At 72.2% G+C, this 230060-nt stretch carries 209 protein-coding genes, 2 pseudogenes and 1 riboswitch (2 of these 212 only partly in view); of the genes and pseudogenes, 112 read left to right on the top strand and 99 right to left on the bottom strand.

Features of this window, described 5'->3' with window-relative positions:
* The 3 genes from SM573_RS17305 to SM573_RS17295 form a co-directional block, all read right to left on the bottom strand.
* Positions 1-548, bottom strand: the 5' portion of a protein-coding gene (locus SM573_RS17305; protein ID WP_474616553.1) for a glutathione-independent formaldehyde dehydrogenase. The gene continues 598 nt to the left of window position 1, outside the view; only the first 548 of its 1146 coding nucleotides appear in the window; its start codon is at positions 546-548; the stop codon falls past the left edge of the window.
* Positions 549-724: 176 nt separating this feature from the next.
* A complete protein-coding gene (locus tag SM573_RS17300) occupies positions 725-1936 on the bottom strand; it encodes a low temperature requirement protein A (protein ID WP_474616552.1) in 1212 nt (403 codons plus the stop codon).
* A 412-nt stretch (positions 1937-2348) separates the two neighbouring features.
* A complete protein-coding gene (locus SM573_RS17295; RefSeq protein ID WP_474616551.1) occupies positions 2349-6083 on the bottom strand; it encodes a S8 family serine peptidase in 3735 nt (1244 codons plus the stop codon).
* Positions 6084-6284: 201 nt separating this feature from the next.
* Here SM573_RS17295 and SM573_RS17290 point away from each other — a divergent pair, with 201 nt between their 5' ends.
* Positions 6285-7511, top strand: a complete 1227-nt coding sequence (locus SM573_RS17290) for a PucR family transcriptional regulator (protein WP_474616550.1) — start codon at positions 6285-6287, stop codon at positions 7509-7511.
* Positions 7512-7663: 152 nt separating this feature from the next.
* Here SM573_RS17290 and SM573_RS17285 read toward each other — a convergent pair whose 3' ends face one another.
* Positions 7664-8263: a DinB family protein gene (locus tag SM573_RS17285; protein WP_474616549.1), complete on the bottom strand. Its 600-nt coding sequence runs from the start codon at positions 8261-8263 to the stop codon at positions 7664-7666.
* Positions 8264-8379: 116 nt separating this feature from the next.
* On the opposite strand from SM573_RS17285, the gene SM573_RS17280 reads away from it, so the two are divergent.
* Positions 8380-8922, top strand: coding sequence for a GNAT family N-acetyltransferase (locus SM573_RS17280; RefSeq protein ID WP_474609955.1), 543 nt, complete (start codon positions 8380-8382; stop codon positions 8920-8922).
* A gap of 118 nt (positions 8923-9040) precedes the next feature.
* Here SM573_RS17280 and SM573_RS17275 read toward each other — a convergent pair whose 3' ends face one another.
* Positions 9041-9289, bottom strand: a complete 249-nt coding sequence (locus SM573_RS17275) for a cation:proton antiporter regulatory subunit (RefSeq protein ID WP_474616548.1) — start codon at positions 9287-9289, stop codon at positions 9041-9043.
* Positions 9290-9342: 53 nt separating this feature from the next.
* A complete protein-coding gene (locus SM573_RS17270; protein ID WP_474609957.1) occupies positions 9343-9567 on the bottom strand; it encodes a hypothetical protein in 225 nt (74 codons plus the stop codon).
* A gap of 506 nt (positions 9568-10073) precedes the next feature.
* Here SM573_RS17270 and SM573_RS17265 point away from each other — a divergent pair.
* Both SM573_RS17265 and SM573_RS17260 read left to right on the top strand, forming a co-directional pair.
* The gene (locus SM573_RS17265; protein ID WP_474616547.1) at positions 10074-10889 is read left to right on the top strand and encodes a rod shape-determining protein; all 816 of its coding nucleotides are present in this window, start codon (positions 10074-10076) and stop codon (positions 10887-10889) included.
* 31 nt (positions 10890-10920) lie between these two features.
* Positions 10921-11247, top strand: coding sequence for a TraR/DksA family transcriptional regulator (locus SM573_RS17260; protein WP_474609959.1), 327 nt, complete (start codon positions 10921-10923; stop codon positions 11245-11247).
* On the opposite strand, the gene SM573_RS17255 is transcribed toward SM573_RS17260, so the two are convergent.
* Positions 11229-12047: an AraC family transcriptional regulator gene (locus tag SM573_RS17255; protein WP_474609960.1), complete on the bottom strand. Its 819-nt coding sequence runs from the start codon at positions 12045-12047 to the stop codon at positions 11229-11231. The two genes, SM573_RS17260 and SM573_RS17255, sit on opposite strands and share 19 nt — an antisense overlap.
* A 48-nt stretch (positions 12048-12095) precedes the next feature.
* On the opposite strand from SM573_RS17255, the gene SM573_RS17250 reads away from it, so the two are divergent.
* Entirely contained in the window at positions 12096-12518 is a 423-nt protein-coding gene (locus SM573_RS17250) for a DUF2000 family protein (protein ID WP_474609961.1), read from the top strand.
* A 208-nt stretch (positions 12519-12726) separates the two neighbouring features.
* Positions 12727-13407: a DedA family protein gene (locus SM573_RS17245; protein ID WP_474616546.1), complete on the top strand. Its 681-nt coding sequence runs from the start codon at positions 12727-12729 to the stop codon at positions 13405-13407.
* A 147-nt stretch (positions 13408-13554) separates the two neighbouring features.
* On the opposite strand, the gene SM573_RS17240 is transcribed toward SM573_RS17245, so the two are convergent.
* Positions 13555-14556 (bottom strand): helix-turn-helix transcriptional regulator, encoded by a 1002-nt coding sequence (locus tag SM573_RS17240; RefSeq protein WP_474616545.1) that lies wholly within the window; start codon positions 14554-14556, stop codon positions 13555-13557.
* A 123-nt stretch (positions 14557-14679) separates the two neighbouring features.
* On the opposite strand from SM573_RS17240, the gene SM573_RS17235 reads away from it, so the two are divergent.
* Entirely contained in the window at positions 14680-15132 is a 453-nt protein-coding gene (locus SM573_RS17235) for a VOC family protein (RefSeq protein ID WP_474609964.1), read from the top strand.
* A gap of 141 nt (positions 15133-15273) precedes the next feature.
* Here SM573_RS17235 and SM573_RS17230 read toward each other — a convergent pair whose 3' ends face one another.
* The gene (locus SM573_RS17230; protein ID WP_474609965.1) at positions 15274-16029 is read right to left on the bottom strand and encodes a DeoR/GlpR family DNA-binding transcription regulator; all 756 of its coding nucleotides are present in this window, start codon (positions 16027-16029) and stop codon (positions 15274-15276) included.
* Positions 16030-16147: 118 nt separating this feature from the next.
* Here SM573_RS17230 and SM573_RS17225 point away from each other — a divergent pair, with 118 nt between their 5' ends.
* Entirely contained in the window at positions 16148-17374 is a 1227-nt protein-coding gene (locus SM573_RS17225; protein ID WP_474609966.1) for an MFS transporter, read from the top strand.
* An 89-nt stretch (positions 17375-17463) separates the two neighbouring features.
* Here SM573_RS17225 and SM573_RS17220 read toward each other — a convergent pair whose 3' ends face one another.
* The 3 genes from SM573_RS17220 to SM573_RS17210 all read right to left on the bottom strand — a co-directional run bounded on the left by SM573_RS17220 (position 17464) and on the right by SM573_RS17210 (position 20324).
* Positions 17464-18216, bottom strand: coding sequence for an IPT/TIG domain-containing protein (locus SM573_RS17220; protein WP_474616544.1), 753 nt, complete (start codon positions 18214-18216; stop codon positions 17464-17466).
* Complete coding sequence (locus SM573_RS17215) at positions 18213-18938, bottom strand: IPT/TIG domain-containing protein (RefSeq protein ID WP_474616543.1); 726 nt, start codon at positions 18936-18938, stop codon at positions 18213-18215. The genes SM573_RS17220 and SM573_RS17215 overlap by 4 nt, the downstream gene beginning before the upstream one ends.
* 366 nt (positions 18939-19304) lie before the next feature.
* Positions 19305-20324, bottom strand: coding sequence for an aldo/keto reductase (locus SM573_RS17210; protein ID WP_474609968.1), 1020 nt, complete (start codon positions 20322-20324; stop codon positions 19305-19307).
* A 151-nt stretch (positions 20325-20475) separates the two neighbouring features.
* On the opposite strand from SM573_RS17210, the gene SM573_RS17205 reads away from it, so the two are divergent.
* The gene (locus SM573_RS17205; protein ID WP_474609969.1) at positions 20476-21063 is read left to right on the top strand and encodes a TetR/AcrR family transcriptional regulator; all 588 of its coding nucleotides are present in this window, start codon (positions 20476-20478) and stop codon (positions 21061-21063) included.
* Between the two features lie 131 nt (positions 21064-21194).
* Here SM573_RS17205 and SM573_RS17200 read toward each other — a convergent pair whose 3' ends face one another.
* On the bottom strand, positions 21195-21419 hold the full coding sequence (locus SM573_RS17200) for a hypothetical protein (protein ID WP_474616542.1): 225 nt from the start codon (positions 21417-21419) through the stop codon (positions 21195-21197).
* Positions 21416-22093, bottom strand: coding sequence for a sigma-70 family RNA polymerase sigma factor (locus SM573_RS17195; protein ID WP_474609971.1), 678 nt, complete (start codon positions 22091-22093; stop codon positions 21416-21418). Before SM573_RS17195 ends, SM573_RS17200 begins: the two co-directional genes overlap by 4 nt.
* A 254-nt stretch (positions 22094-22347) precedes the next feature.
* On the opposite strand from SM573_RS17195, the gene SM573_RS17190 reads away from it, so the two are divergent.
* The 6 genes from SM573_RS17190 (at position 22348) to SM573_RS17165 (ending at position 28122) form a co-directional block, all read left to right on the top strand.
* Positions 22348-22830, top strand: coding sequence for a peroxiredoxin family protein (locus SM573_RS17190; protein ID WP_474616541.1), 483 nt, complete (start codon positions 22348-22350; stop codon positions 22828-22830).
* A gap of 10 nt (positions 22831-22840) precedes the next feature.
* Positions 22841-23938 carry a glycoside hydrolase 5 family protein gene (locus tag SM573_RS17185; protein WP_474616540.1) on the top strand — a complete coding sequence of 366 codons (1098 nt, stop codon included), beginning with the start codon at positions 22841-22843 and terminating at the stop codon, positions 23936-23938.
* Between the two features lie 133 nt (positions 23939-24071).
* Positions 24072-25253, top strand: a complete 1182-nt coding sequence (locus SM573_RS17180) for a lactonase family protein (protein ID WP_474616539.1) — start codon at positions 24072-24074, stop codon at positions 25251-25253.
* A 160-nt stretch (positions 25254-25413) separates the two neighbouring features.
* A complete protein-coding gene (locus SM573_RS17175) occupies positions 25414-25980 on the top strand; it encodes a DM13 domain-containing protein (protein WP_474616538.1) in 567 nt (188 codons plus the stop codon).
* Between the two features lie 419 nt (positions 25981-26399).
* Entirely contained in the window at positions 26400-27464 is a 1065-nt protein-coding gene (locus SM573_RS17170) for an MBL fold metallo-hydrolase (protein ID WP_474609976.1), read from the top strand.
* Positions 27465-27819: 355 nt separating this feature from the next.
* The gene (locus SM573_RS17165) at positions 27820-28122 is read left to right on the top strand and encodes a DUF4193 domain-containing protein (RefSeq protein WP_474616537.1); all 303 of its coding nucleotides are present in this window, start codon (positions 27820-27822) and stop codon (positions 28120-28122) included.
* A 7-nt stretch (positions 28123-28129) separates the two neighbouring features.
* On the opposite strand, the gene SM573_RS17160 is transcribed toward SM573_RS17165, so the two are convergent.
* The 3 genes from SM573_RS17160 to SM573_RS17150 form a co-directional block, all read right to left on the bottom strand.
* On the bottom strand, positions 28130-28348 hold the full coding sequence (locus tag SM573_RS17160; protein ID WP_474609978.1) for a hypothetical protein: 219 nt from the start codon (positions 28346-28348) through the stop codon (positions 28130-28132).
* A gap of 107 nt (positions 28349-28455) precedes the next feature.
* A complete protein-coding gene (locus SM573_RS17155) occupies positions 28456-28947 on the bottom strand; it encodes a YcxB family protein (RefSeq protein ID WP_474609979.1) in 492 nt (163 codons plus the stop codon).
* Positions 28948-29106: 159 nt separating this feature from the next.
* The gene (locus tag SM573_RS17150; protein WP_474616536.1) at positions 29107-30069 is read right to left on the bottom strand and encodes a zinc-dependent alcohol dehydrogenase family protein; all 963 of its coding nucleotides are present in this window, start codon (positions 30067-30069) and stop codon (positions 29107-29109) included.
* A 100-nt stretch (positions 30070-30169) separates the two neighbouring features.
* Here SM573_RS17150 and SM573_RS17145 point away from each other — a divergent pair, with 100 nt between their 5' ends.
* Positions 30170-30739, top strand: a complete 570-nt coding sequence (locus tag SM573_RS17145) for a TetR/AcrR family transcriptional regulator (RefSeq protein WP_474616535.1) — start codon at positions 30170-30172, stop codon at positions 30737-30739.
* Positions 30740-31032: 293 nt separating this feature from the next.
* Positions 31033-31374 carry a DoxX family protein gene (locus SM573_RS17140; RefSeq protein WP_474609982.1) on the top strand — a complete coding sequence of 114 codons (342 nt, stop codon included), beginning with the start codon at positions 31033-31035 and terminating at the stop codon, positions 31372-31374.
* A 12-nt stretch (positions 31375-31386) separates the two neighbouring features.
* On the opposite strand, the gene SM573_RS17135 is transcribed toward SM573_RS17140, so the two are convergent.
* Positions 31387-32631 (bottom strand): PP2C family protein-serine/threonine phosphatase, encoded by a 1245-nt coding sequence (locus tag SM573_RS17135; protein ID WP_474616534.1) that lies wholly within the window; start codon positions 32629-32631, stop codon positions 31387-31389.
* 386 nt (positions 32632-33017) lie between these two features.
* On the opposite strand from SM573_RS17135, the gene SM573_RS17130 reads away from it, so the two are divergent.
* Positions 33018-33413: an ATP-binding protein gene (locus tag SM573_RS17130; protein ID WP_474609984.1), complete on the top strand. Its 396-nt coding sequence runs from the start codon at positions 33018-33020 to the stop codon at positions 33411-33413.
* Entirely contained in the window at positions 33397-33744 is a 348-nt protein-coding gene (locus SM573_RS17125) for an STAS domain-containing protein (protein ID WP_474616533.1), read from the top strand. Before SM573_RS17130 ends, SM573_RS17125 begins: the two co-directional genes overlap by 17 nt.
* A 54-nt stretch (positions 33745-33798) precedes the next feature.
* Here SM573_RS17125 and SM573_RS17120 read toward each other — a convergent pair whose 3' ends face one another.
* Positions 33799-34899 carry an NYN domain-containing protein gene (locus SM573_RS17120; RefSeq protein WP_474609986.1) on the bottom strand — a complete coding sequence of 367 codons (1101 nt, stop codon included), beginning with the start codon at positions 34897-34899 and terminating at the stop codon, positions 33799-33801.
* 208 nt (positions 34900-35107) lie between these two features.
* Here SM573_RS17120 and SM573_RS17115 point away from each other — a divergent pair, with 208 nt between their 5' ends.
* Both SM573_RS17115 and SM573_RS17110 read left to right on the top strand, forming a co-directional pair.
* Positions 35108-35800: a DivIVA domain-containing protein gene (locus SM573_RS17115; protein WP_474609987.1), complete on the top strand. Its 693-nt coding sequence runs from the start codon at positions 35108-35110 to the stop codon at positions 35798-35800.
* A 150-nt stretch (positions 35801-35950) separates the two neighbouring features.
* The gene (locus SM573_RS17110; protein ID WP_474616532.1) at positions 35951-36925 is read left to right on the top strand and encodes an aldo/keto reductase; all 975 of its coding nucleotides are present in this window, start codon (positions 35951-35953) and stop codon (positions 36923-36925) included.
* A 91-nt stretch (positions 36926-37016) separates the two neighbouring features.
* Here SM573_RS17110 and SM573_RS17105 read toward each other — a convergent pair whose 3' ends face one another.
* Positions 37017-37697, bottom strand: coding sequence for a DUF305 domain-containing protein (locus tag SM573_RS17105; protein ID WP_474616531.1), 681 nt, complete (start codon positions 37695-37697; stop codon positions 37017-37019).
* Between the two features lie 278 nt (positions 37698-37975).
* Here SM573_RS17105 and SM573_RS17100 point away from each other — a divergent pair, with 278 nt between their 5' ends.
* Positions 37976-39745 carry an LVIVD repeat-containing protein gene (locus SM573_RS17100; RefSeq protein ID WP_474616530.1) on the top strand — a complete coding sequence of 590 codons (1770 nt, stop codon included), beginning with the start codon at positions 37976-37978 and terminating at the stop codon, positions 39743-39745.
* A 164-nt stretch (positions 39746-39909) separates the two neighbouring features.
* Here the strand turns inward: SM573_RS17100 and SM573_RS17095 are convergent, their stop codons facing one another.
* Positions 39910-40506, bottom strand: coding sequence for a TetR/AcrR family transcriptional regulator (locus SM573_RS17095; protein WP_474616529.1), 597 nt, complete (start codon positions 40504-40506; stop codon positions 39910-39912).
* A 186-nt stretch (positions 40507-40692) separates the two neighbouring features.
* Here SM573_RS17095 and SM573_RS17090 point away from each other — a divergent pair, with 186 nt between their 5' ends.
* The 3 genes from SM573_RS17090 (at position 40693) to SM573_RS17080 (ending at position 43068) form a co-directional block, all read left to right on the top strand.
* The gene (locus tag SM573_RS17090) at positions 40693-41250 is read left to right on the top strand and encodes a hypothetical protein (RefSeq protein WP_474609992.1); all 558 of its coding nucleotides are present in this window, start codon (positions 40693-40695) and stop codon (positions 41248-41250) included.
* A 1-nt stretch (position 41251) separates the two neighbouring features.
* Entirely contained in the window at positions 41252-42691 is a 1440-nt protein-coding gene (locus SM573_RS17085; protein WP_474616528.1) for a dihydrolipoyl dehydrogenase family protein, read from the top strand.
* Positions 42692-42885: 194 nt separating this feature from the next.
* Entirely contained in the window at positions 42886-43068 is a 183-nt protein-coding gene (locus SM573_RS17080; RefSeq protein ID WP_474616527.1) for a hypothetical protein, read from the top strand.
* Between the two features lie 57 nt (positions 43069-43125).
* Here SM573_RS17080 and SM573_RS17075 read toward each other — a convergent pair whose 3' ends face one another.
* On the bottom strand, positions 43126-43923 hold the full coding sequence (locus tag SM573_RS17075) for a TetR/AcrR family transcriptional regulator (protein ID WP_474616526.1): 798 nt from the start codon (positions 43921-43923) through the stop codon (positions 43126-43128).
* Between the two features lie 94 nt (positions 43924-44017).
* Between SM573_RS17075 and SM573_RS17070 the strand changes: the two genes are divergently transcribed.
* The 9 genes from SM573_RS17070 (at position 44018) to SM573_RS17030 (ending at position 50904) form a co-directional block, all read left to right on the top strand.
* Positions 44018-44248 (top strand): hypothetical protein, encoded by a 231-nt coding sequence (locus SM573_RS17070; RefSeq protein WP_474609996.1) that lies wholly within the window; start codon positions 44018-44020, stop codon positions 44246-44248.
* 102 nt (positions 44249-44350) lie between these two features.
* Complete coding sequence (locus tag SM573_RS17065; protein ID WP_474616525.1) at positions 44351-45349, top strand: RNA polymerase subunit sigma-70; 999 nt, start codon at positions 44351-44353, stop codon at positions 45347-45349.
* Between the two features lie 121 nt (positions 45350-45470).
* Complete coding sequence (locus SM573_RS17060; protein WP_474616524.1) at positions 45471-45926, top strand: DUF6069 family protein; 456 nt, start codon at positions 45471-45473, stop codon at positions 45924-45926.
* An 84-nt stretch (positions 45927-46010) separates the two neighbouring features.
* The gene (locus SM573_RS17055; RefSeq protein WP_474616523.1) at positions 46011-47093 is read left to right on the top strand and encodes a hypothetical protein; all 1083 of its coding nucleotides are present in this window, start codon (positions 46011-46013) and stop codon (positions 47091-47093) included.
* A 174-nt stretch (positions 47094-47267) separates the two neighbouring features.
* Entirely contained in the window at positions 47268-48038 is a 771-nt protein-coding gene (locus SM573_RS17050; RefSeq protein ID WP_474616522.1) for a YbaB/EbfC family nucleoid-associated protein, read from the top strand.
* Between the two features lie 28 nt (positions 48039-48066).
* A complete protein-coding gene (locus tag SM573_RS17045; RefSeq protein WP_474610001.1) occupies positions 48067-48390 on the top strand; it encodes a hypothetical protein in 324 nt (107 codons plus the stop codon).
* A gap of 38 nt (positions 48391-48428) precedes the next feature.
* Entirely contained in the window at positions 48429-49217 is a 789-nt protein-coding gene (locus SM573_RS17040) for a hypothetical protein (RefSeq protein WP_474610002.1), read from the top strand.
* Positions 49210-49722, top strand: coding sequence for a hypothetical protein (locus SM573_RS17035; RefSeq protein ID WP_474616521.1), 513 nt, complete (start codon positions 49210-49212; stop codon positions 49720-49722). Before SM573_RS17040 ends, SM573_RS17035 begins: the two co-directional genes overlap by 8 nt.
* Positions 49723-49917: 195 nt before the next feature.
* A complete protein-coding gene (locus tag SM573_RS17030) occupies positions 49918-50904 on the top strand; it encodes a DUF1996 domain-containing protein (protein ID WP_474616520.1) in 987 nt (328 codons plus the stop codon).
* A 93-nt stretch (positions 50905-50997) separates the two neighbouring features.
* On the opposite strand, the gene SM573_RS17025 is transcribed toward SM573_RS17030, so the two are convergent.
* Together SM573_RS17025 and SM573_RS17020 are read right to left on the bottom strand one after the other, a co-directional pair.
* A complete protein-coding gene (locus SM573_RS17025) occupies positions 50998-51438 on the bottom strand; it encodes a DUF4333 domain-containing protein (protein WP_474610005.1) in 441 nt (146 codons plus the stop codon).
* 16 nt (positions 51439-51454) lie between these two features.
* Positions 51455-52162: a COG4315 family predicted lipoprotein gene (locus tag SM573_RS17020; protein WP_474616519.1), complete on the bottom strand. Its 708-nt coding sequence runs from the start codon at positions 52160-52162 to the stop codon at positions 51455-51457.
* A 236-nt stretch (positions 52163-52398) separates the two neighbouring features.
* Between SM573_RS17020 and SM573_RS17015 the strand changes: the two genes are divergently transcribed.
* On the top strand, positions 52399-52695 hold the full coding sequence (locus SM573_RS17015; protein WP_474610007.1) for a WXG100 family type VII secretion target: 297 nt from the start codon (positions 52399-52401) through the stop codon (positions 52693-52695).
* A gap of 90 nt (positions 52696-52785) precedes the next feature.
* Positions 52786-57174 carry an FtsK/SpoIIIE domain-containing protein gene (locus SM573_RS17010; RefSeq protein ID WP_474616518.1) on the top strand — a complete coding sequence of 1463 codons (4389 nt, stop codon included), beginning with the start codon at positions 52786-52788 and terminating at the stop codon, positions 57172-57174.
* A gap of 133 nt (positions 57175-57307) precedes the next feature.
* Here SM573_RS17010 and SM573_RS17005 read toward each other — a convergent pair whose 3' ends face one another.
* Together SM573_RS17005 and SM573_RS17000 are read right to left on the bottom strand one after the other, a co-directional pair.
* The gene (locus SM573_RS17005) at positions 57308-57985 is read right to left on the bottom strand and encodes a hypothetical protein (protein ID WP_474616517.1); all 678 of its coding nucleotides are present in this window, start codon (positions 57983-57985) and stop codon (positions 57308-57310) included.
* Positions 57982-58284 (bottom strand): hypothetical protein, encoded by a 303-nt coding sequence (locus SM573_RS17000; protein ID WP_474610010.1) that lies wholly within the window; start codon positions 58282-58284, stop codon positions 57982-57984. Before SM573_RS17000 ends, SM573_RS17005 begins: the two co-directional genes overlap by 4 nt.
* 157 nt (positions 58285-58441) lie before the next feature.
* On the opposite strand from SM573_RS17000, the gene SM573_RS16995 reads away from it, so the two are divergent.
* The 7 genes from SM573_RS16995 to SM573_RS16965 all read left to right on the top strand — a co-directional run bounded on the left by SM573_RS16995 (position 58442) and on the right by SM573_RS16965 (position 66408).
* Positions 58442-60412, top strand: coding sequence for a putative T7SS-secreted protein (locus tag SM573_RS16995; protein WP_474616516.1), 1971 nt, complete (start codon positions 58442-58444; stop codon positions 60410-60412).
* Positions 60413-60617: 205 nt separating this feature from the next.
* Positions 60618-62384, top strand: a complete 1767-nt coding sequence (locus SM573_RS16990; RefSeq protein WP_474616515.1) for a putative T7SS-secreted protein — start codon at positions 60618-60620, stop codon at positions 62382-62384.
* A 12-nt stretch (positions 62385-62396) separates the two neighbouring features.
* Positions 62397-62936 (top strand): type VII secretion system-associated protein, encoded by a 540-nt coding sequence (locus tag SM573_RS16985; protein ID WP_474610013.1) that lies wholly within the window; start codon positions 62397-62399, stop codon positions 62934-62936.
* 51 nt (positions 62937-62987) lie between these two features.
* A complete protein-coding gene (locus SM573_RS16980) occupies positions 62988-64355 on the top strand; it encodes a hypothetical protein (RefSeq protein ID WP_474616514.1) in 1368 nt (455 codons plus the stop codon).
* 36 nt (positions 64356-64391) lie between these two features.
* Positions 64392-64991 carry a hypothetical protein gene (locus SM573_RS16975; protein WP_474610015.1) on the top strand — a complete coding sequence of 200 codons (600 nt, stop codon included), beginning with the start codon at positions 64392-64394 and terminating at the stop codon, positions 64989-64991.
* A gap of 146 nt (positions 64992-65137) precedes the next feature.
* Positions 65138-65686 (top strand): sigma-70 family RNA polymerase sigma factor, encoded by a 549-nt coding sequence (locus SM573_RS16970; RefSeq protein WP_474610016.1) that lies wholly within the window; start codon positions 65138-65140, stop codon positions 65684-65686.
* The gene (locus SM573_RS16965) at positions 65683-66408 is read left to right on the top strand and encodes an anti-sigma factor (RefSeq protein ID WP_474616513.1); all 726 of its coding nucleotides are present in this window, start codon (positions 65683-65685) and stop codon (positions 66406-66408) included. Before SM573_RS16970 ends, SM573_RS16965 begins: the two co-directional genes overlap by 4 nt.
* A gap of 95 nt (positions 66409-66503) precedes the next feature.
* Here SM573_RS16965 and SM573_RS16960 read toward each other — a convergent pair whose 3' ends face one another.
* The 3 genes from SM573_RS16960 to SM573_RS16950 form a co-directional block, all read right to left on the bottom strand.
* On the bottom strand, positions 66504-67934 hold the full coding sequence (locus SM573_RS16960) for a neutral zinc metallopeptidase (RefSeq protein WP_474616512.1): 1431 nt from the start codon (positions 67932-67934) through the stop codon (positions 66504-66506).
* 172 nt (positions 67935-68106) lie between these two features.
* Positions 68107-69039, bottom strand: a complete 933-nt coding sequence (locus tag SM573_RS16955; protein WP_474616511.1) for a hypothetical protein — start codon at positions 69037-69039, stop codon at positions 68107-68109.
* A gap of 136 nt (positions 69040-69175) precedes the next feature.
* Positions 69176-69871, bottom strand: a complete 696-nt coding sequence (locus tag SM573_RS16950; RefSeq protein ID WP_474616510.1) for a methyltransferase domain-containing protein — start codon at positions 69869-69871, stop codon at positions 69176-69178.
* 43 nt (positions 69872-69914) lie between these two features.
* Here SM573_RS16950 and SM573_RS16945 point away from each other — a divergent pair, with 43 nt between their 5' ends.
* Together SM573_RS16945 and SM573_RS16940 are read left to right on the top strand one after the other, a co-directional pair.
* On the top strand, positions 69915-70301 hold the full coding sequence (locus tag SM573_RS16945) for a MerR family transcriptional regulator (RefSeq protein WP_474616509.1): 387 nt from the start codon (positions 69915-69917) through the stop codon (positions 70299-70301).
* Positions 70302-70492: 191 nt separating this feature from the next.
* The gene (locus SM573_RS16940; RefSeq protein WP_474616508.1) at positions 70493-71224 is read left to right on the top strand and encodes an alpha/beta hydrolase family protein; all 732 of its coding nucleotides are present in this window, start codon (positions 70493-70495) and stop codon (positions 71222-71224) included.
* Positions 71225-71473: 249 nt separating this feature from the next.
* On the opposite strand, the gene SM573_RS16935 is transcribed toward SM573_RS16940, so the two are convergent.
* Together SM573_RS16935 and SM573_RS16930 are read right to left on the bottom strand one after the other, a co-directional pair.
* On the bottom strand, positions 71474-72148 hold the full coding sequence (locus SM573_RS16935) for a glyoxalase (RefSeq protein WP_474616507.1): 675 nt from the start codon (positions 72146-72148) through the stop codon (positions 71474-71476).
* A 122-nt stretch (positions 72149-72270) separates the two neighbouring features.
* A complete protein-coding gene (locus SM573_RS16930; protein ID WP_474610024.1) occupies positions 72271-72627 on the bottom strand; it encodes a VOC family protein in 357 nt (118 codons plus the stop codon).
* A gap of 146 nt (positions 72628-72773) precedes the next feature.
* Between SM573_RS16930 and SM573_RS16925 the strand changes: the two genes are divergently transcribed.
* Positions 72774-75572 (top strand): ATP-binding protein, encoded by a 2799-nt coding sequence (locus tag SM573_RS16925; RefSeq protein ID WP_474616506.1) that lies wholly within the window; start codon positions 72774-72776, stop codon positions 75570-75572.
* 112 nt (positions 75573-75684) lie between these two features.
* On the opposite strand, the gene SM573_RS16920 is transcribed toward SM573_RS16925, so the two are convergent.
* Positions 75685-76920 (bottom strand): low temperature requirement protein A, encoded by a 1236-nt coding sequence (locus tag SM573_RS16920; RefSeq protein WP_474616505.1) that lies wholly within the window; start codon positions 76918-76920, stop codon positions 75685-75687.
* Positions 76921-77008: 88 nt separating this feature from the next.
* Between SM573_RS16920 and SM573_RS16915 the strand changes: the two genes are divergently transcribed.
* Positions 77009-77242 (top strand): hypothetical protein, encoded by a 234-nt coding sequence (locus tag SM573_RS16915; protein WP_474616504.1) that lies wholly within the window; start codon positions 77009-77011, stop codon positions 77240-77242.
* Positions 77243-77319: 77 nt separating this feature from the next.
* Here SM573_RS16915 and SM573_RS16910 read toward each other — a convergent pair whose 3' ends face one another.
* From SM573_RS16910 to SM573_RS16895, 4 genes are all read right to left on the bottom strand, one after another.
* Complete coding sequence (locus tag SM573_RS16910; RefSeq protein ID WP_474616503.1) at positions 77320-78279, bottom strand: SDR family NAD(P)-dependent oxidoreductase; 960 nt, start codon at positions 78277-78279, stop codon at positions 77320-77322.
* 130 nt (positions 78280-78409) lie between these two features.
* Positions 78410-79048: a hypothetical protein gene (locus tag SM573_RS16905; RefSeq protein WP_474616502.1), complete on the bottom strand. Its 639-nt coding sequence runs from the start codon at positions 79046-79048 to the stop codon at positions 78410-78412.
* A complete protein-coding gene (locus SM573_RS16900; protein ID WP_474616501.1) occupies positions 79045-79797 on the bottom strand; it encodes a hypothetical protein in 753 nt (250 codons plus the stop codon). Before SM573_RS16900 ends, SM573_RS16905 begins: the two co-directional genes overlap by 4 nt.
* Positions 79791-80504: an ABC transporter ATP-binding protein gene (locus SM573_RS16895; protein ID WP_474610031.1), complete on the bottom strand. Its 714-nt coding sequence runs from the start codon at positions 80502-80504 to the stop codon at positions 79791-79793. Before SM573_RS16895 ends, SM573_RS16900 begins: the two co-directional genes overlap by 7 nt.
* Before the next feature lie 113 nt (positions 80505-80617).
* Here SM573_RS16895 and SM573_RS16890 point away from each other — a divergent pair, with 113 nt between their 5' ends.
* Together SM573_RS16890 and SM573_RS16885 are read left to right on the top strand one after the other, a co-directional pair.
* Positions 80618-81466 (top strand): sensor histidine kinase, encoded by an 849-nt coding sequence (locus SM573_RS16890; protein WP_474610032.1) that lies wholly within the window; start codon positions 80618-80620, stop codon positions 81464-81466.
* Positions 81463-82128 carry a response regulator gene (locus SM573_RS16885; protein WP_474610033.1) on the top strand — a complete coding sequence of 222 codons (666 nt, stop codon included), beginning with the start codon at positions 81463-81465 and terminating at the stop codon, positions 82126-82128. Before SM573_RS16890 ends, SM573_RS16885 begins: the two co-directional genes overlap by 4 nt.
* 22 nt (positions 82129-82150) lie before the next feature.
* Here the strand turns inward: SM573_RS16885 and SM573_RS16880 are convergent, their stop codons facing one another.
* On the bottom strand, positions 82151-83095 hold the full coding sequence (locus SM573_RS16880; RefSeq protein WP_474616500.1) for an acyltransferase domain-containing protein: 945 nt from the start codon (positions 83093-83095) through the stop codon (positions 82151-82153).
* A gap of 126 nt (positions 83096-83221) precedes the next feature.
* Between SM573_RS16880 and SM573_RS16875 the strand changes: the two genes are divergently transcribed.
* Complete coding sequence (locus SM573_RS16875; RefSeq protein WP_474610035.1) at positions 83222-83770, top strand: dihydrofolate reductase family protein; 549 nt, start codon at positions 83222-83224, stop codon at positions 83768-83770.
* Between the two features lie 93 nt (positions 83771-83863).
* Here the strand turns inward: SM573_RS16875 and SM573_RS16870 are convergent, their stop codons facing one another.
* Complete coding sequence (locus SM573_RS16870) at positions 83864-84334, bottom strand: MerR family transcriptional regulator (protein WP_474610036.1); 471 nt, start codon at positions 84332-84334, stop codon at positions 83864-83866.
* Positions 84335-84444: 110 nt separating this feature from the next.
* Here SM573_RS16870 and SM573_RS16865 point away from each other — a divergent pair, with 110 nt between their 5' ends.
* From SM573_RS16865 to SM573_RS16845, 5 genes are all read left to right on the top strand, one after another.
* A complete protein-coding gene (locus tag SM573_RS16865) occupies positions 84445-85227 on the top strand; it encodes an SDR family NAD(P)-dependent oxidoreductase (protein WP_474616499.1) in 783 nt (260 codons plus the stop codon).
* A 182-nt stretch (positions 85228-85409) separates the two neighbouring features.
* Positions 85410-85922 (top strand): DivIVA domain-containing protein, encoded by a 513-nt coding sequence (locus SM573_RS16860; protein ID WP_474610038.1) that lies wholly within the window; start codon positions 85410-85412, stop codon positions 85920-85922.
* A 424-nt stretch (positions 85923-86346) separates the two neighbouring features.
* Positions 86347-86823, top strand: a complete 477-nt coding sequence (locus tag SM573_RS16855; RefSeq protein ID WP_474610039.1) for a hypothetical protein — start codon at positions 86347-86349, stop codon at positions 86821-86823.
* Between the two features lie 69 nt (positions 86824-86892).
* Entirely contained in the window at positions 86893-88665 is a 1773-nt protein-coding gene (locus tag SM573_RS16850) for a glycoside hydrolase family 15 protein (RefSeq protein WP_474616498.1), read from the top strand.
* Positions 88666-88777: 112 nt separating this feature from the next.
* Positions 88778-89512 (top strand): VOC family protein, encoded by a 735-nt coding sequence (locus tag SM573_RS16845; RefSeq protein WP_474616497.1) that lies wholly within the window; start codon positions 88778-88780, stop codon positions 89510-89512.
* Positions 89513-89623: 111 nt separating this feature from the next.
* Here the strand turns inward: SM573_RS16845 and SM573_RS16840 are convergent, their stop codons facing one another.
* Together SM573_RS16840 and SM573_RS16835 are read right to left on the bottom strand one after the other, a co-directional pair.
* Positions 89624-90229, bottom strand: a complete 606-nt coding sequence (locus tag SM573_RS16840) for a YdeI/OmpD-associated family protein (protein ID WP_474610042.1) — start codon at positions 90227-90229, stop codon at positions 89624-89626.
* Positions 90230-90339: 110 nt separating this feature from the next.
* Positions 90340-90666, bottom strand: a complete 327-nt coding sequence (locus SM573_RS16835) for a CHY zinc finger protein (protein WP_474616496.1) — start codon at positions 90664-90666, stop codon at positions 90340-90342.
* Positions 90667-90805: 139 nt separating this feature from the next.
* On the opposite strand from SM573_RS16835, the gene SM573_RS16830 reads away from it, so the two are divergent.
* Positions 90806-91267 (top strand): hypothetical protein, encoded by a 462-nt coding sequence (locus SM573_RS16830; protein WP_474610044.1) that lies wholly within the window; start codon positions 90806-90808, stop codon positions 91265-91267.
* Positions 91268-91293: 26 nt separating this feature from the next.
* Here SM573_RS16830 and SM573_RS16825 read toward each other — a convergent pair whose 3' ends face one another.
* A complete protein-coding gene (locus tag SM573_RS16825) occupies positions 91294-92490 on the bottom strand; it encodes an epoxide hydrolase family protein (RefSeq protein ID WP_474610045.1) in 1197 nt (398 codons plus the stop codon).
* 197 nt (positions 92491-92687) lie between these two features.
* Positions 92688-95309, bottom strand: coding sequence for an AAA family ATPase (locus tag SM573_RS16820; RefSeq protein WP_474616495.1), 2622 nt, complete (start codon positions 95307-95309; stop codon positions 92688-92690).
* 344 nt (positions 95310-95653) lie between these two features.
* On the opposite strand from SM573_RS16820, the gene SM573_RS16815 reads away from it, so the two are divergent.
* From SM573_RS16815 to SM573_RS16790, 6 genes are all read left to right on the top strand, one after another.
* Complete coding sequence (locus tag SM573_RS16815; protein WP_474610047.1) at positions 95654-95836, top strand: mersacidin/lichenicidin family type 2 lantibiotic; 183 nt, start codon at positions 95654-95656, stop codon at positions 95834-95836.
* A gap of 90 nt (positions 95837-95926) precedes the next feature.
* The gene (locus SM573_RS16810) at positions 95927-99088 is read left to right on the top strand and encodes a type 2 lanthipeptide synthetase LanM family protein (RefSeq protein WP_474616494.1); all 3162 of its coding nucleotides are present in this window, start codon (positions 95927-95929) and stop codon (positions 99086-99088) included.
* Entirely contained in the window at positions 99076-101310 is a 2235-nt protein-coding gene (locus SM573_RS16805; protein ID WP_474616493.1) for a peptidase domain-containing ABC transporter, read from the top strand. Before SM573_RS16810 ends, SM573_RS16805 begins: the two co-directional genes overlap by 13 nt.
* Entirely contained in the window at positions 101292-101921 is a 630-nt protein-coding gene (locus SM573_RS16800; RefSeq protein WP_474610049.1) for a flavoprotein, read from the top strand. The genes SM573_RS16805 and SM573_RS16800 overlap by 19 nt, the downstream gene beginning before the upstream one ends.
* Positions 101914-102570: a DUF3105 domain-containing protein gene (locus SM573_RS16795; RefSeq protein ID WP_474610050.1), complete on the top strand. Its 657-nt coding sequence runs from the start codon at positions 101914-101916 to the stop codon at positions 102568-102570. Before SM573_RS16800 ends, SM573_RS16795 begins: the two co-directional genes overlap by 8 nt.
* Positions 102571-102662: 92 nt before the next feature.
* Positions 102663-103556 (top strand): AraC family transcriptional regulator, encoded by an 894-nt coding sequence (locus SM573_RS16790; RefSeq protein ID WP_474610051.1) that lies wholly within the window; start codon positions 102663-102665, stop codon positions 103554-103556.
* Positions 103557-103675: 119 nt separating this feature from the next.
* Here SM573_RS16790 and SM573_RS16785 read toward each other — a convergent pair whose 3' ends face one another.
* From SM573_RS16785 to SM573_RS16770, 4 genes are read right to left on the bottom strand one after another with little or no spacing between them, the layout of a single operon-like run.
* The gene (locus SM573_RS16785; RefSeq protein WP_474616492.1) at positions 103676-104551 is read right to left on the bottom strand and encodes a carbohydrate ABC transporter permease; all 876 of its coding nucleotides are present in this window, start codon (positions 104549-104551) and stop codon (positions 103676-103678) included.
* Positions 104544-105476 (bottom strand): carbohydrate ABC transporter permease, encoded by a 933-nt coding sequence (locus SM573_RS16780; RefSeq protein ID WP_474616491.1) that lies wholly within the window; start codon positions 105474-105476, stop codon positions 104544-104546. The genes SM573_RS16785 and SM573_RS16780 overlap by 8 nt, the downstream gene beginning before the upstream one ends.
* Positions 105473-106720 carry an ABC transporter substrate-binding protein gene (locus SM573_RS16775; protein WP_474610054.1) on the bottom strand — a complete coding sequence of 416 codons (1248 nt, stop codon included), beginning with the start codon at positions 106718-106720 and terminating at the stop codon, positions 105473-105475. The genes SM573_RS16780 and SM573_RS16775 overlap by 4 nt, the downstream gene beginning before the upstream one ends.
* Before the next feature lie 27 nt (positions 106721-106747).
* The gene (locus SM573_RS16770; RefSeq protein WP_474616490.1) at positions 106748-109234 is read right to left on the bottom strand and encodes an NPCBM/NEW2 domain-containing protein; all 2487 of its coding nucleotides are present in this window, start codon (positions 109232-109234) and stop codon (positions 106748-106750) included.
* Between the two features lie 958 nt (positions 109235-110192).
* Here SM573_RS16770 and SM573_RS16765 point away from each other — a divergent pair.
* Complete coding sequence (locus SM573_RS16765) at positions 110193-110573, top strand: YciI family protein (protein WP_474616489.1); 381 nt, start codon at positions 110193-110195, stop codon at positions 110571-110573.
* Between the two features lie 31 nt (positions 110574-110604).
* Positions 110605-111849 (top strand): RNA polymerase sigma factor, encoded by a 1245-nt coding sequence (locus SM573_RS16760; RefSeq protein ID WP_474610057.1) that lies wholly within the window; start codon positions 110605-110607, stop codon positions 111847-111849.
* A gap of 296 nt (positions 111850-112145) precedes the next feature.
* Here the strand turns inward: SM573_RS16760 and SM573_RS16755 are convergent, their stop codons facing one another.
* Together SM573_RS16755 and SM573_RS16750 are read right to left on the bottom strand one after the other, a co-directional pair.
* Positions 112146-112994, bottom strand: a complete 849-nt coding sequence (locus SM573_RS16755; protein WP_474616488.1) for a class I SAM-dependent methyltransferase — start codon at positions 112992-112994, stop codon at positions 112146-112148.
* Between the two features lie 114 nt (positions 112995-113108).
* Complete coding sequence (locus SM573_RS16750; RefSeq protein ID WP_474610059.1) at positions 113109-113702, bottom strand: helix-turn-helix domain-containing protein; 594 nt, start codon at positions 113700-113702, stop codon at positions 113109-113111.
* A 98-nt stretch (positions 113703-113800) separates the two neighbouring features.
* Here SM573_RS16750 and SM573_RS16745 point away from each other — a divergent pair, with 98 nt between their 5' ends.
* Both SM573_RS16745 and SM573_RS16740 read left to right on the top strand, forming a co-directional pair.
* The gene (locus SM573_RS16745; RefSeq protein WP_474616487.1) at positions 113801-114814 is read left to right on the top strand and encodes an NAD(P)/FAD-dependent oxidoreductase; all 1014 of its coding nucleotides are present in this window, start codon (positions 113801-113803) and stop codon (positions 114812-114814) included.
* Positions 114815-114901: 87 nt separating this feature from the next.
* On the top strand, positions 114902-115378 hold the full coding sequence (locus SM573_RS16740) for a nitroreductase/quinone reductase family protein (protein ID WP_474610061.1): 477 nt from the start codon (positions 114902-114904) through the stop codon (positions 115376-115378).
* Between the two features lie 370 nt (positions 115379-115748).
* Here SM573_RS16740 and SM573_RS16735 read toward each other — a convergent pair.
* The 3 genes and pseudogenes from SM573_RS16735 to SM573_RS16725 form a co-directional block, all read right to left on the bottom strand.
* Positions 115749-116117: pseudogene (locus SM573_RS16735) on the bottom strand (YbfB/YjiJ family MFS transporter); the annotation flags it as partial.
* A gap of 101 nt (positions 116118-116218) precedes the next feature.
* A pseudogene (locus SM573_RS16730) lies at positions 116219-116542 on the bottom strand (YbfB/YjiJ family MFS transporter); the annotation flags it as partial.
* A gap of 143 nt (positions 116543-116685) precedes the next feature.
* Positions 116686-117531: an alpha/beta hydrolase family protein gene (locus tag SM573_RS16725; RefSeq protein ID WP_474616486.1), complete on the bottom strand. Its 846-nt coding sequence runs from the start codon at positions 117529-117531 to the stop codon at positions 116686-116688.
* 76 nt (positions 117532-117607) lie between these two features.
* Here SM573_RS16725 and SM573_RS16720 point away from each other — a divergent pair, with 76 nt between their 5' ends.
* On the top strand, positions 117608-118207 hold the full coding sequence (locus SM573_RS16720) for a TetR/AcrR family transcriptional regulator (protein WP_474616485.1): 600 nt from the start codon (positions 117608-117610) through the stop codon (positions 118205-118207).
* Between the two features lie 107 nt (positions 118208-118314).
* Here SM573_RS16720 and SM573_RS16715 read toward each other — a convergent pair whose 3' ends face one another.
* Positions 118315-118665 carry a winged helix-turn-helix transcriptional regulator gene (locus tag SM573_RS16715; RefSeq protein ID WP_474610065.1) on the bottom strand — a complete coding sequence of 117 codons (351 nt, stop codon included), beginning with the start codon at positions 118663-118665 and terminating at the stop codon, positions 118315-118317.
* A 102-nt stretch (positions 118666-118767) separates the two neighbouring features.
* On the opposite strand from SM573_RS16715, the gene SM573_RS16710 reads away from it, so the two are divergent.
* Positions 118768-119883 carry an NAD(P)/FAD-dependent oxidoreductase gene (locus SM573_RS16710; protein WP_474610066.1) on the top strand — a complete coding sequence of 372 codons (1116 nt, stop codon included), beginning with the start codon at positions 118768-118770 and terminating at the stop codon, positions 119881-119883.
* Positions 119884-120027: 144 nt separating this feature from the next.
* Complete coding sequence (locus SM573_RS16705) at positions 120028-120783, top strand: SDR family NAD(P)-dependent oxidoreductase (protein ID WP_474610067.1); 756 nt, start codon at positions 120028-120030, stop codon at positions 120781-120783.
* Positions 120784-120950: 167 nt separating this feature from the next.
* Here the strand turns inward: SM573_RS16705 and pdxR are convergent, their stop codons facing one another.
* The 13 genes from pdxR to rpmB form a co-directional block, all read right to left on the bottom strand.
* Positions 120951-122366, bottom strand: coding sequence for a MocR-like pyridoxine biosynthesis transcription factor PdxR (gene pdxR, locus SM573_RS16700; RefSeq protein WP_474616484.1), 1416 nt, complete (start codon positions 122364-122366; stop codon positions 120951-120953).
* A 130-nt stretch (positions 122367-122496) separates the two neighbouring features.
* Positions 122497-123066, bottom strand: coding sequence for a DUF5317 family protein (locus tag SM573_RS16695; RefSeq protein ID WP_474616483.1), 570 nt, complete (start codon positions 123064-123066; stop codon positions 122497-122499).
* Positions 123067-123638: 572 nt separating this feature from the next.
* Positions 123639-124070 (bottom strand): ankyrin repeat domain-containing protein, encoded by a 432-nt coding sequence (locus SM573_RS16690; protein ID WP_474616482.1) that lies wholly within the window; start codon positions 124068-124070, stop codon positions 123639-123641.
* Positions 124071-124197: 127 nt separating this feature from the next.
* Positions 124198-125136, bottom strand: coding sequence for an anchored repeat-type ABC transporter permease subunit (locus SM573_RS16685; RefSeq protein WP_474616481.1), 939 nt, complete (start codon positions 125134-125136; stop codon positions 124198-124200).
* Positions 125137-125850 (bottom strand): anchored repeat-type ABC transporter ATP-binding subunit, encoded by a 714-nt coding sequence (locus tag SM573_RS16680; RefSeq protein ID WP_474616712.1) that lies wholly within the window; start codon positions 125848-125850, stop codon positions 125137-125139.
* 26 nt (positions 125851-125876) lie between these two features.
* Positions 125877-126857: a choice-of-anchor M domain-containing protein gene (locus tag SM573_RS16675; protein ID WP_474616480.1), complete on the bottom strand. Its 981-nt coding sequence runs from the start codon at positions 126855-126857 to the stop codon at positions 125877-125879.
* Positions 126854-128485 carry an anchored repeat ABC transporter, substrate-binding protein gene (locus SM573_RS16670; RefSeq protein WP_474616711.1) on the bottom strand — a complete coding sequence of 544 codons (1632 nt, stop codon included), beginning with the start codon at positions 128483-128485 and terminating at the stop codon, positions 126854-126856. The genes SM573_RS16675 and SM573_RS16670 overlap by 4 nt, the downstream gene beginning before the upstream one ends.
* Positions 128486-128741: 256 nt before the next feature.
* Entirely contained in the window at positions 128742-130328 is a 1587-nt protein-coding gene (locus tag SM573_RS16665) for a TIGR03773 family transporter-associated surface protein (RefSeq protein ID WP_474616710.1), read from the bottom strand.
* 130 nt (positions 130329-130458) lie between these two features.
* Positions 130459-131655, bottom strand: coding sequence for a WxL protein peptidoglycan domain-containing protein (locus tag SM573_RS16660; protein WP_474616709.1), 1197 nt, complete (start codon positions 131653-131655; stop codon positions 130459-130461).
* 300 nt (positions 131656-131955) lie between these two features.
* Complete coding sequence (locus SM573_RS16655; protein ID WP_474616479.1) at positions 131956-133428, bottom strand: choice-of-anchor M domain-containing protein; 1473 nt, start codon at positions 133426-133428, stop codon at positions 131956-131958.
* A 96-nt stretch (positions 133429-133524) separates the two neighbouring features.
* Complete coding sequence (rpsN, locus tag SM573_RS16650; protein ID WP_474610074.1) at positions 133525-133830, bottom strand: 30S ribosomal protein S14; 306 nt, start codon at positions 133828-133830, stop codon at positions 133525-133527.
* Entirely contained in the window at positions 133830-133997 is a 168-nt protein-coding gene (gene rpmG / locus SM573_RS16645) for a 50S ribosomal protein L33 (protein ID WP_095565727.1), read from the bottom strand. Before rpmG ends, rpsN begins: the two co-directional genes overlap by 1 nt.
* Complete coding sequence (gene rpmB / locus SM573_RS16640; protein ID WP_474610075.1) at positions 133997-134233, bottom strand: 50S ribosomal protein L28; 237 nt, start codon at positions 134231-134233, stop codon at positions 133997-133999. The genes rpmG and rpmB overlap by 1 nt, the downstream gene beginning before the upstream one ends.
* 296 nt (positions 134234-134529) lie before the next feature.
* Between rpmB and SM573_RS16635 the strand changes: the two genes are divergently transcribed.
* Both SM573_RS16635 and SM573_RS16630 read left to right on the top strand, forming a co-directional pair.
* Positions 134530-135825 (top strand): CobW family GTP-binding protein, encoded by a 1296-nt coding sequence (locus SM573_RS16635; RefSeq protein ID WP_474616478.1) that lies wholly within the window; start codon positions 134530-134532, stop codon positions 135823-135825.
* On the top strand, positions 135822-136085 hold the full coding sequence (locus SM573_RS16630) for a type B 50S ribosomal protein L31 (protein ID WP_474610077.1): 264 nt from the start codon (positions 135822-135824) through the stop codon (positions 136083-136085). The genes SM573_RS16635 and SM573_RS16630 overlap by 4 nt, the downstream gene beginning before the upstream one ends.
* Before the next feature lie 258 nt (positions 136086-136343).
* Here SM573_RS16630 and SM573_RS16625 read toward each other — a convergent pair whose 3' ends face one another.
* Positions 136344-137579 carry a GTP-binding protein gene (locus tag SM573_RS16625; protein ID WP_474616477.1) on the bottom strand — a complete coding sequence of 412 codons (1236 nt, stop codon included), beginning with the start codon at positions 137577-137579 and terminating at the stop codon, positions 136344-136346.
* On the bottom strand, positions 137576-137755 hold the full coding sequence (gene rpmF, locus SM573_RS16620) for a 50S ribosomal protein L32 (RefSeq protein WP_474616476.1): 180 nt from the start codon (positions 137753-137755) through the stop codon (positions 137576-137578). The genes SM573_RS16625 and rpmF overlap by 4 nt, the downstream gene beginning before the upstream one ends.
* 258 nt (positions 137756-138013) lie before the next feature.
* Here rpmF and SM573_RS16615 point away from each other — a divergent pair, with 258 nt between their 5' ends.
* The 3 genes from SM573_RS16615 to SM573_RS16605 all read left to right on the top strand — a co-directional run bounded on the left by SM573_RS16615 (position 138014) and on the right by SM573_RS16605 (position 140015).
* On the top strand, positions 138014-138670 hold the full coding sequence (locus SM573_RS16615; protein ID WP_474616475.1) for a choice-of-anchor M domain-containing protein: 657 nt from the start codon (positions 138014-138016) through the stop codon (positions 138668-138670).
* 5 nt (positions 138671-138675) lie between these two features.
* Complete coding sequence (locus SM573_RS16610; RefSeq protein ID WP_474616474.1) at positions 138676-139320, top strand: choice-of-anchor M domain-containing protein; 645 nt, start codon at positions 138676-138678, stop codon at positions 139318-139320.
* Positions 139321-139607: 287 nt separating this feature from the next.
* Complete coding sequence (locus SM573_RS16605; protein WP_474610082.1) at positions 139608-140015, top strand: Fur family transcriptional regulator; 408 nt, start codon at positions 139608-139610, stop codon at positions 140013-140015.
* Positions 140016-140043: 28 nt separating this feature from the next.
* Here the strand turns inward: SM573_RS16605 and SM573_RS16600 are convergent, their stop codons facing one another.
* From SM573_RS16600 to abc-f, 3 genes are all read right to left on the bottom strand, one after another.
* The gene (locus SM573_RS16600; protein ID WP_474610083.1) at positions 140044-140619 is read right to left on the bottom strand and encodes a hypothetical protein; all 576 of its coding nucleotides are present in this window, start codon (positions 140617-140619) and stop codon (positions 140044-140046) included.
* Complete coding sequence (locus SM573_RS16595; RefSeq protein ID WP_474610084.1) at positions 140607-141761, bottom strand: ATP-binding cassette domain-containing protein; 1155 nt, start codon at positions 141759-141761, stop codon at positions 140607-140609. The genes SM573_RS16600 and SM573_RS16595 overlap by 13 nt, the downstream gene beginning before the upstream one ends.
* 149 nt (positions 141762-141910) lie before the next feature.
* Positions 141911-143548, bottom strand: a complete 1638-nt coding sequence (gene abc-f / locus SM573_RS16590; RefSeq protein WP_474610085.1) for a ribosomal protection-like ABC-F family protein — start codon at positions 143546-143548, stop codon at positions 141911-141913.
* A gap of 483 nt (positions 143549-144031) precedes the next feature.
* On the opposite strand from abc-f, the gene SM573_RS16585 reads away from it, so the two are divergent.
* Positions 144032-144994, top strand: a complete 963-nt coding sequence (locus SM573_RS16585) for an ATP-binding protein (protein WP_474616473.1) — start codon at positions 144032-144034, stop codon at positions 144992-144994.
* Between the two features lie 45 nt (positions 144995-145039).
* Here the strand turns inward: SM573_RS16585 and SM573_RS16580 are convergent, their stop codons facing one another.
* Positions 145040-145432 carry a Fur family transcriptional regulator gene (locus SM573_RS16580; RefSeq protein WP_474610266.1) on the bottom strand — a complete coding sequence of 131 codons (393 nt, stop codon included), beginning with the start codon at positions 145430-145432 and terminating at the stop codon, positions 145040-145042.
* Between the two features lie 459 nt (positions 145433-145891).
* Between SM573_RS16580 and SM573_RS16575 the strand changes: the two genes are divergently transcribed.
* The 3 genes from SM573_RS16575 (at position 145892) to SM573_RS16565 (ending at position 147930) form a co-directional block, all read left to right on the top strand.
* Positions 145892-146059 carry a hypothetical protein gene (locus SM573_RS16575; RefSeq protein ID WP_474610087.1) on the top strand — a complete coding sequence of 56 codons (168 nt, stop codon included), beginning with the start codon at positions 145892-145894 and terminating at the stop codon, positions 146057-146059.
* Positions 146060-146227: 168 nt separating this feature from the next.
* Positions 146228-147169: a permease gene (locus SM573_RS16570; RefSeq protein ID WP_474610267.1), complete on the top strand. Its 942-nt coding sequence runs from the start codon at positions 146228-146230 to the stop codon at positions 147167-147169.
* A complete protein-coding gene (locus SM573_RS16565; protein WP_474616472.1) occupies positions 147166-147930 on the top strand; it encodes a TIGR03943 family putative permease subunit in 765 nt (254 codons plus the stop codon). Before SM573_RS16570 ends, SM573_RS16565 begins: the two co-directional genes overlap by 4 nt.
* A gap of 69 nt (positions 147931-147999) precedes the next feature.
* Here the strand turns inward: SM573_RS16565 and SM573_RS16560 are convergent, their stop codons facing one another.
* On the bottom strand, positions 148000-148344 hold the full coding sequence (locus SM573_RS16560) for an ArsR/SmtB family transcription factor (protein WP_474610089.1): 345 nt from the start codon (positions 148342-148344) through the stop codon (positions 148000-148002).
* A 65-nt stretch (positions 148345-148409) separates the two neighbouring features.
* Between SM573_RS16560 and SM573_RS16555 the strand changes: the two genes are divergently transcribed.
* Entirely contained in the window at positions 148410-150386 is a 1977-nt protein-coding gene (locus SM573_RS16555) for a heavy metal translocating P-type ATPase (RefSeq protein ID WP_474616471.1), read from the top strand.
* A gap of 210 nt (positions 150387-150596) precedes the next feature.
* On the opposite strand, the gene SM573_RS16550 is transcribed toward SM573_RS16555, so the two are convergent.
* Complete coding sequence (locus tag SM573_RS16550; protein ID WP_474616470.1) at positions 150597-152936, bottom strand: low temperature requirement protein A; 2340 nt, start codon at positions 152934-152936, stop codon at positions 150597-150599.
* 639 nt (positions 152937-153575) lie between these two features.
* Between SM573_RS16550 and SM573_RS16545 the strand changes: the two genes are divergently transcribed.
* The 6 genes from SM573_RS16545 (at position 153576) to SM573_RS16520 (ending at position 163598) form a co-directional block, all read left to right on the top strand.
* On the top strand, positions 153576-156710 hold the full coding sequence (locus SM573_RS16545) for a fascin domain-containing protein (protein ID WP_474616469.1): 3135 nt from the start codon (positions 153576-153578) through the stop codon (positions 156708-156710).
* Between the two features lie 132 nt (positions 156711-156842).
* On the top strand, positions 156843-158408 hold the full coding sequence (locus tag SM573_RS16540; RefSeq protein ID WP_474616468.1) for a glycoside hydrolase family 99 protein: 1566 nt from the start codon (positions 156843-156845) through the stop codon (positions 158406-158408).
* 133 nt (positions 158409-158541) lie between these two features.
* Positions 158542-159966: an aldehyde dehydrogenase family protein gene (locus SM573_RS16535; protein ID WP_474616467.1), complete on the top strand. Its 1425-nt coding sequence runs from the start codon at positions 158542-158544 to the stop codon at positions 159964-159966.
* Between the two features lie 138 nt (positions 159967-160104).
* Positions 160105-160581, top strand: a complete 477-nt coding sequence (locus tag SM573_RS16530; protein ID WP_474610095.1) for a heme-degrading domain-containing protein — start codon at positions 160105-160107, stop codon at positions 160579-160581.
* 273 nt (positions 160582-160854) lie between these two features.
* On the top strand, positions 160855-161688 hold the full coding sequence (locus SM573_RS16525; RefSeq protein WP_474616466.1) for a helix-turn-helix transcriptional regulator: 834 nt from the start codon (positions 160855-160857) through the stop codon (positions 161686-161688).
* A 77-nt stretch (positions 161689-161765) separates the two neighbouring features.
* Positions 161766-163598: a glycoside hydrolase family 15 protein gene (locus SM573_RS16520; protein WP_474616465.1), complete on the top strand. Its 1833-nt coding sequence runs from the start codon at positions 161766-161768 to the stop codon at positions 163596-163598.
* Positions 163599-163644: 46 nt separating this feature from the next.
* Here SM573_RS16520 and SM573_RS16515 read toward each other — a convergent pair whose 3' ends face one another.
* A complete protein-coding gene (locus SM573_RS16515; protein ID WP_474616464.1) occupies positions 163645-164736 on the bottom strand; it encodes a winged helix DNA-binding domain-containing protein in 1092 nt (363 codons plus the stop codon).
* A gap of 163 nt (positions 164737-164899) precedes the next feature.
* Between SM573_RS16515 and SM573_RS16510 the strand changes: the two genes are divergently transcribed.
* The 8 genes from SM573_RS16510 to SM573_RS16475 all read left to right on the top strand — a co-directional run bounded on the left by SM573_RS16510 (position 164900) and on the right by SM573_RS16475 (position 173539).
* A complete protein-coding gene (locus SM573_RS16510; protein ID WP_474616463.1) occupies positions 164900-165256 on the top strand; it encodes a nuclear transport factor 2 family protein in 357 nt (118 codons plus the stop codon).
* Positions 165253-165843: a TetR/AcrR family transcriptional regulator gene (locus tag SM573_RS16505; RefSeq protein WP_474610100.1), complete on the top strand. Its 591-nt coding sequence runs from the start codon at positions 165253-165255 to the stop codon at positions 165841-165843. The genes SM573_RS16510 and SM573_RS16505 overlap by 4 nt, the downstream gene beginning before the upstream one ends.
* A 314-nt stretch (positions 165844-166157) precedes the next feature.
* On the top strand, positions 166158-167036 hold the full coding sequence (locus SM573_RS16500) for an MBL fold metallo-hydrolase (protein WP_474616462.1): 879 nt from the start codon (positions 166158-166160) through the stop codon (positions 167034-167036).
* Between the two features lie 239 nt (positions 167037-167275).
* Complete coding sequence (locus tag SM573_RS16495; protein WP_474616461.1) at positions 167276-167974, top strand: HD domain-containing protein; 699 nt, start codon at positions 167276-167278, stop codon at positions 167972-167974.
* Positions 167975-168179: 205 nt separating this feature from the next.
* Positions 168180-169313, top strand: a complete 1134-nt coding sequence (locus SM573_RS16490; protein WP_474616460.1) for an NAD(P)-dependent alcohol dehydrogenase — start codon at positions 168180-168182, stop codon at positions 169311-169313.
* The gene (locus tag SM573_RS16485) at positions 169307-170368 is read left to right on the top strand and encodes an MBL fold metallo-hydrolase (protein ID WP_474610104.1); all 1062 of its coding nucleotides are present in this window, start codon (positions 169307-169309) and stop codon (positions 170366-170368) included. Before SM573_RS16490 ends, SM573_RS16485 begins: the two co-directional genes overlap by 7 nt.
* 115 nt (positions 170369-170483) lie before the next feature.
* The gene (locus tag SM573_RS16480) at positions 170484-171926 is read left to right on the top strand and encodes an MFS transporter (protein ID WP_474610105.1); all 1443 of its coding nucleotides are present in this window, start codon (positions 170484-170486) and stop codon (positions 171924-171926) included.
* Positions 171927-172123: 197 nt separating this feature from the next.
* Positions 172124-173539: an aldehyde dehydrogenase family protein gene (locus SM573_RS16475; protein ID WP_474616459.1), complete on the top strand. Its 1416-nt coding sequence runs from the start codon at positions 172124-172126 to the stop codon at positions 173537-173539.
* Between the two features lie 177 nt (positions 173540-173716).
* On the opposite strand, the gene katG is transcribed toward SM573_RS16475, so the two are convergent.
* The gene (gene katG, locus SM573_RS16470) at positions 173717-175948 is read right to left on the bottom strand and encodes a catalase/peroxidase HPI (protein WP_474610107.1); all 2232 of its coding nucleotides are present in this window, start codon (positions 175946-175948) and stop codon (positions 173717-173719) included.
* 380 nt (positions 175949-176328) lie between these two features.
* On the opposite strand from katG, the gene SM573_RS16465 reads away from it, so the two are divergent.
* Positions 176329-176670: a VOC family protein gene (locus tag SM573_RS16465; protein ID WP_474610108.1), complete on the top strand. Its 342-nt coding sequence runs from the start codon at positions 176329-176331 to the stop codon at positions 176668-176670.
* Between the two features lie 98 nt (positions 176671-176768).
* Here the strand turns inward: SM573_RS16465 and SM573_RS16460 are convergent, their stop codons facing one another.
* Together SM573_RS16460 and SM573_RS16455 are read right to left on the bottom strand one after the other, a co-directional pair.
* Positions 176769-177431 (bottom strand): pentapeptide repeat-containing protein, encoded by a 663-nt coding sequence (locus tag SM573_RS16460; RefSeq protein ID WP_474610109.1) that lies wholly within the window; start codon positions 177429-177431, stop codon positions 176769-176771.
* 110 nt (positions 177432-177541) lie between these two features.
* Positions 177542-178210 carry a transglycosylase family protein gene (locus SM573_RS16455; protein ID WP_474610110.1) on the bottom strand — a complete coding sequence of 223 codons (669 nt, stop codon included), beginning with the start codon at positions 178208-178210 and terminating at the stop codon, positions 177542-177544.
* A riboswitch (cyclic di-AMP (ydaO/yuaA leader) is annotated at positions 178209-178395 on the bottom strand. (Overlaps the previous gene by 2 nt.)
* Positions 178396-178577: 182 nt before the next feature.
* Here SM573_RS16455 and SM573_RS16450 point away from each other — a divergent pair.
* The 4 genes from SM573_RS16450 to SM573_RS16435 all read left to right on the top strand — a co-directional run bounded on the left by SM573_RS16450 (position 178578) and on the right by SM573_RS16435 (position 183561).
* Positions 178578-179594, top strand: a complete 1017-nt coding sequence (locus SM573_RS16450) for a methyltransferase (protein WP_474610111.1) — start codon at positions 178578-178580, stop codon at positions 179592-179594.
* A gap of 308 nt (positions 179595-179902) precedes the next feature.
* Positions 179903-180244: a hypothetical protein gene (locus tag SM573_RS16445; protein ID WP_474610112.1), complete on the top strand. Its 342-nt coding sequence runs from the start codon at positions 179903-179905 to the stop codon at positions 180242-180244.
* A 285-nt stretch (positions 180245-180529) separates the two neighbouring features.
* Positions 180530-181273, top strand: coding sequence for an N-acetyltransferase (locus SM573_RS16440; RefSeq protein WP_474610113.1), 744 nt, complete (start codon positions 180530-180532; stop codon positions 181271-181273).
* A gap of 125 nt (positions 181274-181398) precedes the next feature.
* A complete protein-coding gene (locus SM573_RS16435) occupies positions 181399-183561 on the top strand; it encodes an FUSC family protein (RefSeq protein WP_474610114.1) in 2163 nt (720 codons plus the stop codon).
* A gap of 36 nt (positions 183562-183597) precedes the next feature.
* Here SM573_RS16435 and SM573_RS16430 read toward each other — a convergent pair whose 3' ends face one another.
* The 8 genes from SM573_RS16430 to SM573_RS16395 form a co-directional block, all read right to left on the bottom strand.
* On the bottom strand, positions 183598-184212 hold the full coding sequence (locus SM573_RS16430) for a TetR/AcrR family transcriptional regulator (RefSeq protein WP_474616458.1): 615 nt from the start codon (positions 184210-184212) through the stop codon (positions 183598-183600).
* Positions 184202-184675, bottom strand: coding sequence for an SRPBCC family protein (locus tag SM573_RS16425; RefSeq protein ID WP_474616457.1), 474 nt, complete (start codon positions 184673-184675; stop codon positions 184202-184204). Before SM573_RS16425 ends, SM573_RS16430 begins: the two co-directional genes overlap by 11 nt.
* A 28-nt stretch (positions 184676-184703) precedes the next feature.
* Positions 184704-185324, bottom strand: coding sequence for an L-threonylcarbamoyladenylate synthase (locus SM573_RS16420; protein WP_474616456.1), 621 nt, complete (start codon positions 185322-185324; stop codon positions 184704-184706).
* A gap of 88 nt (positions 185325-185412) precedes the next feature.
* Positions 185413-186615: a hypothetical protein gene (locus tag SM573_RS16415; RefSeq protein WP_474610118.1), complete on the bottom strand. Its 1203-nt coding sequence runs from the start codon at positions 186613-186615 to the stop codon at positions 185413-185415.
* Positions 186612-187577, bottom strand: a complete 966-nt coding sequence (locus tag SM573_RS16410) for a carbohydrate ABC transporter permease (RefSeq protein ID WP_474610119.1) — start codon at positions 187575-187577, stop codon at positions 186612-186614. The genes SM573_RS16415 and SM573_RS16410 overlap by 4 nt, the downstream gene beginning before the upstream one ends.
* Positions 187574-188548 carry a carbohydrate ABC transporter permease gene (locus tag SM573_RS16405; protein WP_474616455.1) on the bottom strand — a complete coding sequence of 325 codons (975 nt, stop codon included), beginning with the start codon at positions 188546-188548 and terminating at the stop codon, positions 187574-187576. Before SM573_RS16405 ends, SM573_RS16410 begins: the two co-directional genes overlap by 4 nt.
* Before the next feature lie 58 nt (positions 188549-188606).
* Positions 188607-189914, bottom strand: coding sequence for an ABC transporter substrate-binding protein (locus SM573_RS16400; RefSeq protein ID WP_474616454.1), 1308 nt, complete (start codon positions 189912-189914; stop codon positions 188607-188609).
* Positions 189915-190077: 163 nt separating this feature from the next.
* Positions 190078-190944, bottom strand: a complete 867-nt coding sequence (locus tag SM573_RS16395) for a helix-turn-helix transcriptional regulator (protein WP_474616453.1) — start codon at positions 190942-190944, stop codon at positions 190078-190080.
* Between the two features lie 91 nt (positions 190945-191035).
* Here SM573_RS16395 and SM573_RS16390 point away from each other — a divergent pair, with 91 nt between their 5' ends.
* The gene (locus SM573_RS16390; RefSeq protein ID WP_474610123.1) at positions 191036-192067 is read left to right on the top strand and encodes a LacI family DNA-binding transcriptional regulator; all 1032 of its coding nucleotides are present in this window, start codon (positions 191036-191038) and stop codon (positions 192065-192067) included.
* Positions 192068-192149: 82 nt separating this feature from the next.
* Here the strand turns inward: SM573_RS16390 and SM573_RS16385 are convergent, their stop codons facing one another.
* The 5 genes from SM573_RS16385 to SM573_RS16365 all read right to left on the bottom strand — a co-directional run bounded on the left by SM573_RS16385 (position 192150) and on the right by SM573_RS16365 (position 198146).
* Positions 192150-193097 (bottom strand): zinc-binding dehydrogenase, encoded by a 948-nt coding sequence (locus SM573_RS16385; RefSeq protein WP_474610124.1) that lies wholly within the window; start codon positions 193095-193097, stop codon positions 192150-192152.
* A gap of 34 nt (positions 193098-193131) precedes the next feature.
* Positions 193132-195264 carry a hypothetical protein gene (locus SM573_RS16380; protein WP_474616452.1) on the bottom strand — a complete coding sequence of 711 codons (2133 nt, stop codon included), beginning with the start codon at positions 195262-195264 and terminating at the stop codon, positions 193132-193134.
* 17 nt (positions 195265-195281) lie between these two features.
* Positions 195282-196202: a sugar phosphate isomerase/epimerase family protein gene (locus SM573_RS16375; RefSeq protein ID WP_474616451.1), complete on the bottom strand. Its 921-nt coding sequence runs from the start codon at positions 196200-196202 to the stop codon at positions 195282-195284.
* Complete coding sequence (locus SM573_RS16370) at positions 196199-196933, bottom strand: phytanoyl-CoA dioxygenase family protein (protein WP_474616450.1); 735 nt, start codon at positions 196931-196933, stop codon at positions 196199-196201. Before SM573_RS16370 ends, SM573_RS16375 begins: the two co-directional genes overlap by 4 nt.
* Before the next feature lie 124 nt (positions 196934-197057).
* Complete coding sequence (locus tag SM573_RS16365) at positions 197058-198146, bottom strand: Gfo/Idh/MocA family protein (protein WP_474610128.1); 1089 nt, start codon at positions 198144-198146, stop codon at positions 197058-197060.
* Between the two features lie 172 nt (positions 198147-198318).
* Here SM573_RS16365 and SM573_RS16360 point away from each other — a divergent pair, with 172 nt between their 5' ends.
* A complete protein-coding gene (locus SM573_RS16360) occupies positions 198319-199482 on the top strand; it encodes an endo-1,4-beta-xylanase (protein WP_474616449.1) in 1164 nt (387 codons plus the stop codon).
* A complete protein-coding gene (locus SM573_RS16355; RefSeq protein ID WP_474616448.1) occupies positions 199479-200141 on the top strand; it encodes a ThuA domain-containing protein in 663 nt (220 codons plus the stop codon). The genes SM573_RS16360 and SM573_RS16355 overlap by 4 nt, the downstream gene beginning before the upstream one ends.
* 20 nt (positions 200142-200161) lie before the next feature.
* On the opposite strand, the gene SM573_RS16350 is transcribed toward SM573_RS16355, so the two are convergent.
* Together SM573_RS16350 and SM573_RS16345 are read right to left on the bottom strand one after the other, a co-directional pair.
* Entirely contained in the window at positions 200162-201073 is a 912-nt protein-coding gene (locus SM573_RS16350) for a nucleoside hydrolase (protein WP_474616447.1), read from the bottom strand.
* Positions 201074-201186: 113 nt separating this feature from the next.
* A complete protein-coding gene (locus tag SM573_RS16345) occupies positions 201187-204306 on the bottom strand; it encodes an amidohydrolase family protein (RefSeq protein ID WP_474616446.1) in 3120 nt (1039 codons plus the stop codon).
* A gap of 591 nt (positions 204307-204897) precedes the next feature.
* Here SM573_RS16345 and SM573_RS16340 point away from each other — a divergent pair.
* From SM573_RS16340 to SM573_RS16330, 3 genes are all read left to right on the top strand, one after another.
* Positions 204898-205188, top strand: coding sequence for a hypothetical protein (locus tag SM573_RS16340; RefSeq protein ID WP_474616445.1), 291 nt, complete (start codon positions 204898-204900; stop codon positions 205186-205188).
* A gap of 191 nt (positions 205189-205379) precedes the next feature.
* Positions 205380-206333, top strand: a complete 954-nt coding sequence (locus tag SM573_RS16335) for an NAD(P)/FAD-dependent oxidoreductase (RefSeq protein WP_474616444.1) — start codon at positions 205380-205382, stop codon at positions 206331-206333.
* Complete coding sequence (locus SM573_RS16330) at positions 206330-207232, top strand: RNA polymerase sigma-70 factor (RefSeq protein ID WP_474616443.1); 903 nt, start codon at positions 206330-206332, stop codon at positions 207230-207232. Before SM573_RS16335 ends, SM573_RS16330 begins: the two co-directional genes overlap by 4 nt.
* A gap of 87 nt (positions 207233-207319) precedes the next feature.
* On the opposite strand, the gene SM573_RS16325 is transcribed toward SM573_RS16330, so the two are convergent.
* From SM573_RS16325 to SM573_RS16315, 3 genes are all read right to left on the bottom strand, one after another.
* Complete coding sequence (locus SM573_RS16325) at positions 207320-208354, bottom strand: alpha/beta hydrolase (protein WP_474616442.1); 1035 nt, start codon at positions 208352-208354, stop codon at positions 207320-207322.
* A gap of 13 nt (positions 208355-208367) precedes the next feature.
* Positions 208368-209597 carry an SGNH/GDSL hydrolase family protein gene (locus SM573_RS16320; RefSeq protein WP_474616441.1) on the bottom strand — a complete coding sequence of 410 codons (1230 nt, stop codon included), beginning with the start codon at positions 209595-209597 and terminating at the stop codon, positions 208368-208370.
* 208 nt (positions 209598-209805) lie between these two features.
* Complete coding sequence (locus tag SM573_RS16315) at positions 209806-211146, bottom strand: nicotinate phosphoribosyltransferase (RefSeq protein ID WP_474616440.1); 1341 nt, start codon at positions 211144-211146, stop codon at positions 209806-209808.
* Between the two features lie 250 nt (positions 211147-211396).
* Here SM573_RS16315 and SM573_RS16310 point away from each other — a divergent pair, with 250 nt between their 5' ends.
* Complete coding sequence (locus SM573_RS16310; protein WP_474610139.1) at positions 211397-212623, top strand: PucR family transcriptional regulator; 1227 nt, start codon at positions 211397-211399, stop codon at positions 212621-212623.
* A 220-nt stretch (positions 212624-212843) separates the two neighbouring features.
* Here SM573_RS16310 and SM573_RS16305 read toward each other — a convergent pair whose 3' ends face one another.
* Complete coding sequence (locus SM573_RS16305) at positions 212844-214757, bottom strand: Xaa-Pro dipeptidyl-peptidase (RefSeq protein ID WP_474616439.1); 1914 nt, start codon at positions 214755-214757, stop codon at positions 212844-212846.
* A 406-nt stretch (positions 214758-215163) separates the two neighbouring features.
* Between SM573_RS16305 and SM573_RS16300 the strand changes: the two genes are divergently transcribed.
* The 6 genes from SM573_RS16300 (at position 215164) to SM573_RS16275 (ending at position 222202) form a co-directional block, all read left to right on the top strand.
* The gene (locus SM573_RS16300) at positions 215164-215997 is read left to right on the top strand and encodes a carbohydrate ABC transporter permease (RefSeq protein ID WP_474610141.1); all 834 of its coding nucleotides are present in this window, start codon (positions 215164-215166) and stop codon (positions 215995-215997) included.
* Positions 215994-217286 (top strand): ABC transporter substrate-binding protein, encoded by a 1293-nt coding sequence (locus SM573_RS16295; RefSeq protein ID WP_474616438.1) that lies wholly within the window; start codon positions 215994-215996, stop codon positions 217284-217286. Before SM573_RS16300 ends, SM573_RS16295 begins: the two co-directional genes overlap by 4 nt.
* Positions 217279-218289 (top strand): ABC transporter ATP-binding protein, encoded by a 1011-nt coding sequence (locus SM573_RS16290; protein WP_474616437.1) that lies wholly within the window; start codon positions 217279-217281, stop codon positions 218287-218289. Before SM573_RS16295 ends, SM573_RS16290 begins: the two co-directional genes overlap by 8 nt.
* The gene (locus SM573_RS16285; protein WP_474616436.1) at positions 218286-219167 is read left to right on the top strand and encodes a carbohydrate ABC transporter permease; all 882 of its coding nucleotides are present in this window, start codon (positions 218286-218288) and stop codon (positions 219165-219167) included. The genes SM573_RS16290 and SM573_RS16285 overlap by 4 nt, the downstream gene beginning before the upstream one ends.
* A gap of 18 nt (positions 219168-219185) precedes the next feature.
* Positions 219186-219656 (top strand): hypothetical protein, encoded by a 471-nt coding sequence (locus tag SM573_RS16280; protein ID WP_474610145.1) that lies wholly within the window; start codon positions 219186-219188, stop codon positions 219654-219656.
* Positions 219657-219811: 155 nt separating this feature from the next.
* The gene (locus tag SM573_RS16275; RefSeq protein ID WP_474616435.1) at positions 219812-222202 is read left to right on the top strand and encodes a WD40/YVTN/BNR-like repeat-containing protein; all 2391 of its coding nucleotides are present in this window, start codon (positions 219812-219814) and stop codon (positions 222200-222202) included.
* Between the two features lie 63 nt (positions 222203-222265).
* Here the strand turns inward: SM573_RS16275 and SM573_RS16270 are convergent, their stop codons facing one another.
* Together SM573_RS16270 and SM573_RS16265 are read right to left on the bottom strand one after the other, a co-directional pair.
* The gene (locus SM573_RS16270) at positions 222266-225685 is read right to left on the bottom strand and encodes a S8 family serine peptidase (protein WP_474616434.1); all 3420 of its coding nucleotides are present in this window, start codon (positions 225683-225685) and stop codon (positions 222266-222268) included.
* 182 nt (positions 225686-225867) lie between these two features.
* Positions 225868-228303, bottom strand: coding sequence for a M14 family metallopeptidase (locus SM573_RS16265; RefSeq protein WP_474610148.1), 2436 nt, complete (start codon positions 228301-228303; stop codon positions 225868-225870).
* Positions 228304-228851: 548 nt separating this feature from the next.
* Here SM573_RS16265 and SM573_RS16260 point away from each other — a divergent pair.
* Positions 228852-229811: an alpha/beta fold hydrolase gene (locus SM573_RS16260; RefSeq protein ID WP_474610149.1), complete on the top strand. Its 960-nt coding sequence runs from the start codon at positions 228852-228854 to the stop codon at positions 229809-229811.
* On the opposite strand, the gene fxsT is transcribed toward SM573_RS16260, so the two are convergent.
* Positions 229805-230060, bottom strand: partial view of an FxSxx-COOH system tetratricopeptide repeat protein gene (gene fxsT, locus SM573_RS16255; protein ID WP_474616433.1) — the end only. It continues 3683 nt past the right edge of the window; 256 of the gene's 3939 nt are visible here — the last part of the coding sequence; its start codon lies off the right edge, out of view; the stop codon is at positions 229805-229807. The genes SM573_RS16260 and fxsT overlap by 7 nt on opposite strands.

Here is a 230060-nt window from a genome sequence, read left to right as displayed (position 1 = left end):
AACACCGCGACGGTGTCCCCGGGCCGTTGCCCCGCGAGTTCCGTGCCGTGCCAGCCGGTCGGGAAGATGTCCGACAGCATGGTGAAGTCGTTCTCGTGCTCGGTGCCCGGTGGCAGCCGCAGCAGGTTGAAGTCGGCGTACGGCACCCGCAGGTACTCGGCCTGCCCGCCGTCGTACGGGCCCATGTTCGCGTAGCCGAAGGCGGCGCCGTCCATGCCCTCGACCGGGTTGGTGCGCAGGCAGAAGCTGGTCCAGCCGTGCAGGCAGTTGCGGCAGGTGCCACAGGCGATGTTGAACGGCGCCGACACCCGGTCCCCCACACGGATCCGGGTCACCGCGTCACCGACCTCCTGAACGATCCCCATGTTCTCGTGGCCGAGGATCTTGCCCTCCTCCACCGGGGCGCGCCCCTCGTACATGTGCAGGTCGGAGCCGCAGATGTTGGTGGTGGTGATCCGGATGATCGCGTCGGTCGGCGCCTGGATCGTCGGGTCCGGCCGATCTTCGACGGAGACGTTCCGTGGACCCCGGTAGACCACTGCCTTCATCTTCGTCTCCTGCCACCTACTGCCGGTGATCGAGGTCGTGTCCCCGGCTGGCTGGTCGGCAAACGTCGGCGCCACCGCCTCGCCTGGTCGAACCGACGAGGGCGCAGCCGATTCCGGCCCGCTGTTCCGGGTGTGGCCGACGGCGAACGCGGGCACCGGTGCCGACGTCCCCGGCGTCAGGTTCCTCGTGGCGGAGTCGGGTCGGGTGACGGCGCCTCCGGCGGGCGGTGCCACGCCTGCCGGGCATCGGCCAGGGCCATGCCCAGGAGGATGGCGAGGGCGGCCGCCGCCGCGATCAACGGGGTGGCGAGCATCAGCGGCACCGCCGCCCCGGCCAGGACCGCGATGCCGATGAGCCGGCGCCGTGCGACCCGGTTGAAGACCACGCGCTCCAGCCCGATCCGGCCGATGACATAGATGATCGGTCCGCCGAGGACCGCGGCCAGCCAGGCGGGGCGCACGTGCGAACCGGGATGGGTCATGACGATCTCGTAGCCGGCCGCCACGAGCACGATGCCCAGCACCATCAGCACGTGGGTCCGTCCGACGATCCGGCCGGCCCTGACCCGGTCCCCGGCGGAGTCGACGGCTTCGGGGAGCACCTGACCCGCCCGGTAGTAGTAGACACGCCACAGGAGCACCGTGGTGGCGAAGCCGACCAGCAGCGCCGCCGTCGTGGCCCACGACAGCGGGGTGACGGTGTAGGTGATCCCCAGGGACAGCACACTCTCGCCCAGTGCGATCAACAGGAGTTGCTGGTACCGGTCGGCGAGGTGATGACTCTTCCTGGGCTCCCAGGCGCTGCCCAGCGCCCGGCTCATGCCGGGCACCGGCCAGGAGAAGCGGGCCGACACGAGGTCGATCGTGATGGCCAGTGCCCACAGACCCACCCGGGCCTCGTCCCGCACCAGGGTGCCGCCGGTCAGCCAGGGTATGGCCGACACGGTGAACCAGATCGCGGAGCGCGCGTAGAGGACTCGTTGGCCGCGGTCCCGCACGAGCGCGATGAGGACCAACGGTCGTCCCACCTGAAGGGCCACGTACGGCACGGCGAACGCGTAACCGCGTTCGACGAAGGCGTACGGCAACGACGAGGACATCACCACCACGCCGAGCGCGGTCAGCAGCACCATCACCTGGATGGCGGGTCTGCGGGGGTCGAACCGGCTGGTGATGTGGGAGGTGGTCGTCCACAACCACATCACCGGCAGGACCAGCACGAAGACGTAGAGCAGCCCGGCCCACCGCTGGGTGTGGGTGTCGGCGGACAGGTCCGGCACGACCCGCGACACGATTCCCGACAGGGCGAACACCAGCACCAGGTCGAAGAACAGCTCCAGGAAGTTCGCCCGGCGGTCGTCCGCGGCGCTGCTCACCGTCCGTGCCACGTCCCGGTCATCCGTTCTCTCGTCCCGCCGGTCGCCGGCCGGCGGGCGCATCGACGATCAACGGGTCACTGGGCGACGCACCCGCAGTGGCCTGAGAGCTCCCGCTGCGGCAGCAAGCCGCGCCGCTCCGGGTCCGGCGGGGAGGCGGCGGAGTCGCGCGGCTGCCGCTACCGCCCCCGCCCGTCCGGGCTGGTGCAGCGCCGTCTCGACGCTAGTCGGGGCTCCTGGTGGGCCGCGGCGGAGAAACGAGATCTCCATCCTTCGGATGCCCCGCCGGCCCGCTCACGGGTGCGCTGCTTCAGGGCCTGCGCCGGGCGGTGGTGCCGGCGGACGGTGTGTCGGCGTCGAGCGAGGATGACCACTCGCCCGGCGGGTGGGGCGGAGGCCGCTCACGCGACCCCCGCCCCGTTGGTCACTTCAGGCCGAAGGCCCGGGTGACGACCTGGTCGACGCTGTTGTCGCGGGTGTCGCGGGCGGTCGCCCGCAGCGTGACGAACCGCGCCGTACGGGGGGCGTCGAGGCGCGTGCGCCAGCCGTCACCGTGGCGCTGGAGCCTGGCGTGCTGCCAGGTGGCGCCGTCGTCGTAGGACACGTCGAGGGTCACCGCCCGGATGGTGCCCGGCTCGGCCGCCGTCGGCAGGTGCAGCGCCGTAACGCTCAGGTCGCTGTGGCGTTTCGCCCTCCCGTCGACGTCGGTGTCGACGGCGTAGTCCAGCTGGATGAGCGACGGGTTCCACACCCCGCCCGCGCTGACCGCGCCCGAGACGAAGCCCCACTCTGTGCGGGTGGCGGTGGAGTACGGCCCGGCCCACCCGTCACGCTTGTTCTCCGACACCAGCCGGTACGGCAGCGCCTCGGCGCTGAGCGGACCGCTGAACAGCATGTTCTGGTAGCGGTTGGTCTCCCGGATCAGCCTGTCGCCCTGGTAGAACCGCAGGACGTTGTCCGTGGCGAGGTTCTCGTAGGTGTTGCCCTCGTGGGCCGCGCCCGAGTCGCCCCAGCCGGGGATCAGTGCGGAGAAGCCGCCGTCCTCGCGGAAGACGCTGTAGTTGGTCAGCAGCCGGGGGCGCTGCACGGGGCCGAACCAGCGCTCCTCCTGCGTCGCGCCGGCCCGGTAGGCGGTGGGGGCCGTCTGCTGGCCCTGCTCTCCCGGAATGCTGACCTGGGTGCTCCACCGCTCCCCCGCGGTCACCCAGTCGGTGCGCTCCCCCCGCGCCGGCACCTGCGTGAAGTCGAGGATGCTCGACCCCCCGGACGGGCTGGTGTCACCACGCGCCTCGAGCGCCCGGGCGGGACGCCAGTTGCGGAACGACATGTCGACCCGGGCCAGGTCCCGCTGGGTGACCCGGTGGGCGAGGTCGGCCGGCACGGCCCCCTGGTAGTCGCGCACCAGGTCGTAGATGTAGTCGGTCTCCGGCGCGGAGGTGACGTCGAGGCGGACCCGTCGTTCGTGCCGGATCCGGCTGATCAACTGCTCGCCCTCGTCGCGGGTGAGGGTGGCCACGGTCACCGGCGGAGCCGGACGTGGGTCCCACCACGAGCCCGGCCACGGCTGCAACCGCCCGGTGCCGTCGTTGACCACGAGCAGGAGGCTCGCCCCGGCGGACGCCGCCGCGGCGGCCTGCTCCTCCGGGGTGACGGTGTCGCTGCGGCGTACCACGACGGCCTTGCCGCGCGCGTTCACCGAGGCGTACTCGGAGCCGGCGCCGGTGCCCGCGAAGACGGTGTCGAGGTGGTGCCGGCCGCGCGGCAGGGGGGTTGCGGCGCGCTGCACCCGCAGGTCGTCGTAGGCGTGGCGGCCGGCGGTCACGGTGAGCGCGGGCTGGGCCAGGCGCCAGCGGGCGCCGACGGTGAAGGTGCCCGTCGTGACCTTCCGGTCGGTGGGCAGGAGCCAGACGCTGTCGTACTCCGGCCCGGTGTACCAGGCGGAGGCCCAGGGGATGCCGAGATCGCGGAACAGCTCGAACCGGGAGCCGTCCGGAGTCGACGGTTGGGGGGTGGTCACGGTGACCCGACGGGCCTTGGTGGCGTCGAACACGACCGTGCGGTCCTGGTCGAGGATGATCTCGGGTACGGGCAGCAGGCCGAGGCCGCGCGAGTGTGGCCCGTTGACGCCCTCGAGGTCGGTCTTCAACCACGCCGAGTACGTGCCGGCGGGCAGCCGCAAATCGAGGGTGCCGGTGGCGTCGATCTGCTGCGCGGCCGACAGGGCGCCCGCCTTGTCCAGCAGGACGAGTTCGCCGCCGATCGGCCGGCCGCCGCGGTCCTTGGCCTCGAGGGTGAGGCGGTGACGCACGCCCTCGCGGCCGACGGCGACGGAGGTGCGGGTGCGGACGGCGCCGGAGGCGTCGGTCGCGGTCAGGAATCCCGAGATGGGCCGGTCGGCCGGGGCCCGGTCGTACTGCGTCGTGAGGGTCACCGCCGCGGTGCCGTGCGCCGGGACGGTGATCTGCCGCGCGGAGGGGGTGACGAGGTCGGCCGGGCCGGCGTCGAGCGCGGTGGTGAGGGTGAGCGTGACCGGGCCGTCGGCGATGTTGGTGTAGCGGACCTCCCGGGTGACGGGGCCGGTGGGTGCGGGCCAGTCCGGGTAGCCGAAGTCGGCGTGGGCGGTGGCGAAGACGGTGGCCGCGGTGGTCGCGGCGACGTCCAGCCGGCCGTTGCCGCCCTGGAACGGGGTGAGGTCCGGGGTGGCCCTGGTGGTGCTCGTCAGTGCCTGCTTGAGCTGCTGCCCGGTGAACTCCGGGTGGCGGGCGGCCAGCAGCGCGGCGGCGCCGGCGACGTGCGGGGTGGCCATCGAGGTGCCGTCGCCGTACCGGTACATGCCCTCGCCGCCCGAGTACTGCGAGCGGGCGGCGAGGATGCCGACGCCGGGTGCGGTGAGGTCGGGCTTGAGGGCCTTGTCGCCGACCCGGGGGCCCTGGCTGGAGAAGCCGGCGAGCAGGTCGGCGCCGTCGACGGCGCCGACGGTCAGGGCGGCGTCGGCCGCGCCGGGGGTGCCGACGGTGTACGGGGTGGGACCCATGTTGCCGGCGGCGACGACGAACAGGGCGCCGGTCTCCTCGCTGAGCTCGTTGAGGGCCACGCTCATCGGGTCGGTGCCGTCGGTGGGGTCGGCGCCGAGGCTCATGTTGACGATGCGGGCCTTCTGGTCGCGGACGGCCCACTCCATGCCGCTGATGATCCAGGATTCCTGGCCGGAGTTGTTGTCGCCGAGGACCTTGCCGATGTGCAGTCGGGCGCCCGGTGCGACGCCCTTCTCCGTGCCGCCGGAGGCGGCTCCGGTGCCGGCGATGGTGGAGGCGACGTGGGTGCCGTGGCCGAACACGTCCTTGACCGTCTCACCCGGCACGAAGGACTCCGTGGCGGCGATGCGGCCGGCGAAGTCGGGGTGACCGGTGTCGATGCCGGTGTCCAGGACGGCGACGTCCACGCCCGCGCCGGTGTTCCCGGTCTTCCAGACCTCGGGGGCGCCGATCTGCGCGGTGCTGTCGGCGAGCGCGGCTTCGACCTTGCCGTCCAGCCAGATCTTGGCGATGCCCCCCTTGAGCGCCGGCCGGCTGCCGCCGCTGGCGCGGGAGGTGGCGCCCTCTGCCCCGCTGATCGAGGACCAGAAGGCGTCCGAACGGTCGACGGTGAGGGCGGCACCCTGGATGCTGTCCAACGCGCGCACGTCGCGCGCGCCCCGCGGCATCGCGACGGCACGCGAGCGGGCGGCCGCGTCGGTGTAGGTGACGATCAGCGGTAGCCGGTCGCGGTGCGCGTCGTCGTAGCCGTCGGCCAGCAGCTCGGTGATGTTGAACAGCTGCTTGTCCAGCAGCCCGGCAGCCACGTACGGCAGCGCGCCGTGCGGGTAGACGTAGGTGTCCGTGCCGTCGCGGGACAGGCTGAAGCCGGTCAGGCGGCCGTCGGCGTCCCGTACCTCGGGGCTCAGCTCCCCGGCGGCGGTCCTGGTCGCGGTGACCTTCTCGCCGGTGACAAGGGTGATGGTGGCGGTGGGGGTGGTGACGGTGGCGGCTGGCGCCGCGGAGGCGGTCGGCGGCGGGGGGTCGGTGGGCGCGGCCGTGGCCGGGGTGGGCACCGCGGCGAGCACCACGACGGCGGCGCACAGCGCTGTCAGCCGGCGGCCGCGAAGACGTGAGATGAGCACAGGATTCCTTAAGTTGATCAACTAAGGGTCGGCACATGTTAATGTGCCGATCGCTTGTTTCGGCAAGGGTTCCGCCCGGTTGCCGAGAGCACCGGGGGTGCGCCCCCCTGTCGCGTGGTCGGCCGGTCGGGCCGCGGCTGCCGCCCTACCCTGGATGAACCGGGTCGGCGTTCGGTGCCGGCCGTGCACGGGGAGACCGCGATGACCGAGGGCGCCCGCCGAGCAGCTCCGGACGGAGGGCGCTCGGACGACGGCTGGCTCGCCGAGGTCGCTCGCGGCGCCGGTGCCGATGCCGGTGGGGTGCCGGCGGAGCTGCTCGGTGACTATCTGCGGCTGCTGACGGACGCGGCGGTGAGCGGTCGTCGGCCCCGGCGCGGCGAACTCGACGCGGTGGGGGCCCTCGGCCGGCGCGCCGCCGAGCAGGGTGTGTCGGCGGGGCGGGTCGTCCGCCTCTACCTGTCCGCGGCGCGGCGGCTCTGGCAGCAGCTGCCCCACCTGACCCGCTCGACCGACAGCGAGGCGGTGCGCGCGGCGGCGGACGCGGTGCTCCACGTCGTCGACACCGCCGTCGCCACGCTCGCCGAGGGGTACGCGGCCGCCCGCCGGGACCTGGTCCGCCGGGAGGAGACGCTGCGCCGGGAACTCGTCGACGACCTGCTGCGCGGCGACTCCGACCTCGGCGGCCTGGTGGAGCGGGCCGAGCCGTTCGGGCTGGACCTGGCGCGGGTGCACCAGGTGGCGCTCGCGTCGCCGGGCCGGCGGCTTCCGGACGCCGACACGGCGATCAGCGCGCTGGAGCGGGTCATCTTCGACCGGCTGGGCGACCGGGACGTGCTGGTGGCCACGAAGGAGGGTCTGCTCGTCGTGATCGCGCCGGCGGACCCGGGGACCGCCGACCGGGGTGCGCGCGGCGGCGCGGCGGGCGACCTCGGCCGGTTGGTGCACGCCGAGTTGGACCGGCTGGCGCGGGGCCGGCCGTGGCGGGTGGCCGTGGGCCGCCCGCACCCCGGCCTGTACGGGATCGCCCGCTCCTACGAGGAGGCCCGGGAGGCGCTGACCACGGCCCGGCGGCTGCGCGCCGAGGCCGCGGTGATCGACGCGCACGACCTGCTCATCTACCGCGTACTGCTGCGGGACCAGCCGGCCATGGTGGATCTCGTGCAGGCGGTGCTGACGCCCCTGAGCCAGGCCCGGGGCGGCGCGGAGCCGTTGCTGGACACCCTGAACGAGTACTTCGCGTGCGGCGAGGTCGCCACCGAGGCGGCCCGCCGCCTGCACGTGTCCGTCCGCACCGTCACCTACCGGCTGGACCGCATCCGTGCGCTGAGCGGTTACGACCCCGCCGATCCGCGGGACAGGTTCACCCTGCACGCCGCCGTGCTCGGCGCGAGGGCACTGGACTGGCCGCGCCGGCCGCTGCCGGTCTAGGCTACGGCCGGTCCCCGTACCGGCCTCAGCGCCGGCCAGCACCGACACGATCTGGGTGGTCCGCAACCCGGAGAAGCTGCGGCCGTCGGCGGTGGTGACCGAATCGACGACGTGCCGGCGGCGCGTCGTGGTGAGTCGGCCCGTCGCCGTCGTCATCCGGCTCGATCGACAGGAACCGAGATGCCGCGCCTGCCGGCGTCGAGGGCCGCCTGCTCCACTCGCTGGCGGTGGTCGGACCACCATGACTCGTCGGCGGCGGGCAGGTTGTCGTGCCCGGGCAGCAGCCCGGCCGAGCCGTCGATGAGTTCGCGCACGATGTCGGCGTGGCCGGCGTGCCGCTGCGTCTCCGCGATGACGTGGACCAGGACGTGGTGCAGGGTGACGGCGGCGTCGCCCCACCACGGCACGTGGCCGATCTCGTCCAGTGCGAGGGCTTCGATGGTGGCGTCGGCGTGGGCGGTCGCGCGACGGTACAGCGCGACGATCTCATCGCGGGTCTCCTCCGCGGTCGCCCACATGTCGGCGTTGGTCTGGGCTCCGTCGCCGACGTACGGCAGTTCCTGCTCGAACGGCCGGCCGAACACGACGCCGAAGTAGCGGGTCTCGCAGACCGCCGAGTGCTTCACCAGACCGAGCAGATTGGTGGCGGTACGGGTCAGGGGGCGCCGGATGTCGTACTCGCTGAGCCCGTCGAGTTTCCACAGCAGCGCATCGCGGCCGCCCTTCAGGTAGCTGTGCAGGTCTGCCTTCATCGCGGCACTATGGCAGCCGTCGGGCGTCCGCCGCTGCCCGGACCCCCCTCGGCCTCTCCTTCGCCGTCGGGGCTATCGGTTTGCCGCCGGCCCGCCCGGTCGGATAGGAAGCTCGCATGCTACGAGGTGACAACGTCGGGCTGCGGGCCCGGCACGAGGACGACATCCCGGTCCTGCGGGCCGAGCTCTACGACGACGTGGTCAACTCCTCGCGGTCCGAGAGCCAGCCGTGGCGGCCGGTCACACCCGCCTCGCGGGACCGCCGGCTCGTGGTGGACGACAAGGAGCAGGGGCACGTCCCGTTCTCCGTCGTGGAGCTGGACGGCGGCACGCTGGTCGGGACGGCGACGCTATGGGGCATCGACACTCACCACCGGTCCGCGCACATCGGGCTGGGGCTGCGTCCGTCCTTCCGCGGCAAGGGCTACGGGACTGACGTGGTCGCGGTGCTGTGCTACTACGGTTTCGTCGTACGCGGCCTGCACCGGCTGCAGATCGAGACGCTGTCGGACAACGCCGCCATGCTGCGCTCCGCCGAGCGCAACGGCTTCGTCCGCGAGGGCGTGCTGCGCTCCTCGGCCTGGGTTCTGGGCGAGTTCCTGGACGAGGTGCTGCTGGGGCTCCTCGCGAAGGACTGGAAGGCGGGCGCGAAGGCCTAGGTTCCTGGCGACCGACCGCCGCCGCGGTCTCGGACGGCGCGGCGGTGGTCGGACCGCTCGGGGACGACGTGCCGGAGCCTCGCCCGGCGCGAGGAGCGACGGGGCCCGCTCCGGCGGATCACGATGGCACGGCGACCAGTTCCGGAAAGCCGAGCAGGGTGGCCAACGCGGTCGCCTCCGCCCGGGTGAGGGCGAGGCTGATCATACGGTCAGGGTCGTCCGGGTCGTCCTGCACGATGTCCCGGCGGCCACCCACCTGGTACTCGACGATGCCGATCCGGCGGCCCCGTTGGGTGGTGAAGGTGTGGCGTACTCCGACGCCGGGGAGCATCGTGCGTTCGATGTCCGGCGGGCGTTCGTGGTTCATGAGGAAAGCTCCAAGCGGTGCGGCTGCCCGAGCCGGCCGGGAGCGGAACGGCGTCAGGGCAACGCGGCGGACGGTCGAGCGGGCGCCGCGACCTTCGGCGGAGCACGGTCGGCCGACCAGGCGGGAACGCACGCCGCCACGGCGCGGTTCAGCCGGAACACGATGCACATGCCCACCGCGTGGCCGGTGCGGACGGCCGCGACGACAACCGCGAGCACGGCCAGCATCGACAGCACGAGCGGCCGTTCGACGCCGACGGGGTGCGGTGGGTTGCGCATGCGGGCAACCATAGCCGCCCGCCGGTCGTCGGCCCGGCGGCCCGACCCGCACTCCCGCGCCCGGGCCCGAGCAGCCACCACCCGTGACAGCGGTCGGACGGTACGCGACGCCGTTGGCCGGACGTCGGCAATCGCGCCGACCGTTGTTGGCCGGTCGCGGGCAATGTCAGGCCCAGGTTTTCGGGCGACGCTGGAGGTCCGACGCGGTACCCGAGTAGCGAGGAGGCGCTGATGGCCCGTATGCCGGTCACTTCGCCGCCCGTGTTCGCCGGCTCTGCGCCGCTGTCCCCGCCGGGGCCGGCACGGCGTCCCGCTCCCACCGGCGTCGGCGCCTCCGGGACCGGCCTCCTCCCCGCCCCTGCCGGCCGCTGCCGGCGGGCGTGACCCGGGGACGTCGACGCCCCGGCCGACGCGCGACCTGTCGGCCCGCTCGCGGTCCGCCAACCGGTCCCCTTCTTCGCGCCGTCCACCGGACGGCTGCGTATCCCACCCGGAAAGAGGTCGGTATGCCCGGCAACGTCACCTCCGCTCGACCCTCGGCGCCTACCCGGATGCTGGTCGGCCGGTCCCACCGCAGCGTCCCGGCGGCGACCGCCGATGCCGAGCCGATCGCCGTGGATCTCGGCAGCGCCCAGCTGCGGATCTGGCTGGGGCCCGGCGGCGTGCTGAGCGTCCCGGTCGGCCAGGGTCTGCGGACACCGGTCGTGCGGCGCGGACGCGTCGTGGACGGCTCCGCCTGCGCCGCCGAGCTGCAGCGACTGCTGCGCGACCACCGCACCTCGGTGCCGGTGGGGGCGCTCGTGGTGGCCTGCCGTCCGGTGCTCGCCACCCCGGCCGAGCAGGAGGCGACCCGCCGGGTGCTCACCGCCGTGTTCGCGCCCTCGCGGTTGCTCTTCGTCGACAGCGTCCGCGCGGGCGCCATCGGCGCCGGTGCCGCCGCCGGCACCCTGCTGCTCGCCGACATCGGCGCCCAGCTCACCGAGGTGGCCGTGCTGGAGGAAGGCCGGGTCGTGGCCGCCCGGCGCGCCGAGGTCGGCACCCGCGACCTGAACCACGCGGTGAGCGTCCCCATGCTCGCCGACACCGCCGCCCGGCTGATCCACGAGCTGCGGCGGGAACCGGCGACGCGGCCCCTGGTCCGTGCGGCCCTGGCCCGAGGCGTGGTCGTCGTCGGGGACGGCGCGACGCGACCCGATCTGACCGCCCGGCTGGTCGCCACCCTGGGCGCGACGGTGCACCGCGCCGCGTCCCCACGCACCGCCGCCTTGACCGGCGCCAGCCTGGCCGCCGTCGCCGCGAGCCGACACCCCACCACCGACTGAATCCGACACCCCCGACGCAAGGAGCACGACGATGACGCAGACGCTGAACGACCGCACCGAAATCCTGCGCGAGCTGTTGGAGCGGCAGTTCGACGAGCACACCGACCAGCTCACCGAGCTGACGGTCTACTCGCGGCTACCGGACCACGGCGGTCACGACCCGGACACCCTGCGCCAACTGATCGAGGCCGCCCGGCGGGGTGTCGCCGACACCGCCCAGGCGCTGAAGCGGATGTCCGAGGGCGGCTACGGCGAGTGCGAGAGCTGCGGGCAGGACATTCCGACGGCTCGCCTGGAGATCCTGCCCTCGACCCGCTACTGCGTGCCGTGCCAGCAACGTCAGCGTGGCGGGCGGTGACCGCGGCCCACGTATCGGGCGGGGCTCACACCGAGGTGACGCTTGAAGTGCCGTGTCAGGTGGGACTGGTCGTAGAACCCGGCGGCCGTGGCGGCTGCCGCGGGTGGGTGGCCGGCGAGGAGCAGCCGTCGGGCGTGCTGGACACGCCGGCCGGTCAGGTACAGGTGCGGCGGCAGCCCGTACGCCTGGGTGAAGGCCCGGACCAGGTGGGTCGGGTGGGCCTGCAACGCCTCGGCGGCGTCACGCAGGGTGAGGCCCTGCACGGTCCGGGCGTCCAACAGCTCGCGCAGCCGTGCGGCGAGGCGGTGCGAGGGCAGCCGCGCACCTGCCGGGGCGCGCTCCCGCAGGTGCAGGCTGAGGCGTTCGAGGATGAACGCGAGCCGGCTCTCCGCCTCGAGGTGCTCCTCGGGCCGGGTGAGCGCCCGGTGCAGCTGGTGGACGCGCTCGCGGAGCAGGTGGTCGGGCAGGGTCGGCTGGTCGACGGCGGCGCCGGAGAGCTGCGCGCCGAGGACCGTGGTGTCCAGGTAGAGAACCCGTTTGCGGAAGCCGTGATCGGTGGCGGCGCGGCCGTCGTGGGGCACGTGCGGCGGTAGGAGGGTGACCGAGCGCCGCAGGACACCGTGCTGGTGCCGGTCGAGGTCGAAGCGGATCCCCCCGTCGTCGACGATCAGCAGCGTCCAGACGTCGTGCGTGTGAGGCGGGTAGGCGTGATCCACGAAGTGGGCGTGGAAGACCTCGGTGATGCCCCGCACCGCAGGCCGCCACGCGCTGACCTGCGGCTGCTCCCGCCGCCCGTGCATGTCAGGAACGTACAAGACGGATCCGGGCCGGGGGCGCAGGCTCATCGTGTGAACGAACCGATCCGTTTCGACACGAAGATCGCTGTCCTGCTCCGCGACGACCTGGCCACGTGGCAACGGCTGAATGTCGCGGCGTTCCTGATCAGTGGCATCGCGGGTGCGACACCGGAGCTGCTCGGCGAGGAGTACTGCGACGCGGACGGCGGCCGGTACCTGCCGATGTTCCGCCAGCCGGTGCTGGTCTTCGCCGGTGACCGTGACATGTTGACCACCGCGCACGGCCGCGCGCTCGCCCGCGCCGTACCCATGTCGATCTTCACGCAGGAGCTGTTCAGCACCGGCAACGACCGGGACAACCGGGCGGCGGTGCGGGCGGTCCCCCGCGACAAGCTAGACCTCGTGGGCCTGGCGGTGCACGGCCCGCGCAACGCCGTGGACAAGGTGCTCAAGGGGGCGCGCCTGCACCGCTGAACGCCCTGCCGCGTGGCTGAGTGCGATGACGTGTATTCCGCGAACACCTTGGCGGCGACCAGCCGCGCGGGTCGACCTCGGTCGCACGTGCGCGGCCGTCTTCGCCCTGCGTGCCGGGACGGTTGCGTTATGGTCGGGACCAGGTTCGCGACACTCACGCTCGCAGCTGGCTCGAGGGCCCTCATCACCGCTCGCCAGGAGTTGCCCGATGTCCTGGATCAACGCCGCTCTCGACGCGCTGTCCGACCTGCCGACGCCCGTGATCCTCCTGACCGCTACCGCGTTCAGTCTCGGCGAGTCGGGGCTCGGCCTCGGCATGGTCGTCCCCGGGGAGACCGTCGTGCTGGTCGTCGCCGCCGTGCTCGACAGCCCGGCCGCGCTGATCACACTGTTCCTCACCGTCGGCGTCGCCAATTCCGCGGGTGACCACATCGGATACCTTCTCGGCCGCCGGTACGGCCCGCGTCTACGAGGTACTCGGCTCGGCAGACGGATACCCGCGTCGAGTTGGGATCGGGCACTGCAAGCGCTGCACAGGTACGGCGCGTGGGCGGTGTTCCTCACCCGGCTGCTACCGATCGTCCGGACGCTCACCCCGGCCACCGCCGGCATGGCCAAGGTGCGCTACGCACGCTTCCTTCCCGCCTCCCTGGCCGGGGCGTACATGTGGTCGGCGCTGTACGTCGCCGTTGGCGCCTTCGCTGGCGCCTCCGCGGAGCGGATCGGGAGCGTCATCGGAAACACGGGCACGGCCTTCGCGCTGGCGCTGATCGTCCTGACCGTCCCGGTGGTCTGGGTGCGGCGACGGCGGCGCGCAGCCACCGGTCCGGATCGTCCGGCCAGGGACGCCGACGGCACGGCTGAGGCCGGGGTCGTGGTGAGGAAGTGAGGTGCGAACACCGCCCCGGAACTGGTCGCGCCGCCCCGCCTTCGGTATCGACACCGCCTGCCGTGCATAGCGGCGAGGCCCTAGTCTCCGCCGGTCATCGCCGACTAAGCCGACGTGCCCTGACATCGGACCTTGCACGGGGCCGGCTCACGGGTTGTCGCAGGAAGGAGCGTCCACGTATCCGACCGCGGTTCTCGCGAACCGGCTCGCCAGTCGTGCGAACACCTGGGTGAGCTCGGGTGGGTCGACGACCTCGACGTCGGCGTCGAACCGGGCGACGGCCGCGGCGAGCCCCGTCCAGGACCAGGACCCGAGGGTGAGTCTGCAGCGGTCGGGGCCGAGCTCCTCGACGAGTCCGTCGCGGGAGTACAGGGCGACGGTCGCGGCGGGCAGATCGAGGATCACCGTGCCCTGGCAGGGCCAGTTCCCGGAGGCGGCGGTGGCGCCGTGGAAGCGGCTGGTGACGAAGGTGGTGACGTCGCCCCCCGGGAGCGGTCTGGGGGTGAACCGGGGGCCGTTGGGGGTGCGCAGCGAGATCCGGTCGGCGCGGAAGGTCCGCCAGTCGTGGCGGTCGAGGTCGTAGGCGACGAGATACCAGCGGCCGTCCCAGCTGACAATGTGGTGCGGCTCGGCGCGGCGCGGACCCTTGCCGGTGGCCTCGGTGCCGTAGTCGAAACGTAGTGTCTCTCGGGCCTGGACGGCGTTGCTGATCGCGAGCAGCACGTCGCCGTCGACGGGCGTGTTCGGCCGGGTGGTGGGTCTCTCGACTGCCGTGACCCGCAGGGCGTCGACGCGGTTGCGCAGCCGAGCGGGCATCACCTGCCGGATGGTGTGGAGGGCTCGCGCGGCGGGTTCGGCGAGACCGCTGTTCGGCGTGGTGGCCGCGACCTGCAGGGCGAGGGTGAGCGCGACGGCCTGTTCGTCGTCGAACAGCAGCGGGGGCAGTTCGGTGCCGGCACCGAGCCGATAGCCCCCGTCGGGGCCCTTGACAGCGGCGATGGGGTAGCCGAGTTCGCGGAGGCGGTCGACGTCGCGGCGCACTGTGCGCAGGCTGACGTCGAGGCGCGCGGCCAGGACAGCGCCGGACCAGTCCCGGCGGGTCTGCAGCAACGACAGCAGGGCCAGCAGGCGGGCGGAGGTCTTCGGCACGGATCCGATCCTGCCGGAGATAGGTGACACTTCCTGGCACCCACCTCTGTGAGTCTGGGTCCACGCCCGGTCGGCTACGGCCGTCCGGCCCGTGCCGCGAACCATCTCTCCAGAGGAGCCGTCATGAGCATCACCACCACCGCACACCTCAACTTCGGTGGCAACGCCCGCGAGGCGCTGGACTTCTATCGCTCGGTGTTCGGCGGCCGGCTCACGGTCATCACGTACGGCGACTTCGGCATGCCGACGGAGCTGCCCGACGCCGACAGGGTCGTCTGGGGCCAGGTCGCGGCCGACAACGGGTTCCGGGTGATGGCCTACGACGTGCCCGGCCAGGCCGGAGCTCCCGTCCGCGTGGCGGCGGCCACCCGGCGGGAGAACGGGGTGACCCTGACCGGCCAACCGTTCTTCATGTCGATCCGCGGCGAGACCGTCGAGGAGGTCGGCGTGCTGTGGGCGAGGCTGGCCGACGGCGCCACCGTCGTGGAGGACTACGGCCCCGCGCAGTGGGCGCCGGCGTTCGGGATGCTGACCGACCGCTTCGGCGTCACCTGGATCCTCGACGTCGCCGTGTGACCGCCACCAGCCGGGGCTCGGTCGTCCGGCATGACGTGCCGCCCTGTCACATGCCCGGTCGCCGCCGGGCCCTCGCGGCCGCGCAGTTGCGGCGCGCGATGACACCGATCAGGTCGAACAGCACGACGTCCGGCATGCCGGTCACGCCTTGTGCACGATGGTCCCGGCGGCGGTCAGCGCCGTCGTGTCCTCGTCGGAGGCGTCGGCGGTCGTGACGACCATGGTGAGCGCGGACACGGGCGCGACGAACGCCAGCGCGGTGCGGGAGAATTTGGCCGGTTCGGCGACGGCGATGACGCGGTGGGCGGAGGCGATGATCGCACGCTTGATCGCCGCGTCGGCGAGATCGTAGGCGGTCAGTCCGGCGGCGGTCAGCCCGCAGCAGCCGAGGATCGCGGTGTCGAAGCGCAGCGCCGCCAGCGACGCCTCGGCGAGCGGCCCGGTCAGCGCGAGCTCGCCGGGCCGCATCTCCCCGCCGGGCAGCAGCAGCCGCAGTTGGGGCCCGCCGGCCAGTGCGTCGGCCGCGTGCATCGACATCGGCATGATCGTGAGCCGGCGCGGGGCGAGCAGGCGGGCGACCTCCAGGCAGGTCGTGCCGCTGTCGAGGACGACCGCCTCCCCGTCGGCGATGAGCTCAGCGACCGCCTGGGCGATCCGGCGCTTGGCGTCGCCGCCCTCGTGGGCGCGCATGGCGAACGGTGGCTCCTCGCCGCGCAGGGTGAGGCTGCGTGCGCCGCCGCGGTAGCGCTCGAGCATCCCCTGCTCGGCCAGCTGTTCCAGGTCGCGGCGCACGGTCATCTCGGAGGTGCCGGTCAGCTCCGCCAGCTGGGTGACGCCGAGCTGGCCGGCCTGCTGCACCGCCTCAAGGATCCGCCGGTGGCGGTCGCCGATGGTCATGTCACCAGTGAACATCAACACGGCCACCGAATCAACGTTTCACACACCGGAATTGTTTGATACGTTTGGAATCACGTTCGCTACTGCGAGCGGCCCGCCTCTCGCTGTTAAGGACGACATGACCTCGACCCTCGCCACACCTGTCACGCCCGCATCGGCTCGGGCCGCCGCCACAGCGACGTACGCGGCGTTCATCGGCGCCGGGTTCGCGTTCGCGAGCTGGGCGTCGCGGATCCCGCAGGTCCGCGACCGCCTCGACCTCGACCCGTCGGCGCTCGGCCTGGTGCTGCTCGCGATCGCCGCCGGCTCCCTGCTGGCGCTGCCGCTGTCCGGCGCGGTGGTGACCCGGATGGGCTCCTCGCGCACCGTGATGTCGATGGCGGTGCTGTTGGGGATCGGCCTGACCACGGCCGCGCTCGGCTCGCTCGCCGGCATCGTTCCGGTGGTGATCGGCCTGTTCCTGTTCGGCTTCGCGCAGGGCGCGTGGGACGTGGGGATGAACGTGCAGGGCACCGTCGTGGAACGGCACCTCGGCCGGTCGATCATGTCGCGCTTCCACGCCGGGTTCAGCCTCGGCACGGTCGCGGGCGCGCTCCTCGGCGCGGCCATGGTGGCGTTGCACGTGCCGGTCGCCGTCCACCTGTGCGCCGTGGCCGTCCTGGTCGTGGCCGCCGTCCTCTGGCAGGCCCGGCGCTTCGTCGCCGACCACGACCAGCCGACGGAGCCGGACGAGGCGCCCGCACCGCGGGTCGGCGCGTTGACCGCCTGGCGCGAGCCGCGGACCCTGCTCATCGGGGTGTTCGTGCTCGCCTTCTCGTTCGCCGAGGGCGTCGGCAACGACTGGATCAGCATCGCCGCGATCGACGGGCACCACGTGTCGGCCGCCCTGGGCACCCTCGCCTTCGCCGGTTTCCTCACCGCGATGACCGTCGGCCGCTGGTTCGGGCCCACCCTCCTGGACCGCTACGGCCGCGTCGCCGTCGTGCGCGTCCTGGCCCTGTTCGGCATCGCCGGGACCGCGCTGTTCGTCTTCGCCCCCACACCGACCTACGCCTACGCCGGCACCGTGCTCTGGGGTCTCGGCGCCTCGCTCGGCTTCCCGGTGGGCATGAGCGCCGGCGGCGACGACCCGCGCCGCGCCGCCGCCAGGGTCAGCGTCATCGCCTCGATCGGCTACTGCGCGTTCCTCAGCGGCCCACCGGCCATCGGCTTCCTCGGCGACCACCTCACCGTGCTCCGCGCGCTGATCACCGTGGCCGCGCTCCTCGGTATCGCCGCACTGATCGCGGGCACCGTCCGTCCCCTGCCCGCGGCCGGCAGCGACGGGACCGCCCGCGCGGCGTGACGACCGGAGAGGGGTGGCGAGAAGCGTCTCGCCACCCCGGACCTGTTCCGGCCGTGCCCCCGGGGCAGCAGCGCCCGGGGCACGGCCGGTCAGGCCCGCCGTACGCGCTGCCCGCGGCGACGGGTCGCCAGCAGCAGCACGGCACCGGCGAGCAGCAGGGTGAGACCGGCCGCGACGGGCTTGCCGAGCGACGCGCCGGTGACCGGCAGGTTCGCCTGGTAGTGGAAGGGAACCTGGTTCGACGTACCACCCGGCGTGGTCACCCGGACCCCGGCGTCGCCCGCCACGCACGGCGGGGTGCGGAACGTCAACGACCGGCCGTCCGCGGCCACGGTGACCTCGCCCGCGCCGATCGTCCGACCGCAGACGTGGACGGTGGTCCGGCCCGGCACGAACCCGCTGCCGCGGACGGTCACGACGGTGCCGCCCGCGACGCTGCCCTGGTCCGGGACCAGCGAGTCGATCCTCGGCGCCGCCGCGGGCACCCGGTAGGTGAAGGTGCCGGCGTCAGCCGTACCGGCCGGGAAGACCACCTCGACCGCCGCCGGACCCGCGGGATTCGGCGGGGTAACCACCGTGATCGTGGTGCCGGCCGGGTTGACGGTGAAGCCGGTGCCGGCCGCCCCGGCGAAGGTCACCCCGGTCGCCCCCGTGAAGCCGGTACCCGTGATCGTCACCGTCGTACCGCCGGCGGTCGGGCCCTCGCCCGGCGTCAAGCCGGTCACCTCGGCGCCCGTGCCGTCGGCCAGATAGGTGTACGACAGCGCGGGCGCCTCGCCACCGGCCGTGCTCACGACCACCGCCGCCGGGCCCACCGCCCCCGGCGGTGTCAGGGCAGTCAACGACGTCCCGTCGGCGGCCACCAGCACGCGGTGGCCGCCACACCGTCGAAGGTCACCACCGTGGCGTTCGGCACGAAGCCCGTGCCGGTGATCGTCACGGACTGACCGCCCGACTGCGGGCCGGAATCCGGCGAGATCGTCGACGCGATCGGCGGCACCGCGGGCGGACTCTGGCAGGAGGCCTCGGCGAGGATCACCTGCCCGAGCGAGACCTGCACCGGCTCAGCACCGTCGAAGCCGGCGACGGAGAGCAGCGCGCGCACGTTGATCCCGATCGCGTTGTTCGGCGTACCGGTGAGCTGGCGGTCGACGACGGCGCGCAACGTGGCGTCGGTCAGGCCGGTGAGGGTGACGCTCGCGGTGAACTCCTGGGCCGTGTCCCGGATGCTGATCGGCTGACCGAAGACCGCGATGTCCTCGCCGGTGGCTCCGGCGCTGGTGGTGCCGGCGCTGCACTGCGCGGTCACCCCCAGCTGCGAGACGTCCAGCACCTCGACGCCGAGGACGCTCAGCGTGAAGTCGGCGAGCTGCGACGAGGCGGACGACGTGACCTGCCCGCGGGTCGCGGTGACCTCCGCGACCGTGCCGGTGGCGACCACGTTCACCGGATCGGAGAGGCTGACCTCCACCGACGACTCGCCGTCCGTGCCACCGCCGGGCGGGGCGGTCACGCTTCCGAAGATGCCCTGGGCCTGGACCGACTCCTCACCGGGGTCTCCCACGAGGTCGAGGACGACGCCTCGCGCCGCGGCGTCACCCGGAGCAGCGAACGCGGGCGGCGCCGATCCCAGGGCCGCCGCGCCCGCCACCAGTAACCCGACCGATGCCACCGACAGTCGTCGCCGGACAGCCGTCATCGCTTCCCCCGTTCACTCCGGCAGGTGCCGTGGCACGGAAGGTGGTCCACGTCCACGCCGCTCGAAGGGCGAAACGAGACAGGGAGCGGCACGCTACGGCCTCCGCTACCAACCGTGTTCATTCGAGCACCGCGCGTTCGGTGCTTGCCGTGGGCTGATCTCGCAGCCGAGCGGCGACGCCGTAGCCGTCAGTGCTGCCACACAGGACTCTCAGCAGCGGCTCGGGGCCGGTCAGCGCCGTCGCAGCGACGGGTCGAGCAGGGAGGGCGGCGTGTCGTACTTCTCGTGCGCGGCGAGGTCGACGCCGGGGGCGACGATCGCGTCGATCGCGTCGAGGACGTCGGCGGAGAGCACGGTGTCGGCGGCGGCGAGCTGCGAGCGCAGGTGGTCCAGGGTGCGAGGTCCGATGATCGCGCTGGTGACGGCGGGGTGCGCGGTGACGAAGCCGAGCGCGAGCTGGATCATGGTCAGGCCGGCACCGTCGGCGACCCTGGCCAGTTGCTCCACGGCGTCGAGCCGGGCGCGGTTGGCGCCAACGGTGAGGTCGAAGCGTTCCGGCATGAACCTCGAACGACTGGTCGCGATCTCCCGGCCCTCGCGGATCGCGCCGGACAGCCAGCCCGAGGCCAGCGGGCTCCACGCCAACACGCCGAGACCATACTGCTCGGTCACGGGCAGGACGTGGGACTCGATTCCGCGTTGCAGGATGGAGTAGCTCGGCTGCTCGGTGACGTAACGGCCCAGGTGATTGTCGCGGGCGGCCCACTGGGCCTGCACGATGCGGTAGGCCGGGTAGGTCGACGAGCCGAAGTAGCGGATCTTTCCCGACCGTTGCAGGTCCGTCAGCGCCGACAGCGTCTCCTCGTCACTGGTGGAGGGGTCCCACCGGTGGATCTGGTAGAGATCCAGATGGTCGACACGGAGGCGGCGCAGGCTGTCGTCCAATGCGGTGACCAGCCAGCGGCGGGAGCCGCCCCGATGGTTGCGCTCGTCGCTCATCGGCATGCTCACCTTGCTCGCCAGGACGATGTCGTCACGACGGCCCGCGATGGCGCTGCCGACCATCTCCTCGGACTGGCCGTTGCTGTACATGTCGGCGGTGTCGATGAGGTTGATCCCGGCCTCGAGGGCGGCGTCGACGATGGCGTTGGCGTCTTCCTGAGTGGTGTTGCCGATCCTGCCGAAGTTCATCGCGCCGAGCGCCAGGGAGCTGACGTGGACGCCGGTGCGGCCCAAGCTGCGGTACTGCATGACTGGTCCTCCCGAGAGGTTGGGCGAGCCGCGGTGCCGGTGGTCGTGACCGACCCGCCCCGTGACATCATGAGAAGCGGAACAACGTTCCGGTGAACACTATCCGGAACGGTGTTCCGTTTAAAGGGCGAGTGACGGAGGTAACGACGCGGTGACCCCGATCGACAACGGGCAACCGGCCCCCCGGAAGCGGGCCGATGCCCAGCGCAACCAGCAGCGACTGCTGGACGCGGCCGCCGCGACCTTCGTCACCTCCGGTGTCGACGCGCCCGTACGGGACATCGCGGCCAAGGCCGGCGTCGGCGTGGGGACGATCTACCGCCACTTCCCGACGCGGGCCGACCTCATCGTCGCCGTCTACCGACACCAGGTGGAGGCGTGCGCCGAAGCCGGTCCGGCGTTGCTGGCCACCAGCGGCACACCGCACACCGCCCTGGGGCGCTGGATCGACCTCTTCGTCGACTTCCTGGTCACCAAGCACGGCCTCGCCGAGGCGTTGCAGTCCGACGACGCCGCCTTCGACGCCCTGCACGCCTACTTCCTCGACCGACTCGTCCCCGTGTGCGCCCAACTGCTCGCCGCCGCCGCCGATGCCGGCGAGATCCTCACCGACATCGACGCCTACGGGCTGCTGCGCGGCGTCGGCAACCTCTGCATCGGCGCCGGCAAGGACCCGCGCTATGACGCACGCCGCATGGTCGAACTCCTCGTCGCGGGGCTGCGCCTCGACCGAGGATGAGCCGGCGGCCGCCGCGTGGCCGAGGGTTGGTCTGACCGACTGCGGCTCCGCTCAGCAGGCGCTACGGCGTCTTCCCACGGATACGGCGGTCAAGGGTTCCCGAGATGTGAGGCGGTACGAGTTGCCGCGGGTCAGAGCCGCGGGTCGGTTATCGCGGCGAGCAGACCCTCGAGGTCCTCCTTGCATGGGCCGCAGGCGCGCAGGTGCGCGGCGACTCCCTGGTAACGCGCGGCTGCCGCCTCGGCGTCCGTGGCGGCCAGCTCGGCGTACATGTGCAGCATCTCCATCGCCTGGCCGCATCCCACGTCTGCGGGATCGGTGCGCAGGAAGCGGTCGAGCGCAGACATGTCGTTCATCGCTGCTCCGAGGTCTTGTCATGTGGGTATCCACGAGCGCCCAGAGCGGTCCGCAGCTTACGACGGGCGTCGAACATGACTTTGTAGATCGCGTTGCGGTTCGACCCGAGCCGCGCGACCAGGGCGTCCAACGGTACGCCGTTCAGCACAATCTCGACGAAGACCTGGCGCTGGCGCTCGGTCAGCTCCGTCTCCACCGCCTGGCGCAGCGCGGTGACCAGCTCGCGCCACTCGGACTCCCGGGACGGGTCGAGCCCGAACCGGTCCGGCAACCGCTCCCAGTCCGCCGTGTCGAGCGACACCTGCGCCCGGCGCCAGAAGTGGCGGCCGACCTTGCTCGACACCTCGAAAATCACGAACTTGTAGGCCCAGGTGCTGAAACGGCTCTCCCCCCGGAACTGCCCGATCTTGCTGGTGATCGCCAGCAGCGCGTCAGCCGCCGCCTGGTACGCCAGGTCGTCGAGCTCCGGGCCGTCGATGCCGATGCGCAGTAGCCCGCTGCGGCGCCGCACCTCGCCGCGCGCGACCCGCAGCAGGAGCCCGTGCAGCCGGACGACAGCCGCCTCTCGCTCCGCGCCGCCGCCGGCGAGCGTGCGCACCCACTCGGCCGACTCCGGGTCGAGCCGGCTTGAGGTGTGCGGGCTGTCGTCCGAGCTCGTGAGATCCGCCGGCATCACGTACGAACTCTAGCCACGCTCGTCCAAGGACCTCCGGCGAGAGCCGGCAGGCATGTCGGGCCGGGAGAACCTTTCCCGACCCGCGCTGTGACGCCGGTCTCACGGCGGTAAGAACCCGCTCGGGACACGTCACCCACATCGCGTGACTGGTTCGTTCGTCGACGCAACCGCGTCGGTGAGCGGCGCCGGGCCGGAGAATCCGCCGACCGGACCCGAGCACAATCCGCGAGCCGAGACAAGGAGATTCAGAGATGAGCCTGCTACGGCCTGGTGAGCAGTTTCCCGCGCTGGCGCTGTCACTGCCCGACGGCGACACCCTGCACGTGCCGGACGCCCTCAGTGGCGGCGTCGGTGTGGTTCTCTTCTACCGCGGCTCGTGGTGCCCGTACTGCAAGGCGCAGCTGCGCGCCTTCCAGCGGTCGCTGGGGAAGCTCGCCGAGCTCGGCGCCAAGGTGGTCGCGGTCTCGGTCGACGACGAGGCCACCACGAAGCAGACGATCGCCGAGCACGGTCTGGAGTTCCCGGTGGGCCACAGCGCGGACCCCGTCGCCTTGGCCGAGACGACGGGCGCGTTCGTCAACGATGACCCGAGGTACCTCCAGTCGACCGGGTTCGTGCTCGACCCGGAGGGCAGGGTCGTGGTCAGCGTCTATTCCAGTGGGGCGATCGGACGCCTCGTCCCCGAGGATGTCGCCGGACTGATCCGGTACCTGCGCGAGCACCAGACCGCGTGACGAAGAGGACGTGACCCTGACGATGGCCGGCACCTCACCCGCCTTCACCCTCGAACACCGCGACGGCTGGCGGCTGCTGACGCCCAACGGCGAGCCGTTCCGCTCCATCGGGATCGTGCACGCCGACGACACCAACCTGCGCTACCCCCACAACATCGACATCTACCGGTCCCGGTACGGCGGCTCGCGCCGACGCTGGCTCCGCGAGGGCCTGGTTCCCGAGATGACGGCGTGGGGCTTCAACACCGTGGGTTGGACCTCCGAGTACGTCAGCGGCAGCGGGCTGGCCACCGAGGGAGGGGTCGTCGACCTCGGTCACTCCGAAGGGCTGCCCCCCGACGATCTTGCCGGTGCCGGTGTGCCGTACACGCTGTCGCTGCGGGTCGCCGAGATCGAGCACTGGAACGGTGTGCCGGCGTATCGCGATCCGCGTGAGCCCGCGTTCGCGCAGTGGTGCGACCACCTGGCCCGCACGCTCTGCCGCCCCGACGACCCGAACCTGCTCGGCTACTTCCTGGTCGACGTCCCCTGCTGGGATCGGCACCCGACCGGCGCCGGCTACCCGGCGGGAGAGTTGGCGGCCATCGCCGAGGCGTACTACCGGGTCGCCAGCGAGGCGATCCGGCGGCACGACCCGCACCACCTGATCCTGGGCGACCGCTACGGCACCCGGGTCGGCGCGCCCGAGCCGGTGCTCGACGCCATGGCGCCGTACGTGGACGTTCTCTCCGTCCAGGTGTTTCCCGGCCCCGAACCCGGGCGCCTCGAGGCGGCCCTGGACCTGGTCGACCGGTGGCACCAACGGACCGGAAGACCGGTCCTCATCGCCGACACCGGCAACTGGTGTCCGACCGTGATGAGCCCGGGTCGTACCGGCTCCTTCCGCACCCAGCGCGAACGCGGCCTTGCCTACGCCGCCTCAGCCAGGGCCTTCGCCGACCGGCCGTGGTGCCTGGGCTGGCACTGGTGCAGCTGGGTGGAGAACCCGCACCGGGGCTTCGGGCTCAAGGACCCGTGGGACGAGCCGTACCGGGATCTCACCGATGTGGTGGCCGAGACCAACCTGAGGCTGGGGCGGCTCGGCCAGGACTCGGGAAAGGGTCACTGAGCACATCAGGTCGTCATGAAAGCCACAACTATCATTCTTTCGGGTAAACAGCCCGAGCCCGACCTTCGACGGCCATAGCCTGCGAACAGGAAAGTTTTTCCCGTTCAGGTCTGCGGCGACCGAAAGGTAGATCATGAAGCGCAAAACGCTCGCCACCGCTGTACTCCTCGCCGGGCTGACCGGTGTCGGAGCGCTCCCAGGGCTCGCTCTCGCCGACGGCGGAGGACCGGATTACCGGCACGACGACCGTGGTGGTCACGGACAGCACCACGAGGACGGCGACGACGGTGCGGTGTTCGTCCAGACGAACAAGGCGGAGGGCAACACGATCAAGGTCTACGATCGTGACGACGACGGACGCCTCTCCCCCGCGGGTGAATTCGAGACGGGGGGCCTCGGCGGCTTCACGATCGGCGCGCCTGTCGACGCGCTGGCGTCGCAGGGGTCGTTGACCTACCACGACGGGCTGCTGTTCGCGGTCAACGCCGGCAGCAACACGGTGACGGTGTTCCGGGCCGACGGCACCAAGCTCCACCGGCTCCAGGTGATCTGGTCGCACGGTCTGCTGCCGGTCAGCGTGGCGGTGCGGGGCGACCTGGTCTACGTGCTCAACGCCGGCGGCGAGGGCTCTGTGCAAGGCTTCCACCTGCACAAGGGCCGCTTGTCGCCGATCGAGGGCGCCCACCGGTCGCTCGGGCTGCACAACGGAAACCCGCCCGCCTTCATGACCGCCCCCGCCCAGGTCGAGATCGACCCGGAGGGCGAGTTCGTGCTGGTGAGCACCAAGGCCGCCAACGTCATGTTCAGCTACGAGATCGGCCGCCACGGCGAGCTGTCCCGCAACCCGGTGATCAGCGACGCGGGCAACACGCCGTTCGGGTTCACCTTCGACACCGAGGACACGCTGCTGGTCACCGAGTCCGGCAGCAACGAGGTCAGCCGGTTCGAGCTGGAGAAGGACGGCGAGCTCGACCAGATCGGGCCGTCGGTGCCCAACGGCCAGCAGGCGCCATGCTGGATTCAGCGGGTCGGCGACTACTTCTTCGTCGCCAACGCCGGAAGCTCCACCATCAGCTCCTACAAGGTCGATCACGACGGCAAGCTGGTCCTCGTCAAGGCCGTCGCGGCCGACACCGGTGGTGGGTCCATCGACATGACGACCAGCGACGGATTCCTCTACGTCCAGAACGCCGCCGCCGGCAACGTGCAGGGCTACGAGGTCCGCGAGGACGGGTCCCTCCACCTCGTCACCGAGGTGCACGGGCTGCCGAAGTTCGAGAACGGCATCGGGATGGAAGGTATCGCCGCCTCCTGACTCACGTCCACCGCTGGTCCCGGTCGTCTCGGCGGCCGGGGCCAGCGCTCGTCCTGGACTTCGCCTCCGCTGCGCCGTCCGTGCGGAGCGGAGCAGCCGTAAGGGTCTCGAAACACATGGCCGTCGATCCGGCGACCGGGTCCGCCGTACCCTGGCAGAGGTGTGGACGAAGAGAGTACGGTCGCCGCTGATCTGGGCAAGCGTGGTCGTGGTCGGGTTGGTCGCGGCTCTCGGTCTCTTCTGGTTCCAGCCGTGGAAGCTGTTCACCGACACTCGGGTCGACGAGGCGCTACCCGTCGTCGAGAGGACCCCCACGCCGACCGGCTCCGCCGCCGGCGCCGGGTCCAGCCCGGCCGCCGCGACGCCGGGCGCGAATCGGATCGTGTCCGCCGGCGACTTCGTCACTCACGAGCATGAGACGACCGGCAGTGCGGAAATCGTCCGGCTCGCCGACGGGCGGCACCAGCTCGTCCTCCGCGATCTCGACACGTCCAACGGGCCGGACCTACGGCTCTGGCTGACCGACCAGCCGGTGACGAGTGGGGTGGCCGGCTGGCGGGTGTTCGACGACGGCAGATGGGTCGAGGTGGCCCGCCTCAAGGGCAACCGCGGCGACCAGGTGTACGAGCTCCCGGCCTCCGTGGATCCGGCGGACTTCCGGAGCGTCTCGATCTGGTGCAAGCGCTTCAGCGTCTCCTTCGGCGCCGCCGACCTCAAGACGACCTGATCCGGGCCCCACGCAGATCGGGAGGCCCGCCGCAGGGCCGCTTCGCACGTGTGACCGGACATGCGCCCCCCGCGGACGGGACGGGGCTGTCCGCGTGGTCGCCATGGCTACTGCCGCCCGGGCGCGGTCACGGCCGTCCGACCCGGCGAACTCCGTTCCCGTTGGTTCGAGGTCGGAGACCGGAGTGATGCAGGCCACCAGCGAGACCGTCGGAACCCGCTGCCTGACAGATGTATTGTTCGACAAACGATAGGTCGAGCAAAGCTTATGGATCACCAACGGCGCCGGGTGAGCCACCAGCCACGAGCCCCAGGCGAACGGCTCGATCTGTCGGCGGATGGGGCGTACGACGCGCCGTCCGATGCCCGGCAGAGCCCGCGGCACGCGAGGCCGCGCGCGCAACAGGAGGAAGGCAAGACATGGCGAGCAAGTACGGCGACTTCTACCCCAGCAAATGGGGCTTCCCGAAGGCCGTGGTCGAGGGGAACGCCCCCTCGCCGAAGCAGTTCATGCCCGAGTACCTCAACGATCCGTCCTTCTACGAGAAGGGCTGGCACGCCGAGAACGTGGGCGACGGCGGGAACTTCTACTGGGTGACCAGCCCGGCCGGGTACGACGCCGGCTTCGTGGTGACCGGCGACGGCGTGATCGTCATCGACGCCCCGCCCGGACTGGGCGAGAACCTGCAGGCGGCGGTCCGGTCGGTGACCAAGGAGCCCATCACGCACCTGGTCTACAGCCACTGGCACTCCGACCACATCGGGTCGGCGTCCCAGTTCGGACCCGGAGTGAAGATCATCGCGCACGACATCACCCGTGAGCTGCTGACCCGCTTCCCCGACAAGTACCGCCCGCTACCGACCGAGACGTTCAGCAAGGACGCCACGCTCGAGGTGGGCGGCACCAAGCTGGAGTTGTCCTACAAGGGTGCCGACCACTGCCCGGGCAACATCTACATCTACGGCCCCGCACAGAAGGTCCTCACGAAGATCGACATCGTGAGCCCCGGCTCGGTGACCTTCGCGCACGCCGACGTCTCGGAGAACATCAGCGGGTTCTACCAGGCCCACGACGACATCCTCTCGTACGACTTCAAGGCCCTGATCGGTGGCCACATCTCTCGCTGGGGCACCCGTGAGGACGTGGAGGTCGTGCGGGAGTACTGGCACGACCTGCTGCACTTCGCCAAAGAGGCGCTGTGGGAGATGAGCAACGCCGAGGCGCTGCAGGGGTTCGTGGTGGGTCTCGGCCGGGAGAACCAGATGGTCGGCGCCGAGAACTGGATCAACTCGATCGCCAACTACGCCACCGAGAAGACCCTCACCAAGACCACCTCCAACGGCCAGACCTGGCCTGAGCGCCTGGCCGGCGCGACGGTGTGGACCAAGTACCACGCCTGGACCGTCGCGGAGAGCACCCGCACGGAGCGGACCCACCACGGCTACCAGGCGGAGGGCAACGGCGGCCCGGCGTACATCGCCTGATCCGACCACGCTCCACACCGTCCGTGGTCCGCCCACCATCGGGCGACGCGGATCCCCGGCGGGCCGGCGGCGCACGCGCCGGCCCGCCGGGCTCCACCCACATCCGCGACCGGCCGCACCGTGTCGCCGGCAGGTGGGACCGGTGCTTCCATCGGTGTCCCGCTTGCCGGTTTCCCGCGCACGCTCTCAGGAGATCCAGGGAGAGCCATCGGGCCGAGCGACGCGGGCCGGTGAACAGCGCCTGGCGCCGCCACACATCCGACGACGAGCTACCCTTCCACCGCTCGCCGAGCGCCACGACCCGGGCTGCGGTCTACCGTCGTGATACCCGTGCACAGCCGGAGAGGCCATCACGATGAGCAAGCCCATCGACTACGACGCGCCGCGCCGACCCGCCGTCGACGCCGAGGACGACAGCCTGGAGGAGCTCAAGGCCCGCGGTGCGGCTCCGCAGTCGGCAACGGTCGACGTCGACGAGGCCGAGGCCGCCGAGCACTTCGAGCTGCCCGGGGCGGACCTGTCCGGCGAGGAGCTGACCGTGGCGGTCGTACCCATGCAGCCGGACGAGTTCCGATGCCCGCACTGCTACCTGGTGCGCCACCGCAGTCAGCTCGCGGCGCGGCCCGGCGGCCGGGAGGTCTGCCAGGAGTGCGCCTGACGTCAGGTCAGGCCACCACTTCCCGCCACTCCGGACGACCACCCAGCCACGCGCCGGCGAGGATCTCCGCGGACGCCCGGCTCGGGCAGGGGTGCAGCTGCGACCGACCCGCGAGGCCGCCGGCCTGCGCCTCGACCTCCCATCGCTGGCCGTCGGTGCGGATGTAGACGTCGCGGCGCCCCCGCGGGCTCCGGTCCCCGTTCCACCAGTGACGCTCGATTCTCACCTGCTGACCCTATAGCACCGGGCGGCGGGACGAACGCCATGATCTTGGGCGGCGCGCTGCGACCATCTCTGGTCGGCAGGGAGTCGCCCGCTCTGCGACAGAAGAGTTCACCGGAGCAGCCCACGCTCGGCCATGAAGGCTCGCAACGTCTCGGCGTCCTCGGCGGACATCAGGCGGCGCGGAATCACGGTCGCCGGCATCCGGCCGACGTACACGATCCAGAACTCAGCGGTGTCCCTCACCTGGGCGACCCCGTCCCAGGCGATGCCGCCGGACTCCGTACCGCTGCGCATCATGATGTTGTCGTCGGTGATGTCGTAGGCGCCCTCGACGGCGTAGCGACCGGAGCGACGCCGGGCGCGCATCCGCACCCACGGCGCGTACAGCATCGACAGCAGGCCACCCACGACCAGCGCCGTGCACAGCGGCACGATCCGGTCGCCCCGCGCGAAGCCCCGTGAGACGGCGAAGCCGATCGCCCCGACCACCGCCAGCACCGCACCGATGTAGCCGTACCTGCGCAGCCGGACACTGCTGAGCGCGGCGGCCACCCGGCCTGGGTAGGCGGGATCGGCCGGGACGTCGAAACGGATGTGCACGCCAGAACCATAGTGCTCGCGCCCGACCTCGGGGCGGTGCCGGACTCGCGCGCTGCTGCGCCGGACCGTCGGAGGCTTCACGCCGCCGGCGGCAGACGAGCGCGGCCGGACGGACGCCCCCGGGACGTCAGGCCCGCGAACCGAGTCGTGGTGGGGTGCCTACGGGGTCAGCACGACCCTGCCGAAGACCTCGCCCGCGTCCATCTTCTGGTGCGCCGACACGGCCTGTTCCAGCGGCAGCACCTCGTGCACCACCGTCTGGAGTTCACCGCGATCCGCGGCGGCGAACTGCGCCATCCTGACGGCGTTTCGCGCAGGCCCCGCTACCGTTGCGGCACTGAAGGTGGCGAAGGACAGCGACTTCTGGAACGCAGCCATCAACCTCGTACCGAAGTCGGCCGGAGGCTGACCCCCGACCGCGCCGACGACCACGAGTCGACCGTTGGGGTTGAGCCTGTCGAGGAACGACGGCATTCCTTGACCTGCTACGACGTCGATGACGACGTCGTAGCCCGTGGGCTCGTCCCGTCCGCCCGCTCCGGAGCGGTCCAGCACATGGGTCGCACCGAGGTCGCGCAGCCGACGCCCACGCTCAGGAGCGGACGTGGTGACGGCCACCGCGCCGGCACCGCCGCGGGCCGCGAGCTGGACCGTCATGATCCCGATGCCGCCGGCCGCGCCGCGCACCAGCACGGCCTCGCCGGGAGAGAAGCGGGCCTGGGCGAGACCGAAGTGGGCCACGACCCCGGCGCTCCCGAGCGTTACGGCGTCGACGGCGGAGAGGCCAGCCGGGAGGGGCACGACCTCCGCGACCGGCGCCACTGCCTGCTCGGCGTAGCCGCCGCCCGTGCCGGCGAACGCCCACACCCGCTGCCCGAGCCATGCCGGGTCGACGCCGTCGCCCACCGCGGTCACCGTTCCCGCGACCTCGCCGCCCGGGATATGGCCCTCCCGGAAGCCGTAGTCCGCGAGAGCACCGCTTCGGATCATGACGTCGACGCCTCCGACGCCGATCGCCTCGGTAGCGACCAACACCTGTCCCCGAGCTGGAGTCGGGTCAGGGACATCGACGACGGCAAGCCCCTGCGGGCCGCCGAACTCCTTGATCGCGACTGCCTTCACAGGTGTTCCTCTTCGTGAGCCGAATCACTGTCGCCGTGCGGCGACCCCGCCTGCCCGGAACGCTAACGGGCGCGGGCGTCCGCTTAGCTAATGTGAGAGAGTGGTCGGCCGTTTGCCTCAGAAGCTGCGTTCGGACGCCGCCGACAACCGCGAGCGCATCCTCGACGCGGCGCGAGCGATATTCGCCGCCGAAGGCCTGGACGTACCGATGCGCGCGATAGCCCGGCGCGCGGGCGTGGGCCCCGCGACCCTGTACCGCCGCTTCCCCACGAAGCAGGCGCTGGTCGCCGAGGCCTTCACCGAGCAGATACACGCGTGCCGCGCCATCGCTCAGGAAGGGCTCGGCGACCCGGATCCGTGGCACGGCTTCTCCCGGGTCGTCGAGAAGCTCTGTGAGGCGCACGCGCGGAACCGGGGCTTCATCACGGCGCTCACGTCGGCCTTCCCCCATACCGTGGATCTGGCCGCCGAGCGCGAGCACGCACTCAACTCGCTCGCCGAGCTCGCGCGCCGCGCCAAGGAGACCGGCGCGCTGCGGCCCGACTTCGTCCTGGACGATCTCATCCTCATGCTGATGGCGAACCGCGGCCTGCGCATGGCCTCGACAGACGCGCGGGTCGCCGCGTCCCGCCGCTTCGCCGCCCTCGCGATTCGCGCGTTTCGTGCTTGACCGGCATCCACCCGACTCTCGGAGGTCCACCCGGCCCGCCCCGCCAGGAAAGCGGCGCGGCGCTGCCCGGGGCCGGTGGTTCCCCGGCCGCCATCGCGGGGACGACTTCTGCCGGAGCTCCCGCACCGCGCCGAAGCCGGCCAGGGGCCGTCCTGCCGTGATCAGGTCGACGCCCTGATCGGGGCGGAGCGTCGACGCCGGCCACCGTTGCTGTGGCGCGTGTCACGTCGCTTCACGCCGGGCCGACCCTGTCCCGTCTCGTGCTCGTCAGTGACACGAGAAAGGACCACGTCATGTCCACCACCGCCACGGTCGTCACCGTCGCCGCCGCCCTCTGGGTCGGGTTCTCCGCCGCCTCCGTCTTCGTCCACGCCACGTGGGTCGTCGAGCCCCTCGCCGCGTACGGCGTGCCCCGCTCGTGGTGGCCCTGGCTCGGGGTCGCCAAGGCGGCCGGGTCGGTCGGTCTGATCGTCGGTCTGTTCGTGCCCGTCGTCGGGATCCTCGCCGGCGTCGGCCTCGTGCTCTACTTCACCGGCGCCGTCGTGACCGTCCTGCGGGCCCGTTCGTACGGACACGTGCCGTTCCCGCTGCTGTACCTGGCGCCGGTCGCCGCCGCCCTCCTCCTCGCTGGCTAGATCCCACGCCGGTCAGGGCGATCGGGGGTCGGGCGGCGACGGCCAGGTCAGGTAGAGCAGCGCGGTGTCGTCGCTGTGGCGGCCGTCGTCGCCCCGCTGGACCTCGGCGAGCAGAGCGGTGAGGTAGTCGGTGGAGTCTCTGATCGACGTCAGGCGCGAGGCGAGTTCGACGAAGCGCTGTTCGCCCAGTCGGGTGCCGTCCTGGGTGAAGCCCTCGTAGACGCCGTCGGTGTACAGCAACAGGCCGGCGCCCGGGGGCAGGGTGACGACCGACTCCTGCCAGCGGCCTCGTCCGGGGAACATGCCCAGCGCGAGGTGGTGGCGAATCGGTGCGGGGTAGGCGCCGTCGGGGGTGATCACCAGGGGTGGCGGGTGGCCGGCGCTGACGACGATCGCGTGGGACCGGTCGGGGGCCACCCGCACCGTGCACGCGGTGGCGAACATGGCCTCATGCGGGCGTTCCGCGACCAGGACCTGTTCGAGCAGCCGCATCCGCTCCGCCTTGCTGACGCCTGCCAGGGTCAGGGTGCGCCAGCCGACGCGCAGGCCGACGCCGATCGCGGCCTCGTCGGGGCCGTTGCCGCAGACGTCGCCGATGACGGCGTGGATCGTGCCGTCGTCCTCCTGCACCAGGTCGAAGAAGTCACCGCCGAGCAACGAGCGCTGCTGGCCCGGCACGTAACGGCTGACCACCGCGAGCGCGGGATCGCTGATCAGCGGTTTGGGCAGCAGTCCCCGCTGCAGGCGCACGTTCTCGCGGGCCTGTAGGCGGCTTTCCCGCAGTTGCCGCTCGGTGACCTGCGCGCGTTGACGGTGGATCGCGTACTGGATCGTCCGGCCGAGCAGGGCCGCGTCGACGTGGCCCTTGAAGAGGTAGTCCTGGGCGCCGGCGGCGACGGCCGCTGCTCCGGTGGCCTCGTCGTTCAAGCCGGTCAGCACCACCACAGCCGTGTCCGGCCACCGGTCCACCACCCGGCGCAGCGCGTCCAGGCCCTCGCCGTCGGGGAGACGAAGGTCGAGCAGTACGCAGTCGGGCATCGTCGGTGACGCGGTTGCCTGGGCCAGGCTGCCCGCGTGCTCGAAACGGGTCGTGATCCGGCTGTCGGTCAGGTGTTCCTGGGTGAGCAGCGCGTCGCCGGGATCGTCCTCGATCAGCAGCACCATCGGATTCCTCAGCTCGGAGGCCGTGGTCGAGCCCGAGGCTCGCGGCGCGCTCTGCGGCGACGGCACCGTCCGCAGCTCGCCGTCACCGGTCACTGGCCGTTTCCTTCCGTCATCGCGCCCGCGCTCTCGCTGCCCGGATGTGTGCGATCCGCGCTGGGCGCCCGACCTACCCGTTGCAGTGATTATCCCGGCGCACGCCCTCAGCGCGAGCAGCGGCCTCAGCCCGTCGACGACCCGCACCCCCGCAGCCGTCGGTGTTGCGGCGGACGGCCGCCGCGGTGGGGCGTCATCGAGGCGGTGTCAGCCACGCGGCCCGGGAATCGAGGGTCGGCGAGCTTGCGCACGGCGACAGCGGCGACTCGCGGATCTGCCGTGACGGGGCCGGTGGTGTAGCGTCCCCCCGTATGAGCAGCTCAGGTGCGCCGGCAGGCCCACAGGGGCTTCCAGGTGGGGATGTCGGGCTCGGTCAGATACTGGCCGTGCCCTTCACCATTTCCGAGGTCATCCAGGTTCGGGAGGTGCTGACCGCGGCGTCCGCTGCCCTGGGCCTGACCGGTGCCAGGTTGGAGGACTTCGTCCTGGCCGCGCACGAGTTGGTGAGCAACGCGGTCGTGCACGGTGGAGGCGGCGGGGAGCTACGGCTGTACGCCGGCCGGGGCCACCTCGTCTGCGAGGTGCACGACCACGGTCCGGGCATGGACGAGGTGGCTCCCTCGCTGGCCGCGCCGACGATGCCCGGCAGCCGAGGGCTCTGGCTGGCACAGCAGCTGACAGATGGCCTGCGCCTTCGCCGGGAACCGCACGGCTTCGTGGCCGCGGTGACCATGAAGTTCCGTGCGAGCACGAAGGCGGTGAGCTGTGGCAGCCAGCAGTGACCAGAAGCAGTGGACCTGGCGCACCGCGAGCGATGCGGGCACCACCACTGTGTTCCTCGGCGGAGAGGTGGACCTCGTCGTCGCCGAGCCGCTGCACCAACTCCTGACGGATGCCATGGCCGGCGCCGAGGCGGTGGTGGTGGATCTCGCTGCCCTGCAGTTCATCGACTCGACCGGCCTCACCGTCCTCGTCTCGGCCTACAACGCGGCGGCGGCCATGAACGTGCCGTTGCGTGTCACCAACGCCGACGGGCACGTGCGGCGGGTCCTCGGCATCACCGGCCTCTCCGCCCTCCTGACCGGCGATGGCGGCCGACCCACCGGGCCGTGATTCCGCGACGCCTGACTCCACCGCCCGCGGTGCCCGGCCGCGAGCCACGCGGCGTCACCCGCGGTGCGGCTGCGCCTCGGCTCCCGCCGGCACCTTGAGCAGGTAGTCGTCGGCGGCGGGGCTCCAGGTCAGAACGACCACCCCGGCGGTCGCCGCCGCCTTGCAGAACTGGAGGAAGCTGCGGTAGCCGAGCTTCTTCTCGCTGAAGCCGGGCGCCGCCTTGCGGACCTGGTTCTTCAGCCCGGAGAGCGCCACCGAACCGTCCCGGTCGGCCAGGTCGAGCACCACGGTGCGCAGCAGGTTGAACGCCGTCTCCCGGTCTCCCCGCTCCGGGAGCGTGACCTCGGGGTCTCCCTTCGCCGGCCCTTCGGTCAGCTCGACGACGTTGTCCGCGGCGAGGTGGCGGAGCAGTTCGCCGAAGGCGCGGAAACCGAAGTCCCCCTCGTGGAAGGTGGGGTCCTTCCGCAGCAGGGTGCGCTTGAGCGTCGAGGCGGTCACCGCCCCGCTCGCACTGCCCTGCAGGCCGGCGAGCGTTCCCGCGACGAGGGCCGTGAGGCCGTCGATGTCGCGTGCCGGCGCGGCCGCCATCGACTGCGGCTCCGGCTCCGCCAGCACCGGCTCCGGTTCGACCGCCGCAGGGCTGGTCGGCCGGTTCCGGCGGGCTCCGGCGGGTGGGACCTCCACGCCGTCCAAGCGGTCGTAGAAGAGGAACTCGTCACAGGCAGGCGGCAGCAGCATGGAGGTCGTCTTCTCCACACCGACACCGATGACGCGCTTGTTGAGCTCGCGAAGCTTGTGCACCAGCGGGGTGAAATCGCTGTCGCCGGTGCACAGCACGAACGTCGAGATGTACCCGCGTTCGAAAGCCAACTCCAGCGCGTCGACGACCATCTTGATGTCGGCGGCGTTCTTGCGCGAGGCGCCCATGCGCTGCGGAATGTCGATGAGTTCGACGTGCGATCGGGTGAGCGCTCGCCGGTCCTCGTCGAAGTACGACCAGTCGGCGTACGCCCGGCGCACCACCACGCGCCCGCGTTCGGCGAGCGCGTCGGTCACCGGCCGAAGGTCGAAGGCCATCCCGCCGAGGTGCTCGCGCGCACCGATGGCCAGGTTCTCGTAGTCGAGGAACAGGGCGATGCGCTCTTCGTGATCCACGAAGCCGAGCGTACGCCGCCGAGGTGTCGGCCAGCGCCGAGGCGCGTAGGGTGAGGTGGTCGAGTCCTCGCGTCACGGCCTCCTCCACTTCCGATGTGTGGAGTCCGCATCGCCCTTCCGGTGAAAGTGCGCGCCTCGTCGATCCGACCGGATCCCCCGCAGAGTGAGCGCAGCAGCCGCCCCCTCCCCCGCCGACGTGAGGAGCACGATGCCGCTCACCCCAGCCGACATCCACAACGTCGAATTCGGCAAGGCCTCGCTCGGGAAGCGCGGTTACGACGAGGAGCAGGTCGACGCCTTCCTGGACGAGGTCACCCTGGACATGATCAGACTGATGGAGGAGAACACGTCGTTACAGCGCCAGGCCGGTGGCGCGGAGGTGTCCGTCGGTCACCGGTCGCCGTCCGGCGTCGCCCTCAAGGCCGAACTCGTCGCTGCCGTGGCCGAGCTGCAGCGTGCCCATGGCGCGTACGACCGGGTCGAGCAGGTCGTGCGGGACATCCAGCGCCAGCTCGACGATGCTCACCGGGCCGTCCCCGCCACCGGACCGACCGCCCTCGCCGACGGCGAGGGCACCGACCGCGTCCTGGCGGTGGCGCAGCGCACCGCCGACGAGTACCTCCGCGACGCCTACCGGCAATCACAGGCGCTGCTCGCCGGCGCCCGGCAGCGATCCGAGCAGATGGCCCGCGAGGCGCGCGAGACGGCCGACGACATGGAGCGCGACGCCAACCAACGCCGCGGCGACGCATCGACCGCACTCCAGGCCAGACGCACCGAACTTCAGCATGAGATCGACGAGTTGACCCGCTTCGCCGACAGCTACCGCACCGCGTTGGAAGACTATGTCGCACGGCAGGCACGGCACCTCGACCTCGTCGAGGGCGGGATCGGCGCCTGAGAACCGGGGACGTGGTTGGACGGGTTCACACCGTCGCGTCACTACGCGGACACCGAGCAGCAGCACGCCGGGGTGGCCGGCCTACGGGGCTCGCGGAGTAGCGTGTCGACGGCTGGGCAGCCCGCCCGGCCGCTCGCTGGAGGTGTGCCTGTGCGGTACGTGAGGCTGGGTTCGACCGGTCTGGAGATTTCGAGGATCTGCCTGGGTGCGATGAGCTACGGCGATCCGGGCCGCGGCAACCACGCGTGGTCCCTCCCCGAGGACCAGGCCCGTCCGTTCATCCGGCAGGCGCTCGATTGGGGCGTCAACTTCTTCGACACCGCGAACGTCTACTCCGACGGCAGCAGCGAGGAGATCCTCGGCCGCGCGCTGAAGGACTTCGCCAGCCGCGAGGACGTCGTCATCGCCACCAAGGTGCATGGTCGGATGCGTCCGGGCCCGAACGGCGCCGGCCTGTCGCGCAAGGCCATCCACGCCGAGATAGACAACAGCCTGCGTCGGCTCGGCACCGACTACGTCGACCTGTACCAGATCCACCGCTTCGACTACGCGACGCCGCTCGAGGAGACTCTTGAGGCCCTGCACGACCTGGTCAAGGCGGGCAAGGTGCGGTACATCGGCGCGTCGTCGATGCACACGTGGCAGTTCGCCAAGGCGCTCTACCTGGCCGATCTGAACGGCTGGACGAGGTTCGTCTCGATGCAGAACCACTACAACCTGCTCTACCGCGAGGAGGAGCGGGAGATGATGCCCTTCTGCGCGGACCAGGGCGTCGCGACGATCCCGTGGAGCCCCCTCGCCCGGGGCAGACTGACCCGCGACTGGCAGGCCACCACCGCCCGCACCGAGTCCGACGAGTTCGGCCGCACGCTGTACAGCGGCTACGAGGAGACCGACCGTACGATCGTGGATACGGTCGCGACGATCGCCGCGAACCGGGGTGTGTCCCGTGCGCAGATCGCGCTGGCCTGGGTGGCCGGCCGGGTCACCGCGCCGATCGTCGGCGCGACCAAACCGCACCACCTCGACGACGCCGTCGCCGCGCTCGACATCGAGCTGACCGACGAGGAGACCACGGCACTCGAGGCGCCCTACCGGCCTCGGCCGGTGGCGGGCTTCCACTGACAGCGCCGACGCTGCCGACCGCCGGGAGTCGGGGCGGCGCCGCCCCCGGAAGCAACGCGGCGGGCGAGCGGGGTGGGCCGGCCGGAACGTGTCAGTTCCCGGCGTCCAGCGCCTGACGCATCCGGTTGATCTCGGCCCCCTGTTCGACGACGACGCCGCTGGCCAGCTCGTTGATGATGCCGTCCACGCCGAGCGCGAGCACCTCGCCCGCCATGTCGATCGCGCCCTGGTGGTGTTCGGTCATCATGCTCACGAACATCCGGTCGAACTCGTCGCCTCGCGCGGCGGCGAGTCGATCCAGCGCCTCCGCCGACTGCATTCCGCGCATCGTGTGCTGGTGGTCGCCGCCGGACGTGCGTTCCAGACCCCGGTCCGTCAGCCAGGTCTCAAGCGTCTTGATCTCCGGTTCCTGCGCGGCCAGGATCCGGTCGGCCAGGATCGTGAGCTGCGGGTTCCCGCTGCGGTCCGCGACGAGCCGGGCCATCACCAGCGCCTGCTCGTGGTGAGGGATCATCATGGTGACGAACCGGATGTCGGCGTTGTTGTACGACGCGCGTGGCGCCGGTGACATCTCGTTCGCCCGGCGACTCTGCACCGGTTCGCCGGGACGACCGGGCATCAGCACCGGGGCCGTCGAGTCCGGCAGGCCGGGAAGGTCGAGCGACTGCGGGGCCTCGCTGCTCGCCGACGGCGGCGAATCCCCCTCAGGCCACGCGAACGACAGCGTCACCCCGATCGCCAGAGCCACGACCACCGCCAGCTCGATCAGCACGACAGTCCGCGACTGCCGGGAAATCGCCCGGATCCGTCCACCTAGCACAACTCGACTCCCGCCGTACACCTGAGGTTGGCGGGGATGGTAGCGCGGGCTTGACCAGCGGCGGCGGGGACCGCGAAGCGAAAAACCTCGATTGCCTGACGTGCGGTTGTTTGAACCGTCAAAAATCCCGGCGTGTTGCCGAAGCGTGATCAAAATCCGAGCCGGCTGCGTTTCGAATCAGGGTTATCGTCCGGCTACCCATTGCTGACTGCGATGAAGGGTGTCACTACATGTCCCAACCAATCCCGAGAGGGAGCCGGAAGCTGGCCATCGGCCTCGCCGCCACCGGCACCCTCCTCCTCGCCGCCGTCGGGGCGGCGGTGCCGGCGAGCGGCGCCGTCGACTCGACGTCAGGCGCGGACAACTGCGAGTCGTTCCGGGCCGCCGGAGACAACTTCGCCGAGTACTGCATCGCGGAGGAGGCGGCCAACGACGTGACCGCCGCCGCCGGGATCCCGGCCGTGGACGAGATCTCCAGCAGCGACAACATCCGGCAGATCGCCAACATCCCGAAGTTCGGCGGGTTCGCCAGCGAGGGGGCGTACAACTCGGACCTGGCGTTCCAGGGCAAGTACGTATTCGCCGGCAACTACGAGGGCTTCAACGTCTTCGACGTCAGCGACCCCACCTCGCCCGAGGTGGTCAGCCAGGTGGTCTGCTCCGGCTCGCAGGGCGACCCGTCGGTCTTCGGCAACCTGCTGTTCCTCGCGGTCGACGCGCCCCGCAGCGACGACTCGTGCAACAGCACGAGCGCGTCCTCCGCCCTGCAGAGCTCCTGGGAGGGCATCCGGATCTTCGACATCAGCGACAAGGCGAACCCGCGCTACATCAAGTCGGTCCGGACCGACTGCGGTTCGCACACCCAGACGCTGGTGCCGAGCAAGGACGGGAAGAGCGTCTACGTCTACATCCAGTCGTACGGCCCGTCGAACGGCGCGTTCTACTGCAAGCCCCCGCACGACAAGATCTCGATCGTCAAGGTGCCGCTGGACAACCCGACCAGCGCCGCCGTGGTGGCCACCCCGGTTCTGTTCCCGGGCACCACGGGCGCCGGCTCCACGAGCGGCTGCCACGACATCACCGCGTACCCGGAGCTGGACCTGGCCGCCGGCGCCTGCATGGGTGACGGCGTGCTGTTCGACATCTCCGACCGCGAGAACCCGGTGGTCGTCAGCCAGGTGCGCGACACCAACTTCGCGTTCTGGCACTCGGCCACGTTCAACAACAGCGGCACCAAGGTCGTCTTCACCGACGAGCTCGGTGGCGGCAGCAGCGCGATCTGCACCAGCAGCTACCGGACCAACCAGGGCGCGGACGCGATCTACGACATCGTCGGTTCCGGTGCCGACCGTGAACTGGTCTTCCGGAGCTACTTCAAGATCCCGCGGTTGAACACGACCCTGGAGAACTGCGTCGCGCACAACGGCTCGCTGGTCCCGGCCATGGGCCGCGACATCATGATCCAGGCCTGGTACCAGGGCGGCATCTCGGTGATCGACTTCACCGACTCCGCCAACCCGGTCGAGATCGCCTACTGGGAGCGCGGCCCGCTGTCGGACACCCGCCGCATCCTCGGTGGCGCCTGGTCGACGTACTACCACAACGGTTACATCTATTCGAACGACATCCAGAAGGGCCTGGACGTCCTGAAGCTGGACGACCCGCGGACCAACAACGCGCGGGCGTTCTCCTTCGCGGAGCTGAACGTCCAGACCCAGCCCAGCTACCCGGCCTGCACCACCGTCCTGAGCACGCGGCGCAACGGTGGCCTCACGGTCACCTCCGGCGTCACGTGCCTGGACGGGGCGACCGTGAACGGGGCGATCAAGGTCGCTCCGGGCGCGGGTCTGGTCGTCTTCAACTCGACCCTCAACGGCTCGGTCCACGCCACCGGCGCCTCCGTGGTGTCGATCGTGGAGAGCCGGGTGAACGGCTCGGTCGACGCGATCGGCGCCACCGTGCGGGACAGCACGGTCAACGGTTCGGTGCGGACGAGCTGATCCGTTCAGAGCGTTGACGGTCACCCTCCGGCCCGGCGGATCTCCGCCGGGCCGGAGCCGTCGTCAGGACGGTGCCCCATTCGGAACGGGCGCCGCGGTGCTCATGAGTCCTGATCCGCGCCGACGCCTGACGCCGCCGAGAGTGCGGGCCGCTCGCGGGCGGATCAGGACGGCTGGCGTGCGGCGTGGGTCCGGATCAGTCCGTCGACGCCGCGGAGGAACGTCTCGCAGATCAGTACGGGGTCGAAGAGGCAGCCGGCCGCCATGGCGCCGTCGCGGAGCATGACGAAGTGCCGCGCGGCGGTCTCGGCCTCGGTCTCCTGGATGCTCGCCAGCAGGCTGTTGATCGTGTCGAGGAACCACTGCCGGTGCGCGAGGACGGCCTGGTGCACGGGGTGGTCGGGATCGGGGTACTCGGCCACGGCGTTCAGGAAGGCGCAGCCACGAAAGCCGGTCGACCGGATGTCCTGCGCGACCGCCTCGGCGACGGCCCGGAGGGCCTCGGGCGCCGGTAGGCCCGCGGCGATGGCCGTCTCCACGTGGTCGCGGATGGCTTTATCGGCCGTCTGCAGGTAGGCGAGGACAAGATCCTCCTTGCCGGGGAAGTGCCGGTAGAAGGTGGCCCGGGTCACCTTCGCCTCGGCGATGATCCGATCCACGCCGACCGAATGGATCCCTTCCGCGTAGAAGATCCTGGTCGCCGTGTTGAGGAGCCGTTGTCGCGCCTCGGACGGCCGGGTTCCGGTCTCGCTGCCTGCCATGAGCCCATCTTAGCGACAGAACGTTCGGTCTCGCACCGGCACGCGCCGACAAGTGGGTAGAACGTTCTGTCTTGACAACGCGCCGCTCGCTCGACACCATTGCCGGGACAGAACGTTCGTTCTACAGGGCGCTTCGCCCCATGCCGCCTGTCGCGGTTCCCCTCAACACCCACCGAAAGGCTCACCATGACCACCGTCACCGCACCCGGCGTCTCGACGACGGCGGCCACCCTGCGGCGGCTGTACTTCGTCCGCTTCGGGTTCGCCATCGCCTGGGCCCTCGTGATGTTCACGACCGCCACCCACCTCGGCCCGCTCGCCATGGCGCTGCTCGTGCTCTACCCGCTGTTCGACGTGGCCGCCGCCGTCGTCGACGCCCGCGCGTCACGCGCCACCGGATCGCCCACCCTGCTCTACGTGAACATCGCGGTCAGCCTGCTCGCCGCGGTCGGCCTGGCCGTCGCCGGCACGTCCGGCATACCGGCGGTCCTGCGCGTGTGGGGTGCCTGGGCGGTCGTGGCCGGGCTGGTTCAGCTGATCGTGGGGGTCACCCGGCGCGGCTTGGGCGGCCAGTGGCCGATGATCATCAGCGGTGGCATCTCCGTGCTCGCCGGCGGGTCGTTCATCGCCGGCGCCTCCGCGGAGAACCCGGTGCTGACCAACGCGATCGGCTACGCCATCCCCGGCGGCATCTTCTTCCTCATCTCGGCCATCCGCCTCGGCCGCGCCGCGAAGGCGAACTGACATGGCGGACGCTTCGTACGACGTGGTGGTCATCGGCGCGGGGCCGGTCGGGGAGAACGTCGCCGACCGCGTCGTGCGGGGCGGCCTGACCGCCGCCGTCGTCGAACGGGAACTCGTCGGTGGTGAGTGCTCCTACTGGGCCTGCATGCCGACGAAGGCATTGCTGCGCAGCGCGGCCGCGCTGCGGGCGGCACGTCGGCTGCCCGGAGCGCGTGAGGCGGTGACGGGCGATCTGGACGCGAGCGCCGTGTTGCGCCGCCGGGACTCCTTCGCCGCGAACTGGTCGGACGACGGGCAGGTGTCGTGGCTGGACTCGGCCGGGATCGCGCTGTATCGCGGCCAGGGACGGATCAGCTCCGACCGGGTTGTCGAGGTGACCGGCGAGGACGGCGCCCCGACCTCGCTCATCGCCCGGCACGCGGTCGTCGTCGCGACCGGGAGCAGCGCACTGGTCCCGGACGTCGCCGGGCTGCGCGACGCGGCACCGTGGACCAGCCGGGAGGCAGCAGCGGCGAGTGAGGTTCCCGGTCGGCTCGCCATCATCGGTGGCGGTGTGGTGGCCGCGGAGATGGCCACCGCGTTCGTGGACCTCGGATCCGTGGTGACGGTGCTGGCCCGCGACGGTGTGCTGCCGATGATGGAGCCGTTCGCCGGCGAGCGGGTCGCGCAGTCGTTGCGGGATGCCGGCGTGTCGGTACGCCTCGGCGCCGAAGCCGCCTCCGTGAGTCGCCACCGCGACGGCACGGTGCACATCACGCTGACCGACGGCGAGCAGGTCGAGGCAGACGAACTCCTGGTCGCGACCGGTCGTACGCCGAACACGCAGGACATCGGCCTCGACCGGATCGGCCTGAAGCCCGGCGCCTGGCTCAGCGTCGACGACACGTTGCGAGTCGTCGGCGACGACGGGGCGTTGGTCGGCGACGGATGGCTGTACGCCGCCGGCGACGTCAACCGCCGGGTCCTGCTCACCCACCAGGGCAAGTACCAGGCGCGCGCCGTCGGCGACGTCATCGTGGCGCGGGCGAAGGGCGAGCCGGTTGACGACGGCCGCTGGGGCCGGCACGTGGCCACGACCGACGAACGGGCCGTGCCGCAGGTCGTCTTCACCGACCCGGAGATCGCGTCGGTCGGGCTGACGGCGGCGGCCGCCGAGGCCGCGGACCTGCGGACCCGGGTCGTCGACTATGACCTGGCCGCCGTCGCGGGGGCCGCCCTGCACGCCGACGGATACCAGGGACACGCCCGGATGATCGTCGATGAGGACCGGCAAGTGATCATCGGCTGCACCGTCGTCGGCCCCGACGTCGCGGAGCTGCTGCACGCCGCGACGATCGCGATCGTCGGCGAGGTTCCGATCGACCGGTTGTGGCACGCCGTTCCCGCGTACCCCACGGTCAGCGAGGTGTGGCTGCGCCTGCTGGAGGCGTACGGCCGCTGACGGCCTGCCGTGCCGCCTGGTCGCGGTGCGCGGCGCCCGTCACCCGTTCGGCAGAGGTGGGCCCGACCGTCGTCGTGGCGCGATGACGGTCAGGCCCACCTCTCGCTCAGTCCGAGTGGTCGATCAATGTACGAGCAGCGGGGCCATGTCGCCGGCCGGGCGCCGACCACCACGCCCAGCGTCTGATCACCTCCGTGGTCGGCCCGGCCACCGATCGGCTGAGAGCCGCCGGCCGGCTGCGGGCCGGCATCACCGCCGAGGACATCGCGACCTTCGTCCGCATGGCCCTCACCGCCGACAGCGACGAGGCCCGCGGTAAGGCGATCCAGGTCATGCTCGACGGCCTTGTCAGGCCGGAACGCACCACGACCATCTGACGTGGTTGGCGTCCGCCGTGCGCCGAGCGCGGCGTCAGCTCGTACTCCACGCCGCCGTCACCGTCGGTCTGACGGCCACACCGCGGCTCGATTCGGGCGGCACGGTGGCCCCACCACGGGCGTAGCCGAAGAAGGGGTCCGTGCCGCTGTCTGGAGAATGCCGTCGAGGCCCTCCTCGAACAGCAGGTCGTCGTTCCACCGGGTGTCATCGAGATGACCGGACGCGATGAGGGTCGGATAGGCGTCGGCGCTCGCGGCGACATGGTCACGGGCCGCGGCTCTCGCGTCCGGGTCCGCGGTCCGGTGCCAGGTGGCTTCCGTGAGCGAGGCGCCGATGACGTAGTTGGCGAGCATCCGCGTGGCCACCGCGAGCTCACGTCCGCGACAGCCGCCGCGCACCAACGCCGACTGCAGGAACTCGGTACGGGCCAGGACGTTGGGCCCGAGCATCGGACGGCCGACCAGCCCCGGCGCCCAGGGATGACACAGCATGGCAGCGCGCCAGCCTCGGACGAGGACGCGGACGTCCTCCTGCCAGTCGTCGCCGGCCTCCGGGATCGGCACGTCGCCGAAGATTCGATCGACGGCCAGGTCCAGGACGTCGTCCTTCGTCCTCACGTGCCAGTACAACGCGGTCGCCGTCACGCCGAGCCGTTGGGCGAGACGGCGCATCGTCAGGCCCTCGATGCCGTGCTCGTCCAGCAGGGTCACGGCGGTGTCCACGATGCGCTCAAGGGTCAGCGGCGGTGTGCGCCGGGCACGCGAGGGCTCCGCCCGTAGCCATACCGGCGGCGCGGTCCGGCCGGATCGCCGCCCCGTCGAGGGGGTCGGGGGGTCGGGCTCCGCGGTGGTCATGGCGTCACTCTAGTCCGCTGGACAGTGAATTTAACACCGTTAAGCTAGTCGAACGTACGAAGGTCGGTCTCGACGGTCGGCGAGGAGATCCACCATGCCCCTGCTGCGAATCCACCTCGACAGCGACCGGACCACTGCCCGCCGCGTCCTACACCTGCATCGACAGGGCAGGATCCATCACGAGTCACGGGAGGCGGCCCGGGAACAGGTCTGGCGCCAGGGCCGCACCCCGGCCGGTGACCCGATCTTCGTCGGCATCACGAACGGCCGCCGCAACGTGCAGCTGCTCTACGACGTCGAGGTCCACTCCGACGCGGGGCCGTGATCCGTCAGCGGGTCGGCCACGCCGACCGACGGTGGTGATGAGTTATCGCGCCCGCACCCGTCATACCTGGGACGGCACACGACGAGGCGGAAGGATGACGTGATGGGTGCGGACACACGGCTGGAGGAGCTGGGTGGCAGCGGTCCGGGCGAGATCGACGAGCCGGCGTTCTCCGGCCTGGCGGAGCGGCACCGGCGGGAGCTGCACGTGCACTGCTACCGGATGCTCGGATCGTTCGAGGACGCCGAGGACGCCGTGCAGGAGACGTTGCTGCGTGCCTGGCGGCGACGGGAGACCTTCCAGGGACGGTCGACGTTCCGGGCCTGGCTGTACCGGATCGCCACCAACGCCTGCCTGGACCTGCTCGCGAAGTGCCGCCCGGAGCCCGCTACCGGCGGCGAGGTGCTGTGGTTGCAGCCCTACCCGGACCGGCTGCTCGACGAGCTGCCCGCGGGTGACGCGGACGGGCCGGAGACGGTCGCCGTCGCGCGGGAGACGATCGAGCTGGCGTACCTGGTCGCGGTCCAGCACCTCGCGCCGCGCCCGCGGGCCGTGCTGATCCTGCGGGACGTGCTCGGCTGGCCGGCGAAGGACGTCGCGGAGCTACTCGGGGACTCGGTCAACTCGGTGAACAGCGCACTGCAGCGGGCTCGCGCCGGCATGCGGGAGCACCTGCCCGCCGAGCGGCAGGACTGGACCGGCGGCGAGGAGGACGCCGGGACCCGCGAGCTGGTGCGCCGCTTCACCGACGCCAGTGTGGCCACGGACGTCGGTCGGCTCGCCGTGCTGCTGCGCGACGACGTCCGCTGCTCGATGCCGCCCACGCCGGGCCTGTACGTCGGGCGCGACGCCGTGGTGAAGAACTGGGTCGACGACGGCTTCGAGGGCATGACGGGCCTGCGCGGCGTCCCCACCTTCGTGAACCGGCAGCCCGCCGTCGCCTTCTACCACTGGCGGGAGCGGGAGGGTGCGTACCTGCCGCTGACGATCGACGTCCTGCGCGTCACCGGCGGGGCGATCACCGAGATCGTGACCTTCCACGACGACCGGTTCCCACGGCTCGGACTGCCGGAGCGCCTGCCGGCCGACGGCACGGAGTAGTCCGGGTGTGGACGCTCACGGCCGCACCGCGAGGGTCCGCATCGTCAGCCCCGGGTCCACGAGCGTCGCGTGCCGGTGCCATCCCATCCCTACCCCGCTCACCAGAGGACGGAGGAACGACATGACCAGCAGGAGTGACACCGGGATCGTCACCGACCCGGCGTCGAGCCGTACCAGCCGCACAAACCGCTTCCGCGGGCTCGCCCTCACCGGCCTGGTCGCCACGCCCGCGGCGGTGGTGGCCACCACCCTCGCCGCCGCGCTCGCCCAGGCCGTCGGCGTCGACTTCGAGATCCCAGACGGTGGCGAGAGCATCCCGTTGCCCGGATTCGCCGTGGTGACCGGCTTCTTCTCGATCGTGGGTGTCGTCATCGCCGCCGCGCTGCTCCGGTGGAGCGCTCGCCCCGTCGAGCGATTCGTGTGGACGGCGGTGTCGCTCACCGCGCTCTCGCTGGTCCCGCCCCTCCTCTCCGGGGCCGACGCCGCCACGACCACCGCCCTCCTGGGGCTCCACCTCATCCCCGCGACGGTGATGATCCCCACCCTGGCGCGGCGCCTCCGCGGCCGGCGCGCTTGAGGATCCACCACGGGGGCTGGCCGCGGCGGACGCCGGCCGGTCGGTGTCCGTTGTGGAGGATGGGTGGCCACATATCATTCCGGGATGACAGCTCAACCAGGCGGCGCCGCCCAGCTCGTGCTCGTGACCGTCGATGGCCCACGGCAGATGACGACGGCGTCCTTCGGGATGGACCTGGTGCGCGAGGTGGCCGACCTGCTCGGCTCGGAGAACGTTCGCTCCACCAGGCTCGGCGCCGACCTGACCCTGTGGCACGCCGAGGACGCCCCCGGTCGACCCCGCGCTGGTCATCCCAACCCTGCCGCGAGCCGGCTCGCGGCAGAATACGGCGCGCCCCCGGTCACCGGTCCCGCGGTGATCACCGGTCCGATCATGGACAACACCATCTATCCCCTGGACGCCGCTCGGGCCGGCGGGGTCGTGAACCAGCTGGGCGCCGGGCCGTGCAACAGCTCACCGCAGGCCACCACGTACGACGGTTCGGCGGTCCCGGCCCAGGACTGCACGAGGCACAGCCCGTGCCGCGAGCTGCTGGCGATACCCGCCGGACGGCGTGACTCCCTGCTCCGCCTGATTCCCGCGAGGACATCGGAGCTCGGCCCGGACGGCGTATACGTCTACCTCAATGACGAGCTGGTCGCGCTCCTGGTCGCGATGGGGCCGGACGAATCCGGCCGGCGGCAGCAGGCTCATCCCGTCCTCGGCCATCTGACGTCCCGCTGGAACACCACCCCTCCCGACCTGATCAGGCGTGCGATCGAGAACATGCGGGGCGACGGTGTCGTGGTCGAGTCCTACGACCAGGGTGAGTTCTCACCGCTGCACGTCGTGGTCGACCAGGGTGTGTCGGGTGTCGCGCACCTGGTGCGGCTGAACGAACTGCTGGGAGTCGACCTTCCGCACGGAGCGATCGTCGGTATCCCGCGCCAGCACCAGATCATCGCGGTCCCGATCCGCAAGGCCCGCGATCTCGCCACCATCGAGCCCATCCTCCGGCTGGTGCACAACGTCGGCTCGAATGCCTCCGACCGACTCAGCCTCGACGCGTACTGGCTCCACCAGGGCCGTCTGCACCCCCTGCACGCCGAGATGAAGAACGGACAACTGGAGCAGATTTTCCCGCCGGACGAGTTCCACCAACTCATCGCGCATCTGCCACGCGACTAGGGGCACTCACGTTACCCGGGCATCCTCGCCGATCCACCCGTCCCCGGGGAGGAACTGTCGCTTGCCGGTCCGCGGCGACGCTCAGCCGTCGCGGACCGGCGCGGGGCAGCGTCCTCACCCTCGGAGACGTTATAGTTACCCCTCAATCAATCCCGATCATCGAGGGCTGCAGCCATGTGGGGTAACGGGGATATCGATCTCGCTGGCTTAGAAGATCTTCGGACCCAGGCCGAAGCGCTCGCTGCTCAGCTGTCCGTGGTGGCCGAAACGGCCGAGGCGGAGTTCGTGGGCCGTGACAGCGCCGGTGCCGTCGAGGTGACCATCGACGGCACGGGAGGCGTGCTGGACGTGCGTGTGGATCACGACTGGGCACGGCTGGTCGGTATGACCGGTCTCGGACCTGCCGTCGTCGAGGCCGTGCGGTCCGCGACGAACGCGCGGGTCACCGCCTGGGCTGTCGCTTCCGCTGCGGAACGAGCCGTCCCGCCCGTTGAGGAGCCGGCCACCCCGCCCGGCGGCTCCGAGCCGACCGGTGCCGCCCAAACGCCGCCCACCGAGGTCGGGGATCCCTCCTCACGGCAGTCCGTCTACGCCCTTCGCGACATACTCGATCTCGTGGACGGGGTCCTCGACCGCATGGACCGCATCGAGGCGGACGCCGAGTACCTCGCCACGCGGCGGGTGACGTCGACGGATCACACGAACGCCATCCAGGTGACCACCGTCGGCGGCACGGTCGAAGAGGTGCAGTTCGATCGCGAGTGGCTGCGCTCCGCCCGCCATGAACGCATCGCCGCCGCCCTGCGTGAGGCGTTGACCTCGGCGGGGCGAGCCGCCGAGGAGGACAAGCAGCGCCTCGACGAGCCCGTACCGGGCATGGAACGGATGCGGTACCTGACCGCCTCGCCCGAGCGGCTGCTGCGCGAGATCGGCCTTATTCGCTAACGGCCCGGGCATCGGGAGAGGTGTCGGCATGGGAGTACCGAGCAAGGACGAGATCGAAGCCTCGATCGAAGCCCTCTACGGTGAGGCGGGGACCTGGGCGGAGATGGCCGTGCAGTTCAACACCATGGAGCAGACCGCACGGGGTCTCAGTCTGAACGCGTTCGAGTTCAGCGGGCTCGCCCACCTCATCGGCTTGGACAGCATGTACAACGAGTTGCAGGAGCGGATGGCGTCGCTGCTGCAGCAGGGCGCCGCCAACTTCGACAGCATCGCTCGCGCCCTGCGCGTCTCGGCGGACAACTACGCGCTTGACGAGGAAGAGAACCTTCACCGCATGAAGAACGTCTACTGAGGGGGGCGGCAAGCGTGGTGGCGTTCACTCCAACGGTGATGTCCGAGGCGGAGTTCCGCGAGAAGCTCGCCAAGATGGAGAAGCTGAACGGCGACATCAGCCGGCACTGCACGACGTTGTTCGGTCGATGCAATCGCGCCATGAACATTCTTCCCCAGCCGCTGGCGAACCAGTTGCTGACGGCGCTCAATGAGCTGAACAGCCTTCTCGCGAAGTTCTTCGCGGAGATCGCCAAGGTGATCCTGAATCCTGGCTGGCCCTTCAGTCTGATGTCGGCGGGTGACGACTGGACGGCGAAGATCGGTGGCCCGGCCAGCCAGCTGGCGCCCAAGCTCGCCGAGGACCAGCTGCGCGTCGACAACTACTGGAAGGGGCCGGCGGCCGAAGCGTACGCCAAGGTGCTGCCCTCTCAGCAGAAGGCGCTTGAGGCGATCAAAGCGGCCACCGACGTGATCGACAGCAACCTACAGAAGACCGCCTACGGCATTTTCGCCCTGTGGGTGGGGATCATCCTGGCCGTCGCGATGTTCGTGGCCGAGCTGATGGCCGAGTCGGCCGCCGCGGCCACGGTGGTGGGCGCACCGCCGGCCGCCGCGGGTGCCGGCCTGTCGACAGCGAAGGTGATCGGTCTGGTGGTGGCCATCGTCGGCGCCTTCATCGCCTACGTGGGAACTCTCGTCGACAGCATGACCACTCTCAAGCAGACGCTGCACTCCAACGCCGCGTTCCCCGGCGGCAACTGGCCGAAGTCCACGACGACCGACTTCGATGACGGCAGCCTCAGCGACGGCGACACCACGGACTGGAGGCTCGAGTCCGATGATTGAGAGCCACGGGAGATCGCCCGACGAGCGCCAGCTCGCGGCGGCCACTCGTCCGCTTCCCCAGGGCGGCGGGCGCCGGTTGCGGGGCCTCTACCTCACCATGCTGTTGGTGGCCCTGGTCGCGGTGGCGGTCATCGTGCCGTTCAGCTGGTACGCCACGATCTCGTCCGTCGACAACGAGGACCTGCCGCTGCTCGGATCGGGGGCCGTGGTGGTGACGACGTCCTTCGTGCTGCTCGTCGGTGCCCTGGTGGTCGGCCGCGCGGCGGTCCACGCCGATGCGGTGGCGATCGGTGGCGCTCACACGTCGGCGAGGTTGGCCCGCGTGGGTGGGCTGGTGGGGTGGATCGGCGCCGGGGTGGTGCTGGCGGTCGCCGCTCTCCTGGCGCTGCGCGGGGTGGAGCTGGCGTTCGTCGAAGGTGTCGCGCTGGCGGCGGCAGCACTCGTCCCGGCCTTCATCAACGACAGGGCCAGGACGATGGCCGTGAACGCGGCGGGCGGCCGCTGACGGGCCCCACAGATCCACCGCGCCGTCGTGGCCGCAGCGCCCGTGAGGCGGTGAGGCGAGCGCGAGTCCGGGGTGGCGACGTGGAGCCAGATCACATCCTCGACGGTCGGCCCGAGGGCCGGCGCCGCCCGACCTAGGCTCGACGGGGTGGGGCAACGGAGTGGGCGGGACAGCGCGCCGCATGACGTTCGAGCCGTGAGCGGGCGGGCGCCGACCTGGCGCCGGGCCGTCGCCGTGACGCTGGCACTGGAGCTGCTCCTCGTCCTGCTCGGCTACGGCGTGGCCTGGCGGGTCGAGGCCGGCGACGAGGCGCGACCGCGGACGGTGGCCAACCTTCTCGGCCCCGACTTCGTCGACATCAACTCCGTCCCGTCCGGCCCGCCCACGCCCGCCGCGGCGCCCGGGGCGGCCACCGGCACCTACACCTGGGACTGCGGCCGCAACGAGAACGGCCACCGCAACACCGCCAACATCGTGATGGCGCCCGGATACCCCGGGCAGCCGCACCACGTGCACGACTACGTCGGCAACCTCTCCACCGCCGTCGACTCGACGCCACAGACCCTCGCGACCGCGGCGACGACCTGCCACAACGGCGACCGGTCGACCTACTTCTGGCCGGTGCTGCGCACGGTCGGGGCCGCCGACGCCACGGACCACGACGGCGAGATCCAGGTGCCGGTCGAGTCGACCCTCACCTTCTCCGGCAACCCTCGGGGAAACGTCGTGCCGATGCCGCAGCAGCTCGCCGGCACGGTCGGCGACGCCGTGGCGGTCACCAACGGTGGCCGGAACGCGGTCGCGACCTGGACCTGCTCCAGCACACCCGACCGCCGCACCACGGCGTACCCCCAGTGCCCGGCCGGCGACCGGGTGCAGCGGATCTTCGACTTCCCGAGCTGCTGGGACGGCCGGCGGGTGGACAGCGAGAGCCACCGCGCCCACCTCGTCTTCCCCTCCCCCGACGGCTCCTGCCCCCGCAACACGTTCCCGGTGCCGCGGCTCCGGCTGACCCTCGCGTACGCCGTCCCACCCGGTGCCCGGTTCCGGATCGACGCCTTCGACGGCCAGCGCAACAGCCCGCTGACCGACCACGCGTTCTTCGTCAACCTGATGCCGGAGCCGTTGATGGCGAAGGTCGTGGAGTGCCTCAACAGCGGGCGGACCTGCCGGGACGGCTGAGCGGGGTGCCGTCCGGGTCCCCCTGCCGGCGGCGCGGCCACCGGCCGCCGGCACGGCACGGCACGTCGGTCGGGCGTACGCCCTGCCCGTGTCTCACTGCGGGCGACCGACCTCGAACCGGCCGTCGGGGGACGTCACCGTGACGGTGATCGCCGTCGGTACACCGGCGATCTCGGCGGAGCAGGAGAAGCGGCTGCCCACCGTGACCGGCCGGCCCGGCGGGCAGGCGACGAGGTCCGCGTCGAGCCGGTAGTCGTCGCGCAGCACCGACAGCACCCCCTGCTGCAGCGCCGCCGTGTCGAACACCTTGCGGTGGAGAAACCCCGGCCAGACCAGACCGAGTACGGCCACCAGCGCGACCAGGACCACGACCGGGCCGGCCACGGCGACCACGAGCTTCCGGGAGACGCGCCGGCGACCCTCGACGGGCGTGCTCGGCACCGTGGGGGCCGGCCCCCACTGCGGCGGGGGTGCCGGTGTCCAGCGCGGGGCGGGTGTCGGAGCGCCGTCAACGTCCCCGTACGGGTTGGTCATCGTCATCCCCTCCGGCTCAGCGGGCGGTGGCCGTGGTGGGTACGGCCACCACCTCGGGCAGGGACGTGGTGCGTCCGCCGGTCGGGCTGACCGCGAACCAGGTGCCGCCGACCCCCTGACCGTTGACGTCGCCCGGCGCGGTGTCCTTGCTGAACAGGTAGACGGGCCAGCCGCCGATGGTCACCTGGCAGGTGCCGTCGGCCCGCTCGACGTAACCGATGAGCTGCGGGTTGATCCCGCTCGGGTAGATCTGGCCGGGTGACCTGACCAACAGCGGCGGCCAGGTCTTCGCGCACTGTCCGTCGCAGGTGGACCTCGATGGTTTCGCCGTGTCCTTGTCGAACCGGTAGAGGGTCCTGCCCCGACCGTCGGCGACGTACGTGCCGATGTCGGCGGAGGCGGTTCCGTTCAACTGGATGAGGTTGCTGCCCCGCGCCGTGCCGGGCGCGGGTGTGAGCGGGACGTTGGACGGGCCGCTGTAGATCCGTACGCGACCCTGGGTCTTCGCCACGGTCGGCGCCGGGAGCGGGGTCGCCGGAACTTCGATCACCTCCGGGGTCGCGCCGGGCTCGGCGGTCGCGCCCGGCGTGGCCCCCGCCGTCGCGGTGGCCCCCGCCGCCGCGGCCGGGGCCGCCGACCCGGTCGCCGGGTCACCGCAGGCGGCCAGCGCCGCCAGGCCGGCCAGTGCGATCGCGGTCCGCGCGATCCGGCTGTGCAACACCATCTCTGCTCCACCTCGTGCTCGGGGAGGACCGCGTCCGTGCGCGCGGTCCGGCATCCACACGACGTGGTCGGCGAAGTGGTTCACCGTCGGGGTCGGACGAGTCCCTCGTCACGAAGCCGAAATTTCCACTGAACCGTTCCGGGCCGCCGTCCGTGTGGGTGGCGGCAACGGCGGAAGGCGGCCCGGAACGACCGCCTCACGGAGCCGGACAGATCGAGAACACGAGGGAGCGGAACATGGCCACGTACCACATCGTCAGCGAGGACATGCAGGAGGCCTCGAGCTGGCTGAAGCAGAACATGCAGACGCTGCTGGACGGGATGACCCAGGCCAAGAGCAAGATCGACACGCTGATCCAGGGTGGTTACAACACCCCGGCCGCCCAGCAGCAGTTCGGCCCGTACTTCGACGAGTACAAGGGCAGCGTCGACCAGACCCTGCACGGCATGGAGGGCATCAGCCAGTACCTCACGCAGGTCAGCGACGCGTTCTCCGACACGGACGCCCAGACCGGGGCGAGCCTCGGCCGCTGACGACCGGACGGCCCCGGGGCCGCGTGGTGAGTGAATCACCACGCGGCCCCGACCGTTTCCTCCGACGGACCATCCGACCAGGAGAACTTCGTGCGCCTGCAGCTCACCGTTGCGGATCCGTCCACCGCCGTCATCGACTACCAGGTCGAGGCGGCCCCCGACACGACCGTCGGGGAACTCGCCGAGGCACTGGCCGCGCGTCGGCCGGAGCCCACCGCCACGCCACCGACACTCTTCGTCGCGGGGGCGCCGCTGGACCCGCGACTCACCCTCGCCGAAGCACCGCTGCGCCAGGGCACCGTGCTCGGCCTGGACCGTCCCGTGCCCGAAGCGCCCGCGCAGCCGGCGGGGCTGGTGGAGGTGCGGGTGGTCAGCGGCACCGACGCCGGTGAGGTCCACCAACTCGACCTCGGTGAGCACACCATCGGCACGGCGAGCACCGGCCGGGTCCGCCTCACCGACCCGTCCCTCGCCCCCGTCGTGGCGTCGATCCGGGTCACCCCGGACGGTACGTGCCGTCTGCGACCGGCCGGGCCCGGCCTCCTGCTCGACCGGGTCGAGCTCGACGGCGAACAGGTGTGGTCCCCGGGCGCGCAGCTCGCCGTCGGCTCGTCCCTGCTGGAGCTGCGCCGGCCGGTCCGGGCAGAGGCCGCCCTACAGGTCTCCGAGGACCGAACCGGGCTGGACTACAACCGTCCGCCTCGGCTGCTCCCACCGGCCCGCACCACCCAGTTCACCCTCCCCGGGCCGCCGTCGCCACCGGACCGGCGACCACTCGCGCTGATCACCGTGCTGGCGCCGCTGGTGGTCTCCGGAGCCGCGTACCTCGTCACCCGCAACCCGCTGACCCTGCTCTTCGCCGTCCTGTCGCCGGTGGCGCTCATCGCCGGCCAGGTCGGCGCCCGACGCCAGGGGAAGGTCACCTACCGTGCCCGGCTCGCCCAGTACGAGGCGAAGAGGGCGCGGATCAGCGCGGAGGCGCAGGAGGCGTTGACGGTGGAGCGGCTGGCCCGGCGGGACAACTTCCCCGACCCGGCCGCCGTACGGCTGATCGCCGTGGGGCCGGAGCGCCGCCTCTGGGAGCGACGCCGCACCGACCCCGACTTCCTGGAGCTGCGGGCCGGCAGCGCCGACCTGCCGTCCGAGGTGGTGCTGCGGGATCCGAGCCAGGACGAGCACCGCCGGGAGATCCGGTGGAGCGCGCTGGACGTACCGGCGACGGTGTCGGTGCGCAAACACGGCGTGGTCGGCATCGCCGGTGGCGCCGCCGCCCGCGTGACGGCCCGGTGGATGGTGGCGCAGGCGGCCACCCTGCACAGCCCCGAGGATCTCCAGATCTATCTGCTCGCCGGCGCGGGCGACGAGGAGGGCTGGTCGTGGGTCGGCTGGCTGCCGCACGCGGCGCCGCGCGACGGGCAGGACACCCTCGCCACCGTCGGCACCGACACCCAGACCGTGGCCCGGCGCGTGGCCGAACTGGTCGCCGTGATCTCGGCCCGCGCCGCCGAGCGGGGCGACGGGGCGTTCCGTGACATCCTCGTGGTGCTCGACGGGGCGCGCCGGCTGCGTTCCCTGCCCGGGGTGACGCAGATCCTGCGGGAAGGGCCCGCGGTCGGGGTGCACGCGATCTGCGTCGACGCGGAGGAGCGGCTGCTGCCGGAGGAGTGCCAGGCCGTCGTCGCCGAGCAGCCCGACGGGACGCTGCTGGTGACCCAGACGCTCGCCGCGCCGATCTCCGGGGTGCACCCCGACCTGCTCTCGACGCAGTGGCTGCGTACGGTGGCCCGCGCGCTCGCACCGCTGCGCGACACCGGCGGCGCCGACGACGGCGCGGCCCTGCCGGACGCGAGCCGGCTGCTCGACGTGCTCGGCATGGAGCCGCCGGCGCCGGACGCGGTCGCGGCCCGGTGGACCACCGGAGGGCGGACCACCGAGGCGGTGCTGGGTGTCTCGCTGGACGGGCCGTTCGCCCTCGATCTCAAGCGGGACGGACCGCACGCCCTGGTCGCCGGCACCACCGGTTCGGGCAAGTCGGAGCTGCTGCAGACCCTGGTCGCGTCGCTCGCCGTCGCCAACCGGCCGGACGCGATGACCTTCGTGCTGGTGGACTACAAGGGCGGCAGCGCGTTCAAGGACTGCGTCCGGCTGCCACACACCGTCGGCATGGTCACCGACCTCGACACCCACCTGGTCAGTCGGGCGCTGACCTCGCTCACCGCGGAGCTGCGACGGCGGGAACACATCCTCGCCGAGGCGGGGGCGAAGGACATCGACGACTACGTCGACCTGCTGCGCCGGGAACCGACGCGGACCCCCATACCGCGACTGTTGATCGTGATCGACGAGTTCGCCTCGATGATCCGCGACCTGCCGGACTTCGTGACCGGCCTGGTCAACATCGCACAGCGGGGCCGGTCGCTCGGTATCCATCTGGTGCTGGCCACCCAGCGCCCGGGCGGGGTGGTGTCGCCGGAGATCCGGGCGAACACCAACCTGCGGATCGCGTTGCGGGTGACCGACACCAGCGAGAGCCAGGACGTGCTGAACGCCCCCGACGCCGCCTCGATCTCCAAGTCGACGCCCGGGCGGGCATTCGTCCGCCTCGCCCAGTCGTCGCTGGTGCCGTTCCAGGCCGGACGGGTGGGCGGTTTCCGGCCCGGGGCCCGCACCAGCGACCGGCAGGTCCCGTGGCTCGCGCCCGTCTCCTGGCCGGACCTCGGCCGGCCCGTGCCCACCCGCCCCGGTGTCACGGCCGAACCGGCCGCCGAGCTCACCGATCTCGCCGTGCTGGTGGAGGCCGTCCGGGGCGCCAGCGAGCAGCTGGCCATCGCGCCGCAGCACAGCCCGTGGCTGCCGGCGCTACCGGAGACGTTGACCGTCGACGCGCTTCCCGCGCCCCGGGGCAGTGGCTACCACCTGCCCTCAGTGGCGTACGGCCTGGTGGACCTGCCGGCCCAGCAGGAGCAGGTGCCCCTGGAGCTGGATCTGGGGACACTGGGTCACCTGCACGTGATCGGTTCGTCGCGCAGCGGCCGGTCGCAGGCGTTGCGGACGATCGCCGGCACGGTGGCCCGCGCCCACTCGACGGCCGACGTCCACCTCTACGGCGTCGACTGCGGCAACGGCGCCCTGCTCGCCCTGGCCGAGCTGCCGCACTGCGGTGCGGTGGTGCAGCGTACGGAGGCCGAGCGGCTCGGCCGTCTGCTCGCCCGCCTCGTCGCGGAGCTCGGTCGCCGCCAGCAGCTGCTCGCCGCCACCGGCTCGGCCGGGCTGGTGGAGTACCGGGCCGGCGCGGCCGAGGCCGACCGGCCGCCGCACATCCTCCTGCTCCTCGACCGGTTCGAGGTCTTCGACAAGACGTTCGCCGACTACGACAACGGCAACGTCATGGCCGCGCTCCTGACGCTGTTGCGCGAGGGTGCCGGCGCCGGCATCCACGTGGTGCTGGCCGGGGACCGGAGCATGTTCACCACCCGGATCTCCTCGACGACGGACGACAAGCTGGTGCTGCGACTGACGGAACGCAGCGACTACAGCATGGTCGGCATCAACTACCGGCAGCTACCGGACGAGATCGGGCCGGGCCGGGCGATCCGGGCGGTCGACAGCGCGGAGGCGCAGATCGCCCTGCTCACCGAGGACAGTTCGGGTCAGGGGCAGGCCCGTGCGCTCGCCGCGATCGCCGAGGCGGCACGGCTGCGGGACGCCGAGGTCGGCGACGCCGCCCGCCCGTTCCGGATCGACGTGCTGCCCGACGAGCTGACCCTGGCACAGACGTACGCCCTGGCACGTCCGGCCGATCCGCTGTGGACCATGGTGGGCGTCGGCGGGGACGAGCTGTCGGCCGTCGGCCCGGACCTGGCGACCAACCCCACCTTCATCCTGGCGGGACCGCCGCGGTCCGGACGGAGCACCGCCCTGCTCACGATGGTCGCCGGACTGCTCGTGAAGGGGACTCCCGTGGTGATCGCGGCGCCTCGGCGGTCACCGCTGCGGGAGTTGGCCGGTCTGCCCGGGGTGCTCGACCTGGTGCCGAGTGAGAACCTCACCTCCGCCGGGCTCGCGGCGGCCCTCGACGGGCGCGACGGCCCCGCCGTGGTCGTCCTCGACGACGCCGAGCAGCTGCTCAAGTGCGACGCCGGCAGCGATCTCGGGGAGATCGCCCGAGCCGGGTCGGAGCGGGGCCTCGGGCTGATCATGGCCGGGTCCATCGACGGCCTCGCCAGCGGCTTCGGCGGTTGGCACGTCGACGCCCGGCGGAACCGGCAGGGCGCGCTGCTCACCCCACAGGGCCTCGGCGACGGTGAACTGATCGGCGCGAAGCTCTCCCGCGGCCAGCTCGGCGGCGGTCGGCCGGGCCGCGTGCTCGCCCACTTCGGCGACGGCAAGGTGCATCTGCTGCAGGTGCCCCGGACCGAACCGGCCGTGCTGCGGGACCTCCTGGCCGGGCGCGGAGACACCGGGCCGTCGCGACCGTGACGACACCGGGCGCGGGGTGGGACCGGACCGGAGCGTGACGGGCGGCTGCCCGCGCCGATGGAGTCGGGGTACGAGACGACGACGGGGGGACACCGACTGCGGTGTCCCCCCGTTCGCGGGTCGGCGGCACCCCCTAGCCGCCGACCTCCCCCCGGGAGACCTCCTGCGGCGTGAGCGCGGGAGCCTCCCCCTCATAGGTGAACGTCAGCGTGGCGGTGATCGTGGCGAAGAGCTCGAAGAGCTCCTCCGCCTCGGCGAGGTTCGGGCTCGAACCGGTGACCACCAGCACGTTCACGGTTCCCGGCAGCGGTACGACCGTGTGCATCACGGCGCACCGCATGGTGGCCCCGTCCTGGGTCACGTTCTGGATGCCGTGCACCCGGCCGACCGTGCCGATCGTGGGGATCCGGGCGGTGCTCACCCGACGCCAGGTCCCGTCGGGGCGGGCGGGCTGCGCGACCGCGGTCAACGCGCCAAGGATGTCACCGGTCGCGGGCGGGGTGACCACCGAGACCAGCACCGTCGCGGTGAGCGGGCCGTCCTCGTACACCTGGAACGTGCCGGCGGCGTGCACCGCTCCCGCGTTGCGGGCCTGCCGCACCGACCGGCGTAGCTGCTCGGCGTACTGTCCCGCCTGCTCCTCGGTGAACCCACCCTGACGGGCCCGCGTCCGCACCTCGTTCGCCACCCGGTTCTCGCTCGCCTCGTCGGCGACCGAGAAGTCGACCCAGTCGTCCGGCGTACGCAGCTCGAACCCGGTCGGGGGCGGGTTCGTCGCACCGGTCGTCGACGTGGCTCCTCCGCTGGTCAACTCGTCGCCCCCTCCGGCTCCTGCAGCGCGGCGACCGTCTGCTCGTCCGTCTCCCGGAACGCGTCGGCCACCGCCTTCGCGGCGTCGCGGACCCCTTCGAGGTCCTTGGCGACGACGTGCCGGCCGTCACCCCACCGCTTCTCGAACTCGTGCGCGGCCTTCTCCAACTCGTGCTGCCCGAGCGTGTCGACGACCGCCCCCATCGACCTGATCGACGAGCTGTCCATCAGCTCCTTGGTGCGCTGCAGCAGGTCATGCACCCGCTCCAGCTCCGCGCCGGGTACGTCGATCACGCTCATGTCGGCACCTCGGTGCCGAGCCTGCTCCGCTCGCTCATCCCCGCTCTCCTCCCCGGGCCGGTCAACGTCTCCGCGCCGTACACGGACGGTCGGCCGGTTCGGTTCAGCGCGGCTGAACCGATCTCGCATCCGCTACGTGTGCGAGTCGGCTCCGGCGTTGGCCGCCGGACAGCCAGACCGATGGGTGCGATGGGGGAGGTTGGTCATGACGCGTCCGGGGGACGCCGAGTGGTCGGTGTTGCAGCTGGACTCCGACCCGGTACCGGGTGATCCGGAGTCCTTTGAGGAGATCACCCGCGCCTACCAGGAGTTGGCCCGAACCACCCAGGAGGCACACGACCTGCTCGCCTCCGGCAGCCAGATCGACATCGGCCAGGGCAAGGCCATGGAAGCCTTCAAAGACCTGATCGGCAAACTACCGCCCCGACTCGACCGGATGGCCCACTCCTACGCCGCCGCCGCCGAGGCGTACCTGCGCTACCTGCCCTCCCTCGAAGAGGCGCAGACCATGTCGCTACGCGCCCTCGACCAGGCCCGACAAGCCGACGGCGACCACGGCGCCGCCCAGGCCGCACTCTCCTCCGCCCAGGCCGCCCTCACCGCACTCAGCGGCGACACCGACGCCACCCAGGCCGCCAAGGACAAAGCCGACGACGACCTCACCGCCGCCCAACACCGCGCCGACAACGCCCGCCAGGCCCTCGACCAAGCCAAAGCACTACTCGGCCAGGCCACCGCCCTCCGCGACCAAGCCGCCCGCACCGCCGCCGAAACCCTCCGACACCTCGCCAAGGACGCACCCCAACGATCCCTCTGGGAAAAGATCGCCGAAGCATTCCACGCCTTCATCGAATTCCTCCGCAGCACGGTCATCGAATGGATCACCACGATCCTCGACGTCCTCTCCGCCATCGCGTCATTCATCTTCCCGCCACTCGGCTCCGCCATCGGCCTACTCTCCGGCGCCATCGACCTCGCCGCAGCGGCACTCAGCGGAGACCCCGCCGCGATCGGACTGGCAGCCGGCGGCCTGGCCCTCGGCCTGATCCCAGGCGGACGACTCGCCGGCCGAGTCATGAAGTTCGCCCTCAAAGGCACCATCAAAGACGGCATCAAAGCCGGCACCAAACAACTCACCAACATCAAAAGCCCCGGCGCAACCGGCACGAAGAACCTGGGCGCGGACGCGACGAGCTACGGCCCGGGCAAGGTGATCAAGGGCGCGTTCACGTCGGCCGGGCAGAACCTGAGCGACCTGGGCAGCGTCGTGGCGTCACGGTTCCGGCCCCGACCCGCGCCGAACGGGAACACCATCGTGGGTAAGAACAGCTGGGGCATCAAGACGCGCTTCAACGTCGACGACGTCCGGGCCGAACCGGTGGTCAACGGTGACGGCCGGCAGATCGGCGTGAGCTTCCCGCTCAGCGCCCGCGACAGCGAGAGTCGCGCCGCGTGGGCGCGTGTCGACACCAACCTCGCCACCGGCCGGTACCGGGGCCCGGATCTGGCCCCCGACGGGCGAGCGGTCTTCAAGAGCGTGCCCGGCCACCGGCCGACCGAGGCGGCAGGCGCGTCCCACAAGGGGCCGCAGCCGGACTTCGAGTTCGACCAGCTCCGCCGCGCGCCCTGGGCCGGCGACGCGCACGACCCGATGTTGGTCATGGCGCACAGCAGCGCGAAGGACGTCGCGGTGCAGTTGAAGAACGGCAAGGTGGTCAACGTGTCGGGCGGGGAGTTCGCCAAGGTGCTGCACCAGAACACGGTGTTCCAGAGTGCGACCGGGGCCAACCCCGACAGCCCGATCACCATGATCGCTTGCAGCTTCGGCGCGCGGGACGGCAAGGTCGCCCCGGAGTTCAGCCAGGTGATGCAGGACCTCGGGAACGACCGGCAGATCTACGCGGCGACCGACACCGTCTGGACGACCCGGCCGAAGGACTTCCGAGGCGAGGTCACCAATCCCGGTGGCGATTTCGCCACCATCGCGGTCTCCAACGGGGGCGAGTTCCGCCCGCTGGTCTCTCGCGGGGGCGGCCAGACGTCTCCCCCGGCAGCCGCTCCAGCGACCGCTCCGCCGCAGCTTCCCCCCTTCGACTTCGGCGACCCGTTGCCCGACTTCAGCAGGTGAGCATCCGCGATGCGGAGCCGGCGACCAGCAGACAGGACAGGTAGATGCCCCTCCACCGGACATGGGCGGCGATCGGACGCGACCGGGACGTGAACCGTCTGCGGCGTTGCTACGTGTGGGGGTCGTCCCCGACGCCGGTCGGGGCGTACGGAGTCCCGGGGGTGATTGGGGAGTGATGGCGCGTCCAGGAGCGGCCGAGTGGTCGGTGTTGCAGCTGGACTCCGACCCGGTACCGGGTGATCCGGAGTCCTTTGAGGAGATCACCCGCGCCTACCAGGAGTTGGCCCGAACCACCCAGGAGGCACACGACCTGCTCGCCTCCGGCAGCCAGATCGACATCGGCCAGGGCAAGGCCATGGAAGCCTTCAAAGACCTGATCGGCAAACTACCGCCCCGACTCGACCGGATGGCCCACTCCTACGCCGCCGCCGCCGAGGCGTACCTGCGCTACCTGCCCTCCCTCGAAGAGGCGCAGACCATGTCGCTACGCGCCCTCGACCAGGCCCGACAAGCCGACGGCGACCACGGCGCCGCCCAGGCCGCACTCTCCTCCGCCCAGGCCGCCCTCACCGCACTCAGCGGCGACACCGACGCCACCCAGGCCGCCAAGGACAAAGCCGACGACGACCTCACCGCCGCCCAACACCGCGCCGACAACGCCCGCCAGGCCCTCGACCAAGCCAAAGCACTACTCGGCCAGGCCACCGCCCTCCGCGACCAAGCCGCCCGCACCGCCGCCGAAACCCTCCGACACCTCGCCAAGGACGCACCCCAACGATCCCTCTGGGAAAAGATCGCCGAAGCATTCCACGCCTTCATCGAATTCCTCCGCAGCACGGTCATCGAATGGATCACCACGATCCTCGACGTCCTCTCCGCCATCGCGTCATTCATCTTCCCGCCACTCGGCTCCGCCATCGGCCTACTCTCCGGCGCCATCGACCTCGCCGCAGCGGCACTCAGCGGAGACCCCGCCGCGATCGGACTGGCAGCCGGCGGCCTGGCCCTCGGCCTGGTCCCAGGCGGACGACTCGCCGGCCGAGTCATGAAGTTCGCCCTCAAAGGCACCATCAAGGACGGCATCAAAGCCGGCACCAAACAACTCACCAACATCAAAAGCCCCGGCACGGTCCCGGACGCGCGCGGGCCGGCGGGCGCCGGCTCGGGCTTCCACAGCCTCGGCCCGGGCACGGTCGTCAAGGGCGCGCTCGACCCGGCCGGCGCCAAGCTGAAGGCCCTGCGCAACAAGGCCACCATCAACTACGCGAAGATCCGGGGAAAGTTCGACAAGAACACGATCATCGGTTGGGACGACAAGAACAATTTCGTCGTCTCCAGCGCCAAGAACGTCAAGTCGGAAGAGATGCTGGACAGCCGCGGCAATCAGATCGGCGTGCTCTTCCGCAGCCGGGAAACAGACCACAACTTCCTGAAGTTCGCCTCGTCGGACGTCAACATGGCCCTCTCCAACGGGAAGACCCTCCCGCAGGCGGCGATGTTCCGCAGCGTGCCGGACGGGCGCGACATGAGGTTCCAGTTCGACGCGACGAAGGAGCGGGTCGAACTGGCGCCGTGGAACGGGTCGAAGGCCGACCCGAACTTCGTCGTGGCGCACGGCACCCCGCGAGGCGCGTTCGTCACGTTGAAGAACGGCAAGGTGATCCAGGTGCCCGGCGGCCAGTTCGCCAAGGTCCTGAACGCCAACGAGGATTTCCGGAGTCTGACGCGGACGAATCCCCAGGGGCCGATCACGTTGCTCTCCTGCAATTTCGGTAAGACGTCGGGCACGGGCGGGCAGGCGTTCGCCGACGCCATGAAGAACCTCGGCGACAATCGGCAGATCTTTGCGGCAACCGATTCCGTTTTCGTCGGCGCGCACCCCCACCCAGGGGCGCCCGGGCGCACGATCGGCCAGATCGGCGTCGAGAACATGGGCACGTTCGTCGAGTTGAAGCCGACCCGTTCTCAGTAAGGGAGTAAGCACGTGAGCGAACAGGACGACAGCAGTTTCGACCGCAACTGGATGCTGCTGCTGGACAGCGACTGGTCACCGCCACCGGGGGCCGGCGACCAGGCCGGGGCGGTGCCGCCGGTGGAGTCGATCGTGGGTGGGTGGCTCGTCGACGACGACGGAACGGTAGGCGCGTTCGAGCCCAACCCGCTCTACCTGCCCAACGACCCGGACGCGCCGACCGGACCGGTCGACGCGGCGGCGAAGCTGGTCGTGGCGGGGCGCGCCGAGGCGGACCTGGTCCTCCTCGCGATGCGGGACAGTCTGCTCGGGGTCGCGGTCGACGACGAGGGTCACGTCGTCGTGGCACCCGCCCCCGACGGGGTGCCGTGCGTGCTGGTCGCCACGGGGGCGGCGGACCAGCGCCGGGTGCAGGCACCCGGATGGCGGCAGGTCGGTGGCACCGAGTTGGTGGAGCTGCTGCCCGAGGACGTCGACGTGCTCCTCAATCCGGGCGGCCCCGCCTCGATGCGGCTCTTCGGCGCCGCGCTACGCGAGGCCGTCACCGCATGACCCGCCGGACTGCCCGTCCGAGTCACGACATTCGCTGTGAGTGAGGTAATCATGCGCAGGCTGCTCCGTACCGCCCTGCCGTGTCCGTCGCGGGCGGCGGCCGGCCGGTTGCTGGCCGTCGCCGCCGCGCTGGTGTTCCTGCTGCTGCCGCTGACCGCGGGCACAGCGAGCGCCGTGGAACCCTCGGTGCCGTACTGGGTGGTGCCGGGCGAGCCCGGCACGGAGAGTGATCTCACCCTCGCGGGGGTGGCCGACCGGGTGCTCGGCGACTCCCGACGCGCGCCGGAACTCTTCGATCTCAACAAGGGGCGGACACAGCCGGACGGTCTCGCGTTGACCGAGCCGGGGCAGCCGATCATGGCGGGCTGGGTCTTCGTGCTTCCCAAGGGCGCGACCTCCGGCGAGATTAGGATCGGCACGCCGCCGAGCGCCCGCCCGAGCGGGGGCCGGCAGCCGGGAGCACCGCCGGTCGGTCGGTCCGATCCGGCCGCCCCGGTGGCGGTGCCGTCCGCCGCGCCCGTGGGCGAGACCCGGATTCTCGGCCTCCCTCCGGTCACCACGGCGCTGCTCGCCGCGGGCACGCTGCTGGCAGTGGCCGTCGTCGTGCTGGTACCGATCCAGCCGAGGCAGCGCCGGCGCCGAGCCGCGTCCCCGCGCCGCGCGCCGACGCCCGACACCGATGCCGTCCTGGACCACACGGTGCGGCACCTCGCCACCCAGGCGGGTCAGGCCGAGGTGTACGCCGCGCTGATCGGCCCGGAGCGGGTCTCGCTGCGACTGGCGCCGGCACTGCCGGAGGCCCCGGCCCCGTGGCAGGCGCGGCAGCAGGGCGCGATCTGGGAGGCCGCGCGCTGGCAGCTCGCTCAGCGCACCGGCGGCGGCGACGCGTTGCCGCTGCTCGCCACCGTCGGGACGGTCGGAGGTGAGTTGGCCGTCGTCAACCTGGGACGCGCGACAGGAATCGTGGCGCTCGTCGGAGATCCCGCGGCCTGCATGCGCGTCGCCGGCGCCTTCGTCGGCGAGATCCGCCGTCGCACGACCTCGGCGTCCACCGCGATCAGCGTGGTCGGTCCCCCGCCTCCCCCGTGGCCGGTCCCGGAGCAGGTCCGGGTCGTGCCCGACGCCAACGCGGTACTGGCCGCGTCCGACGATGGCGTGAGCGCCGCCCACCAGGCCGGTGTTCTGCGCGACCACCTGGTGGTGGTCACGGCCGCGATCCCGCCGAGCGAGTTGGAGCGCCTCGGCGCGCTGGCGGCCGTCTCGGGCGGCACGGCGGCGGTCCTGGTCGTCGGCGACGCGCCGAACGCCGCGTGGCGATTCGAGGTCGACGCCGACGGGACGCTCGACGTCGGTGTGCTCGGGCTCGACCTCGACCGTCCGGCCCCGCGCGGTCGACGCGTCCCGACTCTGCGCCGCTGACCCACTCCCCCTGTCCGAACCCGTCGATCGATTGGCATGGCGATGAAGGCACTCACCCCGCGCACCCTGTTCGGTTCCCTGACGCTGGCCGCCGCGCTCCTCGCGTCCGCGTGTACCACCACGGTCACCGACCCGGTCGCCGTGCCTCAGCCGGACCCCAGCGGTGGCGGGCCGCGGCCGCAGGCCGGTGCCGCGCAGGACCCGCGGGCGGGCGGCGCGCCGGACGACCTCGGGCAGCGCAGCCCGGACGGGGGTTACTGGCCGGCGTCGGTGCAGCTCGGCGAGAATCCGGAACTCGGCCCGGTGGTTCTCGACGGGCAGGGCTTCACCCTCTACCGGTTCGACCGGGACAGCGCCTCGCCCTCCCGGTCGAACTGCACGGGAGGGTGCCTGACCACGTGGCTACCGGTGCTCGTGAGCGAGACGGTGAAGTTCAAGGACCTCGATCCTTCCCGGCTCGGCGCCACGGCCCGCTCCGACGGAACCCAGCAGGTGACCGTCGGTGGTTGGCCGGTCTACCGCTTCGCGGACGACCGGGTTCCCGGCCAGATCTCCGGCCAGGGCGCCGACGGGGTCTGGTTCGTGATCGCTCCGGACGGCGGCAAGGCGGCCGCGCCGGCCGGCCGGGGACGTTGACGGTGTGACGGCGTGACGGCGTGACGGCGTGAGTAGAGCGACAAATTCGTTAGCGATCATCGGAAGACGAAAGTGCGCAAGGCATCCTGGTTACCCGTGTGCGCCGATGGAGACCGGCGGCGTGGGGCCAGCGGAGGATGGTACGTATGGCGGGGTTGAGGCCCGTTCGCCGGCAGGAAGTAGCAGACGAGGCCTTGGTCCGGTCGCTCTACGAGGAGCATGGGCGCGCGATGCTCGCGTACGCGACCCAGCTCACCCGGGACCGCGCCGCCGCGGAGGACGTCGTCCAGGAGGCGCTCGTACGGGCGTGGCGTCACCCGGACAGCCTGGTCAACGGCAAGGGCTCGGTACGGGGGTGGCTGCTCACCGTGGTGCGCAACATCGTCCTTGACACGGTCCGTGCCCGGAAGGCGCGACCGCCCGAGGTGCCCGAGAGCCCGACAGACGTCGCCGTCGAGCGGGACCACGCCGACCAGGTGGTCAATTCGATGCTGGTGGTGGACGCCCTCAACCGCCTCTCGCGCGAGCACCGCGAGGTACTCGAGCAGATATACTTACTCGGGAGTACTGTCGCGGAGGCCGCCAAGGCACTTGGTGTCCCGCCGGGCACGGTCAAGTCACGCTCCTACTACGCACTCCGGGCGCTCCGCGACATCGCAGGGCGCCCCGCCGGGGTGGAACGGTCTGCCTCATGAAATCGGACGGCGCGATGCCCGCCAGTGACCACGTGGACATTGGCGGCTATCTGATGGGCGAGCTCGACGAGGAGCAGGTCCGCCACGTTGAGGAACATCTGGCGGGCTGTGCGGAGTGTCGAGCCGAGGTCGAGTCGCTGCAGGAGTGGAAGACGGCGCTCGAGGCCGTGCCCGAGGCGATGCTCCTCGACGGCCCACCCGAGGGCGGCGACCTGTTGCTGCAGCGCACCCTGCGCCAGGTCCGCAGCGAGTCGTCCGGGCGTCGTCAGCGCCGCGGCCTGATCCTCAGTGCTGCCGCGGTGGTGGCCCTCGCCGCCGCCATCTCCGGCGGTGTCGTTCTCGGCCGTACGACCGGCGACGCCCCCGACACACGCGCCCTGCCCACCCCCTCGACCTCGGTGACGGCCGCCAACCCGGCCACCCGTTACGCCAGCGCGAGCGACCCGGTCACGGGTGCCCGGGTCACCGTCGCCGTGACCCCGGCAGCAGGATGGGTGCGGATCAACGCGGCGGTGTCCGGAGTCCCCCAGGGAGAGCGCTGCCGCCTGCTGGTCGTCGGTAAGGACGGCAGTACCGTGCTGGCGGGCAGCTGGCTGGTGTCCGAGGAGGCGGCGGCCCACGGCACCACCCTCGACGGCAGCGCCCTGATCGACCCCGCCCAGGTCGGCGGCGTCCGCGTGGAGAACACCGACGGCAAGGCGTACGCCACCGTGACGCTGTAGGCGGACGGGCCACGCGACGACCGGCCCCCGGTCGGGAGACCCGCGCGGCGCGCGGACCAGGTGAAGCACGCCGGCACCGTGCCGGCGACGCCGCCCTACCGGTACTTCTCCAGGCAGGGCGCGGGCGTGCCGGCGGAGAAGCCGGCCCGGAACGCCTCGACCCGAGCGAACCCGGAGGGGATGCCGGCGCCGTTGACGTCGGCGGCGATCAGGCTGCGCGACGCCAGCATCTCGGCGACGGCCTCGTCCAGATCGCCGGGGGAAAGCTGCAGCACGGCACCGCGGCCCACCACGATCGTCGCCGCCCAGACCCCGGTGAGGCACGCCGTGCGCTGCGCCGTGGCCAGCCCGGTGAGCGGAAGACCCTCCGCGCGCTGCATCGCCAGCGCGTACCGGGAGGCGATCTCCGCGAAGGCGGCGAAGTCCCCGATCCCGCCCTGCCCCTGCTCCGGGGACGTCGCGAGACGGGCCAGCTCGGCCAGGTCGAGGCCGACCGTGTCGGTGGCCGGGCAGTAGGCGGCGGGGGCGGTGACGGTCACCTCCGGGCAACCCGGCAGGGACGGGCTGATGGCCGGCCACGCGACGGCGCCGTCCCGGTCGAAGGCCGCCCGCAGTGTCTCCTGGAGCGCGGCCAGGGTATCCGGGTCGTCCACCGGCAGGTCGCCGGTCACCTCTGCGGTCGCCGACGGCCGGCCGGTGGCCGGTTGGGTGATCCGCCGCCGCACCTCGGACTCGTCGATGCGGGCGCACCGGGCCGGGCCGTCACCGAAGCCGAGCTGGAACGCGGAGATCCGGTCGAAGGCGTTGCCGTGCGCCCCCGCCCCTTCGAACCCGGTGTCCACACCGTCGCGGATGAAGAACAGCGTGGCGAGGATCTGGTTGAGGCCGGGCCCGGTGGACAGCCGAAAGTGCGGGGCGTTGCCCTCGGCCACCCACCGGAAGAAGCTCCCCGCGTAGCAGTCGGCCTGCTGCTCCTTCACGATCGAGCTGGTCCGCCCGTCGACCGCGCCGAGCCGGAACTGCACGCCGTGCCCCACCTCGTGGGCGAGGACGGCCACCACCGCCATCGGCCCGAACGAGTCGTCGAGCATCGGAAGCAGCTGGCCCCGATCCCAGGCCACCGTGTCGTCGGACGGGCAGTAGAAGGCGTTCACCGCCCCCTGCGTGCTGCTGTCGCAGACGGCGACGCCCGGGCCGGTGGAGTCGTACGAGATGAGCCGCGCGACCGGGTCGAACCGCCGACCGAAGGTGGCCGGCAGCTCGTCCGCCCAGTATCTCTGCACGTCGTCGATGGCGTTGCGGGCGAGCCGGTCCGCCTCGCCGCCGTCGCTACCGACGGCGACCAGGCGTGAGTCGGGCACCCCGGGCCGGGGACCGCTCACACCCGTCGTGATCTCCAGACCGGCGACCCTGGTCGCGTTCCAACGCTCGGCGGCGCCGGTCCCCTCCACCGCGCGGACGCAGCCGGCGAGCAGCGACGCCACGCCGAGGGCCACCCCGCCGAGGGCCAGAGCCCGCCGACTCACCGTCCGCCTGCCGTGAATCATCAGTTCGCGCAACCTCTCGGCGTCGAGGCACGGACATGGCGCCTCGATTGGCGATGGCCGGCCGAGAGGGCCACCCGGCTCGGCCGACACGACGACGGGTGTGCCGGCCCGGCGAAGAACCGGACCGGCACACCCGTACGAGATGTGACGGTCAGCTGAAGCGGACCGAGACGACGGCGTCGTCGAAGCCGATCGAGGCCAGGTCGGCGACGTCACCGGCGATGAGCTGTGAACGGCCGGTGCAGTCCGGGCCGGACCAGATCTTCAGCGAGCCGGGGGCCGCGACGGAGGAGGCGACGCCCGGGCGGGCGAGGTTCTGGCACCCGGGACCGGCCACTCCCTGAGAAGCACCGTTGTCGCTGAAGTTTGCCTCGTCGAAGAAGACGGCACTGGTCGCGGGCGGCGCGGTCGCGTCACCGGTGTCCGGAGTCGCCTGACTGCCCTGCGGCACGCCGGCCTTGCCGCCGGTCGGGGTCACGCCGAACCAGGTTCCTCCGACGCCCTGCCCGAGGGTGTCGCCACGCTTGGTGTCCTTGGCGAAGCGGTACACCGGCCAGCCGTTGATGGTGACCTGCCGGGCGCCGTCGGCGCGCCGGACCGTGCCGACCGCCGCCTTCCTGATCCCGGCGATGAAGATCTTGCCGCCCGGCGCGACCGTGACCGGCGGCCAGGTCTGCGCGCAGTCGCCGTTGCAGTTCGAGGTAGGCGGGTTGTTGCTGTCCTTGTCGAAGCGGTAGAGCGTGAGCCCGGCACCGTTGACGACCACCGGGTCCAGGTCGCCGGCCTTGCCCGCGGTCAACTGCACCCACCGCTGCGCGGACTGTCGGACCGCCCCGGTCGCGACGCCGCCGTTCGGTACCGCCCAGTCACCGGTGCCGGCCGGCGAGTTGTTCGACTTCGCGGTGCCGGGGAGCAGCGCGAGGTCGCCGCCGGCGGCACCGCCGGCGGGCGCCGTGGCCTCGCCGCTGGCCGAGGCGGACGCCCGCGCCGGCGCCGGTGCCTCCGGGGTCGAGGCGCACGCCGTCAACGCCGCGACGCCGGCAGCCATGAGGGCAACAAAGGGCACGAGGTGCTTGCGCATCATGTCGAGGTCTCCAAGTTCTACCCCGGCTCCCAGGACGTCCGGGAGCCGTTCGGCATCCACACGGACCTCGCTCGGAAACGGTTCAGCCGGTTTTCCGGCCCGGTTCGCGCCGGTCGACGGCGGCTCCGGTCCCGGACTACCGCTGCGCGGCGACGAGGAACATGGGCACGGCGACGAGGACGCGGTCCGCGCGGGCGCGCTCGGCCTGCTCGCTCAGCCAGCTCTCCTCGTCGGTGATCCGTCCCAGCAGGGCGAGCGCGCTGGCGTCGGTGAACACACTGGTGTGCACCTCGACGACCGGGTCGGTGAGGCCGGCGTCGAGCAGCAGATTGCGGTACCTCCGGGCGACGCGCGGCGAGGGGAGTTTGTCGGCCTTCGCGTGGACCAGCCTGCGCGTGGTCTCCGGGTCGTCCGAGTCGATGGCGATCATGTCCCAGTCCTGGCCGACCAGGACCGCCCGGCCTCCCGGCGCGAGCACCCGGCGGGCTTCGGCCACGGCCCGCGCGGGGTCGGCGAGCGTGTGCAACACCTTGTCGGCGCGGTAGTGGGTGACCGAGCCGTTCTCGAACGGCAGCTCGTAGGCGTCGCCGACGTGGAACTCGCCCGCCGGCCATCGTTCCCGGGCCACGGCGATCATCTCGGCGTCCAGGTCGACGCCGATCGCGCGGGCGCCGCGCTCGGCCAGCTCGGCCACGGCACGGCCGCCGCCGCAGCCGACGTCGACCACGGTTCGGCCGGCGAGGTCGCCGAGCAGCTCGTAGGAGCGTACGCGCAGCCGCACGGCGACTGGCTGTGCGTCAAGGGCGTCGAGGGCAGCAAGCAGACTGGACATGCCCGCCATGCTGCGACTTAATGTCGACATGAGGTCAAGCCCGATGACGATCGGCGAGCTGGCCGACCACTTCGGTCTGCCCACCCACGTACTACGGCACTGGGAGTCGGTGGGGCTGCTCTCCCCGGCGCGCGCCGAGGGCGGCCGCCGCCGCTACAGCCGCGACGACCTGTTCCGGGTGGCGTCGATCGTGCGCGCCAAGCAGGCCGGCCTGCCGCTACCGGAGATCCGCGCCTTTCTCGCCGCGCGCGACCCGGCCGCCCGCAAGGAGGTGCTACGGCGCAACCACCGCGCGTTGCAGGACAGGATGGCGGCGCTGCGGGCGGCGCTGGATCTTCTCGAGGCCGGGCTGAACTGCTCGCACGAGGACATCGCCACCTGCCCGAACTACCGAACCCATCTCACCGAGCTGGTGCGGGGTCGCGACTAGGCCCTGCTGACGTCAGCCGCCGCAGGCGCCGCCGCGTGGTTCCTGTTGGGGCCGGCTGTGATACGTTCCCGGACGCCGTGCGCTGCTGCGACCTGAGGAGGTGAGACCGATCAACGCTGTGACAGGTCGGGCCTCCCTCTCCCGCATGGCCCGGGGAGTGCCCGCAGAGGGCATCCCCGAAAGGCGTACACATGCGCTTCACCTCCGACACGTCGTCTGACGGCGTCCGCGAACAGCTCTTCACCCTTGGCGAGATTCCCGGTGTGCTGTGGACGCCGGAAGGCTCCACCGGTACCCGTCCCCTGATCCTCATGGGGCACGGCGGCGGCCAGCACAAGAAGGCTCCCGGCGTCGTGGCTCGCGCGTACCGCTTCGTGACCGAGTGCGGCTCGGCGGTGGTCGCGGTCGACGTGCCCGGCCACGGCGACCGGCCGACCGACGAGGAGTACCACCGGATCGCGACCGAGAACCAGGCACGCGTGGAGGCCGGGGAAGACGTGGCTCCGCTGATCGCCGGTTTCCAGGCGCTCGTCGCCCGCCAGACCGTTCCGGAGTGGCAGGCGGTCCTCGACGCGGTCCAGGGCCTCGACCACGTCGGCGCCGGCCCGGTCGGCTACTGGGGCGTGTCGTTGGGCTGCGGGCTCGGCGTCCCGTTCGTCGCCGCCGAACCGCGGGTACGCGCCGCGGTGCTGGGCTTGGGCGGGGCACTGGCATCGGCCGAGCACGCCGCCCGGATCACCGTCCCGGTGGAGTTCCTCCTGCAGTGGGACGACGAGCGGGTGCCGCGGGCGCAGGGCCTGGCGCTCTTCGACGCCTTCGCCTCGGTCGAGAAGACCCTGCACGCCAATCCCGGGAGGCACGCGGAGATTCCGGCCTCCGAGCTGGACAGCACCGTGCGGTTCTTCGCCCGGCACCTCCGCTGACGTCACACCCGGTCCGTGACCCGCCGATCAGGAATGGACTCCGGATCGGCGGGTCACGGACTGGTCCGGGTGGCCGGCGACAGGCCGAAGCTCGGGAGAACGACGTGGGGTGAGGTGCCGGAGGCTAGAAGGAGAAGCAGCCGGAGGGGTGCGCGACGGCCCGGCGGTTTCCGGTGGAAGCACCTTCGCGCACTGCGCGACCTCGATGCCCTGTCGCCGCGCGGGTGAGTTCCTCGCGGCGGCAGGGCGTCACCGCCCTCTCTTCGGGTCGAGGAGTCCTGCCGGCATGGTCAGGTCGGCCCCGCCGTAGCGCCCGTTCGGGGTGGCGGTCTCCCACTCGAAGCCGTCCGGGTCGGTGAAGGTTCCGGCGCTGCCGCCGATGGCGAGCCGGTGTGACCCGGTGCCGTCGGGCGAGACGCCGGCGTCCTTGGCGGCGGCCCGGCGGCTGTAGAGCGCCAGCGTGATGCTCGAGGTGGCGAACTCGACGTACCGGCGGCCGAAGCTCCTGGCCACGGGCAGGCCGCGCTCCACGTAGAACCGCTTGGTCACGGCCACGTCGGTCACTCCCAGCAGGAGGACGATCTGGTCGATGTGCCGGGTGGCCGGCCCGGTGTCCTTCTTCGACGATGTCGCGATCTTCCAGATCGTGCCGTAGGGGTCGAGGAGCACGCCGCCGTAGCCCCAGAATCCCTTCGCGGCCGGCTTGACCGTCGTCGCCCCGCCCGCGAGGGCGGTGTCGAAGAGGCTGTCCACGGTGCTGGGCTGGGACACCACGAGCGACATGGCGTACCCGCGGAAGCCGGAGGTGGGCGCCTGGGTGGCGCGTACGCCCACTCGGCGACCCACCCCGAAGGCGGCGGTGTAGAACGCGTCGGCCGCCGCGGGATCGGGCACTTCGAGCGTGACGGATTCGATGACGGACATTCCAGGTCCTCCCATGGTTGTGGTCGCGGCTGTCGTGCCGCGCAGATGACAGGGGTGTGCTCGTTTGCCGGCAGGGATCCCACGGATGTGCTCGCGTTGACCGCCGGCGCGGCTGGCGCCGCTCAGCGGTCCTGGATCAGCCCCAGGACGTTGCCGTCGGGGTCGGTGACGGTGGCCACGAGACGGCCGGCACCGACGTCCTGCGCGGGCTCGCGCACGGTGGCACCGGCGGTGGTCAGTTCGGCCAGCTTCGCCTCGACGTCCGGCACGTGCCAGTAGGCCACGGGCGAGGTCATGCCCTGCGGACCGCCGCCCGGCACCAGCCCGATGTGCTGGCCCGCCGCGTCGAAGCCGACGTAGTACGACGAGTCGGTCGACGGCGGCACGCCGAGCAGCGCGGCGTACACCGCCTTGGCCTTCGCCAGATCCGACACCGGGTGCAGCGCGGTCTTGATTCCCGGGATGGAAGAGCCGTCCATCGTTCCTCCTTCAGGTCGCGGGGCCGCCGCCGGCCCTGGCGGCTGCGTGTTCACAGCATGTCCGCCGGCACCCCCGCCCGGATCCGTGCTGGCCACGGAGCCGACCACGGAACCGCGGCAGGGAGGGCTTACGACAGGATGGGAGCATGGTTGACATCTCCCCTCGGGAAGCCGAGGTGCTCGCGCTTCTCGGCGAGCACCTCAGCAACGCCGAGATCGGGGCGCGGCTGTTCATCTCGGTTCGTACCGTGGAGACCCACGTCTCCTCGCTGCTACGCAAGCTGGAGGTCCCGGACCGGCGGGCGCTCGCCCAGCGTGCGCCCGAGGTGGCCGGCACCAACCCGGCTCACCCGGCGCCGGTCCTGCCGGCCCCGTTGACCTCGTTCGTCGGCCGGATCCAGGAGCGGGCCGAGCTGACCGAGCTGATCAGGGCACACCGGCAGGTGACCGCGGTCGGCCCCGGCGGAGTGGGCAAGACCCGGCTCGCGCTGGCGGTGGCCGCGGACGCCGCCAGCGCGTACCCCGACGGGGTGTGGTTCGTCGACCTGGTCCCGACCACCGACCCGGGCCTGGTCGCGACCGCGGTCGCCGGGGCGCTCGGCCTGGGCGAGCAGCCCGGTCGCGAGATGACCGAGTCGGTGGTCGCCGCGTTGGCCGACCGTCACGTGCTGCTGGTGTTGGACAACTGCGAGCACGTGGTGGACGGGGTGGCGCTGTTCGTCGAACGGCTGCTGGCGGCGTGCCCCGCAGTGACGGTGCTGGCGACCAGCCGGGCCCGCATGATGGTGCCGTTCGAGCGGGTCTACCCGGTGCCGCCGCTGTCGCTGTCCGTCGACGGCGCGTCGGACGCGGTCGCGTTGTTCATGGAGCGGGCGGCGGCGGTGGGCTGGTCGCCGGATCCGTCGCTGCACGACCAGATCGCCGCGATCTGCGAGCGGCTGGACGGCATGGCGCTGGCGATCGAGCTGGCCGCCGCGCGGTGTCCCGCGCTCGGGCTGGACGGCGTCACCGCCGCCCTGTCCCATCCGCTGCGGATGCTCACCGGTGGCTCCCGTGCCGACGACCGGCACCGTTCGGTACGCGCGGCGCTGGACTGGAGCCACGCCCTGCTGGAGCCGGCCGACCGGGCGCTGCTACGCCGGGTGTCGGTGTTCGTGGCGCCGTTCACCGCTTCGGCGGCGGCGGAGGTCGCCGGCTCCGAGGACGGCTTCGTCGCCGACGGCCTGGCTCGGCTCGCCGAACAGAGCCTGCTGGTGGTGACGGCCTCCCTGACCGGCACCCAGTACCGGGCGCTGGAGACCATCCGCCAGTACGGGACGGAGCGGCTCACCGAGGCCGGCGAACTGGCCGACGTCCGGTTCCGCCACCTTCGCTGGTGCTCGGCCCAGGCCGCGCTCCTGGAGGGGGCAGGAGCGGACTGGCGGGCCCGTTTCGACGCGGTCGCCGACGACCTCCGTGCGGCACTGGCGTGGGCCGCCGACCGGCCGGAGCGGCGCGCCGACGCCCATCGCCTCGCCCGGCGCCTGGCGGAGCTGACCTTCACCCGCCACCTGATCGGCGAGTCCCAGCTGCGCTACGAACAGGCGGCCTCGCTCGCGGACGACCCGGCGGCCGCCGCATCGATGCTGCGGCAGGCCGCGGCGGTCGCGGGATGCCGGATGCGCGGTGATGACATGTACCGCCTCCACCGCGCGGCCGCGGAGGCCGCCCAGCGGTCCGGGGACGCCGCCGGTGCCGCCTCTGACCTGGCGACCGCCGCCACCAACGCGTACCGGTTCTGGACGAAGTTCGAACGGATTCCGTCGCAGGAGGAGGCGACCGCGCTCCTCGGCGAGGCCAGGACGTTGGCCGGCGACGACCCGGCCGCCCGGGCCGCGGTGGCGCTGGCCGAGGCAGGGGTGCTCAGCGACGCGTTCGGCGCTGCCCAGGGCCCACCCGACAACGCCGTACCGGAGACGATCGCGCGCGCCGAGCGGGCGGTCGAACTCGCTCACCGCACGGGCGACCCGCTCGCCGAGTCCGCCGCACTCGACGCGCTCACCGGCGCCCGGAGCTGGGCCGGTGACACGTTCGCCGTGGCGGCCACGGCCCGGCGCCGGATCGCGCTGCTCGCGTCGGCGCCGGTCACCCCGGCCAGCACCCACGAGCTGCTCGACGCGCTCGGCATGGCCACCGAGGCCAGCCTCGGTGCGGGGGATCTGCCGGGCGCCCGCCGGTCGGCGCGGCAGCTCGCCGATCATCCGTTGCTCGCCGAGGTCGGCCATCGTGCCACCGGCTGGCTGCTGGTGACCGACGCGTTGGCGGGCAACGTCGACGAGGTACTCGCCGGCAGCGTGCGGTTCCTGGAAGCGTGGCAGCGGGCCGGCAGCCCCGCCCGGTCCGTGCTCGGGCCGGCGGCGGCCGGCGTGGCGATGATCCACGGTCTGCGCGGCGACGAGGAGGCCCGAAGCGACTGGAACGCGGTCCTGGATCAGCTGGGCACCCCACCGGAGCACACCTACGGCTACGGTGCGGTCTTCGACGGGATGCTACTGCTGCACCGGGGGCAGGCGTCGGAGGCGATGGAACGGATGGCACCCGAGCCGGGCGAGGTGTGGAAGTGGGTCACCTGGATCTGGCTGCACTGGTATGTCGCGTTGCGCGCCGAGGCCGCCGTACTCGCCGGGAGCCCCGACGCCCGCCGCCGCCTGGCCGAGGCCCGGACCGTCGTGGCCGGCAACCCCGTGGCCGACGCGATGGTGAGACGCGCCGAAGCCCTGCTCGACGGCGACCAGGAGGCGGTGCTTGCCGCGGCCGGCGCGTTCGACGCCGTCGGCTGCCGTTACCAGTCGGCGCGGACCCTGCTGCTCAGCGGCGGCGCCCAGGCCCAGCGTGGCGCGGCCGCGCTGGGCGACCTCGGAATCGGCCCCATGAGCCCTTGGCGGCCCCGGACCATCACGACCTGAGACCCGGACGGGTCGGCGGGCTCCGGCTCCGGTACGACGGCAGCAACGGCCGTCCCGCGGGCGGGTCAGCGTCACGACACCTCGCCCCGCCGCGGGCGTTCCCGCCGCGTGCTCACGCCTCGGAGTCGCGATCGCCGGTCGCCCCCCGCCCGATCGGCGAGGTGGACAGCTCGGGCGATCGTCCCCGGCTGCGCAGGGCGTCGAGGAGCGCCACCAGGGCCAGCACCGCGGCGACGACGCTCAGCCCGGCCATCGGCGCCCAGCGGGCCAACGCCGGCGTGAACAGCAGCAGGGCCACCACTCCCACCAGCCATGGTGGGGAGACCCGGCCGAAGATCTCGTACTCCAGCACCGTGCGGACGACGAGGAAGAGCACGGGGCCGCCGACCACGAAAAGCAGCCAGCTGGGCCGCGGCGGCCCGTACGGATGATCGATAACCAGCTCGTAGCCGACCGCGGTGACGAGCACGCTGAGCACGATCAGCAGATGCGTCCGTTCCGAGGCCGTGCCGAGCCGGGCGGGCATGCCCGCCCGACCCAGCGCCTCGGTCAGCAGCACCCCGGCTCGGTAGAAGTAGAGGCGCCAGAGCAGCGCGCTGGTGGCGAACGCGATCCCGAAGGCCGCTGCCCGTTCCGTGGAGTAGTCCGTGCCGCTGAAGACCATGCCGATGACCAGAATCGACTCGCCGAGGGCGATGAGGAACATCTGCTGGTGGCGGTCGGCGAGATGGGCCCCGGCGATCCGCCAGCGGTGCACCGCTGAGGCGCCGAGCCGCGGCAGCGGCCAGCCCAGGGCCCAGGCGACGTAGTCGACAGCGAGGGCGGCGGCCCACAGCGGCAGGCGAAGTCGGTCCGGGCCCAGCGCGCCGGCGAGCCAGAGCGGCGCGCTCGCCGCGGCCCACGCGGCGAGCCGAAACGGCACCAACCGTCGCGGATGGCCGCGCAGCGCGGCGGCGACGACCAGCGGCCGCACCAGCATCACCATCAGGTACGCGGCCGCGAACGGCAGCGCTCGCTCCTCCAACGCGCGTGGCAGCGTCACCGCCATGACCAGACCGGCGAGCATGGTGCCGACCACGACGGCCTGGATGATCGATCGTTCCGGTTCGTAGCGACTGGTGATCCAGGCGGTGTGGGACCAGATCAGCCAGAGCGCCAGGAAGAGCAGCAGGGTGCGAGCGAACCCCGCGACGAGAGCCCACCCGGTGTCCTCGCTCAGGTCTACGAATCGTTGCGAGACCCGGGTGAGGGCCACGACGAAGGCCAGATCGAAGAAGAGCTCCAGGAACGTGGCGCGGCCCGAACTCGTGGGCGGGCGCAGCAGCTCGGCACCGCGTCCCCCCGCCATCGTCCGCCTCCGTCCGCCCCTCGTCGCACCAACGAGCCGGCCGCCGGGATCGTTGCGTCAGCTCTCCGTGGCCCTGTCACCGTTACCGGTGACCCTGATCGGCCAGCGCCCCCTGCGTCTGCGGGGCAACGACTTCCTCGTCGACGGCACGCGTCCGGTGATCCTCGGCGCCGGCCTCCTGGCCGCCTTGATGGGTGGGATCGCCTGTCGCCGGATGTGCGACGCCCCATGGACCGGCCGCGAACGCCGGCCCGAGGGCGTCGACGAGCGGGAGGTGGTCACCGACGAACGCCCCGGCCAGAGGCGTGCTGGGCGGACATGACGGGGTGCCTTCGCCGGGGGCGGAGACCAGGTGCCGGTGATCACCTGCCCTGCGGCGTCGCCGGTGCGCGGGGGCGGTCAGCCGGGGGTGGGTCGATTCCCGCGTGCCTGCGCGACGCCCAGCCACTCGCCGAGCCGGCGTCGGACCCGGCCGCGGCGATACCCGCCCTGCACCGCACCGGCACGTGGTGCATCGAACAGCGAACCCGCCCCGGGCGCGGCGGCGGTCGGCCTGGTCACGAACGTCGCGCTCCACCGGGCGACCAACGACTCGGTGGTGTGCGGCGCGACCCGGTGGGCGAAGAGCGTCAGGTGTGAGACCAGCCCGGTCGTCACCTGCCTGCGCGGGCGGCGGGCGCACGCGAGGATCGTGGCGGCGAGACGCTCGGGTGCGTACGCGGGCGGGATGGCGCGTAGTTGTCGGCCGGTGTGGTTGGCGGCCCGCTCGAAGAACGGTGTGTCGACCGGCCCGGGCAACACGAGGCAGACCCGGATCCGGGGATGACCGGCGACCTCCTGTTGGAGGTTCAGGGCCAGCCCTCTGATGGCGAACTTGGTCATGGAGTAGAGCGGGACCAGCGGGTTGGGGACCACCGACAGCAACGATCCGAGGAGCACGAGGATCCCGTGGCCCTGCGCCTGGAACGTGGCGAGCGCGGCGCGGGCGCAGAGGGTGGTGCCGAACACGTTGGTGTCCACCAGCCGGCGAATCTCGTCGACCGATTCGGAGCCCAGCGGCCCGGCGATACCGACGGCCACCGCTTCGACCCAGACGTCGATGTGCCCGAACCGCTGCACCGCCAGCCGGGCCATCCGCTCGACGGCCGCGGGATCCGCGATGTCGGTCGGCACCACCAACACCTGCCCGCCGCGTGCTCGGCAGTCGCGCTCCACCTCCGCCAGCGCCGCTTCGCCGCGCGCGGCGAGCACCAAGCGGGCCCCTTCGGCGGCGAATGCCAGGGCGGTCGCGCGGCCGATCCCGCTCGACGCCCCCGTGACCAGCACCACGGCGTCACGGAACGTTCTCCGTCCACCCATCGCACCTCCCGCAACACAGCGGAACGAGATCTCCCCAACTACCCACGGGCGTGACAATCACTCCCCTGGCGCAGCACGCCGCGTTCCCGAGTACCGGTGGAGCGGTCGCGAGGGCCGGGAGACACGGTTGTCACGCGTCGCTCCGGTGGAACACGCAAGCGGCGAGGCCCAGCGCGGAGAGCGTCCAGACGATCGTGGCGGCCGCGCCGCGTGACGGATCGAGGGCGGCGGTGTCCGGCAGGTAGGCGGCGATACGGCCGGGGCGGGCCCGCAGCAGCGGGCCTGCCACGAAGTACAGACCGAACAGCAGGATCACGGCGGGCACCGCGCGGCGGACGACGCCGGCTACCGCCGCCCCCAGCAGCGTGGTGAGGGTCAGGTACCCGGTGGCGGCCGGTATCCAGGTGGCGCCGCCGGCCGGCAGGGTGCTGGCCGCCGCCGTCGCCGCGGCGACCGGGAGCGTCACCGCACTCAGCGCGAGGGCCTTCACCGCCTGCAGCGGCAGCCGCCGGGGCATCGCGAGCAGCGTCGTACGGATCTGACCGCCCTCCTGGTACTCGGACGCGGCCGCCAGCACGCCGAGCACGAGGAGGCCGGCCTGGGTGTAACCGAGCGGCGCCAGGGCGGCGGCGTCGCCGATCGGCGCAGCGCGGTCGGCGGACGCGGACGCGTACGCCAGCAGCAGGGTGGCGGTCACGGTCAGCAGCGCGGTCAGGCGCAGTGACGGCAGCGTCACCAGTTTGCGCAGTTCGGCGCGGGCGACGTTCACACGTCCCGCCGCTGGAACAGCACGGCGCCGATCCCGAGCAGCACGACGACCCAGGCCGCCATCACCAGGCCGGCGGTCACCGGGGCGATCTCGACGGGAAAGTCCCCGCCACGGATGAACATCCGCGCGCCGGCGATGTCCGGCAGGTAGGCGGCGAGGTCGGTGACCTTGGTCAGCAGGTAGGACACCGAGACGACGGTGCTGTTGATGATCAGCAGCGCCAGCGGCACGATGCCGTTGCGAGTGATCAGCGCGATGGCGTACGCCAGCAGCGCGGTCAGCGTCCAGTAGAGGATCGCGGCGGCGACCCGGGCCGGGGCGGGCTCCGGCACGTGTTCGCCGTGCAGCATCCGGGTGAGGGCGAGCGTGGCGGTCGCGGTCACCGCCGCCTGCGCCGCGACGACCAGCACCAGGGCGGTGGTCTTCGCCAGGAGCAGACGCGGCCGGTCGGGGACCGCGGTGAGCGTCGCGGTGAGTTGCCGGGCCCCGGGGGCGTTCTGGCTGGTGGACGTGTACTCGCTGCTCACCGCGATCACGCCGAGGACCATGGGGCCGATCAGTCCGACGCCCAGGTCGCGTAGGCCCAGGTCGGTGGTGTCGGTGAGGGTGCCGGCGGTGATCGCGCGGCGGGTGTACGGCGCGTTCAGCAGGACGACGGCGGGTGCGATCAGCGTGCCCAGCACCAGACCCGTCCAGGCGGTGGGCAGGCCGAGCAGCTTGCGGAGTTCGGCGCGGACCAGGTTCACCACGGGCGGTCCGCTTCGGTGGAGGTCAGCGCGAAGAAGGCGTCCTCGAGGGTGGGATGGTCGCGGGTGATGTCGGCGAGGCTGCCCTGCGTCACGATCCGACCCTTGTCGATCACGACGACGTCGTCGGCGATCTCCGCGAGTTCGCCCACCAGGTGGCTGGAGAGGAGGACGGTGCGCCCGTGCGCCGCGCTGTCCCGGAGGAACTCGCGCATCCAGCGGATCCCGACCGGGTCGAGGCCGTTGACCGGCTCGTCCAGGACCAGCACCTCGGGGTCCCCGAGCAGCGCGGCGGCGAGCCCGAGCCGGCGGCTCATGCCGAGGGAGAAGCGGCCGGCGCGCTTGCGCCCGTCGCCGGTCAGGCCCACGATCTCGAGGACCTCGTCGGCGCGCGAGTCCGGCAGGCCGTTGCTGGCGGCCACCCAGCGCAGGTGGGCGCGGGCCGTGCGGGCCCGGTGCGCGCCGCTGCCGTCGAGCAGCGCCCCGACCCTCGTGAGCGGGCGGTCCAGTTTCCGGTACGGACGCCCGCAAATCAGCGCGGTCCCGCTCTGCGGGCGGTCCAGGCCGAGCAGGATGCGAAGGGTCGAGGTCTTGCCGGCTCCGTTCGGGCCGAGGAAGCCGGTGACCCGGCCGGGTCGGGCCTCGAAGGTGACGTCGTGCAGGACCCGCGTCCGGCTCTTGGTCTTGCTGACGCGATCGATCGTGATCATGGTTCGGAGTCAACCGGTTCTCCGGCCCGCACGCATCGGACCGTTCTCGGATCCCGCCGGCCGGGTCGGTCCGTGGACCGTCAGACCGTGGTCTGAGAACTACAGTCGTGGCGGTGAACACCCATCCGCGCCCCTCCGGACGGTCCCGCGTCGTGCTGGTGGTCGCCGTGGTGGGCAGCGTGCTGGTGATGGCCATGTGCACGGTGGGTGCGCAGGGTCCGCTCGGGATCGTGCTGCCGCCGCTGATTGTCGGGTTGGCTGTCGCGACCGCGGTGTGGGCGGTGCGGCGCTCCCGCGCCGACCGCACCGCCTACGAGTCACGGCTGACCGCCTGGGCCGCGTCCGAGGCGGTGCTCGCCGAGCGGTTGCGGATCGCCCGCGACCTGCACGACATCGTCTCGCACGGCCTGGGCCTGATCACGGTCCGCGCGGCGGCCACCCGGCACCTGCCCAAGCCTGACGAGGTGGCGGCGGCGCTGGCCGATATCGAGGACGCGAGCCGGCACGCGACGACCGAGCTACGCCGGATGCTGACGGTCCTGCGTGAGCCGTCGGCCGCCGGCCGTCGTGCGCCGGTGGACAACCTCGACGACCTGCCCGCCATCGTGCACGGCGCGTCGCTCGCCGGGCTCCGGACGCGGCTGACGGTCGAGCCGCTGGGCCAGGTGTCGCAGGGTGTGCAGGTCGCCGTCTGCAAGACCGTGCGGGAGGCGCTGAGCAACGCGGCGCGGTACGCGGGCCCGACCGACGTGCGGGTGCGGGTACATCGGGACGGCACGTACGTGGTGGTGACGGTGGCGGACAACGGCCCGTCGGTCGACGGATGGCGGGCCTCGCCGGGGGCCGGTCACGGGCTGACCGGGTTACGGGAGCGGGTCGGCAGTCTCGGCGGCACGGTGTCCGCGGAGCACGTCGGCGCCGGCTTCCGCGTCACCGCACGGATCCGGGACGAGGCGGCGTGAGCGGCATCCGGGTGCTGTTGGCGGACGACCAGGCGCTCCTGCGACACAGCCTCGCCATGATCATCAACAACGAGCCGGACCTGGCGGTCGTCGGCGAGGCCGGCGACGGCGCGCACGCCGTCGCGCGCGCCCGCGCCACCCGCCCGGACGTCATCCTGATGGACGTCCGGATGCCGCACCTCGACGGCATCGAGGCGACCCGCCGCATCCGCACCGACCCGGCGCTGTCCACCGCCCGAGTCCTGGTCCTGAGCATGTTCGAGCTCGACGAGTACGTCTACGACGCGCTGCGCGCGGGTGCGTCGGGCTTCCTGCTCAAGGACGCCCGCCCCGAAGAACTGGTCGAGGCGATCCGCCGCACCCACCACGGTGAGTCGCTGTTCGCGCCGTCGATCCTCACCCGGCTCGTCGCCCACTACGTCGCCGCGCCCCGTCCGGACAGGCCCACGCCGGCGCTGCGGCGGCTGACCGGTCGTGAGATCGAGGTACTGACGTTGATCGCCGGCGGCCTGTCGAACGACGAGATCGCCGCCGCCCTGGTGATCTCGGTGAAGACGGTGAAGACGCACATCACGCACCTGATGGCGAAGCTGGCCGTACGAGATCGGGCACAGCTCGTGATCGCGGCGTTCGACGCGGGGCTGGTGCGGCCCCGTCCCTGAACCGCGCCGCCGAGGGATGCCGCTAGAGTGGGATTCGCCCGCGGCGGATCTGCCAGTGGCGGCCGGCCTTCAGGTGATCCACGATCGCGCGCTGGAGCGCGGTGCGGCGGGGCAACTGGTCGAGCGGCGTGGTCAGGGTGCGGAACACGAACCGCAGCACCTCGACGTCGGCGTCCAGCCCCTCCGGCTCCTCGTACGGCTCCAGCTCGAACCTCCGCTGGAACCGGAGGATGTTCGAGTCCTCGGGCAGGTACTCGCGCAACTGCGGGTCGAGCAACCACGAGCCGCAGGAGAACGCCGTGTAACGCTCGTCGGGAAAGTGGCGCGGAAAGAACCGGCGGGCCTCGTCGAGCGACGCCGCGACCGCCTCCGGCGTCAACGGCCCGGACTCGGGGATGTGCAGGTCGATGGTGGTGCTGCCGCGCTGGTGCTGCAGCCGGCCCAGCTCGTAGATGCCGCCGCGCGCGTGCAGCGTCAGCCAGCTCTGCATGACCGGCCAACCCTCGCGGTGCATCCGCCGGTCGATCGCGAGGTTGCGGCCCAGGTCCGCGAGGGTCGCCCACGACACGGCTTCGGCGATGCCGTGGTCGCGGTGGTACGCCGTGACGACGTCGACCAGGGCCAGGTACGCGTACACGTAGAGGTGTCGCCAGGCGGGGCCGCGTTCACGGGGCAGTTCCGGACCGGGCGCCAGCCACTGGTAGCCGCCGAGGTCGGCGCGGACGAGGGCGATCGAGCGGTCGAGCAGCCAGCGCAACTCCGGAGTCCACAGGGGAGAATTCGGGTCGGGCCAGCCCGCCATGATCTCGGCCGCGTCGTCCGGGCGCACCGCCAGCCGGTCGAGGATCGCGGGCGCGTCGGCCTTGGCGGGCAGCGGTGCCGACGGCCCGTCACCGGCGAGCCGGCGCACCCGGTCGATCTCCTCGACGGGTACCCCGAGGCGGGTGGCGATGTCGTCCAGATCCACGGCGACGACCCTACCGGCCGGTCGACGGCGCCACGGCCCCGTATCGCCCGCGCTCGGTCCGCACCATCACCGCTGTCGGGCGCGACGATCCACCGGGGAACGCACCGCCGCGGGTACGCTCACCGGATGCGACCTCTCCGCTACTCCATCAACGTCACGCTGGACGGCTGCTGCGACCATCTGGCGGTCGACCCGGACGAGGAGCTGCATCGCCACCACGTCGAGAACCTCAACCGGGCCGACGCACTTCTCCTCGGCCGGGTGATGTACGAGATGATGGAGCAGGCGTGGCGGCCGCCGGCGCCGACGGGGTCGAGACCCGACTGGATGGAGCCCTTCGCCCGGACGATCGACGCGGCGAGGAAGTACGTCGTGTCGAGCACCCTGGAGCGGGTCGACTGGAACGCCGAGCTCGTGCGCGGGGATCTGGGCAAGGCCGTTCGACAGCTCAAGCAGGAGCCGGGCAGGGGGCTGTTCGTGTCGGGCGTGACGCTCCCGCTGGCGTTGACGGAGCTGGGGTTGATCGACGAGTACGAGTTCGTGGTGCATCCGAGGCTCGCGGGCCGCCCACCGACGCTCTTCGCGGGCCTGTCGAAGCATGTGGACCTGAGGCTCGTGAGCCGGCTGGAACTCGGCTCGGGAGCGGTGGCGTTGCGGTACGAGCCGAGACGGTAGTCACCGCTCCCGACCGGTGACCACGCCGCCTACCGCAGGTGCACGGCACTGCCGGGGTTCCGCCTTGGTCCCCGCGCCGGACGACCCGCACGGCTACCCGGCGGGCGGGAGGTGCCCGGTCGGCGCCCACAGCTGGTCGGCGTCACCGGCGGCGAGCCGGCCCCGGTACACGTCGATCTTGTGGTCGATGGTCCTGAGGTTCTCCTGCAGCTCGGCGACCTTGGCGTTGACGTCGGCGCGGTGTGCCTCCAGGAGGGCGAGGCGTTCCTGCTCGTTGCCACGGCCGGCGGAGACGAGCTGCGCGTAGCGCCGGATGGTCTTGATGGGCATGCCGGTGGCCCGCAGCCTGGTGCAGACCGTGATCCAGTCGAGGTCCAGCTGGTGGTAGCGCCGGGTGCCGCCGGCGGTGCGGCCGACCGGGGTGACGACCAGGCCGGCGCGTTCGTAGTAGCGCAGGGTGTGCGCGCTGACCCCGGTGCGGCGGGCGGCCTCGGCGATGCTCACCCCTTCGTGGGGGACGGCGGTGGGCGGCCCGGACCCCGGCCGAGACTTGACTTGGAGCATGCTCTAAATCCTAGCGTCGTGGTCATGAGTGCTTTGACCCTGCCGAAGACCACGGGCGCCACCCCGGTAACGGCTGCTCATGGGACGGGGGGAACCCGATGAAGGTGTTGGTGACCGGGGGGACGAGCGGACTGGGCCTCGCGATGGCCTCCGCCCTGGCCGGCGCGGGCGCGACGGTCGCGTTGACCGGCCGCTCCGGCGAGAACGCGCGCTCGGTCGCCGCCGAGCTGCCCCGGGCGCTCGGCATCGAGCTGGACGTGCGGGACGAGTCGTCGGTGACCAGGGCGGTCGACCAGGCCTGGTCGCGGCTCGGCGGCATCGACCTGCTGGTGAACAACGCCGGGATCGGCATGCGGACGGTCAACCCGCGCTTCATGACGCAGCCGCAGGCGTTCTGGGAGGTCTCCGCCGACGGCTTCCGGACCGTGATCGAAACGAACCTGACCGGTTACTTCCTGGTGGCGCGCGAGGTCACGCCGCGGATGCTCGCCGCCGGAGGCGGACGCATCGTCAACATCTCGGTGAGTGAATCGACCATGGGCCGAGCCGGTTTCGTTCCCTACGGGCCGTCACGCGCCGGCAGTGAGTCGCTCTCCCGGATCATGGCCGCGGACCTGCGGGACACCGGCGTCACCGTCAACCTCCTGCTGCCCGGGGGCCCGACCGTCACGGGCATGTTGCCGCCCGGCGCCGTGGCTGAGGGAGGGCGACAGTTCCTGGATCCGGCGGTGATGGGCCCGCCCATCGTTTGGCTGGCGTCCGATGCCGCCGCCGGCCTGCACGACGAGCGGATCGTCGCGGTCGACTTCGAACGCTGGCTGGACGGCAGGAACAGCAGACGGCACGGCAGGCCCGCCACGGCCGGCCAGGCGGAGATCAGTCTTCAGCACTGAGGCCACGCCCGGGCCGAACGGTGGCGCCTCCGGTGTTCAGGGTGTGATTTCGGTCGACGGTCCTGCTGACCTGTCGGTCTCACGGGTGCGGCCCCCTCCCTCCACGTGGGAGATCGACACGGGTTGGACCGGCTCGTCATCCTGGAACCGGAAGCCCACGCCGTGCCACACGAGGAGGACTCGTGCGCAGACCAGGCAAGACCGCCCTCTTCCTGCTCGGACTCGGCGTCGGCGCAGCGCTCGGTCCGACCCTCGGGCCGGCGGCGGTCTCGGCCGGCATCGCGATCGCCGCGCTCGGCGTCGGTCTCGCGCTGCTCGGCAGGACGGAATCCGATCCCGCCCGGAACGACAGAATCGGCCGCGACGAAGACGCCGGGGTGACCGGCGATGGGACGACCACAGGAAACCCCGTCGTCCTGGACCAACCACCACGGAACCGGAAGCTGCGCTCCTTCACGGATCTGGGCCCCCGGGTGGAACAGATCCTCGGACTCGCCGAGGAACAGGCCGACAAGATCATCGCCGAGGCGCGGCTCGAAGCCGAGAAGGTCGTGACCGCCGCCCGACGGGAGGCGGACGCGCTCCTGAACCGTGCGCGCGAACAGGACGGGATCACCGGCACGCACCAGGGTCTCCCTCCGGCACCGCCCACCCGGGCACCGGCCCCGGACGAGGATTCGAGTCCGCGTGCCTGACGCGAACAGCGCCACCCGGACATCCCCGCGGACCTGACCAGGGGCTGTCCTCGCCGGGCTGGTCGCCGGCTACCAGCACTCCCGATCACGCGGCGTGGGCCGGATCCAGCACCCACACAGGGCCGACAGACGCCACACAACCGCAGGGCGCCGTCCCTCGTTGGATATCCGCTGTCGTCCCCTGACGTGTGAGGTGGGCGCCGCGACCAGAGCCAGGGTGGTGACGTTCTCCGGACGGAGGGTGAACCGATGACCGAGCGGACCCTCGCCGGGCCGCATGCCGCCGCCGGCCGCCGCTGTTCGCCGGCTCATCCCAGGCATCCGGCGAGCCTCGGCCTGCCCCGTGTCGCCCCCGGTTGCGCCGCCCGCCCGGGCGTTCTCGCCGTGCCCCTCGTGAGCACCTGCGGCGTGGACGACCGCTGAGATGGACTGGGCCGGATGGGCACTGTTCGGGTTGGTCGCCACCACGGCCCTCACCGCGACCCTGATTGCCGCTCAAATGGCCGGCCTCACCCGCCTCGACCTTCCCCTCGTGCTCGGGACCCTCGTCACCGAGGATCCCGACCGGGCCCGGGTCGTCGGGTTCTTCATCCATCTCGGCACCGGCCAGGGCTTCGCCCTCGGCTACGCGGCCACATTCGCCCTGCTGCACCGCGCCACCTGGTGGGTCGGGGCGCTGCTCGGACTGCTGCACGTCGGGGTCGCGCTGACGGTGATCCTGCCGCTGCTTCCGGGTGTCCACCCGCGCATGGCGTCGCAGCGGGCCGGCCCGGCCAGCACAGCGGTGCTGGAGCCGCCCGACGTGTTGGCCCTCAACTACGGCGTCCAGACCCCCACGGTCGCGGCGGTCGTGCACGTCGTCTACGGGATCGTCCTCGGTCTGCTTCTCGATGCCACCTGACCCAGCCGCGCCCGTGAGAAAGCGATCTCCATGACTGGTCGGCCCGACGTGACGTACCCTCGGCCCCCGATGCCGATCAGCGACTACGGGCTGCTCGGTGACACCCGCACCGCTGCCCTGGTGGCCAGTGACGGCGGGATCGACTGGCTCTGCGTGCCCCGCTTCGACGGCGAGCCCCTCTTCGGCCGGCTGGTCGGCGGTCCGGCCGCGGGAACCTTCCGGGTGGGCCCGACCGGGCCGGCCACGGTCGTCGAGCGGCGTTACCGGCAGCACACCGCCACGGTGGAGACGACCTGGGCGGTAGGTGGCGGCCACCTCACCCTCACCGAGGCCATGGTGGCCGAGGTCAGCGGCCGCCTGCTGCCCGCGACACTGCTCGTGCGGCGTCTGTCGGCCGAGGGGGCGGAGGTCGACGGCGTCGTCGAGTTCGATCCCCGCCTCGGCGTTCGGCACCGCCGGCCCCGTGTCCACCACCGGCGGCAGACCGTGGTGTGTCAGTGGGGGTCGCTGGCGGTCGCTCTGGACAGCGCACCCGAGTTCACCATCGAGCCGGGCCGGCCCACGCCGATCCGGGTCAGGCCGGGCTGTCCGGTCACCCTCGTGCTGGCCGTGGCCCACCGGGAGCCGCTGATCCACGTCGAGCCGGCGGCCGCCTGGGAACTGCTCATCGAGGACGAGAACCGTTGGAGAGCGTGGACCGCCGGCATCGACGAGTCGTTGCCTTTCCGGGAGCACGTCGTACGGAGCCTGCTGACCCTGCGGCTGCTGACCTACTCGCCCTCGCGAGCCCCGGTGGCGGCGCCCACCACGTCTCTTCCCGAGGATCCCGGCGGGGTACGGAACTGGGACTACCGGTATGTGTGGCCCCGTGACGCGAGCATCGGAGTCAGCGCCTTCCTCAGCGTCGGCAAACCCGATGAGGCCCGCGGCTTCCTCGCGTGGCTGTTGCACGCCAGCCGGCTGCAGCGGCCCCGCCTGCCGGCGGTGCTGACCCTTCACGGCCGGCACGTACCACCGGAACGGCACCTGCCGGGCTGGCCCGGCTACCTCGACAGCGCTCCGGTACGGATCGGTAACGGCGCCGCCCGGCAACACCAGCTCGACGGCTACGGGTGGGTGATCGATGCCGCGTGGGCGTTCGCGCAGGCCGGGCAGAGCCTCTATTCCGAAACGTGGCGGGCGGTGCGTGGCTTCGCCGACCTGGTCGCCCGGTACTGGCAGGAGCCCGACGCCGGCATCTGGGAGGTCCGCTCACCCGCCCAACACGTCCATTCCAAGCTGATGGGCTGGCTCGCGCTGGACCGGGCCCTGCGCATCGCCGACACCCACCCACTGCCCGAGCGCCAGCGCCAGCGGTGGCAGCGGGCCCGCGACGCCATCGCCGCCGAGGTCCGGACACGCGGCTACGACCCCACCGCGGACAGCTACGTGCGCCACTACGGATCCCGGGACCTCGACGCGGCCCTGCTCGTCCTGCCGCTGCTCGAAATGGACGACATCGCGTCGCCCCGCGTGCGGGGCACGATCGACACCATCCGGGACAGGTTGTCCGCCGGCGGTCCGCTCCTCTACCGCTACCCGCCCGGGCGTGACGGTCTTCCCGGCACCGAGGGCGCCTTCCTGCCCTGCTCGTTCTGGCTCGTACAAGCCCTCGCCCGCACCGGACGCCGCCGCGAGGCCGTGGAGCTCTTCCAGAGCATGCTCGACCGCGCCAGCCCGCTCGGCCTCTATGCCGAGGAGATGGACCCCGCGACCGGCGCCCATCTCGGCAACTACCCCCAGACCCTGACCCATGCCGCGCTCGTCCAAGCCGCACTCGCCATCCGGGACGCACCCCACTAGCCTCACCAGCCCGGCGGTCTAGACGGTGCCACCCGGGCCGACCTTCCACCCGCCGAACTGTCGCTCCGGGTCCGGCCCACCGCCGACTTGCACAGGCCCTAGCATCGTCGGCGTGGCAACGCGGCTTGTGCAGATCAACATGAAGGCTCGGGACGACGCCGCGCTGGGCGGATTCTGGGCGGAAGTGCTCGGCTGGGGGGTCTCCAGCGAGGGGCCCGGCGTGACGAACCTCGAACCCGAGGGCGTCGTCTACCCCGACCCCACCGCGGTCTGCATCGACCTCGTCGCCTCCCCGGAACCCAAGACGGTGAAGAACCGGGTGCACGTCGACCTCGCCACCACCTCGGCGGCCCATCAGGCGGAGCTGATCACGCGCCTGAAGGATCTCGGCGCAACACTCGCCGACGTGGGCCAGGGCGACGTGCCCTGGACGGTCATGGCCGACCCGGAGGGCAACGAGTTCTGCGTGCTGGACTGGCACGACCCGATCCAGGACACCGGACCGATCGCCTCGGTGGTGGTCGACTGCGCGGATCCGCGGGCCATGGCCCGTTTCTGGGGCGAGGCCACGGACTGGACCCTGCACAAGGTGACCGACGACAGTGCGGTACTGCGCTCCGCCAAGGACGTCGGCCCGTACCTGCAGTTCCTCCGCACGCCCGAGGCGAAGACCGTCTGGAATCGGGTCCATCTCGACCTCCGCCCGTACCCGGGTGACGACCTGGAGGCCGAGAAGGCCAGGCTGCTCACGCTCGGTGCCACCGCGATCGACCTGGGAGACGACGTTCCGTGGACGGTCCTCGCCGACCCGGAGGGCAACGAGTTCTGCCTCCTCTCCCCCGGCTGAGCCGACCCTGTTCATCGCTCGTCGCGGCACCACCGACCCGGACTCCGCGACGCCCCGGGCGTGACGTCGCGCAGCGCACGGGCGGCGGCGTCGCGTGCGGAGGCTCCGCGATCACGGCGAGTTGGTGGGCTTGGCCTTCTGCGGGTGGATCGTCTCGTGGCGGGCCAGCATGGCGACGAACTCGCCGATCTTCCGCTCGCGGGTCTGCGCCCGTTTGACGGCGTTGAGGCGGTGGATGAGGGCGAACCGGTTGGTCTTGGTGAGTACGTCGAACATGGCCTGGGCGGCGGGGTTGGCGCCGATGGCGGCGAGCAGGTCGGCCGGCACCTCGACCTCCGACGGCGGAGCGTAGGCAGCCTCCCACCGTCCGTCCGCCTTCGCGGCGTCCACCGCGGCCCGGCCCGAGGGCATCATCCGCCCCTGCGCCTCCAGCCGGGCCACGTGGGCGACGTTGCGTTGTGACCAGGAGCTGCGGGGTCTGCGAGGGGTGAACCGGATCCAGGAGGTCTCGTGGTCCCGTTTCCGGGCCTGCCCGTCGATCCAGCCGAAGCACAGGGCCTCGTCGACCGCCTGCTGCCAGGTCAGCGTCGTGGCCGTGCCGCCCTTCCTGGTCAGGGCGAGCCAGACGCCGGGTGAGGTGGCGTGGTTGGCTGAAAGCCACGCCCGCAGCCCCTCGGCGTCCGCGACGATCAACTCATCGAGTTCGGCGCTCCCCATGAGGGCAGCCTATCGCCGAGCCGACGCCGCAGCCTCCGCGTGTGAGCCGGACCGACTCCACCGGGCCGCCGGTCCGGGTCGGGGTTCTCGCCCGCTGAGCCGCGTCCCGATCAGAGGGCGGGAGCCCGGACCTGGAAGTAGAGGTGGGTGTGGAGCCGGCAGCGCTCGTTGAACGCCGCGCGGCAGTTCGGGCAGGAGTCCACCTCGAGGTACGTCTCAATGGTCAGCTCGGTACGGCAGACCCCACAGAGCACCGCGTGCTGCCCTCGCTGGTCGACCGGCCACTGGCTCGCGGGGTGGTCGGCCGACTCCTGGTGGCAGAGGTGGCACGGGTAGTAGCGCAGGCAGCAGGCGAACTTGATGGCGACGACGTCCACGGGCGTGGCGTAGTGCACGCACCGGGTCTGGTCGTCGACGATCCTGCCGTGGATCTGCACGTCGTCGCCTCCGAAGGGTGAGTGCGGCGGTGGTCGCGTCGAGGCGCGCGAAGCAGCCTACTCGGCCGTCGGGCGGATCCGCTGCGCCGCGAACTACGATCGATGCCACCGTCGGTAGTCGAGCGGGCAGGAGCAGCAGATGATCACCGATGCAACGCTCGTCCGGATCGGCCAGGCGGTGGCGTTGCACCACCATCAAGGCCAGCGCGCGGCGGCTCGCGAGGTGTTCGCGCAGATCTGGGACGAGATCGGCGGCGAGCGCGGCGACCCCTTGCACGTGTGCGTCCTCGCCCACTCGATGGCCGACGTGCAGGACGACGTCCACCAGGAGTTGGTTTGGGACCAGCGAGCGCTGGCGGCGGCCGACCTGCTCAGCGAGGCGCGGGTCGCCGAGGCCGGAGTGACGCTGCCGGTGGCCGGCCTGTATCCGTCGCTGCACCTCAACCTGGCTGACTGCTACCGCAAGCTCGGCGATCTCGGCCGCGCCCGGGAGCACCTCCAGCGTGCGCAGGCGGGGATCGGCGCCCTGGGCGACGACGAGTACGCGCGGCTGATCAAGGACGGTCTGGATCGGCTGGCCCAGCAGCTGACGTCCCCGTAGGCACGCGCAGGCTGCGGCCCCCGGCGTCAGGCACTGCGCAGCGGTCGGAACGCGGCCCGCACCTCGGTCGCGAACAGCTCGGGCTCCTCCCACGCGGCGAAGTGCCCGCCCTTGTCCACCTCGTTGAAGTACGCGAGACCGGGGTAGGCGATCTCGACCCAGCTGCGGGGGGCGGCCCAGAGCTCGCCCGGGAACGCCGTGAAGCCCACCGGCACCCTGACCGGCGGAGGAGCCTGGCCCGCCGCGGCGGCCGCGGCCATGACCCGTCCGAACTCCCAGTACCACCGGGCCGACGAGGCGCCGGTGCCGGTCAGCCAGTACAGGGTGATGTTGTCGACGACGCTCTCCCGGGTGAGACCGCCCGACGGCTGCCGGTCGACCAGTGCGCGGGACATCTTGTAGTAGCTGTCCGTGTCGTGGTCGAGCATCCAGGCCGCCAGCCCCACGGGTGAGTCCAGCAACGAGTAGCCGATCGTCTGCGGCCGGGTCGACTGCTCCAGGAAATAACCGAAGCCGTCCGTCGTGAACGTGTTGAGCGCGGCGAGCGCGGTGCGTTCCTGCTCGGATTCCGCGGGCAGTTTGTCCTTGATACCGATCGCCCCGGCGAGCAGGTTGACGTGGATGCCGAGCAGACCGTCGGGCCCCTGGCGGCCCATGGCGTCGGTGACCGCGGCGCCCACGTCGCCACCCTGGGCGACGTAACGCGGGTAGCCGAGGCGGTCCATCAGCTGCGCCCACGCGCCCGCCATGCGGGCGGAGTTCCAGCCGAGTTCGGTTGGCTCGCCCGAGAAGCCGTAGCCGGGCAGGGACGGCAGCACCAGGTGGAAGGCGTCCTCGGCCTGCCCGCCGTACGCGGTCGGGTCGGTGAGCGGGCCGATGGACCCGAGCAGCTCGACGACCGAACCCGGCCAGCCGTGCGTCATGATCAGCGGCAGCGCGTCGTCGTGCGGCGACCGCACGTGGATGAAGTGGATGTCGACGCCGTCGATGGTGGTCGTGTACTGCGGCAGCGCGTTCAGTCTCGCCTCGCACGCGCGCCAGTCGTAGTCGGTCGACCAGTAGCGGGCCAGCTCCTGGACCGTCGCCAGTTGCACGCCCTGCGAGCGATCGCCGACCAGTTCGCGGCTGGGCCAGCGCGTGGCCGCGATCCGGCGGCGGAGGTCGGCGATCGCCTCCTCGGGGATGTCGAGCCGGAAGGGGCGGATGTCCGCGTCGTTGGCCATGGTCTCCACCTGCCGCGTCGGGTCGGCCAGCGCCGAAGCGCCGGCAGGGCTGGCACAGGCCCATCGTCGCACCGGGCCGACGGCGGAAGGACCGAAACGCGGATTCGCCTCGCGTGCCGCCGCCCAGCCCACTCCCGGAACGGCACGACCGGGGGCGCCGACGAGTCGCGCAGGGCTCGCCCGGGTGCATCCGCGAGTCAGCCCGCCCCCTGCAACCCGAGGGCCTGGGCGAGACCCGTCCGTCCCCGCAGCCCGAGCTTGACGTACGCCCGTTGGAGATGGTTCTCCACGGTCCGCACCGAGAGCACCAGCTCGGCGGCGATAGCCGCGTTGTCGTGGCCCGTCGCGGCCAGCTCGCAGATCTGCCGCTCCCGCGCGGTGAGATCGGGTCGCCTGCTCGGTCGAGGTCTCAACGGTGGCCAGTAGCCGCCGCACCGCTCCCGCAGCACGTCGGCCCGGCGGGCCAGCAGGTTCGCCCTGCGGTGGTCGCCGCGGTGGTCGTACGCCGCCTCCGCCGCGATCACCGCCTCCAGCCCGAGGGCCAGGTAGCCGCTGGCCTCCAACGCGGTGCCGACCCGGTCGAGCGCGGCCGCGTCGTCGGTGGCGAGCGCGTGGGCGTAGTCGGCCCAGAGCGTGAACAGCGGGCTGTCGCACTCGGCCGCGGCCTGCGCCAACCGCTCGGCGGTGCCGGTGCCCGGTTCGAGGCGGGAGAGCAGGTGCAGGCACTCCACGGTGATGGTGGTCGCCCCGTCGGCCCGACCGGGCAGCTCGCGCAGCGCGGCGACGGCCGTGGCGAGCTGGCCGTCGGCGGCGGCCAGCCAGGCCGCGGTCAGCTTGGCGTCGGCGCCGACCAGACCGCGGAGCTGCCCACCGTCGCGGTCGGTGTGGTGATCGAGCAGCTGTTGCAGCAGCCGCCGGCTCTCGGCCAGTTCGCCCAGCTGCGCCGCCACGTACGCGTTGGCCGACAGCACGTAGACCCGGATGGGGAACAGGGTGCGCTCCCCGGCGAGGGTACGGGCCTCGTGCAGCCAGCGCATCGAGCGGCGCATCTGGCCGGCGTGGTAGGCGCACTTGCCCCGGGCGAAGGCGAGCAGCCCCACCGCGTCGGCGGCGCCCCGCTCCACCGCGTCCCGGTAGTACCGCTCCGCGAGCCGTTCGGCCTCCGGCAGCCGGCCCGACATCAGCAGGGACTGCACGTGGCAGGTCTGGGTGGCGGCCCGCATCGTCGCCCAGCTGTCGGGGATGTCGACCTCCCCGCTGTCGAACATGCGAGCCGCGCGACCGGGCTGCCCGTCGAAGAGCAGCAGGTAGGGGTGCAGGGCGGTGACAGCGGTCGCCAGCAGGGGGTCCCGCGGCGGGTTCACCGCCAGCCGCGCCAGGCATGCGCGAGCGCCGGCGCTGTCACCGCTGAACGCGGCGATCCCGGCCTCCGCCGCCAGCAATCCGGGGTGCGCCTCGGTGGGCAGGTCGCGGTGGCTCGTGTCGATCACTTCGCGGGCCTGGTCGGGCCGGCGGCCACCCCAGAACATGTTCAGCGCCCGCAGCGCCGCCGCCTCCGCGCGGTCCCGGGGATCGGTCAGCCCCGCCGCGGCTCGGGCGAGGTGTTCGTCCGCGTCGTCGCCCCGGCCCTGGGTCACCAGTGCCCGCGCCACCTGCCAGCTGCCGTCAGCGGAGTCGACGCGGCGGGCGAGCCGCTCGGCCAGCACCGGGTCGTGCCGGCGCAGCGCGTACTCGGAGGCGGTCAACAGGTCGTGCGCGGCCACCGGCAGGTCCGCCTCGCAGCGCCAGGCGACGATGCGGGCGAGGTCGCCCTCGCCGCCGCCGTCCACGGCCGCCAACGCCTCGGCCAGGTTGCGGCGCAGGCGGCGGGCACGCAGCGCGCCGGTGCGGTTGCGCACCACCTCCGCGTAGAGGGGGTGGCCGGTCTGCACGAGCACGGCCGGACCGTGCTGGACCAGCCGGATCAGGCCCCGCTCCTCCAGCTGCTCCGCGGTGCGCGGTGGGACCATCCGCTCGATCAGGGCCAGCGGTGCCGGCTCGGCGTGGGCGACGTACTGCAGCGCCTCGGCCTCGTCGGCGTCGAGGGTGCCGAGGGTCTGCTCGATCAGCTCCGCGAGATGGGTCGAGCACAGCGACTCGGCGGGCCACGTCCACATGCCGTCGCGTCGGACCAGCCCGCCGTCGCGCAGCCCGCACCGCAGCGCCTCGCGCAGGAACAGCGGGTTGCCCTGGCTGATCCGCCACAGCGCGCCGAGGGTCAGGCCGTCGACCGGGCCGCCCAGCGCCTCCCGGACGACGAGCGCGGCCTCGTCGGGGGCGAGCGGCGGCACGTGCACCCGATCCACCGACCGGGACCGCCGCAGCGCGGCCACCGGCGCGGCGTGCAGGGCGTCGGTGCGTACGCTCGCGACCACCCGGACGGTGCCGCCGACCACGAGGCGTTCGAGCAGCGCCCCGGACGCGGCGTCGAGCCAGTTGAGGTCGTCCACGCCGATGACCACGCCGCGGCCCGCCGCGACGTCGCGCAGCCGGCGCTCGACGTCACGGAACACGTCGGCCACGTTCGCGTCGGACGGTTGGGGCAGCCGCCCGGCGAGCACACCGAACGGCACGTCCCGCCACCCTGGTGTGGCGGTGACCCGCAGGACGACGCGCTGCCGCTGCAACGCGTGGTCGAGCACATCGTCGAGCAGTGACGTCTTGCCGACTCCCGGGTCCCCGGTGAGCAGGACACCCGACCCGGACGCGTCGAGCGCGGTGAACACCTGTTCGCGCTCACGCGTGCGGCCGACGAACGGCCAGCCCGCGTTGCCGTCCACGAGACATCCCCGCGCCGCCACTGAACCCCCTCATCCCCCGGCCGGACCACCCGGCGGCCCGGTCTGCGATCCCGTCCTCGATCCGCTCGGCCGGCCGGATCAGGACGTACGGCGGCCTGAGTGACTCGGGCCCACCCTCACACACCCCACGCGGTGCGGCCGTCGCCTTCCGGACACGCCTGCACACGGAACGCTCCGGCCCGCCGGAATGGTTGTCGGCGGCGCGACAGGACCGCCGTGGACTGAGGTAGCGGCTACTCATGTGCCGCCGTTCGTCGCCGCAGAGGCTGGTTCTGCAAGCGACCGCCGGGCAGGCCGGACGGTCGTCGTGAAAGGAGACCCGCATGTCCATCACCGACATCGTCAACGGCTGGAAGGACGAGTACCGCCGCGCAGCGACCGCCGAGGCCGCCGAGGCCCACCCGGTCGGGGTGGTGGAGCTGGACCGTGACCAGCTGGAGACGGTCGCCGGCGGTGCCGCCGCCACCACCGGTCACACCACGGCCTGCTGCCACTGCGTCTGCTGAGTCCGTACGGCAACCCGATCGCGGGTACCGGGGGCCCGGGCTGCGGCCCGGGCCCCGCCCACCGTCCGACCACCGCCGCTGGAGCGCCGCATGTCCACTGTCCCGCAACCCGCCGACGACGACCCGACCGCCCGGATCGAGCAGCGGCTCCTGGCCGCGCTGACCGTCACCGAACGGCTGACCACTCCCCCGCCTCCCGCCGTGGAGCCCGGTGAGCGGTCCCGGTGGCGGCTGTCGCGCTGGCGCACCGGCGGCGCCTTCCCCGACGACGAGGACTGGCGCCGCCGGCTGGCGGCGGAGGGCCTCGACGAGGGCACGCTGCTCGCGCTCCTGGACGAGCCGCCGGCGCGGCTCGCCGCCCGACTGGGCCGGGTCCCGGAGTGGATCCGCGACCTCGTGGCGTGCTACCGCGCCGCACCGGCCGCGGGGATCGACTCCGAGCTGCTGCCCGGCCGGCCGCTCGACGCGTCCCTGGCCCTGGTCGCGCCGCTGGTCGCCCGGGCCAGGGCCCGGGTGGCGCGACGGGCCCGACAGCTCGCCGAGCGCGCACCCGACCTGCTGCCGGCCGACGCCGACCGCCTGGGCGTGACCGGGCTGCTCGACGAGCTGGTGGTGGTGCTCAGCCGCGCCGTCGTCCTCGAGCTGAACATCGACCGGTTGCGGGGCGCGACGCCCGGCGGGACGCCGCAGGAGCGGTACGCGGCCTTCTTCCGCCGCCACCACGCACCCGAGTCGGCGCTGGCGCTGCTGGCCGACTATCCCGTCCTGGCCCGGCAGGCGTACGACCTGACCCGCGGCTGGGCCGACCGCACCGTCGAGTTCCTGGAGCGGTTGTGTGACGACGCCACGACGCTGGGCGCGACGTTCCACGGCGGTGCCCGACCGGGGCGCCTGGTCCACGTGGAGGAGACCGGCGACCCCCACCGTGACGGCCGCCGGGTGCTGGTGGCCACCTTCGACAGTGGTCTGCGGCTGGTCTACAAGCCGCGGCCGGTCGCCGTCGAGGCCCGCTTCCAAACCCTGCTGGCCTGGCTCAACGAGCGGGGCGCCGACCTGCACACGTTCGCCGTGGCGCCGCGCGGGGGCCACGGCTGGGCCGAGTACGTCGGCGCGGCCTCCCCCACCACGCCGGACGGGCGGCGCCGGTTCGCCCGCCGGTACGGGGCACTGCTGGCCCTGTTGCAGGCCGTCGGCGCCACCGACTGCCACCGGGAGAACGTGATCGTCCACGGGGAGCATCCCGTCCTGGTCGATCTCGAAACGGTGTTCACACCCGCGGTCTCCCGGGCCGCGACTGCCCGCGGGGGCGGCGACGCGATCGCCGACTCGGTGCTCGCGGTGGGGTTGCTGCCCCGGGCCGACGAGGCGGCGGGTCCCGCCGGCAACGGCTGCAACTGCTCGGCCTGGCAGGCCGAGGGGACCGACGAGATGCGGCTGTGCGCGCCCGGCCACCGGCACGACGAGCACGACGCGGGCGGCGTGGAGCCGGACACCGCCGATGTCGGCGCGCATCTGCCGCAGGTGCTCGACGGCTTCACGGCCACGTACCGCCTCCTCGCGGCGGTACGTGACGACCTGCTCGCCCCGGACGGGCCGCTCGCCGCGTTCGCCGACGACGAGATCCGGGTGGTGCTGCGCCCGACCCGGACCTACCTTCGGCTGCGCGACGCCGCCCTGCACACCGACGCGCTCCAGGACGGCCTGGACACCGAGCGGTTGCACGACTGGCTCTGGTCGGGGGTGGCCGAGCTGCCGCTGCTGGCCGCCACCGTCGCGGCGGAACGGGCCGACCTGGCGCGCCGCGACGTGCCGATGTTCACCACCACTGTGGGCTCCCGTGACCTGTGGACCAGCCGGGGGCAGCGGCTGCCCGGTCTGCTGGCCCGGTCCGGCCTCGGCGAGGCGCGACGTCGGCTCGCCCGGCTGGGAGAGGCCGACCTGGCCCGGCAGCGCTGGCTCGTCCAGGCCGCCTTCACCGCCCGGGTGGACGCCGCGGACGCCCCGCACGCCCGGGTGCGCTGGCGGCTGGCGGACGTGCCGTCGGCTCCGGTGGCGCCGCCCGCGGCGTACCTGGCCGCGGCGAGCGAGGTGGCCGACACGGTGGCCGCCCTCGCCTGCCCCGGGCCCGAGCCGACCTGGTTCGGCCTCAACCCGGCCAGCGCGGCCCCGGGCCGCTGGGCGCCGGCGCCACTCGGCCCGCACCTCTACGACGGCCTCGCCGGGGTGGCGCTCTTCCTGGCCCACGCCGGTCGGCTCACCGGCGAGCAGCGGTTCACCGATCTCGCCGATCGTGCCGCCGCCGGGCTCACCGCCCGCATCGTCGACCGGCGCATCCCCGACGACCGGATCGGCGCGTTCACCGGCTGGGGCGGCCTGGTCTACACCCTCGGCCACCTCGGGGCGCTGTGGCAGACCCGCCGGTTCGCCCCGGCCGTGGACGTGGCTCTGGAGCGGATCACCGCGCTCGCCGCCACCGACCAGACCCCCGACCTGGTCGACGGGTCGGCCGGGGCCGTCCTCGCCGTGTCTCGCGCCGGTCTGGACCCGGAGCGGGTCGGGTCGGCCGTGCGGGGTGCGGCCCACCGGCTGCGCGCCGCGGCGGACCGCTACGCCCACCCGTCGGAGCGGGCCGCCCTGGGTGGGCTCGCCCACGGGGCGGCCGGGATCGCCGCCGCGCTGGCGCACGCCTCGGCGGTGACCGGTGACACCACGTACGCCGACGCCGCCGCCCGGGCACTGACCTACGACCGCACGCTGTTCCGTCCCGCCGAAGGGAACTGGGCCGACCTGCGGCGGCCGGGACGCTGCGCGGTGACCTGGTGCCACGGCGCCCCCGGGATCGGCCTGTCGCGCCTGCTCGTCCGCGACGCCCTCGGCTCGGACGACAGCCTGGACGCCGAGATCACGACCGCGGTCGCCACCACACTGGCCACCGGGTTCGGGCGCAACCACTCGCTGTGCCACGGCGACCTCGGCAACCTCGACCTGCTGCTGGCCGCCGCCCCGCGGCAGGCCGCCGCGCCGGCCACCGCGGTGCTCCGCGACGGCCTCGCCGACGGCTGGCGCTGCGCGAACCCGACGGCGCTGGCGTCCCCCGAACTGATGACCGGCCTGTCCGGGATCGGGCTGGCCCTGCTGCGACTCGCCGCACCAGAGCGGGTGCCGTCCGTGCTGCTGCTGGCACCACCCGCCGGGTCGGCCCGTCCCGGCACCCGCACGCTCGGCCACCGGGAGCGGCAGTGGGCCGCCTGACCGGGAGCGGGACGCGCCGGCTCTGGCCGGGTCGGCGCCGCGTCCCGGTGGTGCTCCAGATGGCCGACGCCGACTGCGGCGCCGCCTGCCTGGCGATGATCGCCCGCTGGCACGGCGTACGCGCCGCGCTGGCCACCGTCCGGGAACGGCTCGACGTCGGCCGGGACGGGGTCACGGCGCGCGCCCTGCTCGCCGTGGCACCACGGTTCGGGCTGCGCGGCCGGGCCTTCCGGGCCGACGCGGCCCACGTCGCCGCCCTGCCGCTCCCGGCCGTCGCGCACTGGGAGGACGCTCACTTCGTCGTCGTGGAACACGTCGGCGAACGCGGGATCCGGCTGGTCGACCCGGCGCTCGGACGCCGGCTGCTCACCCCGGACGAGTTCGCCGCCGGGTTCAGCGGCACCGTGCTGACCTACACCCCCGACCCGCAGTCACCGCCCGAGCCACCGGCCGTCCGGCCCGGACCGGTCGCCCGGCTGCGACGCGCGCACCCGCTGCTGCGGCCGTTCCTGCCGCGGCTGGGTGCCGCGTTCACCGTGTCGCTCGTCCTGCAGGCGCTGGGCCTGGCGCTGCCGATGGCCACCACGGTCGCCTTCGACCAGATCATGCCGGCCCGCGAGACCGCCCTGATGCCGTACCTGGCGCTGGCCATCGCCGCGCTCGTGCTGACCCAGTTCGGCGTGGCCTACCTGCGGTCCCGGCTCCTGGTCACCCTCCAGGCCCGGGTCGACGCCGCGCTCATGACCCGGCTGTTCGGGCACCTGCTGCGGCTGCCGTACGCGTTCTTCCAGCAACGCGCCAGCGGCGACCTGATGCAGCGGCTGTCCAGCAGCATCCTGCTGCGCGAACTGGTCACCACCCAGGTGCTGACCGCGGTCATCGACGGGGTGCTGGTGATCGCGTACTTCGGTGTGCTGCTCGCCAGCGACCTCGCCTTCGCCGGACTGGCCGCCGCTATCGGCACCGCCCAGGTGGTGGCCGTCGCGGTGGTCAACGGCCGGCTGCTGCGGCTGAGCCAACGACACCTCACCGTGCAGGCCGACGCGGAGAGCGCGCTGATCGAGGCGCTGTCCGGCATCGCGACGGTCAAGTCCATGGGCGCCGAGCAGCAGGTCTTCGACGGCTGGCTGCGCCGGTACACCACGGCGCTCGACGCCGACGTGGCCCAGAACCGGCTATCCGCCACGGTCGCCAACATCACCGCCAGCGTGCAGCTCGCCGGCCCGCTCGCGCTGCTCTGGCTCGGCACCGGTCGGCTCTTCGACGGCGCCGGCCTCGGTGAGACCCTCGGCCTGCAGGCGCTGGCCCTGTCCGCCCTCACCCCGCTGGCCTCGCTGGTGGCCAGCGCCCAGGTGCTCCAGTCGGTGGTGTCGCACCTGCAACGCCTACGCGACGTCTTCGCCGCACAGCCCGAACCGGCGGGCGAGCCGGGCCTGCCCGCGCCCCGGCTCACCGGCCGGATCAGCGTCCGCGACCTCACCTTCCGCTACGACGGCGCCGCGCCGCCCGTCCTGCACGGGATCTCGTTCGACGTCGCGCCCGGGGAGAAGGTCGCCATCGTCGGCCCCTCCGGCAGCGGCAAGAGCACCCTGGCCATGCTGCTGACCGGCCTGTACCGGCCGACCGCCGGGGAGATCCTGTTCGACGGGGTGCCGCTGTCGCACATCGACCCGACCGCGCTGCGCCGCCAGTTCGGCGTCGTGCTGCAGGAGAGCTACCTGTTCCGCGACTCGATCCGGCGCAACGTCAGCCTGGTCCACCCCGGCATCGGCATGCCGGCGATCCGGGCGGCCGCCGAGGTCGCGGCGATCGACCAGGACATCGCGGCGATGCCGATGGGCTACGACACCCAGGTCGCGGAGCGGGGCCAGGCCCTCTCCGGCGGGCAGCGGCAGCGGCTCGCCATCGCCCGCGCGGTGGCCGGCCAGCCCGCCGTGCTCCTGCTCGACGAGGCGACCAGCCACCTCGACGTGGCCACCGAGCGGCGCGTCGACCGGGCGATCTCGGCGCTGCGCTGCACCCGCATCGTCGTGGCCCACCGGCTGAGCACCGTGCGCAACGCCGACCAGATCCTCGTGGTCGCCGGCGGACGCATCGTCGAGCGCGGCCGCCACGAGGAGCTGCTGCGCGCCGACGGCGTCTACGCCGACCTGGTCCGCTGCCAACTGACCGACGACAACTCTCCCCTGCCAGGAGGCGAATCGTGGCTACCCGTACCGTGACGACCACCGACCGGCCGCACCGGCCGGACGCCCCGCCCACGGCCGGCGACCCGTTCCCGGCACGCCGGATCCTCGTGGCCGCCTGCGGCTCGGCGGACGTGCTCACCCTCCCTCAGTCGATCATGGTGATGCGGCACGCGCTGGGCCTCGACGTGCGGGTCGTGCTCACCTCCGCCGCGGCGCGTTTCGTGCCCGCCCGCTCGTTCACCCTCGTGACCGGACACCCCGCCCTCGTCGACGAGGACGCGACCACGGAGGTGCCGCACCTCGCCCTGACGGCCTGGGCGGACCTGGTGCTGGTCCTGCCGGCCACCGCCAACACCCTGGCCAAGGCGGCCCTCGGCATCGCCGACAACCTGGTCGGCACCTGCCTGCTCGCCGCGGCGGCGCCCGTCGTCCTGGTGCCCTCGATGAACCGGGCGATGTGGGAGCGCCCCGCGGTGCAGCGCAACGTCGCGCGGCTGCGCGACGACGGGTACGGCGTGGTCCCCCCGGTGCCGGTCCTCGCCCTGAGCACCGGGACCCTCGACGGCCGGGGAACGCCACCCATCGAGGTGGTGCTGGAGTTCGCCGCCGCTCACCTGCGCGGCCTGGACGGACGCCGTGGCTGAGCCACGGCGGGCGGCCGGGCCGAGGATCGCCGCCGTCACCGTCGCGCTCGGCGCCGTGCTGCTGGCCGTGGCGGTGGTCCCGTTCGTCCGCGCGTACGCCGACTCGGCCGCTCGCCGCCCCGCCGCCGACATCGGCGTCGGCCTCGACCGGGCCGGCTGCGACCCCGAGCTGACCGACCCGGTCCGTGGAGTCGGGGTCCACGTCGGTCCCGGCACCGCCGAGCCGTACGCCACGCGCGTCCAGTACGACCTGGTCCCCCCGTCGTCCGGGCCGCACTTCGTGGTGCCGGCGCCGGCCGTGCGACGGTTCTACACCCCCCGGGACCGGCCGGCGATCGAGATCCTGGTGCACAACCTGGAACACGGCTACACCATCCTCTGGTACGTCGAGCCGCTGGTCCGGGACCAGATCGAGGACCTGCGGGCGCTGGCGCGCAAGTTCGGCGACGAGCGGTACGGGGGCAGGTTCGTGGTGGCGCCGTGGGATCCCGGCTACGGGGAGTTCCCCGCCGGCCGGCCCCTCGCCCTGTCGCACTGGGGCGCCACCGCCGGGTACCGACAGTTCTGCGCCGCGGTCAGCGGTGCGGCCGTCGAGCGGTTCGTGCTGGCCCACCCGGCGAGCGACGCACCCGAGCCGACCGGCATGTGACGCGGCCGAAACCCGGTACCGCGCCTCCCGCCGGACGGATGGGTCTGCGCCCGCCATGGACAATCCGCTGGTCCCGCGCGCACCATGGACCGGTGCCGCTCCAGGAAGGGTTCCGGGGACAACGGTTGACGTCGGTCCCCCGTCCGCTCGTCGCCGAGGCGCTGCGGCGCCCGATCACCGGGCGGCTCCTCGTCACCGACGCCGGGTACTACCCGGACGCCGCGGACCACCGGATGCAGCGCCCTCGGGGCACGCCCGAGGTGGTCCTGATCGTGTGTGCCTCGGGCTCGGGCTGGGCGCGCGTCGGGGCCGGCACGCATCGGATCGGGGCGTGGCAGGCGCTGGTCATCCCCCGAGGGGTCGCGCACGAGTACGGTGCCGACGAGCGCGATCCCTGGACGATCTGGTGGGCCCACCTGATGGGGTCGGACGTGTCGAAGCTCGCCGACTGCATGGAGGCCACCGTCGACCGGCCCGTGGTGCCGGTGCGCTCCATCAACCGGACGGTCGCCCTGTTCGACGAGATCGTCACCTGCCTCGAACGCGACCAGTCGCCCATCCGCCTGCTCGGCGCGGCGGGGACGGGGTGGAAGCTGTTGACGCAGATCAGCGTCGACCGGGTGCTGCCCGAACCGGGGGACCCGTTGCAACGCGCCATGAGCTATCTGGCCGAACGCCTCGACGGGAAGGTGAAGGTGCCCGAGCTGGCGCGCCTGGTGGGCGTGTCGCCGTCCCACCTGAGCACGCTGTTCCGCAGGGCGACCGGAGGCGGGGTGTTGGCCCACCACACCGCGCTGCGCATGGCGCGGGCGCGGCAGCTGCTCGACACGACGGATGCGACGGTCAGCGAGATCGCCGCCGAGATCGGCTTCGACGACCCGTTCTACTTCTCGCGGGTCTTCCGCAGGCACCACGGGATGAGTCCGAGCAGTTTCCGCCGCCGCTATGACGGCTACGACGGCGTCGGCGCCACCTTCGAGGTGTGACGGAACGCCCACCCGGCGGTCCGGAGGGGCGAGGGCTCGTCCGGGTACCGGCGTGGTACCCGGACGAGCCGACGGACGCCGCGACGTCCGTCGCCGGTGTCCGGCGGGCGGGCGGTCGTTCAGCCCTTCAGACCGCTGCTGGCGATGCCGGAGAAGAACTGCCGCTGGAGCGCCAGGAAGATCAGGATCAGGGGTAGTGACGCGACGAGGGCACCGGCCATGAGGGTGGGGTAGTCGGTCCCGAACTGCCCCTGGAGGCCGGCCAGGCCGACGGTGAGCGGTCGCCTGTCGCCACGCGGGGTCACGATGAGCGGCCAGAGCAGGTCGTTCCAGGAGTACAGCGAGGTGAGGACGGCCAGCGCTGCCATGGTCGGGCGGGCCATGGGGAGCATGACGTACCAGAACGTGCGCAGGGGTCCCGCGCCGTCGAGGCGGGCGGCCTCCTCGAAGCCGGCGGGGATCGACATGAACGCCTGGCGCATCAGGAAGATCCCGAACGCCGAGAACATGCCCGGGATGGCCAGGGCGGGAACGCTGTCCAGCAGCTGGAGATCTCTGATGATCTCGAACTGCCCGATGAGGAACAGTTGGCTGGGCACCATGAGCATGGCGATGAACAGGCCGAACAGGAGCCTGCGTCCGGGGAACCGGAGTCGGGCGAAGGCGTAACCCGCGAGCGCCGAGACGGTGAGCTGCCCGATCACGCGGAGCACGAGCGCGGAAACCGAGACGGTGAGCTGCGCCCAGAACGGCACCGAGCCGAAGAACGTGGCGAAGGCCCCGGTGGTCGGGTCTTCCGGCAGGAGCGTCGGCGGCACCTGCGAGGCCTCGCGGCTGGACTTGAAGATGGTGAGCAGTTGCCAGACGAACGGTGCCACCATCACGACCGCCGCGACGGCGAGGACGAGGTGGATGACCCACTCACCGCGGCGGGATGCCTTCGAGCCGGTCACCGCGCGGTCGATCCGCCTGCGCCGCGGGATCCGATCAGTCATAGAACACCCACCGACGCTGCAGGCGGAACTGGATGAGGGTCGCGGCCATGATCACCATCAGCAGCACGATCGCGATCGCCGCCCCGTAGCCCTGGTCGAACTCCACGAAGGCCTTCTCGTAGAAGAGGTAGACGATGGTCTTCGAGTCGGCCAGCGCGGTGTTGTTGACGCTGCGCAGCATCACGAAGATCAGGTCGAACATCTGCAGCGCGGAGATCACGGTCAGCACGGTCACCAGGAACACGCTCGGCGACAGCAGCGGCAGGGTGATCCGGAAGAACTGGCGGACCCGTCCCGCCCCGTCGAGCGAGGAGGCCTCGTAGAGGTCCTGCGGGATCGACTGGAGTCCGGCGCCGAGGATGATGAGGTTGATGCCGAGGCTCATCCAGATGCCGACGACACCGACCGCGTAGATGGTGAAGGTCGCGTCGGCGACCCAGTACTGGCCGGGCACGCCGACCAGGGAGAGGACGTAGTTCAGCAGGCCGAAGTCGCCGTTGTAGATGAAGCGCCAGACCATGCTGACCGCGACCGGCAAGGTCACGACCGGCAGGAAGAACAGGACCCGGTAGACGGCGCGGCCACGGCCGACCTGCTCGATGAGCGCGGCGAGGACGATCGCCACGGGTACGCCGAGCAGCAGGATCGCGGTGTACAGCGCGGAGTTGCGCAGGGCCTGCCAGAAGCGCCCGTCGCCGAGCAGTTCGGTGTAGTTGTCGACTCCGGTGAACGTGCCCGGTCCGAAGGCCGGCACGTCCATGAAGCTCTTGCCGAAGGTGGTGAGGAACGGCCAGACGTAGAGGGCGACGAGGCCGACGAACGCCGGGGCGATCATCAGGTAGCCCCAGCCGGGTGCGGGTAGAAGTCCTCCCCCGCGGCGGCGGGTGCGCCGCCGCGCGGGAGGGCTGGCGACGTCGGTGGTCACTGCGCGAGTACCTCGTTGATCGCTGTGTTGTAGGCCCGGGCGGCGTCGGCGACACTCTGCTTGCCCTCCCACGCCGGCCCGAGGTACTGCGTCTCGAGACCGGTCCACTTCGCGGCGTCACCCGCGATCGGCAGCGGCACCGAGTAGCCGACGGCGTCGACGAAGACCTTGAGGTCGAATTCGGGCATCGCGTCGAGCCAGCCCTGCTGGGTGCCCTGGTACGCGGGCAGCACCGCGCCGCTCTTGGCCTGGATGACGGCCGCGTCCTTGCCGCTGGCGAAGATGAGGAACTCGGCGAGTTCCTTGGGGTGCTCGGTGCCGGCGTAGCCGGCGTTGAGGATCCCGCTGATCATCGTGGCCCGCTGCTTCCCCTTCGGCAGCGGCGCGACGCCGACGTGGGGACGCAACGCCTGGTCGCCGTAGAGGCGCTGGGCCCAGAAGGAGCCGGAGAAGTACATGGCGACCTTCTGGTCCATGAACATCTGCACCGCTTCGGTGTCCGAGAGCTGCTTGAGCGTCGGCGAGAGCCCCTCGGCGTGCATCTGCGTCCAGAACTGCAGGCCGGAGATGGCCTCGGGGCTGTCGATGGCGGCCTTGCCGTCGTCGCCGATCACCTTGCCGCCGGCCTGGTAGATGCTGTTGTAGTAGCCGCCCTGCCGGTCGATCGGGGCGGCGATCCCCCACACACCGGCGGCGGGGTCGGTCAGCTTGCGAGCGGCCTCGCGCGCGTCGTCCCAGGTCCAGCTGTCGTCCGGGTAGGCCACCCCGGCCTTGTCGAACAGCGCCTTGTTGAACCAGATCCCGTTCGTGTCGAAATCCTTCGGCAGGCCGTACAGCTTGCCGTCGACGTCGTACAGGTCGAGCACGGCCTCGGGGTAGGCAGCCAGGTCGACGCCGGCGGCCTTGACCGCGTCGGTGATGTCGAGCAGCTGCTTGCCCTTGGCGTACGCGGGGAACTGGTCGGCGAGCATCCAGAACGCGTCCGGGGCGGTGCGTCCCGCCGCGCCGACCTGGAGGGTGGACCAGTACTCGGGCCACGGCAGGACCTGCACCTGGACATCGATGTCGGGGTGGGCGTCCTCGAACGCCTCGGCGATCGCCTCCATCGCCGGCTTCTGGTCGTCGCTCCAGGTGGCGTAGGTCAGGGTGACCGTGCCGTCTCCCCCGCCGCTGCCGCCGCATCCGGTGGCGGTGAGGGTGGCCAGCACGGCCGCGGCGGCGATCCATCTCTTGCCGTGTCGCATGGTTTCTCCTTGGTGGCTGGTCGAGCTTCAGTGCTCGACCGGTGTGGTGGTGGCGTGGTGGGTGTGGAGACGACCCGACGCCCAGTCGACGTGGGCCGCCTCCGGGTGGTCGGGCAGGGTGTCGGCGTGCAGGCGCAGCGTGGCGGCGCCTCGGACGTCGACGTCGATGTTGAGCGGAGCTTCGCCCGAGCGGACGTCGGCGCTGAACAGCGGCACCCCGTCGGCGTGCACGCTCACCCGGGCGACGGTGCCGGGGGTTTCGTCGTCGACGCCGACGCGGGCGGTGAAGCGGTCGGCCGAGCCGCCCAGGTAGAGCTCGATCCGCGACGGCGTGGACGCGCCCAGCCCGTCGTCGAACTCCGTTCCGGCGACGCGCATGCGGCGGCCGTCGCCCGGGTTGCCGCCACCGTTGCTCTGGTCGCGTTCGATCGGGCCGCTCTCGTTCTCGAACGCGACCATGGTCAGCGTCGACAGGCGGTGGGATCCGGGCGTCAGGGGCCGGAACAGGCGGGCGTGCGCCACGACCGGGACACCCTCCTCGCCCGGCAGCTCGACCGTGACCACGCCGGCCCGGCCGGGCGCCAGGGCGGCGGGCGCGGTGACCCGCCAGCGGTCGCCGTCGAGGTGCTCCGCCGACCAGCCGGGTGGCAGCCGCAGGCGCCCGTCGGTCCGCAGCACGGCCGTGCCGTCCGCGCCGAGCAGCTGGACGGCCGGGTCCACCCGCGGGGCGCGCTGCTCGGACCGCGCGACGGCTCGGTGCAGCCGGGCGTCGCGGGCGGCGACGATCGCGACGAAGCCACCGTTCTCCGCCACGTCGACGACCAGTTCGCCGTCGACGGATCGCCCGTGCGAAGCGAGGCCGCCCGCGGTGGCGTCGCCGACGATCCAGGCGTCGGCCGGCCCGAGTGCCAGCCGGTCGAGCGGGACGGTGAGCCGGCGCGCCGGCCCGGTGGCGATACCGCCGACGAACCAGCGATCACCGCGCCGGCGGGCGATGACGGCCTCGTGGTCGGGGTCGCCGGCGAGCAGCACCGTCTCGTCCCACGCGGGCGCGAGCTCCGCGAGGAACCGCGCGGCGTCGGGCCGGGCGAGGTAGGCGTCGACGTCGTCGGCGAAGTGGGTGATGCCGCATTCGAACGCGACGCTGAGCGCGAGCTCGTGGCCGTCGCTCGTGGTCCGTCCCGGCGCGCCGAACGCGACAGGCGTGTAGTCCATCGCCCCGACCACGTTGCGGGTGAAGGGCTGGATCACGTTGTGCGCGGCGGTGAGCGGCGTGTCCTGGTAGAAGACGTAGTACTCGCTGCCGCGGACGGCCTCGTAGCCGATGACCTGCGGCCAGGTCCGCGCCCATCCCCGCGGGATGACCGAGCCGTGGAAGTTCACGTGCAGGCCGAGCCGGGCGGTCTCGGCGAGGATCGTGTCGTACCAGCGGTAGCGTTCCTTCGACTCCGACTCCATGAAGTCGACCTTGATGCCGGCGACGCCCCAGGACCGCCACAGGGCGAGCTTCGCCAGGTTCTCCGGCCCGTCGAGGTCGTGCCAGACCGCCCACAGGTGCACCTGGACGCCGCGGCGGCTCGCGTAGGCGACGATCTCCGGCACCCACGTCTCGTCCCAGCCGCAGTCGATGAGCAGATGCTCCCAGCCGAGGCGGGCCGCGACGTCGACGAAGTGCCGCTGCCGGTGCAGCTGGGCTCCGGAGTAGAAGTCCGACCACCACGACCAGGCGGCGCGGCCGGGACGCACCCACCGCGCGTCGGTCGACGGGTCCGCCGGGGGCGCCAGCTCCTCGACGAAGCGGCTCTCGACGATCGCGGCGAGGTCGCCGATCACGAACACCCGCCAGGGGGTCACGGGACCGCGGGTGATCTCGACCGACTCGTCGGCCAGCGCGAACCGCGTCTCGCCCCCGTCGTGGATCTCGACGTGCGCGCCGCTGAAACGGCCGTCGATCGCCGCCTCGGTGAGCAGGACGTACGCGCCCGCCCGGGGTGAGCGGACGAGAAGCGGGAACCCGTAGGCGCCCGGGGGCAGCTCGGCGACGTCGGCGCCGAAGCGCGGTGTCTCGTACCAGGTCTGGTAGTCGAGCGCCCACACACGGGCGTCGGGTTCGAGCGTGAGCCGGGTGCGGTCGGCGTCGAGGCGACCGTGGCCCTCCAGCCGGGCGAGCACGTAGCGGACGGCCACGCCGTCCGCACCGGCCCGGACGTGGATCTGCCACTCGGCTCCGCTGTCGTGTCGCAGCTCGTGGACCGTCTCGCGGTGCGTGTACCGGTGGGTTCCCGTCGCCTTGCCGGACCGGGCGGTCCACTCGTCGGTGATCTCGTGGTCGCGGGAGCGCAGGAGGACCGAACCGGCGTCCAGGTCGACGCCGCCGACGCGGAGGCCCAGCCGGACCCCGTCGAGGACGGTGAGCCCGTCACACCGCACGCGCAGGACGACGCCGTCCGCTCGCACCTTCACCTCGGGCTCGACGCGCTCGCGCAGTGCCGTCGGGCCGATCTCGTTGACCACATCGTCTCCGTGCCGTACGGGGAGCCGAGCGGGCGGATCCCCGGCACGGCGGGTTCCGACGCTAGGGTCGCGGCAGCCCGCCGGGAATGTGCATTCGAACTCGGAGCCTGGACGATTCGCTGCTGTCTGAGGGGAGCGGGCGGCGGCGAGACCCCGCCCGCTGCCCTCGACACAGGGACGATCAGAGCACCGGGCCCAGCCGCAGGCGGTCAGCCCCCACGGCGGCCCACGCCGCCGGCCACCCGGTCGAGGCGTTCACCGTCGTCTCCGGTATCGGGCCGTTCCCGAACGTCGTGCGGTCACCCGCGAACGGGCCCGGACGGCCGCGTGATCCAGTCCGGCGCGGGGCCATCGTGCCGCCCCCGCCGGTTCAGGCCCGTGGCGGCGGCTCACCGCTGGACGAACGAGCCGCCCCGACGAACTCGGTACCACGGGGTGCCGATCGTGCGGCCGGTGGTCTCGGGCGTCGAAGCGGAAGTTCTCGTGGCGGGTGACGGCGGGGCCGCCGTGGCAGTGGACGCAGCGGTGCCCGGGCAGGGGAAGACGTGCGCGCCGGAGGGCGCAGGACAGGACGATAGGGGGACGCGTAGACATGATCTCTCTCATGAGCTGACGGAAGGCACGGGAAACGAGCCGACGGCGACGTCGGCGACCGGTGCGCGGGAAGGTGTCAGGTCTAGAGAGCGGGCGGTGTCACGCGGTGTGAGTTCCTCTCGTGAGTGAGGGGAGAAGGAGGATTCAGCCGCCACGGTAGGGCGGGGCGGGCCGGGGAGGCCATCCATTTCCGTCCTGGTGCCGCGGCGGCCCGGCGGTCGTTCAGTCACCACGCCGGGCTGCCGTGGCGAGGAGTTTCCGGGATGGTGTCGTATCACGGCGTAGCCGTTCGTAGAGCGTGTGTGCGGCGGACACCGGGCACGAAAAGTCGGGGTGCCCAGGCCCGGGCTGAGAGGAGACAACCATGACGGAGTACCTGATCACCTTCAACGACGAGTGGGTGCCCCACCACACGGAGGAGGAGCTGCGCCAGAAGGCCACGGCCGCTCGGGTCGTGATCGAGGAGATGCAGTCCCAAGGGGTGCTGGTCTTCACCAACGGCGGGCTCGACCGGTCCACCGCGCTGTGCAGCGTCGAGGCGGTCGACGGCAAGCCGGTCTTCACCGACGGCCCGTACGTCGAGACCAAGGAGCATCTCGGTGGCTTCGCCGTGGTGGACGTTCCCGACGACGCGACGGCGCGATACTGGGCCGGTCGGCTCGCGACCGTGCTCGACTGGCCACAGGAGGTGCACCGGTTCCGCGGTCCCGGGCAGACCCGGCTGACCGGCCCCAGGGGGAAGTGAGCGCGGTGCCCCTCGGAGCGCTGCCGGCGCCGTGACCGGTCCCACCGTCGAGCATGCGATCAGCCGCGCCCACCACGAGGAGTGGGCGCGGCTGGTCGCCGGCCTCACCCGCCGTTTCGGCGACCTCGACGTCGCCGAGGAAGCGACGGCCGAGGCGTTCCTGGCGGCCGCGCAGCGGTGGCCACGCGAGGGCGTGCCGCCCAATCCCGGCGGTTGGCTCGCCACCACCGCGACCCGCAAGGCGATCGACCGGCTCCGTCGCGAAGCGCAGCGCGACGCCAAGCACCACGCGGCCCGGATCATGTACGACGACACCCCTGCGGAGCCCACCGGCCCGGTCGAGGACGACCGGCTCAGGCTGGTCTTCACCTGCTGCCATCCCGCGCTCGCGATGGAGGCACGGGTGGCGCTCACCCTGCGTCTACTCGGCGGCCTCACCGTCCCCGAGATCGCCCGCGCCTTCCTGGTGCAGGAGACCACGATGGCGCGACGGATCACCCGCGCCAAGGCGAAGATCAAGGCGGCCCGCATCCCCTACCGGGTGCCGTCGACCGACGACATCCGCGAGCGGCTCTCCGGCGTGCTCGCGGTCGTCTACCTCGTCTTCAACGAGGGGTATCTCGCCGGCGAGGGGCACGCACCGGTGCGGGTCGACCTCACCGACGAGGCGATCCGCCTCGGCCGCCTGCTCCGCGCTCTCCTGCCGGGCGACGGCGAGGTCGCCGGCCTGCTCGCCCTGATGCTCCTCACCGACGCCCGTCGGCGGGCCCGCGTGTCCCGCACCGGGGAGCTGGTGACCCTCGCCGAGCAGGATCGCGGCGCGTGGGACGCCACTCGCCTGGCCGAGGGCAACGCCTTGATCCGTGAGCGGATCGAGGCGGTCGCGAGCGGCGGTGACGCGCCGGGGCGCTACCAGGTGCAGGCCGCGATCAGCTGGGTCCACACGAACGCCCCGTCCGCCCGCGACACCGACTGGTCCACCGTCGTCGCCCTCTACGGACGCCTGGTGCGGCTCGACCCCTCCCCGATCGTGTGGCTCAACCGGGCGGTCGCGGTCGCCGAGGTCGACGGCCCCGCGGTCGGGCTCGCCGAAGTCGACCGGCTCGCCGAGGTCCTCGACGGCTACCACGCCTTCCACGCCGCGCGCGCCGACCTGCTGCGCCGGCTCGGCCGCGGCGGCGAGTCGCGGGCGGCGTACGACCGGGCCATCGGTCTCACCGGTAACCCCGCGGAGCGCGCCTACCTCACCCGCCGCCGCGACCAGCTCGCCACCTGACGGGCGCGGCGAGCCAGCCGGTCCCGCACACCGTCCACGACATGACTCCTACCGCGTTCGTCGTACGTGGCCGGCCTGCCGGGTGCCTACTGTTGCCGTGTGCGGCGATGGATGACGGGCCCCGGCATCGTGGTGATCGCCGGTCTGGTGACGGTGTACCGGATGGCGGTGGCGGCGGTGGAGCCGGGCGACCGCGCGCCGGACGGGTGGGCGTACGGCCTCGGGCTGGCGATGGCGCTGGTCCTGCTGTCGTGCGGGATCCGTGGGGTGTCGTCGCCGGGCCGGGTGGCGGCTGATCAGCGGCGGGCGGCCCAGACCGTGCGCTCGGTACGCAGCGCGAGGTCGCTGCGGCGCAGGATGCTGTGCGGGCCGGTGGTGTCGAGCAGCCGGTCGAGCGCGGCGAGGTCGGTCGGGGACAGCGCTTCGGCGACGGTGCCCCGCAGCCGCCGCAGGCTGCTCAGAGCGTAGCGACCGATGGCGTCGGAGTGGGCGCCGTCGCGGTTGACGGTGATGGTGCGTTTCTTCTCGACGGTGAATCCGGCGGCGAACAGCTTGGGGCCCCAGTCGGCGCCCCGGTGGGAGACGTGCGTGGCGTGGTAGCGCTCGGTGGCGGCGTGGCAGCGGTCCTCGAGGCCGGGCGCGTCCTGCGGCGCGTCCTCGGGGAGGAAGCGCGGGAAGGCGGCCAGTTCGACGACGGCGAGGAGCCCACCGGGGGCGAGGGTGTCGCGGACGTGGCGCAGGACGCGATCGGGGTCGCTCATGTGGTGCAGGGAGGCCGATGCCCACACGAGTTCGGGACTGCCGAGGTCGGGCCAGTCGGCGTCGAGGTCGGCGTGGACGGGGTGCACCCGGTCCGCCACGCCCTGGGCCTCCGCCTTCTGCCGGAGGCGGTGCAGGTGGGCCCCGGACGAGTCGACCGCGGTGACCCGCGCGTCGGGGAAGCGGGTGAGCAGGGCGAGGGTGCCGGCGCCCGTGCCGCATCCCAGATCGACGACGTGCCGGGGGCTGCCGGTGACGGGGAGCCATTCGATGATGGCGGCGAGGTGCTCGGCGAGCACCTCCGCGTCCAGGTCGAGGAGCTCCGCCTGGTCGCCGTCGTCGTGCGCGGGGTGGTGGGCGTCGTGGTGCGACGAGGAGTGGTTCACGGCGCCACGGTAGGTCGCGGCAGCGGTGGTGGCTCGTGCGCTTTCGCGGAACGCAAGACGATGACCTCGGGCGCTGCCGGAGGCGCAAGCGGTCGGCCGGCGACCCGCGGCCGGTCACCGCGGCGGGAGACCCGGGGCGGTGTCGTCCCCTCCGCGCTGGTGACCGCGGCGGGCGTCGCGGTCGAAGATGCCCAGGATCTCGCACGGCCCGCCCTCGGCGCCGATGGCGTGCGGCAGCATCGTGGGGAACTCGGCCGCCTGGTTGGTTTCGACCCTGAAGCGACGGTTGCCGAGGAGCAGGGTCGCGGTGCCGGACAGCACGACGAGCCATTCGCGGCCCGGGTGGGCGCGCATCCGGGCGGGATTGTCGGGCGGCGGGTCGGTCATGCGTTGACGCACCACGCTCATGCCGGGTTCCGCCCTGATCGACCACCGCCGCAACCCGTGCGCCGCGTCGATCGTCGGGTTGGAGATCACATCGTCGGTGTCGGTCTCGACCAGTTGGTCCAGCGAGGTGTCCAGGGCCCGGGCGAGGGTCACGAGCTGGTCCAGGGCGAGGCGGCGCTGGCCGTTCTCGATGCGGCTGAGCGTGGACTGGCTGAGGTGCGCGCGGGCGGCCAGCTCTTCCAGGGACCAGCCCTGGGCCGTGCGCAGGGCGCGGATGCGTTTGCGCACCAGGGCGTCCAGATCGCCATCATCTTGCTTCATAGGCAACATGGTATGCCTGTGGCGCAAGAGCGTCCTACCGTCGTCGCGAACCCGCGCTCGGGCCGGCCCCGGCGCGCTCCTCGACGAAAGGAACCTCGATGCCCACCCCACCCGCTCCCGGGACGACCGACGAGCTGCCGGACACGACCGTCGACGCCGTGGTGATCGGCGGCGGAGCCGCGGGCCTGAACGGCGCGCTGATGCTCGCCCGTTCCCGCCGCTCCGTCGTCGTGATCGACAGCGGCAGCCCGCGCAACGCGCCCGCCGAGGGCGTGCACGGCCTGCTCGGCCTCGACGGCACACCGCCGGCCGAGCTGCTGCGGCGCGGCCGGGACGAGGTGCGCCGCTACGGCGGGCGCGTCGTGACCGGCGAGGTCTCGTCCGCCGCTGCCGCCGCTGTGTCCGCCGAGGACGACCCGCGCTTCGACGTCACGCTGACCGACGGCCGCAGTGTGCGGGCACGCCGCCTGCTGGTCGCCACCGGGCTGCGCGATGTGCTGCCCGACGTACCCGGCCTGGCCCGACACTGGGGCCACGCCGTGGTGCACTGCCCCTACTGCCACGGCTGGGAGGTCCGCGACCAGCCCATCGGGGTCCTGGCCACGGGTCCCGCCTCCGTCCACCACGCACTGCTGTTCCGCCAGCTGACCGACGACCTGATCTACTTCGCCCGCGGCACGCAGCTGGACGCCGACACCCGGGCGCGTTTCGCCGCCCGCGGCATCCGCGTCGTGGAGACCACCGTCGACCAGGTCGTCACCGCCGACGACGGCGGCATCGAGGGCGTACGCCTGGCGGACGGGCAGCTCGTCCGCAGGCGGATCCTCGCGGTCGCCACCGGCGTGCGGGCCCGCACCGACGGCCTGGAGAACCTGCGCCTACCGATGGAGGAGCTACCCGACGGGAGAGGGCGCCGCTTCGTCACGGGCATGGCCGGCACGACCGGGGTCGCGGGCGTCTGGGTGGCCGGCAACGCCACGGACCTGACCGCGCAGGTCGGTGCCGCCGCCTCCGCCGGCGCCCTGGCCGGCGCGCACATGAACGCGGACCTGGCCGCCGCCGACGCCGAGGCCGCCCTCGCCGCCGCCGGGAGCGGTACGGCCCACGCCTGAGGAGACCGGTCACCGCTGCCGGTTCGCCCGATGCTGCCGGGCACGTCCCGCTCCTACCATGGCCCCATTGGCGCGTGGGAGGTCCTCATGTCGGTCGGGAACCCAGCGAAGAAGCCGAAGCTTCCGCCGCGCTGGTTCATCCGTCTCGCCTGGTCGGTGCACCGGGGCCTGTACCGGGTCTCCCGCGGCCGGGTCGGGCTCTGGCGGCCACGCCCCGACCGCTGGGGCACCATGCGGCTGACCACCACCGGGCGCCGCACCGGCCAGCGGCGCAGTGTCATCATCGCCTACCTGGAGGATGGGCCGAACCTGTTCACGCTGGCGATGAACGGCTGGGGTGCGGGTGAGCCCTCCTGGTGGCTCAACCTGCAGGCGCATCCGGATGCGACCGTCGACCTGGTCGACGGGCAGCGGCCGGTGCGCGCCCACGCCGCGGCCGGCGGCGAGCGGGCCCGGCTGTGGGCCCGCTGGCGCGAGATCGAGACCGACCTCGACGCTCACGCGGCGCTGCGGTCGTCCGAGACCGCGGTGGTGGTGCTGGAGCCCCGGACCGGCGTCGGGTAGTAGCGGGCTCCACGCCGGACCGGCCCGCTCTCCGGAGCGTTCCGGCCCGGCCCGCCGCCGAGGCTCGCGCGCTACCGACGCCGCTCGCCGGGGTCGGCGGGGTCGGCGGGGTCGTCCGCCACGGGGATCGTCGGTCGCTGGGTCGCCGCGACGAGTGCGGCCGCGGCGCACAACGCGGCCGCCCAGACAAGCGTGGCGTCGGCCGAGGTGTGGTCGGCGATCGTTCCGGCCGCCCACGGGCCGATGGTCTGGCCGGCCGCGAAGAGCGTGGTGAAGGCGGCGAGGGTGGGAGCCAGTCCGCGGGGCGGGTCGCGCCGCGGATCGTCGCGGTGGCAGCGGCCGGAACGGTCATGAACGTGCCACCGTAGGCCAGGACCGAGATGGCGAGGACCACGTACGAGGAACCGGCGAGGGCAAGAGCGCTGGCGCCGGCGAGCAGCGCGAGCAGGGTGGTGAGGACGCGGGCCGGCGGCCAGGCGTCGATCAGGGAGCTCCAGAGCCGCGGTGCGGTCATCGCACTGATTCCCAGGAGGGCCCACAGTGTGCTGACCTGCCATACCGGCGTGTGATCGTCGGCCAGGGCGGCCGACAGGAAGGTGACGTAGGCGATGTATCCGCCTGCGAAGAGCAGGTAGGCGACGGCGGTGCGCCACAGGCGCCGAACCTGGCGGCGACCCGCCGCGGACCGGAGTCGCGGTTCGTCGACCCGTGCGGCGGGCCAGCTGACGACGGTGGCCACGAGGGCGCAGCCGGCCAGTCCGGCCCAGGCCACCGGCCAGCCCTGGGGGCGTGCGTCACCAGGCTCGGGAGCCACGCCCCGCTGAGGGCGATGCCCAGCCCGGCGCCCGAGAAGTAGATCGTGATGGGTGCGGGTGAGCCTGCCGCCGCCGCGCCGCGCGAAGCGATGACGCCTCCGGCGACGAAGACCAGGGCGCCACCGACGCCCGCCACGGCGCGTGCGGTGAGCAGCGCGAGGTATGCGCCGCTCACCGCGGTGGCGGCCAGGGCACCGGCGGTGAGCAGCATGCCCAGGCGGAAGGTCACGGTGGAGCCCCACCGCCGCGTCGCGATGCCGGTGAGCGCGGCGCCCAGGAGGTAGCCGACGCTGTTGGCGGTGGTCAGTGCACCGGGTTGGGCGAGACTCCACTGCAGATCGGTGCGCATGGCCGGCAGGAGCAGGCCGTAGGCGAATCGGGAGACGCCCAGGGCGGACGCGGTTCCCAGGGCGAGTCGCGCGGCGGTCCAGTGCAAGCGAGGAGTACGCCGGGAGAGTGAGCCCGCAGCCTCGGCGGCGGTGGGGATCGGGTTCACCGGATGGCTTCCGTCAGGTGGCGATCGAGGAAGGCGATCACCGTACGGGCGAGGGCGACTCGATGGTCCGACAGGGCGTGGTCGGTGCGGAAGACGTGGTGCTCGAGGCCGGGGACCGGGTGGGCGAGGTAGGCGTCCACCAGCGGCCCGTGGTGGATGCCGACGGGGGTGACGGTGTCGCGGCTGGTGCCGATCAGCAGCACGGGGCGGTTGGCCAGCCGGGGCGCGAGGCGGGCCAGGCTCCACGCGTCCCCCGCCTCCTCCATCTCCGCGACCAGCGCCTGGGCGCTGGTGCCGCGCAGGGGTAGTAGTTCGCTAGCCCAACCGTCGAGGTAGGCGGCTCGCACGGCCGGGTCGCTCCGGCACTCGGCGGCGGCCGTGCCGAAGTCGAACCCGGCCACCGAACCGACCGCGGCCACCCCGGGATCGGCGGCCGCGGTCATCAACGCGGCGAAACCGCCCAGGCTGTGGCCGATGACGGCGAGCCGGGCCGGGTCGAGGGCGTGGGCCGTGACGACCTCGGGCTCACGCAGGTGGGTGACCACGCGGGAGGCGTCCTCCAGCACGTGGGCCCACGACCAGGAGCCGTCCATCCCCCATGAGCCGCGGTAGTGGAAGACCAGCGTCGCGTATCCCGCTCGGCGCAACGCCTGCGCGAGGTCGAAGTTGCGCTCATGACCGGGGAAGCCGTGCAGCAGGGCCACGACGGGGTGTGGGCCGGGCCCGGCCGGCAGATGCAGGACGCCCAGCAGCGTGGCCCCCGCACTGCGGAAGGTCATGGGCACGGTGCGCGCGGCGGGTCCGCATGCGGCGCGGGGATCGGTGACGAGGGGGTCTGACACGGCGAGCTCCTTAGATGGAACCGATCGGTTCGATGGGACGTTAGCAGCACATCGAACCGACTGGTACCATCTCCCCGTGCCAGTTCCCAGAGGCAGCAGCCTCGACCCCGACCGCACCCGGGCGGCGATCCTCCGCAGCGCGGAGGGCATCCTCTACGAGCGCGGGCTCGACGGCGTGGGCATCGCGGAGTTGTGCGCCGAGGCGGGCATCTCCAAGGAGACGCTGTACCGCCACTTCGGGTCCAAGGACGGGCTCATCCGCTCCGTCCTGGAAGCTCGCAGCGACCGCGTCACGCGCTGGCTGGCCCGGGCGGCCGCCGACGCGGGCGACGAGCCGGCGGCCCAACTCGCCGCGATCTTCGACGCCCTCCGCGTCTGGTTCACCGAGCCCGGCTTCCGCGGCTGCGCGATCGTCAACGCCGCCACCCAGCACCACACGACTCCGGCCAGCGCCATCGCCGCCCGCCATCTCGGCCGCTACCTGGAGCTCTTCACCGCCATCGCCACCCGGGCCGGGGTCGCACAGCCCGCCGCGCTGGGACGGCAGCTTCTCCTGCTTCTGGAAGGGGCGACCGTGGTCGCCGACCACCTCGACGGCCCCGGCGCCGCCGACGACGCCCGCGAGGCGGCCCTCACCCTCCTGCGCAGCGCGGCCAGGCGGCCCGCCGACAGCTAGGCCGGGTTCATCGACCGGGGAGAACCGGACGCCGGTTACCTCGACGGCACTCGCCGGCTATCCGCTCTGCCCGGTTGGCGACCACTCTGCCCGGGTGATGAGGTTTGTCACGCCTCGGGCAGGTACTCCCGCGCCCACTTGGAGACTTCCTCGAGGGCGGGGACCAGCGCACGCCCCTTCGGGGTCAGCTCGTAGGTGACCGTGACCGGCGGCCCGGGGTCGACGTTGCGGGCGACCAGGTCGTTACAGGTCAGCTCTGACAGCCGCTCGGAGAGCATCGAGTCGCTCACACCGTCGATGGCCCGGGATATCTCCCGGAAGCCGGCCGGGCCGCCACTGAGACTGTCGAGGACGAGCGCCGTCCAGCGCTTCCCGAGTACGGCGAAGGCCCGGGCCAGCGCTACGTCGGCGCGCGCACAGCTCTCCCGGGTCTCGGCGGCCCTGCTCCTGGCTTGCATGTGCCCATCCTAGCGCAGTTGCACTTCGTTTTTACTAGTGGCTACTCTCTTCGTAGTCGCTCGGATATCCGGGGCCACTCGGATGATCAGAAGGAGAGGTACATGAGCGAGCAGACAGGCCGTCCACGCGTCGTGGTGGTCGGCGGGGGGTACGGCGGGATCACCGCCGCCAAACATCTCGACGACGTCGCGGAGGTGACCCTGGTCGACCCGACCGAGGCGTTCACCCACAACGTCGCGGGCTGGCGTGCCCTGGTCGAGCCGGAGTGGCTCGATCGCATCTTCTATCCGTACGAGCGGCTGCTGAAGCACGGACGGTTCGTGCGGGACCGCGCGGTGGCGGTCGACGGTCGACAGGTGACCCTCGCCTCGGGTGACCGACTGGAGGCGGACTACCTGATCCTGGCCACCGGCTCGTCGTATCCGTTCCCGGCGAAGCACACCGAGCCCGACATCACTGCCGCACGCGCTCGGGTACTCCAGGCCCACGAGGATCTGCGTGACGCCAAACGGGTGCTGGTGATCGGCGCGGGGCCGGCCGGGCTGGAACTGGCCGGGGAGATCAAGACCTTCTTCGCCGACAAGCAGGTCACCGTCGTGGACGCCGCTCCCGACATCCTTTCCGGCCCGTACGACCAGGAACTCCGTACGGAGCTGCGTCGACAGCTCGACGAACTCGGTGTCGAGCTGCGGCTCGGCAGCAAGTTGACGGCACTCCCCGCCGCCGAGGCTGCCGCCCTGGCGGACGTCACGGTGACGACCGAGGCGGGCGAGGAACTGACCGCGGACATCTGGTACCGCTGCTTCGGAGTCACGCCCAGCAGCGACTACCTCGTCGGCTCACTCGCGGCGGCCCGCAACGAGCAGGGCTACCTGCGAGTCGACGGCCAGCTGCGAGTGCAGGGGCACGACCACGTCTTCGCCATCGGCGACCTGTCCGACGCCGACCTGAAAATGGCCGGCCGGGCGGGTGCGCAGGGAGAACTGGTCGCGGCCAGCATCCGCAGCCTGATCACCGGCGAGGGGAGCGTCGGCACCTACCAGCCCATGCCACCGATCATCGTCGTGCCGCTCGGACCCGAGGGTGGCGCCGGGCTCCTGCCCGGCATCGTGGAGGGCGTCGCCGGCCCCGAGGTCGCGGCCGAGTTCAAGGGGCGCAACATGTTCGCCGACAAGTACGCCGAGTTGTTCGACGTCGACCCGGCCGAGGAGAACTAGCTCCTCCGCCGGCGCGTCGGGCCGTACCAGGTCCCACAAGGACCCAATTCCCACTCTCCCGATCCCCACAGGGATCCCTGGTCCGCCTCATGGTGTACCGACCGTTGCCATGAGCGGGCCGCTACTCGGTCTGGAGAATCTGTCATGAACACACTCACCGGCAAGGTCGCCGTCGTCACGGGCGCCGCCCAGGGCCTCGGTGCCGGTTTCGCGAAGAACCTCGCGGCCGCGGGAGCAGCGGTCGTGGTCAACTACTACCCCGGCGACGGGGACCGGGCGGCCACGGTGGTCGCCGACATCGAACGCGCGGGCGGCAGGGCCGTCGCGATCCCCGCGGACGTGACCAAGGAATCCGACCTGCAGACGTTGTTCGCGCGGACGATCGACACGTTCGGTGCCGTGGACATCCTCGTCAACAACGCCGGCGTCTACGAGTTCGGCCCCCTCGAGGAGGTGACCGAGCGAGATTTCCATTACCAGTTCAACACCAACGTCCTCGGCGTGATCCTGGCGACGAAGGAGGCCGTCAGACGGTTCGGTCCGGAGGGCGGCAGCATCGTCAACATCAGCACGGCGGCCGTCCAGCTCGCCCAACCGAACCTGACCGTCTACACGGCGACCAAGAGCGCGGTGGAAGCGATCACGCGAGTGCTGGCGAAGGAACTCGGGCCGAGAAACATCCGGGTGAACGCCGTCGCTCCCGGCGTGACGGAGACCGAGGGCAACCACTCGCACGGCCTTGTCGGCAGCGCGTACGTCGATGCCCTGGTCGCGGACACCCCGCTGGGCAGGCTGGGTCAGCCCGAAGACGTCGCGCTAGCCGTCACCTGGCTCGCCTCGCCGGCCGCCCGCTGGGTGACCGGTGAGGTCATCGTGGCGTCCGGCGGTCTACGGCCCTGAGCCGCCCGTGCCGTCTCGCCGCGCCCCTGGGCTGCCGCACCGTCGTCGCGAATGCGGCCGTCGAATTCGACAAGTGAATGCCGTCGGGCCAGGGCTTCGTGCCCTGGCCCGACGGCATCCCCCGGCCGCGACGGTGATCAGGCACCGCGCGGTCCCGGCCTGCGTGATCACCGGCTCCGACAGCGCCGCAACCAGTCCGCGAGCAGGTGCACGGCCGGTCCGATCGCCCCGACGGGCAGTGCGCCGAACCCGAGCAGTAGGCCGGCTCGTGGCCGGTCGTGGTGGTAGGTACAGCGCAGCGAGCTGACGAGGACGCCGTGAGCGGCGGCCAGGTGGGGCAGCTCGGCGTCCTCGGGGGTGTGTGGGCCGACGACGGCCAGGTGGAGTCCGGCCTGTGCCGGCAGAGCCTGATAGTCGCCAGGCAGGGTGTCGAGCAGTTCCTGCCGTAGCCGGTCGTGGCGCCGGGTGTAGGTGCCGCGGGTACGACGTAGGTGGCGCCCGAGGTGGCCGCCGCGGAGAAAGTGCGCCATGGCCTGCTGGGTCGCGGCCGGCGGGCTCCAGTCGATGATCTGGCGCAGGGTGGCCAGGGCAGGGACCAGTGCCTGGGCGGCGACCAGGAAGCCGAGCCGCAGAGCGGGGCTGAGGGTCTTGCTGAACGTCCCGACGTACAGGACGCGTCCGTCGCGGTCGAGACGGTGCAGGGGTTCGAGCGGGCGGGAGGTGTGCCGAAACTCGCTGTCGTAGTCGTCCTCGATGATCGCCGCGTCGTGCCGGCGCGCCCACGTGAGCAACTCGAGCCGGCGGCCGCGGGTCATGACGACGCCCAGTGGGTACTGGTGGGAGGGAGTGACGTAGACCAGGCGTGTGCCGGCGGGGATGGCGTCCACCACCAGCCCGTGCTCGTCCACGGGGACTGCCCGGACGTCGGCGCCGTGGGCTCGGAGCAGTTGGTGCACCGGCGGGTAGCCGGGCTCCTCCATCGCCGCGACGTCCCCCGGGTCGAGGAGGGCCCGGACCACGAGGTCGACGGCGTGCCCGGCTCCGGAGGTGACGAGGATCTGCTCCGGGGTTGCGGTGACGCCCCGAGAAGCGGTCAACCACTGCGCGAGCGCGGACCGCAGGTCGAGGCTGCCGGCCGGGTCGGTGTACTGGGTGCCGGCATGTGCCAGGCCGGCGAGCAGACAACGTCGCCACGTCGATGCGGGGAACAACGACGGGTCGGTCCGGCCGGCGCGCAGGTCGAACCGACCGGTGACCTCCGGGTCGGTGTCGTAGCGGCGCAACGCGGCGGCACGCGACGTCGGCCGCAGCGCGGCGGGGGGCGGTGCACCGTGGGTCGGCCCGAGACCGGGGCGGACGAAGCTGCCGCCCCCGGCGCGCCCCTCGAGGTATCCCTCGGCGCCCAGCCGGCTGTAGACCTCGGTGACGGTCGAGCGTGCCACGCCGAGCTCGGCGGCTGCTGCCCGGGTCGGTAGCAGTCGAGCGCCGGCCTCGAGCCGACCGGACAGGATGGCGTCGCGGATCTGCTCGTACAGCTGCCGGGTCACGCTGCGGCCGTCGTCCGCGTCGATGAAGAGCTCCATCTGCACCCCGCATTCGCACGCTCGGGTCCGCGCTCGTGGTCACCACACGCGCCGGCGTGGACGGGGAGCCGCGTGCGGTGATCGCCCGACCAGGCGGCAACCCGGCCGGCTCCCGGGGCGCGCGGCGGCATCACTCGGGGTCCACCCTCGGTCTCCTCATGCCGACCGTGACGAAGCCGGCTGCCCCGGCCAGGAGCACGATGTCGCCGACACTGATCACCTTGCCGATCGGTGCGACGGGGATGATGTCGCCCAGCCATCGCAGCCGGGTGTGCTCATCGGCGGGCACGTGCTTCGGCGAGCGCATCGCCCGCTCCCGCTGGTCGGCGGGCAGCTGGGCCGCGCGCACCGCCGGCTCGGAGAAGGGCGTACGGCCGTTGGCGAGGATCGCCGCGGCGTTCATCGCGCCGCCCAGCAGGACGACCGCGCCGGCGATCTGCAGGGCGCGCGTGCGCCGCGGCAGGTTGACCAGCACCCACCCGCCGACGCAACCGAAGATCGGCACCAGCAGTGACACGTGCACCCGGGACTCCACGGCGCTCCGGGCGGACTCCCACTCGAAGTGCACGAGCTGCAGACCGGCAGCCAGCCACAGCAACCACAGGGCGCGGACGTTGCGGGCCAGCCAGGACAGCCGGCCGCCGAGGGCGTACCCGGCGGACACGCCGACCACCAGTGGGACAGCGACCAGCGCAAACACAAATCCTCCCCTGGTGACGGCGTGCTCCCCCGGATCAGCCGGTTGACGTTCCCTAGACCGGCGCCGGTCAGCCTCCGTTGCTGACCGGCGCGCCGATCGTGTAGATGAGCGTGCCGAGTGCCGCCAGCGCGAACACCGCGCGGACGATGCGGGTCATGCGAGCCTCCTTCCGGGATGCGTCAGCTCAATGGGAGTCCCACGGAGCTCCGGCCGTGTAGAGCAGCGTCGCGAGAGACGCCAGCGTGTACGCCGCGAACAGCGTCTGCCTCACGGTCTTCCTCCTCATCGTGGTTCACCTCCTTGTCGTGGTCGGGCGGTCGCCCGTCGCCGCGGCGACCAGCAGTGCGACACCGAGGAATCCGTCGCCGGCCACGCCGGCGACCGCACCGGTCGCCGGTCGGCCCACGTCCGCGCGGTCCGGACGAGACGCACCGAACACGACGGCGGTGACCGCCCCTCACAGGTCCTTCGCTCACGGCGCGGACCGCTCTCGGTCTCCGACGCTACCGACCCCTTGGTAGCCCCGACAGGTCCAAAGTCGGCTTCGGCGAGCAGACCAAGCTCGGGCGCGGTCAGCTGTCCACAGCGACGGGGCGGGCCCCCGCAGCCAGAAGAAGATCGACTGTCTGCGAGTGGTCGCCGCGTAGCGCCCAGTCCAGTGGCGAGTAGCCGGTCCCCCGGTCTTCGCGGAGGCTCGGGTCCGCCCCGTGGGCGAGATGTTCCCGCACGACCTCGGTGTGTCCCCAGGCCGCTGCCGCACACAGGGGCGTCCCCTCCCGGCCGTGGCCACTTTCGGTGTCCGGCGTAGCGCCGGCAACGAGAAGAAGTCGCACGAGGTCGACCGCGCCGTGCACGGACGCCTGGTACAGCGGGGTGGTGCCCTCGCGGTCGGCCGCGTCGGGGTCCGCTCCGACGCGCAGAAGGGCGCGGACGGCCGCCTCGTCGTCGCGCAGCACCGCCTCCACCAGGTGCGTGGCGCGCTTCTTCCGCCGTCGCTTGTTCACGGTCCTCAGCCTAGGCACGTCCGCCGCCACAGTCCGTTGCGCGGGTCGTCGCTCCCTCCACACGTGTTTTCCCGGATGGCTGGTGACGGCACGGGACGAGCAACAGGCGGAGAAGACGCTCACCCCTCTATCGGACGGCCTTCGCGGGGTTCCGCATGCCAGCGAGATCGGGCGGCGGGCCCGCCGGACTGTCGTCGGCGACCGGTCGCCGTCCTCGGCGCCGCCACCGTCTGACCAGCAGGCCATGCCGGGGCGCGACCAACCAGGCGGCGAGGAACACGGCGGTGGCGACCAGGACGATGGTGCCGCCGACCGGGGTGTCGTAGCTCCAGGACAGGTACAAGCCGACGATCGCCGACATGGCGCCGATCAGTGGGGCGAGCAGCATCATGACGGCCAGCCGGTCGGTGAGCAGACGGGCGGCCGCGGCGGGGGTGATCAGCAGGGCCAGGACGAGGATGTTGCCGATGGTCTGCAGTGAGATCACGACGGCCAGGGTCACGAGGACGTAGAGCACGATGTCGAGCCAGAAGACCGGAAGCCCCATCGAACGGGACATCTCCCGGTCCAGGCAGACCGCGACGAACTCCTTGTGCAGGGCGAGCACCAGACCGAGGATGACCAGGCCGGTGCCGCCCACGAGGTAGAGGTCTCGGTCCGGGATGCCGGTGATCGAGCCGAACAGGAACTGTTGCAGCGAACCTGCGTAGCCGGGCGCCCGCGAGATGATCACGATACCGAGGGCGAACGCGGCGACCAGGAAGACGCCGATCAGCGAGTCTTCTCTGACGCGCCGGTTCTGCGAGAAGATCGCGATCAGCAGTGCCGTGGCGACACCGGCGACGGCGCCGCCGAGCACCAGGCTGCCCTGGAGGACGAAGGCGACCGCGATGCCCGGAAAGACGGCGTGTGCCACGGCGTCGCCGATGAACGCCATGCCCCGCAGGACGACGTAGCAACCGACAACGCCGCAGACGATGCTGGACATGACCGCGATCGCCAACGCCTTGGGAAGGAACGCCAGGTCGGGGTTGAGCAGGTCGGTGATGAAATCGGCGATCGACATCTAGGCCGCCCTGACGAGCTTCAACAGCGGGGATGACGCACTCACCCCGAAGGTTTTCGTCCACAGCTCGGCGTCCTGCAGGTCCGCCGGGTGCCCGTCGGCGATGACCCGGCCGTTGAGCAGGACCAGCCGGGTGCAGGCGTCCACCGCGGCGACCAGGTCGTGGGTGGTCATCAGCACGGCGCGGCCCTCCTGCGCGAGGCTGGTGAACAGATCACCGAGCAGTTCCTGGGTGGGCATGTCCAGTCCCGTGAACGGTTCGTCGAGCAGCAGGATGCTCGGCGCAAGCGCGAGGGCTCGCGCGACCAGGACGCGTTGGCGTTGTCCACCGGACAGCTCACCCACCGGCCGGCGGCGTAGCCCGGTGAGCTGCACCCGGTCCAGCGCGTCGCCGACCGCGCGCCAGTCGGCCACGCCAGGACGGCGGAGCAGGCCGATCCGACCGGCGCGGCCGCTCATCACGGCCTGTTCCACGGAGATTGGGAAGTCCCAGGTGAACTCGTGGCGCTGGGGCACGTAGCCGATGCCCGACCGGCCGGGGCGCGTCGGTCTGCCGTCCACGAGCACCCGTCCGCCGCGCGTGCGGATCAGCGCCAGGATCGCGCGCAGCAGGGTCGTCTTCCCGGCGCCGTTCGGGCCGAGCAGACCCACCAGCTCACCCCGATCGAGGTTGAGCCGCACATCCCGCAGTACCGGCCGACCGCCGAGGTCCACGTCCAACCGCTCTATCTCCAGCGCTCTCACGGTCGGTCCTCCGGCTGCGGCGTGGCGCGTTCCCGTTCGGCTCGCCGTTTCGCGTCGCGTCCTCTCAGCAGGAGAAGGAGCAGACCGACAGCGAGCACGCCGGCCGCGCCGACCAGCCCCGTGCGCAAGAGCGTCCGGGAACCGTCGGCCGGGTCGGCGACTTCCGCTCGTGGCCCGCCGGCGGGCGCCTCTCCACCCGGGACCGGGATGTCGGCCCTGGCGGCAAAGGCCTCGTCGACGCTGACACCGTCCCCGACCGCGAAGCGCAGCGTGCCGGTCGCGGAGGCCTTCTCACCGGTGATGAGGTCGGCCGAGGCCCGCACCGCGACCAGGTAGACCCCGGGCTCGGAGAACACCCAGTTCGCGTGGGTGTGGGTGTTGACCTCGGCCCAGAAGGGCTGGGCCTTCGACTCGGTGGATCGCCACAGCGGCTGCGGGTCGGAGAAGTTGCCTGACTGGAGGTACGTCGTCAGGGTCCCCGGTCCCTGCACGCCGAGCAGGGTCAGGGTGACGCCGCGGTCGATGGTCTGGATGACCCGCGGATCCTGGGTGTTCCACCCGAGCCAGACGACGTCCTGGTTCTGCGTCTGCGGCACCACGTACACGCGCGCGCCGGGGTCGACGCCGAGGAACGCGTACGCCGAATCGTCCGGAACGGTCTGCAGCGCGGCGTCGGACACGCGGAGCAGGGTCTCGTCCGGGCTGCGCCACACCGGCTTCGCCTGGGTGCCGTCGTGGATGAGCAGGCTCCACCGGTTGCCGACGTAGCGGGGGCCGATGTCGACGTGCCCGGCCGCGAGTGTCGCCCGGCCGGTGGCGAGGGGCTGGTCCGCCGCGATCGACTGGTCGAGAGCCGGTGTCGGCTCCTGGGCGACCGCGGGTGCCTGGGCAGTCGCCAGCACGATGAGCGTGGCGAGCACGCATCGGGTGATGGCGGTGGTGGCGCGGGTGCGGCGCCACGGCCGTCCTGCCGTCACTGGTGCCTCCCTTGCTCTGCCGTGGTCAGGCAGTCGCGCAGCGATTCGGCGTTGAACCGCATCATGTCCAGATAGGTGGTGACGTCGCGGTCGAAGGTGTCGCCGTAGATGGGGCAGACCCGCAGTCCCTCCTCCCGCGCCAGCTCGGTGAGAGTGGTGGCACGGGCTGCCAGGTTGGGTTCCAGGAAGACGGCGGGGATCCTCAGGTTGCGGATCGTCTCGGTGAGCCGGCGGCGGTCGGCGAGGCTCGGCTCGGTGGCGGGGTTCGGGGTGACGAAGCCGGAGATCCTGATGCCGTACGCCTGGCCCAGATAGCCGAACGCGTCATGGGTGCTGACCAGGTGGCGTCGTGACGGTGGGATCTCCGCGATGGTGTCGCGGACGTAGGTGTCGAGGCCCTCGAGCTGGGCGATGTACGCGGAGGCGTTCGCGCGGTACATGCTCGCGCCCTGTGGGTCGACGCCGATCAGCGTGTCCCGGATCAGCTCGACATAGGAGATGGCGTTACGGACGTTCTGCCACAGGTGCGGATCGATCTCGCCGTGCACGTGCTTGCCGAGCACCGCCTGCGGGAGCTGGTAGACCTGCGTGCCGGGCCGGCCGAGGAACCGGAACCGGCGGTCGCCGGGCACCTCGAGGAGCGCCTTGTTCGGCACTTCGATCACGGTGTGGGCCGGGTCGTAGACCCGCTGGCTCGCCTCGCCGCTGCCCTCCGGGTCGGCGAACAGGTAGAGCCGCCGCTCGTCCAGGTCGACGGTGATGTCGGCGTGGCCGGAGTTCAGCACCGCCGCGCCCACCATGCCCGGCACCGAATGCGGGTCCACTCCGACGGCGAAGGTGAACGACTGCTCCCCCAGGGGGATGGGTGCTGTTCGCGGGTCGACGGCCAGCCGGGCCCGCATGGTCAACCGGTAGACACCGGGCTTGGTGAACGCCCAGCTCATGTGCGTGTGCGCGTCCGGAGGAAGGGTGGCGGTGTCGTCCCGGTAGCCGTTGGTGGGGTCGAAACCATCGCCGGAGTCGACATAGAACGACGGGTTGCCGAAGGACTCGGTCAGGTATGCGAGCATCCGGCCCGGCCCGTTCCCGGCGGTGGCGCTGAGCAGCACGTCCGAGGACCGGTTCGCCCCCTGCGCGGCACCGGTGCCCCGCACGCGCATGCCCAACCAGATGCTGTCCAGCGACACGTCCTCGACCAGTGGGATGATCTCCGCGGCGTACTTCACCGCCCCCTCGGCCAGCGAGATGTTCGGTACGCCGTCACGCAGGTTGGCGTCCAGCGCCTTGATGACCGCCTGCTCCTCCAGGAGCAGGTAGTTGCTGAACGCCACGTCCGCGTAGACGACGTCGCGGATGTCCCGCAGCGACGGCTCGTAGCTGTGCGGATCGGCGCCGTCCGGCACCAACGAGTTGACGGCGACCCGGTCGCCGCCGACCCGGTTGACCAGGTCCCGCAGGATTCCGGTGGTCGTCACGACCTGGACCCGTGCGTCGTGCGCGCTCAACGCCACCTCGGACCGGCATCCGGCGGCCAGCACCGCGACCAGCAGCGGTAGCACCAGCAGCCGAAGCCGCTTGGTGAACCGGTGTGCGGACAGGCGAGCCACACCGGCGCCGACACCCGGCATCCGCACCCTTGCCCTCCCCCGACCTCTCGGCCCGGGAGACGATGAAGAGCCATCGCCTCCCGGGGCACCGAACCCTAACATGAAAATGAAACCGGTTATCGAACTCGTTCTCGCCGTGGGTGGCCCGTCACCAGGCCGCCCCGCACTCCCCTCGGTCCTCGGGGGAGGGTCGGTCGGTGCCGTCCTCCAACGCCCCGGCGGTGCGGCACGCACCATGGCGGTGATCGCCTCCACGAGTGGCACCTCCGCCGTGCGGTCAGCCGCTCGCGGCGTCGGAGAGACCCGCGCGGCGGCGACGGCTCAGCAGCACCAGCAGGACCCCGACGGCGACGAGGACGACACCCGTCGCCACGGCCGTCAGCACCCATCCGGCACCGGTGCGCGGCAGGGCTCCGCCCCCGTCCTGACCGGCGCCGCCGTCATCATTCGGATCACTGTCCGCGCCACTGCCACCGCCGGAGCCGAAGCCGGCACTCGGGTCGGTGCTGTCACCGACAGCGATGGTGAGCGTCTTCGTGTCGGTGACCGCCCTGCCCGCGGTGGTGGCGCCGCTCATCTGCACCGCGAGGCGGTACAGACCGGGTTTGCTGAAGGCCCAGTTTCCGTGCGCGTGGGTGTTGAGCGGGATGCTCAACCGCTGGGGGAACGCCTTGGCGGAGTCGAACAGCACGTCGGCCTTGCCGAACGAGCCGGTCAGGAACAACGCGAACCGGCCGGGGCCGGTGACGCCCTTCAAGGTCCACGTGACGTTGCCCTTGACACCCGACACGACGGACTCGTGCTGGGTGTTCCACCCCGGCCAGACGATGCCCGCCTGCTGCGACTGCGGGAGCAGCCACACGGCGTCGCCCTGCTTGCCGAGGAAGTCGGCACCGGCGGGCACCGTGATCTTCGCGTTGTCCCTCACCTGTAGCACCACGTCGGCGGTCTCGCGCCAGACCGGAGGACTGGTCCGGTCGTCCTTGATCCGGATCGTCCAGTCGTCGCCGGCCAGTTGCGGACCCATGTCGACGTGCCCGTCGGCGATCACCTGGCGGGCCCCCGCCGACGTGGTGGCCGCCTCTCCGGCCAGCGGCGCGGCCGCGGCGGGCTGCGGCGCGGCCGCCGGCTGCGGTGCGGCGGCGGGTGCGGCAAGGGCGCGCAGCCGCTCGGTGGCTCGGGTGGCCTGCTGGCGTGGAGCCGGTGGCGGCGCCTGCTCGACCGGGCTGATCGTGGGGACGCGCACCCGGTAGCTGGCCTCGTCGCTGACCTCCTGGCCGGAGCGCAGGGTGGCCGAGGCGGTCAGGGTCAGCCGGTAGTCGCCGGCCGCGTCGAAGGCCCAGACCACCGCACCGGTACGCCTCCCGGCCGGTAGCTGCACCGTGCGCGTCAGGTCCGGACCGCTGCCGAAGAGCACCGTCGCGGTACCGAGGCCGGACAGGGCATAGGCGGTGAAGGTTCCCGGCCCCTCGACCGAGCGCAGGGTGAGGGCCACCGTGTCGTCGGTGACGACGCCGGGGCGTACGCCGGTGGTGTCCAGGGCTGGGAACCCGGTGTCGCCGGTGGACAGCGACCACACGGCGTGCCCCGGCGCGCCGAGGAAGGCGAGGGCCTTGCCGGGCGGCACCCGGCCGGCCAGGCCGCCGTCCGGGCCGAGCACCACCTCGGCCGGGTCACGCCCGGCCGCACCGCGGGCTGCCTGCGCGGCCTCCCGGATGCGCAGGGACATCGAGTCACCGTCGAGGGCGACGGAGACCAGATCCGCGCCGGCAGCGGTGACCGGGGACGGTTCCGCCGCCGCCGGGGCGGCACCTGCGGTCAGCGCCAGTACGGCGACGGCGAGGCCGGCGGCGCCGGCACGCATGGTTCTCATCCTCATTCTCTGCTCCCCAGGCGGCTTCGTCGTCGATCGGTGGAGTCGCGTCGCGGTGACGTGCCGGGTGACGTCGCCGCCCGACGCGAGCGGGAGGGCCGGGACGGCTGCTGTAGCCGTGTCATTGCTCGCCCATGCGGTCGGTGTCCGGTTGCCGGTCGCGGCCCTGGTCGGAACGTCCGCGATCCGGCACCGGACGCTCGGGGACGGTCTCGCCGTCCGTGCCGACTGCCGGCTGCGCTCTGGTCTCGGCGGGAGCCGAGTCCGGTTGGCCGTCGGTGGCCCGGCGCATCTCAAGGCCGGCCTGTGCGCGGCCTTCCTCCCGGGCGGCGGCCACCGCGCGGGCGAGCTGCCGCGCTCGCCGCCGTCTGGCCGCGAGCAGCGCCCAGCCGGCGAGGGCGAACAGGGTCAGCAGGACCAGCTGTGGCCAGGGAACCGCCCAGATGGAGGCGCGCGCCGTGTCGACCGCCGGCGCCGGGTCGAGGGGCAGGCCGTCCACGGCGGTCGGGGTGACGGCCGCGGTCGCGCTGAGCCGGAACAGCGGTGGCACGTCCCTCATGCGTACGGTGGTGCGCAGTGCACCGCCGGGAAGGATCTCCGGGAGGGCCGCCGCCTCCACGGACCGCCGGGCGAGGCCGAACGGGCCGGCGACGCCGAACGTCGGCCGCCCGGTGAGCCGCACGTTGCCGGTGTTGCGGACGGTGAACGTGGCGGTGAGTGCGCCGCCGGCGAAGGGGTTGACGGAGCCGGTGTGCCGTACCCGGAGGTCCTCGATGGTCAGCGCCGGCTGCGGCTCACCGGTGACCCGCAGGTAGATCCGCGCGCCGACTCGATGTTCGACGGAGACCTGGTTGCCCTGGGCGTCCGCCGCCGTGGCGGCGAGCGCGGCGACGATGCCCCCGGCGTGGTCCCCCGGCGTGGCGTCGGCCGGCACGGTGACCGTGAAGGGGACGTCCAGGCGAGATGTCGACGGGATGGTCAGGGTGGTGCGCGCGAGGCGGACCCACGCGCCGACGTCGGTGGGCTGTCGACCGCCGGCCAGCAGGTCGAACCCGCCCTGCGGGGTGGTGAACGCGTCGCTGGCGTAGAGGTTGAGGGTGAGCGGACGCGTCGAGTGGTTGGTGACCGCGACGTAGTCGGTCAGGGTGGCGCCGGGGTCGAGCTTGTAGGTGAACGCCGGGCGGCCGTTCGGGCCCTTCGCGCTCGACGGCGCTACTCCCCAGGTCGCGGCGGCCGGCGGCGGCGTCGGCGCGGCGGGGTTGGCGGGTGGTGTCTGTGGTGCTGTCGCGGTGGCGGAGGGGGCAGGCGCGGCCAGCACGCGGCCGTTTCGTTCCGTGGTGACTGCGCTGTGGGGTCGCGTGGTGGGCGTTGCCGCCGTGGGCGGGGGCGTGCTCGCCGCGCGCCCGAACGAGGCGGTAGCTGCCGGCGCCGCGACGAGCGGGGGCGGGCCGAGCAGGGCGATGCCGGTGGCGATGACAGCGAGCAGGCGCATGGCGGAGGTGGTGTCCGTTCCTGAGGGTGCGAGGGGGGCGGGGGTGGGCGGACCGCGCGACGGCCCGCTCACCCCGCGACGTCCGGTGGCCGGATCGGATCCGGGCCACCGGACGGGGTCGGGCGATCAGATCGCGGTGAGGGTGAGAGTGGCGGTGTAGGTGCCCGCGGCCGTCTCGGTCGGCAGGCTCAGCCGCAGGCCCGCGCCCAGCTGTGCGGTGCCCCGTCCGGCGCCGTTCGCCGCCGAGCCCAGCACCGCGCTGTTGCCGAGGCCACCGCCGGCCCCCACCGTGTACGGCGCCACCTCCGGGCCGGCCACCACGCCCTGGCCGGAGCCCTGAGTGATCAGCCGGGGGCTCCAGCCGAGATATCCGGCGCTGAAGGTCGCACCGTCCGGGCCGGTGAAGTCCGCCGGGACCTGCCCGGAGGCGCTCCAGCCCGGCTGACCCGCGCGGGTGTCGGTCACCGTGACCGGCCTCAGCTCGCCGGTGCTCTCCCACCGGTCACCGGCGGGGTTGAGCTGCGCGGGTGGCAACACCACGGCGCGGTCGTCCGGGTCGACACTGATCACGAGCGAGCCCTGCGTCTCGTCGATCGACGCCGTGATCGTCTGGGACGCGCCGGGGTTCTCCGGCGGAAACGCCACCCAGAGGGTCGCCGGCTCGCTCGTGGCGACCACCGCGTGATCGTCGTCGTAGAGCTTGACCACGTACTCGCAGGAGTTCAGTTGCCGGGTCGCGGTGAACGAGTAACTCGCGCCCGCCTCACCCGGGATGATCGTCCAGTCGTCGGCGCCGGGGCACTTGCTGAACCAGTGGTAGTGATCCAGCTCGGTCTGCGGCGTCTGCACGGCGTTGAGCGTCACCGTGTCGTTGGGCTGGTACTCGTCGGCCATGCCGCTGATCGACAGGCCGACCTCTGGTCCGCCGCCGGAGGGCTCCCCCACGACGAACGAGTACGCGACCGGTCCCGTGCTGACCGTCGTGCCGTCGGTCAGCGTCGCATCGGCCTGGAACCTCAGGGTGTAGCTGCCCAACGCGCTGAACGCCCAGTTCGAGTGCGCGTGGGTGCGTACCGGCACGTCGATCGCGTCCGGCAGCCCGTCGTCACCGCGGAACTTGATGATCGGACCGCCGAACGCATCCTGGGTGAACAGCGTGACGTTGCCCGGCCCCTGCACGTCGACCAGGCTCAGCCGCACCTGGTCACCCGCGAACACGCCGGAGTCGAGCGTCGTGGTGTTCCATCCCGGCCAGAGCAGATCCGGGTCCTGCGTCATCGGCAGCAGCCAGACCTGGCTCCCCACCGGCCCCAGGAACGCGAACCGGGGATCGTCCGGAACGGCCATCGCCGCCTCCGGCAGAACCTGGAACGTCACGTCCGCCGGATCCCGCGTCACCGATGGGCTGACCGTGTCGTCGTGGACCTTCAACGACAACGCGCCGCCTTCGTAGTGCACGTCGACCGCGTCGGTGTGCCCCTTGGACAGCACCACGCGCTGCGCGGCCGACGCGACGGCGGGCGCCAGCACGGTGCCGGCGACCACCACCGCCCCGGCCATCAGGGCCGCGAAACCGCGCGCCCTCAACGTCGCATTCATACCTCCCCTTTCACACCGCGCGCACGTGCGCGCGGTAGTACCTGTGGCGAGCGTTGCCCAGGCTTCGCCTGCTCCCGCCCGCGTCGGCCGCCCTCGTCACCACGACGCCTTGCGGATTCCGGGCAGTTCGCCCCGCAGGGCCAGCTCCCGGAACCGCACCCTGGACAGCCCGAAACGGGTCAGCACGCCACGCGGACGCCCGTCGATCTGGTCGCGGGAACGCAGGCGCACCGGGCTCGCGTCGCGGGGCAGCCGGCTGAGTCGCCGGACGGCTTCGGCGCGGACCGCGGGATCGGTGTCGGGGTGGCCGACGAGGCGCTTCAGCTCGGCTCTCGCCGCGGCGTGCCGCGCCACGAGCTCCGCGCGACGCGCCTGCCGGTTGCCGAGACTCCTGCGCGCCATCAGCGCGCCTCTCGGAACTCGACGTGGCGCCGAACGATCGGGTCGTACTTGCGCAGGACCAGGCGGTCCGGATCGTTGCGGCGGTTCTTGCGGGTCACATAGGTGTAGCCGGTTCCCGCAGTGCTGCGCAGCCGCACGATCGGGCGTACGTCGGTCTGACGGGCCATCAGAGCTTCACTCCTCGACTCCGCAGCTCGGCGACGACCTTCTCGATCCCCTTGCGGTCCACAATCCTCAGCGCCTTCGCGGTGAGGGTGAGACTCACCCACCGCCGCTCGGACGGCAGCCAGTAACGGTGGTTCTGCAGGTTCGGGTTCCAGCGGCGACGGGTGCGCCGGTGGGAATGGGACACGGCGTTGCCGAAACTCGGCTGCGCGCCGGTGACGTCACAACGTCTGGACACAGTGACCGTTCCTCCTCGGGACCTAACGATAACGACAACGGTTTTCAGTTCTACATCAGCCGTTCGGCCAGAGCGGCACCGGGGCGCCAACGGTCTCCATCGAGCGGTCCCGCCGAGGCGACAGCCGACCGCGCGACGGACACCGCACCAGCTGCCCGGCCAACCCGATCCGAGCGATGAGCACCCCGCCGACCTGCGGCGACCAGCCGGCACTCGACCTCGGACCCACCGCTCGCGCCCGCGTCGGGCGCCTGTTTAGAATGACAATCGTTTTCAGTTACGTCGAGAGGAACACCATGTCGTCGTCACCACAGGCCCCGGCCCACGCCGTGGCAGCCGACGCCGATACCCGCCCGTCGCTGACCGTGCTGTCCGGATTCTGGCCGGCGGCGACCTTCGCCATCGCCCGCGCACTGCTCGCCGCCGACCCGTCGTTGCTGCTGCTCCGCCACGACCTCACCGGGCTCCGCGACGGGGTCGTTCGCCGGGTGGTCCGCACCGGCACCGGCATCGTCGAGGACGAGCGGGTGAGCCTGCGGCACGGCTGCGTCTCCTGCACCCTGCGAGAGGACGTGCTGCCCGCCCTCGTCCGGCTCGCCCGCGGCAACCCCGGCCGTGACCTGGTGCTCATGCTGCCCGAAGTCGTGGAACCGGAAGCGGTCGCCGCCGCCTGCACCTCCTGCCTGGTTGACGGCGCCCCGATCACCGACCTGATCCGCGTCGACTCGTACGTCACCGTCCTCGACGCCGAACACCTGCTCGACGCCCTCGCCAGCACCGACGACCTCGCCGCGCTCGGCATCCAGGCGAGCGACGACGACCACCGGGCGCTGGCGGACGTCGTGGTACGGCAGATCGAGTACGCCGACACCCTGGTCCTGTGGGGCCAGTCCCCCGACGGGGCCTTCGACACCAGCAGGTTGAGGGTGCTGTTGGAGCGCATGGCCCCGTGGGCGGCGCACTTCCGGGTCGATGGCGAGCGCGTCGACGCCGACGCACTCACCCGCCAGCTACGCCACACCCACCGGCACCGACCGGAGACCCCCGGGATCCTCGCGCGGGGCCTGCAGGGATACGCCCTGGGCGCGCACGAGCCGGAGGCCGACTGCGGCGTGGTGTCCACCGTCTTCCGCGCCCGCCGCCCGTTCCATCCCCAGCGGCTGCACGACGTCCTGGAGGACCTCAACGCCGAGATGATCCGCTCTCGTGGCCATCTCTGGCTCGCGAGCCAGCCGGACACCGTCGTCGCGTGGGAGTTCGCCGGCGGCGGACTGGCGATGGGATCCCTCGGGCACTGGCTGGTCAGCCTCCCCGAGGACCGGTGGGAGCACGTCTGCGACCAGCGCCGGCTCGCCGCCGCCCTGGAGTGGGATCCCTACTACGGCGATCGGCACCAGCACCTCGTCTTCATCGGCCTCGACGTCGACCCCGTCGCGCTGCGGCGCACCCTCACCGCCTGCCTGCTCACCGACGCCGAACTCGCCGACGGCGAGGAGACGTGGCGCACCTACCCCGACCCGTTCGCCGGATGCTTCCCCCTCGCGGCGGAAGAACTGATCGACACTGACACCGAAGGAGCTCAACCCGCGTGAAGCCCGGAATCCACCCCGAGTACCGGCCCGTCGTCTACCGCGACAAGGGCGCCGACTTCGCCTTCCTGACCCGATCGACCGCCACCAGCGACCAGACCGTCGAGTGGACCGACGGCAACACCTACCCTGTCATCGACGTCCAGATCTCCTCCGCGAGTCACCCCTTCTGGACGGGCAAGCAGCGCCTGCTCGACACCGCCGGTCGGGTCGAGAAGTTCCGCAACAAGTACGCCCGCCGCGGGGCGGAGGGCAAGCGGTGACACGCCCCCCGAAGGGCACCAGGCAGGCGGCCCAGGCGGCCGACACCGCGGTGGGGACCGGGCCTGGCTTCTGACGATCGATCGTGAGCTGGCCGGCCGGGCCGGCCAGCTCACGATCGACAGCTTGCCGGACGCTGCCGGGGTTACCCGGCGGAGCTGTGGCCCCGGCCGCGCGACGACCCGTCGAATCACCGGGATGACGCCTGCGGTCGGAGCCGCGCCGCCGGGGCCACCTACCCGGCGCCTCGCGGCAGCGGGTCAGGGCGTGATGGCGGCGACGGCGTGCCCGTGCTCGTGCGGGTCGCCGAGATCCCACTCGGGGAACGGGTCCGGGAGCTGCCGCCAGGCGTCGGGACCGGCGGCGCTCTCCGCGTCGGTGAGCAGGCACCGGTGCAGTGCCGCACGGAGACCGTCGGCGTCGAGGTCGACTCCGATGAGCACGAGCTCCTGCTGCCGGTCGCCGAAGTCCGGATGCCAACGGGCGCGCAGTTCCTCGCGTTCCCGCGGGTCGTCCGGCCACTCGCCGGACACGACCACGGGAACGCCCAGCGGGTCGCACCGGCCCGACGGGCCGGCCTGCGACCACAACGCCTGCACGGCCGGCCGGCTCGCGAGCCAGAGGAAGCCCTTGGAGCGCAGGACGCCGAACTCCGCCAGGCGACCGGTGAGCAGGTCCCACAGTCGCTGGGGATGGAATGGTCGATGGTCACGGAAGACGATGCTGGAGATGCCGTACTCGATCGTCTCCGGAACGTGCTCGCCGTTGAGTTCCGCGACCCAGCCCGGGGCGGTCTCCGCACGGTCGAGATCGAAGCGGCCGGTGTGCAGGATCTCCGCCGGAGGCACCCGGCCGTACGCGGCCCGGATCCGACGGGCACCCGGGTTGAGCCGGGTGATCAGCGCCTCGACCCGCTCCAGGTCCCCAACGCCCACCAGGTCGGTCTTGTTGACCACGATCACGTCGGCGAATTCGATCTGGTCGACGAGCAGGTCGGCGATGGTGCGATCGTCGCCGTCGTAGGCCGACAACCCTCGTTCTTCCAGGGACTCTCCGGCCGCGATCTGCGCCAGCACGCCGGCGGCGTCCACGACGGTGACGGTGGTGTCCAGCCGGGCGAGGTCGTCGAGCACCTGCCCGTCCTCCACTCCGAAGGCGAAGGTGGCGGCCACCGGCATCGGCTCGGAGATGCCGCTGGACTCGATCAGCAGGTAGTCGAAGCGGCCCAGACGGGCCAGCCGGACGACCTCGTCGAGCAGGTCGTCGCGCAGAGTGCAGCAGATGCAGCCGTTGGTCAGCTCGACCAGCCGCTCCTCCGTCCGGGACAGCGCGCCACCGTCGCGGATCAAAAAGGCATCGATGTTGACCTCGCTCATGTCGTTGACGATCACCGCCACGCGCAGCCCGTCGCGGTTGGCGAGAACGTGGTTGAGCAGGCTGGTCTTGCCGGCGCCGAGGAAGCCGGAGAGCACCGTGACCGGCAGCCGCCCGGTCACGGTACGTCCACCACCTGCCGGCCGCGGTAGAGGCCGCAGTGGCCGCAGGCACGGTGGGGAACCACCGGCTCGGTGCGGGGGCAGGGGCAGGGAACGGTCGGCGGGAGCGTCGCCTTCCACCGGGCTCGACGGTGGCGGGTGTTGGACCGGGACGTTCTGCGCTTCGGTACGGCCATGAGGGATCTCCTTGTACGAGGTCACCTACACGATAATGGTTCTCGTTTTCACATCGGTTCCGGGGTGCGCCGGAGAGGCGTGTCCCGCCATGTCGCCGCGAAGCGGTGACCGAACGCCCCCGCGGCCGGCAGGCAGCTGGCACGGAACACCCGCGGGGCGAGCGGTTCCCGCCACCCCTGTTGCGGCTTATCCGAAACGGGTATCGTTTTCATTAAGTGCCGGTCCACTGGGGATCGGTGCGAGAGAGGAGCCCCCTCGTGCGTAGAACCCTGCGCCACGTACTGGCGCCGGCCGTCCTGGGCCTGACCCTGGTCGCGACCGCCCTGCCCGCACAAGCCGCCACGACGCCCCCCGTGGTGTTCCGCACCGGCCACCTCGACGTCGTCGACGTCGCCTACGAGGCCGGCGAGCTGGAGATCGGCGTCCACGACGAGGACAACGACGTCGAGTACGCCAGCGACGAGGTCAGGCTGGTCGTCAAGCGCCAGGCCAAGGTGACCGTCCCGGCGGACCCCGCCTTCGCGTTCCTGGGCACCCCGGGCGCCAGCACGGTCTGGATCCTGCCGGAGATTCAGAACGCCGACCTGATCTGGCCGGGCATCGCCGCCGAGGAGGTCGAACCCGGCATCTTCGCCGGCGACTCGCTGACGCTGTCCGTCCGGTCGGTCATCGGCCCGGGCCAGCTCGCCGTCTACACCGAGAACGCGGTCGGACAACCGATTGTCCTGGCCGACAGCGGAGACGGTCTGCCCGACTCCATCAACCTGACGGCCGGCGACCACACGCACGCCAACTGGGCGTTCGACGAGGCCGGCACCTACCGGGTGACCGTGCGCGCCACCGGCGTGGTGGCGGCCACCGGCGAGCGGGTCACCTCCGCACCGGCCACTGTCCACTTCACCGTGAAGGAGTGAGCGCCATGCGAAATCACCACCGGTTCCTCGCGGGTCTCGCCCTGACCGCCGCGCTCATCGTCGGCACCGCGACGTCCGCCACCGCCGCTCCGGTGGTGCTCTCCGCTGGTCACGTCGACGCCATCGACGTCGACTACGCCGCCGGCGCGCTCACCGTCAACGTCCTCGACGGCACGGGCGGCACCGACGTCGAACGCGATCCGACCGACGTGATCTTCCGGGTGCCGGCCACCGCGAAGACGAGTGTGCCGTCCGGAACCGCCTGGTCGTTCCTCGGCACCGGGGGCCAGGCGTGGGTCCTGCCCCAGTCCAGCACCCCCGGCCTGCTCTGGGCCGGCTGGAACACCACCGAGGTACCCTCCGGGGTCTTCCAGAACAACCGGGTCACGTTCACGCTCACCAGCGTGTCCGGCCCAGCCGGCTTCAGCGTCTACACCGTCTCGGGCGGCACTCCGAGCGTGCTGTTCGACAGTGGGAACGGCCTGCCCGACAACCTCACCGTCAACCGCAACACCCATGCCCACGTCAACTGGGGCTTCGACGCGGCCGGCACGTACGCCGTCACCTTCGAGGTCACCGGCAAGCTCGCCGCCGATGGGAGCACCGTCAGCTCCGGGGCCAAGACCTTCACCTTCGAAGTCCTTGCCTGATTCGTTCCACCGCACCTGAGCCGGGCACCACGTCGTGAGCCACGGCGTCTGTGCCGCGGTGGAGCCGGTCGGCGCGGCGCCGTCTGCGTACGCCGCGCCGACCGGACTCGACCCGCCCGCCGGCGACGACCAGCGAACGCGGGAGACCACCCCCGCGACTCCCGTTGGAAGTGGTTACCATTATCTTTTCCGCCGACGAACGTGGCACCTGCGGTGGGCGGACCGGGAGGTCGTGGTGGCCGCCACGCTCCTCCAGACAGGGCCACGCGGGCCTGAAGGGCGTGGCGATGACCCAGATGCCGCCGGGCGTCGGCCGCAACACCCGGCAGCGGGCCGAGGTGAGGGCACTGTTGGAGGAGTCCGATGAGTTCCGCAGCGCTCAACGGCTGCACTCGGAGCTACGCTCCCGCAACGTCGCGATCGGCCTGACCACCGTCTACCGCACGCTGCAGGCACTGGTCGAAGCCGGTGAGATCGACAGCATGCGCCTACCCAACGGCGAGCAGCTGTTCCGCCGGTGCAGCCGCACCCGCCACCATCACCTGGTCTGCCGTCTCTGCGCGCGTACCGTCGAGGTCACCGGGCCGACGGTCGAGGTCTGGGCGGACCGGACGGCGGCTCGACACGGTTTCACCGACATCAACCACACCTTGGAGATCTTTGGCGTCTGCGCGGCCTGTGCGGGTGGTGGTTGAGAGTTCCGGGTCCCCGTCTCACGAGCCGTCAGCCGCCCGACCCTTCGGCCTCTCCGTCGGGCGACATGTGCCCAGGTCCCCCACCGTTGTCGAGATGCACGTGCTGATGGCCCAGTCCGGCGTCGATGTTGATCTGGTCGAGCTGGGTCGCCGCCACAGACCATGTCGCCGCGGCGAGGTCGGCCTGCCGTGCCGCCAGCGCCAGGTGGTCCTTGCGGCCGCCAGTCGGGCCGCCCGAAGCCAACGCGACGGAGTCGACGGCGACGGCCGCCTGTTCGACGGCGCTTCTCAGGCCGCCGCGCGCGACGTTGGTCGCCGTCGTGCCGGACGGGGGGTTCGCAAACTGCTCGGTCAACTGGCGTACCGTCTGCTGCCAATCGCGGACCCTGCGGGCCTCGGGAATGCCTCCCGCCTCGGATTCCTGCCGGATCGCCAGCAGGATCGGCGCGAGCTGTTCACCAGTCCGACGCGCGATCTCGGTCAGTTCGACGATCTGCTGAACGTCGCGCTTGGCCTCGGCTTCCCGCATCTCCGCGACGCTCGCCTCGACGGCGGTCGGTTGCCCCACGGAGAAGCCGATCAGGCCGCCGATCACTCCGGACATGAGCGCCGCAGTGGCGGCCCCGACCAGGAGTCGCACCCGGTAGCGCCGCTGTCGGCCCGGTCGTTCGAGCAGGTAGGAGGGCTTACCGGTACGACGTGACATGAAGGGCTCTCCTGTCGATGGCGCTGGCTCGGAGAGTAGTCCTTTCTGTCACACCCGTCGATAGCTATCGTTGCCGCCTCCTCACTTTCGCTCGGCCAGACGAAAGCTGACCGCCGCACCCGCCCCGTGGTGTGCCCGTAGCCCATCTTCTCGTTGTCACGCGGAGCCCGCCCCGGTGCGACCTCGTGTGCGGTCACCTCGACAGCGCGGCGCAGCTCGGCGAGCTCCTCCTGCTCCTCGGTGAAGCGGCGCTGCCAGCGTTCCCGCTCAGCCCGCTTGGCGGCCTGGTAGTCGGTGTAGTTGCCGCCGTAGCGGGTCGGACCGTCGACGGCGGGATCGAGGTCGATCAGATCCGTGCAGACCGCGTCGAGGAACGCCCGGTCGTGACTGGCTACCACCACGGCCCCGGGCAGGGCACGGAGCTGCTCCTCGAGGAAGGCGGCGGCGTCGTCGTCCAGATGGTTGGTGGGCTCGTCGAGCAGCAGCGCCGCGGGCCGCCGTACCAGGAGGGCGGCCAACGCGACCCGTCCGCGCTGGCCGCCGGACAGGGACGCGAGCGGGCGGTCGTGTGCGAGCGCCCCGAGGCCGAGCCCGGCCAGCATCATCTCGGCACGCCGGTCGGCGTCCCAGGCGTCGCTGGCCTGTGCCCGGTCGAGCCGATCGCCGTACGCGCGGAGCAGGTCGGCGTACTCCGGCGCGTCCTGCGGCGTGTCGGCCAGCGCGCCGCTGAGCCGGTCCAGCTCGGCGAGATCCGCGCGCGCCTCGCGCAGCGCGTCGTCGAGCACGGCGGCGATCGTCGCGGACGGGTCGAAGGGCATCTCCTGGTGCAGGAAGCCCAGCTCCGCCGGGCGGACGACGGTACCGGCGTCGGGCTCGTCCACCCCGGCGAGCAGCCGCAGCAGAGTGGACTTACCGGTCCCGTTCTCCCCGATCAGCCCGATCCGCTGGCCGGGTGCGGCGGTGAGGGACACGCCGTCGAGCACCCGGCGGGTACCGAGCGTGCGGACCAGATCGTGGGCGAGCAGGGCGGAAGTGGACATGCGACACACACCATCATCGGAATCGTCGTCGTCCCCGCGGGCGAGAGCCGCATGCGGGGCGTGGGAAGGGCAGAGCCGACCGGGCACCCGGTGTGGCTCCACGTCGGACGGTCCGGGCGGCCCCGCGAACCGGGGCCGCCCGGGGCGGGTCAGTCGACGTCCGGAGGGCCGGTCTCCAGCAGGCGCCCTTCGGTGAGCCGCAGCCAACGGTTGACCTTGATCTCCGCGAGGAACCGCTCGTCGTGGCTGACCACCAGCAGCGCGCCCTCGTACGCGTTGAGGGCGCTCTCCAACTGACCGACGCTGACCAGGTCGAGGTTGTTGGTCGGCTCGTCGAGCAGGAGGAGCTGCGGTGCGGGCTCGGCGCCCAGGACGCAGGCCAGGGTGGCGCGCAGCCGTTCGCCGCCGGAGAGCACCCCGACCGGCAGGTGGGCTCGGGGACCGCGGAACAGGAAGCGGGCGAGCAGGTTCATCCGCTGCGCGTCCGGGGCCTGTGGCGCGAACGTGGCCAGGTTCTCCGCCACCGTACGGTCCAGATCCAGCAGGTCCAGCCGCTGGGACAGGTACGCGATGCGGCCCTCGGCCCGCTTGATCTGACCGCTCTCGGGCTCCAGGTCGCCGTTGACCAGGCGCAGCAATGTGGACTTGCCGGCGCCGTTGGGGCCGAGCAGGGCGATCCGCTCCGGCCCCCGGATCGTGAGGTCGACGCCGTCGGCGGCGAACAGGGACCGCTCGCCGTGTCGGACCTGCACCCGTTCGGCGGCGAGGAGGGTGCGTCCGGCCGGCACGTTCGTGGCGGGCAGCTCCAGCGAGATCTTCTGCTCGTTGCGCAGCGCGCGCCCCGCCTCGTCCAGCCGGGCTCTGGCCTCATTGACCCGCGAGGAGTGCAGCTCGTTCGCCTTGCCGGCGGACTCCTGGGCATCCCGCTTCATCGTGCCGGCGAAGATCTTCGGCAGACCGGCGTTCTTGAGGTTGCGCGAGGCGTTGCTGGCCCGCCGCGCCGCCCGCTCGCGGGCCTCCTGCAGCTCCCGCTTCTCCCGCTTCAGCTCCTGCTCGGCGTTGCGGACGTTCTTCTCCGCCACCTCCTGCGCGGCGCGCACCGCCGCCTCGTACTCGCTGAAGTTCCCGCCGTAGAACCGCATCTCGCCGCGGTCGAGTTCGGCGATGCGGTCCATCCGGTCGAGCAGTGCCCGGTCGTGGCTGACCAGCAGCAGGCAGCCGTTCCACTGCTCCAGCACGTCGTAGAGCTTGTGTCGGGCCTCGAGGTCGAGGTTGTTGGTCGGCTCGTCCAGCAGCAGCACGTCGGGCTGCTTCAACAGCTGCGCCGCCAGGCCGAGGGAGATGACCTGGCCGCCGCTGAGGGTGTCCAGGCGCCGGTCGAAGGCGAGGTCGCCGAGGCCGAGGCGGTCCAGCTGGGCACGGGTCCGCTCCTCGATGTCCCAGTCGTTGCCGATCGTGGTGAAGTGTTCCTCGCTGGCGTCACCGGCCTCGATGGCGTGCAGGGCCGCGATGAGCGGAGCGATCTCCAGCACCTCGGCCACGGTCGGGTCGCCGACCAGCGGCAGGCTCTGCGGGAGGTAACCGAGCACGCCCTGGACGGTGACGGACCCGGCGGTGGGGCGGTACTCGCCGGCGATCAGCTTGAGCAGTGTGCTCTTGCCGGCGCCGTTGGGCGCGACCAGTCCGGTACGGCCGCCACCGATGGTGAAGGAGAGGTTCTGGAAGACCGGGGTGTCGTCCGGCCAGGAGAAGGTCAGGTTCGAGCAGACGATGAAGGCATCGGACATCGGAGAGACGACCTCGTAGGTGAGGGCGGGCGGACCACGGCCGCCCGACAGGGGACATGGCTTCGAGGAACGACGACATGACCACGGCTGCGGGCGCCTACTGGCGCCGGGCAGTGGTCGATCACATGTCCGGTCTCACCCGGAGATGTCGTCGTCACCCACCATGTCTGGTCTCCCTTGTCCGCCTGACCACCCAGGCTCCGGTCGTTGCCGATCTACGGTAGCACCGACGCGTTCCCACCACCGGACGAACCCGCGGTGGCGGTTCTGCCAGGGGCGGCCACCACGCCGCAGGCGGGTGCGGGTGTTCCCGTGCCGCCAACCCGGGTTCGGACGAACCGCTTCCCCGCCTGCGCCTCGCCGGGTCGGGTGGCGGGACCGTTCGGACGACACGTACCGCTTTTGCCCGGCACCGACCGGGACTACCGCTACAGTATCGCTCATGAAAACCGTTACCGTTAGTGTGGATCCGGAGGATGAGCGGTGAAGGTCGCGTTCGTCGGCAAGGGTGGCAGCGGAAAAACCACTCTCGCGGCCCTGTTCGCACGGCACCTCGCCGAGATCGGCCGGCCTGTGCTCGCCGTCGACGCCGACATCAACCAGCACCTCGCCGTCGCTCTCGGTGGGTCCGCCTCGACCATGGCCGAGATGACGCCGCTGGGCGAGCACCTGCCCGCGATCAAGGAGTACCTGCGCGGCACCAATCCGCGCCTCGCCTCCGGCGCGGAGATGGTGAAGACCACGCCGCCCGGGCCCGGCTCGCGGTTGCTGCGCGTCGTCGAGGAGAACCCCATCTACGCGGCCTGCGTGCGCGAGATCGGGCCGGTGCGGATCGCCGTCACCGGCGAGTTCGCCCCCGAGGACCTCGGCGTTTCCTGCTACCACTCCAAGGTCGGGGCGGTGGAACTCGTGCTCAACCACATGCTCGACGGGCCGGGCGAGTACGTCGTGGTGGACATGACCGCCGGTGCGGACTCGTTCGCGTCCGGACTGTTCACCCGGTTCGACCGCACCTTCCTGGTGTGCGAGCCGACGGTGCGCAGCGTCGGCGTCTACCGGCAGTACGCGGGCTACGCCCGTGACTACGGGGTGGCCCTGTCGGTGGTCGGGAACAAGGTCGAGGACTCCACCGACGTCGAGTTCCTCCGGGAACACGTGGGCGAGGATCTGCTGACCTGGGTGTCCCGGTCGAGCTACGTACGCCGGGCGGAGCGCGGCACGGTCGGCGCACTCGATGAGTTGGAGCCGGCCAACCGTGCGGTGCTGGGCCAGTTGGCCGACAGCGTGGACGCCACCCCGCAGGACTGGGACAGATTCGCGCACTGGGCGCGGGAGTTCCATCGCCGCAACGCCGCGGCCTGGGGCAACGACCGCGCCGGGGTGGACCTGACCACGCAGATCGACCCCGACTTCCGGATCGACGCACCGACCGCCGTCACCACCTGATCCGCCGCGCGGCACCCCGCCCGCGCGGCGGTACGACGGGAAGGGTCAGCGCGAGCACTGCGCGCAGGTGCCGAAGATCTCCAGCGTGTGGCCGACGTCGGTGAAGCCGTGGTCGGCCGCCACGCGGTCCGCCCACCGCTCCACCGCCGGCCCGGCGACCTCGACCGTGCGACCGCAGTTTCGGCAGACGAGGTGATGGTGGTGCTTGCTCTGGCTGCACCGGCGATACAGCTGCTCACCCCCGGGAAGCCGGGTGGAGTCGATGTCGCCGGCCTCCACGAGAAGCTGAAGCGTCCGGTAGACGGTGGTCAGGCCGACCCGCGCGTTACGGGCGAGCAGCATCTGGTGCAGTTGCTGCGCCGTGTGGAAACCCTCGACCTCCCGCAGCAGCGCCAGCACCTCGCCGCGCTGTCGGGTGTTCCGGGTCACATTCGGCATCGCCTGGTTCACCGTCGCGCCACCCTCCCGCGATCTCTGCCGCCGTCGTCCGAACTGCGTGCAACGCCGGCACGATGCCGGTCGGACCATTATGCGTCGTCGGTCCCGGCGTCGGCGTCGTACCAGCGCTCCGCTCACGCTCACCCCTCCGCCGGCACCCGCGCTACGAACATGCGCGTTCGCCGCCGTCCGGCTCGGGCCGCGAGGGTGACGGCAGGGAAATCACCCCGCCAGTGGGCACACCGACCGCGAACGGGTCCTGGTTGCTCGCCGTTCGACAGTGACGACAGCGCCACGAGCCGACGCGAGAACCCGACGTCACGGTCCGCGGACCGTGACGTCACGGAGAGATAACAACGTCGGAACACGTATCGACATCGAATGCCAACACCATCAAGGATTTCGCTCACGCGTGCCCCGCATCGACCGAGTCCTGCGCTCTGGAGGAGAAGAACGTGAGTGAACCCGCGACCTGAGCAGGCGCACCCACGCCGCCACCTGCACCCGGCGGTGAGCGCCCAGTCCACGCCGGTCGCCAGCCGAGAGCTGTTCGGCGAACTCGCGGTCGTCACCGGTGACGGCGGGATCGTCGGCCGCGGCGCCGTCCACATCGGTGCCACCAGCTGACCATCGAACCGCCCCATGACGCGCAGAACAAGGAACGGAGCCGGCGTGAGCGCACCCGAACGCATCCCCCGCACCGGGCGGGGCCAACTCTCTGCCGCGATCGAGGACCGGCATGGCCCGGAAACGGCCGGGCCCGGCGACGGCTCCCGGTCACCGAGCACCTACCGGATCGGCTCCGTCGAGGTGCTCACCGCCCTGCTGCTCCTCCTGCTCGTCATGAGCGGGCAACTCACCGACCTGCTCGCCACGCCGGCCCTCGCCACCTGGACGACCGTCTTCGTCTCCGTGATGGTGCAGGCCGTCCCGTTCCTGGTCTTCGGCGTCCTGCTGTCGGCGGCGATCGCCGTGTTCGTACCCCGCTCCTTCTGGGCCCGCGCCCTCCCCCGGCATCCCGCCCTCGCCGTGCCCGTGGCCAGCGCCGCTGGTGTCGTGCTCCCCGGCTGCGAGTGCGGTGCCGTGCCGATCGCCGGCTCCCTGATCCGGCGCGGCGTCACCCCGGCCGCCGCACTCGCCTTCCTGCTCGCCGCTCCGGCGATCAACCCGATCGTGCTCACCGCCACCGCCGTCGCCTTCCCCGACAACCCGGAAATGGTCGTCGGGCGTGCCGTTGCCAGCCTGGCCGTCGCCATGGTCATGGGCTGGCTCTGGTTACGACTCGGCAGGACCGACTGGATCCGGCTGCCACACCGGCCCGACCTCGACGGCGCTCCTCGCGGTCAAGCGTTCTGGTCCGCGGTACGCCATGACGTCGTCCACGCCGGCGGGTTCCTCGTGGTCGGTGCGGCCGCCGCGGCGAGCATCAACGTCCTGGTGCCCGAGCGATGGCTGCAGACCCTCGCCGACCAGCCGGTGCTGTCCGTTCTCGCCCTGGCGGCACTCGCCGTCCTGCTGTCCATCTGTTCCGAGGCCGACGCCTTCGTCGCCGCGTCGCTGTCCCAGTTCTCGCTCACCTCCCGACTGGCGTTCCTGGTGGTGGGTCCCATGGTCGACCTCAAGCTGATCTCCATGCAGGCAGGGATCTTCGGCCGACGTTTCGCCGTCCGCTTCGCACCGGCCACATTCGCCGTGGCGGTCGGCGTGGCCGCTGTCACCGGGATGGTGCTGCTGTGAACCGTCAAGCACAGGCATGCATCATGATCCTTTTCGGGGGCGCCATCCTCCGGGCCACCATGACCGATCTCTATCTGCGCTACGTCAAGGAAGGGCTGCGTCCGTTCCTCATCGTGGCGAGCCTGGTGCTGATCGCCGCCGCCGTGATGACACTCTGGTACGAGCTCCGACCGGCCTTCACCTCGGGTGAGCCCGACGGAGCCACCGCCGGCCGCCCGGCCGAGGCGGCCACCGGGCCCGCGGCCGGCACGCACGCGCACTCCCACGAGCCGCGAGTGGCCTGGCTGCTGATCCTGCCCGTCGTGGGACTGCTCATGGTCGTCCCGCCCGCTCTCGGCTCCTACGCCGCCAACCAGACCGGCACCGCGCTGACGGCGGCCGAGGACTACGCGTATCCACCGTTGCCGAGCGGCGACCCGGCGAGGACCAGTCTCCTGGACTACGCCGCGCGGGCCATGTACGACAACGGCGAGTCGATCGGGGCACGCCGTGTCCAGCTCACCGGTTTCATCACTCCCGGCCCTGACGGCCAGCCGATCCTCGCCCGAATGATCCTCTCCTGCTGTGCCGCCGACGGCCGGCCCGTCAAACTCGGCATGTCGGGCGCGGTGCCCGTCGGTCTGGACAACGACACGTGGGTCCAGGTCGTCGGCCGCTACACCGACCGCCGCGGACGCGACCCGATCAACGACGAGGAGATTCCGTACATCGAGGTCGAGTCCTGGCGGAAGGTGGCCGCCCCTACCGACCCCTACGAATAGTCCACGCCGTTCGAGAGTCGGATCACCCCGGCGAGCCCGGGCTGCCGACGTGGCTGGTCGCCGACGAGGCTACGCCGTCGGCGACTGGGACTGGTCGCGGTCGATGTGGTCGGCGTGGAACAGCGCTTGCCGAAGGAGCCGCCGGACGTGGTCATCGGCGGCGGAGTAGTAGACGAAGGTGCCCTCGCGGCGCCCCTTGACCAGCCCCGCGAGACGCAGCTTGGCAAGGTGCTGGCTGACCGCGGTGGGGGCCGCCCCGGCGAGCTCGGCGAGGCAGGCGACGGACGACTCTCCCTGGAGCAGCGCCCAGAGGACCTTGATGCGCGTGGGGTCGGCCAGGAGCCGGAACGTCTCCGCCGCGAGATGCACCTGCTCCTCGTGGGGCATGTCGAAGTCGGGCAGCGACGTGTGCATGACCTCAGCATAACGGCTACACCATTAGTTGCGTATCTGCGTGACTGCGCATATAGCATGCTCGGGTGGCAACGAGCGTTCGGAACTTGACCACCACCAAGGCGCCCCCCGTCCGGGCGCGTCAGGCGGCACCGCGGCGCACTCCCCTGTGGTCGCTGCCGCAGGTCCGCTGGGCCGCCCTGGCGACCGGCCTGTTCGTGCTGGGTCTGCTGGCCCACCTCTCACCGGCTCCGAGCTGGGTGTGGTGGTCGCTCTACCTCGCCTGCTACGCGGCGGGCGGCTGGGAACCCGGCTGGGCCGGGCTGCAGGCACTGCGCGAGCGCAGGCTCGACGTCGACCTGCTGATGGTGCTGGCCGCGGTGGGCGCGGCGTCCATCGGCCAGGTCCTCGACGGGGCGCTGTTGATCGTCATCTTCGCCACCTCCGGCGCACTGGAAGCCGTCGCCACCACACGCACCGAGGACTCCGTCAAGGGCCTGCTGGGCCTCGCCCCCGAGACGGCGACGCGTGTCACCGCGACCGGGGAAGAGACCGTCGAAGCCGGCGACCTGCACGTCGGTGACATGATCCTGGTCCGGCCCGGCGAGCGGATCAGCGCCGACGGCGAGGTCGCCCACGGTGCGAGCGAGGTCGACCAGGCCACCATCACCGGCGAGCCGTTACCGGTGGACAAGCACCCCGGGGACGAGGTGTTCGCCGGCACCCTCAACGGCACCGGTGCGCTCCGCGTCCGCGTCACCCGTCCGGCCAGCGACACCGTCATCGCCCGGATCGTCGCCATGGTCGCGGCGGCCAGCGCGACGAAGGCCCGGACACAGTTGTTCATCGACAAGGTCGAACAGCGCTACTCCATCGGCATGGTCGCCGCCACCGTCGCCCTGTTCGCGGTTCCACTCGCCTTCGGCGCCGAGCTGCAACCGACGCTGCTGCGGGCGATGACCTTCATGATCGTCGCCTCCCCGTGCGCGGTGGTGCTGGCCACCATGCCGCCGCTGCTGTCCGCGATCGCCAACGCCGGCCGGCATGGCGTGCTGGTCAAGTCCGCCGTGGTGATGGAACACCTCGCCACCGCCACCCGGGTCGCCTTCGACAAGACCGGCACGCTCACCGAAGGGACGCCACAGTTGACGGACATCCGGCCCCTCCCCCACGCCGGCTTCACCGAGCGGCAGATCCTCGCGCTGGCGGCGGCCGCCGAGAGCGCCTCCGAGCACCCCCTCGCCCGCGCCGTGGTCGCCGCCGCCCGCGCCGCGCGACTCCCGCTGCCCGTGCCGGAGGTCTTCCACTCGGTCCCCGGGCGAGGCGTCACGGCCCGCGTGGACGGCCGCCGGGTGGACGTCGGCAGCCCGGTCGCACTCAGCAACCACCTTGACGGCCCGCCGCGGGCTCTCGTCGACGAGCTGGAGCAGGCGGGCCACACGACGGTCGTCGTCGTGGTCGATGACCTGCCGGTGGCCGTGCTGGGCCTGGCCGACAAGCTCCGCCCGGACGCCGCCCGCACCGTCGCCCAGGTGACCGCGGTGACCGGCGCGCGTCCGTTGCTGCTGACCGGTGACAACGAACGCGCCGCCCGTCGCCTCGCCGCCGAGGTCGGCATCACCGAGGTCCGCGCCGGCCTGCACCCCCAGGAGAAGGTCGCCGTGGTGCGCGAGCTGGAGCGCCGCGGCGACCGGGTGGTGCTGGTCGGCGACGGGGTCAACGACGCTCCCGCCCTGGCTGCCGCGCACGTCGGCGTCGCCATGGGCCGCGCCGGAGCCGACCTCGCCCTGGACACCGCCGACAGCGTCATCACCCGCGACGAGCTCGCGACGCTGCCCGCGCTCCTCCGCCTGGCCCGCCGGGCTCGCCGGCTCGTCGTCGCGAACCTCGCCATCGCCGCCGTGTTCATCGCCGTCCTGGTCGCCTGGGACCTCTTCGGCGACCTACCCCTGCCGCTGGGCGTCGCCGGGCACGAGGGCTCCACCGTCATCGTCGGCCTCAACGGACTACGCCTCCTGACCGGCGCCGCCTGGCGGCGGGCAACCAGCGCGGCAGGACGCTAGGAAGCGCGTCCCGGCCAGGAAGCACCGCCAGCATGGCGGATCGTCGTCCGGCCGGGCCCACGGCATCGCATCCGCGACGCCACCGCCCGGCGCACGTTCCCGCGCTAGGCTCCTCTTCCGGTCCCACCTCGGCAGGTTCACGGAAGAGGCCGGTGTCCGGAGCCGATGAACGCAACGCCGATCCATTCGCCTCCGCCACTCGGCCAGACGTCAATCGACGCGGTCGGAGAAGGCGATGGCCGCAGTTCCGACCAGGTGGGCGGCGGCCAGCAGCAGGGTGAGCACGATCAGCGCCCACAGGATCGGCAGCAGCAGCGTCAGCGGGGCCACCGCGGCGACGACCAGGGTGGCGGCCCGGCGGCCACCCGTCGGACGGCGGGCACGCCGCCGGACGAGGTGGTCGGTGAGCAGGTAGACCACGATTCCGCACACCAGGGTGACCTGCCCGACCATCGCCGGCCCGCCGACGTCGTGCCCCGGCTTGGGCAGGGTGGTGCGTATCCCGAAGGCGACCAGCACGAGGCCGACGACGAGGAAGAGGTGCAGGTACGCGTAGGCGTCCCGGGCCAGGGCGCCGCGCTGGCGGTCGGTGCGCAGTTCGGCGAACCGTCGGCCGACGGCGACGTCGCTGCCGACGTACGTCCACCAGAGCGTGGAGATCAGGGCGGCGCTGAGGGCGACGGCGACGAAGGTGGGCAGCGCGACGGGTGGGTCGCCGGCGGCGATACCGGTGGAGATGACCGCCTGGCCGAGCGCGATGAGGATGATCAGGTTGAAGCGGCCCATCCAGCGGCTGACCGAGCGCAGTCGCCAGTTGCGGGCCCCGATGAGGAAGCCGCCGCCCACGTCGACGGCGATGGCCGCGACCCAGCAGAGCGCGGTGACCGGCGCGGGCGCTCTGCTGGTGGTCAGCGCCGCGGCGAGCAGCAGGCCGACCCCCACGCCGGTCGGTGCCGCCGCGCGTACGACGATGGCGCGTAGCGCGGTGTCGTGGCGCAGCACCCACCAGAACGCCGCCAGGTGCAGCAGGCGGACCGCCGCGTACGAGACGACGACGATCAACGGCCCGGGCAGCCCTCCGGGGATGCGGCCGAACGTCTGTGGCAGGGCGAGGCCGAGGGTCAGGATCAGCGCCACGGCGATGAGGACGACGAGTCTCAGGGCGTTGCCCGCGTCGCGGACCGTCGTGGTGAACCAGGTGTAGTTGACCCACGACCACCACAGCAGCGCCAGCACGGCCAGCCCCTGCAGCACCCCGAGCACCGACGGCTGCCGGGTCATCAGCACCGTGACCTGGATGAACGCGTATACGAAGACCAGATCGAGGAAGAGCTCCTCGGGGGTGGCGTCCACCTCGCGCCCGGTCGTCACGGCGACGGCGCGGTGCAGCTGTCGGTGGCGACGTCGCAGCACCGTGACGTGGGCGACCACCACAGCGGTCAGCGCGCCGGCGAGGAGCGTGAGCGAGCCCAGGGCGGCCAGGCCCTGGGCCGGCACGGCCAGAACCGCCACCAGGACGAGGCCGGCCACGGGACCGCGTCCGACCCGGCGGACCGTGCGCCACTCGAACGCCACCAGACCGAGCAGATAGAGGACCACACCGCCGTAGAGTGCCGCCAGGTCCGGCAGCGACCACTCGTCCGGGTGGCCGACCGGCGTTCCGCCGAGCGCCTTCTTGAGCCCGAACGCCACCAGGATGAGCCCGGCGATCATCGGCAGGTGAAGCAGCGTGTAGGCGTCGCGGGCGCGGCCGGACCGCTCACGCGGGGCAACGGACTCCAGCGCCTGCTCGCCGGCGGGTGACGCGATGTCGAAGTACGCCCACCAGAGAAACGCCACGACGACGAGACCGAGGGCCGATCCGACGAGCGTGAACCAGGTGATCGGGTCGCCGCCGCCGAAACCGCGGCTCGTGCCGATCGAGATGATCGTCTCGCCCAACGCCATGAGCATGATCAGGTTGTGCCGCTCCGCCCAGTGCCGCACGGACGTCAGGTGCCAGGTTCCCGTGCCCGGCGCCCGCAGCCCCAGGTAGTCGACGACGATCGCGACGACGAAGAGCAGCAGTTGGACGGTGTCCGTGGCCCGCCCGGCCGGGAGGTGGTAGGGCAGCAGGACGGCGGAGAGCAGGAGCGGAATGCTGCCGGCCAACGGCAGCCAGGCCCGGGTGGCCGGGTCGGACGAGATCTCCCGGCCCCGTCGCGCGTAGAAGATGATCAGCAGCGATCCGATCCTGGCCGACAGGAACCCGGCGACGAAGACGAGGGACCCGGCCAGCCCGGCCGGGTGTTCGAGGAAGACCTCGGGAATGGCGACGGCGACGAGGAGGACGGTGACGGCCGCCGCGAACACCGCGATCGGCCTTGCTCCTCGGTCGAGGCGGACGAGGTTTCCCACCCAGGCGTAACCGACCCAGCTGCGCCAGATCAGCGCCACCACGAGCGCCCCCTGAAGCAGCCCTTGCAGGGGCGGGCGTTCCGCCATGAGAAGGGTGACGTTGATGAAGGCGTAGACGAAGACCAGGTCGAGGAAGAGCTCGGAGCGGGTCACTCCCCCGTGTGTCGCGGCTGTGACCTGCCCGCCGGCGCCGAACGCGCGCGGCGAAGCCGCGTCCTCGCCGCCACCGTTCACCCACCTACTGTGCCGACGACGGCGTCGTTCCGGAGCGGAATCGGGCTGACCCGGTCATCGATACCTTCGCGGCGCGGCTCGGCCTCTCGCTCCGGTGCGAAGAGGCGGGAGTCCGCACCGCGGCCAGCCCGTGGCGACGCTTCACTCCGGTGGAGGCAGGGCAGCTTCCCCAGGTCGTCTGAGCGGCGACCCGACGACGCCAGGAACGGAAAACGCAGGGCATCCGACCGCGGCGCCGGGTGGCCCGGCGGCGCGGGACCGACGTCCGGGTGCCGCAGATAGATCCGACGTATCTTCTCCGGCTCGCACCTCCGAGACGGCAACCTTCGGGCACCGCGCGCCGAGATATTGGGGATTGACGCGCAGAGACCTCCGATGTTAACTGCTCGATACAGATGTGGGTCGATGTTTACCCGCGCGTCGGCGACCCCGGCCGGGTGGCAACGCCCCAGATCCGTCTCGACATCGCCCGCGTTTCGGCGGACGCGGGCCGACCGGGGCCACTGCGCGGGATGCGAGGCATCAACCGCAACGGACGATCCCGAGGAGATCGTGTCGATGAAGGTGACAACGCCGCTCCGCATCACCCTCGCCGCCCTGCTCGCCGGTGGCATCGTCGCCACCGCACCGAGCGGACCGGCCGCCGCCGCCCCCGGCGACGCCGCGTTCCACACCGGCACCGGGACGCTGAACGTCAACCGCGCCGCCTACCTGGCCAAGCACGACATCGTCTACAACCGGCCGAACACCAACCCGCTGCACGGCCTCACGGTCGGCAACGGCCGCACGGGCGCCATGGCCTGGAGCGCCGACGGGCTGACTATGCAGGTCTCCGGCGTCGACCTGTCACCGCAGTCCACCTACGCCGCCGGCCTGGTCAACCTCTACAGCAACCCGCAGTTCGACACCGGCCACACCAGCTTCCAGCAGCGGCTGTCGCTGTACGACGGGACGCTGACCACCAGGTACGACAACAACCGCACCATCACCGTCATGGGGGCACCCCACTCCGAGGTCATGGGCATCCACGTCGAGGACAGCCGGCCCGGGGTGACCAGCGTCGGCCTCGACCTGAGCCTGTGGGACATGAACACCGTCCAGAACATCGCCGACGTGCCCGACCTCACCACCTGGCGGACGGTCTCCACCTTCGCCGACGCCAGCGGTGTCGGGCTGAGCCGTGGGCAGACCGACCCGAACAACTTCGGCTACACGCTGGCCGCCACGGTCGAGGGGGCGTCCTACACCGCGCAGGTGGTCAACGGCACCCGCGTCCGGCTCTCCATCACGCCCACGTCGAGCTACACCATCTGGTTCACCGCGGCCAGCCGGATCAACTCCCCCGGCCTCAACTCCGTGGCCCAGGCGAAGAACCAGCTGGCGGCGGTCAAGAACGCCGGCTACACCACCACTCTCGACACCTACCGGTCCTGGTGGCACGACTTCTGGGCCAGGTCGTTCGTGCAGTACTCCAACGCCGGCGGCGACGCCGACTACCTGGAGAACGTCTACTACCTGGCGACCTACATGGTCGCCGCGGGCGGGTACGGCAACTATCCGCTGCACTTCATCAACGGCGTCTTCCGGGCCACCCAGGACAACTCGAAGTGGAGCAACGGCTACTGGTACTGGAACCAACGCGACGTCTACAACTCCTTCCTGGCCAGCAACCACGCCGACCTGATGGCCGGCTTCAACCGTCTCTACAGCCGCAACCTCGCCGCGCTGAAGTCGTACACCACGACCCGGTACGGCAGTGACGGGCTCTGGGTGCCCGAGACGATGGGCTGGGACGGCAACGCCCGGGGCACGATCAACAGCGACTTCGTCAACGACCTCTACTCGACCGGGACCGAGGCCGCCTACAACATGTACCTCCAGTACCGGTACACCAACGACGAGGCGTACCTGCGCGACACCGCCTACCCCTACCTGCGTGAGGCGGTGAAGTTCTACGAGGACATGCTGGATCGCGACCCCGCGACCGGCCGCTGGTACATGGCCAGCTCGAACGCCCACGAGACGTACTGGGACGTCCGCAACGCCATCACCGACCTCGCCGCGGTGCGGCTGCTCTTCCCACTCACCATCGCAGTGAGCCAGCAGCTCGGTCTCGACGCGGGGCTGCGAGCCAACTGGCAGAACATCGTCGACAACCTGGCCCCCTACCAGGTGCAGAACGGCGCCTACCTGCCGCACGACCCGCCGATCTCGCAGACCCGCAACAACGAGAACGTGGCGCTGGAGCTGGTGTGGCCCTACGACCGCACCGGCATCGGCTACCCCGACCACCAGACCGCGGTCACCACCTGGAACGTGCGCCCCCACCCGTACGGCAACGTCTGGTCCAACGACCACGTCCACGCCGCCCGCCTGGGCCTGGGCAACCAGGCGTTCCAGGGCATGCGGACGATGCTGCAGAAATACCAGAATTACCCGAACGGGATGACCAACAACACCAACGGTGTCTTCGAGTACCTCGGCATCCACCTGGCGGCGATGAACGAGTCGCTGATGCAGTCGTACAACGACAAGATCCGGGTCTTCCCGGCGGTGCCGACCGACGCCAGCTTCGTCGGGAAGTTCACCCTCCTGGCGAAGGACGGGTTCCTGGTCAGCTCCGAGCGGGAGGCCGGTGAGGTCAAGTACGTCGGCCTCCGCAGCCTGCACGGCAAGACCGCCCGGGTGGTCAACCCGTGGGGCGGCCAGGAGCTGCGGGTCCGCCGCGCCTCCGACAACGCGGTGCTGACCACCACCACGGCCGGCGAGGTCAGCTTCGCGACGGCGGCGAACACGGTGTACGTGGTCGAGCGCACCGCCAAGCCGCTGTCGGCGTACACCGGCACGACACTGACCGGCGCGCCCAACCAGGGTGAGAAGACGCTGTCGGGCACCGCCTCGACCCTCGGCCTCGGCGGGCCGGGCGGCGGCGGGCTGGTCAACGACACCATGCTGACCTACGACCCCGGCTGGCACCACACCACCGCCCGGGGGTACGGCGACTACAACGACGACACCCACCACAGCACCACCGTCGGCGCGGCCGCTAGCCACACCTTCACCGGCACCGGGGTGGAGTACCTGTCCGAGCGGTTCAGCGACATGGGCAACGTCGACGTCTACCTCGACGGCGTCTTCCAGAGCAACGTCAACCTGTACGTCGCCGGCCCCCGCCAGGCACAACAGGTCGTCTTCCGCCGGACCGGGCTGACCAACGGCACCCACACCATCCGCATCGTCAACAAGACCACCTCGGTCGGCATGGTCGACGCCCTGCGGATCCTCACCGGCAGCAGCCCACCGACGAGCGGTGCCGTGGCGCTGCGCGCCCAGGTCAACGGCCGCTACGTCACCGCCGGCACCGGCAACCTGATCGCGTCCGCCACCGCCGTCGGCGGCGGGGAGCAGTTCGACCTGGTCGACGTCGGCGGCGGCGACACCGCCCTGCGGGCACGGGTGAACAACCAGTTCGTGTGCGCGGAGAACGCCGGCGCCGACCCGCTGATCGCCAACCGGCCGGTGGCCGGGTCGTGGGAGACCTTCACCCTGGTCCGGAACGCGGACGGCTCGGTGAGCCTGCGGGCGACGGTGAACGGCAGGTACGTCGCCGCCGAGAACGCCGGCGCCGCGGCGCTGATCGCCAATCGGGACGCGATCGGTCCCTGGGAGAGGTTCGACCTGATCCCCCTGTGACGGTGGACCACCGGGCCCACCACGACCACCGTCGCCGGGAGCCGGAGGCCCGCGGCAGCTGACGTGCCCTCGACCGGCCCGCCCCCTCGGGCCACGCCCCCTCGGCGCCACCCGACCACCACCGAAGCCGCGGTGCGGCTCCTCCCCCCGGCCGCACCGCCCTACCCCCACTGGAGCGTCATGCACCCGACGAACACCTGGTGGCGACGCGCCGCCGCCGTGGTCGCGGCGATCGTGCTCGCCGTCGCCGCCACCCCGACCGCCCAAGCGGCCCCGGCGCTGCAGCCACCGGCCCCCGCCGGCACGCCGGTCCGGCCCTTCGCCGCGACCAGCAGCAACGTGCACATCTTCTACTACTCGTGGTACGGCAACCCCAGCCGCGCCGGCAGCTACCGGCACTGGCCGCAGGGCGGCCACACCCCGCCGCAGGACATCGGCGCGAACTTCTACCCGACCCTGGGCGCCTACGACTCCGGTGACCCGGCGACGGTGCGCCGGCACATGGCCTGGATCCGCGACGCCGGAGTCGGTGTGCTCGTCTACAGCTGGTGGGGCCAGGGCTCCTACGAGGACGGCCTGACCCCCACCGTGCTGGACGCCGCCGCCGCGTACGGCCTGCGCGTCGCCTGGCACCTGGAGCCGTACGACGGCCGCACGGCCGCCTCCACCGTCGCCGACATCAGGTACATCCACAGCCGGTACGGCAGTCACCCCGCGTTCCACCGGGACGCGGCCCACGCCAACCGGGCCCCGTTCTACGTCTTCGAGAGTCTGCGGATCGCCGACTGGTCGCCGCTGGCGCAGGTCCGTGACACCAGCATCGTCCTCGCCCAGACCACCGACACCACCAAGGTCGCCCACTTCGGCGGCATGTACACCTACGACGGGATCGCCGGGGCGACCGCCCCGGGCTGGGCCGGCGCGGCCGCGTACTGCCGGGCCAACGGCCTGGTCTGGGCCCCGTCGGTGGCCCCGGGCTATCTCGACGACCGGGCGGTCCCGGGCAACACCACACCCACCGTCGACCGGGCCGACGGCGCCATGTACGACCAGCAGTGGGCCAACGCGTTGGACCCCGCGCACGGCGGCCCGCCGAGGTGGGTCTCCATCACCTCGTTCAACGAGTGGCACGAGGGCTCGACGATCGAGCCGGCCAGCGCGAGCCCGCCGGCCGGGCACGGCTACCTGACCTACTCCGGCGCGTACGGCCGCACCGGCGCCGCCGCCGAGACCGCCTACCTGGAACGCACCCGATACTGGGCCAACCGCTTCGACCCCTCGGTCGACCCGGCACCCGATCCGGACGGGTCGGTGAGCCTGCGAGCCCACGCCAACGGCCGGTACGTGAGCGCGCCCGCCGCCGGCACCGCACCGCTGATCGCCGATCAGCCGTCGGTCGGCACGGCCGAACGGTTCGACCTGGTCGACCTCGGCGGCGGCGCGGTGGCGTTGCGGGCCCGGACCAACGGGCGGTACGTGGCCGCGGAGAACGCCGGAGCAGCTCCGCTGGTCGCCAATCGGACCGCGGTCGGGCTGTGGGAGAGATTCCACCTGGTACCCAACGGTGACGGCAGCGTGAGCCTACGGGCCGCGGTGAACGACAGGTACGTCGTCGCCGAGAACGCCGGGGCCGCGCCACTGGTCGCCGACCGTACGGCGATCGGGCCGTGGGAGCGGTTCGACGTGATCACCCCTTGACTGCTGCCGGCCGGCGGGCCGGGCGGGTCCCGCTGGCCGGCGTTGCCGCGCCCATCGTGCCGTAGCCAGGGATCGTCGAGCCCCGGACAGACCTCACCTGGTTGGGGTGCTCGCCTGGTGCCACGGTCGGTTCATGACCACTACCTCTCACCTCGTCACCGGCCACTGGATCGGTGGCGAGATCGTCGCCGGCTCGGCCGGCACCCTTCCCGTCGTCAACCCGGCGACCGGTCAGACCGTCGCCCACACCCCGGCCGGCACCGCCGCCGACGTCGACCGGGCCGTCGCCGCCGCCCGTGCCGCCCTCCCGGCCTGGGCCGCGAGCACCGCGCGGGAACGGGCGGACGTGCTGCGGCGCATGGCCGCCGGGCTCGCCGCCCGGCGGGAGGAGATCGCCGCGGCGATCACCGCCGAGATGGGCGCCCCGATCACGCTGTCCCGGACCGCCCAGGTCGGTTTCCCGACGGCCGTGATCGAGTCCATCGCCGACCTCGCCGACGAGTTCCCGTGGACCGAGGAGATCGGCAACTCACTCGTCGTCCGCGAACCGATCGGCGTCGTCGGCGCGATCACACCGTGGAACTTCCCGCTCCAGCAGGTCGTGTCCAAGCTCGCGCCGGCGCTGCTGGCCGGGAACACCATGGTCTTCAAGCCGTCCGAGAACGCCCCGCTGACCGCGCGGATCCTCGCCGAGGTCGCCGCCGAGGCGGGCGTCCCCGCGGGGGTGCTCAACGTCGTCTACGGCACCGGCGCGGTCGTCGGGGAGGCCATCTCGGCCCACCCGGGCATCGACATGATCTCCTTCACCGGCTCCACCCGGGCCGGACGGCGGATCGGGGCGGTCGCCGCCGAAACCGTCAAGCGGGTCGCGCTGGAGCTGGGCGGCAAGGGCGCGAACATCATCCTCGACGACGCCGACCTGCCGCAGGCGGTCCGCAAGGGCCTCATGATGGTGTTCACCAACGGCGGTCAGGTCTGCGGCGCGTGGCCCCGGATGCTGGTGCCCGCGGCCCGTCAGGACGAGGTCGTCGCGCTGGCGGTCGCCGAAGCCCAGCAGTACACCGTGGGCGACCCGACCGACGAGGCGACCCGGATCGGCCCGATGGCCTCCGAGGCCCACCGCGCGAAGGTGGACGGCTACATCGCGCGGGGCGTCGCCGACGGGGCGAGGCTCGTCTTCGGCGGTCCCGGCCGGCCGGAGGGCCTCACGACGGGCGCCTACGTGCGACCGACGATCTTCGCCGACGTCGACCCGGACTCCGCCATCGCCCAGGAGGAGATCTTCGGTCCGGTGCTGACGATCATCCCGTACACCGACGAGGAGGAGGCCGTCGAGATCGCCAACGGCACCGCGTACGGCCTCACCAGCGGCGTGTTCGGCGAGCCGGAACACGCGCTCGCCGTCGCCCGCCGGCTGCGGGCCGGGCAGGTCGACGTCAACGGTGGCCAGTGGAACGCACTGGCACCGTTCGGCGGCTACAAGCAGTCCGGCAACGGCCGGGAGTTCGGCCGCTTCGGGCTGGAGGAGTTCCTGGAGATCAAGTCCATCCAACGCTGACCGCCGGGGGCCCCGGTTCGCACGGTCGGGCCGGGGCGGCACGCCGAGATTGTCGCCGGCCGCGCATCCGCCGGGCGCGGCCGGTCGCCGCTCTGGTTGGATCGCGGTGACGATCGAGGAAGGGAGCGGCACACCGTGATGTCAGAGCTTCAGGAGCAGGAAGAACGCCTACAGTTCGACCGCTTCGACAACGACGACGCGTGGGCCCTGGGCAGCCGCCTGGTCGAGATGGCCCGGGAGCGCGGCCACGCCGTGACGGTCGACATCCGCCTCGGCGACCACCAGGTCTTCCACTACGCGCTGCCCGGCACCTCCGCGGACAACGACGACTGGATCGAGCGCAAGATCCGGGTGGTGCGGCGGTTCGGACGCAGCTCCTACCTCGTGGGCCAGAGCTACCGCGACCGCGGCACGACCTTCGAGCAGCAGGCCCACCTCGACCCGGCCCGCTACGCCGCGCACGGCGGCTGCTTCCCGATCATCATCCGGGGCACCGGCCCGGTGGGCACCGTCACCGTGTCGGGTCTGCCCCAACTCGACGACCATCGCCTGGTCGTGGAGGCCCTGGGCCAGTTCCTCGACGGCAAGCGCACCGGGAAGGCCACCACGGCCTGATCCCCGCGGTCGACCACATCGCGGGTGACCCGGGGCGGCGCGCCGCTCTCCTCGCCGGCCGGTGGGACCGACGGGGGCGCTGGTGCCTGAGCGACCTCTGGGCGTCTCGTGACGCGTGGCTCCCGTGGGGCGCGGATCCAGGGACCGGCCGACCCTGGATCCGCCCGGTCGGGCGCGTCACTGTTGGCGCCGGAAGAGCACCCGGGCGCCTGGTGGTTGACCACGGTGCCGGGCACCGGACCGCCAGGCCGGCGGATCGAGGAGGGAGACGCCGTGGATCGCGCGCAACTCGCCAGCTTCCTGCGTACGCGGCGCGAGGCGCTCCAGCCGGAGGACGTCGGTCTGCCCCGCGGGCGGCGCCGGCGCACCGGCGGGCTACGGCGCGAGGAGGTCGCCGCGCTCAGCGGGATGTCGACTGACTACTACAGCCGGCTGGAGCAGCAGCGGGGACCACACCCCTCCGAGCAGATGCTCGCCGCCCTCGCCCGAGGACTGCGGCTGTCGCTGGCGGAGCGGGACCACCTCTTCCAGTTGGGCGGGCACCCGGTGCCGCACCGCGCCGTGCGGGCCGACCACGTCAACCCCGGGATGATGCGGATCCTCGACCGGCTCCAGGACACCCCCGCCCTCGTGGTGAACCACCTCGGCGAGACCCTGGCGCAGACCCCGCCGGCCGTGGCGCTGCTCGGCGACGAGTCCCGGCACACCGGGCTGGCGCGCAGCCTGCACTACCGCTGGTTCACCGACCCCGACGCGCGGCGGCTCTACCTGGCGGAGGACCATCCCACACAGAGCCGGCTCATGGCCGCGCACCTGCACGCCGCGTACACCCGCGACGGGCGGGGCTCGCGGGCCGCCGAGATCGCCGACGCCCTGCGGGCCGAGAGCCCCGAGTTCGCCCGGTTGTGGCGCGAGCACCCCGTGCAGGGGGCGTACTGCCCGCCGAAACGCTTCCAGCACCCCGAGGTGGGTGCGCTGGAACTGCACTGCCAGATCCTGGTGGATCCCGACCAGTCGCAGACGCTGCTGGTGTTCACGGCCGTGCCCGGGTCGGACGCCGACGAGAAGCTGCGGCTGCTCTCCGTCATCGGCGCCCAACAGGTCTGACCACGCCCCGGCGGCCACACGCTCGCGAACCGCGGGCGGCGGCGGTGTCACCGCCCGCCACCCGGGTAGTCGGTGCCGTGGGGCCCGGACGGATCGCGGAGCACGGTTTCCTGGCCGACTGCCGCAGCGCGGTGCTGGTCGACCGCGCGGGGTCGGTGAACTGGTGGTGCCCGGCGCGGTTCGACGCCCCGTCGGTCTTCGCCCGGCTGGTCGACGACGACGCCGGACACTGGGTGATCTGTCCCGAGGGCAGCTTCAGCACCGAACGGGCCTACCTGCCCGATTCACTCGTGCTCCGTACCGTCTTCACCACGGCGACCGGCACCGTGGCGCTGACCGACGCGCTGGCCCTGGAGCCGGGGGCGCGCGGCCACGAGATCGGCCTGCACTCGCCGCGGGTCCTGGCGCGAGTGGTGCGCGGCCTCTCCGGGGAGGTGCCGCTGCGACTGCACTACCGGCCCCGGTTCGAGTACGGCCGGATGGTGCCCCAGATGGTGACCCAGGACGGTGGGCTGGTCGCCAGCGCCGCGTCGGCCCGGCTGGATCTGCGCGCGAGCGTCCCGCTGGAGTGCCAGGTCGGGGAGGCGTTCGCGTCCTTCACCGTGCGGGCCGGCGACACACACCACTTCACCCTCGGGTACGCCCCGGCCTACGACGCGGGCCCGCCGGCGGTCCTCGACGCCGACCAGGTGATCGACAACGCCGTCGAGGGCTGGCGCTCCTGGATGCGCCTGCACGACTACCGCGGCCTCCACCGTGAGCAGGTGCTCCGCAGCGCGCTGGTCGTGCAGGGCATGACCTACCGGCCCAGCGGCGCGGTGGTCGCCGCCCCGACGATGTCCCTGCCCGAGGAGCCGGGCGGCGTGCGCAACTACGACTACCGGTACGCCTGGGTGCGCGACTTCAGCTTCACGTTGGAGGCGCTCTGGCGGGTGGCCTGCACCGACGAGGTCACCCTGCACATCGGGTGGTTGACCCGGTCGATGGGCATGACCGAGGGCATCGTGCCGATCATGTACGGGGTGGAGGGGGAACGCGACCTCACCGAACACGAGCTCGACCACCTGGCCGGCTACGCCGGCAGCCGCCCGGTGATGGTGGGCAACGACGCCTGGCGGCAGCGGCAGAACGACATCCACGGTGAGCCGCTGAGCGCCTCCTGGCTGATGCGGGAGCACCTCGACCCGATGCCGCCGGACATCCGGCAGCTGCTGCGCGGGATGACCGAGCGGGCCGCGCGGGACTGGCACCTGCCCGACGCCGGGATGTGGGAGGCACGCGACGCCGAACGCCACTACGTGTCGTCGAAGGTGCAGTGCTGGACGGCGTTGGACCGGGCCGTCCGCTTCGGGTCCCGGCTGGGCTCGGAGGCGGACGTGGCCCGGTGGGCGGCCGCACGGGACGAGGTGCGACGAGCGGTGCTGACCCGGGGCTGGAGCGACCGGCTGGGAGCCTTCACCGGGGCGTTCGACAGCGAGGACCTGGACGCGTCGGTGCTGTTGATGCCGATGGTCGGCTTCCTGCCGGCCGACGACCCGAGGATGCGCTCGACGATCCGTACCGTCGAGGAGCGGCTGTCCGACGGCGGCCTGCTGCGCCGCTGGGACGGCGACCCCGCCGGCTTCGTGATCTGCTCCTTCTGGCTGGTCAGCTGTCTGGCGCTGGCCGGCGCGCGCGACCGGGCCGGGCAGCTGTTCGATCGGCTCGCCGGCCGGGCCAACGACCTGGGTCTGTTCGCCGAGCAGATCGACCCGCACAGTGGGGAGGCGCTGGGCAACTTCCCTCAGACGTTCTCCCACATCGGTCTCATCAACGCCGCGGGTGACCTCACCGATCTGGAGACCGGGCAGCGGGCGCTCGCGCCCGCACCGGAGCGGCTGATCCCCGTCGACCGACCAGCACAGCCGTGACCCGTGACCACGGGGGCGGGTGCGGCGCTGGCGAGACCAGCGCGGCCTAGTCGGCGAAGTCGACGCCGGTGAGCGCCACACCCCGGTACGCGGCCAGGCGCTCGGCCTGGTCGACCACACGGTGGCGGGTGGTGGCGGTGAGCTTCTGCCAGGGCTGGACGGCGACGGTGAAGGTCCTGCCGGCCTTGCGGGGGCGCCAGGTGCCGACGAGTCGACCGTCGACCAGAACGGCGCCGGGGCGGCCCAGGACGGGCCACAGCTCCTTGGCGCGGGCCGTCTCCGGCACCAGGGTCGCCCGGTCCTTGGCCTGCAGGAAGAGGTCGAACGGGCCCAGCAGGCGGGTCGCCGTCGGGTCGGCCGACCTCAGCGCCGCCTCGTCGGCGGCCAGCAGCGAGCGGGCCTCGCCGTCGACCGTCACGTCGACCACGTCCTCGGGCCAGTGCGCCCTCACGTCCCTCACCGGGGCGTCGAGGTAGTCGGCCACGTGCCTGGGGGCGGCGGGGCCGAGCAGGCGAAGGTACGCGCGGACGAGATCGAACCGGTCGCCCGCGCCGGCGGCCTTCCGGAATCGCGGGGTGGGCCGCAGGACCGGCGGGGACGTGTCGAGCTGCAACTCCAGCCCGGCCCGGACGGCAGCCAGCCGGAAGGGCATCTCGTAGAGGTGGGTGGCGTCGCACGGGCGGCAGAACCGCAGATACGGCTCGGGCAGCGCCTTCGCCAGGCGGCCGGAGACCTCCCCCTTGACCATCGGCTCGGTGACGACGGCGCGCATCTGCGCGGCGACCTCGTCGAGAGCGGCGAGGTTGGCGATCCCGGCGGCCTTCAGCGGCTTCGCGGCGTCGTAGATGCGCTTGCCCGCGTCGGCGTCGGAGAACGGCTCGACCGCCGCCGCCACCTCCGCCACGTCGCCGCGGCGGTAGAGGTGGGGCGCGCCCCGCACGGTCCACAGCAGGATCAGCTCCTCCGCGGGCAGCGCCGCCACGTCGATCCCACGTACCGCGAGCGCCCACCGGGCGCCGTCGGGACCGGTGTCCTGCACGCCGATGTCGAGCACGGCGGTGTCGTCGAGCGTGCCCTCGTCGCGGTCGAGCTGCTGGGCCCGAACGCGGAAGTTCATCACCTGGCGCCGGTCAACCACTCCGACACCGTACTGCCGGCCCCGCACACCGGGGGCTCACCGCCCGCCCGCGTCCGGCGTGCGCGGCGGCGGTGATGGCGAGCATCACAGGCTCCGGCCCCGCCCCGTCCGGTACCGTCGCGCTAACCGGACTCAGGAGTCCGGATAGCCGAAGGGATACCCGATGACCCCGGTACGCATCAGCGACGCCATCCGCGACGTGGCGTTCGAACCGCACCTCCCGCTGCACGAGGCGCTGGACAAGTACTACGCGCCCGACCTGGTCCACCACGCCGACGGCCGGGCCCGCGACCGCGACGAGTTCGCGGCCATGGTCGCCGACATCCGTAGTCGCGTTGCCGAGGGCGAGGTCACCGTGCTGGACGAGCTGTACGACGGGTCGCACTACGCCGAGCGGCACCGCTACCGGATGACCCTGACCGACGGCACCGTCGTCCATCGGGAGATGTACTACTTCGCGACGCTGGCGCAGGACGGCCGGTTCCAGCGGGTCTACGAGACCGGCTTCGACGTCGCATGACCACCCGCCCGGGTACGCCACACCCGGAAGCGGTTCCGGCCGCGACCGGGAACCCGCCGCGGCGGGCGGACGCGCGGCGCAACCACGAGCGGGTCCTCACGGCCGCCCGCGAGCTGTTCGCCGAGCGCGGTCTGGACGTCACGGTTCCCGAGGTCGCCGCGCGAGCCGGGGTCGGTCGGGCCACGGTCTATCGCAGCTACCCCACCAAGGAGGAGCTGGTGCTGGCGGCCTCGCGGGCCAGCTTCGACGCGCTGGAGGAACGGACGCGCGCCGCCCTCGCCGACGACGACGCCTACCGCGCGTTCCGCGCCTACGTGCCGGACCTGCTCGATCGCCTCTGCCGCGACCGGGGCCTCGCGGACGCGTTCTTCGAGGCCCGCCTGGTGCCCGCCGCCGGTCTGGTCGAGCTGATCGGCCGGCTCGTCGAGGCGGCGAAGGTGTCGGGCCGCGTCCGCGCGGACGCCGGCGTCCTCGACGTGCGGGTCGTCCTGTGCGGTGCGATCCGCCAGCTCATCATGCTGGACGAGCGTGACCCGGCTACCTGGCGCCGCTACGCCGACCTGATCCTCGCCGCCTTCCGTCCCTGACTCCGGCCCGTGACGGCCGGATGGAGCCGCGCAGGCGGCCTGGCCGGCGGTGGCCCGCGGCCTGCGCGCGAGACCTCTGCGTCCTGGACGAGGCGCGCCCTGCGGTCGACCGGCACCCCCCGATCCGTCCGGACCCCGGGGGAATACGTTGGCAGGAACATGTGTTGTCGCACATAAGTTTCGCGGCCTACATTTATGAGCGCAGCCCACCGGCATGTGGGCGGGTAGCTCACTACGGTCGCCCACCGCCGGACCCCGGGACCGGTCACGGCCCCCGGCACGGCGGGACCAGAACTCCGAACAAGGTGAGAACCATGCAGAAATGGACGGTAGGCAACGTAACCGTCACGAAGATCGTCGAGTTGGAGAGCGTCGGTGACACCGAGCTGATGCTTCCGGAGGCCACTCCCGAGGCCGTCCGACCCGTCGAATGGCTGTATCCGCACTTCGCCGCCCGCGACGGCAGGCTGTGGACCAGCATCCACTCGTTCGTCATCGAGACCCCGACACGGCGCATGGTCGTCGACACCGCCCTGGGCGCCCACAAGACGGGGCGCCCGGTCGAGGCCTGGAACGATCTGCGCTCACCGCTGCTCGACCGCCTGACGGCGGCCGGGTTCCCGCCCGAGTCCGTCGACACCGTGCTCTTCACCCACCTGCACATGGACCACGTCGGGTGGAACACGCACCTCGTGGACGGCAGCTGGGTGCCGACGTTCACCAACTCGCGTCACCTGGTCGTCGGCGAGGAGCTCGAGCACTGGCGCAGGAACGCCGAGACCGCGACCGGAGGCATGCGCCTGGCCTACGCCGCCGCCTTCGCCGACTCGGTGCGTCCCGTGCTCGACGCGGGCCTCGTCGACCTGGTCGGCACGGATCACCAGGTCAGCGACGAGGTCCGGCTGATCCCCACCCCCGGGCACACCCCGGGCCACGTCAGCGTCGAGATCACCTCGGCCGGCGAACGAGCGGTCATCACCGGAGACGCCATCCACCACCCTTCCCAGCTGACCCGTCCGGAGTGGACCTCCGCCGGGGACATGGACGCCGAGCAGGCCGTCCGCACCCGGGTGGACCTCCTGTCGAGAGCCGCCCACGACCGGGCACTGCTGATCGGGACCCACTTCGCCGGGCCCAGCGCCGGCCGCGTGGTCCGCGACGGCGACGCCTTCCGCCTCCTCACCGACGGCTGAGCCCGTCTGCGCGAAAACGGCCCCTTGACTTCCGTGGGCCGCGGCCTCGTCGGACGACCGGGCCGCACGATCGAGACCTTGTCGCAGGGCCGGTGTACCGATACGTTGGCGATGGCAGGAAGGCGCTTCCTGCCATTTGTCTGCGGTGTGGACGACGGCTCCACCGGAGGCGATGGCGTGACGGCCTCACCCACGCCGCTTCCCGCCACCGGAGAGCCGGGCGGAGCGGATGTGCGCGCATGACGATCGATTCCTCACTGGTGATACCGACCGATGAGCAGATCCGAGCGCTGCACGAACGGTACGCGCCCACCGAAGAGGCCTTCGAACTCGTCTACACCCACTGCCAGATCGTCTGCGCCATCGCCGAGCAACTCCTCGACGCGCATCACCCCACCGTGAATGTGGCTCTGGTGCGCGCGGGCAGCCTCCTGCACGACATCGGCGTCTACCGCCTGTACGACGCGGCGGGGAAACCCGACCTGAACAACTACGTCCGCCACGGCGTCCTCGGGCACGCGCTCCTTCGCGACCTCGGCTATCCCGACGTGATCGCCCGGTTCTGCTCCCACCACACCGGCGTCGGCATCACGGCCGAGGACGTGCGGCGCCAGCGCCTGCCGCTACCGGTCAGCGACTACACGGCCGACACCGTGGAGGAGCACCTGGTGATGTACGCGGACAAGTTCCACAGCAAGACCACGCCACCCACCTTCGTGACCACGGCGTCGTACGCCGCCGCCGTGCGGCGGTTCGGCGAGGACAAGGTGGCCCGGTTCGCGGCGCTGGTGGAGCGCTTCGGCGAGCCGGATCTGCGGCTCCTGTCCGCTATCAGCACGCTCTCACCTGACGACGGTCGCCTCCGTAGCGCACGCACGGGTGGGCCCGATCACGGGAGAGTCGTAGCCCGCGGCCGCCGGCCCCTGGCCGATTCCTGACCGACGCAGGTCGAGGGCGGGTTCGCCCCGGAGCGGCCCGCGCTCTGACCCCCGGCGAGATGTGTTCGCTCGCACATATGTTGTGGAGCAAAATATTTCGTGTCTAGACTTCATGTCGAACCAACTATTGGCCATACCGGCGATGCCCTGGCCGACCACCCACCGTGATCGGCCGACTCCCGGACGTCGCCCGGAAGGAGGCATCATGCGGATCCGCGCAGCCGTGGCCGAGGACCCCTCGAAGCCGTTCGTGATCGAGGACCTCGACCTCGACGAACCGAGAGCCGACGAGGTCCTCGTCAAACTCGTCGCCACCGGCATCTGCCAGACCGACGCGCACGCCCGGCACGCACAGAGCCCCGCGCCCCTCCCGATCGTGCTCGGGCACGAGGGGGCGGGCATCGTCGAGAAGGTGGGCCCGGGCGTAACCGACCTACGGCCGGGCGACCACGTCGTCCTCTCGTACCAGTCGTGCGGACGCTGCGAGCAGTGCCTGAGCGGGCACCCGGCCTACTGCGAACACGCGTTGGCCGCGAACTTCTCCGGAGCGCGCCTGGACGGCACGCGTGGACTGCGCCGGATCAGCCCCGACGGTGGCGAGGTCAACGGTCACTTCTTCGGCCAGTCGTCGTTCGCCAGCCACGCGCTGGCGACGGCGCGCAACGCGGTCAAGGTCCCCGAGGACGCGCCCCTGGAACTGCTGGGACCACTCGGCTGCGGCCTGCAGACCGGAGCGGGGGCGGTGCTGAACTCGTTCCAGGTGCCGGCCGGCGCCTCGGTGGCCGTGTTCGGCGTCGGGGCGGTCGGGTTCGGCGCGCTGATGGCGGCGGTCGCCGCCGGCGCCGAGACGGTGATCGCTGTCGACGTGAACCCACAGCGGCTCGCCCTCGCCGAGGAGTTGGGCGCCACCCACTCGCTCGACGCGCGCGAGGTGGACGTGGCCCAGGAGATCAAGGACCTCACCGGGCGCGGCGTCGACTTCGTGCTGGACACCACGGGGCGCGGCGACATGCTCGACCACGCGGTCGCCGCCCTGGCGCCCATGGGTCAGGTCGGGCTCGTCGCCGGCGGCAACCGGGACGCGGTCGTGCCGGCGGCGAAGCTCGCACTCGGCAAGTCGGTCCGCGGGATCGTCCAGGGCGACTCGATCCCGCAGCTCTTCATCCCCAAGTTGATCAAGTTGTACCAGTCCGGCCGGTTCCCCATCGACCGACTGGTCCGGTTCTACAGGTTCGACGACATCGACGAGGCGTTCGCCTCCGCGGCCCGCGGCGACGTCGTCAAGCCGGTCCTGCGCTTCACGGGCACCGGCAACGAGAAAGAGGCACAGGAATGGTAGGCAAGTACGGCGAGTTCTACGCCGCCCGGAAGTGGGGTTTCCCGAAGGCCGTGGCCGGCGAGCACGCCCCCTCTCCCCAGCAGTTCATGCCCGACCACATCAACGACCCGTCCTTCTACGAGAAGGGCTGGCACATGGAGGAACTCGGCGACGGCTTCTACTGGGTCACGAGCCCGTCGGGGTACGAGGCGGCGTTCATGCTCACCGGCAACGGCGCCATCGTGATCGACGCGCCGCCGCCGCTCGGCGAGAACATCCTGGCCGCGATCGAGTCCGTCAGCGACGAGCCGGTGACGCACCTGATCTACAGCCACTGGCACTCCGACCACATCGGCGCGGCTTCCATGTTCGGACCGAAGGTCAAGATCATCGGGCACGACATCACCCGGGAACTGCTGGCCCGGTTCCCCGACCCGTACCGGCCCCTGCCCACCGAGACGTTCGCCACGGACGCGACGCTCGAGGTCAACGGCACCAAGCTCGAACTGTCCTACAAGGGTGCCGACCACTGCCCGGGCAACATCTACATCTGGGCGCCCACGCAGAAGGTCCTCACGAAGATCGACATCGTCAGCCCCGGCTCGGTCGCGTTCATGCACGCGGACGCCTCGGAGAACATCAGTGGGTTCTACCAGGCCCACGACGACATCCTCTCGTACGACTTCAAGGCCCTCGTCGGCGGCCACATCACCCGATGGGGCACGCGCGAGGACGTGGAGGCGGCGCGGGAGTACTGGCACGACGTGCGCACCTTCGCCGACGAGGCGCTCAAGGAGATGAGCACGAGGGACGTGCTGGAGGGCTTCCACCACGGCATGGGCCGGGAGCACCGGCTCGTCGGCGCGGAGAACTTCATCAACTCGATGGTGAACTACATCGTGGACAAGACCCTCTCCAAGGTCACCTCCAACGGGCAGACGTGGCCGGAACGGCTCGCGGGGGCCACGCCCTTCACCAAGTACCACGCCTACACCGTCATGGAGTCCTCTCGCACGGAGCGGACCCACCACGGCTACCAGCGGCGCGGTACCGGTGGTCCCTGGTACGTCGTCTGACCCCTCGTCGCGGCGGGCGCCGGAGGCACTCGGCTCCGGCACCCGCCGGCCTCCGCCGGGCCGCTGCCGAGCGGCGGCCCGGCGCCGGCTCCGCTGCTCGTGAAGAAGGCTCCTCATGGCGTCCCACCGGATCACCCACCCTCGACTCGTCCTGTTCGTCGTCCTGCTCGGCGTGTTCGCCTTCGCGCTGCTCCAATCCCTGATCAACCCGGTGCTGCCCGTGCTGCAGCGCGACCTGGACACCACCCAGAGCCTGGTCACCTGGGTCATGACGGCGTTCCTGCTGTCCGCGTCCGTCTTCACACCTCTGCTCGGCCGCGCCGGAGACCGCTACGGCAAGGACCGCGTCCTCGTCGCCTCCCTGGCCGCCCTCGCGGTCGGGTCCGCCGTCTCCGCACTCGCGCCGAACCTCGCCGTGATGGTGGTCGGCCGCGCGGTGCAGGGGGTGGGCGGCGGAGTCCTGCCGCTGACGTTCGGCATCATCCGCGACGAGATGCCGCGGGAGAAGGTCCCCGGCTCCATCGGCGTCGCCGCCGCCCTCGCCGCCGTCGGCGGCGGCGTCGGCGTGGTCGTCTCCGGGCCGCTCACCGAACTCGTCGGCGCGCGGCTGCTGTTCGCGCTCCCCCTGGTCCTCTCGATCGTCGCCGCGCTGGCGGTTCACGCCGTCGTGCCGCCCTCACCGTCGAGAAGCGACACCCGGATCAGCTGGCGGGGCGCCCTGCTGCTGGCCGCCTGGCTCGTGGCCCTGCTCCTACCGCTGTCCCAGGCCTCGCGTTGGGGCTGGACGTCGAGCGCGGTGATCGGCCTGCTGATCGCCGCCGCCGCGCTCGCCGCCACGTGGGTCCTGGTCGAGCGACGTTCCGCCAGCCCGTTGATCGACCTTCAGATGATGCGTGTCACCGCGGTGTGGAGCACCAACCTGGTGTCCCTGCTGCTCGGCGTCGTGCTCTTCGCGGTCATGGCCTTCCTGCCCGCGTTCGTGCAGACCCCGCCCTCGACCGGGTACGGATTCGGCGCGAGTGTGACCGGGGCGGGGCTGCTGTTGCTGCCGATGACGGTGTTGATGTTCGCCGCCGGACTGGCCTCGGCGCGCCTGGTGGCGCGTCTCGGCCCGCGTCCCGTGCTGGTGCTGGCCTCGGCGCTGAGCGTGATGGCGATCGCGGTGCTCGCGTTCCGGCACGACCATCAGTGGCAGGTGTCGATCGCCATGGGACTGCTGGGCGTGTCGCTGGGCCTGGCCTTCTCCACGATGTCCAACGTCATCGTGGCCTCGGTCCGCCCAGACCAGACGGGTGTGGCCAACGGCGTCACCGCGAACGTGCGCACGATCGGTGGGGCGCTGGGCGTGGCCATGGTGGGTGCGGTCCTCGGCACGCACACGCCCGCCGGGGGCCTACCGACCGAGACCGGCTACACCCTGGGCTTCGCCGTCCTGGGCGTCGCCGGGGGCGTCGCGCTCCTCGGTGCCCTGCTCGTTCCCGGGCGCCTCGGCGCCACCGCCGCACGGTCGGCGGAACGGTCACAGCCAGGCCCACCGCCGCAGCGCATCCCGGCCTGAGGGCTGCACGCCGCCCTCGACCTGCGTCAGAACGTTGCGGTCGATCGCCGGTACGTTGATCGCAAAGATGTGTTGCAAGGCAAAATTTATGTGAAGCATAATGGATCGTCGTCCGGCCGCGAACCACACCGCCACGCCGCCGACGGACAGGGGGCGGACGACCAGTCCGCCGGCTTGCACCCAGTGGGAGAAGAACAATGCGAGAAATTGACAAGATCTACATCGATGGACGGTTCGTCACACCGCACGGGACCGAGATCCTGCCCCTCCACAACCCGGCGACCGAGGAGCTCATCGCGCGGGTGCGCCTCGCCGACGAGATCGACGCCGCGGCGGCGATCGCCGCCGCGAAGCGCGCCTACCCGAGCTTCTCGAAGACCAGCAAGGAGGAGCGGATCGCCATCCTCACGCGCCTCGGCGCCGCGATCACCGAGCGCCTCCCCGAGCTGACCGACGCCATGACCGAGGAGTACGGCGGGCCCGGCACGTTCGTGAGGTTCGGGATGGCCCGCGCCGCCGAGATGTTCACGGAGACCGCCGAGATCCTCGAGTCGTACGAGTTCACCCGGTCGACCGGACGGACCACCATCTCGATGGTCCCGGTGGGCGTCGCGGTCGCCATCACCCCGTGGAACCACAGCGTCGCGTTCGTGTCCCAGAAGGTCGCCGCCGCCATCGCCGCCGGCTGCCCCATCGTGGTCAAGCCCAGCGAGCTCAGCGCCGTCCAGACACAGATCATGAGCGAGTGCTTCGACGCCGCGGACGTCCCGGCCGGTGTGATCAACATCGTGAGCGGACGTGGCGACGTGGTCGGTGACACCCTCACCACCCACCCGGACGTCGCCAAGGTCAGTTTCACCGGGTCCACGGCGGTCGGGCAGCGCGTCATGCGCAACGCGGCGGCGTCCATGAAGAGGTTCACCCTCGAACTCGGCGGGAAGAGCCCGACGATCCTCCTCGACGACGTCGACGTCGAGACGGCCGTCCCGATGGCGCTCACGGCGGGATTCGTCAACAACGGCCAGGCCTGCTTCGCGGGCACCCGCATTCTCGCCCCGCAGAGCCGCCTCGACGAGGTCGTCCGCGCCCTCGAAGCCGGCGTCGCCGCGTTCCCGGTCGGTGACCCCCGCGATCCGTCGACGGCCATCGGCCCGCTCGTCAACCAGACGCAGTTCGAACGGGTCCAGGACTACATCCGGTTGGGGCAGGAGGAAGGCGCCCACGCGCTCGTCGGCGGGGCCGGTCGACCGGAGGGCATCGACAAGGGGTGGTTCGTGAGACCGACCGTCTTCACCGGAGTCACCAACGACATGCGGATCGCCCGGGAGGAGATCTTCGGCCCGGTGCTCTGCGTCATCCCCTACCGGGACGAGGCCGAGGCGGTCGCCATCGCCAACGACACCCCCTACGGGCTACAGGCCTACGTCTTCTCCGCCGACGAGAAGCGCGCGGCGGCCGTCGCCGAGCACCTCGAGGCCGGCACCGTCCTGATCAACCGGACCTTCGGCGATCCGCTCGCCCCGTTCGGCGGGATGAAGCAGTCCGGCATCGGACGCGAGCACGGCGTGTACGGCCTGGAGTCGTTCCTCGAGACACGCGCCGTGACCGCCTGACGACAGGGACCTCCGGTCGCCGGCCCGGCCGGGGACCGGAGGGCGGGACACGCACCCGGTGTGCCCGCTCGGCCGCGTGGAGCGCCGGGCCACCGACTGGCGCGATGACGATGACGAGCGAGCCGCCGAGGACGTCCGGGCCGGCCCACCAGGAGCCGGCCCGGACGTCGGTCGGGATCAGACGAGGTCGAACCGGTCGAGGTTCATGACCTTGACCCAGGCGGCCACGAAGTCCCGCACGAACTGCTCCCGCGCGTCGTCGCTCGCGTACACCTCGGCGACCGCCCGCAGCTCCGAGTTGGAGCCGAAGACGAGGTCCGCCCGGCTACCGGTCCACTTGACCTCCCCGGTGGCGTCGTCGCGACCCTCGAAGGTGTTCGCGTCCTCCGACGTCGGCGTCCACGTCGTGCCCAGGTCGAGCAGGTTGACGAAGAAGTCGTTGGTCAGCGAGCCGGGGGTCTCGGTGAAGACGCCCAGCGGAGACTGCTGGTAGTTGGCGCCCAGGACGCGCAGACCGCCGACGAGGACGGTCATCTCGGGCGCGCTCAGGGTCAGCAGGTTCGCCCGGTCCACGAGCAGGAACTCGGCCGGCAGGCGGTGGCCCTTGCCGAGGTAGTTGCGGAACCCGTCGGCGGTGGGCTCCATCGCCTCGAACGACGGCACGTCGGTCTGCTCCTGCGAGGCGTCCATCCGGCCGGGCGTGAAGGGGACCTCGACGTCGAAGCCGGCGGTCCGGGCCGCCTGCTCGACGCCGACACCGCCGGCGAGCACGATCAGGTCGGCCAGGGAGATCTTCTTTCCGCCGGTCTGGGCGGTGTTGAACGCCTCCTGGACGCCCTCCAGGGTGCGCAGCACCCGCGCCAGCTCGTCAGGGTTGTTGACCTCCCAGCTGTTCTGCGGCGCGAGGCGGATGCGCGCCCCGTTGGCGCCGCCGCGCTTGTCGCCGCCGCGGAACGTCGAGGCGGACGCCCACGCGGTGGAGACCAGCTGGGACACCGACAGGCCCGAGGCGAGGATCCGGGCCTTGAGGGCGGCGACGTCCTCGGTGTCGACGAGTTCGTGGTCCACGGCCGGGATCGGGTCCTGCCAGATCTGCGTCTCGGCGGGGACCTCCGGGCCGAGGTAGCGCTGGATCGGGCCCATGTCGCGGTGGGTCAGCTTGAACCACGCGCGGGCGAACGCGTCCGCGAACTCGTCCGGGTTCTCCATGAAGCGCCGCGAGATCTGCTCGTAGACCGGGTCGAAACGGAGCGCGAGGTCGGTCGTCAGCATGCCCGGGGCGTGCCGCTTCGACGGGTCGTGGGCATCGGGGACCGTCCGCTCACCCGCACCGTGCTTGGGCTTCCACTGGTGGGCGCCGGCCGGGCTCTTGGTCAGCTCCCACTCGTAGCCGAAGAGGTTCCAGAAGAAGTTGTTGGTCCACTTCGTGGGCGTCGTGGTCCAGATGATCTCCAGGCCGCTGGTGATCGTGTCCGCGCCCTTGCCGGTGCCGAAGCTGTTCTTCCAGCCCAGGCCCTGCTCCTCGATCGGGGCGCCCTCGGGCTCCGGCCCGACGTGGTCGGTGGTGCCCGCACCGTGGGTCTTGCCGAACGTGTGACCGCCGGCGATGAGGGCGACGGTCTCCTCGTCGTTCATTCCCATGCGGGCGAACGTGTCGCGGATGTCCCGGGCGGCCGCGATCGGATCCGGATTGCCGTTGGGGCCCTCCGGGTTGACGTAGATGAGGCCCATCTGGACCGCGGCGAGCGGCTGCTCCAGCTCCCGGTCGCCGGTGTAACGCTCGTCGCCGAGCCACGTGGTCTCGGGGCCCCAGTAGACGTCCTCGTCGGGCTCCCAGACGTCGGCGCGGCCGCCGGCGAAGCCGAAGGTCTTGAAGCCCATGGACTCCAGGGCGACGTTGCCGGCGAGGATCATGAGGTCGGCCCAGGAGAGGTTCTTGCCGTACTTCTTCTTGACCGGCCACAGCAGGCGGCGGGCCTTGTCGAGGTTGCCGTTGTCCGGCCAGCTGTTGAGCGGCGCGAACCGCTGCTGCCCGGCGCCGGCGCCGCCGCGGCCGTCGCGGAGGCGGTAGGTGCCCGCGCTGTGCCACGCCATCCGGATCATGAACGGGCCGTAGTGGCCGAAGTCGGCCGGCCACCAGTCCTGCGAGGTGGTGAGGACCTCGGCGATGTCCCGCTTCACCGCGGCGAGATCGAGGCTCTTGAACGCCTCGGCGTAGTCGAACTCCTCGCCCAGCGGGTTCGCCACGGCCGGGTTCTTGGCGAGGATCTTCAGGTTGAGCCGGTTCGGCCACCAGCCGCGGTTGCCGCCGCCCTGGGTCGGGTGCGGGGCGCGTCCGTGCGCGACCGGGCAGCGGGACTCGCTGCCGGCCTCCGCGTCGTGGACGACGGCGTCGTGGTTCTCGGACATCTGGTTCCTTCCGTGACTGACCAGGGGGATCAGTGGGTGCTTGCGGTGGAACCTCTGGGACACGGGCGGGCCCAGAGGGTGCTCGGCGTCATGGATCAGCCGTTGTCCTCGGTGGCGGTCAGGCCGGGCGCCGCACCGGCGGCGCGGTCGACGCCGGTGGCGGGAACGGCACGGCCGGCCGGGGACGGGTCACGCGCGACGCGGCTCCGCGCAACGTTTGTGGGAAGTCCGGTGTCGCGGTCACGGGAGGGAGTCTCACCCGTTTTCTGGAATGGGTCAAGAAAATGGGCTGGACGTCACCGGGGGCCGCCGCCAGCCTAGTGGATCTTCCACGGGCGGACCCACCGTGCGATGTCGGGGGCCGGCCCTAGCCTGACACCATGGCTGTCGATCTTTTCGCGGGCATCCCCGTCGCCGACTACGCGCGGGCAATCGAGTGGTACGAGCGGCTGCTCGGGTCGCCGCCGACGTTCGTGGCCAGCGACACCGAGGCGGTGTGGGAGCTGGCCGAGCACCGGTTCGTCTTCGTCGAGCACCGGCCGGAGCGCGCCGGTCACGCACTGCACACCGTCTTCGTCGACGACTTCGACGCCCGCGTGGCCGAGGCGAGCGCGCGAGGGCTGGAGCCCGCGCATCGGGAGACCTACCCCAACGGTGTCCGGAAGGCGAGATACCGGGACCCGGACGGCAACGAGATCGACTTCGGGGGTGCTCCCCGCTGACCGCCTGCCCGGACGGGGAGCACGGCCGCGTGGACGATCAGCTCCGGTTTCACGGGACGAGTGGGAGCCGGTCGTCGTCGCGCGATGCCTCCTCGGCGTCAATCCTGGCGCACGGTGAGGTCGAGGGCGCCGACGGTCAACCGCGTGAGGTCCGGAAGCTGATCCTCGCCGAGGACCACACCGCGCAGGTTGTCCAGGGGCGTCCTGAGCCCGTAAAGGCGATTGCCCCGCAGGTCGGCGCCGGTGAGTTGGCAGGAGCGCAGGTCCAGGCCGGTCAGGTCGCAGGAGCGCAGCGCGATGCCCGGCAGGCGGCAGGTCGACCAGGTGGCGTCCGCGAGGGTGCAGTCGGTGAGGGCGACCGAGCCGGCGGCGGTGACGCGCTGGAAGGTGGCGTAGTCGAACCGGCAGCCGTCGAACAGGACGTCCTTCAGGCGTACGTCGGTGAGTTCCGCGCCGGTGAACCGGGAGCCGGTGATCACACAGCGCTCGATGGTGACACCGGTCAGCGCGCCGCCGGAGAAATCGGTGCGGGCAATCTCGCAGCCGTGCAGGCCGCCGGTCTCCCAGGTGGCCCCGCTGAGGTCCGCACCGGCGATGCGACTGCTGCGGACGCGGACACCCTCCAGTCGCGCACCGGGTCGGGACGCGCCCTCGACGAGGGCCTCGGTGAGCCCGTCGGTCAGTTCGGTCACGCTGTCGAGGTCGTCGGGGTGGAGGTCCGGCAGCAGGAGCCGCACGTCGCCGATCGTGGTGGTGCGCACGTGTGCTCAACCTGCCGGGACGCGGGCTGGGCACGCCGCCCGGCGGCGCGGACCCGGCCGTGCCGGGGACTCGCGGGATCGCGGGCCCCCGGCCGTCGCGGTCGAGCCGATCAGAGGCTGAGGCGCTGACCGGGGAAGATCAGGCCGGGGTCGTCGCCGACCACGCGCTCGTTCCGCTCGTACAGGGCGTGCCAGCCACCGGCCACGTGGCGCGCCTCGGCGATCTGCGAGAGGGTGTCGCCCGGCTGGACCACGTACGTGTGGCCGGTCGCGGCGGGCCGCTCACCACGGGTGGTCGACTTCTCGCCGCCGCTGGAGCGCTCCGGCTCGGGCGACGGCTTCGACGTCGACCTCGCGGTGGACTTCGACGACTTCGAGGTGGACTTGGACGACTTCGAGGTGGACTTCGAGGACGTCGCGCCGGCCTTCTTGCCGCAGGTCGGCCAGGCACCGATGCCCTGGCCGTCGAGCACCTTCTCGGCGATCGCGATCTGCTCGCCACGGGTGGCGAGGTCGGCGCGGGCGGCGTACTTCTTGCCGCCGTAACCCGCCCAGGTGCTCTGGGAGAACTGCAGGCCACCGTAGTAACCGTTGCCGGTGTTGATGTGCCAGTTGCCGCCGGACTCGCACTGGGCGATGGCGTCCCAGTTGACCGCGGCCTGGGCGGGCGCCGCGCCGAAGAGTGCGACGGCGCCGGTGACCGCGCCTGCGGCCAGCGTGCCGACGGCGGCGCGACGGGCGGTCACGGCCCGGTGACGGGCGTTGTACGAAGATGACATGGATTTCCTCCACGCCGGCGAGGTGAGCTGTCGGGTTCGGGCTGAGGAGCCCGGCCGCGGATGGGCGGCTTCACCCCGAGGCGCCCGGCACGGGAGGCCGGTGGCGCCGAGGAACGGTGGGTCCCCCGCTCCTGCCTGAATCACGAGTGCCGACGACCGGCGGCAGGATTTGGCGTTACCGGTCGCGGTGTCCACGTTGGCGAACCCGATCGACGTTAGGCACCGTTCAGGTCGATCGCCCACTGCCTGTGAAGTTGTTCACCGGTCCACACGGGAGCGCCGTTTCTCCAGTTGCGGGCCCGCGGGAGGTGTGCTGCGGCCGCCGCGGCGCACCCACCGGGCCGCCCATCCATGATCTTATGTATCGATGCTCAGTCCCACTCCTCTCATGCGTCTCGTCGCCGGCGTCTGGGGTTTCAAGACCCTCGCGGTCGGCGTGGAGCTCGGCCTGTTCACCCGACTCGCGGGCGGACGGACCATCACCGTCGACGAGGCCGCGGCCGAGTTCGGGCTGGCCGAGCGCCCGGCCGACATGCTGCTGGCCGCCTGCGCCTCGCTCGGCCTGCTGCGCAGGGCCGGCGACGGATACCGCAACTCCGAACTGGCCGAGCAGTTCCTGGTCGAGGGTCGCCCGTACTACTTCGGGGGGCAGGTCAGATACTCCGACCTGCGCACGTACCTGCCGTGGCACCGCATCGCCGACGCGCTGCGCACCGACCGGCCGCTCACCTGGGACCCGGCCACCCAGCAGTCGATGTTCGACACGAGCGATCCCGAAATGATCGCCCAGTTCTGGGACGCCATGTACTCCACCTCCAGCTTCACCGCGCGCGCCCTCGCCGAGGCGTACGACTTCGGCCCGTACCGTCGGCTGCTGGACGTGGGCGGCGGCGCCGCGGCGTTCCCGATCGAGCTCTGCCGCCGCCTGCCGGACCTGCGGGCGACCGTCCTGGACCTGCCGCACGTCTGCCTCCGCGCCGAGGAGCAGATCTCGGCCGCCGGCCTGACCGGTCGGATCGAGGCGCTGCCCGGCGACTTCCTCGCCGACCCGGCGCTGCCGGAGGGTCACGACGTGATCCTGTTGAGCATGATCCTGCACGACTGGGACGAGCCCACCAACCGGGCGCTGCTGGCCCGGTGCCACGCGGCGCTTCCACCCGGCGGTGCGCTGGTCGTCTGCGAACTGCTGTTGAACGACGAGCGCACCGGCCCGCCGGAGGCCGCGCTGATGGGCATGAACATGCTCGTCGAGACCGAGGGCGGCAGGAACTACTCCGCGGCCGAGTACGCCGCCTGGCTCACCGACGCCGGGTTCGTCGACGTCCGTACGGTGCCCTTCGACGCGCCGGGCGCCAACGGGGCGGTGATCGGTCACCGCGCCTGACCGGCCTCCAGCAGGCGGCCCGTGGGCGCCACCCATCCCCGGCCGCGCGCAGTGCCGTCGCAGGCACACCGCCGCACCCCGCCGTCACCGTGCGCCGCGTGACGGGTGACGGATGGTGATAGTGGCCGGTCAACCAGCCTGTCGCGGCGTGATGACTGCGACATGACGACCAGCATGCCTGGAGGACGTCAGGGGGGTCGGCGAGAATCCGGGCGGAGACCACGGCAGAAGTGCCGCCCCAGTCGTGGTTTACCGGGGGGACGCAGTGGTGAAGGTAGGGCGGCACACGAATCCCAGGGGGGACGACCATGTCCGAGACAAGCCGTAGCGATGCCGTCACAGACCGCCCCGAGGGGGTGAGTGACCCGCTGCTGTGGAAGCTCGCCCTCGAGGTGGCCGACGCGCACGAACCCGACGGCGAGGGCGGCTGCCGCAACCTGCTCTGCGCGGGCGAGGCGTGGCCGTGCACGGCGTGGAACAACGCGCAACGCGCGTTGCGGGCGGCCCAGGGCGAGGGCGCGGAGGAGCCGACCACCCCGTTCGCTCGGGATGCCGCCGCCGGCTGGGCCGGCGCCTCGGTGGTGCCCGCGGCGCGCCGCGGCACGACCGCCCACGTACGGGGGGCGGAGACGAGCGCCTCCGCGGCGTAACGGCGGGGCGTCGGCGCGCCTCGGACACCGGGGCTACCTCCCGACCGGGCGCACCGGGCAGCCCCGGGGCGCCGCCGCCGATGACCGGTGACGCAGGAGCTGAGCGGCGCCGGCCAGCGCGGCGGCCCCCGGGTGACCGGCGGGCGGCGCCAGGGCAGCCGCTCGGCCGGTGCGCGACGAGGGCTCCGACCCGGCGACCCGGGCGAGGGGCCGCTACGGCGGCGGTACGGGGGCCACCGGCGAATTGGGGGTGCGCGGCGGCCTACCGTCCTCTACGGTGCCGCGGTGACCCTCGACATCGTGAGCCTCGCGGACCGCCCGGATTTCGCCCCGCTGCTGGACGAGGACTTCGAGGGGGCATGGCCGCAGTTCATGCTCTGGGATCCGATGGGCTCGGTGTACTACAGCGTCGCCCACGACCTGTACCCGGAGTTCGTGTTCGTCGCCGTCGACCCGGCCGACCCGGGACGCGCCGTCGCCCGCGCGTACGCCGTGCCGTTGCGCTGGACCGAGCCGGAACTGCCCGACGGCGGCTGGGACCGGGTGATCCAGCGGGCGACCATCAACCGTCTCTCCGGCGCCGAGACCAACCTCGTCTCGGCGTTGGAGATCTGCATTCGGCCCGACCGGCGCGGCACCGGGCTGTCCGCGCTGATGCTCGACGCCATGCGCCGCGCGGTCGCCAAGCAGGGGTACGACACCCTGGTGGCGCCCGTCCGGCCGAGCGGCAAGCACACCCGGCCCGACCTGCCGATGACCGAGTACGCGGGGCAGGTCCGGGCGGACGGCCTGCCCGTCGACCCGTGGTTGCGGGTGCACGTCCGAGCGGGCGGGCGCGTCGAACGGGTGGCGCCCCGGTCCATGACGATCACGGGCACGCTCGCCGACTGGCGTCGCTGGACCGGCCTGCCGTTCGACACCAGCGGCCCCGTGCACGTGCCGGGAGCACTGGTGCCGGTGCACTGCGACGTGGCGCACGACCACGCCGTCTACGTGGAGCCCAACGTCTGGGTGCGGCACCGCCTGTAGCGCCAGTGCCGGCGCCGCGCCGCCGGAAGGCACCGAACGGGTGATCGCGCCGAAGCCGGCTCGCCCCGCCCGGTCGGGCGGGACAATGGGCTCGGGAACGAGAGGCACGCGACGGGGGTCAGGCCGTGCTCGGAACCGGCCTGCTGGCCCGGCTGCGCCACCGTGACCCGGGGTACGCCGCGCTGCGCCGCGCCACCCGCCTGACCCTGGTCGTGTCCGCCGTCTTCTACACCACCCGATACGCGGCAGGCGATCCGGTCACGGCGGTGTACGCGCTCTTCGGCGTGGTCGCGATCGGGGTGTTCGCGCAGCTGTCGGAGCCGCCCCGGCGACGGGCCCGCATCCAGCTCAGCGCGCTGCCGGTGATCTGGGCGTTGGTCGTCGCGGGCACCCTGCTGGCGGGCAACACCTGGGCCGCGACCGGCGGCATGCTGCTCATCGGCTTCGCCGTGGCGTTCGCCGGTGTCGCCAATCCGCGTCTGGCCGGTCTCGCCGGCGCGTTCCAGCTCTTCTACATCCTCTCCTGTTTCCCCCCGTACCAGCCCGACACGGTGCCGCAGCGGCTGATCGGCGTCACGCTCGGGATCCTCCTGTTGGCCGTCGCCGAGGTGGTGGTCTGGCCGGACCCGGCTCCGGTGCCCTACTCCCGCCGCCTCGCCGACGCCGCGGACCGTCTCGCGGCGTTCCTCGACACGACGACGCCGGACGGTCCGGGCCGGGGTCCGCGTGCCGCCCGGCACGACGAGGCCACCGAGGCGGTGAACCGGCTGAGCTTCGGGCGGCTGCCGCCGGCGGAGCGGCCCACCGCGGTCGACGCCCACGATCGCGCCCTGCGGGCCTGCGAGGCGTCGTTGCAGGGGCTCTTGGTGAAGGCCGGCCGGTACGTCGCGGAGTATCCGCCGGAGCAGGGCTACGACGCGACGGCGGAGCGGCTGTTGGCGCAGTGCGCGGAGACGACCCGGGCGGTGGGCGGTACGCTGCGCCGCGACGCCCCGGCCGTCGCCCTCGACGCGCTGAACGCCGCCCTCGACGCGGCCGGGCGGGCGTACGTGGGCGTCCCGATCGGCGCGGACGGCGGTGTGGACCTGTCCCGCCTGTGCCGGGACGCGAGCGTGGTGGCGCTCGGGGAGCAGGTCCGCGTCCTCGCCGTCTCCGCGCGGGCGGTCGTCGGCCTGCCCTCGGGCGGCCCGCACGCGGTGCGGAGCACCTACCAGAGCGTCTTCGCCGACGCCCGCCACCGCACGGTGGGGCCGTACTGGCAACAGGTGCGGGCGCACCTGACCTCCCGCTCGGCCTCGTTCCAGATGGCGTTGCGGCTGGCCGCGGCGCTGGCCGCCGCCCGGGTGGTGGCGGGCGTGCTGTCGCTCATGCACGGCTTCTGGGTGCTGCTGGCGACCCTCACGGTCCTGCGCACCTCGGCCGCGGACACCCGCACCGCGTTACGCCCGGCGGCGGTCGGCACGGTCGTCGGTGCGGTCGCCAGCGGCCTGCTGCTGCTCGTCGTCGACCGGCAGATCATCCTCGCCGCCGCGCTACCGTTCGCCATGCTGCTGGCCTTCACCCTCGGCAACTGGGTGGGCCAGGCGCCGGCGCAGGCCATGTTCACGGTGACGCTGACGCTCGTCTTCGCCCAGCTCGCGCCGGCGGGCTGGCAGCTGGCCGAGGTCCGGCTGGTCAACGTGCTGATCGGTGGGGCGGTCGCCGTCCTGGCCGGCCTGCTGCTGTGGCCCCGCGGGACGCGGGCCAACCTGTGGCGCAACGCGGCCGCCTCGCTCGCCGCCAGCGGGGACCTGCTCGGGCAGACCGTGGAGGCGATGCTCGGTGGCGAGGTGCCCGAGCGCGCCGTGCAGCGGGCACGCCGCGAGGTCGTGCTGGCGGACTCCGCCTACAGCCAGTACCGGTCGGAGCGGCACGACCCGGGGACCAGCCGGGTGGACTGGCAGGCGGTGCTGAGCGCCGCGCACCACGGGTTGCAGGGCGCCGAGTCGCTGCTGTACCGCGGTCAGGGCGGCTGCCTGGCGGACTGCCCGGAGGCGGTGGCGCAGCTGCGTTCCACCACGCAACGGTTGCGATCGGCGTACGACGAGGTCGCCGCGCAGCTCGCTCGGGGCGACACGCCCCACCCACCGGTCACTCCCACCCGGTGTGTCGAGGCGCTGCGCCCGATCCGCCCGTTGCTCGCCCGGCCCGGCATCCCGGCACGGCACCTGGTGGCGATCCACATGCTGCTCGCCAACACCGCCGAGCACCTCGCCCGCGTCGGCCCGCCGGCCGGGCCGCGGCCGTGAGCGGCGCCGTCCATGTCGGACGGACGAGCCGACGGGTCACCCCGGACCGTGCGAGCGCCCGGGGCCGGGCGCCCCGGCGTGCGGCCGGACAGCCGGCACAGGCGCCGTGACGAGCCGCGCGAGCAGCTCGGCCGCCGCGTCGAGCAGCTCGCGCTCCTCGGTGACGAGCAGGTCGAGCAGCAGGCCACGGGTCGCCGCGAGGGCGAGCCGGGCCCGGCGGCGGGCCTCCGCCTCGGCGAACCCGAGCTGGACGAACATCTCCTGAACCGGCGCGGCCCACGCGGCGATGACGAAGGCGCGGAACGGCTCGGTCCAGGACCGGTCGTGGAGCGCGTGCGCGTAGATCTCGAAGAACAGCCGCTCCGCCGGGGCCAGCGCGGGGTCGGCCAGACGCCGCCAGAACCGGCGGCCGACCTCGACCGGGTCGTCGACGTCGGCGGCGAGCAGGGCGAGCGCCGCCCGCTGCTCCTCCTCGACCCGCCGCACGACCTCCGTGAGCAGGCCCTCCCGGCTGCCGAAGTGGTAGAGCAGCATCCGGTGACTGGTGCCCGCTCCAGCGGCGATCTCCCGCAGGCTCAGCCCACTGAAGCCGCGCTCGGCCAGCAGGGCGACGCACCGGTCCAGCAGGGCCGCGCGCGCGTCAGCGCTCACCGGCCGCCGGCCCGTCCACCGGCGGGTCGCCCGCCGTCGCGTCGCCCGCCTCGGCGCAGGCGCGCAGGCCGGCCGCCTCCAGGCGCAGGTACCGCCGCGTCCGGGCCGAGATCAGCAGCGCGACGAGCCCGGCGAGGACACCGGTCTGCCGGATGCCGACGCTGATCCGCGTCCTGCCGTCCGCCTCCGCGGACAGCCGGTGGTATCCGACGGTACGCACGCCGGGAGTCACCGCCTCCCAGGCGAACGACTCCCCCTCGCGCACCTCGCTGACCCGCCAGACGGTGGCCGGCAGGCCCGGCTGCCGGATGCGGAACCGGCGGCCGACGGCGAGCGTCGGGCCGTCGAGGGGCTGCACCGACGACATCGACGGCGTCCACCGTGGATAACTCGTCACGTCCGCGAGCGCGGCCCAGGCGCGGTCCGGACCGGCCGTGGTCACGATCGTCTCCCCGTACTCCATGTACCAGATGGTACATAGATAGGGATGGTCACTCGAAGCGTGCGGTGTCGCCGGCCCCCCGCCGCAGGATCTCCGGCTCGTCCTCGGACAGGTCGACGACGGTGGTCGGCTCCGTACCGCACTCACCGGCGTCGATCACCGCGTCGACGAGGTGGTCCAGCCGCTCCTTGATCTCCCAGCCCTGGGTCATCGGGTCGTCCTCGCCGGGAAGGATCAGCGTGCTCGACACGAGCGGCTCGCCCAGCTCGGCTAGGAGCGCCTGGGTGACCGCATGGTCGGGCACACGCACTCCCACGGTGCGCTTGCGCGGATGCAACATCCGGCGCGGCACCTCCCGGGTCGCCGGCAGGATGAACGTGTAGCTGCCCGGCGTCGACGCCTTCACCTGCCGGAACACCGCATTGCTGACCTTGACGAACTGGCCGAGCTGGGCGAAGTCCCGGCACACCAGCGTGAAGTGGTGCCGCTCGTCGAGGCGGCGGATCTCCCGGATGCGGTCCAGGCCCTCCTGGTTGCCCAGCTGGCAGCCCAGCGCGTAGCACGAGTCGGTGGGATAGGCGATCAGACCGCCGTCGCGGATCAGCTGGACCACCTGTCCGATGGCCCGCGGCTGCGGGTTGTCCGGGTGCACGTCGTAGTACCTCGCCATGGGACGAGACTAGTGCCGGCCGGAAGACCCGCTCCCGATTCCTGACCGGTGGCCATGGATGCTCGAGCTTCGTCGGTGCCCGCAGGGGCTACGTCGGTAGGTAGCGCGCGATCGACGGCGTGTCGTTGATGTCCGGCCCGAAGAACTTGAAGATCACGAGATCGCTGTCGCCGGTGTTCGCCACGGTGTGCGGGGAGGTGGCCACCGCGTGGCTCACGAGCAGTTCGTCGCGGTCGGCGTCGCCGCCGCGAACGTCGTGGCCGCAGTAGCTCCCGGCGCCGGACCAGACAAGGATCGAGTAGACGCCGTTCTCGGTGCCGGTGTGCCGGGCTCCCGGCGGCACGACGAGCTTCTTCCCGCTGAACTTCGGGGTGTTGTAGAAGATCCACCACTCGGTGCCGCCGCCGTCGGTGTCGACCGGCTGCGGGCTCAGGTGGTTGTTCTCGTAGAAGAACGGGTCGCCGTTGAGCTCCCACTCCACGAAGTTGAGCGGGAACCGTTCGCCGTGGGCGCTGCGGTCCTCGGGGCGTACGTCGTGGAACAGCAGCTCCTTCGAGATGATCCGGCCGGCGTTCAGCGCCTGGAACATGGCGAAGACGTCGGAGTCTTCCTGGAGCTCCACGGTCAGCGCCGTGCCCGGCCCGTGCAGCACCCCGGACGGCACCTGGAAGCCCTCGTCGGCCACCTGCAGCTCGGCCCGCGAGTGCCGCAGGATCAGATCGCTGTCCCAGTCGACCAGGTAGGGCAGGAGCACGTCGTAGGCGCGCTCGCGGACGATCCACGGGTGCACGCCGAAGAACGTCTCCGGGTGGGGGCCGGCGTCCACGCCCGCCGGGAAGTAGTAGGCCTCGTCCTTCGACCGCCGACCCAGCAGCTCGGCGAACCGCTGCGGCGGGTGGATGTGGTACGGGATCCGGGCCCCGTAGTCGAGCAGCTTCGCCAGGCGTCCCAGGCCCTGCGGGTGGCTCGCCGCGTACGCGTCACCCATGATCGCGGCCGGGTCGGCGTGCACGGCGTCGCGGAGGGTCATCCGCGCGCGTCCGGTGGAGTCGACGACGTGGCTGAGACCTTCGTCGTCCGGGCCGACGCGGTTGTCGGCCTTCGTGGTCGACCCGAGCCACCGCTCGCAGAGGTAGCCCCGCTCACCCAGGTCGTACGCCTCTTCGGGCAGGCCGAACCGCCTGCCCGGGGGCACCAGGTCCCGGGCCACGAAGGCCGGCGCGAGCCGCAGCACTCCCCCACCGTCGTTGAGCAGGTCCTCGACCAGTTGTCGCGGCGACGGGCCGGTCATCCCTTGAGCCCGCTCATCGAGATGCCCTGGATGAACCGACGCTGGAACACCAGGAACGCGACGATCATGGGCAGCGTGGCGACGACCGAACCGGCCATCAGCAGGTTCCACGACGTCCGATTCTTGACCACGAACAATGCTAGGCCGAGCGGCGCGGTGAATTTGTCGGAACTGGAGATGACGATCAGCGGCCAGAGGAAGTCCTCCCAGGCGTACGTGAAGGTGAAGATCGCCGTGGCCGCGAGCGCCGGGGTGGACAGGGGCAGGACGACCCGCCAGAAGACCCGGAACTCGCCGGCGCCGTCGATGCGGGCCGCGTCGAGCAGCTCGTCGGGGATGGAGAGCATGTACTGCCGCAGCAGGAAGATGCCGAACGCGCTGACCGCCCCGGGCAGGATGAGCCCCCAGTACGAGTCGAGCCAGCCGTGCCCGCCGTTGCCGAGCGCGTCGTTGCCGCCGAAGAACGGGATGTGCTTGAGCACCAGGTAGTTCGGGATGAGGGTCACCTGTGGCGGCACCATCATGGTGGCCAGGAAGAGCAGGAAGATCACGTCTCGGCCGGGGAACCGGCGCTTGGCGAAGGTGTAGGCGGCCAGCGCGTTGAAGAAGAGCTGGAGCACCGTGACCGAGGTCGCGACGAAGGCGCTGTTGAGGAACCAGCGCCAGGCGCCCTCGCTGCCCTGCGCGTGCTCACCGGCCTCGCCGATGCCGAAGAAGCCCTGGTAGCCCTCCAGCGTCGGATTCCTGGGGATCCACTGCGGCGGCCAGGAGAAGATGTCGCCCATGTGCTGGAACGAGGCGCTCACCAGCCAGGCGAACGGGGCGACGAAGAGGATCGCGCCCGGCACCAGGATGGCGTAGCAGGTGGCGAGCCAGAGCCGCCGGGGCCACACCGGGCGGCGCGAGCGGGCCGGCGTCTGCCGCGGCTCGTCGGGTGCGCGGGTGAGGGTCGACCGGGTCACAGGTCCGCCTTTCGGTACAGCCTCAGCTGGAACGCGGTGAACACCAGCAGGAGGACGAACAGGCCGTAGGCGAGCGTGCTCGCGTACCCCATGTCGTAGAACTTGAAGGCCGCCTCGTAGATGTAATAGACCATCGTGGTCGTCCGGTTGACCGGGCCGCCGCCGGTCATCACGTAGATCTGGGTGAACACCTGGAACGAGCCGATGATGCCCATGACGGCGAGGAACAGCGTCGACGGCGCGAGCATGGGCAGCGTGACGTAGCGGAACCGGGCCCATGGGCCCGCGCCGTCGAGCCGCGCCGACTCGTAGAGCTGCTCCGGGATGGCCTGCAGTGCCGCGAGGTACACCACCATCGAGAAGCCGACGCTGGCCCAGACGCTCATCAGCACGACGGCGGGCATCGCCAGGTCCTTGTTCGACAACCACACCAGTGGCTCGCTGATCAGGTGCGTCTTGAGCAGGTAGAAGTTGAACAGCCCGAAATCGCCGTTGTAGAGCCACTTCCAGACGATGGCCGACACGACGAACGGCGTGACGGTCGGCAGGAAGTAGAGCGTGCGCAGCAGGCCGCGCCCGCGGATCGGCTGGTTCAGCAGCAGCGCCACGCCGAGCCCGAGGGCCATGCCCAGCGGGACCGAGGCGCCGGTGAAGTAGGCCGTGTTGATGATCGACCGGCGGAAGTCCTCGTCCTGGACCATGTCCCGGTAGTTCTCCAGGCCGACGAACGGCTTCTCGGGCTCCAGGATGTTCCACTCCCGGAACGTCAGGTAGAAGGCGAACAGCAGCGCGAACACCGTGAAGATCGAGAAGACGACGAGCCCGGGCGCGAGGAACGCGTACGCCGAGCGCTCCCGCCACATCAGCCGCGCGGTCCCGCGTACGCCCCGACGTCGGCGCTCGGGTCCACGGGGGCCGCGGTGCCGGGTCTCGTCCTCCCCGCCCGGCGTGGGGGGCTTCGTCGTCGCCACCGCGGTCATCCCCTCGTCACCGCCGACCTGCCCGTCCCGGTCGCGCCCGGCCGTCTGGTCATCGGAGGATCTTCTCGGCCTCGGACGCGGCGTTGTCGAGCGCCTGGGCGGCCGTCTGCTCGCCGTAGATCGCCTTGGCCAGTTGCTCGTTGAGCCCTTCCTCGATCTTGGGCCAGTCGGCGTGGACGATCACGTTGCTGACGCCGCACTTCATGGCCTCCGCGAAGCCCTTCAGGACCGGCTTGGTCGCCACGACGTCGGGCGATTCCAGCAGGCTGTTGAGCGGGGGCAGGAGCGTGCCGTCCTTGGACTTGTAGGTCCACAGCGCCATGTTGTCCGGTTTGGACAGGAACTCGATGAACTTCCACGCGGCGTCGGCCTTCTTGCTCTGGCTGAAGATGACCAGCGCGTCGCCGGCGATGGTCGTGCCGCAGCCCGCCGAGCCCTCGGGCAGCGGGGCGGTGGCCCACTTGCCGTTGATGGCCGGGAACTCGTCGGTGAGCGTGCCGGCGAACCACGAGCCCGCGACGTACATGCCGACCTGGCCGTTGGCGAACGCCTGGCGTCCGTCGTACGAGTTGGAGTTGAGGTAGTCCCGCGGGGCGTACTTCGCCAGGTTGACGTAGAACTCGGCGGCCTTCTTGGCCTCGGCGCTGTTGAACAGCACCTCCTCGCCGTCGTCGGAGAGCACCTTGCCGCCGGCCTGCCACAGCCAGGGGTACCAGTAGTAGGCGGCCTCGGGCGAGCTGGTGAACATGGCGTGCCCGTAGGTCCGCTTCGCCGGGTCGGTCAGCGCCTTCGCCGCCGCCTCGTACTCCTCCCAGGTCGCGGGGGGCTTGCTGAGGCCGGCGGCGGCGAACATGTCGGTGCGGTAGAACAGCGCCGTGGACTCGCCGTCGAACGGCAGCCCGTACATGCCGTCCTCGAAGGTGGTGAAGGTCTTGAACGCCGGCACGTACGCGTCGGCCTTCACGATCTCGCTGCGCCGGATGTAGTTGTCGAGGTTCACCAGGGCCTTGCGGGAGGCGAACGCGGCGACCGTGCTGGCGTCGATGTAGGCGACGTCCGGCGGGTTGCCGCCGGCGACCTGCGCGGTCAGCTTCTCGTTCGCCTCCTCGGCCGGGATGTTCTGAAGCTCGACGTCGATGGTGGGGTGCTCGGTCTCGAACTGCTGGATCAGCGCCTTCATCTCCGGGATCTCGCCGACCCAGGACGCGAACGAGATGGTCACCGGCGCGGTGGGCTCCGGAACCGGCCCCTCGCCCGCGCCCCGGTCGGTCGAGGAGGAGCCCCCGGTGGAGCAGGCGGCCAGGGCCAACACGACGGCCGCCGCCGCCGAGACCGTCGCCAGGGACCTACGGGACACGCGACGCTTCATCGGATCAGCCCCCAATGTCGTTGCCGGCCAGTGCACTGTGGATCACATGTCGGACGCCCGGTGCAAAACGTTTGGCATGCTGCGGCTAGGGTGTTCCGCCCGCACTGGCCTTGTCAAGGGATCGCGGGTAACGAACGAAACATCGCTGTAATCAAATGTTCGCCTGCGCCGCGCCGGTGACGGCGGCGTCGCCCTGCGTACGCCCGGCCGACGGCGCCTGCCCGTACCGGCGCCGGTAGGCGCGGCCGAAGTGCGACGGGCTGTTGAAACCCGCCGCGTGGCAGATCTCGGTGACCCCGAGGCTCGTCGACGCCAGCAACGACCGCGCGAACCGCAGCCGCCGGTTCTGCAGGTACGTCTGGAACGACACGCCGACCAGCCGGCTGAACCGCTCGCTGAGGTAGTTCGGCGACAGGTGCACGTGCGCCGCGACCTCGGCCAACGTCACCGGTTCCCGGAAGTGCCGCTCCACGTACCGCACCGCGCGCCGGATGTCGGCCGCCGCGTCGGGCGGCACGGGTGGCCCCGGTCCGTCGCCGACCGCGACGGCGCGCCGCGCCAGTTCGATGAGGATGCAGCCGAGCACCGCGTCGGAGAGCGCGGCCGCGCCCGGGCGCCGGCCGTCGGACTCCCGCCACAACCGGTCGAAGTCGGCCCCGAGGTCGGCGCAGTCGTCCGCCAGCCACGGCGGCCCCGTCACCGCGACCGGCCCCGTCGCCTCCAGCCAGCCCTCGACCACACCGGCCTCGATGACGACGTTGTAACAGGTCAGCGGCGCGTCCGAGGTGAGCACCAGCTCGTGGAAGTCGGTGGGGGTCAGCAGGAAGACACCGCCGGGGCGGAGCGGGCGGGGAACGCCGTTGACCACGTGCCGCGCCGACCCGTCGAGCACGTAGCCCAGCTCGTAGTAGTCGTGCCAGTGCGCCGACACGTCCCGCAGCCGCGGCCGCGTGACCCGCACGCGCGCCGCACCCGCCACGAGGCCGTCGATCATGTATCGCTCGAGGAGCCGCGTCATCCCGCCTCCCACGTCGATCCGCGTGGTGAAAACGTTTTGCTACCGTACGAACTCGGATTCCAGAGGTCAACGGGGCGAGAGGTCGAAGTCGATGTCCGACAAGCGGTCGCCGGCAGCACCCGACGAGCCACGGGTGACGCTGGTGCAGGTGGCGAAGCTCGCCGGGGTGAGCCCCACCACCGTGTCGCACGTGCTCTCCGGCAAGCGGTGGGTCGCGGAGTCGACCCGGGAGACGGTCCGCAACGTCATCCGCGAGCTCGGATACCGCCCCAACAACGTGGCGCGGAGCCTGCGCACCCGCCGGTCACGCATGGTCGCCGTCGTCGTCCCGGACATCACCAACACGTTCTACGCCGTGCTCACCCGCGGCCTCGCCGACGCCGTGGACGGCGCCGGTTACGGCACCTATGTCTGCAACACCGACGCCAACGCCGAACGCGAGGACGCCTTCCTCGCCGACGTCATCGACCGCGGCGTCGACGGGGTCGTGATGGCCTCCGGACCCACCGGCGCGCGGGCGCGGACCGGCCCACCCGCGCCGGGCGTGCCCACCGTGTGCGTCGGCGGCTCCCACGACGACGCCCCCCACGTCGACCTCGTGACACCGGACGACACCGTGGGCTCCCACGCCGCCGTCACCCACCTGATCCGCCGCGGCGCGCGGCGCATCGCGATGATCGAAGGGCCCCTGCCGTCGGGCTCGGCCCGCGAGGACGGTTACCGGCAGGCGCTCACCGAACACGGGCTCCCCGTCGACCCCGACCTCCTGGTCGCCGGGGACTGGACCCGGCCCGGCGGCCGCGCCGCCATGCACCGGCTGCTGTCCGCGCCCGGGCGGCGTCCCGACGCGGTGTTCTGCGCCAACGACCTGACCGCGATCGGCGCGATCGACGCCGTGCACGAGCGGCACCTGGCCGTGCCCGACGACATCGCCGTCGTCGGGTTCGACGACGTGGACGCCGCCACGATCGTCAACCCGCCCCTCACCACGGTGCGCAACCCCGCGTACGACATCGGCCGCGCGGCCGGGGAACTTCTGCTCAGCCGGATGGACGGCACGTACGACGGCGGCGGGCGCACCGTCGTCCTGCCCTGCCCGCTGATCGTCCGCGCGTCCGCCTGACCCGAGCCGACGTCGCGCCGCGGCCCGGTGGGGCCGCGACCCGGTCGGCGCGTCCGCCGCCCGCACCGACCGGACCGGGCCCTCAGTCCAGCATGACCGTCGCCTTCACGAAACCGGCCGGCTTGTCGCGGGCCGCACGGAACGCCGCCTCGATCTCCTCCAGCGGGAACCGGTGCGTCACCAACCGGTCCAACGACAGCACCCCCGAGGCGAGCAGCCGCATCCCCACCGTCATCCCCCGCATGATCGTGTCGATGTCGCGGTAGTGCGCGTTGACGATGCCGAACGCCATCCAGTTCCAGTAGGCCAGGTTGATCGCCCGTGACCCGCCCTGGTGGAACCCGACCAGCACGATCCTCCCGCTCATCCGGGTCACGTCGCCGGCCACGTCGAGCGCCGCCTGTCGGCCCGTGCACTCGAACGTCACGTCGGCGCCCCGGCCGCCGGTCAGCTCGGCGACCACGTCCGCCAGCGACTCGTCGCGGACGTCGACCACCCGGGTCGCACCGAGTTCCCGCGCCCGGTCCAGCGCGTCGGGCCGGGTGTCGGCCACCACGAGGTGCCGGACCCCACGCAGGCGGACGAGCTTCTGCACGAGATTGCCCATGAACCCGGCGCCGATCAGCACCACGTCGTCGCCGAGCCGCACGTCCGCCTCCTCCACCGCGTTGACCGCGCACGCGAGCGGCTCGGCGAGGGCCTCGTCGAGCGGCACGTCCCCGGCCGGCCGGCAGTGCGCCGCCTTCGCGGCCACGTACTCGGCGAACCCGTGGGAGGTCACCCAGACACCGACCGGGTCGCCGACGGCGAGCGCGGAGACCTCGGCGCCGACCGCCGCGACCGTGCCGCTCACCTCGTGCCCCAGATGCCGCGGGTAGTCCCCCGTCTGCTCGCCGCGCCACGCCGGGAGCTCCGACGTGCACACCCCGCAGGCCCGCACCCGCACCAGCACCTCGTCCGGCGCGATGTCCGGCGGCGGCACCTCGGCGATCTCGAACCGCTCCGGGCCGGTCAGCACCGCGATCCTCATCCCGCTCCTCCGTCCCCTCGCCCACCCCGCGTGCTCACGACGCCGCTCCCTCGGCGGGCGCCGGGCCGGCGGAGAACACCACGACGGCGTACGGGCCGAGCGCCTCCAGCGTCACCGTGTGCACCAGCCCGTCGACGTGGACATCGAGGGCGCTCACCTTCCCGTCACCCGCGTAGGCGGTGGCCTCCGGCCGGTGTTGCGGCAGCCGGACCCGCAGCTGGAGGCCGGTGACCGCCCGCACCTCGTCGTCGGCCCACCGGTAGTCGTAGTTGACGAGGTGGACGGCGACCGCGCCGTCGGCCAGGCGAGCGGTGTTGGCCGCCACCGCCGACGCGCCGCCGGGGGCGCGCAGCGCGAGCTGTCGGCCGCCGGGCAGCAGCGCGGACAGGTCGGTCGGCTCCGCCGCGCTCATGCCCTTGTGCGCGAGCAGGGCGGCCCGCTCCCCGTCGGCGAGGTTGTCCCCGAACCCGTCGGTCCGCACGACCCGCCCGCCCGCGTCCAGGTGGACGCGCAGCGCGGCGGCCTGCGTCGGCGTGAGGTAGGTGCAGGACGGCAGGATGACCGTGTCGTAGCGGCGCAGGCTCTCCGCCGTGACCCGGTCCGGCGCCGTCCGGGGGTCCGGGAACAGGACCACGTCGAACGGCACCGCGGCGGCCGCGAGCGCCTCGGTCACCTGCCGGTAGGGCACCCGCACGCTCTCGTCGCGCGCGTTGCGCAGGTTGTCGCCGACGTCCTGACGGGAGACCAGCTCCCGGTTGCTCTCCACGCTGTAGACGACCGCGACCTCGTTGACGCTGCGCCGGTCGAAGAGCCACTCGTGGTCGGCGAGGAACGCCTGCACCTCGGCGACGACCTCGTGCGGCGGGTAGAACGAGTCCTGGATGGTGGCGCCCATCCACGACCCGTACGGCACCGCCATGTTGACGCCGAACGCCGCCGCCTCGTAGCAGGACAGCCGCAGCAGGTCGTGCCCCCGCCCGGCGCGCAGCAGCTCGACGAGCTCCGGCACCACCCCGCCGTACGGGTTCTCCACGACGATGACGTCCTTGTCGCCGGCGAACCCGGCCACGTAGCGGTACCACTCCGGCTGCCGGTAGGTGGTGTTGCGCATCTCGGTCACGATGACGTCCACGTCGTCGGCGAGGCCGAGGTACTGCGGGTCCATGTTGAAGAAGTTGCCCGAGACCAACACCTCCCGGCCGCGGGAGCGGCCGTACTCGCGCGCGTACGCGGCCAGTTCGCCGAAGTGCCGCCGGATCGCCGCGCACTGGAACCGGTAGTACTCGGCGAACAGCGGCGTGGTGTGGTGCCCGTCGGTGAAGTCGTGGCCGCGCGCGAGCAACCACTGCCCGTAGTGGAACGTGTCGAGGTCGACGCCGGCGAGGTCCGGTCCGCGCTCGTCCGGGGGCAGCTGCTGAAGGTGGGCGCGGAAGCCCTTCATGCAGTCGGTGCAGAAGCAGCCGCCGTACTGGAGCGAGCCCAGCGGCAGCTCCGTCTCATCGAGCTGCACGCCGTCGACGCCCGCGTCGATCTGGATGCGGATGACCGCCTTCAGGTACTCGCGCCAGACCGGGTTGTTGCGGTCCATGTAGTAGCACTGGTGGTCGCGGTCGGGGCACTCGACCCAGCGGGCGTGCAGCGGCGTGCCGTGGATGTCGCGGGCGCAGCACTCCTCGATGAGGTCGGTGACCGGTTCGCCGTCGCTGTTGACCAGGCCGCCGGGAAAGTAGTGGGCGAACGGCTTCCACAGATTCGGGTAGCGGTCGCCGGAGAACTCCCGCAGCCCGATCCAGTCGCGGTGACCGGCGCCGCGCAGCTCGTTGAGCGCGAGGATCTCGTCCTCGTCGGCGGACAGCTCGACGGGGAACTCCCAGCCCTGCGCCTCGAAGACGATGCCGAAGACCGCGATGCCCCGCTGCTGGGCGGCGGCGATGAACTCGCTGTCGTTGACGAAGCCGTAGAAGCGGGCCCGGGCGTCGACCGGGCCGAACGCCTCCTGCTCCAGGTAGGGCAGCGAGATCGAGCCGCCGCCCAGCGACGCCCAGACCAGGGTGGTGGCCCGGTAGTCGACGAGGTCGTCGATCATCCGCAGCCGTCGGGGCGGCAGGCTCGGGTGGTAACAGTGCTGCCGGGGGAACCAGGCGTCGAAGTACACGCCACGCTGCATGCCTCGGGCTCCTTGTCTCACGCGACGATCAGGGGGTGGAGCGTGCGTTCGGCGACGACCAGCCCCTGCCGGACCCGCTGCGGGGAGCCGGACCAGACCGGGTCCTCGTGCTCGACGGAGACGAAGCCGTCGTACCCGCCCTCGTAGAGCACGTCGATCAGGCGGCGCCAGTCGACCTCGCCGAGACCCGGCACGCGGTAGCGCCACCAGCCGCTGGCCCACGGCGACTCCCGGCCGATGAGCTGGCCGAACACCCCGAACCGGTTGCGGGCGCCCGGGTCGACCTGCGCGTCCTTGGCCTGCACGTGCCGCACCAGGTCGAGGTTCTCGGCCAGGGCCGTCACCGGGTCGATGCCGAGCCACACCAGGTGTGAGGGGTCGAAGTTCAGGTGGAGGCCGAGGCCGCCGAGCCACCGCCACAGCTCCGGGGAGTACGCGAGATTCGCCGGGTAGCCGTCGGGGTGCCAGCCCTCCATCGGGCAGTTCTCGACCACCAGCCGCACGGACCGCTCGGCCGCGTACGCCACGAGCGGCGGGAGGACCTCCTCGGCGAGGCGCAGGTTTGCCGACACCGGCAGCGTGACATCCCGGCCGACGAACGTGCCGACGTACCCGCAGCCGAGCAGCGCGGCGGCGTCGACGCAGCGGCGCAGGTGCCGGTGGATGCGTTCCCGGGTCGCCGGGTCGGCGTGCAGGTTGTTCTCGTAGTAGGCCACCGCCGAGAGGGTCAGGCCGTGGCGGTCCAGCAGGTCCCGCACGCGACCGGCGGCGGCCTCGTCGAAGCCGTCCACGGGCAGGTGGCTCGCCTCCCAGGGGCGGCCCGGGTCGCGCGGCCAGGCAGCGACCTCGAGGCCCTGGTAGCCGTGGGCGGCCGCCCACCCGGCGATCTCGTCGAGGGGCTCGCCGGGCAGGCAGGCCGTCAGGAACCCGAGCTTCACCGCGGGGCTGGTTCGTAGGTGTTGCCGGCGCTGTCGCGACCCCGGGCGAGCCAGATCTTCCACCCGTCGTTGGCCGGCACGGGGAGCACCTTCACCGACGCCGGGAAGTACCGCATGGTGTAGCCGGTGCGGCGCAGGTCGCTGGTGTTCGGTTCGGCGCCGTGGATGATGCGCCCGTCGTGCAGGGAGCACTGGCCGCGTTCGAGTTCGAAGTAGACCGCCCGGCTGTCGTCCACGCCGGGGATCTCGGCGTGGAAGGTCTGCGTCGACTTGTCCGTCGGCACGTACTCCGAGAAGCCGTTGTCGTGGGTGCCGGGGATGACCCGCATGCACCCGTTGGTGCGGTTGCTGGGCCCGAGAGCGAGCCACACGGTGACGATGCGGTCGTACTCGCTGAGCCGGCCGTTCCAGTACGCGCTGTCCTCGTGCCAGGGGGTGGCGCGGCCCACCTTCGGGTCCTTGGAGATGAAGTGGCTGGTCCACAGCGCGATGTCGGGCCCCACCAGCGGCTCGACCAGGTCGAGCACCTCGTCGGAGAGGAGGAAGTCCAGCAGCCGCGGGTCCCGGAAGTGCGGGGTGTCCAGCTCGTCGGAGAGCTTGTCGCCCTTGTCGGCGAGGTGCTCGTCGAAGATCCGCTCCAGGGTGTCGAGCTTCTCCGGGGAGAAGAGCTGGTCGCGGTGGAGGTAGTAGCCGTTGGTCCGGTAGAAGTCGACGGCCTGTTGGTCCAGCACCGGTGCACCTCCTGATCGTCTGGTCCGCCGCGCCGCGGCGGCGTCGTGGCTCGACGCTAGTTGCGGTCCCGCCGCGGCGGCGGCACCTGTCTTCCGGGGAACTCGACGTATCTTCCGGTCCGGGTCAGATCCGCGCGCCGGTGTCGGTGGCCATGACCCGGATCAGCTCGGCGAACAGGTCGAGGTCGGCCAGGAAGTCCTCCGGATCGGTCTTCGGCCGCCCGCCCTCGGTGACCGTCCGGTGGAAGTACTCCAGCTCGTGCGTGTACGGGTCCTTCAGGTGCGGGCGGGACACGACGCGGTGCAGCCCGTCACCGCGGGTCTCCTCGGTGATGAGCAGCGTCGGCAGGTGCCGGATGTACGGGGTGTCGTACTGCACCCGCATGGTGGCGTGTTCCCCGTAGACCTCGATGTGCGCGTCGAAGCGCAGCTGCTCGTCGACGCCGGTCTCGTAGGTGACGAGGAAGTCGTCGTACTCCAGCAGCGCCGTGATGAACCGCCCGTCGCGCCACTGCCGGGCCGCGACCACGCCGCGCGGACGGCCGAGCAGCTCCCGCATCGCCGACAGGTCGTGGCTGCCCAGGCCGCACAGCAGCCGGTACGCGCCGGCCAGGACGTCCGGGACGTCGCCGAGCGCGTCCGCGACCAGCGCCCGGCCCCTGGCCCAGCGCTCCTCGACGGCCGCGCGGGGCACGTCGGACGGCCGGTCCACCAGGATCGTCTGGTCGATCATCAGCTGGTTGCGGCCGATGATGTCGTGCACCCGTGCGTAGTTCAGCCGGCCGAGGGCGCCGATCTGTTGGCTCGCCTCGACGAACGCCGGGGCGTAGCGGCGCATGTAGCCGACCATCACGACGGCGTCGGAGCGGTCCCGGGCCGCGATGATGGCCTCGGCCTCGCGAGGGCTGAGGCACATCGGCTTCTCCACGAGCACGTGCACGCCCCGGTCGAGCGCGGCGATCACCGCGTCGGCGTGGTACTCGTCGCTGTTGAGCACGAGTACGCAGTCGAGGTCGTTCTCGTCGAGCATCTCGGTGAAGTCGGCGTGGCGGCGCGCGACGCCGTAGGCGTCGCCGACGCGCTGCCGCAGGCCGGGAGAGATGTCGCAGACCGCGGTGACCCGGAAGAGGTCGGGGAGGGACCGCAGGACCGGCAGGTGCACCACCTGCGCCACCTCGCCCAGCCCGATGATGCCCATGGATAGCTGGCGCATAGCGGAACCCCCTTATGCAAAACGTTTGGCAGCGGGTCGCGGGCAGCGTAACCCCGCCAAAATGCGAGAGGCAACCACGTCTTGTCCGGGCCGGCGGCGGACCGTACGCTGCTCAGCAGCGACATCGCAAAACGTTTTGCAATCTCGCGATCCGAACGAAGGAGGCGGCACCATGCGTGACGTCCACCCCGTTTCCCGCCGGTCGCTGCTCCTCGGTGCGGCCGGCCTGACCACCGCCGGCGCACTGGGCCTGCCCGGCACGGCCCACGCGGCGCGCACCCGACCACTGTGGAGACTCGCCCGCCCCCACGGCCTCGCCTTCGGCACCTCCGTGGCGACCTGGCAACTCACCGACACCCCCTACCGCCACCTGGTCGACCGGGAAGCCGCCCTGCTCTTCACCGAGGACGACCTGCTCTGGTACCGGCTCAAGCCCACCCCGGTCGCCGACCTCGACTTCAGCTACGCCGACCGGGTGATCGCCTACGCCGAGGCACAACAGATGGCCGTCTTCGGCGCCCACCTCGTCTGGGACGAGGGCTTCGGCGACGGATGGACCGAGGACGACCTCTGGGGCCTGAGCGAACAGCAGGCCCGCCACCTGCTCTTCGGCACCGTCGACGCGGTCGTCCGCCGCTACCGGGGCCGCGTCGGCGCGTGGAGCGTCGCCAACGAGGTCACCAGCCCCGAGGGGCAACGCGGCTACCGCACCGACGTCCCCTGGTGGCAGACGATCGGCCGCCCGTACGTGGCCGAGGCGTTCCATGTCGCCCACGCCGCCGACCCGAACGCCGTCCTCGTGCTCAACGAGTTCGGCTTCGAGACCGTCAACGAGTGGGGCGACGAACCCGGTCCTCGCCGCCGCGCCACCCTCCAGGTCATCGACGACCTGCTCCGCCAGGGCGTACCCGTGCACGCCCTCGGCGTCCAGGCGCACCTGCTCGCCGACCGATTCGCCGACCGCTTCCACGCCCGGGCCTACCTGAACTGGTTCTCCGAAGTCGCCGACCGCGGCCTGGACATCCTCGTCACCGAGCTCGACGTCCTCGACGACGGCCTGCCCGCCGACGTCTCCACCCGCGACGTCGCCGTCGCCGACGTCTACCACCGCTACCTCGACGTCGCCCTCTCCCACCAGGCCGTCAAGGCCGTGATGGCCTTCGGGCTCTCCGACCGCTACACCTGGCTGGAGGAGGACTACCCGCGCGAGGACGGCGCCCCGCGCCGCCCGCTCGCCTACGACGACGACCTGGCGCCCAAGCCCGCCCGCCGCGCCATCGCCGCCACGCTCCGCGGCGCACCGCGTCGCGCACCCCTGCGGAACCTGCTGCCATGACCGCCGACCGTCACGCCCTCGTCGTCCGAGGCGGCTGGGACGGACACCAGCCGGTGGAGGCCACCGACCGGTTCATCCCCTTCCTGCGCGACAACGGATTCACCGTCGAGGTCAGTAACGACCTCGACGTCTACGCCGACCCCGACCGGATGAGCCGCACCGACCTCGTCGTGCAGTGCTGGACCATGGGCACCGCCACCGACGCCCAGATCGCCGGGCTCACCGCCGCCGTCCGCGCCGGCACCGGCTTCGCCGGCTGGCACGGCGGCGTCGTCGACGCGTTCCGCACCTCGACGCCGTACCTGCAGATGACCGGCGGCCAGTTCGCCGAACATCCCGGCGGCTTCGTCGACCACGAGATCGAGGTCGTACCCGCCCGCGCCGACCACCCCGTCGTACGCGGCCTGCACCGGTGGACCCAGCACACCGAGCAGTACTGGATGCTCACCGACTCCGGCAACGACGTGCTCGCCACCACCCGCTTCCCCGCCACACCCGACACACCGTGGCGGCAGGACGTCGTCTCCCCGGCGGTCTGGACCCGCCGGTGGGGCCTCGGCCGGATCTTCGTCTCCACCATCGGGCACCGCGTCGAGGACCTCGACCGCCCGGAGGTCCGCACGCTGACCGAACGCGGCCTGCTCTGGGCCAGCCGCTGACCCGGCGGGGCGCGGGCCGGTCAGCGGCGCCCGGTCCGCGCCCCGCTCGGCGCCGCGTCGAGAATCGTCAGGTAGTGGTCGAGGAACGCCTCCGGCCGCACACCGACCGCCACCTCGTGCGGCGCCGCCGTGCCCTCCGGCGCGGCCCGCCACGCCGTCACGCCCGCCGCCGGCCCACCGTCACCGCGGACCGTCACCTCTCCGGCCGCGAACGCGCACAACGCCGGATCGAAGAGCGTCGCCGCGGCCAGCGGGTCGTGGAACGTGATCTCCGGCCGCTCGGCGAACCACGACGCGGCCATGTCCGCGACCGGGCGCAACAGCGGGCTCGTGCAGTGCTCCAGGAACGCGTCCGCGTCCATCCGCACCCGCGTCGTCACGTCGAGGCCGATCGACCGGTGCACCGGCACCCGCGCCGCGTAGACGCGGGCGGCCGCGTGCGGATCACAGTGGATGTTCCACTCCGGACCGGGCACCGTCGTGAACGCGCCACCCATCAGGACCAGCGACCCCAGCAGCGACGGGATCTCCGGGTCGACGGCGAACAGCAGCGCCACGTTCGTCAGTGGACCGATCGCCAGCAGCGTCACCTCACCCGGGTGCGCCCGGATCGTGCGCCGCAGGAACTCCACCGCCTCGCCGGCCGGAAAGGACGCCTCGTGGTCCCACCGGGGCAGCGCGGCCGCCTGCGGCGGCGGCCCCTGCCGCGGTGGACCGGCCAGCGGCTCGGCGGCCCCCGGATAGATCGGCACCGCCCGACCCGCCGCCCGGCACAGCACGCTGGCGAGGGCGGCCCGCTGCCCCGGCTCGGCGGTGACCGTGGTGATGCCCAGCAGCTCACAGCGCGGCTGCGCCAGCAGGTACGCGAGGCACGCGGCATCGTCGATGTCGTTGCCGATGTCGGTGTCCAGCAGGACCAGAGAGCTCTCCATGGCGGGCTCCATTATCCAAGCGGGCACGTCGGGAACCACCGGAACTTCGGCTCGTGTTCGTCACCGGCAGGGCCACCGGCGCCCGGCCGGAGGCCGGATCGCCGGTGGCCCGCTCAGGCCTCGACGCAGCACGAGTGCCGACCCGCCTCGACGTAGTGCGGGTCGTGCCACCAGTAGCGGGCGTTGTCCGGGTGCGCGGGCAACGGCGCCAGCACCGACGTCGTCGGGCCCGCCGCCATCGCCTGCTCGGCCGCGAACGGGGCGAGCAGCTCGTCCACGTCGTACAGCACTCCGTTGGCCATCGTCTGCCGCACGTTGGCCGCCTCGTCGATGTCGCGCAACGGGTCGCCGCCGAGCACCACCAGGTCGGCGTACATGCCACGCCCGATCTGCCCGAGCGGCTCCTCCAGGAACTCCCCCGGCGCCCGGGTCGCCGTCGTCAACGCCTCGTACGGGGTGATCCCGTACTTCACCATCGCGCGCAGGTTCAGGTGCAGGCTGACCGCGTTGAACGCGATCGGCGAATCGGTGCCGGTGAGGACGCGGCCACCACCGCGGATCACCGCCGCGGCCTGGGCGACCTGCCGGGCCAGGTTCTCCCGGTTGGCCGTCTGGTCGGTGGTCTGCGCGGCCGTGACGGCCGCCTGCAACGCCGCGTACTGCCAGGACGGGTAGAGCGTGCGGACCCGCCGGTCGGTGACCAGCGACGTGTCCTCCCGCAGCAACGTGTTCGCGCCGAACAGCGTCGGCGTGCGCGCCGCCCGCGAGACGGTGAAGATGTCGATGACGTCCTGGTAGCCCGCGCCGATCGCGGTGACCGTACGGGAGTAGCCGAACCGGTTCGTCGCGCCGGTGTGCTCCATGCCGTCGCTGCCGAACGCGAACGCCGGATAGTGGTAGTGCGAGGTGGAGTGCACACCCCTGCGGTGCGACCAGGCGACCACCGCCCGCTGCCACGCCACCGGCAGCCGGACGTACGCCTTCATCAGGTCGTAGTCCAGGGCGCCCGCCCGCTCCAGCTCCAACGCCAGCTGCCGCTCGTCGAACGTGGGGCGCATGAAGTTGTAGTAGATGCGCGCCCCGTCCACGGCCTCCCCCGTGGCGAAGTACCGCGGACCCAGCCGCGCGCCGGACTGGACCGACTCCCGCTCCTCCACCATGTGGTACGCCGGACTGCCCGGCGACCGGGTCGTGGTCACGCCCAGGGAGAGCCACAGCCGGTTCTGCCGCGCGCCGTAGGCGTACCCCTGCATCTCCCGATGGTGGTGCATGTCGACCAGGCCGGGGATCACCACCCCATCGCGCGCGTCGACGATCCGGCCGTCACGGCCGGGCCGGGACTCCTCCACCGCCGCGATCCGGTGCCCCTCGACGACCACGTCGACGTCCGCGCGCAGCCGCCGGCTCACGCCGTCCCACAGACGCCCGGCCCGGATCACCGTGCGACCACGCGGCCGGCTGTTGGTCCACGTCAGCCCCACCGGCACCGTACGCGGCGCGCCGCCCGCCGCCGCCACCAGCCGCAGCCGCCCGTTGTTCAGGTACAGCAGCTCGGTCGAGTCACCGCTCCAGCTCGGCGCGTCGGTCACCTCGTGGGTCACCTGCCGGGGAGTGCCGGCGAAGCCGCCGTCGGGCCGGACGTCCACCACCCACAGCACGCTCGCCACCACGAACGCCATCCGCCGCCCGTCGGGCGACCACACCGGCCCGTCGTCACCCCGCGTCTGGATGGACCGGTGCGGCATCGGGTCGACGTAACGGCCCGCGCCGGTGACCCGGTCGACCACCAGGATCTTGCTGAGCCCCTCCCGGTACCGGGCCGAGTACGGCACGACCGCGGCGAGCGCGATGAACCGGCCGTCGGCCGACCAGGTGGGGCGGCCGGGCTCGAAGGTGGCGGTGAACACCGGCTGCACCCGCCCGGAGGCCACCTCCACCGTGTAGAGCGCGCCGTTCTGGTCGAGGAACGCCAGCCGCTCACCGTCCGGCGACCAGGTGCCGGACACGGCGGCCGCGTCCGGCAGGTCGGTCACCTGCCGCTCGGCGCCGGTGCGCAGGTCGCGCAGCCAGATGTCCAGCTTCCCGCCCCGGTCCGTGGAGTACGACAGGTACCGCCCGTCGGGCGACCAGGCCGGGTCGCACTTCCACCACTGGTCGCGGGTGAGCGGGCGGGGCGGCTGACCGATCGTCATCAGGTAGATGTCGTTGAGCGCGCGGAACGCGACCTGTCGGCCGTCCGGCGACAGCACCGGGCTGCCGATGCCCACCACGGGCCTACGTGCCGTGGAGTCGAAGTCCCGCCGCCGCTTGCGGTAGCGGGGAGTGGCCACCGTGACCGGGGCCACGAAGCCGATGTCCTGGCGGCGGTCGTCGTCGAGGCGACGGCGGCGGATCCGGCCGTCCCCCGTGTAGACGAACTCGCGGGGTGAGCGCCAGGACACCCGGAACGGGTAGGCGTCCTCCCCCGTGACCAGGGGCGCGTCACCGCGCCACAGCTCGCTGCGGCCGTCGAGCAGCCGGTGGTAGACGAGGTCACGGCCGTCCGGAGTCCAGGTCGGGTTGTGCAGGACGGCGCCGGCCGGGGCGGTCACCGCCGTGGTCCGGGCACCACTGTCGAGGTCGACCACGTCGATGCGGGTGTTGGCGACCACGAACGCGATCCGCCGGCCGTCCGGTGACCAGGCCGGCTCGTACTCCTCCAGGTTGCTGTCGGCCACCACCTCGGTCCGGCCGCTGCTCAGGTGGAGCAGGTGGATCCCGTAGCTTCCGGACAGGTCGGACGAGTACGCGATGCGCCGCCCGTCCGGCGAGTAGCGCGGCTCCCGGTGGTCGTACGGGCCGTGGGTGAGCTGCCGCAGCCCGGACCCGTCGGGTCGGATCAGCCACAGGTTGAAGGCGCCGTCGCGGTAGGACTGGAAGGTGATCGTCGAGCTGTCCGGGGACCAGTCGGGCTGGGCGATGTCGAACAGGTCGCTGGTGAGGCGGCGGGCCGGTCCACCGGAGGCCGGCAGCACCCACAGCACGCTGACCAGGTCCATCGCGATCGTCCGACCGTCCGGGGAGAGCTGGGCGGCCACGTCCGTGCCCTGCCGCAGCGCGACCCGCCGCGTCCGGTCCCCCGCGTTCCCGCGCTCGCCCGCCCGGGCCGCGTCCGCGTTGGCGATTCCGCCGCCCGCCAACGCCGCCGCGCCGGCGGCTCCCGCCAGCAGGTCGCGCCTCCGTACTCCGGTCATGATGCCTCCCCGTCGACGGAATAGATCGAATATCTCCGATCCTTGCGGCCGGTGCGGGCGGGGCACAGCACCCGTTCCCGGGCGAGCGGTCAGCGCACACGCAGGAGCGGTGACCGGCCGGTTCCGGTCGTTGAGCGGCAGGTTCGCCCGGCGCCCCGCGTATCGGCGGCGTCAAGAAGTGGCCGTCGGGCGTACCGGGCGCGTCAAGATCCTTGATCGGGGCGGCCGGGCGCGGTGTGCTGGGCAGGTCGGGAGATCCACCCCGACGAGGTGAGGACGACGGTGGTCCCCTCGCTACGGCACGTTCCGCCCGGTTCGCGCAGGTGGCGGGCGGGTGGTCGCGGCCCAGACAGCGCACCATCCGCCCGGCCCGGGCGGCGCGGGCCGAACCCGTCAGTCCCTCCTCCCCGCGGCAGGCCCCGCCGAACCGGCCGGGCCTGCCGCGGTCCGCCCGGAAAGAGATCTCGCGATCGGTGACACGGTTGCTCGACCCCCGGGCGCCACACCCTCTGGGCCATCCTAGGATCCTGGTCGATGTCCGTGCCGCCGTGCGCCGCCCCACGGCCGCGCGGGCACGCCTATCGTGGTCCGATGCCTCTCACCCTCTGCGTGACGCTCTGGGCCGTGGACGGTCGCCAGGCCGACCTGGCCTCCTACGAGGACGACGTCCTGGCCCTGCTCGGGCGGCACGGCGCCCGGCTCGTGGCCCGCGTGCAGAACACCGGGGACACGGCCGCGGAGCCGTCCGAGGTGCAGATCATCGACCTGCCCGGCGAGGACGCGCTCACGGCGTACCTCGACGACCCGGAGCGGCTGGCCATGAGCGCGCGGCGCGACGCCTGCGTGGCCCGCACCGAGATCCTGCGCGTCCGGCACCGCTGACCCGATGGTGTGACCCGCCTCACGGCGGTTCACGGCTGGATCGCGCCACCCGTCTCGTGGTCGTCATCGACGCGGAAGGACGCGCACATGAACAGGATCGTGGTTCTCGGGGCCGGCTACGCGGGGCTGGCCGCGGCGGTGAGCCTGGCCGGGCGCACCCGCGCATCCCCGACCTGCTCGACGGCACCGGCGTGGAGTTCGTGCGGGGTTGGGTCACCGGCGTCGACGCCGCCGCACGACGGGTCCGGATCGACGACGAACGGGAGCTGGAGTACGACAGGCTGGTCTACGCGCTGGGTTCCGTGGCCGACACCGGTGCGGTCCCCGGCGTCGACGAGCACGCGTACACCCTGAACAGCGCGCACGACGCCGAGATGCTCGCGCGGCGGCTCGCGGACCTGGGCGGCGGCACCGTCGTGGTGTGCGGCAGCGGCCTGACCGGGGTGGAGACCGCGGCCGAGATCGCCGAACAACACCCGGGCCTGGACGTGGTGCTGGTCGGCCGGCAGGAGCCGGGCTCGACGATGGGCGCGCGGGCCAGGGCCTACCTGCGCGCCGCCCTCGCCCGGCTGGGCGTGCGCGTCCTCAGCGGCGTCGAGGTCGTCAAGGTGCTGCCCGAGTCGGTGGACCTGGCCGGCGGGGCCGACGTCGCGGCGGACGTGGTCGTGTGGACCAGCGGGGTGCGCGTGCCGCCGCTGGCGGCCGCGGCCGGGCTGCGGGTCGACGAGCGGGGGCGCGTCCTCACCGACGCGACGCTGCGGTCGGTGTCGCATCCGCAGGTGTACGCGATCGGCGACGCGGCCGCGATCGGGCAGAGCTACGGGATGACGCACGGCACCTGCCAGAGCGGCATGCCGACGGGGGTGCACGCGGCGGTGTCGATCGCGCGAGAGCGGGACGGGAAGAGCCCTCGGCGGTTCCGTTTCGGCTACCTCCACTCCCCCGTCAGCCTCGGCCGCCGCGACGCGGTCGTCCAGTTCACCCACCCCGACGACAGCCCCACACGGCTCTGCCTGACCGGTCGCACCGCCGTCTGGTACAAGGAGACGGTGAGCGCGTCACCCTGGCCGTCGTTCGACCGGCTGAAGAGGTTCCCCTCCGTCGGGTCGTTCGGCTGGCGCCGCGGCGGGCGGTACACCCGATGACCGGCACCGTGCCGGACGGGGCCTTCGACGAGCACCGCAACCTGCTCTTCTCGGTGGCGTACCGCGTCCTCGGCACCGCGGCCGACGCCGAGGACGCGGTGCAGGACACCTGGCTGCGATGGTCGGCGGCCGACCGGTCGAGGGTGGCCGACCCGAAGGCGTACCTGGTGCGGATCGTGTCGAACCTGGCGATGGACCGGCTGCGGTCGGCACGGGCCCGGCGGGAGGCGTACGTCGGTCCGTGGCTTCCGGAGCCGATCCTCACCAGCACCGACACGGCCGACGAGGTGGCCGCCGCCGACGCGGTGTCGATGGGGTTGCTGGTGGTGCTGGAGACGTTGACGCCCCTCGAGCGGGCGGTCTTCGTGCTGAAGGAGGCCTTCGGCTTCAGCTACGCCGAGATCGCCGAGGCGGTCGAGCGATCCGAGGCGACCGTGCGGCAGGCCGCGCACCGCGCCCGCGGGCACGTGCAGGCCCGGCGACCACGCTTCCCGGCCGATCGCGCCCGCCAGCGGGAGGTGACCGAGCGGTTCCTCGCCGCCGCCACCGGTGGAGACATCAACACCCTGATGCAGCTGCTCGCCCCCGACGTGACGCTGTGGACCGACGGTGGCGGCAAGGTGCGCCAGGCGATGCGTCCGGTCACCGGCGCGGACCGGGTGGCGGCCTGGTTCGCGGGCATCGCCGCCCGGCCCTACGCCGGCGTCGAGCCGTCCGCCATGAAGGTCGAGCTGGTCGAGCTGAACGGTCGGTCGGGCATCGTGTTCAGCGGTGCCGGCCGGGTCGTCGCCACGCTCACCCTGGACGTGGACTCCGCCGGCACCATCGCCGAGATCCACAACGTCGCCAACCCCGACAAGCTGCGGGCCGTCGCCGCCCGTGCCGTCCACCCCCTCTGACCGGGACCGTCGGGGACCGGGCCGGTGGGCGGGTCGTCGCGATCACGACTCCTGCCCACCGGCCGGGGCCGCCCGGAACCGGCCCGGCTACGGGCTACCCAGGGCGGAGTGGCGCGACTCGCCCCGCCCCGGGCTCAACGCTCGCAGCAGCATCGGCAGTGCCCGGTGCAGTTCCCGCTCCCAGTACGGCCAGCTGTGGGTGCCCGGGCCGTAGAAGTCGGTCTGGACGGGCACGCCCAGCTCCCGCAGCCGGTCGACGAAGTCGACGTTCTCCTGGTGGATGAGCGCCTCCAGGCCGTCGGTGGCCCCCGGCGCGTCGAACGGCCCGCCCGGGGTGCCGTCGCCGGTGGCCACGAAGAGCGCGGTGTGCCGCAGTCGCTTCGCCAGGTGGTACGGGTCGTGGGCCGCCCACACGTGCCGCTGCGCCACCGGGTCGCCCCAGAGGTCGTACGGGTCCAGACCGGTGCGCCCGAAGAACGGCAGCCAGTACGCCGGGTCCCGCGACGGGTGGACGACACCGCTGAAGGACGCCGCCGCCCGGAACATGCCCGGGTTGCGGGCGGCGTACGACATCGCGCCGAAGCCGCCCATCGACAGGCCGGCCACCGCGCGTCGGGTGCCCGCGCCGTACCCACGCTCGATGATCTGCCGCACCTCGCGCAGGTGGAACGTCTCCCACGCCGGTGTGCCGCCCCGGCCGCCGTTCCACCAGTCGCTGTACCAGCCGGCGGCACCCGCCTCGGGCATCACGACGAGGACGTCGCGCAGCTGCGGGATGTCGGCGACGTCGGTCGACCGGGTCCAGCTGACGTACGAGTCGCAGCATCCGTGCAGTAGGTAGAGCACGGGCCAGCGGTCCCACCGGGATCGGACCTGCCACCCGTCGGGCGTCAACAGCCGGACGTTCGCGGTGCCGCCGAGCGCCGGCGACTGGATCGTGAGGTCGACCAGCCGGGGGCCGACGACGCTCTCCCGCACCACGTACGCCCCGTCCGACGTCCGGACGGTCCCGGCCGCGGCGGCGTCCGGGCCGGTCGTGGCCGTGGCCGGACCGGGCGCGGTCAGCCCGGCCAGGGCGAGCCCGACCGCGAGGGCGGCGGCGCGGAGGGATCGTCTCCTCATGGTTCCTCCCGTCTCAGCAGATGTCGCCGAGGTCCACCGCGCGGGCCATCGCCGCGAAGCCGACGTCGCCCGGGTGCAGGTGGTCGCCGGAGTCGTAGGCGGGGTTCAGCCGACCGGGGTCGGCCGGGTCCCGGGTGGCCGCGTCGAGGTCGAGGACGTCGTCGAACTCGCCGGAGGTGCGGATCCACTGGTTGACCGCCTGGCGGTCCGCCTCGCCGGCCTCGCTGTAGTAGCCCGCGCCCTCGTACGGCAGGATCGTGGCGCCGACGACGCGGATGCCCGCCTGGTGGGCCCGCGCGATGAACTGCCGGTAGACCCCGATGAGCTGGGCCGGCTCCAGTGCGCCGCGCGTGCTGCCGATGTCGTTGATGCCCTCCAGCAGCACGACGCTGCGGACGCCGGCCTGCCCGAGCACGTCGCGGTCGAACCTCGCGAGCGCCGAGTCTCCCGCCGAACCGGCGTCGCTCAGCAGCCGGTTGCCGCTGATCCCGGCGTTGAGGACACCGCACTGGCGGGCCTCCGGCCGGGCCAGCAGCCGGTCCGCGACCTGGTCGGGGTAGCGGAGGTTGGCATCGACCGTCGAGACGACCCCGTCGGTGATGGAGTCACCGAAGAACACCACCGATCCGGCCGCGCGGGAGGTGACGTCCACACCGGAGAGGAAGTACCGCGCGGTGTCCAGCGGGGTGTAGGCGCCGCCGGTGTCCGCCGTGGCGTCGCCGGCCGCCCGGAACGAGGTCGCGTAGCCGGCGGGGTGCCAGGTCGTGGGGCCGGTCGGGCCCGGGAGGTACGTGCTGACCACCAGGTCGGAGTCCTTGGCGACCCGCATCCGCACCGGGTCGGACCACCACTCGACCCCGGCCGGGATCGTCACGGACCGCTCGCCCTGGAACGTCACCGGCCGCAGTGCCCGCTGGTCGACCTGCGGGGTGCCGGTGCCACCGGTTCGCGGCGCCACGGTGACCGCCGCGACGGCCAGCGGCGTCGTGCCGTAGACGTTGCTGATGCGGATCCGGAGGCTGTCGCCGCCGATGGACAGGTGCGCCACCTGGCGCAGGGTGGTGTCGGTGAATCCGGTGGCCGAGGTGCCGGTCGTCCTCGGCTCGGCCACGGCCACGGTCCAACTGCCGATCCAGTCGGCGCGGCCGTGCGATCCGGCCGACGCGTTCGCGGGCAGCAGGCCGATCGCGGCGGTGATCACGGCGACGGCGGCGAGTCGGGCTCGTACACGTGTTGACGTCACGGTCAGCTCCTTTGTCGACACTGACGGGCGTCCGTGACGAAACCACCGGTGATGATCCTCTGACAGAGCGTGGAGGCGAACCAGCGCGTCGGCGCGGCGAGCGGACGGTCCGCTGAGCCGAACGGAGAACGCGGATGCGACCAGCGGTCATCGACGTGAGCCGATCGGTTGGGTCTGGTGCCGTACGCCCCGCCGCCGGGTGCGGCGGTCAGTGGCCGCCGGTCCGCCTCACCCGCGCGGCCACCCGCTCGTGCAGCGCGGTCAGTGCCGCGCTCACCGTGACGGTCGGCGGGCGCGCGCCGGTCAACCGCCGCGCCGCCTCCGGCAGCCAACCCAGGTCGGCGTCGAACCGATCACGGGCGGCGCGTACCGCCGCGGCGGGATCGGCGGGATCGAGCCGGCGACCGGCGCGCATCACCGGCACGAGCAGCGGTTCCCGGCCGGTCGGTGCCGGCTCGTCGCGCAGGCCGACCACGTCGCCGCTCGCGCCGGTCGGGTCCCGGAACACCTGCTTCGGGCCCGGCAGGGTGGCCTTGCCGGGAGACAGCTTCAGCACCGGCCGGTCGCCGACCGCGACGAGCTTGTACGCGCTGTCCAGCGACGGCGCGTCGTAGGAGACGCCCATCTTCGTGCCCACCCCGTAGCCGTCGATGGGAGCACCCGCCGCCACCAGAGCGGCGATCACGTCCTCGTCCAGGCTGCCGCTCGCCACGATCCGGGCCCGGGTCAGCCCGGCCTCGTCGAGGATCTCCCGCGCCCGCCGGGCGAGCGCGGCGAGGTCGCCGGAGTCCAGCCGTACGCCGAACGGCCCGGTCAGGCCGAGCTCGGTGACCACGTCGACGGCCGCCCGCACGCCGGCGGGCGTGTCGTACGTGTCGACCAGGAAGATCGGGTCCGTCGGGAAGTCGGTGGCGAACGCCCGGAACGCGGACCGCTCGTCCGGGAACGCCTCGACGTAGGAGTGCGCCATCGTCCCGGACGCGGCGAGTCCGTAGCGGCGGGCCGCCTCGACGTCGCTCGTGGCGGCGAAGCCCGCGATGGCCGACGCCCGGGCCACGCCCGCACCGGCCTCGATGCCGTGGGTACGCCGGAACGCGAAGTCGATCAGTTGGGCGTCGCCCGCGGCGAGCCGGCACCGGGCCGCCTTGCTGGCGATCGCGGTGTGAAAGGTGATCAGGTTGAGCACTCCGGTCTCCACCAGCTGCGCCTCGGCGATCGGCGCGGTGACCTCCAACAGCGGCTCGTCGGCGAAGACCACCCGCCCCTCCGGAACGGCCCGGACGTCGCCGGTGAACCGGAGCGTGGACAGTGCCGTCAGCGTCGGCTGGTCGAAACCGACCACGTCGCGCAGGTAGCTGAGGTCGGCGGTGTCGAACGCGAACTCCTCGAGAAACGTCAGCGCCTCGGCCAGCCCGGCCGCGACCAGGAATCCGCGCCGCGGCGGCAGCCGGCGCGAGAAGAGACTGAAGGTGGCGTGCTCGGTCATGCCACGACGCAGGTAGCTGGCCGCCATCCGCAGTTCGTACAGGTCGGTCCGCAGCCCGCTCATCCCACCTCCTCGGCCACGTGACCACTGTGGTGGATACGGACCCCGGATGCGCGGGAAACGGGATATCCCGGACGGTCCGCGGCCCTATCGGCGGCGAAGACGCAGGCTGAACGGTTGTCCCCGTCGATAGAGACCAGCATGATCGTTCGTGTGCGGTCCTGGCGCGGCCGGGCTGTGAGGCTCGGTGGGCCGCACCGGCGGGTACCAGTCCGTCGTCAGGAGTCCACCGAGGAGGTGACCGGAGGAGCCCATGCAGGGTGAGTTGCAACGACTCGTCGACGCGCTCGCCGCGTACGCGGGTCGGCCCGCGCTGATCGAGGACAGGCGCCAGCGGGTGGTGGTCTACAGCGAGCACACCGGGTTGATGGACGACGTACGGCGGGCGTCGATCCTGCGCCGGCAGACCACTCCCGAGGTGATGGCCTGGTTCCGCAGCACCGGCATCCTGGACGCCCGGGAGCCGGTACGCACACCCGCCTCGGAGGAGCTGGACCTGCTGCCCCGGGTCTGCGTGCCGATCCGCCACCAGGACCTGCTGCTGGGCTTCGTCTGGTTCATCGACCCGGACGGCACCATGGCCGACGCGGACATCGCCGCCACCGGTCTGATGAGCGAACTGTCCCTGGCGCTCTACCGGGAGAACCTCCTCGGCGAGCTGGCCTCCCAGCAGGAGACCGAGGCGGCCCGCACGCTGCTCTCCGACAGTGAGGCGACCCGGGTCCGGTCGGCGCGCTCCCTGCGCGAGGCCGGCATGATCGCCGACGGGCCGGCCACCGCCGTCGTGGCGCAGCTCGTCGCCACCGACGGCGAGCCGCTCGACGAGATCGCCCGGCTGGCGCTGGAGCAGGCGCTGGTCACCACCCGGCGCTGGGTCGGCACCCGGGAGGCGCTGCACCTGGTCCGCGACGACCACGGCGTCCTCCTGCTCACCGGCACCCGCGGCGCCGGGCGCCCCTCTCCCGAGGTCGCCGCCAAGTTGCTGGACGACAACCTGCGGCACGCGACACGGGGCCTCGGCTCGGTCGAACGCACCGTCGTCGGGATCGGGCAGCAGCGTCCGGGCCTCGCGGAGGCGTTCGGCTCGTACGGGGAGGCGCTGCAGTCCGCCCGGGTCGGCGTTCGGCTGCCGGCGCTGGGCACGGTGATCTCCTGGTCCGGGTTGGGCGTCTACCGGGTGCTCACCCGGCTCGAGGGGCGGCACCTGGACATGGCCGACGTGCACCCCGGTCTCGACCGGCTGCTGCGGGAGCAGTCGAGCCCGGTGCTGCTGCGCACGCTGGAGCGTTACCTGGACCTCGCCGGCAACGCCCACGCCACCGCGGAGCAGCTCCGACTGCACCGCACGACGCTCTACTACCGGCTGCAGCGCATCGAGGAGCTGGCCGAGACCGACCTGAAGGACGGCAACGAGCGGCTCTGCCTGCACCTGGCGTTGAAGCTGGGGCGGCTCACCGGCGCGTACCGCCCGGAGGACTGAACGACCGACCAGCCGCGCGGGTGGGCTGGACTACCGGGCGATCGTCAGTGCGAACGAGACCGGGGTCCGAGGCGCACATCGGCGAGATCGACGCCGCCCGGAATTCCTACGACTCGCCGGCCGCCGGCTGATCGACGGAACCGGGGACGGAGGACCGTACGCCGCGACGGCGTGGGCGGGGCGACGACCCTCGTCGCCCCGCCCGTCGAACCGACCGCCGTCAGAGGCCGGCGCGCTCGGCCGCCTTGCGGCCGCCGACGACCGGCAGCTCGATCCGGCTGCTGTCGAAGTGGACGGTAATCTCGGCCTGGTTCTGCTTGGCCCGGCTGCTGTAGCCGGAGTACGAGCCGAGCAGGATCACACCGATCTGGTTGCCGGCCTCGAAGACGTAGTCCTCGGGCAGCAGCGGCACGTCGACACCGTACTTGCGCCCCGGCACCAGCGGGGTCGACGTGGCGAGCGAGTCGATGTTCAGCCCGTCCAGGATGCCCTTGGTGACGAGCTCCTGCGGCTGCTCGGCCACGGTCTTGGTGGTCTGCCGGTAGCAGGCGTCCTCCGCGTGGCCGCCCCAGGTGGCGTCGCCGCCCCAGCAGTCCTCCTCGGTCAGGGTGGCGATGCCGTCGCCCGCGGTGCTGAACCGCGGCCGGGTGCCGTAGTCCACGAGCAGACCGGCGAAGCTGGTGTCCTCGCCGTTCACCGACGCCTTGATCCGCACGACGGGCGTGCCCGAGACGTGCAGCGGGGCCCGCAGCGGCTGGGAGAGGAACACGAGGCGGTTCGCGGTGTTGGCCTGCGGGTCCGAGGGGTGCCGGATGGCGTTGGTCTGGCTCATGCTCGGCGTGTCCGTGAAGGTCCGGGACGCCTTGCCGGGCTGCGGGCGGACCGACAGCGCGCCGGCCGCGCCCTCGGCGCCGGGCCGCAGGAAGACCTGCGTCGGCCGGGCGGCCGGGATCGGCCAGTCGCGGTGGGTCTCCCACACGTCCGGGGCCCGCTCGATGTCGACCCGGGGCTCCTTCATGATCCCGTTCTGGACGCCGTGCAGCCAGTAGTCGAACCAGCGGTGCAGGGTGTCCACCCACTCACCGCGTCGGAAGTCGAACGGGTCGACGTGGCCGGTGCCGGTCATCCAGAGCTTGCGGGGCACGTTGTGCTCGGCGAGGGCGTCCCACCACTTGCTGAAGTGCTCCGGCCGCACGTTGTTGTCGTTGATGCCGTGCACCACGAAGACACTGGCCCGGACGCGGTCGGCGTGCGGCACGTAGTCCCGCTCGGCCCAGAAGTCGCTGTAGTCGCCCGTCGCGTCGTCGCCCGCCACACCCATCTGGTCCCGGACGGGAGCACAGTACGCGCGCCGCTCCGGGTTGGTGACGGTGTTGGCGAGGCTGCCGGAGTAGTTGTTGGCCCGGGTCACCAGGCCGTTGCTGCGCGAGTAGTCGTACCAGCTGGAGATGGCGGAGATCGGCACGATGGTGGTGAGGCCCTTGACGCCGGTGGCGGCGGCCGCGTTGGCGAGGGTGCCGTCGTACGACTTGCCGATCATGCCGGTGCGCCCGTTGTGCCAGTCGGCGACCACCCGCTCCCCGGCGGCGTCGCGGCCCGCGCGCCGCCCGTTGAGCCAGTCGATCGCCGTCGGCGCGCTGATGTTGTCGGCGCGACCACCGGTGACCGGACAGCCGGTGGAGTTGTTCGTGCCGATCATGTCGAGCAGGATCACCGCGTAGCCGCGCGGGACGAAGTAGTTGTCGTAGAAGAGCGGCCACTTGTCGTTGAGGCCGTCGCCGTCCACGTCGGCCTTGCACTCGCTCTCGTTGCCCCGGCAGACGGTCGAGTAGTACGGGCTCGCGTCCATGACCACCGGCACACGCAGGCCCTTGTCGCTGGCCTTGGGCCGGATGATGTCCATGGACACGACGTCACGCGCGCCGTCGCCGTCGGTGTCGACGTCGGAGGTGACGAAGACCCGCTCGCGGATCGCGTCGGCGTAGCCGAACACCGGCTGGGTGACCCCGTCCCGGATGACGGGCCGGAGTCTCTCCGCGGTCGGCTTCGCCGTCGCGACGGCCGCCGGCAGGGCCACGACGGCGGTCATCGCGACCACCACCGACGCTCGCCACCAGCTCCTCGTGGTTGGCATGGTGCTCCTCCCCTGGTCCGGCACCGGCGCGGGGCCGGCCGTCCGGGCAGGGACGGCGGGCCGCCGGTGCGGCAGATGAGCTGAACCCTAGGAATCCGACAGCGGGCGGTCATCGGACAGGTGCGGAAGATGATCGTCGACGTCTCCTACGTCTGTCGAAGGCGTTCCCCACCGGCGGTGACGGTCCCCGCCCCGCGCGCCCCGTCCGTCGCGGCCAGCGGCTCGTGCGACAGGCGTAGGAGCAGCTCCCCCGCGATTCCAACAGGTGCCCGATGACGCGCGGCCCACCCGGCCATAGGTTCGGCCGCACCACCCCGCCGGGTGGAGATCGCCGGCGGCGTGGCCGGACGAGACACGCCACCGGATTTGGCGAGAAGGGCGGGACGTGCGCTCGGCGAGCCCCCACGTGCTACCGCGGTTCATCGGGCGGTTCGTGCTGCCGGCGCTGGTCGCGGCGCTCTTCGCCGCCCCGCTGTGGTTGATGCTCGTCGGGTCGCTCCGGCCCGCCGGCACGCCACCACCGCGCACGCTGGAACTGCTGCCGACCGAGCCGACCGTGGCCGCGTACGCCCGGCTGCCGGAGCTGATCCCGCTCTTCCGTTACCTCGCGAACTCCGCGCTCGTGGTCGCGATCGCCGTACCGGTCACGGTGCTGGTCGCCTCGCTGACCGGCTTCGGGCTGCGGCTGCTCACCCCGGCGGCCCGCCGCCGGGCGGTGCTCGGCCTGGTGGCGGTCCTGCTCGTGCCGGTCACCGCGGTCTGGGCCACCCGCTTCGAGCTGTTCCGGCTCGCCGGAGTCGTCGACACGTACGTCCCGCTGCTGGCCCCGGCCCTGCTCGCCGGCAGCCCGTTCCTCGTGCTGCTGTACGCGTGGGCCTTCGGCGGCGTGCCCGACAGTCAGCTCGCGGCGGCCCGGCTCGAGGGGGCCGGATGGCTCACCGTCTGGCGCCGGGTGGCGCTGCCGCAGGTGCGCCCGGCGACGCTGGCGGTGGCCGTGCTCGCCTTCACGTTCCACTGGTCGAACCTGATCGACCCGCTGCTGTACCTGCACAGCGGCGACCGTTACACGTACCCCCTCGGTCTGCAGTTCCTGCGGCTGCTGAACCCGACGGACTGGCCGCTGCTGATGGCCGGCTGCGTGGTGGCGACCGTGCCGTGCGTGCTGGTGTTCCTGCTGGCCCAGCGGATCCTGTTGCACGACGATCCGCTGGCCGCCCTGAGATCTGGAGGTCGTAGGTGAGCCGATTCCGACGGGCCGTCGCCCTGGTCACCGCCGCGCTGCTGCTCGGCGTGGCCGGCTGCGACAGCGGCGGCGACGCGAAGGACTCCCGGGGCATCACCGTCGTGCTCTTCGGCGACGCCGAGGAGATCGCCGGTTACCGCGGTCTCGTCGACGCGTTCGCCGACGCCCAGCCCGACGTGCCGGTCACGCTCTCGCCGGTCGCCACCCAGGACGAGCTGATGGCCCGGCTGACCACCGCGTTCGCCGGCGGGCGGCCGCCCGACGTGTTCCTGCTGAACTACCGGCGCTACGGCCAGTTCGCCGCGCAGCGGGCGATCGAGCCCGTGCAGTCGTACCTCGACCGCAGCACCGCCCTGGAGGAGAGCGACTTCAGCCCCCGCGCCCTGGACGCCTTCCGCTACGACGGGCAGACGTTGGCCTGCCTGCCGCAGAACATGTCGTCGCTCGTCGTCTACTACAACGCCGACCTCTTCGCGGCGCGCGGCGTGCCGCTGCCGAAGGCGGGCTGGACCTGGGACGACTTCCTCTCCGCCGCCCGTGCCCTGACCGGCGACGGGACGTACGGCGTGGGGGTCGAGCCCTCGGTCCCGCGGCTGGCACCGTTCGTCTGGTCCAACCGCGGCGAGATCGTTGACGACCCGGCCCGGCCGACCACCCTCACCCTCACCCGTGACCCCGCGACCCGCAGGGCCGTCGACTGGTTCCTCGACCTGCAGCTGACGCACCACGTCGTGCCCCCCGACCGAGAGGAGCAGAGCGAGTCGAGCGAGGCACGGTTCCTCCGCGGCACCCTCGGCATGTACCTGAACAGCCGCGTCGCCGTACCCACCCTGCGGACCATCGACGGCTTCACCTGGGACGCCGCGCCGCTGCCCGTGGCGCCCGGCGGGGTGCCCGCGTCGATCCTGCACAGCGACGCGTACTGCATGAGCGCCGGCCTGCCCGACCACGACGACGCGTGGCGGTTCATCGAGTTCGCCATGGGCGAGCAGGGCCAGCGGATCCTCGCCGGGTCCGGCCGGACCGTGCCGTCCCGACTCGACGTGGCCAACTCCCCCACGTTCCTCGACCCGCAGAAGCCGCCGCGGTCGTCGCAGGTCTACCTCGACGCCGAGCCGCACCTGAAGGCCACTCCCCGCACCGGCACCTGGTCACGGGTGGAACGGGAGGCGGACGCCCTGCTCGAAGAGGTCTTCTACGGGCGGGTCGGGCGCGAGGAGGGGCTGCGGAACCTGGAGGAGAAGGTCCGTCCGCTCTTCGCCCTGCCGGTCGGTACGGGTGGCTGAGCGCGGCGCCATCCGGCTGGAGTCGCTGACCCGGTCCTACGGGCGCGTCGTCGCCCTCGACGACGTCGACCTGGAGGTGCGGCCCGGCGAGCTGCTCACCCTGGTCGGGCCGTCCGGCTCGGGGAAGTCGACGATCCTGCGGCTGATCGCCGGGCTCGACCGACCCGACGGCGGGCGCATCCTCCTCGACGGGCAGGACGTCGCCCGGGTCCCACCGCACCGGCGGGCCGTCGCGATGGTCTTCCAGGACTACGCGCTCTATCCGCACCTCACCGTGCTCGGCAACCTGCTGTTCGGGCTGCGCGTGCGCCGGGTCCGCCGCGACGAGGCCGAGCGGCGGGCGCGGGCCGCGGCCGAGCGGCTGGGCATCGGGGACCTGCTGGACCGCTACCCCGACCAGACCTCGGGCGGGCAGCGTCAGCGGGTCGCCCTGGCCCGGGCGCTGCTGCGCGAGCCGGCGGTCCACCTGCTCGACGAGCCACTGGCGAGCCTGGACGCGCCGCTGCGCTTCGCCACCCGCGCCGACCTGCTCGCCCTGCACCGGGACCTCGGCACCACCACCATCCACGTCACCCACGACCAGGCGGAGGCCATGACCCTCGGCGACCGCGTCGCCGTGCTGCACCGCGGCCGCATCCGCCAGGTCGGGCCGCCGCAGCAGGTGTACGACGAGCCGGCGGACACGTTCGTCGCCGGCTTCCTCGGCAGCCCGCCGATGAACCTGGTCCCCGGCGGCGGTGTGCTGGGCGGCACCGCCGACCTGACCGTCGGGGTCCGCCCCGAGGACCTGCTCCTCGACGGGGACGGGCCGATCGAGGCCGTCACCGAGGCGGTGGAGGCGCTGGGCAGCGAGACGATCCTGCTGACCCGCTGCGCCGACGGCACAAGGTTGACCGTCCGCACCGGGCCGCGGCCGGGGGTACGGGCCGGCGAGGCGGTGCGGCTGTGTCCCGACGCGGACCGCCTGCACCACTTCGACGCCGGCACCGGGCGGCGGCGGTGACCTCCGGCCGGGACCGCCCGCCGCTGACCGCGTGGGCGTTCCTCGCCCCGTACGCGGTGGCGGTGGGGCTGCTGATCCTGCTGCCGGCGCTGCTGAACCTCGGCTACGCCTTCACCGACCACGCCGGCCTCACCCGCGACCCGCGGTTCGTCGGCCTGGACAACGTGCGCCGGATGCTCGCCGACGGCTTCCTGCTCGACAGCGTCCGCGCCTCCGCCGTCCACCTGGCGCTGACCGTGCCGCTGCGGCTGCTCGCCGCCGTGGGGCTCGGCCTGCTGCTGGCCGCGCCGCGGCCGGGCGGCCGCTGGTTCCGGGTCGCGGTGTACCTGCCGACGGTCGTACCGGACGTCGCCCTCGCGGTGCTGTTCCTGTGGGTCCTCAACCCGCTCTACGGCCCGCTCAACCAACTGCTCGGGCTCGTCGGTCACCCCGGGTTCAGCTGGCTCTCCGAGCCGGGCACCGCGCGGCTGGGCGTCGCGCTGATGCTGATGTTCCCGATCGGGGAGGGATTCCTGGTCGTGCTCGCCGCCCGGCGGATGCTCGACGGACGGCTCTACGAGGCGGCCGCCCTGGAGGGGTGCGGGCCGTTCGGGCAGCTGCGCCGGCTCACCCTGCCGCTGCTCGCGCCCGTGCTGCTGCTGCTCGCGGTCCGGGACACGATCCTCACCCTCCAGGTCAACTTCGTGCCCGCGTACGTCCTGACCGACGGGCGGCCCGCCAACGCCACGCTCTACCTGCCGGTGTACATCTTCGACCAGGCCTTCGAGTTCTCCGGCTTCGCGTACGGCGCGTTGCTCACGAGCGTGCTCATGGCGGTCACCGCGGTCGTCATCGCGGTCCTGCTGCGCGCCGTACGACGGTGGCGGTTCCTGCGCTGAGCGTGCCATGCTGCGGCGGTGAGACTCCGGATTTTCGCCGCCGTCGTCACGATCCCCCTGCTGCTGGCCGCGTGCGGTGACCCGGACGCGGGTCAGGGCACCGGTCGGGGGCCGGGCATGCTCGCGAACCTGCCGAGCTGCGACCGGGTGCCGCTGGACGCCGACGCCGAGGTGGACGCCCGGGTCGACGGCCTGCTGCTGCCGGACGGCGCGCGGGTCACCTCGGTCGTCGAGCAGGGCGCGCTGACGACGGTCGAGGCCACCGTCCGGATGACCCCACTGGACGTACGCGCCCACTACGAGCAGCGCACCGACATCGACCTGCTCCGCGCCGAGGACGAGATCTTCGAGGCCGAGGTGCTGATGCGGGCGCAGCACCGACGCACGTACCTGCGGGCCACCGCCCTCTGCGCGGACGGCACGACGGTCACCGCCGTGGTGGGGCCGGACTCCGACGACGCGGGCCTGCCGGAGTTCCAGAGCCGCTGACGGCCGTCGACCGTGTCGGCGGCCCGCCTCGACAGGTGTCCTAACCGGACCCACCGAATCCCAACAGATGCTCGGTGACGTGGCTCACCCCACTGTCTAGCGTGCCCGGTGGAGACCGCTTTCCCCGGTAATCACGCGTGGACAGGGAGAACCGAATGAACCTCACGCTCGTCCGAAGATACCGCGGCCTCACCCTGACGGCGGCGGTCGTGCTGCTGGCCACGGTCGCGCTCACCGCCTCCTCGACGCCCCGGCCCGTCGAGGAGGTGTCGCTGGCCACCAGCACCCCCACCGGGCCGATGGAACTGCCCGACGAGTGGATGACCGCGCAGCGGATGAGCGACGGCAGCACCGAGCTCTCCACGGCCAAGTACACGAAGGCGCGCGGGGAGGCCGACCAGATCGCCGGCCACACCCGCAAGGCGTACCGGCACCTCGCCGAGCGCAGGTGGAGCTTCTTCGGTCCGAGCAACATCGGCGGCCGGGTGGTCGACATCGCCGTCGACCCGCAGGTGCCCGACCAGGTCTTCATCGCCGCCGCCTCCGGTGGCGTCTGGAGGTCCCGCGACGCCGGCGCCACGTTCGAGACGGCCTGGCCGGACGGCTGGACGCAGAGCATGGGCGCGGTCGCGATGACCAGTGACGGCGTGCTCTTCGCCGGCACGGGCGAGGCCCAGCCGGGCGGCGGCTCGATCACCTTCGGCGGCGACGGCGTCTACCGGTCGAAGGACCGTGGAGAGACGTGGAAGCGGGTCGGGCTGAAGGACAGCCACGCCATCGCCCGCTTCGCCATCGACCCGAGCGACGAGGACCGGATCTTCGCCGCGGCCAGCGGCAACCTCTTCCGTCCCGGCGGCGAGCGCGGCGTCTACCTCTCCGAGAACGGCGGTGACAGCTGGCGTCGCGTCCTGGCCCCGCCGAACGCCACCACCGGTGCCACCGAGGTCGTCATCGACCCGAGCAATCCCCGCCGGGTGTACGCGGCGATGTGGGACCATCTGCGCGAGCCGCACCAGCGCACCTACGGCGGCCCCGGTTCGAGCCTCTGGCGCTCCGAGGACGGCGGCGCGAGCTGGCAGCGGATGACCGACGGTCTGCCGACCGACGCCGACCAGGGCCGGTGGGGCCTGGCGCTCGCCCCGAACGACCCGCAGCGCCTCTACGCGTACGTCGGCACGGCGCTCGGCCCGTTCCGCGCCTTCTACCGCTCCGACGACGGCGGGGACAGCTGGACACAGACGCCGGTGACGGCCGGGCAGGCGTCGCAGTCCACGTTCAGCTGGTGGTTCGGCAAGCTCTTCGTCGACCCCGGCGACGCCGACCACGTGTTCCTGACCGGGGTGAACCTGATGCGCTCCACCAACGGCGCGCAGAGCTTCTCGTCGGTGGGCGGCGTGCACGCCGACCAGCACGCGATGCGCTGGGACGCGAAGGTGCCCGGCCGGGTCTACCTCGGCAACGACGGCGGCTTCTACCGGTCGGAGGCCAACGGCGCGAGCGGCTGGGTCAAGTCGACCTACGAGCCGTACACGCAGTTCTACACCGTCGACGTCGCGGAGACCGATCCGGTGCTGAAGGTCGGCGGGGCGCAGGACAACGGCTGCAACCGCGGCTACACCGGTGTCGGCGGCCCGTGGACCGCCATCGGCTGCGGTGACGGCCTCCAGGTGATCATCCACCCCGAGCAGCCGAACATCGTCTTCGGGTGCAGCCAGTACGGCTCCTGCTACCGCTCCGAGAACGCCGGCGCGGCGCCGCGACAGACCATCGGTGCCGGGCAGACGACCTCCGCGCGGCGCAACTGGCTCACGCCGCTGCAGTTCGACCCGAGCGACCCGAACGTCATGTACTACGCCGGCAACATCGTCAACCGGTCCACCGACAACGGTCGGACGTGGACGCCGATCAGCCCGGACCTCACCGGCGGCGGCCCCAACGACCCGTCCGGCTATCCGTGGGGCACGATCACCACGCTCGCGGCGGCGCCGACGGACGGGAACACGCTGTACGTCGGCACCGACGACGGCCGGCTGTGGTGGACCGACGACCTGGGCGGCTCGTGGCACCAGGTCGACCGGGCGCAGCTGCCCGGCACCTGGGTGACCCGGGTGGCGGTGCACCCGCGGGACAAGAACATCGCGTACGCCACGTTCTCCGGATTCCGCTCCGGCAGCGACCGGGCCCACGTGATGATCACCCGTGACGGCGGCCGCACCTGGCGGGACATCGGCCGGGGTCTCCCGGACGCGCCGGTGAACTCGATCGTCCCGACCGCCGACGGGCTGCTGCTGGTCGGCACGGACGTCGGGGTGTTCCTGTCGGCCTGGAACGGCGGCGAGTGGGCCGCCCTCGGCACGAACCTGCCGCAGGCGGCGGTGATGTACCTGCGCTACCACGAGCAGAGCCGGCAGCTGACCGCGGCGTCGTTCGGTCGCGGCATCTACGACCTGACGGTCCCGAGGTGCCCGGCGGCGTCGACGAAGCTGCCGCTGAAGCCCACCGGGGTCGGCGTGGTCGGCGTGCTCGCCTCCTGCAAGAAGGGCTGACGGAGGTCGGACGGACGCGGCCCCGGCACGGTCGTGCCGGGGCCGCGCCCGGGCGCGGGACGATCAGCCGGCCCGGTACGCCCGGACGATGGTCTGGTCGATGCCGCTACCGCCGCTGCCCTCGGCCTTCACCCGCAGCGAGACCGCCTTGCCCGGTGCGGGTTTCGGCAGGTCGACCCGGTAGCCGTCCCCGTCGCGGGTGACCCGGGCCGCCGCCCAGGTGACGCCGTCGTCGGCCGAGGTCCAGACCCGGAACGAGGTCACCTTCTGGGTGGGTACGCCGCGGGCCTGCCGGACCGTGAACTCGCCGGTCCCGCCGGTGGCGTGGTTGCCGGTGTCCATCGGCAGCGCGTAGTCGACCGCGAGCAGCGGCAACGGCACGCTGCCCGTCCCGCTCGGCCCCGCGGACCGGAACGTCCACGAGGTGGTCACCCGGGTCGACACCGGCAGCACCAGGCTCGTCTCGACGTCGAGGGTCACCCGGTAGTCCGCGGCCCGCTGCGGCACCGTGAAGTCGGCCCGCGAGGCGGCACGCTCCTCGACCAGCGCGCCGTCGCGGTAGAGCGACAGCTTCCGGTTCACCCCGATCGACCCGCCCTGCAGGCAGTCGGCCCGCCCGTGCTGGTCGGTCAGCATGACCAGGTCGAGGTGCAGGTTGCCCCGGGTCCGTGACGGCGCCGTGGCGCAGGTTTGCGCCACGGCGGCGATGCCGTCGACCCAGTCGGAGTGCAGCGGCTGCCGCGCCCAAATTTTGGCCTGCCGGCTGCCCGGCTGGTAGCCGCGCGCCTGCTCCTGCGCGACCAGGCCGCCGTAGATGCCCTCGTCGACGTAGACGTAACCCGGCGAGAGGTAGTCGGTCCGGTTCGGCGGCAGGTCGTACGTGCGGGTCTGGGTGATGTACAGCCCGTCGGGGGCGTACAGGTAGCGCCGCAACGAGGTGACCATCTCCGGCGAGTCCATCTGGTGGAACCGCTCGTCGATCCGGGCCAGCCGGGCCTGCTCGGCCGTCGTCACCCGGTACGACGGGTCGGCGGGCACGCCCGTGGCGTACTCGTGCACCAGGTCGTAGTGGTAGGGCCGCGCGGCGCCCGCCGGCGATTCGAGACCGAAGCCGGCGTACGCCCGCAGCGACCCCACGCTGGGCCGGCGCAGCGGCGACACCGACACCTTGGCCCCGCCGCCCAGGCCGGTGACGGCGTTGTACCAGGACCGCCCGTTCCTCGTGGTCTGCACGTAGGCGAACGTGGCGACCGACGCCTCGGTGGGCACGCCGTCGACGGTCGCCGTAACGGGGCGGGCCGTCGCCGGGTCGAGGGTGATGCTGCGGGTACCGGTGATCGCGATGTCCGTGTCACCCACGTAGGCGCCCTGTTGCGCGTCGGTCACCACGTCGTACGAGGAGTACGCGGCGGTGACCGCGTACCGGCCCGGGGCGACCCGAACCGTGACCGTCTCGCCCGGCGTCACGAACCCGTCGCCGGCCGAGAGGTACGGGTCGTCGAGGTTGGTCACCAGGACGCCGACCCAGCTCTCCGCGCCCGGCGACACGTCCGGCATCGGCCTGGTGTGGACCGTCAGGTCGAAGCTGCGCGGCTCGACGTAGAAGCTGACCGGCGTGGTGGCGAGCCGGTGCCCGCCGGCGCGGGCGGTGACGGTCGCGAGGTAGTAGCCCGGCCGCTCGGCCAACGCGGCCCGGTCGATCCGCAGCCGGGCGCCGGCGGTGGAGCCCTTCCTGAGCGTCACGCGTGTCGTGGTGAGGGTGACCGCGCCGCGCGGCGCGGTGGTGCCGTCGTGGTTGACGGCGGTGACGGCCAGGTCGAGGGTGACGGTGGCGGGGGTGGTGTCGCCCGTCCAGCTCAGCGCCGTCTCGGCGACGCCGGCCTGCGGATGGGTGAACGTGCCGAGGTCGACCACGGACTGGTCGCTCACGGGCCCGGACAGGGCGCGGACGGCGTTGAGCCGGCCGGCGCCGACCGCGTACGGGTCGACACCGGTCATCGGGTCGGCGGCGCCCACGAGGGCGGCCTTGAGCCGCGCGGCCGTCCAGTCCGGGTGCCGCTGGGCCAGCAGGGCGGCGGCGCCGGCCACGTGCGGGGCGGCCATGGAGGTGCCGGTGGAGCCCTCGTAGTACCGGTCGATCGGGTCCTGGAGGTCGGTGCCAGCGGCCCGGGCGGCGACGATGTCGACGCCCGGCGCGACCAGCTCCGGCTTCGCGACCGAGGTGTCGACCAGCGGCCCCCGGCTGGAGAAGTCAGCCAGCGCGCCGGTGCGGTCGACCGCGCCGACCGTCAGGGCGGTGGCCGCGGAGCCCGGCGCGGAGATGGCGCCGCCGCTGTTGCCCGAGGAGACGACGAACAGCGCGCCGGTCTTCCGGCTGGCCGCGTCGACGGCGAGCGCCAGCGGGTCACTGCCGTCGTCGCCGTACTCGCCGCCGAGGCTCATGTTGACGATGTCGGCCCGCTGCGCGGCCCACTCGACCGCACGGATGATCTGGGAGTCGTCGCCGTATCCGTGGTCGTCGAGGACCTTGCCGATGACCAGTCGCGCGTCCGGGGCGACGCCGCGGCGCTGCCCGTCCGCCGCCGCGCCCGTGCCGGCGATGGTCGAGGCCGTGTGCGTGCCGTGCCCGTTGTGGTCGACGGCGTCGCCACCCTCGACCGTGAAGTCGGCCTTCTCCACCACCCGGCCGGCCAGGTCGGGGTGCGTGAAGTCGGCGCCCGTGTCGAGCACCGCGACCCGTACGCCCTTGCCGGTGTAGCCGGCCTTCCAGGCGTCCGGCGCGGAGATCTGGGTCAGGTTCCAGTCAAGGCCGGCGCGCGGGCCCTTGCCGGCGCCGGCCGCCCCGCCGCCACCGGCCACGGTGGTCGGCGCGGCGGCGGTCAGGCCCGTGGCGCGGACCTTGCGGTCCAGCCACACCTTCTTCGCCCCCGCCAGCAACGAGTTCGTGGCCAGCTTCGCGGTGGCCTCGCCCCGCTTCGGCACGTGGCCGGCGACGGCGTCGAGGAGGGGGAGGTCCACGACGCCGTCCAGGGCCGCGACGCGCGCGGCCTTCGTGGCCGGCTGCACGATCAGCGGCAGCGTCGGGGTGCTCTCGTCGTCGTAGCCGTCGGCGATCAGGGCGGTCACGTCGAACAGGTCCGGGTCCAGCACCGCGCCCACCCGGGACGCGACGCTCGCGGGGATGACGTGCAGGTGCCCGTCCGGGCCGCACGACTGGTGGAACACCGAGTTCGGCTTCGCGGGCCGCACCGCCGCCTGTGGGCACCCGGACCCGCTGGAGCGTACGGTCACCACGTCACCGGTCAGCAGGGTGACCGTGTGGGTGGTGGTTTCGGTCGCCGCGCCCGAGCCGGCCGACGCGGCACCTGACCCGGTGGACGGGGTGACGCTGTGGGGCTCGGCCGACGCCGACGTGCCCGGCACCGCACTCAGTGCCGTCGCCGTGGCGGCGAGGGCCACCAGCCACCGTGTTCTTCTGAGCATCTCGCTCCTCACTGGACTGACCCCCGTTCTCGCGCGAGAGGGGGGCGTGAAGTTGATCTCACGCTAATTCCAGGAGTGATCTTGGGGAACAGCTGAAACGCAAACGTCATCCGCGGCGGTCGTGGCCCGGACAGCCGACGGCCGCGGCGCCGGAGCGCCGCGGCCGTCGAGGGGGGATCCGGTCAGCTCGTCGGCAGGACGGCCTGACCCTTGCGGTAGTTCTTGCCGTTGCCGTCGGGACGGTAGTTGTTCTCCACGTTGCCGGCCGCGTCGACGGAGAACCAGTTGATCGACGTCCCGGCCGGTACGGTCACCGTCTCGCCGCCCTCGCGGACGCCCGCGGAGCCGTAGAGGGTGGACTCGTAGGTGGGCGCGGCGCCGTCGAGGGTGTAGAAGACCGACGCCGGCTCGGACACGTCGAACGTCACGTTGACCATGCCCGGCGTCGAGCTCGGCGCGACGGCGAGGGTGCTCGTCGGCCGCTTCCTGTCCGTGGCGAAGTCACGGGCCACCCGCATCAGCTCGACCAGGCCGTTGGAGAACTCCATGGCCTCGTCGTGCGCCTCCTCCCACTCGGGTTGGAAGGAGGTGCCGACCTCGAAGTTCCAGGCGTAGATGCCGTACTTGTACCAGAGCATGTCGCCGGAGTTGCCCGCCGCCGAGTAGAGCACGTCGGAGATGGGACCGGTGCGCGCCGGGGTGACGGCCATGTTGCGGTGCTGCTTGATCGCGGTGAGGATCCGCGACGAGGCGCCCCAGAAGAACGACTCCTCGGCGAGCGTCGGGCGCGGCGCCGAGGTGCGGTCCGGCAGGGCGTACGCGCCGGGCGACCACATGAAGTAGTTGCCGGACGAGTGCAGGTTCATGGAGAACTTGATGTTCGGCCGGGACGCGAGCCAGTCGAGGTTCTTGTTCTCCGGCTCGGACAGCTCGCTCGGCCCGGCGTACGTGCCGCTGGTGCAGCTCGACGAGGCGCCCGAGTAGCCGTCGAAGAGGCTGTACTCGGTGTAGTTGCGGTTGTTGTCCACGCCCCACGAGTCACGGCCGAGGAAGTCGGCCGCACCGGTCAGCGGGCAGTGGTTGGTCATGTTCTTGCGCTGGGAGTTGAAGTCGTAGAACGAGTAGTGCCCGCCGTCCGGGTTGATCGACGGGGCGATCCAGATGTCGAGGTTGTTCAGCAGCTGCTTGGTCCGGCCGTCGTGCCCGTAGTTGCGCAGCAGCCGCTCGGCGGTCTCGATGGTGACCAGCGGCGGCACCCACTCGCGGGCGTGCTCCTGGGCGTACGCGAGGACGCCCGGCTTCGACCCGTCGCGGTGCTTGCCGATGCGGATGGCGTACACCGGGTGCGGGTCGCGGGAGACGGAGGCCGGCGCGCTCAGGTCGTCGGTGAGCTGGGTGCGCGCGGCCGGCGCGACCACGCCGGTGCCGGCGCTGCCGCGGTAGGTGTACGCCCGCACCAGCGATCCGGCGTTCGCGTTGATCGCCGCCACCACCTGGGCGGCCGTGCTGGTGACCGCGCCGGAGCCGTCGGTGGCGAGGTTCACCCGGATGGCGTTGCCGGTCACGGTCACACCCAGCGCGGCGTTGGCGGCGCCCGGGTCGGCCAGCTCGACGGAGATGTCGTTGCCGCCCTGGTGCCCCCAGGCGAGGGAGTCGACGGCGACCCGGCTGTTGTTGGCGGCGCCGAGGACGGCCTGCGCCTGCCGGCGGTAGCCGTTGGTCTTGTACGGCAGTTCCACGATCTCGGCCAGCTGCGGGAACTCGGCGGCGAGCTGGCGGATCCGCGCGTACAGCTCGGTCGGCGTCAGGTAACTCGTGACGAAGTCCTTCTGGTAGCCCGGGCCCTCCGGGTCGGTCCCCGGGTCGGGCAGCCACTCCCGCACCTTGGCCACCGCGACGTCACCCGTGGGGCTGGTGATCCGGACGTAGTCCGGCCGGCTGGTCACCGTCGCGGCGCCCCGGTGGTAGAGGTAGACGCCCGCGTCGACGAACCGGGAGATGGTCTGGGTGCCGCCGGACCCGATCTCGGTGCCCGGGCCGCTGTCCCGCTCGACGGTGAGGGTGTTCGTGGCGGTCTGGCCCTGCGCCCACTTCGCCTCGACCGAGAGGATCTGGTTGGTGCCCGAGGTGTAGTAGTCCGCTCGGATGATCTTGATGTCGGAGACGTCCGGTGCTGTCGGGTCGGCCGCGGCGGCGGCGAACTCCCGGTTCTCCGACCTGTGCTCGGCGATGGTCGCCTCGCGCTCGGCGACGCGGTCCCGGGCGTCCTCGGGTCGGTGCAGGACCTCTCCGAGGGTGAAGCCGGCCGCGGTGAGGCGGGTCGCCTCGGCGGGCGTGATGACCGCGTGCGCGACGACGCCGGTCTCCGTGCGCTCCACGTGGTGGTCGAGGTCGACGCCGGTGGCGACGAGCTTGTCCAGCTCCGCGGTGCCGTCGAGCAGCACCTCGACGACGCTGGCCTGCTCGCCGGCGACCGGGTCGGCCTCGGCCGTCGCGACGGTGGCCTGCGGTGTGGTCGCCACGGCGGGGCTGACCAGCAGCACGACCGCCGTGGCGGCGGCCAGGGCCGCCGGTGCGGGAAGGCGGCGTCGCCACCGCGGGGACAGGGGGTACGGCATGTGTTCTCTGCCCTTCTGGCTGTTCGGCACGAGGGCCGACGATGGTGGCCGAGGGGCACGCCCGGGGTACGCGGCTCCATACGGTGGATCGCGCGCGGCCGTTGCGGTGGCCGGACGCGCGACACGGTGGACGGAACTGGTGGTGAGGCAGAGCGCCGGAATGGACGCCGCGCATCGCCGACATGCGGCAGCGTCACGGGAACGTGCTGGTGCGGTGGCGCTCGGTGAACTGGGATCATCCTCAGCACCGCACCGTTGTCTGTCAATCCCCTGGCAGGCCCATCGATCGGCGGATGTCAGCCCGCCCGGTCCCGGCCAGACGATGGTCGTCGATGTCGGCGCCGGGCCTGGAATTTCCACCCGTCAGGGGGTGACGGGTGTCCTTTCCGACAGATCCGGCGCCAATGTCCCGGCAGTGGATGGCGGGCCGACCGGCCCGACCGTTAGGCTCGAATGCCGAGTGAAGTCGTTCACCGCCGATCATCATCTTCGCTCTGTGCCGGACATGACGGACATTCGCTGGTCACAGCACCGGAAGGCAGGCTGGAGTGGTCCGAGACGGGGAGCCGGGGACGCGAATCGCCAGACACGCCGACGAGCGGACAGTGGCATTCGAGGTCTCCGGCGCGCCCGACGGATACCCGGTCTTCCTCCTGCACGGCACGCCCGGCAGCCGCAAGGGCCCGCGCCCGCGCGGCATCGTCCTCTACCGCCTGGGCGTCCGGCTGATCACCTACGACCGCCCCGGCTACGGCGACTCCGACCGGTTCGAGGGCCGTCGGGTCGCCGACGCCGCACGCGACGTCCAGCTGATCGCCGACGAGCTGGGGCTGAGCCGCTTCGCGGTCGTCGGCCGCTCCGGTGGTGGCCCCCACGCGCTGGCCTGCGCGGCCGACGCCGCACTGCGACACCGGGTCAGCCGGGTCGTGGCGCTGGTCGGGTTCGCTCCCGCCGACGCGGCGGAGCTGGACTGGTTCTCCGGCATGAACGCCGACAACGTCAACGGGTTCGGCGGCGAGGGCATGTCCCGCACGGACGCCGACACCGTGGAGAAGGAGATCCGCCGCCGCACGGAGCACGCCCGCGGCGACGCCCGCCGGCTGCTCGACGACATCACCGCGCAGATGACGGCGGCCGACCGGCGGGTGATGAACAGCGCCGCGCTGCGCCGGCTCACCGCCGACGCCTACGAGGAGGCGCTACGGTGCGGCCCCGAGGGGTGGATCGACGACGTGCTGGCGCTGCGCCGGGACTGGGGATTCGACCTGGGCGCCATCGACACCGCCCGCACGAGGGTGCGGCTGTGGCACGGCGCGGAGGACACCTTCGCCCCCGTCAGCCACACCCGGTGGCTCGCCTCCCGGATCCCCGGTGCCGAGCTCGAGGTCCAGGCCGGCGCGGCGCACTTCGACGCCATGGAGGAGCTGCCGCGCATCCTGGCCTGGCTCACCGCCGTCGACGCGACGGCGAGCCAGGACCTGCTGATCGGCGCCCGCCCCGGTCAGTAGGGGTGCGGGTCGATCACCCGTCGCACGTACTGCCCCTCACGCAGCCGCACCACGCTCGGGTGGTGCTGACCGATCTGGTTCGCGAGCCGGTCCGCCAGGCGCATCCGCTCGATGCTGCCCGCCCCGCCCGAGGCCGCCTGCTCGGCGATGGCCACGTTGCCCAGGCTGCGCAGGGTGTCGGGGTGGGTGTCGCCGAGGATCCGGCGCAGCCGACCGGCCACGAGCCGCAGCTGCTCCCGACCGGCCTCC

It is taken from the genome of Micromonospora xinjiangensis (assembly GCF_056150165.1).
The sequence above is the reverse complement of the archived record's forward strand: the minus strand, read 5'-3'. Positions and strand labels throughout refer to the sequence as shown.

Excerpts from the sequence above, each read along its gene's own strand:
- SM573_RS17290 (WP_474616550.1), top strand. The coding sequence starts at position 6,285 with ATGACCGAGGGCGCCCGCCGAGCAGCTCCGGACGGAGGGCGCTCGGAC.
- SM573_RS17285 (WP_474616549.1), bottom strand. The coding sequence starts at position 8,263 with ATGAAGGCAGACCTGCACAGCTACCTGAAGGGCGGCCGCGATGCGCTG.
- SM573_RS17280 (WP_474609955.1), top strand. The coding sequence starts at position 8,380 with ATGCTACGAGGTGACAACGTCGGGCTGCGGGCCCGGCACGAGGACGAC.
- SM573_RS17275 (WP_474616548.1), bottom strand. The coding sequence starts at position 9,289 with ATGAACCACGAACGCCCGCCGGACATCGAACGCACGATGCTCCCCGGC.
- SM573_RS17270 (WP_474609957.1), bottom strand. The coding sequence starts at position 9,567 with ATGCGCAACCCACCGCACCCCGTCGGCGTCGAACGGCCGCTCGTGCTG.
- SM573_RS17265 (WP_474616547.1), top strand. The coding sequence starts at position 10,074 with ATGCCCGGCAACGTCACCTCCGCTCGACCCTCGGCGCCTACCCGGATG.
- SM573_RS17260 (WP_474609959.1), top strand. The coding sequence starts at position 10,921 with ATGACGCAGACGCTGAACGACCGCACCGAAATCCTGCGCGAGCTGTTG.
- SM573_RS17255 (WP_474609960.1), bottom strand. The coding sequence starts at position 12,047 with ATGCACGGGCGGCGGGAGCAGCCGCAGGTCAGCGCGTGGCGGCCTGCG.
- SM573_RS17245 (WP_474616546.1), top strand. The coding sequence starts at position 12,727 with ATGTCCTGGATCAACGCCGCTCTCGACGCGCTGTCCGACCTGCCGACG.
- SM573_RS17235 (WP_474609964.1), top strand. The coding sequence starts at position 14,680 with ATGAGCATCACCACCACCGCACACCTCAACTTCGGTGGCAACGCCCGC.
- SM573_RS17230 (WP_474609965.1), bottom strand. The coding sequence starts at position 16,029 with ATGACCATCGGCGACCGCCACCGGCGGATCCTTGAGGCGGTGCAGCAG.
- SM573_RS17225 (WP_474609966.1), top strand. The coding sequence starts at position 16,148 with ATGACCTCGACCCTCGCCACACCTGTCACGCCCGCATCGGCTCGGGCC.
- SM573_RS17210 (WP_474609968.1), bottom strand. The coding sequence starts at position 20,324 with ATGCAGTACCGCAGCTTGGGCCGCACCGGCGTCCACGTCAGCTCCCTG.
- SM573_RS17200 (WP_474616542.1), bottom strand. The coding sequence starts at position 21,419 with ATGAACGACATGTCTGCGCTCGACCGCTTCCTGCGCACCGATCCCGCA.
- SM573_RS17195 (WP_474609971.1), bottom strand. The coding sequence starts at position 22,093 with ATGCCGGCGGATCTCACGAGCTCGGACGACAGCCCGCACACCTCAAGC.
- SM573_RS17190 (WP_474616541.1), top strand. The coding sequence starts at position 22,348 with ATGAGCCTGCTACGGCCTGGTGAGCAGTTTCCCGCGCTGGCGCTGTCA.
- SM573_RS17180 (WP_474616539.1), top strand. The coding sequence starts at position 24,072 with ATGAAGCGCAAAACGCTCGCCACCGCTGTACTCCTCGCCGGGCTGACC.
- SM573_RS17170 (WP_474609976.1), top strand. The coding sequence starts at position 26,400 with ATGGCGAGCAAGTACGGCGACTTCTACCCCAGCAAATGGGGCTTCCCG.
- SM573_RS17165 (WP_474616537.1), top strand. The coding sequence starts at position 27,820 with ATGAGCAAGCCCATCGACTACGACGCGCCGCGCCGACCCGCCGTCGAC.
- SM573_RS17140 (WP_474609982.1), top strand. The coding sequence starts at position 31,033 with ATGTCCACCACCGCCACGGTCGTCACCGTCGCCGCCGCCCTCTGGGTC.
- SM573_RS17115 (WP_474609987.1), top strand. The coding sequence starts at position 35,108 with ATGCCGCTCACCCCAGCCGACATCCACAACGTCGAATTCGGCAAGGCC.
- SM573_RS17100 (WP_474616530.1), top strand. The coding sequence starts at position 37,976 with ATGTCCCAACCAATCCCGAGAGGGAGCCGGAAGCTGGCCATCGGCCTC.
- SM573_RS17095 (WP_474616529.1), bottom strand. The coding sequence starts at position 40,506 with ATGGCAGGCAGCGAGACCGGAACCCGGCCGTCCGAGGCGCGACAACGG.
- SM573_RS17090 (WP_474609992.1), top strand. The coding sequence starts at position 40,693 with ATGACCACCGTCACCGCACCCGGCGTCTCGACGACGGCGGCCACCCTG.
- SM573_RS17085 (WP_474616528.1), top strand. The coding sequence starts at position 41,252 with ATGGCGGACGCTTCGTACGACGTGGTGGTCATCGGCGCGGGGCCGGTC.
- SM573_RS17075 (WP_474616526.1), bottom strand. The coding sequence starts at position 43,923 with ATGACCACCGCGGAGCCCGACCCCCCGACCCCCTCGACGGGGCGGCGA.
- SM573_RS17070 (WP_474609996.1), top strand. The coding sequence starts at position 44,018 with ATGCCCCTGCTGCGAATCCACCTCGACAGCGACCGGACCACTGCCCGC.
- SM573_RS17065 (WP_474616525.1), top strand. The coding sequence starts at position 44,351 with ATGGGTGCGGACACACGGCTGGAGGAGCTGGGTGGCAGCGGTCCGGGC.
- SM573_RS17060 (WP_474616524.1), top strand. The coding sequence starts at position 45,471 with ATGACCAGCAGGAGTGACACCGGGATCGTCACCGACCCGGCGTCGAGC.
- SM573_RS17055 (WP_474616523.1), top strand. The coding sequence starts at position 46,011 with ATGACAGCTCAACCAGGCGGCGCCGCCCAGCTCGTGCTCGTGACCGTC.
- SM573_RS17050 (WP_474616522.1), top strand. The coding sequence starts at position 47,268 with ATGTGGGGTAACGGGGATATCGATCTCGCTGGCTTAGAAGATCTTCGG.
- SM573_RS17045 (WP_474610001.1), top strand. The coding sequence starts at position 48,067 with ATGGGAGTACCGAGCAAGGACGAGATCGAAGCCTCGATCGAAGCCCTC.
- SM573_RS17040 (WP_474610002.1), top strand. The coding sequence starts at position 48,429 with ATGTCCGAGGCGGAGTTCCGCGAGAAGCTCGCCAAGATGGAGAAGCTG.
- SM573_RS17035 (WP_474616521.1), top strand. The coding sequence starts at position 49,210 with ATGATTGAGAGCCACGGGAGATCGCCCGACGAGCGCCAGCTCGCGGCG.
- SM573_RS17025 (WP_474610005.1), bottom strand. The coding sequence starts at position 51,438 with ATGACCAACCCGTACGGGGACGTTGACGGCGCTCCGACACCCGCCCCG.
- SM573_RS17020 (WP_474616519.1), bottom strand. The coding sequence starts at position 52,162 with ATGGTGTTGCACAGCCGGATCGCGCGGACCGCGATCGCACTGGCCGGC.
- SM573_RS17015 (WP_474610007.1), top strand. The coding sequence starts at position 52,399 with ATGGCCACGTACCACATCGTCAGCGAGGACATGCAGGAGGCCTCGAGC.
- SM573_RS17000 (WP_474610010.1), bottom strand. The coding sequence starts at position 58,284 with ATGAGCGTGATCGACGTACCCGGCGCGGAGCTGGAGCGGGTGCATGAC.
- SM573_RS16980 (WP_474616514.1), top strand. The coding sequence starts at position 62,988 with ATGCGCAGGCTGCTCCGTACCGCCCTGCCGTGTCCGTCGCGGGCGGCG.
- SM573_RS16975 (WP_474610015.1), top strand. The coding sequence starts at position 64,392 with ATGGCGATGAAGGCACTCACCCCGCGCACCCTGTTCGGTTCCCTGACG.
- SM573_RS16970 (WP_474610016.1), top strand. The coding sequence starts at position 65,138 with ATGGCGGGGTTGAGGCCCGTTCGCCGGCAGGAAGTAGCAGACGAGGCC.
- SM573_RS16965 (WP_474616513.1), top strand. The coding sequence starts at position 65,683 with ATGAAATCGGACGGCGCGATGCCCGCCAGTGACCACGTGGACATTGGC.
- SM573_RS16955 (WP_474616511.1), bottom strand. The coding sequence starts at position 69,039 with ATGATGCGCAAGCACCTCGTGCCCTTTGTTGCCCTCATGGCTGCCGGC.
- SM573_RS16950 (WP_474616510.1), bottom strand. The coding sequence starts at position 69,871 with ATGTCCAGTCTGCTTGCTGCCCTCGACGCCCTTGACGCACAGCCAGTC.
- SM573_RS16945 (WP_474616509.1), top strand. The coding sequence starts at position 69,915 with ATGACGATCGGCGAGCTGGCCGACCACTTCGGTCTGCCCACCCACGTA.
- SM573_RS16940 (WP_474616508.1), top strand. The coding sequence starts at position 70,493 with ATGCGCTTCACCTCCGACACGTCGTCTGACGGCGTCCGCGAACAGCTC.
- SM573_RS16935 (WP_474616507.1), bottom strand. The coding sequence starts at position 72,148 with ATGTCCGTCATCGAATCCGTCACGCTCGAAGTGCCCGATCCCGCGGCG.
- SM573_RS16930 (WP_474610024.1), bottom strand. The coding sequence starts at position 72,627 with ATGGACGGCTCTTCCATCCCGGGAATCAAGACCGCGCTGCACCCGGTG.
- SM573_RS16925 (WP_474616506.1), top strand. The coding sequence starts at position 72,774 with ATGGTTGACATCTCCCCTCGGGAAGCCGAGGTGCTCGCGCTTCTCGGC.
- SM573_RS16920 (WP_474616505.1), bottom strand. The coding sequence starts at position 76,920 with ATGGCGGGGGGACGCGGTGCCGAGCTGCTGCGCCCGCCCACGAGTTCG.
- SM573_RS16910 (WP_474616503.1), bottom strand. The coding sequence starts at position 78,279 with ATGGGTGGACGGAGAACGTTCCGTGACGCCGTGGTGCTGGTCACGGGG.
- SM573_RS16895 (WP_474610031.1), bottom strand. The coding sequence starts at position 80,504 with ATGATCACGATCGATCGCGTCAGCAAGACCAAGAGCCGGACGCGGGTC.
- SM573_RS16875 (WP_474610035.1), top strand. The coding sequence starts at position 83,222 with ATGCGACCTCTCCGCTACTCCATCAACGTCACGCTGGACGGCTGCTGC.
- SM573_RS16870 (WP_474610036.1), bottom strand. The coding sequence starts at position 84,334 with ATGCTCCAAGTCAAGTCTCGGCCGGGGTCCGGGCCGCCCACCGCCGTC.
- SM573_RS16855 (WP_474610039.1), top strand. The coding sequence starts at position 86,347 with ATGGACTGGGCCGGATGGGCACTGTTCGGGTTGGTCGCCACCACGGCC.
- SM573_RS16850 (WP_474616498.1), top strand. The coding sequence starts at position 86,893 with ATGCCGATCAGCGACTACGGGCTGCTCGGTGACACCCGCACCGCTGCC.
- SM573_RS16840 (WP_474610042.1), bottom strand. The coding sequence starts at position 90,229 with ATGGGGAGCGCCGAACTCGATGAGTTGATCGTCGCGGACGCCGAGGGG.
- SM573_RS16830 (WP_474610044.1), top strand. The coding sequence starts at position 90,806 with ATGATCACCGATGCAACGCTCGTCCGGATCGGCCAGGCGGTGGCGTTG.
- SM573_RS16825 (WP_474610045.1), bottom strand. The coding sequence starts at position 92,490 with ATGGCCAACGACGCGGACATCCGCCCCTTCCGGCTCGACATCCCCGAG.
- SM573_RS16815 (WP_474610047.1), top strand. The coding sequence starts at position 95,654 with ATGTCCATCACCGACATCGTCAACGGCTGGAAGGACGAGTACCGCCGC.
- SM573_RS16810 (WP_474616494.1), top strand. The coding sequence starts at position 95,927 with ATGTCCACTGTCCCGCAACCCGCCGACGACGACCCGACCGCCCGGATC.
- SM573_RS16785 (WP_474616492.1), bottom strand. The coding sequence starts at position 104,551 with ATGACTGATCGGATCCCGCGGCGCAGGCGGATCGACCGCGCGGTGACC.
- SM573_RS16775 (WP_474610054.1), bottom strand. The coding sequence starts at position 106,720 with ATGCGACACGGCAAGAGATGGATCGCCGCCGCGGCCGTGCTGGCCACC.
- SM573_RS16765 (WP_474616489.1), top strand. The coding sequence starts at position 110,193 with ATGACGGAGTACCTGATCACCTTCAACGACGAGTGGGTGCCCCACCAC.
- SM573_RS16750 (WP_474610059.1), bottom strand. The coding sequence starts at position 113,702 with ATGAAGCAAGATGATGGCGATCTGGACGCCCTGGTGCGCAAACGCATC.
- SM573_RS16745 (WP_474616487.1), top strand. The coding sequence starts at position 113,801 with ATGCCCACCCCACCCGCTCCCGGGACGACCGACGAGCTGCCGGACACG.
- SM573_RS16740 (WP_474610061.1), top strand. The coding sequence starts at position 114,902 with ATGTCGGTCGGGAACCCAGCGAAGAAGCCGAAGCTTCCGCCGCGCTGG.
- SM573_RS16715 (WP_474610065.1), bottom strand. The coding sequence starts at position 118,665 with ATGCAAGCCAGGAGCAGGGCCGCCGAGACCCGGGAGAGCTGTGCGCGC.
- SM573_RS16710 (WP_474610066.1), top strand. The coding sequence starts at position 118,768 with ATGAGCGAGCAGACAGGCCGTCCACGCGTCGTGGTGGTCGGCGGGGGG.
- SM573_RS16705 (WP_474610067.1), top strand. The coding sequence starts at position 120,028 with ATGAACACACTCACCGGCAAGGTCGCCGTCGTCACGGGCGCCGCCCAG.
- pdxR (WP_474616484.1), bottom strand. The coding sequence starts at position 122,366 with ATGGAGCTCTTCATCGACGCGGACGACGGCCGCAGCGTGACCCGGCAG.
- SM573_RS16685 (WP_474616481.1), bottom strand. The coding sequence starts at position 125,136 with ATGTCGATCGCCGATTTCATCACCGACCTGCTCAACCCCGACCTGGCG.
- SM573_RS16670 (WP_474616711.1), bottom strand. The coding sequence starts at position 128,485 with ATGCCGGGTGTCGGCGCCGGTGTGGCTCGCCTGTCCGCACACCGGTTC.
- SM573_RS16665 (WP_474616710.1), bottom strand. The coding sequence starts at position 130,328 with ATGCGTGCCGGCGCCGCCGGCCTCGCCGTCGCCGTACTGGCGCTGACC.
- SM573_RS16655 (WP_474616479.1), bottom strand. The coding sequence starts at position 133,428 with ATGAATGCGACGTTGAGGGCGCGCGGTTTCGCGGCCCTGATGGCCGGG.
- rpsN (WP_474610074.1), bottom strand. The coding sequence starts at position 133,830 with ATGGCGCGCAGGAGTCTCGGCAACCGGCAGGCGCGTCGCGCGGAGCTC.
- rpmG (WP_095565727.1), bottom strand. The coding sequence starts at position 133,997 with ATGGCCCGTCAGACCGACGTACGCCCGATCGTGCGGCTGCGCAGCACT.
- SM573_RS16635 (WP_474616478.1), top strand. The coding sequence starts at position 134,530 with ATGTCGTCGTCACCACAGGCCCCGGCCCACGCCGTGGCAGCCGACGCC.
- rpmF (WP_474616476.1), bottom strand. The coding sequence starts at position 137,755 with ATGGCCGTACCGAAGCGCAGAACGTCCCGGTCCAACACCCGCCACCGT.
- SM573_RS16610 (WP_474616474.1), top strand. The coding sequence starts at position 138,676 with ATGCGAAATCACCACCGGTTCCTCGCGGGTCTCGCCCTGACCGCCGCG.
- SM573_RS16605 (WP_474610082.1), top strand. The coding sequence starts at position 139,608 with ATGACCCAGATGCCGCCGGGCGTCGGCCGCAACACCCGGCAGCGGGCC.
- SM573_RS16600 (WP_474610083.1), bottom strand. The coding sequence starts at position 140,619 with ATGTCCGGAGTGATCGGCGGCCTGATCGGCTTCTCCGTGGGGCAACCG.
- SM573_RS16595 (WP_474610084.1), bottom strand. The coding sequence starts at position 141,761 with ATGTCCACTTCCGCCCTGCTCGCCCACGATCTGGTCCGCACGCTCGGT.
- abc-f (WP_474610085.1), bottom strand. The coding sequence starts at position 143,548 with ATGTCCGATGCCTTCATCGTCTGCTCGAACCTGACCTTCTCCTGGCCG.
- SM573_RS16580 (WP_474610266.1), bottom strand. The coding sequence starts at position 145,432 with ATGCCGAATGTGACCCGGAACACCCGACAGCGCGGCGAGGTGCTGGCG.
- SM573_RS16560 (WP_474610089.1), bottom strand. The coding sequence starts at position 148,344 with ATGCACACGTCGCTGCCCGACTTCGACATGCCCCACGAGGAGCAGGTG.
- SM573_RS16545 (WP_474616469.1), top strand. The coding sequence starts at position 153,576 with ATGAAGGTGACAACGCCGCTCCGCATCACCCTCGCCGCCCTGCTCGCC.
- SM573_RS16535 (WP_474616467.1), top strand. The coding sequence starts at position 158,542 with ATGACCACTACCTCTCACCTCGTCACCGGCCACTGGATCGGTGGCGAG.
- SM573_RS16530 (WP_474610095.1), top strand. The coding sequence starts at position 160,105 with ATGTCAGAGCTTCAGGAGCAGGAAGAACGCCTACAGTTCGACCGCTTC.
- SM573_RS16510 (WP_474616463.1), top strand. The coding sequence starts at position 164,900 with ATGACCCCGGTACGCATCAGCGACGCCATCCGCGACGTGGCGTTCGAA.
- SM573_RS16505 (WP_474610100.1), top strand. The coding sequence starts at position 165,253 with ATGACCACCCGCCCGGGTACGCCACACCCGGAAGCGGTTCCGGCCGCG.
- SM573_RS16500 (WP_474616462.1), top strand. The coding sequence starts at position 166,158 with ATGCAGAAATGGACGGTAGGCAACGTAACCGTCACGAAGATCGTCGAG.
- SM573_RS16495 (WP_474616461.1), top strand. The coding sequence starts at position 167,276 with ATGACGATCGATTCCTCACTGGTGATACCGACCGATGAGCAGATCCGA.
- SM573_RS16490 (WP_474616460.1), top strand. The coding sequence starts at position 168,180 with ATGCGGATCCGCGCAGCCGTGGCCGAGGACCCCTCGAAGCCGTTCGTG.
- SM573_RS16485 (WP_474610104.1), top strand. The coding sequence starts at position 169,307 with ATGGTAGGCAAGTACGGCGAGTTCTACGCCGCCCGGAAGTGGGGTTTC.
- SM573_RS16480 (WP_474610105.1), top strand. The coding sequence starts at position 170,484 with ATGGCGTCCCACCGGATCACCCACCCTCGACTCGTCCTGTTCGTCGTC.
- SM573_RS16475 (WP_474616459.1), top strand. The coding sequence starts at position 172,124 with ATGCGAGAAATTGACAAGATCTACATCGATGGACGGTTCGTCACACCG.
- katG (WP_474610107.1), bottom strand. The coding sequence starts at position 175,948 with ATGTCCGAGAACCACGACGCCGTCGTCCACGACGCGGAGGCCGGCAGC.
- SM573_RS16465 (WP_474610108.1), top strand. The coding sequence starts at position 176,329 with ATGGCTGTCGATCTTTTCGCGGGCATCCCCGTCGCCGACTACGCGCGG.
- SM573_RS16455 (WP_474610110.1), bottom strand. The coding sequence starts at position 178,210 with ATGTCATCTTCGTACAACGCCCGTCACCGGGCCGTGACCGCCCGTCGC.
- SM573_RS16450 (WP_474610111.1), top strand. The coding sequence starts at position 178,578 with ATGCTCAGTCCCACTCCTCTCATGCGTCTCGTCGCCGGCGTCTGGGGT.
- SM573_RS16445 (WP_474610112.1), top strand. The coding sequence starts at position 179,903 with ATGTCCGAGACAAGCCGTAGCGATGCCGTCACAGACCGCCCCGAGGGG.
- SM573_RS16425 (WP_474616457.1), bottom strand. The coding sequence starts at position 184,675 with ATGGAGTACGGGGAGACGATCGTGACCACGGCCGGTCCGGACCGCGCC.
- SM573_RS16420 (WP_474616456.1), bottom strand. The coding sequence starts at position 185,324 with ATGGCGAGGTACTACGACGTGCACCCGGACAACCCGCAGCCGCGGGCC.
- SM573_RS16415 (WP_474610118.1), bottom strand. The coding sequence starts at position 186,615 with ATGACCGGCCCGTCGCCGCGACAACTGGTCGAGGACCTGCTCAACGAC.
- SM573_RS16395 (WP_474616453.1), bottom strand. The coding sequence starts at position 190,944 with ATGACGCGGCTCCTCGAGCGATACATGATCGACGGCCTCGTGGCGGGT.
- SM573_RS16390 (WP_474610123.1), top strand. The coding sequence starts at position 191,036 with ATGTCCGACAAGCGGTCGCCGGCAGCACCCGACGAGCCACGGGTGACG.
- SM573_RS16385 (WP_474610124.1), bottom strand. The coding sequence starts at position 193,097 with ATGAGGATCGCGGTGCTGACCGGCCCGGAGCGGTTCGAGATCGCCGAG.
- SM573_RS16380 (WP_474616452.1), bottom strand. The coding sequence starts at position 195,264 with ATGCAGCGTGGCGTGTACTTCGACGCCTGGTTCCCCCGGCAGCACTGT.
- SM573_RS16365 (WP_474610128.1), bottom strand. The coding sequence starts at position 198,146 with ATGCGCCAGCTATCCATGGGCATCATCGGGCTGGGCGAGGTGGCGCAG.
- SM573_RS16360 (WP_474616449.1), top strand. The coding sequence starts at position 198,319 with ATGCGTGACGTCCACCCCGTTTCCCGCCGGTCGCTGCTCCTCGGTGCG.
- SM573_RS16355 (WP_474616448.1), top strand. The coding sequence starts at position 199,479 with ATGACCGCCGACCGTCACGCCCTCGTCGTCCGAGGCGGCTGGGACGGA.
- SM573_RS16350 (WP_474616447.1), bottom strand. The coding sequence starts at position 201,073 with ATGGAGAGCTCTCTGGTCCTGCTGGACACCGACATCGGCAACGACATC.
- SM573_RS16345 (WP_474616446.1), bottom strand. The coding sequence starts at position 204,306 with ATGACCGGAGTACGGAGGCGCGACCTGCTGGCGGGAGCCGCCGGCGCG.
- SM573_RS16340 (WP_474616445.1), top strand. The coding sequence starts at position 204,898 with ATGCCTCTCACCCTCTGCGTGACGCTCTGGGCCGTGGACGGTCGCCAG.
- SM573_RS16330 (WP_474616443.1), top strand. The coding sequence starts at position 206,330 with ATGACCGGCACCGTGCCGGACGGGGCCTTCGACGAGCACCGCAACCTG.
- SM573_RS16325 (WP_474616442.1), bottom strand. The coding sequence starts at position 208,354 with ATGAGGAGACGATCCCTCCGCGCCGCCGCCCTCGCGGTCGGGCTCGCC.
- SM573_RS16315 (WP_474616440.1), bottom strand. The coding sequence starts at position 211,146 with ATGAGCGGGCTGCGGACCGACCTGTACGAACTGCGGATGGCGGCCAGC.
- SM573_RS16310 (WP_474610139.1), top strand. The coding sequence starts at position 211,397 with ATGCAGGGTGAGTTGCAACGACTCGTCGACGCGCTCGCCGCGTACGCG.
- SM573_RS16305 (WP_474616439.1), bottom strand. The coding sequence starts at position 214,757 with ATGCCAACCACGAGGAGCTGGTGGCGAGCGTCGGTGGTGGTCGCGATG.
- SM573_RS16275 (WP_474616435.1), top strand. The coding sequence starts at position 219,812 with ATGAACCTCACGCTCGTCCGAAGATACCGCGGCCTCACCCTGACGGCG.
- SM573_RS16270 (WP_474616434.1), bottom strand. The coding sequence starts at position 225,685 with ATGCTCAGAAGAACACGGTGGCTGGTGGCCCTCGCCGCCACGGCGACG.
- SM573_RS16265 (WP_474610148.1), bottom strand. The coding sequence starts at position 228,303 with ATGCCGTACCCCCTGTCCCCGCGGTGGCGACGCCGCCTTCCCGCACCG.